Origin of the sequence: Paenibacillus sp. FSL W8-0426, from assembly GCF_037969725.1 — a bacterium.
GTDB classification, from domain to species: Bacteria; Bacillota; Bacilli; order Paenibacillales; family Paenibacillaceae; genus Paenibacillus; species Paenibacillus hubeiensis.
Map to the genome: position 1 here is coordinate 6,355,858 of NZ_CP150203.1, position 230,686 is coordinate 6,586,543.

Below are 230,686 nucleotides of genomic sequence, written 5' to 3' on the forward strand. Positions count from 1 at the left end.
TCCGGAGCAGAATTCAGCCGCAGCATCTTTTTAGCGTCATTCTGTCTTCTGGCGAGGCCTACTTGCATCATTTGTATACATCACTCATGTATAGGAGCTGAATAGATTGAATATCATTGATGCCCTTGTTGCCGCAAGCCCTTATTTCAAAATCATGCTAAGGGAACACAACCTCATGATCGCCGTCACAGACATGGAGAAATTCAGATATTACGTGCCCAGCGAAGACCTCGACCTCGGAATCAAGGCAGGCGATGCGATCTCGCTGGATGACCCTACGCTGCGGCGAGCGCTTGTGGACGGCGAAACGTCGGCCAACCGCATTGCCGAGCATTTTTACGGAACTGCCATCAATTCTGCCGCAACTCCGATTCGTGATGAGGGAGGGCATATCGTCGGTGCGCTCGCGATCGGCTTTTCGCTGCGCAACGAACAAAAACTGGAGCAATTCACCGAATTGATCAGCAGCATTGGCGGGCAATTGACCGACATGGTGCAGACCGTGGCTGCCCATTCCGAAGAGCTGACCGCTTCTTCGACTCAAATTCTGGACAACTCCCGGCAGGCCGTCCAGAATTCGGCCGAAATTAACAAGGTTGCTTCTTTCATTCGCGAAATTTCCGAGCAGACGAACCTCCTTGGCCTAAATGCAGCCATCGAGGCTGCGCGGGCAGGCGAAGCCGGTGCCGGCTTCGGCGTGGTCGCTTCCGAAGTCCGCAAGCTCTCGAGCGGAACCAAAGAGGCCACCGTGAACATTGAACGTTCCCTGAAACAAGTGCAGGATTCCATTCGCCAGATGGAATCGGAGATTACCTCCATCACCCAGTCCAGCAATCAACAGGCTGAACTGGTGACGGAGTTCAGCAATGTCATCGAACATCTGAACAGCGTCAGCCAAGAGCTGAAAACGTTCATAGAGTCCATGCTGCTTCGAGCCGACTGACGGATTATGCGAAGGAAAGCCTGCGCGCAATGCGGCATATCTTATGAGCTTATTTCTCCCCCAAAGAGCATTCATTTCTGAGCATTCTGCATCAATGACTTCCTTGAAATCCAGAAAGCTTCCTGCGATCAATGGCAGGAAGCTTTTTCAGTTCATGCAGGTTGTGAGGACCCTATCCCAGTCGTGGAGCCTTTAACAAGAACGTGTTTCAAACCGCCATCCATTTCCAAAGCATCATGCTCCCCATGGCAAACATCACTGCCGCCGACAAACGGTTGAACCACCATCCGACCCGGCCGGAACGATCGCTTCCGCCAACCCACCTGCCCGCGCCTGCCAATCCGAAGAACCAGATCCACGAAACTGCTGCGGCCACGATCGCGAACAGCAGGCGTTCTTTGCCATCGTACTGCAACGAGCTTGTCCCGATTACTGCTACCGTATCCAGCAATGCGTGCGGATTGAGCAAAGATACCGAAGCAGCAAATAGGATTTGCCTTCCCGGCGCAATCAGCTTCGGTGCTGCATTGGTTGCCCCGGTCGATCGCCAGACGCTCCATGCCATATATAACAGGAACAAGCCGCCGCAGGCATACAATGCGCCTGCCAATAACGGCCACTGCAGCAGGACAAGCGAAATGCCCCCGACCGCGGCTCCGATCAGCAATGTATCGCAGAGCCCCGCCGTAATCACGGCTGGCAGTGCCCGAATCAGGTTGGGCTGCATCATGCCCTGGTTGAAAACAAATACGTTCTGCACGCCAAGCGGCAAAATCAGACCAAACGCCAGCATGGCGGCATGCATAATGACCTCCATCTGTTCATCCTCCTTTTGTGCCTCAGTGTCATGGTAGCGGAGAGGATGCGATATGTATCCAACCAATTGGATGGCATCGCAGCCAACCAAATGGTATAGTTACTGCATATTGGGCCACGCTCAGGAAGCGCCTGAGTATTGACGATGAGTACCGAGTTTAGACATTAGTTTCTCAAATATCAAGTTGCGCTTCACGCTGACCAGCCGTGCGGCCATTCCCCACAACCCGCTTGTTTTCCCATTCCGTTTACTGGAGGTGATGACCGGCATGAAACATGCCGACAATGGACAAGCAGCTGCAGGCTGGAAGCCCAATCCCGCATCCCCCTTGCCGCTGTACCGTCAGATCGAGCTCCATATCCGCGATAAAATCACGGCAGGCGAGTGGACGGCCGGTTACCGTCTGCCTGCGCAGCGCGCCATGGCGGAGGCCATGGGGGTCAATCGCAGCACCTTGATTACCGCGCTGGACAATCTCGCTGCCGCAGGCATGATTAAAGGACGTCATGGCGGGGGCACGTATGTCTGCGGAGCTGGCTGGCATGCGATCGCCCATGAGGCAGCAGCCTTTCCAAATTGGAACGAAGCCGTCGAGGAAGGATCGCATTACCCCAACCTGCCTGAGGTCCAGCATATTAACGAGGCGGAATTCCAGCCAGGCATCATCCGGCTGGGGACGGGCGAGCTTGCTCCCGAGCTGATGCCGCATGATGCCTTTCAGGCCATTTTGCGCTCCTTGCCAGAACGAAGCCGCACCCTGAACTACATGGAACCGCAGGGCAGCCTGGAGCTGCGCACCGCCATATCGGCCCATTTGCAGGCACATGGCGTGCAAGCTTCTCCGGCATCCATCCTGATCGTGTCCGGCTCGATTCAGGCCTTGCACCTCATATCGGTTGGTTTGCTTCCGCGCGGATCGGCGGTGATGCTGGAGCGTCCGTCCTATCTGTATTCGATCCATGCTTTTCAGTCCGCCGGGCTGAAATTGAACGGCATCGCCATGGATGGCGAAGGACCGCTGCTCCCGGCTCTGGCAGAAGCTGCCCGGCGCGGCGGGGTCGGCAAAAGCAACATCTCGCTGCTCTACACGATCCCGAGCTTCCACAACCCTACCGGCGCGCTGATGAGGGAAGAGCGCCGCCAAGAGCTGCTGGCCGCAGCCCACGCCTCCGGCATCGCCATCCTGGAGGATGCCGCTTACGCGGATCTGTGGCTGGAGGCCCCGCCGCCGCCATCGCTCAAGGCGCGCGACCGGGACGGCAGGGTGCTCTACATGGGCACCCTGTCCAAAGCCGTCAGCCCCGGACTGCGTCTGGGCTGGCTGGTCGGACACGAGCCGGTCATACGCCGGCTCGCCGACATCAAAATGCAAACCGACTACGGAACCAGCTCCCTTGCTCAGGAAGCTGCCGCACTCTGGTTTGCCGAAGGGCATCACGAGCAGCATCTGGAACGCCTGCGCCCCGAGCTGCGCAGGCGGCGGGACCACATGCTGGAGCTGCTCGAACGGCATTTCCGCGGCCTGGCCGAATGGAACAGGCCTGCCGGCGGCTTCTACGTCTGGCTCCGGTTTACGGCCGGCCAGCCTTCGATCCGCAAACTGTTCCACGCCTGCCTGGAACAGGGCGTGTTAATCCATCCCGGCTACCTGTACGACCGCCTGGATGCCGAACATTTGCGGCTGTCCTATGCTTACGCATCGCCGGAGGAAATGGAACGCGGCCTGCGTATCCTTGCCCAGACGGCAAAGCGCATGCTGGATTAAATTACGCATGTAACGCCCCCTTGCACACCACACTCACAAGTATTCATGCAGTTTCGACCGCGTCGCTAACGAACCCTATGCAGCTAGAATAAAAAGTGGACACATCGTTAAGGAACAGAAATAATAGACCTAACGAAAGAAGAGGTGTCCACGGCATGGGAGAACAACGGCAACGTTACAATGAAGAATTTAAGAAACAAACGGTAAAGTACATTCAGGAGCAAACAAAGACGCTATCCGATGTAGCGGAAGATTTAAATATTCCTAAAAGTACGCTGAGTCAATGGATGACTAAGTACCGGCAATTCGATCAGGAAAACGTCAACCATCCTGAAAAGATCCGAAATCTCGAACAAACACTCCGAGCAAATGAAGCAGAACAACGCCGGAAAGACCGTGAAATTGAAGATCTCAAAGAAGAACTGGCTATCCTAAAAAAGGCGCTGCACATCTTCAGCAAGGAAAAGAACTGAGGTTCCAATTCATCGAAGAGTATCGCTCCGACTTTCGAGTGGAGAAGATGTGCAAGGTCTTGCAAGTGTCTCGGAGTGGCTACTACAAATGGCGTTTGGCTGCACCATCCAACCGAGATCAGCGGAGGAAACGCCTTACGAATCGAATTTTGTGGCACTATCATGACTCGGATTCGAGGTATGGTAGTCCTCGTATTCGCAATGAACTTTTAAAAGAAGGTTGGGTCGTATCGGAGCGTACGGTCGGCTTCATCATGCGCGAAAACGGACTTCGTTCCTGTGTTTCGCTTAAGTTTAAAGTGTGTACAACGGATTCCAGACATACGTTTCCGGTAGCGCCTAATGAGCTCCAGCAAGACTTTTCAGCTTCAAAACCGGCCGAAAAATGGGTCGCAGACATCACCTATATCCCATGCCGTCAGGGCAGACTGTATTTAGCCAGCATTTTGGATCTGTATACCAAGCAAATTGTAGGTTGGAAGCTGAGCGACCGCATGACCACTGATCTCGTCATGGATGCATTAAACCAGGCCTATACTGCGAAAAAGCCAGCAAAAGGGCTCATCCACCACTCTGATCGTGGAGCACAATATGCTTCCAAGGAGTATCGACGCAAGTTGGAACAGTATGGGATGAAAGCGAGTATGAGCAGGCCTGGAAACTGCTATGACAATGCTTGTATTGAAGCCTTTCACAGCACATTGAAGCGAGAACTGATCTATCGCATCCCTAGATTTAAAACGAAGGCAGAAGCCTATGAAGCACTATATCGCTACTTGGAATTCTTTTATAATCGCAAACGCTCACACAGTGCACTGGGTTACCTGTCTCCTTTGGAATTCGAGCAACAGTATTACCAAAAAACCTCATAAACGAGAGTGTCCACTTTATTGACAGAAGAGCACTACGCACGTTATGTGCTCGATTTTGGGGTCTGCCAAAACCTAACGAACATCATGCAGCTAGAATAAAAAGTGGACACATCGTTAAGGAACAGAAATAATAGACCTAACGAAAGAAGAGGTGTCCACGGCATGGGAGAACAACGGCAACGCTATAATGAAGAATTTAAGAAACAAACGGTAAAGTACATTCAGGAGCAAACGAAGACGTTATCCGATGTAGCGGAAGATTTAAATATTCCTAAAAGTACGCTGAGTCAATGGATGACCAAGTATCGGCAGTTCGATCAGGAAAGCGTCAATCATCCCGAAAAGATCCGAAATCTCGAACAAACACTACGGGCCAATGAAGCAGAACAACGCCGGAAAGACCGTGAAATTGAAGATCTCAAAGAAGAGTTGGCTATCCTAAAAAAGGCGCTGCACATCTTCAGCAAGGAAAAGAACTGAGGTTCCAATTCATCGAAGAGTATCGCTCCGACTTTCGAGTGGAGAAGATGTGCAAGGTCTTGCAAGTGTCTCGGAGTGGCTACTACAAATGGCGTTTGGCTGCACCATCCAACCGAGATCAGCGGAGGAAACGCCTTACGAATCGAATTTTGTGGCACTATCATGACTCGGATTCGAGGTATGGTAGTCCTCGTATTCGCAATGAACTTTTAAAAGAAGGTTGGGTCGTATCGGAGCGTACGGTCGGCTTCATCATGCGCGAAAACGGACTTCGTTCCTGTGTTTCGCTTAAGTTTAAAGTGTGTACAACGGATTCCAGACATACGTTTCCGGTAGCGCCTAATGAGCTCCAGCAAGACTTTTCAGCTTCAAAACCGGCCGAAAAATGGGTCGCAGACATCACCTATATCCCATGCCGTCAGGGCAGACTGTATTTAGCCAGCATTTTGGATCTGTATACCAAGCAAATTGTAGGTTGGAAGCTGAGCGACCGCATGACCACTGATCTCGTCATGGATGCATTAAACCAGGCCTATACTGCGAAAAAGCCAGCAAAAGGGCTCATCCACCACTCTGATCGTGGAGCACAATATGCTTCCAAAGAGTATCGACGCAAGTTGGAACAGTATGGGATGAAAGCGAGTATGAGCAGGCCTGGAAACTGCTATGACAATGCTTGTATTGAAGCCTTTCACAGCACATTGAAGCGAGAACTGATCTATCGCATCCCTAGATTTAAAACGAAGGCAGAAGCCTATGAAGCACTATATCGCTACTTGGAATTCTTTTATAATCGCAAACGCTCACACAGTACACTGGGTTACCTGTCTCCTTGGGAATTCGAGCAACAGTATTACCAAAAAACCTCATAAACGAGAGTGTCCACTTTATTGACAGAAGAGCATCAGCCGCGTTATTCGAGGCAAAACGAGCGCAGCAGTCCTATTTTCCCCGATATAAAGACGCTGATGTTCGTTAGCATTCAAATCGGGCCAAAAAGTACCCCATTACGTGTCTCAGGTTCGTTACAGCTCGGGCAAGATGAAATCACGAATAAAAGGGCATTCCCCGTCATGGTTATGACGCACGGAATGCCCTTATGATTTGCTCCATTTGCTCCAAACGAAAGATTGGTGACCTCACAGATTGCTTCACGGATCGCTTCGCCACCCACTTTATTGCTCACTCCATCCCGCTTTGAGCTACCTTGCAGTTCGGGAGTTCCCATCCAATCCAATCCAACCCAACCAACTCAGCCTTTTACCGCTCCCTCCGCGATTCCCTCCATGATGAATTTCTGGAAAAACGCATAGATCAGGACGACCGGAACGGCGGTCAGCACGAGGGACGACAGGATCAGCGGCCATTCCTTGTTGTACTCGCCAAACAGCATATTCGTTGACAGAATCAACGTATAGCGGTTAACGTCCGTCAGCATGAGCAGCGGCAGCAGAAAGTCGTTCCAGATCCACAGGAAGTCCAGAATCGCAATCGTTACCGTAATCGGCAGCAGCAGCGGGAAAATGATGCGGAAGAACGTCTGGAATTCATTACAGCCGTCCATCTGTGCCGATTCTTCCAGCTCGCGCGGAATGGACTTCACAAACCCGTGATAGAGGAAGATGGCCATGTTGACGCCAAGTCCGACATAGATGAGGGCCAGCCCGTAGGTGCTTCCTTGTACCGCAAGCCCTTTCGCCACTCGCGTCAGCGGAATCATGATCGAGTGGAACGGCACCAGCATCGATGCCACGAACAGGAAAAAGATCAGGTTGCTCAGCCGTCCGGCTGTACGCGACAATTTATATCCGGCCAGGGAAGCGCAGAATACGATACCGCCGATGCCGAGGAACGAGACGATTGCCGAGTTCATCGAACTGCGCAGCAGGTTGATTTTGTTAAACGCATCCGTATAGTTTTCCCAGTGCAGCGTCGTTGGCAGCGCGATGAATGATTGAAACATTTCTCCCTGCGTTTTGAACGAATTGACGACGGCCATATAGATCGGCAGCATGGCGAAGAGAGCACCTGCGATGAGCAGCAAGCGGATCAGGTAGCTGTTGACTTTTTGCATCCTCATGCTTCCACCTCTTTCTTCTTCATGACCGTAATCTGAATGAGCGTAAAGATCAGCACGATAACGAACAGCACGACCGACTTGGCGCTGGCGTATCCATAACGAAAATTGTTCGAGAACGCTTCTTCATAGATGTTCATCGTGATCACCTGCGTAGCCCGTCCCGGTCCTCCACCCGTCAGACCATACACAACTTCAAATACCTTGAACGCGCCGTTCAGCGTAAGAAAGAAACAGATCGTGATCGCATGGGTAATCATCGGCATGACCACGTTGCGCAGCACTTGAAACGCGTTCGCTCCGTCAATGACGGCGGCCTCCTTCAAACTTTTCGGTACGCCCTGCAAGGCCGCCAGGTAGATAATCATCATGTACCCCACGCCATTCCAGAGCGATACGGTCAGAATCGAGTAGAACGAAAACTGGGGATCCCCCAGCCACTGTTGGTCAAGGAACGTTATCGCCAGCTTTTCGGCCAGCTGCGGCAGCACTTGGGAAAAGATGAACGTCCACATGAAGGCGCTGATAATTGTACTGATCATGTTCGGCATGAAGAACAGCGTCCGGAACAATCCTTTGCTGCGCGTACGTGTCTCGATGAACACGGCGAGCAGCAGCGCAATTCCGTTTTGCAGAATCAGCATAAATACGACGTACTTCATCGTGAACCACAGCGAATTCAGGAAATCGGGATCTTCCTTGAACAGCTCCACGAAGTTGCCCAAACCGATGAAGCTGTAGTCCTTATTTAGCCCGTTCCAGTCCGTCAAGCTGTAGAACATGCCGCCGAATGTCGGAATGAGCAGAAATATGGCATAAATGATAAAGGCCGGTGCCGTAAACGCCAGCAAGGATAAATACTTTTTGAAAACATTCGTAGCCATAGGCCGGGTCCTCCCCCTATTTGCGATGAGCATATAAGCAGAAACGGGGGATGGAAGGCGATGTCTGCCACCCCATTTCTTCAGCTTAGCGACTGTGATGAATAAATGGCCGCTAATGGGTTGACAAAGCTCCAACTGCTGTGGAGCTTTGTCAACAAAAGCGCGTACTCATTGATTCACAGTTTCCTACTTGTTGACTTTGTTGTACGATTTCCACGCCTTGTCGAGCGCATCGATCACCTGTTGTTGGTTCAACTGTCCGGAGTAGTAGCCCTGCAGCGCCTTGCCTGACTCATCCTTCACTGCCTGCGGTACCGACGGATCCTGATAGGCTTTGCCTTCATTGACGTATTTCATGGCATCGTCCACCCAAGGGAAACTTTCAAAGTTGTGGACTTTCGCTACCGGATTGAATTTGAGCGCTTCATAGAACGCACTGGAGTCTTTGTCGTCGAGAATGTAGTTCACGAAATCGAGCGCCACTTCCTTGTTTTTGCTGCTGGAAGAAACGGCGAGCGACGTGGACGTGCTCAGATTGATTTTGGTATCGTCCGGATTGTCGTTGATCGGCATCGGCGCAACGCCGAAATGGATGTCCGGGTTAGACTTCAGAATGGTCTCCGCATACCACGGACCCTGTACCCACATCGCCGCTTTGCCTGTTGCAAATGCAGCCGCTCCGTCGTCCGCGCCGACTTCCAGCGCCTTCTCCGTGCCGTTTGCCGTCACCAGGTCAAAGGCATCAAACATCGCTTTCATATCGGAAAACGAACCCTGATCCTGATTCATTTTGTCCAGGAAATCCTTGTGCTCGGATTGGGTGAGCGCGCCTACCGTCAGCGGCAGGAAGAGCTGTGGTACCCAAGCTTCCTTGTAGGCCAGCTCGAACGGCGTAATGCCGGCTGCTTTCAGCTTGTCGACGACCGCCTTCATTTCAGTCAGCGTTGTTGGCGGTTCAAGCCCTTGTTCCTTGAAGATATCCTTGTTGTAGAGGTATCCCCATGACAGCGTTTCCAAAGGCACGGCAACGATTTTACCATTGGCATCTGTCACGGAAGGTTTCACCGAATCAAGCAATTTGTCGACGAATGGCTGATCTGACAGGTCTTCCAGATAACCTGCCTTGCTGAACGGCGGAATTTCGTTGACCGCGTGCAGCGCGAATACGTCAGGCGCGTCGTTCGAGGCCAAGCGTGTCTTCAGAATCTGCGCAGCATTGTCCGCCGGCGGCATCTCCAGCTGCACGTTTACTTCAATGTTTTTCTCCGCCTTCTCCTTGGCCTTGAACTGTTCTATATATTTATCGTAATGTTCCTTCAGCCGAGGTTGCGCAACGAATATTTTCAAATTGACCGTACTGCCGGATGCAGAGCCTCCCTGTGATTCGTCCGTTCCCGTGCTCTGACCGCACCCTGCGAGCAATACGCTGACCAGTACTGCACTTGCGACGCTTTTCCATACCTTCATCTCTCATGACCTCCCGGTGTGACTGGTTTGTCTTGCATAAGCCCATTATATGCTTGTAATGTAAGCGCTTCATTGGACAATACGGAGCTTCTGCATTGGATTATTTTAAACTTTGTCCCTTGCGCATCTCTCCGGGAGACAAGCCGAAATGTTTCTTGAACACCCGATAAAAATAGGACACATCCTCATACCCGACCATTTCGGCGATATGTTTGAATGGAATGCTGTCGTCCATCACCCATTCCTTTGCCTTGGCCATCCGCAGCTGCACGATGTAGTCGACAACCGTGATGCCGTATTCCTTTTTGAATGCCTTGCTCAGATATTCCTTGCTGACAAAAAAGACTTGTGCCAGCTGCTCCAGCGTGATCGCTTCCATGCAATGCTGCTCCATGTGCTGCCTGACCTCTTCAAGGTTCAGCTTATTCTTGAACTTCCGCTGCGCGATCACGCCTTCCAGCGCCTGACTGTAGAGGTCAAACGTCCAGGCCAGCGCCGCTGACGCCGTTGTCAATGCGGATGGAGGAGCAGGCTTTGCTGCCGCAGATTGCTCACCCGCTCCATTGGAACTGCACAGCTCCCCGAGCAGGGTCTGCAAATCATGGACGACCCTGCCCAATTGCTGCGGTTTCCGCATGTCCTCTTTTTCCAGTTTCTCCTCCAGTTGGTTGAAAAGATCTCGCAGCTCCGGCATGTTCAGTTCGTTGAATCGAATGCGGACCTGCTGCTGAAAACGCGAAAATTCCCCAGCAAACATCCGGGAATAAGGCTCCCACCCTTCCGGGCTGTAACGGACCTTCTCCAGATCACGCTTGCACTTTGCAAGCACGGCGTTCAGCTCATCCGGATTAACCGGCTTGAGCAAATAATCCGCTGCCCGGTGCCGAATGGCATGTTTCGCATAATTGAAGTCATCATAGCCGCTCACCACGATCACTTTGATTTGCGGGAACTGCGCGCTCAATGTTTCCAGCAAGGCAACCCCGTCGGTGCCCGGCATGCGCATATCGGTAATGATGATATGGGGATTCTGCTGCTGCAGCTGCTGCAAAGCCTGATCCCCATCCTCCGCTTCGCCCGCAACGACCATATCGAGTTCCTCCCACTCCCCCAAATTGCGCAAAATATCCCTGTTCCACGGTTCGTCGTCGACCAATAACACTCGATAAGGCTGCACGCTCATACGATTTCTCCTCCCTCGTCAAACGGAATGCGTACCGTCACTGTCGTTCCCTCTCCTACTTCGCTGTCGACGCTCATTCCATAACCAGGGCCAAAATGCATGGTGATGCGCGATGCCGCATTTACAAGACCGATGCTTGTCCCGGCACTCCATACCCGGTCTCCCTCTATGGCTACACGCTCCAGTCTGGCTTGCAGTTCGCTCCGTTTCCCGGCATCCATGCCCAGCCCGTTGTCATGAACGCGAATGATGATCTTCTTCCCTTCCCGAGCAACTTCAATATTTAATTTCCATTGCGCCTTTTTGTTTTCCAGGCCGTGCACGAACGCATTCTCCACAATAGGCTGAAGTGTAAGCTTCGGAATGGCACATCCCTTCAGATCAGCTTCAATCTGCAGATGGTATTCGAGCCTGCCTGCAAATCGCTGCTGCTGGATCAGCATGTAATGTTCAAGCTGGTCCAGCTCGCTCTGAAGCGAAACCAGCCCGTCCGGAGCCCGCACGATGTAGCGGAACATCTCGCTCAGCGCACGAATCACTTTGTACGTGTCGGCAGGCTTTTGCGAATACACCATGCCGCCGATCATTTGCAGCGTATTTTGCAAGAAATGCGGGTGGATCTGGGACTGCAAAGCCTTCAGCTCTGCCGTACGTTTATCCAGATTCATTTGGTAGTTTTCGCGGATATGCTCGCGGATGCGGCCAGCCATGCCATGCAGGTTTTTTTCCAGCAGCCCGATCTCGTCCACGCGTCCGGTGCGAACCACCTCCCTGTCCTTGATGAGCCGAATGCCTTTCATGGCATTGGCCAGACTGACGATCGGCTTGGCCGTGCGCCAGGCAACGAGCGCTGCCAGTCCCACCGAAATCAGCGTAGCCAAGCCGCCTACGACAAGTCCGTATTTCATCGTTTCCAACGCGCTCTCATTAATGACATGGGCAGGCACGATCTTGACGAGACGCAGTCCCGAAGGGTCGATGGAATGGTAAAAGACATACTCCCGCTCGGTACGGATCAAACCCGCATCGTCTTGGGTATCCGCCAGTTTGTCCAATGCTTCTGCCGAAGGCTGGAATTCGGAATGGGGCTGATACTCCGGATGGCCTGACGGGTCAGAGATGTACACGGTGTAATCGCCCCGGCCATCCAGCAGCTCCAGCGTCTGGTTGAACACGGTCCATTTGATTTCTAGGCTGATCGCCCCGATCTGGGCCTGGTCCTCAAAGCGGTTCATGCTGCGGGTCATATGGAATTTTTCCGGATCGTTCGGATCATTGATAATCGTAAAATCTTTGTGCTCGGCAAAAAGCTCATGATACTCGGCCGGAATGCCCGAAACCGATTTAATCCGGTTTTCCATGGAGTTGAACGTAAACAACGTATCCAATTCCTTCAGGTACAGCTCCACGCCGAACACATAATTGCCGGCAGAGTAGTACACGCTGTTGAGCATGTTGAACACGGCCTTCTGCTCGTCGAAACGGCTCGAGGCCGACGCATCCCGGTTCAGCGCCAAATACTGGTGCACCTCATCGCTGATCTGGATCGAGTAAATCAGGTTGTTCATGCGGGCGAACTGCTCTCCCAAGTAAGCCGAAGCCCACTTCATGTTGGCCCGGTTGGTCTCCATAATCTCTTCCTCCATCGAAGAGCGGGCATTTTCGGCCGCCATCGCGGTCATAACCAGCACGGGCAATACCGCGACCAGCGTCATTGTCAGGATCAGTTTGTTGCGGATGCTGCGTTTGAACGGATCAGCCAGCTTGCGATACATTTCGGTAATCATAGGCGCATTCCCCCGATCGCGCTTGAATATAAAACGGTGCATCCTCATTTCTTCCGAGGCAGACATTCGCGTTCAGCGGGAGTCCGCCATGAAACCTACGGGAAGCAAATGTGTCGATATGTTTATAATTTCCGATAGGACAATGAAACGCCCCAGCATAAACAGCAAGGGCGCCTCCATCTCTATATTTTCACTTAACAAGCCAATGTAAACCATCATGGACCAACCACGTTAACGGTCGTTTATATTTCTTCAATAATTTGCATTCCCCATCGTTCCAGCTTCAGCTCCTGACCGGGTTCAACCGGTTCATCCGCATGAAGCTCTCTCCCGCTGCCGTGCGGATATATGAACGAAACCGGATTGTCGGAGTAATTAAAGTAATAACGAATCGTTTTTCCCTGTCCGTTGACGCCCGATTTTACGATGAATGGGAATGCCAGCTCCTGATCGGCCCCCCACACGCCGGATTCCTTTAGAACCCGCTTAAGCACTTCGCGGATTACCGCTGAACTCGTGAAGCACCCGACATAGGTTGCTTTTCCGCTCCCATACGCGTTTTGCGTGATGGCGGCATATGTGCCCCAATGCGGATGATCATACCAAGCGAGCACTTCGGCCGTCGTCGGCGTTATCAGTTCCATCCAGGTGTGCACTTGGTTTTGCCCTTCACCGACTTGGAAAGGGTCGCCTTGAAGCGATACATGCTTTGGCTCCACGAACATGCTGTACTTGATGCCGCAAGCTTCGCTGATGATGCCCGGCTGGCGCGTGGAGCGAACCTTGATATGTTCGTTGGCAAACCCGCTTTTGAAAGAATACACGACATGGCCGCCGTCCTTCACGAAAGCATTAAGCCTTTCCAGCAGTTCGTCCGGAGCCGCGTACAGCGCGGGCACCACAATGACATCATAACCTTCTAAGCTCTTCACGGACGGGTCGATGAAATCGCAGCCCACGTTCATTTTGTATAACTCGTCGTACATCCAGCGCACCACGTCATTGTAGGTTTTATCGCTTTGGGCTTGAAAGCCGAACCACTTGATCGACGTGAGCGCTTCGTTGCTGGCAAGGATAGCTACGCGGTTCGTTTTTTTCAAATTGACCAATTGCGGGCTCCATCTTGCAAAATCGCGTCCAATCGTCTTCGCTTCCTCATACACCGGATTCGGTTCGAAGTCATGGCTGAGCAGTCCCTTCCAATACGTTTCGAATGAATTGTGCAGCGAATGCCAATGCCAGTAGGCGACCATGTTCGCTCCGGAAGCGAGATGGCTGAATGCTTGCAATCGCAGCTGCCCCGGATAAGGGACCCAGTTCAGAAACGCCTGGGCTTCGGTCTCCATGACAAGATAGTTTGCCTGTTTGGTTGACCGGGCGACGTCGCCGCCAAACGAGATTTCGATCCCGGTCAGGTCATCTTGGGAAGGATGATAGATATCCACGCTCGTGATGTCGAATGGCTGTGATGCAGCAAAATGGTTCACATCTCCCTGGATGCCGTAGGAATAACCTCTCCAGTCAAAGTCGAAGTTCTGCGTCACGAACTGGCCTTCCTGCTTGTATTCGTTCACGATGCCGACCTGCCATGCCAAAAAGTCCGTGACCAGCTGACGCTGGAATTTGGCAAACTCGGCACCCAAACTGCCATTGATCGTGCCTACCACGGAAGGGAAGTCCTCCCAGCTATTGATGCGGTTGCTCCAGTAATCGAGTCCAAACTCCTTGTTCAGCTCGTCCAGGGAAGCAAATTTGCCACGCATATATTTGACGAATTGCAGCTGCACATTATCCCCTGCCGTATTGTAATGCTTCGTTTCATTGTCGGTCTGATAGCCGATCACCGCCGGGTGTTTGCATACGCGCGAGATCAGTTTGCGAATAATGCGCTCGGCATAGAACAGGTAGGTCGGGTTCGTGATGTCCATAATCTGGCGCGCTCCGTATTTGCCGGGTCCTTTAGCCGTCGTGGCCAGCACGTCCGGATGTTCCTTGACCATCCATGTCGGTACGGCATACGTAGGCGTTCCGACAATGACCTGAATGCCGGCCGCATGCATGGCGTCCAACACCCGATCCACGGACGAGAAATCGAATACGCCGTTCTGGGGTTCGTGCGTGCTCCAGGTCGATTCCGCAATGCGAACGACGTTAATGCCCGCTTCCTTCATCATTCGTATGTCTTCGCTCAATCTTTCGTAAGGCATATATTCATCATAATAAGCAACGCCGTACATCAATCGGTTCATCATCAGCACTCTCCTTTGGGTCATCAAGGTATCGGTTTTTGCACTGGCTCATGCAGTGAATTCATCCACAGATAAATGGTAGCGTTTCCATTATTATCGGAGAAAGACTCCCTTTTCGGGAGACCTTAGTCCGCTTCCCCACTTCATGAGACTTCATTGCCGCCTCTAAACTGATTATAATGAAGTATAATACGGGTGCCGATGGCACAAGGCAAGTTGTTTTTACCCTTTTCCGGGGTAAACCTCTGATTCAGGGTCAAAAAGGCTCTGTCCGCATCTGCCGATAATCCTCCGGCGTGTTCATGTTGGCCAGCTGCCGTTCTGCTGCATGAACGCCGGCGTGTTCCAACTCGTCAGCATCCGCATAACGACAGCCGATTTCATCCAGCCAGCGGGTCACCCGCAAACGGTCTTCCTGCAGCCGCTGTTCCAATCCGGGAAGCACGCTTCGGTGATATACGCCTGCAAGTGGATGAATGCGCCCGTTCACTCGCGGCACAATGACGGGTGCTTGCATGTCCGATTCGGCAGCAATCCTTTTCAAACCTGCAAAAAGGTTGGTTTGGACCCGCGGCATGTCACAGGCGCAGACCATATTCCAATCGGTCCTCGAGGCCTGAAGTGCGGCGTGGAGACCGGCCAGCGGTCCCTTTCCCGGATAATGATCAGGGACGCACGGATAACCAAATCGTTCATAATCGCGAGCATGCTCCCCGGCCGAGATGAGAATCTGCGAGACCTCCGGGGCCAGCGCGGCTGCAGTCCGTTCAAGCACTGTGGCGTCATTCAGCACAAGCAGCGTTTTGTTCGTTCCCATGCGGCTGGACAACCCCCCGGCCAATATGATTCCCGTCCATGTTGTTGCATTCGTCATCGGTATCATCCCTTTATTCCAATCATGATAAACTTATTCTATACATTGAATCCCCTTTCAACAAATGATACATTTGAACAATATGACCCGGAAAGGATGGCCCTCTTTGGATAGAACCGTGCCTGAAAGAGGAAACGCCTCTTTAACCTCACTCAAACTGTATAACTTTTTCATTTACGGCGCCATCTCCATCTTTGCCGGCTTTCTGCAGCTGTACCTTCAGGAAATCGGCATGACGAAGCTCGAGATCGGCAGCCTGATGGCCATCGGCCCGTTTGTATCATTGTTTGCCAACCCGTTCTGGGGGTACTGGAGCGACAAGTCCCGCAATATCCGCGTTGTGCTGATGTTGATGATGGCGGGTACCTTCGTGTTGGCCCAAGCGGTTTTCTATGCACCGACGTATTCCTGGATCTATGCATCCATGATTGTTTTTTATTTTTTTCAAAGTCCCTTGTTCGCTCAAACCAACAGCCTCATCCTGGGATATATCGACGGAACCTCCCAGAAGTTCGGTACATTCCGGTTATGGGGTTCACTGGGCTGGGCGTTGACGGCGGCGGCAGCCGGTCCGCTGATCGATCGCCTGGGCATACGGAGCGTCTCCATCGTGTTTGCCGTCATGATCGTCATTGCGTTTGGTTTCTCGCTGCTGCTGCCGAGACAGCCCATCGCTTCGGACACGCCTGTCATCACGTTCCGGCGGTTCGGCAGGGTCATGTTCAACCCGTATTTCATGACGTTCATCGGCCTCGGCGTGCTGGTGTCGGTGCCCAATGCCATGAACAGTACCTTCATGTCCCTGTACATCACGGAAATGGGCGGAAGCAAACAGATGGTCGGTTATGCCATTTTCACGTCTTCCATCCTTGAGGCAGTCGTCTTCCTGCTGCTGGATCGTCTGCTCAAACGCAGAATGAGCATGCTGCTGGCTTATCTCGTTCTCATCTGCCTGCTGTTTGCTCTCCGTTGGCAGCTCATGGCCGGAGCAACCAGCCCGCTGGAAATCGTGTTCATTCAGCTGACGCATTCCGTGACGTTTGGCGGTTATTTCTACGTCGGCACCCAGCTCACGATGCTGTTCATCCCCAAACCGTACCGATCCTCCGGCCAGGCGGTATACACGATGGCTTGGGGCGGATTGTCCGGCGTTATCGCGGGCCTGTTCGGGGGCTGGCTCTTCCAAAATTTCGGTGCCGAGATCATGTACAATATCGGCGTATTCTTCTCGCTGATCGGCGCAGCGGGGTTTGCCGTCATGTGGCTGATGAACCGCCGAAACGGCTACCAGCCTGCGGTACTGACCGAACTGGGCAATATGGACGAAGAGGACCGTTAACCTGAGGAGGTAGGTATTAGAACCTCGTTACAACGACACGAAAAGCCGAAGCCTGATTTTTTTAATAGGTTCCGGTTCTTCGTATTTACAACAACCTGCTATCTCACATCATCAAAAATGCGTTTCCAAAGAAGAGCTAATTACATTACGCCAAATTGGTGAAGATGCAGAGACGGCTACTATTTACCATGGGAACACTACCGAGATAACAATGTGTACATTCCTATTAATGAGGATGAAACAGCTTATTCAAAAACCATTATCAATTATATAGGTTGAACTAGACATTTACACGATAACGGAGAGGGCAGAAAGAATCTGGAGAAGCGAAGCGGTCTAAAAGCTTTCTGAAAGAAAGCTGCATCGGAAGCATAGGCTTATCACCGGATTTTCCCTTTGAAAAAAGGGGATCAAAAAAATCTGGGGATAACAGTGATCGGAAGATGGTTCTGACCACGTAGTGACTCCGTGTAAAAATCATCGGTTCAACTTATATAGTAACTGTTGACGAAGTTTCAACTTCCATTAATTAACACAAAAGATTAAGCCCCATTTAGGGCCTTAGTCTATCCGTGGAGGTATCATGAAAAGAACTTTGCTATTGTTGCCGATCATTTCTTTGGTTTTACTTTCGTTGGGGTGTTCATCGTCTTCAGGAAGCTTTGCTTCAGATAAAATGATAAAATTACGGGAAGAAATTTATATTACCAGTAATGAAAACATTTCAGAAGATGAACTAGCTGAACAAATAGGGAAGATCGAAGTATCGTCTACCAATGAGAGTGATTTTGACGATAAGAACATGATCAGTTCTAACACATACAAAGTAGGCACAAAACTATTTAAAATCAAAAACGAAAAAAGTATAGATATGATTGCTGTAGAGGACTCAGCAGAAAAATTTCTGATCGCGTATAACAATAAGTATAAAATAAAAAATAGGTAAAGACCTGTGAAACAATATACCACCTTCACAGTTCATGTCCAATGACGATTCTATGCCAATCGAAGTTACAAACCTCTTTGGATTAATCAATATATGCACATAAAGGCGCCTGTACCAGAAAGTAACGGTACAGGCGCCTTTTATTTTTCAGGCTAATTGTTATGCTTTCGGGAGCTGGAACGAGCTTTTCAGCGAAACTACCCGGTTGAACACGGGACGGCCCGGTACCGAATATTTCGGATCGACGCTGAAATAGCCGTGACGGAAAAATTGGAATTTGTCATATGCTTTTGCTTCCTGCATTTCCTGCTCCACGAACCCGTGAACCACTTCAAGCGAATTCGGGTTCAATTGATCCAGGAACGTTTTTTCCGGCTGCCCTTCCAGTTCTGACGCTTCCTCTTCTTCGGCGGATTCGGCTGCGATCAGCGGCTCATACAAACGGAACTCGGCAGGGACGGCTTGCGTTGCTTCCACCCAATGGATCGTTCCCTTCACTTTACGGCCGGTGAACCCGCTGCCGCTCTTCGTTTCCGGATCGTACGTGCAATGAATCTCGGTCACGTTACCTTCCGCATCTTTGATCACGTCGTTGCACTTGATGAAGTAGGCATGCTTCAAGCGCACTTCGTTGCCAGGGAACAGACGGAAATATTTGTTTGGCGGATCTTCCATGAAGTCGTCCTGCTCGATGTAAATCTCGCGGGAGAACGGAATTTGGCGGCTGCCCATTTCCGGGTTCTCCACGTTGTTTTCCGCTTCAAGCCACTCGACTTGGCCTTCCGGATAGTTGGTGATGACCACTTTCAGCGGCTGCAGAACAGCCATCGTACGCGGAGCTTTCAGCTTCAGGTCTTCACGGACGAAATGCTCCAGCGTTTGCAGATCGATGACGCCTTGGCTTTTGGAGATGCCCGTCTCGAACACAAAATCGCGAATCGCTTCCGGCGTATATCCGCGGCGGCGCAATCCGGAGATCGTCGGCATGCGCGGATCGTCCCATCCGTCGACGTGGCCTTCGTCCACGAGCAGCTTCAGCTTGCGTTTGCTCGTCACCATTTGGGAAAGGTTCAGCCGACCGAATTCGTACTGATGCGGCTGGCTTTCCATCTCGCATTCGGCAATAACCCAGTCATAGAATGGGCGTTGATCCTCGAACTCCAGGGAGCAGAGAGAATGCGTTACGCCTTCGATGGCATCTTCAATCGGATGCGCGAACGCATACATCGGGTAGATGCACCATTGGTCGCCCGTATTATGGTGATGGGCATGAGAAATCCGGTAGATCACCGGATCACGCAAGTTGATGTTCGGCGATGCCATGTCGATTTTGGCGCGAAGCACCTTTTCGCCGTTCTGGAATTCGCCTGCCCGCATGCGCGTGAACAGATCCAAGTTCTCTTCCACGCTGCGATCGCGATAAGGGCTGTTTTTGCCCGGCTCGGTCAGCGTACCGCGCATTTCGCGGATCTCCTCGGCCGTTTGATCGTCGACGTATGCTTTCCCTTTTTGGATCAGCAATACGGCACGCTTGTACATCTCGTCGAAATAATCGGAAGCGTAACGTTTCTCGTTCCACTCGTATCCAAGCCATTTCACGTCCTCTTGGATGGAGTTTACGTATTCCACGTCTTCCTTGACCGGGTTCGTATCATCGAAACGCAGGTTCGTTTTGCCGCCGAATTCGGCACCCAGCGTAAAGTTGATCCAAATGGCCTTGGCATGGCCGATATGCAGATATCCGTTAGGCTCCGGCGGAAAGCGGGTAACCACTTCCTGGACTTTTCCGGACCGGAGGTCTTCGGCAATGATATTTTTGATAAAATTGGGAGGGGTAGTACGGTTCTCCATCGGTATCAACCTTTCGTGTGTATGGATTGAAGCATTCAGGAACGGCAACCATTCCCGCAGTATTTCCTTCATGGTACGAAGCCAAATTCCGTGCGTTTTCTTTTCTTTGGAAAAGTTTCGTACTGCTTTCATTTAAATATACCTTTAACGCGGAACGAGTTCAATAAATAACGGCACCAAATTGGGATTTTGCGCACTGGAAGATAGGCCTAAAACCATTTTGACTGGTTCCCGCGAATCATGTAGCATGATATTAGGAAAAACGCAGACCAACGCATGCCACTGAACATTCGGAGCGCGTTTTTCAGCCATTATGTCTCGCGAAATCAGAGGGGCATTTCACGGGGAATTTGACCTTTCTGACGCGCGAAAACATCATCATTCAGGGGAGGGATTCCCGTTCTGAACACACTAAAACTGACCAAAGAACAGCAGGATGAAGCCATACGGTCCATACAGACCTATTTCGCGGACGAACGCGGGGAAGAGCTTGGCGACCTGGCGGCTTGGGGCGTGCTGGACTTATTCATGACCCAGTTGGCACCCTACATATATAATCAGGCATTAAGCGACGCCCGCACGACCGTCAATCAGCGCATCGCTTCCATCGAAGAGGACTTGTTCGCCCTGGAGCGCAAACCGCCGCGTTCCCGCTGATCACCCATTTTACGAAGAAAGAAGGTTGCACTCATGTTTACCTATGCATTGGATGAATATACGGAGCTTCGCCCCCTGGCCCTGGAGCATGCCAAAACGTTATTCGAGCTGACGGACCGCTCCCGTGACCAACTGAGACATTGGCTCCCTTGGGTTGACCAGGTTACGGAGCTCGATCACACGACCCATTTCATAAGCAATGCGTTAAAACAGGGCGCAGAGAACGGCGGATTCACCGCCGGCGTCTGGCAAAAAGGAGAGCTGGCCGGCGTCATCGGATTTCATGAAATCAACTGGACCCATCGTTCCGTCAGCATCGGCTACTGGCTTGGCAAAGGCTTCGAGGGCCAGGGCCTGATGACAAGCGCCTGCCGCGTCCTCGTGGATTACGCGCTCGTAACGCTCGATCTGAACCGCGTCGAAATCCGCTGCGCCACCAACAACAAACGCAGCCGGGCCATCCCTGAGCGGCTTGGATTCGTGCTTGAAGGCGTGATTCGCCAAGCGGAGAAGCTGCCGATCAAAGGTTACGTCAACCATGCCGTATACGGCATGCTGCAGCATGAATGGGAGCTTTTGCGTTAAAGGACTACATAATTTCGGCTTCATCGGCCCTGCATGCGATATATCATCGCCGCTTTTACAAGCACGGGCTTTGAGTGCCCCTCGCCTCTTGGGAATGCCCATTCCAGGCGAGGGGCTTCTTTAACGTTTGAGATCACGTTTTTACTGTAAAACAAGGTCGTTTCCAGCCGGTCGAGCTGCCCATCCATCTTAGCGCGTAATCGCCCTTGTTGACGGTGCTCGCCCGCAGAGCCGTGCTGGGCAGGGAACAAAGCCATGGACGCAAACGGACCATAAACACGCCATTTCACCAGAAATAGTGTGTCTGTGGTCCATTTGCTTCTGCGAGAACGCATTTCCGGTCAAATAAAGCACTCAGGTTCACTCATTTCTAGACCTTCTCCTCTGAAGCATAGCCTTTGCGCTTACGTTCCCAATCGTTATTCGAACGCAGCGTTACAGCGCCCGCATCATACCGCCATCCACCACCAGCGATGCCCCGGTAATGTAGGTGTTTGCCCCGGACACCAGAAACAGCACAGCCTTTGCAAACTCCTCGGGTTCGCCGTAACGGCCTAGCGGAATTTCGGTCAGGAACTGCTCCGACACTTCCTCCTGCGTGATGCCGGACTGTTCCGCACGCGCGGCATCCAATTCGCGAATGCGGTCCGTCCCGATCCGGCCTGGAGCAATCGTATTGATCAAAATGCCGTAAGGCCCAAGCTCCTGGGATAACGTCTTGGCCATGCCGAACACCCCGGTACGGAACGTATTGGACAAAATAAGGCCGGAAATCGGCTGTTTGATCGATGATGACGCGATATTCGCGATATGTCCGCCATGCTGCTTCATCAAAGGCAGCGCTCCCCGGATAAGACGTACGTAGCTGAGCACGTTCAGTTCAAACGCGCGCTCCCATTCTTCATCCGTCAACGACTCGAAAGTGCCGGAGGGCGGCCCGCCCGAATTGTTGACCAAAATGTCGATTCTGCCGCCGGACCAATCCCCGGTTTTACTCATAAGGGCATCGATATCTTGTTTGCGGGTAACATCGGTCACGCAGTACTCGACTCGCCCGCCACCGCCCAGCCCCAGCAGTTCCTGCTGCACGGCCTTCAGCTTATCCTCATTCCGGCTGGCAAGCATAACGTCGGCGCCTTCAGCAGCCAACTGCTTCGCCACCGCCTTGCCCAGTCCCTGACTGGATGCAAGCACAAGCGCCTTTTTTCCTCGCAGTCCCATATCCATCGTTCATGCCTCCTAAGTGTGGTATATCGTTACATTCAAAGCGTCAATCGCTGAGGAGAGTTCGACGATGCATCCTACCCTTCCACAAAATAGCCCATCAAAATATCGTCCACATATTGGCCGTGAATATAAAATTCCGCCACCAAGCGGCCTTCCGTTTTGAATCCGCACCGTTCATAGAAAGCTACCGCCCCCGCGTTGCTCGACAACACCCGCAAGCGCAATTTTCGGATTCCTTGCTCCGACGCATGCCGTTTCATGGCATCCATTAATGACGTTGCAATGCCATTTCGGCGGTATTCGGGATGCACGGCAATATGAATTTCATAGACATGGCTGTTGCTGTGCATTCCCGTGGCAGGCCGAAACCCTACCAGCCCGCATACCCGATCCCCCATGGTTGCCACCAACTGGCTGCCTGGGGGGCAGTGCTGCAAATACTGCTGGCGGGAGCGCCATTGCATCGGCGCAGGTGAGGTCTGGTCCGTCCATACGAGCGCATCCAGTTCCATCAGCTGGTCCGCATCTTTCATTTCGGATAGACGTATATGGTATGTGTCCTGTGTGAGCATGTTTTTTCAACCTTTCCTGCATTCATTCTTCCCTTGTCCATGTATTGTAGCATAGCTCAGACCTGCAGCTAAAATCCCTTCCTTAACTCTTAACCTTGACGTAACGTAATCGTTTATACTTAGGCTCAACGGAGATCACAGCAGGAGGTAAGGGCGATGAACATTAAGGAAGCTGCCGACCGGCTTGGCATTTCGGCCAGGGCCATTCGTTTCTATGAGGAAAAAGGACTCCTTCGGCCTGCCAAACAACCGGAGAACGGTTACCGCATCTATACGGAGAACGATATTTGGCGTTTACAAACCATATCCGCCCTACGCGAGATCGGCATGTCCATTCAAGACATCGCCCAGGCACTGGCCGAAATTGATCGCGGCAACCCGCAGAAGCTTGAGGAATACCTGGAGCTGCAGCAAGCCGTTATGTATGCCCAGTGGGTCGAATTGAAACGCATGCTGGATACGACCCAGCGCATGATCGATATCAACCGCTCGGACGGGCCTCTGAACGTCAGCCATCTCCATGATCTGGCTCAAAGTGCGCGCCGCCTGAGGGAAGCGCGGCAGAACTGGCACGACCGCTGGAATTACGACAAACAAGCCGCCATTCATGACCAGCGTGTCCGTAGCGCAGGCAGAAGAACCACGGAGGAGCAGCTCCCATCGAATACAGAGCATCAAACATCTGCTTCGGCTGCCTCGGAAGCGGAGGACGGATCTGCTTGCGGATGCATTCCGGAAGAGGTAAACGGAAGCATCGGGCACGCCGATGCCGGGAAAGATTCCTCCTTTTCTCTCTATGACAACTATAACGAGGCGCTGGAACAAACGGCTAACTGGATCAGCCCGGCTCAGGGCGAAAGGGGCCTGGATATCGGCACAGGCACGGGCAATCTGGCCGGAAAGCTGCTGGAACGCGGTGCCATCATAACTGGCATCGACCAGTCCCGGGAAATGCTGCGCGCCTGCCGCACCAAATATCCGGAGATGCAGGTGAGACTGGGCAATTTTCTGGCGCTGCCCTTTGCCGATCGGTCGTTTGATTTTCTCGTCTCCAGCTTTGCCTTCCATCACCTGAGTCCGGATCAGCAGCAGCTGGCGCTTCAAGAAATGCAGCGTGTCCTCACCGCACGGGGACGCATCGGCCTGACCGATCTCATGTATGTCGACGCGGCATACCGGGATCGATATATCCGTGCGGCGGAAGCAGCAGGCGATGAAGCGATGCTCCGCGCCGTAAGGGAGCGCCATTTCCCTTTGCTGGACGAGCTGTGCCGCTGGCTGGAACAGCACGGCTACGTTACGAAGGCGTTTCGGCATAATGACCTGCTGCACACCTTGCTCGCCGTACCTTTGCGATAAAAAAAGGATTGATTCTCCTTATGCCCATAGGAGGATCAATCCTTTTACCACTCGTCTTTTGGCTATCCAATCGTCACTTTATAGTATTGCAGCACATTATCTGTATAAAAGCCGGCACATCGGTATAACCCCGCCGCAGCTGCATTGAATTCATCCACACAAATAGATACCTCATGGATCGAATCTTTGAAAAACAGGTCATTGAGCGCGGCATAAAGCAATTTTTTTCCGATTCCCTTCCCCCGGTACTGTTCATCTACGGCTATATACTCAATGTTGCCTTCCTGAAAATCCGGCTCAGCTTCAGTATAACAATACCCTGCAAAATCCCCTTCGACGATGGCAACATATAATCTGTTGTCTTCTTTATTGGCAAGCTGCAGCACATTTTCCGCATTATAATACGTATTCGGAAACGTTCTGGCATGCAAACGAATAAAGTCTTCATGCCACTCAGGAGAAATCTTCTGAACAGCGTGATCCAAGCTCCAGGAGCCTTCAGGCTTTTTCAATTTCATGATCAGGTGCCCGCTCATTCTTTGGGCCTGTAGATATTCCATAAACTCGTGACCTCGAACATTCTCCTTATTGTAGAATCCATGGTATTCCCTAACCACATTCCCAACTTTAGCGATGCCACGGTTCCACAAATCAACAGCAACGGTTATGTAATCTTGATCAGTACCGTCAATATAGGGCCCCCACATCTCCGCATTCCCGGTTTCTTCATCGATGTTCAGCCCCAGCACTCCGATGATGCGATCACTTTCCAAAACCTGCGTGAAATAACGCTCCCACCTTCCTTCCCCATTAAATTCCTCATGAAGGGTTTTAAGGATTTCGTCTTCCTGATCACCTACGTAACCGATATGGTGTCTCTTTTGCACATTCAGTTTGGCAATGAATTTGGAGATCCGCGCTAATTGGTCCAACCCCAACCTTCCATTCATGCCATCCACCTCCCTGCCCCAAGAACACTTACCAACGGGACATAAGTATTGGGAAAATCGATACCAAGTCCAGATTCTCGATGATACAAAATCATACATTTAAATACATAATTTCACAACACATCTTCTCTTTCAAATGAATTCAGTTCTTATGTCTTTCAATCTACAAAACTACGAAAAAATGCCTTAGTCCCACAGATTGTGGAACCAAGGCATTCGCCACTTTGTTAACTTTACATGTAGATATCAACAACTGCACGCTCAGTGCTGCTGCTTGCCTGTCTGAACTTGTCCAGCGAAATGCGGAGGCCGCCCTGACGGTAACGGTTATTCGTTTGCTCACCGGATACGTCTTTGCCGTCCACGGCTACGCGCTGCACACCCGTGCTGCCGTTCAGGTGGTACACAAAGGTTACGGGGGTACCGGCGTACTCGAATTCGAACTGCATGCCGTCCAATTCGGGAGGAAGCACCGGGTCGATTACGAGATCGCCGCCGTCCTGCCGAATGCCCAGCGCATTGGAGATCAGCTGGTTCATGTAGATCCCCGGGCCGCTGGAGTAGATTCTCCATCCGCCTTTGACCGGAACGGCTCCCGTGCGGAGCTGTTCGAAATGCTCCTGCGCCTCGTAACGCGTGTTGAACTTGCCGTCCGAGCTGCTGAAGTACGCATTCGCTTGGCGAATCTCCGCGTTCGGCACCACTTCGCCGATGCCGACCGGGTTGATGATCGCAAGGCCGTTCCACACTTGATCGGTTTTGCCCAGCTTCGCCATCGCTTCCACGTAACGGATGTGGGCATGCACGTACTGCAGGCCGATTTCCCGTCCGAAGTTGGACGCCTGCTCCGCACGTTTGAAATGCGAGCTAACGCCGCCGGCATACTGTGCCGGGCGGTTCATCAGGCGAACGCCGTCCGGGCACAGGAACTGCTCGCGAATCAAAGCATAGTGCGCTTCGGCTTGCTCCGGCGTCAACAGTTCGCCGATCATGCTGCGCGTCATCGGCAGCAGGCGGTACTGAATGCCTGTTTCTTCGTCGGTTGGATGCAGCATCAATTTCGGTTGGTCGGCGTGCTCCATGTATACGAAGCCAGGAATCACGTCCGTGCCGAGCATATAGCGGTTGAAGTCGCCGCGAATGCCTTCGGCCAAAGCGCCCAGCTCTTCGGCAAAGGCCGCGTCTTTCTGTTGCAGCGCCCCGGACAGCACCTTCATCGCTTGGTACGTCAAGGCCACGGTCCAGCTGCTGACCATGTATTGCTTCAGCTGTGCATTGGCCGGCTGGAGTGTATCGTCCCAGTCGCCGTCGCCGTACGAGGACAGGAACGTGTCGTGCAGGAAATGGGTACGAATGTACTCGATCTCTTTTTTCGCATGCTCCAGCACCGTGAACGTTTCGTCCGTAAAGCCAAACTCATGTTTAACCGTATAAGGAACCTTCTCGTCCAAAATCGCATAATCGCGGGTCGACGTCAGATAGTCTGCCAGCACTTTCAATGGCCAAACGATAATGTCGCCATGGCTCTCTTCCTGCTGGATCGCATAATAGTTGTCGAACATGAACCATTGCGGCCAGCTGCCGTCGTCTTCGTATTGATGCGTGTACACCATTTTGATGATGTCCCGGACTTGCTCGTATTTCTGGGTAGCCATGAAATATTCCACCGGTCCCTGACATACGTCGCGCGTTCCCCATGCGGCACCGCCGTATTGCTCCAGTCCGTGAGGTACGGAGTAGTGAACAAGCATGTTGTGGGTATACCACCAAGCCAGTGCGTTGACTTTAAAGAGATCCTCCGCGCTTTGTCCTTCTCCGCGGGACAGGCGGAACCCGTTCATCACCCCTGCGAAAAATTCGCGGTATGCCTGCACTTCTTCCTCAAAGGACAGCGCCTTCGCCTCGGCTGTGCCGTTCGCGCCCTGCTCCAAAACGCCTTCAATCGTCATCGTCCATTCGCTGGAGCTGTCCAGGCTTAACACGACGAGAGACGCGCTTCCGCTTCCTACGCCGCTCGCCAGTAAGGTCTCGTCGCCTGCGGCAATGGATGCACCTTCCACGGATAACCGGTATTGCAGCCCTGGATACGCCGAGGAACTGATCGCTTTCGGATCGGCCTTAAACACGAGCACTTGGCCTTCCTGCACCATATGCAGCGGATATTCGTACTCGTTTACGTTCATCGTGATCTGGTTGGTCACCAGGTAACGGTATGCCTTGCCGCTGGCAGAACTTACGTTGAGGCGCACTTCTGTTGCAGCAGTTGTGGTATAGTTCGTCACCACGATCATGTCGGATGCGGTTTTGTACATCCAGCGCACGTAGTTGAATCCGATTTCGAACAGGGATGGCATCGTCAGCAGGCGGTATTTCCCGTCCATTTCCACGTAGATGCGCTGTCCTGCCGTTTTTGGCACGTTCAACGCGTTGCGCGCATTGCTCATCATTTTGTTGAAATTGGTGTTGCCGATGACCAGTTGGGAATTGAAAATACCGTACATATACGAAGTCGTCGTAATGACCGGCGTTCCGAGCTTCACGTTGCGCCCGCTCATCAGAATATGACCGTGCGGACGCTCCACCAGCAATTCCTTCGCTTTCAGCACAACATGCTCATAGTTCTCCGTAAAGAAGGACAGCAGATTGCCCTCGCCGCGCTCTTCCTGATGGCGCTGCGGGAACAAGGCTTGCACCTCTTCTTCGGACATGTCGAGCGCAGCCAGAGGTTCGCCGATCATGGAGGAGCGCTTCACTTGCTCCAACGTTTCGCCGCTTTTCAGGCTGCGGTTTTGCACGGATTCCCAAGCAGCTTCGATCTCTTCTCCATATTCCAATGCAGTGATGGCGGCAGCATGATCCGGTTTGGCCAATCCGTAGAACACCACTCGTGCTTCGCCGTCCAGCTTCAGCAGTTCGGATTGCAGGGCCGTGTAAGCAAACTCATATTGATACGTTTCATTGGCCAGTTTGGCATGCTTCAAGCTTTCCGGTTCATTCGTTTCCTTATAGGACAATCCGAAGAACTGAAAGCCATCCGTGGAGTATCCAACCGCCCTCGTGAGCGAGCCTTGCTGCATGTACGGAAATGCACCGCCTTGCGGTTGGTTTTGACGGGAGCATACGACGTATCCTTTCGCTTCATCCTCGAATACCGTATGATCGATATACTGCGACAGATACGCTTCATTGCTGCGCACGGCTCCCGGATCGGCCAAACCGATATCCTGCCCGTAAACGACGTCCACGCCGTCATGTTGTCCATTCAGCGTCACGTCCCAGAACCACACGCCTTGCGGGGTTGCCGTAAATACGACCCGATAACCGATCGCTTGCCCGACCCCTTCCGGCTGTACGCTGCCTTCCCAGATCAGTTGATCGCCAGCTTCCCCACCATGGGACAGCTTGCTGCCGGAATGAACGCCCAGCAGCGGATACGCGCTAATGGATTCTCCTTCATACACCCGCAAGTACAGATTGTTCAAAGAACCGTCGAGCGGATTGCCGAGCAGTTGATTCAGCATCGTGCTGCCCAAAGAAGCCTGGTACAGGTCGCCGCTGTTCATGAAAGTAAAAGTCAGGTCCCCGGCCTTCAGACGGATGGATTCATGTGTTTTCGTTGTCAATTGGCTCACTCCTTAATGAAATGTACTACAAAGAACGATAAATCGAAACGTTTCGATTTTATTGAAAAACAATAGAGGTCCCTCTGGAAATTTACCTGAGCAGGCAAACTTCCATCGATGAACCTATATTACCTATGCATTGTCATGAGGCCGTTTCCCATGAACCGGAAGTTATGCCTCACTCCATGGGCCATTTGGCCAAGCTTGCCAAGCGCTGTCCAATGATTGGGACAGCATGCATATATCCACTCAGCTGCTCCAGCACTCAGCCACCGACACCTCTTTACGCGCTGCCTTCCAGGCCCATTATGGGGTGGGCCTGCAGGCAGCAGCTACGCAGGCGATACGTCCGATTCGGCTTGCACAGCACGAACAGAGCGGCGCTCCACCATATCGATCGTCAGCGTATAAGAGGGATTGACCGCTTCGCCATTCAACATCTGGAACAGCAAATGCCCTGCGAGCGATCCGGCTTCGTGCTTGGGCTGGCGTACCGTCGTTAGCGGCGGGTGCACGTACTCCGACAGCTGAATATCGTCGAAGCCGATCACCGAGATATCCTCCGGCACCCGAATGCCGCTCTCCTCCAGCGCTTTCAATCCGCCGATCGCCATCTCGTCATTCCCGTAAAACACTGCCGACGGAAGATCCTTTTGCATGATCATCATCTTGGTCGCGCTATACCCGCCCTCGCGTACGAAATTCCCGCTCAGGCGCCATTTCGAGCGCTCTTCCAGGCCAGCCTCCTGCATCGCCCGGATATAACCTTGATATCTCAAAGCGTTATCGTACGAATTGGACGGCCCGCTGATATAAGCAATCGTCCGGTGGCCGCCTTGGATCAGATGACGCGTAGCCAAATATCCGCCCTGCTCCCCGTCCACAAGTACATTGACCAGATGGTCTCCGGACAAATGGCGGTCCATCACGATGATCGGAAAACGCTCCCCGGCCGACTCCACCAAAATATCGTCATGGATGTTATGCGCCAAAACGATGGCTCCATCCACCCTCTTCTCACGCAAAAACCGCACGGCCGTCGAATCGCGGCCCCCCATGGAGCTGCACGCGATCAGATCGTATCCGTTAGCCAACGCCACGTCCTGCACGCTGCGGATCAGTTCGGAATAATACGGACCCGACAAGTCGGTCAGGATCAGCGCAATCGTATTGGTCCGGCTCCGCTTCAGGTCCATGGCAAAGCCGTTTTTGCGGTAATTCAGTTCCCGTGCCGCCTCGAGCACTTTAGCCCTGGTCTTGGCACTCACCTTGCTGTCCCCGTTCAATGCATAGGATGCCGTCGATAATGCCACACCTGCCAGCTTGGCCACATCCTTAATCGTTGCCATTCCACGTTCGCCCCTTCTTACAAGAACAAAATCTCATTTTAACTACATTTTATACTGTAAATGGTTATAACAACCACTTAATTCTATACAAAAACATGATATTGATTTCCCTCATTTGATTCGAAACGTTTCGAGGTGTTTCCAAAAAAAATGGACCTGCTTGCGCCGGCTTGAATTCCAGTATACACACCCATCTACGTGGGTGCTCGTTCATCAAAACAACTTCAAAAAATGAAGAAGATGGAACAACGCCCATGTTGCTTTAAAAAAACAGCTTATAAAACCATGCATTGAAACGTTTCGACACTATCATTATAGACGGAGTTGACAGCGATTTCAACCATTTTATCCATTTTCGCAGAATTAAGTATGCCCGCTGACTCGTTTTCGTCGTCATACACCCCATAATTACGCAAAGGAAGGGCAGCCCGGAACCCCTCCTTCTTTTGGTATTGCGTTAAGGAACGGTCCCCCCGCCCAAAATGGCGTCGGCCTGTTCCCGAAATTGCTGTGCCGCCTCTTCCGGCGTAATCCGGCCAAATAAAAGCTGGTCATATAAATCGCGCAGCACCAGGGTCACTTCCGGCGTCTCTACAGGGTCGGGAGGATCGATGGGACTGCTGTTGTTTTCCACCCAATCGATATACTCGAATACCCGCGCCAATTCAGGCTCAACCAGCTGCTTCATCTGCTCTTTCACAGTGGAAGATACGGGCACGCCCCGCTCTCCCTTGAGCAGCATATTGGCTTCCAAATCATTGACGAAAAAGCTGATGAATCGTGCAGCCTCCTCCTTGTGCCTGGAATTGCCCGCGATGGAGAAAAACATGCCCGGCTTCAGAAACAATCCTTTGTCATTGTCTGGTCCCGGCATCGGCGCGATGGATAAAAGCTTGCCATAACGCTGGACGGTGCTGATGTACTGATTCGAATATCCCCAGCTGAATAACGCCTCGCCTCTGTAGAACGGATCACTATCCGGCTTGCCGATGTCCGAGGTCCAAATGTCTGGCGCAAAAATCAGCTTGCTCTTCGCCAAGCGCTGCATCCGGCCGAAGTAGTCGACGAACAACGCATCATCCTCGTACCCGAGCCGTTTGCCGTCCTCGTCATATAACTTGTAGCCACGCTGCCTTAGATAATACGCAAAGAACTGTTCCGGGGTGAAATAGGTGCCCACGTAGACGTCTTTGCCGATCAGCTCTTCCCCCATCCGTTCAAAATCTTCCCATGTCCATTTCTCGGTTGGCTCCTCGATCCCTTGCGTCTTCAGGACTTCCGGATCGTACATGCTTAACATGGCATTGACGCCGAGGCTAAGGCCATAGACCTTGCCGTCAATGCTTCCGCCTTGCACCTGCTGAGGATCAATGTCTTTCGTGTCGATTAGCCCTTTATCGATATACGGCGTCAAATCCTCCAAAAGCTGCAGCGAGCTGTACTGGGACAAGTAGGAAATGTCCATCTGAATGATATCGGGCAAGGCATTGCCCGCTGCGTGGGGGGCCATCCTTTTCCAATATTCGTTGAAGCTGCTGTACTCGTATTCGATGCGTACGTGCGGGTTCATCTCCTCATACAGCTTGATAACGGCAATGGTCGCATCGTTGCGAAATTCGCCGCCCCACCAGGCTATGCGCAGCGTAACCGGTTCTTCCTCCACGATCATGCCGGGCCGATGGGCAAGCTGGGGTACACATCCCGCAAGGGCGATCATCATGCCGATGATCCCGATCATTCGCAGCCATCTTCCCACAGCTCTTCCTCCTTTGGCAGCGGCAGCATGACCGTAACCCGGGTTCCGTATCCCGGCCTGCTCTCCAATGCAATATCGTACTCTTCCCCAAAAGACAAACGCAATCGCTCCCTGATATTCAGCAGCCCGATGCCGGTGCCTCGCGTTTCCACTTCGCCGCGCAGCACGCGTTCCACATATTCCGGAGCCATGCCTGGACCATGGTCCTCAACGATGACCATGAGATTCTCAGCCTGCACCTCAGACCACACCCTGATCAGACATGGCCCGACTTGGGGCTCCAACCCGTATTGAATCGCATTTTCAATCAGCGGCTGCAGTGTCATCTTGGGAATGGAGCACCCGAGGTACGCAGCGGGTACGTCCAATCGGAAATCGAGCCGCTGCTGAAAACGATATTTCTGAATCGTGATGTAGTGATTGACGATTTCTAATTCTTCGGCCAGCGTGATGACGTTTTTTTTGAAGCTGATGGACGCGCGCAGCAGGTACCCCAGCGATAGCACCATGCGGGATATTTGCTCCTGCCGGTTTTTTTTGGCCAGCCAGTGCACCGAATCGAGCGCGTTGTACAAAAAGTGGGGGTTGATCTGGGCCTGCAGCGCCTTGAACTCGGTTTCCTTAATGACCAACCGGCTCGCATAATTTTCTTTAATCAGCGTATTGATGCGCGTGATCATTAGCCGATAGGTGCGCTGCAGCAGCCCCAGCTCATCCATCTGTTGGGACGCCGGCATGGAGATGCTGGCATCCATGCTTCCAAGGTCACCGTGCTGCACTTCCTTCATTTGCAAAGTCAACTGCCGGATCGGCTTGGTGAGGCTGCGTGCAAACGCCATACCCAGTCCCAGCATAAACACGATGGCAATCAGATACACGACGACGAGCGCGTTTTTCAGCCAGATGATGCTCTGGAACACGTCTTCGTAAGAAACCATGTTGTAATAGCTCCAGCCTGTATGTCCCGATTTCTTCTGGGCCAGGAACACAGCCTTTCCGTTCAAATTTTTGATCTCATATCCACCGCTTCCGGGAAGCGGTTTCAAACCGGAGGATACTGACTCTGGAAGCTTGCGGTAGGGGTACACGACTTCGTCTCCCGCCTTCAGTACGATGTCGCTGTCCTCGCTGTCGATCCCGGCATAGTCCTCGACGAGCCGTTCGATATGGATACGCAGAAACAGAATACCGACCGGCTCCAGCGTCATGGGTTCATAAGCCCGAACTTGGCGTACCAGGACCAGCATCGGATCGTCGTCATCGGGGTACAACCAGCGCACCGCGCCATCTGCCCGTTCGGCGGCCTGAATCATTCGATCGTATTTTTCCTGCGGCACGGTCAGCGTCTCGCCATATTTGTTCACCATGCCTTGCGCATCAATCAGATGAACGGACTGCACGTATCGTGCAGTCCCGCTAATGTGCTCCCAGAGCCGATCCGTCATCTTCTTGCGTTCGATGAAGCTTGAGTAATCCGTCTCGTCCTGCAGCAGTGATTTGAGCGCCTTCTGAATGACGTTATCCGAAATGATATCGAGGGACAGTGCCTCCAGTTTTTTAAGCTCCACATCCACCGTGGAGGATGAAAGGTTCAGCAGCCTCGATGATTTGTCATACAGCTGTCGGTCGTAAACGGAGTACGTGTAATACAGGGAAGTGAACGCCAGCGTGATGACCAGGGCCATCATGAGCATAATCATGAGAAACATTTTCATTTTGATGCTTAATCTGCGGTAGGCTGTCATGGCAAGTGCGCTCCTTTGCACCACGTGTTAACACTACTTATATCACATGGAGGGGAGACTTTCTGTCGAATTGGGACAAGATCGGCCAAAGTATGACCATGAATGCATATTGCCCATCCGATGAAGCCGTTTCCCGCATATCGCCTGCGATCGCCATCTAATATGCAAGACAGTTATTTGGCTTGATAACGGTCGTAAGCAGCCTGATGCACCTCGATGGCCCGATCGATGCCCATGCTTTTGATCGTTTCCACCATGGCGTCGAATTCGGTGATCGGTTTCTGCCCACTGATGATGGCCGTCATCGTTTCATTCAAATACGTGTTGACCTGGCTCATGATGGATGTGCTTGTGCTCGCTTCTTCCGTCGACAGGCGAATCGGGGGCAGCGTGAGTGCCGAGCTGGATTTCATCCATGCCTCGTTGGCGGCTCGCTGTCCATCATCGAAGAGCAAAGCGTCCAAATAACGGCTGTCCTGGTTGATCGGGCCGTCCATGATGGACAACGCATAAGCAGCCAATGCCTGGTCATACGTCAGCCCTTGGGGATTGTTCGTAATGGTTTCGGTGAATTTCACACCGTCTCCATCCTTTACGTAACTCTCATTCTCGATTCCGAAGTTGAACAGATCGCTGCCTTCCTCACTGTAATTGTAATCCATCCACTGCACGATATATTTCAATTTGTCCTCATCGGCAGAGGAAGTGATGGCTTCGCCGTAACTCAACACTTTGGTTTCCATATTAAAAGCGGCATAAGGCGTTCCGTCAGGCGATATCGGCGAAGTTACGCCGGTTACATTGAAATCCGGATTGGTATCCCGCATCAGGTTGAAATATTTGCCCATGCCGCTGAACACGCCGCCTTGATAGGCTCCTGCCAGATTGTTGGTAACTTTGTAGTCAAATGCTTTGCCGTCATTGGTCATGATTTCGGGGTCGACCAGCCCTTCCTTGTACCACTGAGCCATCGTTTCCAGGAAATCACGGTATCCGGGCTGGATCGGTCCGAATTCAACCTTGTCGCCATTCATTTGAAAACCGCCGATCACGCCGAAGCCTGGAGCGAAATCGTGCAGCTTCGTCAGGTTGCCGGGACCCCAGTTGCCGGTGAACGGGAGTTCATCCGCCTTACCGTTGCCGTTCGGGTCCTGCTCCTTGAACGCTTTGAGCACCGTATGCCACTCGTCGATGGTTGTAGGCGCTTTCAGATTCAGCTTATCCAACCAATCCTGACGAATGATCAGACCGGAGGTGGCATTCAGCTTGAGCGCGTCCAGCTTGAGCAGCGGGAACATGTAAATCGTTCCGTCGTCGAGCGCAATCTGTTTCTTGACGTCCGGGTCGGATTCGATAATCCGCTTCAGGTTTGGAGCGTACTGGTCGATCAGTTCGTTCAGTCGAATGATACGCCCGTCTTTGATCATCTTTTCCGGCCCGCCCACGGCATCGGCCCAGTTGTAATAGATGACGTCAGGCAGCTCCTTGGTCGAGATCAGCAAATTGAATTGGTCGCGCTGCTGTCCGAGCGGCGGATGCGTGAAATTGACCTTGATGCCGGTCAGCTCCTCCTTCTTTTTGTAAGCCGCAATTTCGCCGAAATTACCGAGGGAAGCCGTCAGCTTGGCATCATTTGCCCGCCAGTAATCAATGGTGAACGGCTCGCTTGTAATCGGCAGCGGAATTTCGGTCAGTGCCTCGGCCTTAGGCTCCGTGCTCTCCGCAGGCTTGGCTGCTTCCTCTTCCGCACCTCCCGAACAGCCTGCCAGCAGTGTCATCGTCAGCAGGGAAGACAGCAGGATGGACCCCATTCTTTTTTTCACGTTGTTCGCCTCCAATTAAGTCATTTTATAAATATCGGAAGCCGTGCATCATGCGCAGTCAGCTTCCTGATATTGCAACGAAAATATCATTTATTGTTTCACGGCACCGATCAGGGCGCCTTGGACAAAGTAACGCTGGATGAACGGATACACCAGCATGATCGGCAGCGTCGAGATGATAATCGTGGCATACTTGATGTTTTCCCCGATGGCAAAGCCCGTATCGGCTCCCGCCCCCATGGCCTCCGTGCTGCTGCTGATCAAGATATCCCTCATAATAATTTGGATCGGATACAAGTCCTGGCTGCGCAGATATAACATCGGGCCGACATAATCGTTCCAATGATCGACCGCGTAATACAGCATCATGACGGCCAGAATCGGCTTCGACAGCGGCAGCACGATGCGGAACAGGATCCGGAAGTCATTCGCCCCGTCCAGCTTCGCCGATTCGATCAGGCTGATGGGAATGCCTTCAAAATTGGTTTTCATGATAAGGAAATAAAACGTGCTGATGGCACCTGGAATGATCATCGCCAGACGTGTATCGACCAGCCCCAGGTTTTGAATGAGCAGGAAGGTCGGAATCATGCCCCCGCCGAAAAACATCGTGAACGTGATCATGCGCATCAGCATTTTTCTGCCCATCAGATCGCTGCGCGACAGCCCGTACGCCGCGAGCGAAGTCATCAACAGGTTAATGGCCGTACCGACGACCACATAGAACAGCGTGTTCATGTACCCGGTGTAAATGCGCGTATCCTTAAACACGGACTTGTATGCCTCGAGCTGGAAACCCTCGGGCAGCAGCATCAGAGACCTGGAGCGCAGCATCTGGTCCGGGTCGCTGATCGAAGAATTAAACACATAGAGCATCGGGTAAAAGCAGATCACTATGATCATGAGCAGCACCAGTGCATTGATCGCATCAAAGACGCGTTCCCCTATAGACCGTTTCATCGCTTCACCTTCCGATCACCAGAGACTGGTTGAATTGAGCTTTCTGCTGATCGCATTGGCGATAATAAGCAGAGAGAAATTGATGACGCCGTTGAATAACCCGATGGCGGTGGAATAGGTATAGTTCCCCTCCAATATGCCTGACCGGTATACAAAAGTGGATATGACGTCCGATGTTTCATAGGTAGGGGCGGTCTGCATCAACAGGATTTTCTGGAAGTCGGAGTTCATGACCGCCCCCAGACGCAAAATCAGCATGATGACGATGGTCGGCAGAATGCCCGGCAGCGTAATGTGCAGCAGTTGTCTCCAGCGGCCCGCGCCATCCATTTTGGCAGCCTCATACAGCTGCGGATCAATGCCGCTAAGCGCGGCCAAAAAGATAATCGACGCCCAGCCTGCGCCCTGCCAGATGTTGGAGAGGATGTACATCGGCCGGAACATGTCTTTTTCCGCCAGGAACATGATCGGCTGCATGTCGAAAAATTCGCGAATGACGTTAAACAGTCCGCCGTCCAAAGATGAGAACGTTTTCAACATTCCGACCACGACGACGACGGAAATGAAGTGTGGCATGTAGCTGATCGTTTGCACGGTGCTTCTGAACCATTTTTTGCGCACTTCGTTCAGCAGCAGCGCCAGAATGATCGGAGCCGGGAACCCGAACACGATGCTGTAAAAGCTCAAAATGAGCGTATTCTTGATCAGCCGCCAGAAGTAATAGCTTTCAAAAAACATCGTGAAGTTGTCAAACCCGATCCATGTCCCGGACAAGATGCCCTTGACCGGACTGTAAGACTCTTGAAACGCCATCAGCAACCCGTACATCGGCCCATAGCTGAAGATCAAATAATAGGCAACGACGGGAATGAGCATCATGTACACGTACCTGTTGCGGATCAATTCTTTTTTGACGACGCCCCATCTGCCGGATGGTTTCAAACGCCCGGATGGCATGACCGGACTTCGTTTCAATTCCATTCTCCTTGCCCCCATTCCTGATGTTCATTCACCTTCATATGGATAATGATAAAATCCGGAAGCGGTTCTTCCCATGTCCATTTCCGATATGTTAATGCTCAAAACCGAGTTCTGTCCGACAAAAAAACACCCTGTCGCCATAACGGGCATACAGGGTGCGACTATATAAGTTGAACGATACATTTCCATAAGAACGGAGCCGGCAGAACGAATGGGTTACGGCGCTTTTTTGAATTCCGAAGGAGAGAAGCCCGTGAATTTCTTGAATACTTTGCTGAAATAGGGCCAGTTCGCCCCAAAACCCGTTTGCTCCGCAAGCGAGGAAACCGTGCATTCCCCGTCCTGCTCCAGCAGTTCCATCGCTTTGCCGATCCGGTAACGCATGACGTAGTTCGTGAATTTCTCGCCGGTCTCCTTTTTGAACATTTTGCCGATATAGTCCGGGTTCATATAGATCTCTGCCGCAATCGCCTGAAGCGTAAGCGACTCATCTCCGTACCGCTTTTCCACCAGCTGTTTGACGCTTCGCACCATTTGCGACTGCCTTGATCGCTGCTGTCTGTAGCGCTGCATGGCAATGTCTTTGGCCGTGCCGAGCAGAAATTGCTGGAACGAAAGAAGCGTGCTCGTCTCGATCATGCCGGGCAGGCGCTCCATATGCCTCTTCATCTCGTCCGGGCCGGTCAAGCGGATGATCTCCATGAACATCTGGATGAGATAGGACTTCGTCTGGGAAATGTCGTAACGCAGATCGGTCAGCAAACGGAAGCTGCGATCCAGCTCGTTCTCGGCCTCCTGCCAGTGCCCTGATTTAATGGCGGTAACGAGGCGTTCCTGATCAAATTCGAATTCGGGCAGTCCTCGCTCCTCTGGAGGAAGGAGGTCCCTTTCCATGATAAGGCTGCCTTCCCCAAGGTAGAAACGATGATTCAGGTAAACCAGCGTCTGCATGTACAGCTGCCGTGCCTGTGACAGCTCCCCTGGCTCGCTCAGCGCGATCGTCAGGTCGTAATGGTAATATCGGGCAAACGTATCACGGATTTCGTCAATGCTGCGAAAGAGCTGATCTTCCGTCAGTTTATTCTCGATCATGAGCAATACGTGCCGTCCGACGGTTGTGCTGAGCATCGGATTACGGACGATATCCTCGGCAATGTTCTGAATGGCAAACAAATGCATGAATTCGTGCTCTCCCTCAATTTCGACCAGCAACAGCCGTACCTGCTGGCTACGGAACTGCACACCGAACAGCTCGCCGAAATGCTTCCACTCCTTAGCGCCATACGTCTTGTTTGTGACGAGCTCCTTCAGGAAATATTTCTGCGCATGCGGCAGCACCCGTTCCAAATTAGCTTGGATCGATTGCACGAACCGCTCCTGATCGGTCCATTCGTCCTTTTCGCCCACCAGTTCGCCGATGGCTTCCACGAGGCTTTCTTCGCTGCACGGTTTGAGCAAATAATGCTTCACCCCGTACTGCATCGCCTTCTTGGCATATTCGAATTCCGTAAATCCGGTCAGCATAATAAACGAGATGTCCCGGTATTTCGAAGCTACTTTCTCGACGAGCTGCAGCCCGTCCATGCCGGGCATGCGGATGTCCGAAATGATGATGTCCGGCCGTTCGCGCTCAATAAAAGCAAGCGCTTCCAATCCGTCTTGCGCGGTGCCGACCAATTCCGTGCCGAGCTGCTTCCAATTCATGACGCTGGCGATTCCATCCACGATCAAAAATTCGTCATCGACCAGCAGAACCTTATACATGTCTGTTTCCCCCTGCTCTATATGCGGATCACTTCTCTATTATATGGGTATTTTGCACAATTCCGGTCATAAAAGTTTCCAGTACCGGCTTTTGCGCAATGTAAGGGAAACAGCTTCTACACAATAACGGAGAGGGCAGGAAGAATCTGGAGAAGCGAAGCGGTCTAAAAGCTTTCTGAAAGAAAGCTGCATCGGAAGCATAAGCTTCACCGGATTTCCCTTTGAAAAAAGGGGATCAAAAAAATCCGGGGATAACAGGGATCGGAAGATGGTTCTGACCACGTAGTGACTCCGTGTAAAAATCATCGGTTCAACTTATATAATGTCAAAAAAGCCGCGTGCGGACCGAGGCATTTGCCTCATCCGAACGCGGCTGAACGCCGAAATAATAAACCTATTTGATCCTATCGTGCTTTCACGGCATGAATGAAATGTATCGTCTCAAACGCGGCCAGCCGGTCGCTTCGACCCTCGAAATAACGCCGCTGAATGTCTTCGGGCGACAAATGCTCATACACAAGCAGCCCGGCATCGGCCAGCAGGGACTCTATTTCTGCATACGTATAGCAGGACTGCATCGGTTCGCCGCCCATCGCCGCCATTTGCACCATTTTTTCTACTCTTCCCGAAAGACCTTGCGTGCTGAATGTTCGTTCATCGGCATAATCGAACACGATAGAGCTTCCGGCAGGCAAATCGGCAAACAGCTCCCGCAACAAGCGTGCATTCACTTCTTTACTCAAGTAATACGATACGCCCAGCAGGCTGAAAAATGTTTTCAGCTGCCCGAATCCGGCATCGGTTAGTTTCCGGATTGCCGGTTCATGGATAAAGTCCATCGGAACCGGATGCAGGTGAGAGGGAACGTCCAGGCCAGCCCGGCCCAGCCGGTCCAGTTTGGATTGCTGCGTGGCCGGATGATCCGCTTCATAGATGTGAAGAAGTCCTTGGAGTTCCGGGTGCCTGAACGCAAACGTATCCAGCCCTGCGCCAAGAATGACGTATTGCCGGGTCCCCAGCCGCACCTCATTCATCAGACACTGCTCGCAATAGGCTGCCCTTAACAACGTAATCGGAGCAAGCTGCACATGGACGATCCATTTCAGCGTTTCGTCCGGGTCGTCGGCGTAACGCTCCGCGATCTCTGTGTTGAAAAATGCAATGCCCTGCGTCATGTTTGCGCGAATCATGGCTTGTTCTTCGGGTGTAATCAGCTGCTTGGCTAGGAAATCGTCAAAAATAAGCGGGGTATCATGCTCACTGTGGTAGGCGCGGGCAAAAGCCGAAATCAGGGATGTGATGCTGGACTCATTCTTCTTCATCGTCGAATCCTCCGTATATACAAAAATAGAGTTCCCCTGGCCAGGAGAACCCTATTATATACGCGATCATTTAATATGTAAATTATAGCATAAATAAACTTTTTTGTCAAGTAAAAATTCCGCTATTGGCGAAAAAGCGACCTTCTCCTTGCCGGACGAAGCCGGACAAGGAGTCAGGCATCCAGCCCGTACTCCTTGGCTTCCCTGCCGCGGTTCATTGCCCCATGGACCAGGAAGCCGATGACCGCCACGCCCGCCATGGCCGTGGCCAGCCAGGCTACGGGAATCAGTCCCTGGTGGTCGTACATGACCCCCATCGCATACGGCCCGATGACCCGGCCCACCGCACCGATGCCGCCGGACAACCCGATATAGAACGGGGCAGCCCCGCCCGCATGCTCTGAAATAAACGCCGGGGTCGCAGGCGAGATCAGCATTTCCCCGAACGTAGCCAGCACCATCGCGAGCACCATGCCCGGATAATTATACATCGTGATCATGACCAGGTAAGCCATGCCGTAAAATACGGCGCTCGCCGTCATCTGCGCATTGGACGTGCGTGCCATGGTCCGCTTAACCCAAGTGGTGAACGGTTGGCCCACAAAAATCAGCACGCCGTTCAACGTCCAGAGCAGGCCGTACATTCGTTTTTCCATGCCCTCGGAGATGATATACGGGGACACGCCCGTATTCCAGATCGAGTTGCCGAACAGCAGAAACAGCACGCCCAGGCTCATGAACAGATACAACCTGACATTGCCGAGCAAAGCCCATGTGCTTGTGCCTGTTTGACCGGTCCGGCTGCGTTTGGCAAGATGCACGCCCCCCTGTTCCGGCTCTGCTTTCGACAGGTAGAACCAGAAAAAGACCGCAAATGCCGCTGATGTCACCCCGTTCAATACAAAGCTAAGATGATACGAAAAGTCCGCCAAAAAACCGCTGAGCGCCGTTCCTATGGCTACGCCGATATTGTTCGCCACATAGATGACGTTGAACAGTTCCGCCCGCCGCTCGGCAAACCGAAACCCGACAAATGCCTGGATTGCAGGCAATGATAATGAACTGAACAGGCCGATCCAGCCCATGGCGCAAATGAATACGACCCAGTAGGCGCTAATGAACGGCAATGCAAACAACCCGGCCGCATTCAGCGCAAGCGAACCGATGATCAGCTTTTTGACGCCGACGCGGTGGTACAATGCGCCCCCCAGCAGTTGGCCGAATATGCCGCCAAGCGACTGGATGAGGATGACGAACCCGGCATTAGCCATCGTTCGTCCTAGTTCGTCGAACACGTACATCGTGGTCAGAGGCCACATCAGGGCACTGCCCGTAGCGTTGACCAAGCTTGCGAGCAAAAACACTTTTACTTCTTTCGGATACGTATCAAGCCATCTCAACATGTCGATTCCATTCTCCTTCATTCAAAACAAAAGCCTTCGCTCCGGCCGTCTGATCAGCCCTGAGCGAAGACATGGATATTCTAGGTCTATTCGTTCATTGTTGTTTCCACTGCCCTCAGTCCATCTTACCCGAAAACATGACATGCGCAAGCACACTCATTGACGCTTCACTTCAACAGTGGATGAGAAAAAGGTCGCTCCATTGCCCATGTCGGACAATCGGTTTGGCGTCAGCATGTTGACCCGCTGTTTCCGTCCCGCGCCGTCCCACCATAATCCTTGGCTGATGACCGTCCCCGGCAGCATCGCATCGCTGACCTTCGCGACCAGCTCGATGCGCCCGCGGTCGTTCCAGACGATAATCGGGTCGCCGTCGGCCACGTTCCGGCGCTCCGCGTCTTCAGGATGAATGTGCAGCAGCGGCATTTTCTCCATCTTCTGATGCTTCGCCGAGTTGGCGAAGGTGGAATTCAGGAAATTATGGTTCGGCGGGGAAAGGAACATCAGCGGATATTTGTCTTCTTCGCTTGGCCGGCGCTCGCCATCATACCCTTCCACCGCCGGGCGGTATGTCGGCAGCGGCGGCAAGCCGCGCTCCCGCATCGTTTCCGAGTACAACTCGATTTTGCCGGACGGCGTGGGCAGCGTTTCGAGGAACGTGGCATGCGCCGCCATGTCCAGCTTCACGAACCGGTTGGCTTTGAGTGCTTCCAACGTAATGCCATTCATGTACGGATTGCCCGTATCTTTTAGCGCATCCGCGATCATTTGCTCCGGCGTTTCGCTGAATATTTCGGGGTCATACCCCATCGCTTGTCCCAGCAGCGAAAACAGCTCCACATTGCTTTTGCTCTCCCCGATTTTCGCGATGACCGGTTCCTGCAGCTGCACATACTGATGCCAATACGATGTGTACAAATCCGTTTCTTCGAACGAAGATGCCGCAGGCAGCACGATATCGGCGTATTTGGCGGTATCCGTCAGAAACAGGTCATGCACGACCGTAAAAAGGTCTTCTCTGGCAAAACCTTGCATAACCCGCTCTGTATCCGGCGCAACCACCAACGGGTTGCTGCAATAAACCATGAGGGCCCGAATCGGCTGCTCCGCCTCCAGCAGCGCTTCACCGATCCGGTTCATGTTCACGACGCGCGGTTCCGGGTTCGCTCGCAGTTCCGGGCGCTCCAAGGCATCGCCGTTGGTGCTGGCATAACTGTTCGTGCGCACGGCCCCGCCGCCGCGCTTCAGCCAGTGCCCGGTAATCGCGGGCAGGCAGGCAATGCTGCGCACGCTCATGCCGCCATGGTCGTGGTGCTGCAGCCCGTTGCCGATATGGATGTAACCCGCGTCGGCGCGCCCGTACAGCTCGGCAAGCTTCACGATGTCCTCGGCCGATACGCCCGTAATCCGCGCCACCCGCTCAGGCGTGTACTCGCGGACATGCTCGCGCAGCGCCTCGTGACCGACGGTATATTTTTGCATGAAGGCTTCGTCCACCATCCCGCGTTCAAACAGCACGTGCATAAGTCCGAGCGCAAGCGCGCTATCCGTGCCTGGATAGAGCGGGATGAACCAGTCAGCCCACTGTGCGGTACGATTGCGATGCACGTCGATGACGACGATTTTCGCCCCTTTTTTGCGGGCTTTCTCGGCCAGCACGACTTGGTGCATGTTGGTGCTCACGATATTGCCGCCCCATACCACAATGACGTCCGCGTGCTCCGTATCTTCCGGCAATGTGCCGCGATTGGCACCCATCGTATATTTCCAGCCCGTATTGCCTGCCGCATTGCAGATTGTTTGCTCCAGCACGCTGGCACCCAAAGCGTTGAAAAAACGTTTGTCCATGCCGTCCACGCCGAGAATGCCCATGTTGCCGTAGAAATTGTAGGGCAAAATGCATTCCGGTCCGTACGTCTCGGACAACGCGCGGAACCGGGTCGTGATCTCGTCGATCGCTTCGTCCCAGCTGATGCGTTCGAACCGCCCCTCTCCCTTGGCGCCGACACGTCTGAGCGGATACTGCAGCCGTTCCGGATGATAGACTCGCTCCGTCATGTTTCTGACCTTGTTGCAGATGGCGCCTTTGGTGATGGGATGATCGGGATTGCCCGTCACCTTCACGATTTTTCCGTTCTCCTTATGTAGCAGCAGGCCGCACGTATCCGGGCAATCAAGCGGGCAAACCGCCGGAAATACGCCATTGTCCTGATCGATCATGTCCTTTCTCCTCCTCCTGCAAAATGCTATTGCTATATCATATCGCCAATTCGACTTTTTGCGCAAAAAAATTTGCTTTGCCTGATTCACCTAAAGATGGCGCGGGTACAATATAAGCAAGGCATCAGGTTAGTGTTTCCCCACTTCCTCCTTATGCCATATCATGGACCACTCCCGAAATTCGCCATGGACAGGTTTCGTTCCCCCGAACCTCTTCATGGCGAATTTACTTTTCTGCGGTTTACATTTTTAAAATGGTAAAAAAACAAGTGCAGGCGTCCCTGCACTTGTTTCGTTATGAGTATAAAACGGTCCTCTTCACGTTACGTTATAACCTCTCGCGGCTTCCGAACCTCACACACCTTATTCGGGTTGATTTGACCGTTCAGCATCGGTAACGAACCTCAGACACGTTATAGTTAGCGCAAGGCCGCCCAATTCCCCTTTTTCGGTAAAATAGCGTGCGTAGGATTCGTTAGCGCTGAACAATGCGGAAATGAGCCATTATAAGATGCCTCAGGTTCGTTACGCGTCGGATCACGTTGGATTCCTCCATCGCTGGCATTATGCCTGCTTGCTCCATACCGCTCTTGTCTCCGCCTTCGGCTGCGCCCCTTCCGCTGCGGCCGCCTCCGGTTTGGCTGTGCGCATATACGCCAGGTAGTACGCCCCCGCCACAAAGAGCGCGCCTCCCGTCAGATTCCCCAACCATACGGGCACAACATTCATAAAGAACTCGCCCCACGAATAGTGCCCTTCGAAAATGGCCGCCGGAATCAGGAACATGTTGGCCACAACGTGCTGGAAGCCGATGGCCACGAAAGCCATCGTCGGAAACCAGATGCCCAGCACCTTGCCGCTCATCGTGTCGGCTGCATAGGACAACCATACCGCCATCGCCACCAGCCAGTTGCAGCCGATGCCGGAGATGAAGGCCTGCAGGAAACCGTCATGCAGCTTATGCCCCGCCATATCGACCAATTTGGTCAAGTATGCTCCGTCGCCGGTCAATCCCAGTACGTGGCCGAAGAAATACGCAACGAACAGCGCGCCCAACAAATTGCCGAGCGTCACCAGCAGCAGGTTTTTGAACATGCTGCCTGGCGTAATTTTGCGTGTCACTGCCGCCAGCGGTACGGCCATCATGTTGCCTGTCAGCAGCTCGCCGCCCCCGACCAAAACCATGATCAGCCCCACCGGGAACACTGCGGCCCCGATAAAATTGGCGATGCTTCCCCACTCCGCCGGAGCAGAGGCAATGACCCGAATATCCAGCAAAAAGCCGAGCGCGATAAACGCTCCGGCCAGAAAACCGAGCACCAACACGGTGGATACCGGACTTTGCGCTTTTTTCATCCCGGTCTGCGCCGTATATTGTGCAACCTCAAGAGGTGTTTTTGCCGCCATAACGCATCCTCCTCTTACTGTGTGATGAATCGCCCTGACAAAGGTCTTTTCTTTTCACCGTTCAACTTCATATTTTCATTGTATCTCGCCAGGCGGCAAAACTTTGTGCAAATAATCACAATACCCGTATTAGCGATAATGTTGAACATGTTCCTTTCCATAAAATTGCGGTAAGATGAAGAGAAACCTTACTGGAGAGGGGCTTTGTCATATTGGATTTACGAAAAGGAGCATGGGCTGCGCTTATTCTTGTACTTAGCATTTTGCCTGGATGCATTCTTCATTTGAACAAAGTTCAGCCTTCTCTTGCACAACAGCATCTAAACGCGTTCGAAGACATGATCCACTCTATGGATGACGGGGAATATGCGCTGAACGCAATCATTCCGTTTGACTGGGATGCCATGTATTCATTTTCTCCCTATACCTCCAAAGAAGAAATCACTTCGGCCATCGGCTTCGAAAGCGATCACGTTTATGAATCGGACGATGAAGCGATCCAACAGATCATTTTCGTGAAAGACCGGGAAATCGTCTGTTCCCTCTACGGCTCTGTGGTCAAAATGGGTTATCAATTTCATTTTCAGAGCTATGACGAGTATTATCGTGAAGTGAAAAAGAGTGAGAACTTTAGCGTGACTGTTCTGCGTGAAGAGAATTTCATACATTTGAAGTTAAGCGGCAGATCGCCGCAGCATGCGGACAACCTGTAATCACCAAAAAAACAGCAGGCTGACGGATCTCCGCCAACCTGCTGCTGTTTAAATATCGACTTTACATATATAAAGAGTTAAACCATTGCCGGTGCTTTCACTTCCACAGGGGGCAGAGCTTGGAGTCCCGCCGAGTTCAGGAAGTTCCACGGTTTGTTGTAATGCGGTTGGAAGAAGAAGTCGATGAACGCCAGCTCATCCACCGTCATGTTGTTCTGGATGCAAACCGAGATCGTATTGATCGACTGGGTCAGATCCGCCTGCGACATCACCTGCGCCCCGACGATGCGGCGTGTAGCTTGTTCATACACCACCTTGAGCAGCAGTTTCTCGGCAGTCGGCATGAACTCCGGACGATAGCTGTCTTCCAGGGTTACCGCTTCGACAACCAAACCTTCATCGGCTGCCGATGTTTCGGTAAGTCCCGTACCGGCAATGTTTTGCTCATAAATTTTGATGCCCGATGTGCCTTGGGTTCCGAGGTAAGGCGTTGTCGGACGAACAAGGTTGCGTGCCACGAGCGTACCCATGCGCACCGCGTTGGTCGCAAGCGGAATGTAGGCTGCTTTGCCTGTCGGATTGTAATGGATCGCACAGCTGTCGCCTGCGGCGAAAACGTCTTTGTGGCTGGTTTGCATGTATTTGTTCACGATGATTGCTCCGTTCGGAAGCATGTCGACTTGACCTTTCAGCAGTCCCGTATTTGGACGGAAGCCGATGCACAGAATGACCAGATCGGTTTCGATCTCTCCTTTGGACGTGATGACTTTGGTTACTTTGCCATTCTCGCCTTCAAATTTCTGTACCGTTTGGCCAAGAGCAAGCTTGATGCCGCGTCCAGTCAGCGTATCTTCGATGGCATCCGTGAATTCACGATCCAGGTATTTGTTCAGGATGCGATCCACGCTGTCGATCAGTGTGACTTCTTTGCCGTTCATTTGGAAGGCCTCGACAAGCTCCACCCCGATGTAGCCTGCACCAACCACGGTAATGCGTTTGGCCTCTTTTGCCTTTTCAATGATCGTGTTCGAGTGGTTGTAGTTTTTGCAGAGCAGGATGTTATCCATCTCGATGCCGTCCAGCTTCGGAATGACTGGCCAAGAACCGGTCGTTACGATCAATTTATCGAACGTGTCTTCGAACTCTTCGCCGGTTTTCAGGTTTTTCGCCCGCAGCGTATGGTTGTCGGCATCCACCGCAGTCACTTCGTGCAGCATTTTGGTGACCACGCCAAGGCTGGCCAGTTGGTCGGGCGAGGAATAGAACAAGCCGTCGGGATCTTTGACTACGCCGCCCACGTAAAGGGCAATCCCGCAGGACAAGAAAGAGATGTTGTCATTGCGTTCATAAACCGTGATGGTGGCTTCCGGATACAATTTGGCTGTGTTGACGATGGCTGCGGTTCCTGCATGTGTACATCCGATGACTGCGATTTTCATGATGAATTCCTCCTTGAGAGTTGGGCATATGATTAAAAACAGCGGATAAATAAACGATAATTAGATATGTGAAATCATTCACTTTGTAGCGTACGTCCTTTTGTGATTAATTTCACTTTATGCCCTTATTATAATGTGACATTTTTCACATTGCAATAGGTTCTACAAAAAAATTGTACAAATTTAAAGTTTCCTCTCTCGGCTGTGGTTCGCCTTCCCCTTTACTGACATTACATTTTCCCCTGCTTTAAGACAATTTATGCTTTGCCACGCTTGGGTTTGAGACAGGTTTCTTTTCCGCAGATTTTTCTTTCGAACGCCCCCTTCGAGGCATTTGAAAAATTGTCACAAATTTATAACAGGGTGTCATTTTTATGATGGAAAACGCTTACAATCATTAATATAGATGATCCTTATAATGGATTAACTATGATTAAACTCCCAATATTCCCAACAAGGAGGCTTATCTTTTGAAAAAAATTTCATGGTCCGCCCTGCTTCGATTCATCCCGGCTGCCACCTCCATTGCCATGGTCACTGCAAGTGCTCTGGCCGTTTCGCCGGTTAACGCCGATTCTGCACCGGTTACGATTAAGACCGAGGTCATCTCCGCCACTGCGCCTGTGGGGGCGGATGTATCCTCCATTTTGCAGAGGTTCAGGGATTACAGCGCTTTTGCAACGGGAGATCTGGCTAAGGACACGGCCTATGCGCTCAATATCGTTTCGTGGCAGATGCCTCATGGCGGCTTTTTCAAAGCGATGGAAGAAAAATACAAAGCCCGTTGGGATGGCAAAACCGCGCGCTCGGATTGGAAGGACCCGAATGGCGTTGAGCTGGGCACGTTCGATAATGATGCAACCGTCACGGAAATCCGTTTCCTGGCCCATATGTACGATCAAACGGGCAATCCGGTCTTCAAGGACAGTATCCGCAAAGCCGTCCATTTCATTCTGGTTTCGCAATATCCATCAGGAGGCTGGCCGCAAGTGTACCCCAAACGCGGAAACTACTCGGATGCCGTTACATACAACGACAACGCGATGGTGCGCACCATGGTCCTTATTGACGATATGATTGAACGGCGCGAAGGCTTCAATAACGACATTCTGAATGAACAGGATCGTGCACGATTGAAAAAGGCCCTGAACAAAGGCATCGACTACACGCTGAAAGCGCAAATCGTCAACAACGGCGTGCCTACCGTCTGGTGCGCCCAACACGATCCGGTAACCTTTACCCCGCTGCCGGGGAGGGCTTATGAACTGGCCTCCAAATCGGGATCGGAATCGGTAGGCATTACCGCCTTCCTCATGTCCAGGCCGCAAACGCCCGAGATCAAAAAGGCCGCGCAAAGCGCGCTTCGTTGGTTCGATACCGTTCGGGAAAATGGAACCAAATACAACCGCCAGGGACCGGTGTATTTCGAGCCTGATCCGGGCAGCGTCATCTGGTACCGTTTCTATAACGTGGATGAGGATGTTCCTTTTTTTGCGGACCGGGACGGGTTGAAATACATGGACATTCTGGAGATCAGCGAGGAGCGCAGGCACGGCTATTCCTGGGCCGGAAACTATGCTCGCAATCTGCTTAAACTGGCCTCCGAGCAAGGATATTATACATTGAGGCAGCCGCTCCCCTAGGTCTGCTGCGGCATGACCCAATCCGCTTTGGTACGGCAGTTTTGCCGAAAACTGCGAACCATTCCGCCACGTTCACAAAAAAACCTGTCACCGGAGACTTCCGGGGACAGGTTTTTGCGTAATATTCAGGTTTAACCCTTAACCGAGCAATTGCTCAATTTCGGCCGTCATCGCCTCAGGCGATTCCTTCGGCTCGTAACGTGCCACCACTTCACCGCTTCGGTTCACGAGAAACTTCGTGAAATTCCACTGGATTTCATTGCTCTCTCCCTCACCCGGCTGCTGCTCGCGAAGATATTGGAACAACGGGTCGGCGCCTTCACCGTTCACTTCCACCTTGGCGAATACCGGGAAATTCACGCCGTAGTTCAGCTGGCAGAACGATGCTGCCTCCTCGCTGCTCCCCGGTTCTTGGCCACCGAACTGATTGCAGGGAAACCCGAGCACGACAAGGCCCTGATCGCGGTAACGATCATATAGCTTTTGCAATTCGCCGTATTGCGGCGTCAGCCCGCATTGGCTGGCCGTGTTGGCGATGAGCAGCACTTTGCCTTTATATTGATCGAGCGACACGTCTTGATTGGCGGTAGTTACCGCTTTGTACGAATATACGGACATGACCGATTCCTCCCATGCTTTTGTAGGTTTCAAAGGCTGTGCCTCCCGCAAGGTTCACGAACGATGCGCTGGCGATACAGCCGATATTTCCATTATAAACCTGTCCCTGCCCAATACCAAATCTGCGAAAACGGTACCCTTATTACTTATTCGCCGCGAGGATCGCTTCGTAACGTTCCTGCCGCTCCGCCTTGCTCAGCTTCGGACAGGTGTAGCAATAATCCTGTCCGTCATAGACGACATGATGCAAACAGCAGGCGGGCTTCATCAGCAGGGTCTGCCCGGGCTGGTAGGGATTCGCAACCTCCACCGGCTTGAAGGACAGGAGGTTTCTTTTCAGCCCCAACACGTCCGGAGGCATGCTGATCACATGCTCGTATCCTTTGATGACCGCTTCGCGTTCCGCCTGTTCAATGGGCATCTGCTGCACTGCCGTTGTGAACCATCTCAGAATGCCCGCCAGCTGCGACCACATTTGGCCCGGTTTGGCCCCTCCGGCTGCTGCCACTCCTTCAATCATCGGACGCAGCTGCTCGCCGTAGTATGCCGTAAGCACCTCGTTTCGCCATGAGGAGTGGGCACATGCTCGATTCCGGGGTTCATCTCCCTCGGCTGCCTGTTGAACATGCGGACGCTCTGTCGCATCCCTAAGGAGGAAACTTGCTGCCACACGGTCGTTCTTCACTTCAAGCTGCAATTCGATATTGTCCAGCGAAATGTCGAGCCGCGCATCGCATACGGCTGTCATGTAGTGGATCCCAAGCACAAGCCCCCGCAGCGAATGCGTGAAATAAACGGCCGCCGAACGCAGCGAGTCGGCACGAAGGTGTTTGTTGAACTCGGCCAGCATTTGCCTGGCTTGAACAGGATCTTTCAACGCGGCCAGGGGCATGCTCCAGACTGGCTGCTCCAACGATGTCACTGCAATTCGGCCATACTGCTGCAGCCAATCGTAATTGATCGCTCCCATGATCGAAAACCCTCCCATACGAAATTATGTATCGCTGTAGATCCAGAATTAACAAGTTACTTGTTTCAAACGTACATATCCGACATACCCTGATGCCAGCTCTCTAGAAATGTACGCTGGCGAACCCTAATCCTGCATAACGCGAAAATGAGCCGTGTGCATGCAGCACAACGGCCCTTATTATGATTCGCCCATTACAGGCGTTGAAATGTCTAACTTCCCGCAGCGGTGCGAATGCGCTGTTCCGTTCTTCCTGCTACATGCAGCATCGATTCATTCGCAACCGGCTGTTCGGATACTTGTTGGCGTGCTCCGGCAAGCGCGTACGGCAAGCACAACGGAACGCCCGAGCGCGGGTCTATAACGATATCTGCTTCAATGTTGAACACTTCGCGCAGCACGTCGGGGTTCATGACTTCAACAGGCGAGCCTGTAGCCACCGCTTTGCCTTTCTTGATGCCAATCATGTGATGGGCATAACGGGAGGCATGGTTCAGATCATGTACGACCATGACGATGGTACGATTGGCGGTCGTATTCAGCATCTCCAGCAATTGAAGCACCTCCAGCTGGTGGGCCATATCAAGGAATGTCGTCGGTTCGTCAAGGAACAGGATATCCGTTTCCTGAGCAAGAGCCATCGCAATCCATGCACGTTGGCGCTGTCCTCCGGACAACTGATCGATCGGGCGATCATGAAATTCGTTCATGCCCGTCACTTCGATGGCCCATTCGATCATGCGCTTGTCCTCGGGACGCATCGATCCGAAACCTTTTTGATACGGGAAGCGGCCATAAGAAACAAGCTCGGTTACGGTCAGCCCTTCCGGTGCAGTAGGGTTTTGCGGCAAGATCGCAAGCTGTTTGGCTACCTCGCGCGTAGATTGCTTATGAATGGACTTTCCGTCGAGCAGCACCTGTCCGCCCTTTGGATTCATGATGCGTGCCATCGTTTTCAGGATTGTCGATTTCCCCGAGCCGTTGGCTCCGACAAGGGCCGTGATCTGGCCTTGGGGGATTTGAATATTCAGGTCCTCAACAATCAGTCTTTCTTCATAAGCGATATCCAGCTTGGACGTCTCCAGACGAAACATGCGATCATCCCTCTCTCATTTATCCGGGTATGTACTTCCGGTTATGGCAACAATAACGTATTGGTTGTATGAAAAGATTACCGACTCAGCAAGTTCAAAAAGTTCCTATATCTAAAGATACTGATAATCATTATCATTTGTCAACACCATTTCGCAAATTCATTGGGTATGGAATGCAGTATTTTGCAAGATGGACATATTTCGAAAGGAAATACATCTCATTGGAAGACCGTATTTCAGTAAATCGCACAAAAGATGCCTGCTGATGAATGCTGCTGTGCCAGCTTCCCAAGACCGTACCGCGCCGGATACATCTCCAATCAGATCGCTGCAACGACATTATATATGCTCTTCAGGCCATTACGAATTCATGGAATTTCGGCCAAACCTACGAAAAAAAGGCGAGAGTCCATACACTGGCTTCTCTCACCCTTGTTTTGTTGATATGCTTTTCCCTGAAATGGGTCTGTTACCGAGCTACAACTTGGGTTCAGGGATCAGGTTAATCACAAGCGCGCCGCTTTGCACGCTGGCAATGTTCGCTGCCTCGATTCCCTCGGGAATGCGCACCTTCTGGCCGAACGGATAAAGCCGATCCATGTCCGCTTCCGTCAGGTTCTCCAAAGAGGGGGCACTCGATCCCGTTGAACCGTCTATTGCCGACTGCTGATCTGACGTGCCATTCGTTGAACCTGTGCCAGCACTCGTTCCGTTTTCTCCAGCCTGTCCGTCTGTCCCACGCGACGATGCGTCAGGAGACTGGGTTGAGGACGAATCGGGCGATGAGGCACCATTCTCTTCTCCTTGACTCAGATCTGGTGCAGAGCTCTCACTCTGTACACCGCTGCCTTCATTGGTCGATCCTTCGGAACTGTCATGGGTATCGTCATTCCCGGATGGGTCAACTGAAGAACCAGCCGCACCGTCGCCTGCAGTTGAACCCTCTGGCTGCCCTTTCGTGGTTAGGCTCTCCCACGCTCCGGCAGCATCAAGTTCCTCTACGCTGCCATCCTTCATGTTCAACTCCAGCGAATCGGACTGCAGCGTATCCCCGCCTGTCTCCGTGCGGAAACGGATTACCAATTGCGACGAGGCTTCCGCACTCCCGCCGGAGCCGCCCGGAATAACATAGGCCACCTGCTCGGGCAGCTGCACTTCCGGCTCGCTCGTAACATCGGGCTCCTGCACGGACGGCGGAGAAGCCGCCGGCGCTTCCGAATCTTTGCCCATCCATGCCAAGGCTGCTCCCGCAATGCCGGCAACCAGAATGACGATGAACGATGCCAAGAACAGGTTCTTTCTCTTGCCTGTCAGTATGCGAACCAGCGGGGAGGCGAGCTCCGATTTGGCCCGGTCATACGTCGGTTTCATGGTCCTGTCTGCCCTTGCATAATACGGCTTGAAGGCAGATTTCGATTTGAAGGCATCCCGATCATGGGTTTTGAAATAATCCACGACCGCATCCGAGTAGGCCTTGGCTGCTTGCTGCCCTCGCATGAAGAGCCGCTGGCGTCCCGACCATTCCATGAATTGGTATAACACGTCCTTGCTGCCGACATGGCTGCGGACGAAATCCAGCAGTCCGGCATAGTCCAGCCTGCTCCCGTTGCCTCCCCGATAAAAGGCAAGGGGCAGCGCCTCAAAAGACTTGCTTCCCGGCTGCTGCCGCATTTCGGCGGCCAACCAGCCGCGCGTCCAACGCTGCATTTCGTTCCGCTCCGCCAAAGAGAGGGACTCCAGCCTCGCCTCGTCCTGATCCTCTCCGCTTAGCCAAGCTCTCGCAGCCAGCATGACATTGATGCGGGCCGTTACGTCGGCTCCCTGTCTCGCAGCCCAATCCCGCACTTCGTTCTCGTGCAGCAGAATATCAATGCTCAGCAGCTGCTCCCTGGCGACCCGGCCCAAATCGAGATCCTGAATGAGGAAAAGATTAATGACATAAGCCAGCTTATCTGCCAACCGGGTCAATTGCTCCTGATAATCGGGCGGCGCTGCTCGTTCGGACAAGCTGCCCCGACTTGCAAATCCTTGGGTCCGCGCCTCGGATTGACCGATTTTGGCGGTGATGGCTGAACCGGCTGCGGCCTTTGGCATGCGGTCCAGCAAACTGACCTGCTTCAGCGCTTCATTTGCAGCCTCGACCGGATCAGGTGCCGAAAACAGACGCTCACGCAGTTCCTCGGCAGTCCGCTCCAGCAAGAAGCCGTCGTGAACGGCTGCAGGGTGCTCTGTTACCCAGCGCTGGAAGACCTTTGTAGTATCTGCAGCCGTCTCGGCCCGTTTCAACTGTTGTTCCAAATAGGGCTCGAACAACAGCTTCGATAGCGACGGATTACCCAGCACCTTCCCGAAAAAAGCCATATGCAGACCCGGTTCACGATCCAGCAAGGCATATAGCTCTTGGACGGCGCGCATACGTTTGCGCCCACGGGCGTTGTTGATGCCGTATACGAAATAGTCGACGATGCGCGACTGGACCGCTTGAGAAGCAATGCTGAAATATTCGCCGATCCGCGCAGCGACCGCTTCCTCGGGAACCTGTTCCCGTTTGACGCCGTCCAGCTCGCGGCCGAGAAGCGCCAGAAACAGTTCATTGAGCCGCGCACGCTGCAGCGTCCCGCCTTCAGGTTTCAGATACGTGAGCAACCCGCCCAGCACGCCGCTCTTGTTATCCAGCACATCCAGGGAATCGATGCCCTGTTCAAGCCGGTAAAATTGCGCTAATTCGCCATAAGCCTCAATCGACAGCTCGCGGCCAGGCTCCATGTTGGCGAGCATTTCGTCCGCGAACGTATAAAAGCCTTCCGCGGCTGCTCTCCCTTCCGGCTGGAGCAATGACCAAGCATAGGTCATGTACGGCAGTTGGGCTGTCGACAGGTCGGCATGGGTCACCCTGCCGGACATCAAATCGAACGTAAAGTCCTTCTCCGTATTGCGATCCTTCGGACGAAGCGTGCCCCGTTCCACGAACTGCAGATGGATGCCTTTCTTCGCCTGTGGTTCCTTCGCGTACGTCATGAATCCCAGCTGCCTGCGGTAAGCATACGGCAAAGCAGCATACAGCAAACGCAGCAGCTTCCGGGCGCCGTCCGTTATCTCTTCGGCAGGCAAATCCAGTGCTACGTATACTTTGCGGCGCGTCGCCACCGCCTGCATGACGGCGTACAGCATACGCTTGAACAGCGCTTCGCTCATCTTCAGCGACTCCAGAACCGCTTCAGGAGACGGAGAGCCCTCTTCGGCAGACAATGATGGGGCTGCAGGCAAAGCGTCCAGCGAAGGCAATATTGTGCCTTGCTCGATGTCATATGACGTGGCGAAGGCAGTGTCCAGCCAACCGCCCTGTTTCATCTGCTGCTCCGCGCGGACGGCAGGCAGGACATAGTTATGGGCAAAAAAAGCGCTGCGCAGGCCGGTAAAATCGGCAGCCTGGTAGACGTTCTGCCCGAGGAGCGTCTCACCGTTCTCTAGGCGGACCAGGTGGATGGACGGCGGAAACTTGCTGCCGTCCTTCTCTCCCCGGCCCGTCAGTTCAGCGGGAGCGTCGTAGACGCAGTAAGGATGAAGCACTTTTTTGATGTAAGCAGGGTCCAATCCCGGCGATGCCGCAACCGTATCGAATCCTTCCGTGGTGCGAAACACCCCTCTCCGCTCCCTCGTGTACATCTGCTGTTCGATCGGCGGGGTTTGGGAAGAAGGCATCATTCCACTCTCCCCTCAATATACTTCAGCTTGTACAACAGCCACAGGAACGGCTCGTCCACGCGGATCGGACTGACGACGCCCTGCAGTTTCATGTTGACCGGATTGCTGCCCAATGCGGAAACGGCGAAATAGGCCGTATTTTTGAAATACACGTCCATCGTGCCTTTGAACGGCCGGTCCACCTTCTCCACGAAGCGGCGGATCTCTCCGTCGATGTTCTCGAACTCGGTCAGGTTGAAATAGTCGCGGTGCACCATGTTGCGGAACACGTTGCTGTTCGATTTGATATAATCGCCATCCTCGTCCTTGAGGGAATGCAGCATATCGCTTTTGGTCAACACGACGGCCGTCGGGATATCGGTTTTGGCCTTGTCCTGGTACGCGATGAAATCGCCGAACAGCGTCAGCACCACGTCGCGCGGCTCGTCGTATCTTGGCGTCCATTCGCCCGGCTCGTTGCCGAGATTAATGCGGATCTTGTCCCGGATGGAACGAATCTGAAGCGGATCTACCATGAACAGGATGCCAGCGGAATTTTTGATGTGCTGCCCGTGCAAACCGAGATAGTCCTGCTCCACCATGCCTTCGCCGGCCACGTCGAAGAATACCAGCGTCAGCGGAGCCTTGTCCTCGTCCTTGAAGACGAATTGGAAAATGAACGGCTCCTGCAGCTTCTCCTTCTGCGTCGAATCAAGCAGGTCCCCGCGTTCAAACAACGGCTCTTCGTAGTCGGCGCGGAACCTGCGGCTGATCTCCGCATTCAGCGGCATGCACGCGGCATCGAAATGGTCTGCCGTGTAGTGCTGGAGCGTATGGATCAGTGACGTCATGTAGACCGACTTGCCGACCTGCGACGCGCCGATAATGGAAATAATGTTGCTTGGCGCTTTGCCTGCCGTCACCGGCAGCTCATTGTGACACTGCGGGCATAGCCTGCGTCTCGTTACCACGCCGTAACGATCATTCAAGCCCATGATGATGTTATCCGAGTAAATGCGATGCTCTTCCGGCACGTCATGGGGGGCCAATACGGCCTCCATTTCGAATACGGTATCCAATCCAAAACGTTCGCGGTAGCGATTCAGCTTGGCGTCTTCCCCAAGCGCATAATCTTCATCGTCGTCGCGATGATGCGCGGCCCGGAACACGACCTCTTCCGGCGAAAATTTGCTGAAGCAATACGGACAGACGATATCGTAAAACAACGGACGTTCCTCCGGCTGCTGCCTTTTCAAAAACCGGCTAAAAAAACTCATAGTCTCTCCCCCTTCCCTGATCAGCGCAAAAAGATGATGCCTATTGCTTGAAACGTCAAAATGGTAAAAATTCATTCCGATGTATATAAGTTCGGCCGAAAGTGCTGATTACATCAACCTCGAATGCGTCCCAAACCGCTCTCTTCTTCGAAACATGCAATGCTAATCGGATATAAGCCGGTACACCGCACCGTACTTCGGACCGTCCGTAAAAAACAAGCGGACGTAATCGTCCTTGGCCACCTCGACGGCCGGCAATTCGGTTCGTCCCGGCGCAAAGTCGCTGAGGAACGGGTACACCGTCCCGTCCTCCTTGTTCAACGGCACGCCGCCTGGCTTTCGCACATAGCAGAGCGCCTCCTTCGGCACGGGGACCTCGGCCGTAACGGTCATCCACACGCTTTTCCGTTTCTGGAACAAGCCTTTTTTATATCGGATCGAAAAGCGGATATCCGCCTTGCGGCTGCTTGCGAGCACGGTATTGTCTCCATCCTGCTGACGGAGCAGCACCGGGCCGTCCTCGTCCATGCCGCAGGCATGGACCGTGTAGCGAATAGCGCCGAACCCCGTGATCCGATCCACGTATCCGTTGCTTGCTTTATATTCCTCTCTTGTGTACAGCTTGAGCTTACCCTGCGTCGTTTCACCCCCGACATGGTCTTTGCTGACCAGCTCCAGCTCCGATCTTTCAACATACACGGCTTCGATGCCTTCCGGCCACAACCAGCGAAGCGTGCAATGGTCTTCGTCCATCGCAAGGGTCAACTTGCGAATGGCCGGTCCCGATGCGTCCGTATCCATAACTCGCATGATCCGATGACCTCCCGATGTTTAAAATCCCTTGCTGCGCGTATCTCGCGGTCTTTGCGCGAAGCCCTCTGCGGCGTTGCTTCGCCCGCCGCCGTCCGAACGGCCGCGCTTCTTGCGCACCGTGTTCTCCCTGACCGGAATGATCCAGGTAAACAAGGTGAGTACGCCGGACAGGATGAGCAGCGCTGCAAAACGCGTAAGCGGATCGCCAATGGCCGAACCGTCGATGCCCCATTCCAGCAGCAGGCCGGCAAGCAGGCCGGACACGGCCCCGCCAATCCCGAAATTCATGGCCAGGTGGCGGTTATCGAACACAAGCCCGAGCGAAACGCCCAGCGCTGCCCCGATCAGCAGCAATGCCGCCACGCGGAAAATGGCCAAATACGTGCTATGCTGCATCATGCCCGTTCGCTCTGTTACCAGCGTCCGTTCGTCGATCGTATCGTAGATCTGCTGGAATGCCAGCTGCAATCCGCCCGCATCTGGAACATCGTAGTACAAGCCGCCAGTCTGCTGAGCGATGCTCCTCAGAAGATCGGTCCCTGACGGGTCGACCAGGCTCAGTCCGACCGTATTCACGGCAATCTGCTCCTGCACGTAGTCCGCCAGAACGCCTGACTGATTTACTTCGCTGAAACCGTCGGACAACAGGATGGCTACCGTTCCCCGGCTTGGGTCCTGCTTGCTGCGCACTTGCTCCATCGCCTCGGTTAACGCCGCCTCGAAGTTGGTCCCGCCCGAGGTGGTCACGATGCCATCGATCTTGTCGTACACTTCGTTTTTGGCGGCTTCGCTATCCATCTGAATGAAAGGCTGCAGTAACTGAGGCTCGTCGTCGAACGTGATGACGGCAACCTGTTTGTCGCTGTCCATCTGCGCAATCAACGTTTTCGCCGCTTCGAAACGCCCGTTGTTCGGGTCCGTGTCCGACATGCTGCCCGAGTTGTCGATCATCAGCACGATATCCTTGACCTGCTTGGCCCCGCCCGGATTGATCTGGTACAGCAATTGCAGTACCAGGCCGACGACGAACAACAGTGCCAGCGTAGCCGGAACAAGCAATTTCCAGGACAGGCTCATGTATCTCAGTTTCCACGATGCTCCGTTCAGCCTTGGCGAGATCATCTCGGCCAGCAGGCAGAACAGCCCTACGCTGAGCGCCAGTACGCCAAAGTACAGACCCATCAGCAGCAGGCGGGGCATCTCCCCAAGCCACTCGTGAAGCATGAGTTCCCCTGCCGCAAATCCGACAGCCCCGCCAATGAGGCTGAACAGAACCAGGAGAAGATTGATTTTTCGCTGCATGTTCACATGCATCCTTTCCGATACCGGCCCTGAGGACCGGAAAATTGACGATGGCCGCTTGAACCGGCTGTGTGCATGTTTCCGCGCGATCCGTTCTGCTCACCATCGATGACGGCTTCGGACAGGCAAGCCGAAGGCTTCAATGAAGAGGCTCCAACTTATCGGCCAAACCGTCCGGATGAAGCTCGTACCCGTTTGCTGCATAGGAATCGTAGTAGACCCTCGCATTGCGGTAGACCATCAGGTCCTCCAAATGAAATCCGCCCATCAGGTTCAGCTTTTCCACGCCGCTGCTGCGTTCTTCATACACCACGCCCAGCTTGTAAATGCGGGACGTTTCTTCGGCATGAGCCGCGTAGTCCATAAAGGCGCTGTTCGAATCACCGAAGAAATACTTCTCTTCGTACCGATGCTCCTGCGTGTAATCGAACACGCGCACCCGGATCACGGCCTGATCCTCCAGCGTGCGATACAACTTGAGGAACAAGTCGTCGCGGGTCAGCACGTTTTTGTCCCCGTAGGCAATCGTGACGTTGGCCCGCTGCAGCAGCTCCTCTTCGAACGGCATGCGCAAAGGCTCTGCCGAAAGCAGCAGCGTACGGGATACCGCCATCAGCCGCTCCAAAACCGCTTCATTGCCTTCCGCAGCAAGTTTGTTCATGTCGCCCATATAGCGATCTTCAAACCAAATGTCCCGCCCCCGGCTTGCTTCCAGCTCGGCGACGAGGGCTTCCGTTACTTTGCCGTAGTATTCCATAACGTTCTGGCCGATGTAATCGTCGGCCGCGGCTGCACTTTCCTCGGCTGCATCCCGCAGCCCTGCTTCCAGCTGCGCCAGTCGTTCCGTCACGCTGCGGCTGAACGCATGCAGCTGCTCCATCTCCGCGTCGTACATCCGCAAAAGCTGCAGCTCGCTTTCCAGCCGCAGAAGCTCGATCTTGGGAAGATACACCTTCTCCAGCAAGCAATCGATCAGATTGCGGACATTCTGCTTGTCGCGGAAAAGAGCCCGTTTGAACGGCTGATCTTCGACGCGCTCCTGTTGTCGCTGTTCCAGCAAGGCTCTGGCCGCATCCAATTGCAGCGACTTGTCCCGGATCAGCGCCAGCAGCGCTTCGCGAACGCTGCCTTCGCCGCTTCCGCTCCAGGACGCCCACTGGAAGTACCCGATGTCCGGATGTTCGGACCGGGACGCTTCGGCCTGGCGAAGCAGGGAGCCTTCCTTGCCCCGCTGCCGCACCCGTTCCTCGGCGGGCCTCGCCACGTTTTCCCGGAAGTACGCCTCCGCTCCCTGACCATAAAGCGCCTTTTCCGCCTCGCGGAGGGAGAGCGGCTTCAGGTCCGAGAAACCGACATTATGGGTCATGATGCCGCTCATGCCTTCGATCAGGTCTTCCCCCGGCAGCATACCGAGCGTTTTGCGTTCCAGCGCCGCCGCATCCGCGCCGAAGAAAGCCAGCTTTTCCTTCATGCTCCAATCCGGCTCCTGCCGCATACGGCCGAGCAGATAGCGGTACAAGTGATACAGCACCGCTAAAGCAATCGGTTTATTCGGCCGCCGCACTTCGGCGAAACCCGCGCTCGCATAGCCGTGGCGGGCGGTCGCGGTGCGGATGTTGTTTTTGAAAGACGTGTTATTGTAAGCATTCTTTCCGCCAGGGTTGTCTGCATCCTGCTTCCGGTTTTTCAACAGGCAGATGCGGCAGATCATCTCTGCGTTGTCGATCCACCCGCCCGGCACGCCGGTGCCGCGCTCGTTTTTGTCCGACAAGACATACACCAGGTCAAATAACGGCGAAGCGGGATGAACGACAGGGATCGATATGCCGTCCTCCGTGACCAGAAGGTTGCCGCTGTACGCAAATTCGGACGACTGCATGTAATCCAGTTCACGCAAAAAGGCGAGGCTTGCCGCGCTGGCGTAGCCGTAGGATTCGACCTGTTCCATTTCGCTCACCAGCACGTGCAGATCGGTCTGCACGGACTTGAACGACTGGCCCAGAATCGTCTCCGTCAGCTTCACCAACTCGGGCAGCAGCACGTTCAGCGGGTCGTCCGCCCGCGTAATGACCGTCACGTAGATCCGATCGAACGAAGAGTACAGCCTGCCGAACTCGGCAATCCGGTTGCTAACCTTTCGCAGCGTCCGGTTAAGCCCGGCGAGCGCCCCGTTCGATGCATGGAACGCGCGATGCACATCCCGGCGCAGCGTTTTGGAGGATTGCCCGGTATTCACGTTCAAAGGCAGAGCATAACGGATGACCTGGCCATCCTCGAAGACTTCGGACTTGCCCAACTCTCCGAAACCAGCACCACCGGCACCATACCGCTCATGGGCCCCATATACCCCAGGTTCATGTTCCTCTTGCTTGCCGCCAGCATCCGTCCCGCCCTGATGGTCTGTACCGACCTGCAAATACGCAACGCCGTCGCCGTTGTCCCATTTGACGCGATTGATGGCTCTCACCGCAGGCAACGCAGGCGAAACGGAATCGCCCACGAACAGGAACAGGGCCGGGTAATGAATGCTGCTGCGGCCATCGGCCAGACTGCCCTGCCGCTCCTGCTCCGCTGCATATGAAGCAGCGAATTGTTCAAGCTTGCGTTTGATCACGGCCGCCATCTTACTTCAGCCTTCTGCGGATGTCGTTCAGCTTGGCCGACATCGTTCTGTAGAATTGGTAGAGTTCCTCCCCGTTGGCCAGCTCCACCCGCTCGTACTCGAGCTGATCGCGGGCTTCCATATACAATGTGGCCAGATCGTCCAACTTCGCAAGCAATGGGGCGATGTCTTCGGACGCGGTCAATTCGTTGTCGCGGCGGGACGCTTTGCGCAGCAGCGTGTTCCGGTCCTTCTCCGACAAGGCGCGGAAGTTGCCGAACACCTCGTATTCCGCATAGTTGCGGCTCTTCATCAGGTTGGCGAACGGCTCCCACGCGTCTTCCTCGGGATCGCGGTCGTACACGTACAGCGCGCCTTTTTTGACGATCGTATCCGTGTAGAGCGCCTCGATGAAGCGGTCATACCACTGTTCCTCGTCCTGATGCTGGGAAAGGATGCTTTCCAGTTCGGCGACTTTGGCCGAGATGGCCTCCATCTTCGCCAGCTCTTCGCGCACGCGAACAATGAGCTGCGGCGAGCGGACCAGGTTTTCTTTGGCCATCTCTTCGTTGATGCTGCCGAAAATGTCCTTCGTGCCAACGCGCGGCAATCCTTCTGCAAGCAGGCGCTTCAGGTCGGTCGAAGCCCGCTTTACCTCGCCCAGATTTGGCGCAGAGGACGTCAAACGCATGTCATAACCGGCCAGCTTCGCATTCAAGTCGAACGGTTCTGTGGTCACCACGGCATAGCGGCTGCTGGTGTTCTCATCTTGCGTTTTGGCCGTGATGATCCGGTACCCAAGCGCTTGGTCGAATTCGGCGCGAACGCGGGCGTTGTACTGTTTAACGCGGGCATTCTCATACACATCGCCCCATGATTTCTCCGGAATCGGCGATGGCAGGTAGGTCCAGTTGTTTTTCTCGGTCTGCACCAGATGGCGACCGATTCCCTCTTTGTCCAGAATCGTGCGCTCGTAGCTCTCTTCGTAAACTTTCAGCGGGGTATAGACGAAGAGCGGTACCCCGTTCCGGGTGTTGAGCCAGAAAATCCGGTTGCGCACCTCGCTCTCCTTGACGGTAAAGTGGGATTTGCCGACCGCGTTGTTCTGATAGTTGCGGATCCCTTTGAGAATACCGGGCGCCTGCGCAGGCACCGACACGAAGCCCCAGGATGGGAAATGCAGGCTGCCCGTGCTGTTGCTCAGATTGAATACCGGCACGGCCTCATCATCCAGCTTGCCTGCGATGTGGCGTTCCACAAACTTCTCGACCGACTCGTCCTTGCCGTATTTGATGACCAGGAAGTCTTCCATGGAACGGGTGATCAGGTCGCCGAATTTCTCGGTCAGGAAGTCGGAGATGGAGCTGACGATGTCGATTTCGTTCTCCTGCACCCACTGGCTTGAATTGTCCAGCAGCTCGCGCGAGAAGTCGCGGATCAGGTCATCGGTATCGCGCTTGTCCAGCATGCTGTCCACGAGGCTCACGATATCCGGCACGCTAACAACGTTCCAATAATACGTTTTGTTGCCTTTGTGGTCGATCTGTTCCTCGCCGCGCGTGAGAATATCGCCGTTCTTGGCAAAGATCGAACTGAGGGCATTGAGCGTTTCGGTGAACACGTTGTAAATGCGGGAGTTCTCGCGGTTCAGCAATTCGTACAGATCTTCGTAGAATTCGATCAACTGATCGTTGCGCTCCACATCGGCGTGCAGCCAGTACTCATGGATTTTTGCTTCGATATACGCATTCTTTTTCTTTTCTTTCGATACAAAAGCGCTCTTGGCGTCACCCAGCTTCTCTTCGCATTGCTCCTGCGCCGCCTCGATATCGCGCGGGATGCGGAAGGCATTCTCGCGCAGCGTTTCGATGTAGGACTGGATCATCTTCAGCACGCAGAAGCCTTTCTCGGTATAGATCAGGCGGGATACATAGAAAGGCCCCTGTTCCGGATGCAAAAACATGCGGCGGATCTGGTCGGTAAATTGTCCCACGATTTCGCCGGGCAGCTGCTTCTTCGCTTTGATGTATTCCTCGCGTGCACGCGACAGGAAGTTCTGCTCCAGCTCGGTGTCCATGTTGACCACCTGATGTTTGATTACATTGTTATAGGACAGGCGCTCGCTGTTCTGATACCCCGGCAGCGGTTCGGGCACGCGCGATTCAAATGCTTTAACGACGCTTTCGAGATCGATGCCCAGCTTGCGGGCAAACTTCTCGGTATCCTCCTGGTTCGGAGCCTTCGAGAACATGGTGCTCATTTTATCGAACATGCGATAGGCCAGATACGTCGTCATCTCTTCGATCGGCAATACGGCCGAAGAAGCGCCGATGATGTTGTAATCGTAGTTGGCCGGGTACACTTTGTTCATCTGCGCGATGTTGGTGCGAATGTTGCTGATATAGTCATGGATCGCGAATTCTTCCCCAGACTGTTTCTCCTCGCTCGCCATGAAGTTGGTGATGTTCTCTGCGGTCACGTTCATGCAGTAGTCGTACGCGTTTTCCAGCAGCTTGCCCTCCGTGTTCGTAGCCGAGATCAGATGGCATAGATTAAAAGGCGGAAGCGGCGAATTGACCGTCAAAATGTTGCCGTACTTTTGCGTGAACCGCTCGCCGCGGCTGTCCACGTTCATCCAGTAATCCAGTTCCTTCAGCGCAGCGTAGCCGTTCTTGCGGATATACTCTCTCGTATGTTCGCTGAGGCTTTTGTTGGACAGGTTCACGTCAGGGGTGAACAGGTAACCGAGCGTATTGACGCGGTCGATGCCCGCCGAACCGTGGTCGCGCTCGATGATGCCGCGCACGATGTAGGAGATGTCCAGAAAACATCCGCTGCCCGTTCCGCCAGACAGCCCTGTCAGCAGAAACACCATCAGCTTTTTGTTCGTGCCCACGGACAACGTTTTGATTTTTTTGTCGATCGCCTGCACGACCTGGTTGATCTTGGTGAACAGCAGCAGCCGGCCGGCCTGGCGAACGCCTGCGGCCCCGTTCATGCCGTCCGTAATGCTGAGCTCCGGCGACAGCCAGTCCGTAATGTACGGCTCCAGCACGCTGCGGTTCTGCAGCAATCCGCCGATCTCGGCATTGGACAGCAGCACGAATTCGTTGATCGGGTCCAGCCCGATTCCTTTGTACCGTTTGGCGCGGTCCTGCTCGTTCGTTTCAAAAGCCAAAAATTCAACATTGGCCGGCTTTTCCATTTTCTTTTTGGATACCGGGTCCTGCGGCAGCTTGAACCTGCGGTTAATCTGATATTTCAAACGCAGCAGCGCATCGATTCCCGTACCGCCAAGACCGATGATCAGAATCGGGTTGTCGATCGTATCGACCCTGATCTTTTCGCTGACGATTCCCCCGCCAAGCGATACGTCCAATTGCTGGATATGCTCTCTCACGATTGGTTTCATTTCATGTCCTCCCTATGCATGGGCATCATGGATGCCGGATGATGGATGATGATCACACCAAATATTCGATCAAAATCGTTTTGTCCGCCTGTTGCAGCGGGATGCTCAGCCGGTCGCCGTTCTTCAGTTCAACGCCTGAGCTTGCATCGACGGCGCGTCCGGATTTCTCCAGCGTGCCTCCTGCCGTGTTGCGCAAAATGATGCGGTCCCCGTTGCCAGGGGTGAATATATATTTCTCCGTTTCTTTCAATTCGGGGTCGAGCTGCAGCAGTTGATGCAGGTGGAACCGCCCCCGGAAAGTCATCAGCTTTTTGTATTGCGGGTAAGATTTGTCCCCGGTGTTCTCATCGCGGATCTCGATGACCATCTGGCCGACGAAGCCGCGGTTTTTGCGTTTCAGCCAGCCCATCAGGAACCAGCCCCCGACCGCAACGGCGATCAGCGCCAATGCACCGATGATAACGGGTATCCATGGAAAAGGCTTGTCTGTTTCGGGACTCGAAGTCGTCGGCTGTTTTCCGCCGCTTGCGCCCGTTCCCCCGGCATTGACGACGATCGGGGCGCTCTCCCTGTAGAAGCTGTCTTCTTCGGCACGGATCACCAGCTCATAATTATGGTTGTCCGGCACTTCGAATGTCCCGGCGAACCCGCTGCCCGTGTTTTCGAGCGGCTGCTCCGCCGTTTTGCCCGTATTCGTATCCTTGACGACCAACGTCGCCGTCATGTCGGCATAAAGATCGTTGTCCTGCAACGGCTGTCCGCCGTTTTCCAATCTAGCAGCCAATTCGACGGTGTCGCCCTTGGCATAGGACTTGGTCTTAATCGGGTCCGCGACGAGCTGCAGATCGTAGTTGAACAGCAGGTTGATGTCGATGCTGTCCTTCGGCGCGCCTTTGACGCGCAGCTTCCAGTCCCCTTCCTGCGGTTTGAGCAGTTTCAACAAAGAATAACTTTTCGACGTGGACAACTTGGCCTCATCCGAATTCAAATCCACGGCTTTGCCCGAAGGATCGGCCAATTGAATTTCGACAGGCTTGGACGACATGATGGAAACGTTGGCCTCCAGCACGCTGTCATTCGGGACGTTTACGGTAACATCCTGATAACTGCCGTTTCCCGTCACCGATGGCAGCTTGACCACGTTCAGCTTGGCATGGTCCGCAAAAATTTCGCTTAAAATCTGCGGCAGATCATCCGGCGTATCGGTAATGAACGACTTGCCTCCGGTCTGCTTGGCCAAATCGGCGAGAGCTGCCCGGTTGAGCTTGCCGTCGGCATTCAGTCCGATCGTGTAAACCGGAATGCCTTTGTTCTGCGCTTCCTTAACGGCAGCGGCCAGGTCGGCATCCGACTGCGACTGCGTGCGGCTGCCGGATTTATTGAAATCGTTGTTGCCATCGGCCAGCAATACGATCATCGGAGAGTGACTCGCATCCGCGCCATGTTCCAAAATGTTGACGGCTTCGCTCATGCCGACGGAAATATCCGTGTAAGGCCCTCGCCCCAGCTGGTCGATGAACGTTTTCAGGCTGTCTTTGTCCGCATCGGACTGAATTTCAAGCAAGGCTTTCTCCCGCTCGATCTGATCCGTATATGCAACAATTCCTACCTTGTCTCCCTGAGCCGGGAGCATATCGATAAACATTTTCATGGCTTCATTGCTGATTTTGTCGCGATCGCTCGTATTCATCGAGTTGCTTACGTCGGCTACAAGCACCGCGTCGATTCCGCTCGTCTGCGCCTGGGCAGCGGCCGCTTGGGGCAGCAGTGCCTGAGGCAGCAGCAGCGTGATGATGACCAGCAGGGCAACTGCTCCGCCGAGCCAACGCATTTTGCTTTTCTGCACCATGGGTGTACTCCTTCACGTTTGAGATTGAAATGGGAATAGTTTATTATAGGCCTCAAGCCTTAAGGAAATCTTAACAGCATGCTAATAAATTCTGAAAAGCCCCCCTATACTGAGTTACAATTTTGTCATGATTGGCAAAAATCGACAAGAACAAGCACCTGTTTCGGGAAGTAAAGCCCAACTATGGAAATATGATATAGTTATTCCCGTCGGTTCGCAATGATTGCTGTGCTTGTTATAATCACATCAAACCTTGAAAGGGACGGATTATGGTTACATACGTATGCCTCGCCATATTGTTTCTTTTTGTCCTGATCCGCTGGGTCAAGCTGTTGGTGCATCGCCGCAAACCGGTGACCCGCGAGGATTCGGACCGCACTCTTTATACTATTTTGAACGGTGAGCGTGATTGAGCATGGGTACCAAACAAGTGGTTTCGATCAGACCTTTTATACGAACGACGTATGCCTTTGAAAAGTTGCGGATATGCAAGCGCTGCGGGACGTATACCTGCCTCTGGGAAAACGAATGCTCCTCCTGCGGACGCAGCGCACTCGTATCCGTACAGCAGCGGGCCGCTTCCAAAGTAAAACGCCGCATCGCTCGCGACATCGTGCTGACAACGCTGCTCGGCGGCGCCGCCGTTTATTTGGGCGAATCGTTGGATCAATCGATGCTCGCAGCCTCGGTAACGCTGCTGCTGCTCGGCTTGCTCGCTTTTATGCATAAACGCTCGTTCCTTACGGAGCAATTGCGCCAAATGAAACGAACGCTGCAGGAGGATCGTGAAGCGATCCGCCAAGGCATCAACCGCAATTGGGCGCTCGTGGCCGAAGCGCGCAAGGAGGACGAAGTCCTCGCATACGAAATGCTGCGCGAGATCGGCTCGCTCGTCTACAATGACCGCATTCGCCTGCAGCAGGTGGCGCTCCTGCAATCGTTCGTGCTGCGCAGCGACATGGACCTGCAGCTGCGGCCGCTGCTGCTCGGCAGCTTCGAGCGCCTGCTCGCCGAATACATCGGCGAGATTGCCAGGCTGAAGCCGGAGCTGATCCGGGAAGACGCCATTCGTTATGTCGCGAACTACGAGGTCCAAATTTTGCAGCTGCACAACGGCATCCAAATATTGACCGCCGTCGTTGCCGCCGCCGTGCGCAAAAGCAAATACATCGAGCTGTTCCCAAGCCTCATTACCCGCTATGCCCGCTTCATTCCCAAGGATCGGTTCATGAGGCTGTACCAAACTCTCGAACGTTATCCCGGGAAAGCGCGCGGGGGCTTGGCCGAGTCTGTAGCCCGGGTCTATAACGAGAGATACCGTGAGCAGCCTGTCGATGCCTGGAGCTGATGGACTGATGGAGGCGCGACTGAGAGATAAGGGAATGAGAGATTGCTAGAATGCGACAAATAAAGTACTAGTAATTCTCCCTTGAGGCTCCCTAACATGATACAACCTTATATAGACGATGAAATGAATGTCTGCCCCTGCAACTGAGGCCGGAGACATCGTTTTCGTTTTGTGCGACTCAATTCATTTGGTTGTCAGCCTGCCATTTGTTAGCTGATTAAGCCATCCAAAAAGGCGTTCCTGGTCATGAGATGACCGAGAACGCCTTTTTTTTCGTTTGATGCGGCATGGTTACATGCTGTTTATGCGAATGAGGGATAAGGATATAACAACGTTTGTTTGCCATATTATCCGCGGGAAGGCCGCGAGCGCCTCACTTGCCATTGCTTCTAACATAACTCTACTTATACTTTGCGACATATACTTTGCGCTCCACCCATCTTACTTTGGCCTCTGCGCTTGCTAGCCGCAACTATACTGATTCCGCACACCGCCTACATGAGAAGTTCTAACGAACATCGGACGCGTTATTGGGCCTCTTTTGAGTCCAGGGAAATTGTTACGAACTTCAGGCACGCTATTTGGCCTCCAAAGGCTCGTGCACCTACTTTTTCGATCAAATAACGTGGCTCATGTTCGTTAGAATTTGATGACCACGATTTAGGGCGATATAAGGCGTGTGAGGTTCGTTAGCGCGCGTGAACGCGAAAAACCGCAGCCCGGAAAGAGAGACCTCTCTACTCTTCCGGAATACGGTCTATATTCGTGCACGGTATATATCTGCGAACTGTTACCAGTTCGAGGCTTGTTCACGTGCTCTTCTGTAATTATGCCAGTAGGCTGGCATGACGTCTCCCTGTGTCCTGCGTCTTGGCGGAACCGGAGCTTTAACGCCCCCGGCGTCCCCCGCTACGACCGCCACGCGAGTCGCCGCGGGAGCCTTGGCCCGCACCGCGGCCGCTGCCACCGCGAGCATCACTGCGCCCTGCACCGCCGCGGCTATCGCTGCTGCGGCCGCCGCCATTGCGACCGCCGGAGCGGCCATCGCCACGGCCGCCTTGGCCCTGGCTCGCGCCACCGCCGCCGCTGCGCGCAGACCCGCGGCTTCCGCCACGCTCGTCGCGACGGCCGCCGCTGCGCCCGCTCTCGCCGCGGGAGCCGCGTCCGCGACCGCCTTCGGCACGGTCGCCCCGGCCCGAGCCGCGACGCGCGCTGCCCGTCCCGGCAGAACGTCCGCCTGAGCGCTCTTCCTCGCCCAGGCTGTGAACCGTGCGTCTCGCCGCGCCGGTGGACTCGACAGGCCCTTCGCTGGTCCAGATGATCCGGGACAGCTTCTGGCCGATGCCTTGCTCGATCCGGGCAAGCTCCGGCTTGTCGTGCTGCGCCGCAAACGTCACGGCAAGGCCTTTGCCGCCCGCGCGTCCCGTACGGCCGATGCGGTGGATGTAACTCTCCGCATCATGCGGAATGTCGTAGTTGAAGACGTGGGTCACGCCTTCAACGTCCAAGCCGCGCGCTGCCACGTCGGTCGCGACCAGCAGCTGCAGCTTCGCGTCGCGGAACGCTTTCATGACGTTCTCGCGCTTCGCTTGCGACAGGTCGCCATGCAGCTCGTCGCTCATGTACCCTGCCTCGCGCAGCTCGGCGTTCAGCTTCGACGCGCGGCGCTTCGTGCGGCAGAAAATGATCGCCAAATACGGGCGATACGTATCGATCATGCCGCGAAGCGCGTTCAGTTTGCCCCGATCCGTGCATTCCAGCACCTGCTGGCGAATCTGCTTGATCGGGATGACGGACTGGGACGATACCTTGACGTCCACAGGGTCCTTCATGTAGTTTTTGCCCAAATGGCGAACGCCTTTCGGCATCGTGGCCGAAAACAGCATCGTTTGGCGTTTGTACGGCAGCGCTTTGATCAGTGTTTCCACTTCGTCCAGGAAGCCCATGTGCAGCATTTGGTCGGCCTCGTCCAGCACCAGCTTGCGCACGTTGTCCAGCTTCAGCGTGCCGCGGCGCAAGTGATCCAGCAGCCGCCCCGGCGTGCCGATCACGATCTGCGTGCCGTTCTCCAGTTTGCGCAGCTGTTTCTCCACATCCTGTCCGCCATATACGGCAAGCACATGAAGTTTATCGTCATTGGCGGTAAGCTTCTTCGCTTCCTCCGTAATTTGCAGCGCAAGCTCACGCGTCGGCGCGATGATCAGTGCCTGCGGCGAGCGGTCCGATACGTTGATTTTCTGAATAATCGGCAGCAGGAAAGCCAGCGTTTTGCCCGTGCCCGTCTGCGCCTCGGCAATGATATCGTTTCCGCCCAGCAATACCGGAATGGAGCGTTCCTGTACCGGCGTCGGCACGGTGATTCCCTGATGCTTCAGAATCTCGCACCATTCGGGCCTGATGCCCAGTTGTTCAAAATTAGCCAATCGTTACACCTCTGTCAGTTCATTTAGATTAAAAGCAATTTAGTCCGTCTGCTCTTCTCATCCATACCGTGTAGTTTACACGTTTGTCCAGCAAAACAAAAGGGTACCGCGCACTGGCGGCACCCTTTGCACTTATTTTACCATTCCACGTCGCGTGGATGGATATACTAATGGCCCTGAGAAAGAGCGAATCCGCTCTTTTCGAGCAAACGGCTGCTTTCCTCGTTCAGCCCGCGCAAATGCACGGTTTTGCCCAGCTTGGCGTATTTGAACTTCACCTTGCCAATCGCCACGACGGCCGTGTTATCCCAAATGTGAGAACCGCTGAAATCGATCGTGATTTCATCCGGGTCAGCCTCGGCATTGAATTCATCCACGAACCGGGAGGAAGAACCGAAGAAAAACGGCCCATGCACGCGGTACACCTTGCGTCCTTGCTCTTCGCTCGATTGCACCCGAATCTTGGCTTGCTTCCAGCCGAAATGCAGCACGCTGAGCACAACGCCGACGAGCACACCGATCGACAAGTCGCTGGTAATGACTACGATCACCACGGTCACGACCATAACGAAGGCCTCTGCCCGCGGCACGCGGCCGATGTTTTTGAGCGAGCTCCAATCGAACGTGCCGATGCACACCATAAACATGACGCCGACCAGTGCGCCGATCGGCACCTGCTTCACGACATCGCTGAGCAAGAGCAGCAAAATCGCCAGAAATGCACCTGCGGTAAAGGTCGACAATCGGCCGCGGCCGCCGGATTTCACGTTGATGACGGACTGGCCGATCATCGCGCATCCGCCCATGCCGCCAAAGAAACCATTCACGAAATTGGCGATCCCTTGGCCGCGAACCTCGCGGTTTTTGCTGCTGCGCGTCTCGGTCATTTCATCCACGATCGTCGCGGTCAGCAGCGATTCCAACAGACCAACAAGTGCCATCGTAAAGGAATACGGCAGCAGAATCATCAGTGTGTTGAAGGACCACTCAATGTTCGGCAGATGGAACATCGGCAACGTGCTTGTCAGATTGCCCATCTGTCCGACCGTTTTGACATCCAGATGAAAGACGAACGTGATGATCGTCATCACGATAATGGCAACGAGCGGCGCAGGAGCAGCCTTGAAAAAGCGCGGCAAAATGTAAATGATCGCCAGCGTGCCCGCTACCATTGCGTACATGATCCAGTTTGCACCCGTAAAATGCGTCAGCTGTGCCATGAAAATCAAAATCGCCAAGGCGTTCACGAATCCGGTCAATACCGAATGGGGCACAAACGTGATGAAACGCCCTACTTTGAAAATGCCCAAAATAAACTGGATGATGCCCGTCAGAATCGTTGCGGCAAACAAATACTCCACGCCGTAATCCTTGACGAGCCCAACCATCAGCACGGCCATCGCTCCGGTCGCCGCAGAGATCATGCCCGGTCTGCCGCCCGCAATCGAGATGACGATCGCGATCGTAATCGAAGCATACAGCCCCACCATCGGGTCCACGCCCGCGATAATGGAGAAGGCAATGGCTTCCGGAATAAGCGCCAGCGCCACCGTAATGCCTGCGAGCACATCGCCGCGGATGTTGCCAAACCACTGTTGTTTTAACGTATTCATATGTCTAGTGCCGCTCCTCCTAATCCAACAAACCTTAATTCGTCTCTAGCCAAATGTGGCGGAACGGCGCACTCCGCTTCCAATCGGACGGCATGCCGAAACGAAACTACGGATTTGATCCGTAACCTAGCTTCTGACTGGACCTTGTAAAATTATGCATGCAAAATAACGGATGCACGCCCTTGCCCGCCATCGTGTTCATTGATTCGAATTTCCGTTTCCGTGTGCGTCCATGACTTATTCCGCGATCGGCTTAGACGTTGCTGCTTAAAACATGAACGGTCATCGCCCGTTCTGGCTTTCCCCTCTCAGAAAAACCGGGTCCGTTGTGTACTGACCTACTATTATAGAGAATAAGTTAAAGATGCACGAACGTTGATACAGGGCTTTAATCGCTTGTATTCATCCATTATCTTTTATTTTCACGCCAAATCCTTTGATTATCTCTTGATTTATTGAGCATAAATAGGGAACACAAATAACCCCTACTGCTTGCGTAAGGGTTATTTGCCGTAAATATAATGATCGCTTCCGCAGAATGCTCAGAACCTGCCTGACTTGAATATCGAATAGAGTAGAAACGCCACCATGAGAATCGCGACCAGAAATCCGATCTCGATCACAGGAATGTCCCATAACATCGTGGATTGGTGACTGATGGAAGAACCGATGATCAATCCGACCATAATGATGCAAAAGGCCAACAACACAATGCTGAACGATAGACGGTTGCTGATCTGGTCCAGCCTGCGAAGCAGCGTTTCCAGTTCAGGGACGCTGACTTCCAGGCGCAGCTTGCCCTTGCTGATGATGGATGAGAGCTGTCGCAGCTGCCCCGGCAATCCCATGACGCTTTCCGCCATGTCGGCCGCGCTGCGGAACAGCCTGTTTTTGATTTTCCCCGGGTTAAAACGATCCTTGAGCAGCTTGCGGCCAAAAGGCTCGGCCATGTCCACGATGCTCACGGTAGGGTCGAGATGTTCGATTACGCCTTCCAGCGTCAGCAGTGACTTGCCCATCAGAAGGATGTCCGGCGGCATAATGATCCTGTGACGCTGAGCAACGCCGAACAGATCATTCAATGCTTGACCTACGCTGATTTTCGAAAAAGAAATATCGTAATATTTGGCCCGCAGTTTGTCCAAATCGTTGTGGAGCCCACGCTCGTCGATATCATCCGGCATCATGCCCAGCTTCTCGATGGCCCGGATCATGGCCTCGGTATCCTTGCGCATGAGCCCAATGACCAGCGATGCCAGATGCTTCCTCATTTCCTCGCTCAGGCTGCCCACCATGCCGAAGTCAATGAAGGCGATACGCCCATCCTTAAGCACCATCAAGTTCCCCGGATGTGGATCGGCATGAAAAAAACCGTGCAGAAATATTTGGTTCAAGATCGCATCAACCAACCGCTGTGCGATATCCTTCACGTCATACCCGCGTTTCGCCAGCTCATCGGGGTCGTTCAGCTTGATGCCCTCAATATACTCCATCGTCAGGATGCGAGATGACGTTTGATCCCAATAAATTTCCGGAATCTTCGCCTGGCCGTCCCCTTCATACTGCAGCGCGATCTTTTCCGTATTGCGGCCTTCCACCGTGTAGTCCAGCTCGGCCAGCAAGGCCGCAGCGTACTCCTCGACCATTTGCGGAATTTGATACTGTCGGACCCAGTCCCACCGCTTCTCGGCCATGGCCGTCAACTCGCGCAGAATGTCCAGGTCTCGCTGCACGATGCGCGCAATGCCGGGCCGCTGGACCTTGATAGCCACGGCTTCCCCGCTCCGCAGCCTGCCCAAATGCACCTGACCGATGCTGGCCGCTGCTACGGGAGTATCCTCGAACCGGGAAAAGATCTCCTCGAGCGGCATATCCAATTCCTGTTCCAAAATCCCCCGCGCCGTGTCCGAAGAAAACGGCGGCACCTGATCCTGCAGTTTCACCAATTCCCGGATCACCGGATCGGGCAGCAAATCCGCCCGCGTGCTTGCCAGCTGCCCCAGTTTCACGAAAGCCGGTCCCAATTCCTGCAGCACCAGCCGAATCCGCTCGCTCAACGTTTTGCTTGCATGCTCCTCACGGGACATCCAACGCCGGGGCAGGGCCAGCAGCTGGAAAAGTCCCAGCTCCTCCACCATATACCCGAAGCCATGGCGCACCAGCGCCATGGCGATTTCGCGGTATCTGCCGACATGTTTGATGCGCACGGCCATCTACTCGTTCTCTTTAAGAGGAGGGACTTCGAGCGGCGCAGGTGCGGCAACCGGTTCAGCTTGCGGGGAGTGACCCAGTTTGGCCAGCTTGGCTTCAAGTGCTTCAATGCGTTGTTCCAGCCGAGCCACTTCGCCTTTGGTCGGCACGCCGACGTCCACAAGCGCACGCTGGACCTGTTCGTTGATCCATTTCTTGATCTGGCCTTGCTCTTCATTGCCGCGTTCCATCAACTTGTCGACCAAGTCCCTGGATTCTCCGGGCGCAAGCTTGCCCCGTTTGACCAGGTCGTCCACGGTTTTTTCGATTTTTTCCTTGCTTACAACGGTAAGACCGAGCCCTAACGAAATTGCCTTTTTGAACAAATCGCTCATTCCTGTCATCCTCCTCTTTGTTGATTTCTATATTATACCCCTAATGGACGGCAACCAAAAGAAACCCCAAATCGACGGACTGACCGTGGCCATCTTGCAAAAGGCAACCCCCGTACCTGATCTTGTCTGCGCCTAACCGTTACACGTAACGGGCAGCCCATTTCCCTGCTTGCAGCACCAGCTGACGATAGGTTTCATGGGCAAAAGAAGGCACGTGATGTCCGGGCATCAGATACACGATCCGTCCAAGACCGTATGTATGCGCCCACGCGGCCGGCTTCGGTCCTTCCTCGGACTGATACTCCAGAAGCACCGTCGTTTCGGTGAATGTGCCGAACTCAAACAGGTAGGCTTCCTCTTCCATTGCAAAATCCGAAATGCCTTCGGTTACGGGATGATTCGTCGCCGTGACCTTGAACTCCAACGGAGCATAGGCCGGATGGTGCAAAAATTTTGCGCCCATCATCTGCGCCAGCTCATAGCGGTTTTGCAGGGAGATGCCGTTGTGGATGATGACGAGCCCTCCCCCATTGCTGACGTAAGACAGCAATCCCGCTGTCTGCTGCGGAGAAGCTTTGCCTCTCCAGTCGTCAAAATACGAGATGCACACATCGAATCCCGATATATTTTCCTGAAGCAGCATGTTGCGATTTTCGCTGCACTGTACGGTCATGATATCGTGGAAGATTCGACTGATCTCCACGTCCACGCCTTGCATCGGATGCCAGTCGGGATGAGTGTAATCGCCGAGCAGCAGTGCCTTTTTACGATGATCCATTATTCATAACTCCTTTCGGATTCAACTTCAGTCAGACGATTTGCATGAAAACAACCGGCACCTCATTCTTCGGATATGCTCGTGCAGCCATGTCCCCGCCGGCCAGACCGACCGGAAACGATATATCTTCTAGTATAGCCGCTTTGTTCGCAGGCATATCCGGGAAATGCTGAACGGGGTGTCCAATTATACTTCATTCCACGCTTCTCGGCAAAAACCTTTTCCCAATCCGCCGGAAAACCAACTTCGCGACCAAAGTCTCAGAAGCCGGTTATTTCGCAAGGTGATCATTTCGACTAAGACAAAATACCTTGCCAAACATGGGTTCAAGATTCTTTATGACCAGTTTGGCCTTTCAGCTTGTAATGGAGGCAGTGGGTTACCCATCTTTGCGCCGCAGCCGGATTCGATCCGAAGTGAACGTGCGTATAACCGGCCATTACGCTCCCTGCAGCATACCCCTCCTTCTTCATCCCTCGCAGTCCCTTGGTTTCATAGGCAAATGGAGTCTCGAAGCCTTCCTTATAAGTCATGGTGGAGTAATGGAACTCATGCCCTCTCACTCCTTCTCCTTGTTCCAACAAAAAAGTGCTCTTAACCGCATGGGCTTCACGGTAGCCCAGAGCGGCCCGCTTGGTCTGCATCTGCACATCGGCAGGCACGATGCCTGCCATCGCATGCGTTTCTCCCTGGCGATCGGTCAGCGTCTCGGCCAGTACCATATACCCCCCGCACTCGGCAAAGAGAGGCATGTCCTTCCGAACCGCCTCTCTCAAACCTGCAAGAAAACTGCGATTCGCGGCAATGTCGGCGGCAAACTCCTCGGGGAATCCACCTCCCAGATAGATGCCGTCCGCATCATCCGGAATGCCATCACCCGCCAGCGGACTGAAATATATCAGCCTGGCACCGGCTTCCTCTAATAGCTCCAGATTGTCGGGATAATAAAAATTGAATGCTGCATCTCGTGCTACCGCAATCGTAGGCCGCTGTTCAGAGGTCTGCTGAGTGTTCTGGTGTTCGGATGGGCGCGAAAATTCAGATGTATCTATACTCTCCCAAGCATCAAGCGGCGGCGCGCCAGCAGCAATCGCCATAATCGCATCCAGGTCGGTGCCTTCGAGCAGCACATCGGCTGCACGCTGGAACAATGGCTCCAGCTCGCCGCGTTCAATGGCCGGCACCAATCCCAAATGGCGCTCCGGTATCGAAAGCTCCTCATCGCGCTTCAGCCAGCCAACGACAGGAATGCCGCACATTTGCTCAATCGCTTTTTTGACGATACCGTAATGTCCGGCACTGCCGCAGCGGTTCACGATCACGCCCGCAATGTTCAGCTCGGGCTCCAGCTGTTGGAAGCCAAGCACGATGGCAGCCGCACTGCGGGCCATGCTGCGCACGTCCACGACCAGCAGGACGGGCGTTTGCGTCACGAGTGCAATTTCCGCCGTAGATCCCGTGTTGCTGAGCGGGTCCTTCCCATCGTAGAGACCCATGACGCCCTCAATGATGGAGATATCCTGCCCGACCGAAGCCTTGGCAAAAGCAGTGCGCACGTATTCCGGCGATGTCATCCATGCATCGAGATTGCGGGAAGCTCTGCCCGTAACGGCCGTATGATACGTCGGGTCAATGTAATCGGGTCCGCATTTAAAGCCCTGTACACGCAAGCCGCGGCCGGCAAGGGCCTTCATCAGGCCAAGGGTTACGGTCGTTTTGCCCGCGCCGCTGCCCGTGCCCGCGATAATCAATCGGGGCCTGTTCAAGTCTGTAAAATTCACTTCTTGATTCGAGGCCATGTTCGAATTCGTCATTCGTCGCTCCACCTTTCAAAAAAACCGCACCGAAAAATCGATGCGGTTCAATCCTGTTCGTTTAGATGCTGCGGGGAAATCAGGTTTACTTTAATTTCGTCGCAGTCTCTCATTCCTGCATTTTGCAAAATGATCAATCAAAATGGGATGCGGGCAACCGACAGCGTCAAATTGCCGCTTTTTTTCTTCTCCAGTAACCAGTGGTCCGCACCGGAAGAAAGCAGTGCCGCCGGTTCGCACACGCCGTAAGCTCCTGTGTACTTGAACACCGTTTCCGACGGGTTTGGCAGCTCGACCGCGTTCAACTCCGCCGGCGTATACGTGACCAGCTCCCAGCCGTACTTGGCGCAAAGCGCAAGCAGGCCCTCTTCGTCTTTTTTCAAGTCAATTGTAGCTACGTTGCGCACGCTTTTGACCGATAGGGACAGCTCCTCCAATGTGGCGAGCATTTCCCGCTCCAGCTCTTCCATGGCCGTACCGCGATTGCAGCCCATGCCAAGCACCAGGCTCTTCGGACGGTAGAGCACCCCGTTGCTGAGGAAACGCTCCTGCTCGGCCTTTGTCAGCAGGCGATCGCTGACGACCAATGCGGCATTGAAGTCGAACGATGCTGCGTCCTCCAGACGATCGAACACGCGAATGTGATCCGGGACGGGTTTGTCGTACTTCCACCAGTTCCGCTCCCCGGTTTCCCGGATCAAAGCCACAGGCTCCTCGTTCACGACGGCCGCGCTGACGGGCGTGGCCTTGTCGAAGCTGTCCACCGTCCAGCCCAGCTCGCGGCCGAACAGGTCAACAGGGATCGTGCCCTGCACGTCGGAAGCCGTCGTAATGACGGCGTGCGAACCAAGCACACTCGCCACTTGCCGGGTCAGCTCGTTTGCGCCGCCCAGATGCCCGGACAGCACGCTGATGACGTTCTCGCCGCGATCATCGATGACGAGCACGGCCGGGTCCACTTTTTTGTCGACCAACAGCGGCGCGATCATACGCACCACCGCTCCGAGCGAAATGATGAGAATGATGCCGTTGTACTGTTTGAACAGGTCCGGCAAAATCAGCTTCACGGAACCCTCGAACATGCGATAGCCGAGTTCTTCCTCATCTCCCCGCGCAAACTTGGTCATGTAGTATACGTCGGTACCGGGGAATTGCCCGGCCAGCTCGCGTGCAATTTGCACCCCATGCTTTGTGATCGCCACGACCGCAAACGGGTTACTCACCGGCCTTCACCCCTTTGCGGTAGCCGTGCGTGAAGGTTTTGTCGTACAGCTTGGAGCGGTGGGCATCCCGGTTCACGATGTCGGGATCGAGCGCCCATCCGGCCAAAATCATCGCATGCATCGTAATGCCTGCGGCACGCAGGTCGGCTGGGAGGTTTGCCAGCGTCGTGCGCACGATCTTCTGATCAGGCCATGTCGCCCGCTGAACGACGGCCACCGGCGTATCCTCGCTCCAACCGGCCGCGAGGAATTCGTTTACGACCTTTTTCGCCAGCGTTGCGCTCAAGAATAATGCCACCGTGCAGTGATGCGAAGCCAGATCGCGCAGCTTCTCCCGCTCCGGCACGGGCGTACGGCCCTCGGCACGGGTCAAGATGACCGTCTGCGTCAGGTCCGGCACGGTCAATTCCGCGCCGAGCACTGCCGCCGAGGCAAATACCGAGCTGACGCCCGGAATGATCTCGTAAGCAACGCCCTGCTGCTTGAGCAGCACCATCTGTTCCAAAATGGCGCCGTACACGGCCGGATCGCCCGTATGTACGCGAGCTACGCTCCGCCCTGCGCGCACGGCCTCGCCCATCAGCTCGACCTGCCGCTCCAGGTCCATGCCCGAGCTTTGCAGCACTTCGGCTTCCGGCTTCGCCGTCGCGATCAATTCGTCATTGACGAGCGAATCGGTGTACAGCACCAGGTCGACGCTGCGCAAAATGTTCGAACCTTTGACCGTGATCAGCTCGGGATCGCCGGGTCCGGCGCCGACGATGTATACTTTCGGTTCCAATGTTTTCATTTGCTCACCACCATCAGAGTCAAATATTCCAGCTCCTGCCCTTTCAGCTCGCGTGCGTCGCGCCAAACCAGCTCATACGGAGAAGTCACTTTCGTGACCACCGAAGCTTTACCGCCGAGTCCCATTTCGTCCAGCAGCTCCAGCATCAGGTCAAGCACCTTGGCCACCTTGATGAACACGATCGTATCGTGGTTTTCGATCGCTTTCCGCATCGCCTCCTTGTCGGAAGTCGCCGGAACGATGCCTACCTGCTCATCGCCGTCCGCCAAATGCATGTCCAACGCCGCCGCCGCACCCAGCACGGACGAAATGCCCGGAATCGATGAGATCGGCACTTCCGGATGTAGCTCGCGCATCAAACGCGCAAGGTGAATGAACGTGCTGTACAGGTTCGGATCGCCCTCGGTCACGAAAGCCACGTCCTTGCCTTCCTTCAGCGCACCCCAGCATGCTTCCACCGTTTTGTTCCACTCGCGTTCCAGCACGACCGGGTCTTTCGTCATCGGAAAGATCAGGCCAAGCATTTCCTTTTCTTCGGGGTTCACGTACAGCTCAACGATTTCGTGGGCATACGATTTGCCGCCCTTCCGCTTCTTCGGATACGCAACGACCGGGCATTCCCGGATCATGCGATACGCTTTGACCGTAATCAGTTCCGGGTCTCCCGGACCGACCCCTACGCCATACAGCGTGCCTACTGCTGCCGTGCTCATGTTGTTTGCCCCTTTCTCTCTTCCGCTCCGCTCTCCCCGGTTAGCTCTTCCGTCTTGTGCCGACCTGTGATCACGTAGATCGGGTTCAGCCCGTCGAAACGCGTCATGTTCAGGATCGGTTTGCTGCGCGCCGTCTGCAGCAGCGTCACCGATGCATCCAGGCCTGCGCCCTGCATGGCCTTCATGCTGTCATGCAGCGTTTCGATCGTCGCTGCATTGACCACGATGCGTCCCTCCGGACGCAGTCGGGACGCGCAGAGCGCGATCAGCTCGGCGAGCTCGCCGCCGCTGCCGCCGATGAAGACGGCGTCCGGGTCGGGCCAGCCGTCCAGCCCCGCAGGGGCCTTGGCATGCAGGACGGTGAAGTCCGTCCGGAATTTGATGCGATTGGCCTCGATGTTCGCGAGGTCGCCTTCATTTTTTTCGACGGCGAAGACTTGGCCCTTCGACGCAAGCCGCGTGCACTCCACGGCCACCGAGCCGGAGCCCGCTCCGATGTCCCACACGACGCTGTCGTCCCGCAAGCACAGCTCGGACAGGCTGAACACGCGCACTTCGCGCTTCGTGATCAAGCCCTTCTCCGGCTTCCGCTGGTGGAACTCCTCATCCGCAAAGCCGAACCCTCGGCGCGCCGGCGGCGCATCCTTGCGGCGCAGCAAAATGACGACGTTCAGCGGACTGCATTCCGTCTCTGCCAGCTCGTCCAGCGTGTAACGTCTTGTACGCTCATCCTTGCTGCCAAGGTTTTCGGCCACAAACGCATCGTATTCGGTCATGCCGAAATGCTGCAAATATGCGGCAATGGCGGCGGGGCTGTTTTTGTCGTCGGTCAGCAGCGCGATTTTGGCCTTACCGTCGATGCGCTGCGCCAGCCCTTGCAAGGGCCGACCGTGCACGCTCTCCAGCACGGCGTCCTGCCAGCTCTCGCCCAGCCGGGCAAATGCCAGCTGCAGCGAGCTGAGATTCGGCCGGATGTCCAGCGCATCCGGGCCCAGCTTACGCGCCATGTACCCGGCGATGCCGTAAAACAGCGGGTCCCCTGAGGCAAGCACGACCACGTTTTGCGTGGCATGAAGCTCCTTTATTTTTGCGACCAGTTCGCCCAGTCCGCTTCGGATCGTTAATTTCTCGCCTGCAAACGCAGGAAAGAACTGCAGCAGCCTCTCGCCGCCAACCAGCACGTCCGCCTGCTCGATGCAAGCGAGGCTGTCCGCAGTCAAGCCTGCTGCACCCTCCTCGCCAATGCCGATCATGCGGATCTTTCGATCATTCGTTTCCGTTGATGCCGTCCAGTTCACTTACTTCCGCCCTCCCCAGTTCCATTCCTTTCATCGTGACAAGCACGACCTCTACCGTTAAACCGCCCCCGGCATGTTCCAGACAGTGCCTGCAGGCATATGTACACAATTTTTCGAAATATGGCAAAAATCCGGCCTCCGTCATCATATCTGCCACCTGCGTCGCCGTGTTGGCTTCCTCGATCGCCTGGGCCAATTCTTCTCCCGCCCCGGTTTCCCGAGCCACGGACGCAAGAAATCCAAAATCCACCGGCGCGCTCTTGGAATGGACCATCATGACGCCTTGAGCCACTTTGGCAAACTTGCCTGGCATACCCACCAGGCTGATGCGTTTCATGCCAAGACGTTTGCCGTGTTTAATGGCAAAGCCAACGAAGTCGCCCATCTGAATAAAGGCTTCCTCCGGCAGCTCGGGCATCATCTTCATGGCGTATTTCTCGCTGCTGCCCCCGGTCGTCAGCACGATGTGCTCGCAGCCCGAAGCCTGCGCGACTGAAATGGCCTGCACCACGCTGGCCTTGTAGGCCGACGTGGAGAACGGCACGACCACACCCCGCGTGCCCAGGATGGAGATGCCGCCTATGATACCCAAGCGGGAATTCAGTGTTTTCTTGGCGATTTCCTCGCCGTCGGGCACGCTGATGACTACCCGTACGCCGCGTGCCGCACCATGCTCGGCGAGCACCTGCGTGACCGCTTCGGTGATCATGCGCCGCGGCACGGGATTGATCGCCGCCTCGCCGACCGGCACAGGAAGCCCCGGTTTGGTCACCCGGCCCACGCCAATGCCTCCGTCCAGCTCGACGCCCGGCTCGTCCCGCCACGTGACATGCGCGATGATCTTCGCCAGATGCGTGGCATCGGGATCGTCGCCGGCATCTTTGATCGTGGCGCAAGTCGCCACGCCTTCTTTCAATTCCTGCTCCTGCAGCTCGAACGAGTGGTCAAAACCTGCCGGCAGCGATACGACGGCCCGATCCGGCACAATGCCGGTCAGCAGCAGCTGCGCGGCCCCTTTCGCCACGGCCGTTGCGCACGCCCCTGTCGTAAAGCCGGAACGCATCGGTTTATCCGGATCCGGGGCCTCTCCGCTTTTCATGCGTTTTTTTTCCATCATGGTCGTTGACCTCCCGTTCGTACTTGTTGCTTCGATATAGATTGCAATTATATAGGTTGAACAAATGATTATTACACGGGGCCACTACGTGGTCAGAACCATCTTCCGATCGCTCTTATCCCCGGATTTTTTTGATCCCTTTTTTTCAAGGGGAACATCCGGGGATAAATACGAACGCTTCGCTTCTCCAGATTTTTTCTGCCCTCTCCGTTATCGTGTAAGTATGCAGTTCAACCTATATAACATGAGATTCTTTTATAGCAACCCAGTTCCTCAGCTCCTGGGCGTACTTATAGAATGCTATAGCCATTAGGCTTTGGCCGCCATCAGGGAGATCGCGTTCAATGCAGCGACCACGATGGTGCTGCCGCCCTTGCGGCCGATGTTGGTGATGAACGGAATGTCGAGTTTGCGCAGCTCGTCCTTCGATTCCGCCGCAGACACAAAGCCGACCGGCATACCGATAATCAGGCCCGGCTTGGCTTCGCCTTCTTTGACCAGACGAATCAGCTCCAGCAAAGCGGTAGGCGCGTTCCCGATGGCATAAATGCCGCCCTCGTACGTTTTTACCGCTTTGCGCGTGGAAATGATCGCACGGGTTGTGTTCAGGCGTTTCGCCTCTTCAATGACGTCCGCATCGGAAATATGCACATGCACGTCCCCGCCGAAGCCGCGAATGCGGTCTTTGCTCACGCCGGCCTGGATCATCTGCACGTCCGCGATGACGGACTGGCCGGCACGAAGCGCTGCGATGCCTGCCGCAATCGCGTCCGGATGGAACACCATGCTGCGTCCGAGCTCAAAATCCGCGGAAGCGTGAATGACGCGTTGCACCACAGGATATTGTTCAGCCGTGAATGGATGCTCGCCGAGTTCCTCGGTAATCATTTCGAAGCTTTTTCCTTCAATTTCCTGCGGCTGTACGGTGAGCGGTTTAAATTCCGTTTTGAAATCCATGTGCCTGCACTCCTTCATTATTGAAAATGGTATTAACGGTCATGGCGTTCCCTGTTCTCGGCTTCCTTCTAACGAACCTGAGACACCTTATTCGGGTGTTTTCACACACTTCTTTAGGCTAACGAACATCAGCATCGTTATTGGCGGGAATCCGGACGAAAGTGACCTTTATACTGCCAAATAGCGTGCCTCAGGTTCGTTACAGTTCCAAGAAGCTTTTTTTCGCAAAATAAGGTGTCTGATGTTCGTTATATTTTCGGGCCTTGCTTCACTTGAATTTGAATGGTTCAAATTCCAACTAAATAATCAGGCTTAGCCGCTCCGGTTGTCCCCATGATTGTATGTGCTTTATGTGCTTTGTGTGCTTTGTTTACTTAGTGTTCTGTTTGTATTGCGCTCAACTGTACATTTCGCCGTTCATATGACAGTTAAACTGAACGTCTTCAAGCTCGCCTTAAATTGACCCGGAATATACGGTTATCTTTAATTAATCCGGGTTGCTGCACCCATATTACTTATGAAAAATACGCCCTAACTCTTCCAATACGCCTTCGTAATGGTCAAACACCGTACCGAACTCGACCTCCGGTCTGGCGATCAGCACGACATGGATGCCCAGTTCCAGCGCCGCTTGCACCTTCTCGTCGACTGCACCGGTTTTGCCGCTTTCCTTGGTGACCATCACTGTCGTGGCATAATGTTTATATAAGGCTTCATTCAGTTCGCGTGAAAAAGGTCCCTGCATCGCAATGATGTTGCGCTGCTCCACACCCAGCTCCCCGCATTTCTCCATGTTGTCGAGACGCGGCAGCATTCGCGCCACCAATCGAACGTCCGGATCGCCGAGCAGGTGCTTTGTGAAAATTTGCAGCGTTTTGCTGCCCGTGGTCAACATGACTGATCCTTTAAGCTCCTTGGCCTTGATCGCTGCTTCCTCGTAAGACGGCACGACATGAAGCAGCGGATGATCGTCATAGGCCAGTCCTGTCCGTTCATAACGGATATAGGGAATATCCGCCTGTTTAGCCGCTTCCATCGCATTGGCATGGGCTTCCTCCGCAAATGGATGGCTTGCATCGACAATGGCTTTGCTGCCTTGCTCGCGGGCCAGCTGCGCCATTGCTTCAGCGGTCATGCGGCCTGTCCGCACCTTTAACCCGGCTTCCGCCAGACTGTTCGCCGCACTCTCCGTTACCACCGACGTTAACACTTCAACACCGGTTTCGTGAATGCGTAACGCCAACTCCCGCGCATCGCTTGTTCCGCACAACATCAGGATCATGGACGGCCCACCTGCTCTCCCGCAGACGCCTCTTGCTTGTCCGAAACGTCATGTTCTCCCTTTCCGGGGGCGCGGTTATCCTGTTCTTCGTCCTTCTCGTGATGGGACAGAGGAATCTCCCCATCATGATCGTGATGAAAATCGCGTGATGATGCAAAATGATCATGCTCGTGATGATGATGGTGACCGTGATCGTGGTGATGATTATGATCATGGTGGTGATCGTGATCATGGTGATGGTCATGGTCATGATGGTGGTCATGGTCATGATGGTGATCGTGATCATGGTGGTGATCGTGATCATGATGGTGGTCATGGTCATGATCGTGATGATGGTGGTGGTGTTTCATCGCTTCGATCCGATACTGGAACTCGTTCCAAGCTGCATCGACTCTGCCTTCCAATGCATCAAATGCACGCTGAGTCACCAGTTCCACCAGCTTGGGATGGAAACCGAAATAACCGCCCAGTTCAACCTGAATCTCCGGATGCTCGGCTGCGAATGCCGCCGTCATCTCGTCGATCCGTTTAATCAGCACACCCGTAAACAGGAAATACGGAAGAACGATAATCCGTTTGGCCCCAAGCGCCAGACAGCGCTGCAGCCCTTCCGGGAACAAAGGCTCGGTGACGCCGATAAAACAGCTTTCCGCCCATTTATAAGGAAGCTTCTCCCACAACATCCGCGTCATTTTGAAAAAGTCGCTATTGGCATCCGGATCACTGCTTCCCCGGCCAAGCACCAGCACCGCCGTTTCCTCATCCCGGGCTGGAGCAGGCGGGGCAGCCACTGCGACTGCTCCGCGAGAGGCTCCCGCCGATACGGGCTTCGCCTCATGCAAGCGAGTCTGCAAAATCTCAATCACTTTGTCGTGTACGCCAATCGGGCGGCCATACACGAATTCAACCTGCGGATAACGTGCTTTTGCACGATCGATCGCATTCGGGATGTCTACTTTGGCATGTCCGGCCGCAAACAGAATAATCGGCACCAGCACAACACGTGTCGCTCCTCTGTTCACGCAGGCTGTAACACCCTCAGCGATGCTTGGACGCGTCAATTCCAAAAAGCAAGTTTCCACGATCGTAGCTTCCGGAGCCTGCTCTGCTACGGTACGCGCAAACTCCTTCAGTTCGTTGTTCCCCTCAGGGTCACGACTTCCGTGACCTACCAGCAATATGGCATTCATGTGCGATTGCTTCCTCCCCATTCCCGGCCCCTCAGGACCGGGCTTCCTGATTGATATGTCCATGCATTGCTTATTGGTTCAAAGGTAAATCCTTGGCTCCCGATCATCTAATCCCCACAAACCGGGTTTACTTCAACCGTGACCGGTGCATCCACATGGCGGAAGCCCTGAATCACGCCAACCCGTTTGAAAAATTTATGAAAACGCTCATTCGGATGTCCTTTTTCTTTGTACTCCGCAACGATCCGTTCCACGATGCCGCCAATTTCGTCGCCCGGAATGCCTTCCGCGACCGGTTGCGCGGGATGGGCGTTGCGCCCGAACTTTTTGCCGCCGAGGAACAGGTCGTAACCGCCTTTGCGGTACACGATGCCGATATCCTCCAACACCGCGCCGTAACATGCCATGCCGCAGCCGTTCAGGGCCACGCTCGTTTCCTTCGGCGCACTCACGCCGCCGATGACGGCCTGCAGGTGTTCTGCCATCGGTACGGCATCATCCTTCTCCATGTTGCAGAAGTCGCAGGCTTTCACCTTGATGACGTCCCCGATCGGCACCACGATGAACTTCGCGGCGCGCAGCTCGGCAACGAGCCGGTCCGGCTCGAAGGTTGGCACGCGCAATATGATCTGGTGCTCCGGCGTATACTCCAGCTCGCCGTCGTCACCCGCGCATTGCGCAAGCAGCGCCATCTGTGCGGCGCTGAACTTTTTGTTGCCGACGCCGGGCGATACGCCCACCTCGAAGAGCGGCGGCTTGCTGCCTGGCGCGGGCGCCGTGCGCTCCAGGGCCTGCGGCGCAGCGGCTCCAGGCCCGGCGTCCAGCCAGCGGCTGGCTGCTTCGCCCGCGAGGGCCCCGCCTGCCGCGAGCCGACCGAGCGCCTCCGCGGCCAGCTCGGCTGCGCCGATGGACGCGGCTGCGGCGGCTGCGTGCGTCGCGGCAACCGCCGGCGCAGGCCGCTCGGCGACGAGCACGGCAGTGGCTCCGCCGGCATCGCTGCCCGCCGGGCTCGTCGCCGGTCCCGCAGGCGCTGCGCCGGCCGCGCTTTGGCCCGCTGCCGTACCGCTCGCGGCAGCACGGGCCTCCATCGCGCCGAGCGACCATGGCTCGGCTTCCGTGCGCAGCCGCTCATGCGGCCGGAGCGGCTGTTCCGTCGCGTTCAGCGTGTATTTCCGCTGATAGCCGCGCGGGGTCACCATGAGGCCTTCGTACATCATGGTGGACGAATTGCCGATGATCACGGTCGTCAGCATGCCGATGTCATGGTTCAGCATATCCTCCAGCGTGGTGATGACCACATGCTGGCGGTCGCGGTACGCGCTTTTGACCAGCCCGACAGGGGTCTTGGGATCACGGTAACGCAGCAGAATCTCCTGCGTTTCTACGATCTGGCGGGTCCGCCTGCCGCTCCGCGGATTGTACAATGCAATGACGAAATCAGCGGAAGCCGCGGCCTCAACCCGGCGCTTAATGGTGTCCCACGGGGTCAGATGGTCGCTCAAACTGATCGTGCAAGCATCGTGCATGACAGGCGCTCCCAGCAAGGAAGCGCAGGACTGGATCGCCGAAACGCCCGGAACCACCTCCACTTCCACGCCGCTGTCCGGCTTCCATCCGCGCTCCATCAACACTTCGTATACGAGGCCGGCCATACCGTATACGCCCGCGTCGCCGCTGGAAATCACGGCCACGATTTTTCCCGCTTCCGCCTGTCTTACCGCTTCCTGCGCACGGCTGACTTCCTCGGTCATGCCCGTACGTACGATTTCCTGTCCGGTCAGCAGCGGCCGAATCAGGTCGACGTACGTGTTGTAGCCGATAATGACCTCGCTCTCTCTCAGTGCCTCAAGCGCCCGGTGGGTAATATGCTCCATGGCCCCTGGACCGAATCCGATAACAAGCAGCTTGCCTAGTCCTTGCATCTGTTTCTCCTCCTCCGATAACCTGTCCGACTTAAACAGTGAAGAAGGACGGCTAAGCCGGCCTTCTTCGCGCCTTATCGCATATTCAAAACTCTGAGAACGCCAATAAATCCCGTCCGCAATGCGGACGGGATACGAATGTACGTATGCTCAAGAACACAGCATCATTCCGTGGAAGAATGATCCTGCTGATGCATGGCCCGGAAGGGTCTGCCGGACGGACCTATGGTCCGCCCTTTTCCTGATCGTTCGTACACCGCTCCTTTCCGCGAAGGGTCCGGTGACACATTCAAGGTAGGTCTCCTGGCTCTGGTTCATCAGCTTCCTTTTCGTCTTCCCCGGTGAATCCGAGTGACTTATCAGCAGCAGCTCCAACGTCTGCGCAACCGATATTATTGAAAGGAGCCTCCCCATTACAGTGGCGGGACCGCTCGGGATTTGCACCCGATTCCCTGTTACCTCTTGCCTGAAAGCAAGAGCACCTTGTCTGTTTTCATGTGATGATATTGTCTTCATCATACCATCCGTCAGGAAATGATGTCCATGCCCATGAAGGCCTGCATTCATTTAATTTTCCCGCCCGGACGCAATCCTTTGCCTGCGAAACTAAAAAGGCCCTGATCCATGTATGGATCAAGGCCTCTTCTTATTAGCTTTTCCATTCCTCTTCGGTTGACCAAAACCCGCACATCAGCATAGCGAAGGACTGCTCTCAGCCTTTTCGCCTTTTTATACCGTGCATCCTTTAAGCCTGATCTACCTTCAAAGCGGCGTAATAACGGCCCAGCTCCACGATGAGCGCCCCCATCTTTTCTTCCTCGGGGACAACGCGAACCTCGATGCCTTCCTCGCGCATGGCATTTGCCGTTACTTTGCCCACCGAAGCGGCCACCACGCCCTGCCTGAACGCCTCCTGCATCTGTTCCAGCTTGCCTTGCGAAGCTGCGTATTCCGTCAAAAAACGCACCTGCGGGCCGCTTGTAAAAGCAACGGCGTCAACCTCGTTCGCGATGATTTCGTTCAACAGCTGCGCCAGCTCCGCTTCTTCCGGCGGCACATGCCGATAAGGCAGCACCTGCCGCACCTGGGCGCCTTGCTGCTCCAGCCAACTCACCAGTTTCGGTGCCGTTTCGCCATGGAGCTGCAGCATCACTTTTTTCCCGGCAAGATCATGGGCAGCAAACTCGCGGATCAACCCTTCCGTGCTGCCATCATCGTCCCGAACGATGGGTGAAAGCCTGCGCTTGCGCAGTGCATTCACCGTTTTGTATCCTCTCGCCGCAATCGACGAAGCCGCAAGTACATCAAGCAGCGCTCCGGCAAGCTCCATATCCTCTGCCATATCAAAAATGGCATCGAGCCCCATGCCCGTCGTCAGCACCGCCCAGTCCGGCGGATTGGAAATCCAGGAGACCAGTCCGTCCCGAATGCTCCGGTCATCCAGAAACACCGTTCCCTGTGCAGGCCGTACCAGCGGAATTCCGCCCATTTTTTCAACCAGCAGGGACATCTCCCTCGACTTGCGCGGTCCCGTCAGAGCCACGCGTATGCCTGCCAAATGTTGCGCCATATCGTTCCCCCCAGTTGGATTCTGCCGAAAGTTCATCAGTCTGACTTCAGTATACAGGCAGAGCCCATGCAGGGGAACCTTGAATACCCTTTATTTTCGGGGTTTTCCTATAACGATTTTTTATAAAATCCATAAACCATGCACCTTCTTAAGAAGGTTGAAGTTTTCCGCCCTGCGGGCCGCTTCGCTTTCTTTCATCCTCCTGCCCGGATTTCTCCGCATGCTGCTCATGCTTGCCTGCCCGTTTCTTTTTGGGTCGAAGAAACAGAAACAACAGGATCGGAATCAAGACCTCAAACACTATGGCGATCCATGTCCATTCCCGCGTAAACCGGTAAAGCTGGACGGCGTTCCGGAAAAACCAAAACGCGCAAACAAACCCGAGCAGCGCAATCGGTCCGGTCAGCACTTTGCCGGATACCTTCGGAATCATCCGTTTGAGCCCCCAACATACAAAATACAGATCAAACGCGATTTTGGTAACCATGGCAGGCAGGGTCGCCGCGGCCAATGGCAAGTCAAACCGGTCCAGAAACTCGCTGATCTGCAATTGCCGTGCCAATTCGTAAGAAGGATACACCAACCGTGAGGCAATTTCCACGCCGATGGACGCAATCGTTTCAATAAGGATCAACATCATCAGCAAAACGGCCCATAACATTCCCCGAAAAGCAGGCTTGAATTTAAAGTCACTGCCTTTCATGACAAAGGGGAGCGCAACCATCTCGCCAAAAAAGGAAAAGATGTACCAAGTGCCTCTCCCCACGCCTGCCGCATCAACGTCCAAATACGGCAGCAGATTGTTCAGGTCCACTTGCGGGGCAACCATAAACGGCACGATGACCGAATTGACCAGAAACAGCGTGACATACAGCTCTGCCATTCCGATCAGTGATCCCAAACCGCCCCTCACGATAAAAACGGCCATCACGAGGATCGTTAGTGCAATGATCGAGATCGGGGTCGTTTCCAACAACGTTATGCTGACATAATCGCCGATCAAACGCAAATCCCTTGCGAAGACAAAAAGAAAAAACAGGATGTACAGCATACCCGTAACCCTTCCCCAAAAAGGATGCCGTTCCACCAGGGATTGAAACAAGTCCTTATCGGGAAAGCGGCGCATCATCCGGCTGATCAGCCAGAAGGATATCCCCATCACGACAAATGCGGGGATATAGGACAAGTAGGCATGTTGTTTGGCATAATAGATGGCTTGTGCATGAGGCTGAATTAACGTGCCGGTCATACTCATCAACATGACAAGCAGAAACAGCTGCCTCGGTTTCACTTCCTGGTTCATGGTACTCCCTCCCGTCTTCCATATGGATGCCCGTGTCGTATCCGCTTTTTAAGGCAAAGGAAGCCAGTGCTGAATAAGGTGGGCGATCCATACAGATACAAAAAACGTTTTTTTGAGCTGGATGACGTATAACCATATGCCTGTCGTAACAGCGATCAAACCATAGGAAAGCCAGCGGTTTACCGCCGCCGCTTGCCGCAGATGTTTGAAATCCATAAAAAGAACGGCGACGACCATGGCCAAATAGGTAAACAACAGCGGCTTAATCATGGATGATATCCTCCTCGACTACGCCAATCGGCTTGTTGACGATACCGACATTTTCAATGATAATGTGCGGCTCGACCTCAACCGTAATGTCCGGGTAGATATCTCTCCATCGGTCTTTGAGCTTGTCCCATTCTTTCGGATATTTACGATAGATCGCACGGCCCACCCCCAAAATATCGGCCCGATATTTTTTTTGAAGCAGCTGCACGCCTTCTTCAATATCCGCTTTCACTTTTTGATGGATCGCTTTATTTAAACTCATGATCTCGTTTTCCCTAAGATCACCGTAATTGGACTCGTTGTCCACGATGACGCCCTTTGCATACATTTGAATCTTAACGCTGACCTTTCCGTTGACCACATGGGGCCGCAAGGAAGAATTATTCTCGTTTAACTTGATGAAAATATCCCCCTTCCCGCGTGGCGCCTTAACCATGATCTCGGGTTCGTTGGCCTCGCCCATGGCCAAAATAAGCGCGTCTGCCGGAGCTTTGTCTATCATGCCTACCAGTTTATCCTTAATAAATATGGCAATTCCGTCCAGCTTGATGTTTGTTTTTACATTCTTCCAATTTTCAGGGACATTCTCAGTCACGGAAGCGACTGGCAGAAACGGATCGATCCCCTCGGCCAAAATGGAGTCGATAAACGTTTTGAGCGAACGCGGGTGCCGCATGTTCAGCAGACACAGCTCCCGTACCATTTCGGAAGGGAACTTTTCGATAGGGGCATCGGCATCCAGCACTTTATAAGCCGGCCCCCTCGTTACGATCGGCAAGGCCGAGAAACGGTTTAATGGATAACGGGTCAGCAAATCAAGCATGGGGGCAACCCCTTCCTTGGCAAGCTCCTCGCCGATCAGCAATGTACGGCGGTGCGCATAGTACAGCCGTCTGGAAAGTGACTTCTGGCCTTCAAGCGACGTTCCGCGCAGCGTTTTGGCCGTATTGGACAGCATGAACCAGGACTTGTCCCCGCTGGTGCCGCCTCCTCCCCCTTCGCTTCCCGTGGAACCGGCCTGGCCCGGAAGCGCAATCTGCAGGCTTGACCGATAGTTGTTATCCTCCCTGTCAATGGCTATGCCGATGACAAAAGCGATGTCGTTGATTTCCTCGCGATCCCAGCATCCCGAGAGGACAACGGTGAGCAGGAGCAACATCGCCATGGCACGCCGCTTATGCAAATTCAGCATGATCTCACCATCCTTCCTCCGACTCCGGCGACCCGTTGATATTTGGATTCATGCGCCTCTGATCGACATCAACCTTGGAAGGGCGACGAACCATTTTCCACCACGGCACACGCATCACGATATCCTTCGTATCCGATTTATGGTATGGGCTCAATCCGGACAAATACGGAACGCCAAAGGAGGTCATCTGCGTCAGATGCACGGAAATCAGCACAAGCCCGATAACGATGCCATATAGACCCAGCATACCTGCCAGCAGCATGATCGGAAACCGCAGCAAACGCACCGTGATCGCAAAGTTGAACCGGGGAATCGTAAATGACGCGATACCTGTCATCGATACGATAATGACCATGGGCGCAGACACAATGCCGGCCTGAACCGCAGCCTGCCCGATCACGAGCGCGCCCAGGATGCTGACGGCCTGTCCCACCGTTTTGGGCAGCCTGACCCCCGCTTCGCGCAATGCTTCGAAGGATAGTTCCATAATTAGCGCCTCCACCAGTGCAGGAAAAGGAATGGCTTCCCGGGCAGCGGCGATGCTCAGAATGAGCGTGGTCGGCAGCATGTCCTGGTGAAACGTCGTGATCGCGATATACAGCGCCGGAAGGAAAAGCGCAATGGCCACGAAAAGGAATCGGATCCAGCGGATAAGATTCGAAATGAAGAAGCGTTCGTAATAATCCTCGCTGGCCTGAAGCATCTGCCACATCGTGACCGGCGCGATGAGCGCAAACGGCGTTCCGTCCACAAAGATGGCAAATCTCCCCTCCAACAGATTGCCGGCAACCGTGTCCGGACGCTCGGTATAGTGCATTTGCGGGAACGGAGAAAAGGGATGATCCTCGATCAGTTCTTCGATATATCCGCTTTCGAGGATGCCATCGATTTTGATTTTGTTTAACCTTTCCTTCACATCCTTGATCAGCTTGGGATCGGCAATGCCTTCCAAATAGGTCAGCACCACATTGGTTTTCGTTTCGGTGCCCATCGTCATGCTCAGCATTTTCAGCGAGGATGTTTTTAATTTGAAACGAAGCAAGGCCGTGTTCACGCGAAGCGTCTCCGTGAACCCTTCCCTCGGTCCCCTGATGACGGACTCCGTCTGCGGTTCTTCAACGCCGCGGCGAACGCCCCCCTTTACATTGAACAACCAGCCTTCCTTGCTGCCGTCCACAAGCAGCAACACCGATGACTCCAGAAGCCCGTCAGTGGCTTCCGCCCAGGAATCTACCTTTTTGATCTGGGTCAATGCGACTCGCGTGTCGTCCAGAGGCGCTTCCGGCTCATTGGTCCGATCTTCCACCAAGCCTCGAATGAGCGGACGCAGCATATGTTCCTGAATGTCCGAGGAATTGACGATGCCCTCGATGTATACCAGCAATCCTTGCACGTCGGGCGAAATCATGACGTTTCGGAAGACCACGTCCGAGGCATCCGAAAAGATCTCTTTAAGCGCCTCCAGATGGCTCTCATGGGTCGCACCGATGGGCTGCCGGACAAAAGGCGGGGCGGGCAATCCCAATGGAATGTGTTTTTTATTTTGAGAATTGGGGAAAGAAGGTCCTCCCTCCGTTTTGTTTCCAGCCATGTACCGTCCCTCCGTTCTCGAATCTATACACGGTAGCTTGTGCCAGCATAAACGGAATTATGTGTCAATTTTCAAAATGGTGAAATAACAATGCGGTCCATAGGATGTGAACTACAGAAGAACAAATAAAAGGCCACCCGAGTTTGTGTACTCGGATGACCTCTATGTAAAAACGGTGTAAAGGAAACCTTAATGGGTGGGTCTAAGACAATGGACTCATTGCACGTTGGCATCCACTTCCTTGATCATCTCTTGCATAGATTCGAGCCCGCCGCCGGACAGATACCAGTAGTTTGGATCAAGGTATACGATATGACCTTCCTTGAAAGCATTTGTGTTTTTCACCAGATCGTTCTCGATGACCTGCTTGGCCGGAACGGCTTCTCCCTGGCCGGAAACGACCGCGCTGCGATCCACGACAAACAAATAATCCGGATTTTTCTCCATCACGTATTCAAAGGAAACGCTCTGTCCGTGCGTGGACACCTCAATATTTTCATCGGCAGGTTTGAAGCCGAAGACGTCATGAATTACGCCGAACCGGGAACCGGCTCCATATGCGCTCAATTTACCTTCGTTCGTCAGTACGACCAGCGCGTTTTTGCCTGAAGCCTTCACTTTATCGTTCAGCGCTTTAATCGAGGCTTCGATGGAGGAGATGGCTTCTTCAGCCTCTTTTTCCTTGCCGAAAATTTGACCAAGCGTCGTTACGTTCCCTTTCAGGCTGTTCATGTAATCGGCATTGTCCACGGCCATGTAGATGGTAGGGGCAATGTCGCTCAATTCCTCATACGAATCCTGCAAACGCCCCGAAATGATGATCAGGTCCGGTTTCAAGGCATTGACCGCCTCAAAGTCGGCCTCTTTCAGCCCGCCCACGTTGGCGTATTTGCTCTCATCGTTATATTTGGACAGATACGGGGGAACGCCCTCCTGGGGAACGCCCGCAACTTCAACGCCCAATTGGTCGAGGGAATCGAGAACTCCGTAATCGAAGACAACGACCTTTTGCGGATTTTTTTTCACGGTCGTCTCGCCCAGCATATGTTTGACCACGATCTCTCCATCCGTTTCAGCAGGTGTCGAAGCCTGGGTTTCCGTCCCGGACGCATTCCCCTGTCCCGCATTCTCGGCTGATTTCGCTCCACCACATGCCGCCATCACAACAGACAGCGCAAGCAACAACGTGAATAACCATACTTTTTTCATTCGTGAACACCTCTCGCCTTTCATTGTGAATTATGAAAAATAAACGCAAATTTTACGTCCGTCAATCCATTGCACGGGAATGTGCATATCGTAAACCTCTCTCAACACTTCTGTGTCAATGATGTCTTCGGTCCTGCCCTCCTGCACAACTCGCCCATCCTTAAGCGCGACGATATGATCCGAATAACAGGAAGCAAAGTTGATGTCGTGAATGACAATGACGACCGTTTTGCCCAGTTCATCGACCATCCTGCGAAGCACCTTCATAATTTGCACGGAGTGCTTCATGTCCAGATTGTTGAGCGGTTCATCCAGCAGCACGTATTCCGTGTTCTGAGCGATGACCATCGCAATGTAAGCACGCTGCCGCTGGCCGCCGCTCAGTTCATCCAGATACTTTTTCTGAAACGGCCCCAAATCCATATAATTGATCGCTTCCTGAATATGCAGCCTGTCTTCTGGCGTAAGCCTCCCTTGCGAGTACGGAAAGCGTCCAAAAGCAACCAGATCTTCTACGGTCAGCCGGATATTGATATGGTTGGATTGCTTCAGCACCGATATTTTTTTGGAAAGCTCCTTGCTTTTCCAGGTCCCGAGCTCGCGCCCCTCAATAAGCACCTGGCCGGAATCCTTCTCAATCAATCTCGTAATCATGGATAACAGCGTGCTTTTCCCCGCACCATTCGGGCCGATGAACGAAGTGATCTTGCCTTTGGCGATGTTTATGGAGACATCATCCACTACCCGGACTCCGCCGTATTGTTTTGTGACATTTCTGACTTCTATCACGACTTATTCTCCTTTAGCAGCAAATAGATGAAATAGACACCGCCGATAAAATTGATAATGACGCTCACTGTAGTGGCAAAGGTAAATACTCTTTCAACGATCAGCTGCCCGCCGACCAACGCTACGATCGAGATCATCACGGAGCCCCACAGCAGCACGATATGCCTATGGGTTCTGAATACTTGATGGGCCACGTTCGCCACAAGCAGGCCCAGGAACATGATCGGACCGACAAGCGCGGTAGAGATGGATACCAGCACCATGACAACCAGCAGCAGACGTTTGACGATCCGAGCATAGTCCACGCCCAAGTTCACTGCATGATCTTTGCCGAGCGACAAGACGTCGAGGTATTTGTTGAATCGTCTAGCATAAAGTAGAATCAGCACGATCGCCGCCATGGAAATGATCAGCAGATCGGTATTGACGTTATTGAAGCTGGCAAACATTTTGCCCTGCAGCACCAAAAACTCATTGGGATCGATCAAGACTTCCATGAATGTGGACATGCTCTGAAACAACGTGCCGAGAATCAAACCTACCAACAGCAGCAGGTAGATGTTTCGCCCTCTCTCCCTGCGGAACATGAACTGATGCAGCAGCAGGGAGAACAGCACCATCAGTGCAACCGATACGGCAAAGTTGATATTTTGGTTGATGAAGCTGATATGTGCACTGCCAAACACAAATACCGCAAAGGTTTGGAACAGCATATACAGCGAGTCCAGGCCCATAATGCCCGGCGTAAGAATGCGATTGTTCGTGATCGTCTGAAAGATGACCGTGGAGTAGGCAATGCACGCCCCGGTGAGCGCGATCGCCAATATTTTTTTCCCTCTCCGAGGCAAGATGTAATCCCAGTTCCCGCCTGCCTGGATGGTCATAAACACCGCAACCAGAATGACTGCTGCCGCGACCAGCAAAATAAACTTCCACGTGTTAGCCGTAAATTTCATGTTCATGATGCATACGCCTTTCTTCGAAGCAGCAAATACAGGAACAATACGCTGCCGACCACGCCTACCGTCAGACTGATGGACAGCTGATACGGATAAATGACGAGTTGTCCCAGAATGTCGCAGACCAGCACAAAAATGGCGCCAAGCACCGCCGTATGCGGCAAAGTACTGCGGAGATTGTCCCCCTTGTACAGGGTGACGATGTTCGGCACGACCAGCCCCAAAAACGGAATCGTTCCTACCGTGATGATCACGACAGCCGACACCATCGCAACCAGAATGAGTCCGATATTCACAACTCTCCGATAAGCAAGCCCCAGATTGGTGGCGAAATCTTCTCCCATGCCCGCCAGCGTAAACCGGTTGGCAAACAGGTAGACGATCACCAGCAGCGGGATGCTGATATAAATCAACTCATACCGGCCTTTCATGATGGTCGAGAAATCTCCCTGCAGCCAAGAGGAGATATTCTGGATGAGATCATTTTTATAAGCAAAAAACGTCGTGATCGAGCTCATGATATTCCCGAACATCAGGCCCAGAAGCGCAATGTAGACGGTATCCTTGAATTTGACCCGCTCCAGAATACGCATGAAAATGAAGGTGCCCGCCAAGGCAAAAACAAAGGCCACCAACATTTTTTGCAAAGGAGAAGCGCCCGGGAACCACATCAACGTGACGAGAATGCCGAGCCGTGCCGAATCCATCGTTCCCGCCGTCGTAGGCGAGACGAACCGGTTCCGTGTGAGCTGCTGCATAATCAGTCCGATGACGCTCATGCTGACCCCGGCGACAAGGATGCTGATCAGGCGCGGAATCCGACTGACCTGCAGCACTTGCAGCTGTACAGCATTCAGGTCAAATAAATCCCAAGGCGCAATATCTGAATTGCCGATAAATATGTACGCGAAAGACAAAACCAGCAGTATGACCAGCATGTACCTCAACTTCATCTCTCTTACAGACCCCTCGCTTATAGCCGTAAAACGGAAGTACCCCTTCTTGCAGCCAATTTTCATCTGTTTGATTCTTATGATAATGATATTCATTATCGACATTGTCCATTATATTAGTTTTTATTAAATTGATTGTCAACCCACTTCATCGTCCTGAACAGGTTGGAAATTGCGCAAAAAAAAGAAAACAACCTGCCGAAGCAGGTTGTTTTCTGCCATATCCTGTACGTTTCACTCCATATACGCTTCAAACTAAAACATCAACGGTGTCCTGAACCGGACTGCCTTGAGAAAAGCTGGTCCAGCGCAAGAAATCGGCTGCCTGTGAATAACAAGGCAAGCGAACTTGCCAGCAGCGTATATTCCAGCTCCGTTCCGCCCAGAAACGGCGCATCCGCCTTGGCCATGATCAATGCTCCGGCCGTTACGGCAATGAACAGCGCAGCAAATACGCGGGTGCCCAGGCCTAGAATCACGGCTGCTCCGCCTGCGAGTTCAATGATGGCCACAACGGAGGCAAGGTATCCAGGAACGCCAAGACTTTCGAAGAAGCCTACCGTATTGCTGATGCCGCCTTCGAACTTGCTCCAGCCATGCAATGCAAAGACCGCTCCTATGGCAATCCTCAGAAAAAACAATCCGATTTCCACACTTCTACTATTCAAGTTTCATCTTCCTCCTTCCATTCGGGTGGGCTGAACCGGAAATGGTCAGCCAATCGACCACACAAACAGGACAGATAACATAAGAATGGCGGTCGCGGACACCAGTACCGCAAATCGCGGCAGCGTTAGCGCAACCTCCAGTTCGGGATTGAGCAGCCTCGAAATTCGAACGTTCACCGATACATCGGCAAACGACGATTGTACCGACATGTCTCTGACTCGCCATGACTCGGGACAGGCACGTATCAATTTGAGCAGCGCGCTCCCAATGCCGGCAACGTTCCCTGTGCGCCTGATCGCTTCGTTATCCGCCAGTATTTCCCGGACGATGCCGTAATGTTTCGCGACATGCTTCAAAACGGGAAGATAAGGCATCATGCTGGCAAATACGGTCAGCAGCGTCGTTTTAAGCGGGTCGCGATGCCAGAGATGATGAAGCTCATGATAAACGACTGCCTCCTCTTCATCGTTATCCAGCATGTTCAGAAGGCCTGTCGACAAAACGATGCGCGGCCTCCACAGCCCGATAGTGAACGCGAGCGGAGCCTTTTCGGCCACTACGATAAATCCGGTCTGCCCCACATGTTCGTATTTGGTTTGCAGGCTGCGTGACCATCCTTTATCCTCGATCCTCCACAACCTTTTCATCGCTGCCCGTGTCTTCATCAACCGATGAACCAAAAGCCACCCCGTGCCCGCAAATGTTATGATCGCCAATCCGACGAGCACATGGCCCACCCATGTCCAACCCATTCGGCTCATCCAATGATTGCACAGCCAGAGCAGGTTAAACGGCATGTCCCATCCAAACATTTTGTACAGCAGGTACATCGACATCTGAAGGAACACAAGCAGTGGAATGCCGAGCCCAACGGCGAACAGCAGCTTCGAACGCGCCGCCCACATGTCAGTTGTTCTCCTTTTTCCACTCTTTGATCTTCTGTTCCAGCCGTTCGATCAAGCTTGCATCCACATCCTCCAACGCATCCAGCATATGGTTTACGGCCAAGGCCCCGAACTCGTCGACCAGTTCATGCGAAAGCTCCTTCGATTGGTCATTCATGAACTGTTCCTTGCTCTGCACCGGATGGTACAGCGAAGTTCTGCCTTTCTGCGATTTGCTGAGCAATCCCTTGTCCACAAGCCGGTTCATCACCGTCATGACCGTGTTGAAGTTGACGTCCCGATCCTGTTCAAGCGCCGTTTGCACCTCACGGATACTGCTGCCAGGGCGACTCCACAGCACATCCATGATTTTGGCCTCCAGTGGACCAAAGAAACGATTCAATCCACGTTCTCCCACTTTGAAATTGAGTATTTTCATGATCCGACACCCCTCACACTACCCATTGTAGTTTCGTATAGCAGGAAGTCAACCTTTATATCACGAGTTCGTTGTGATTATTTTGAAAAATGTAGTAATTCCTTCCATTCCTCTGGCGCAAAAAATACGGCGCTCAGTTCGTAAGATCAAAAAAAGCAAATGCCGCCTTTTAAAGCGGCATTTGCTTCATTCCATCCCCTTTAGGGATCGTGATCATTACAGGTAGGCTCGATTAATCTTGTTGCCCTGTAGGCATATGTGCGGAAATATCTACGCCAAGCCCATGGGCAAGTCGACCACCCAATTGCGCGTCCGCCCGGAAGAAATGACACAGTGCACGCATCTGGATCTGCACAGGAACTCCCTTAAGGTCATTTACAAGATTGCTCAAGAGATTCTGTTGCTCTTGTGGCGTATACGAACGGAACAGCTCGCCAGCTTGTGTGTAATCATCCGTCTTTTCAATCCGTTCCCGAGTCACGTTCCCTTGCAGCGGCGCCTCGCTATCCCGATACGCCGGATCTTCCTTCGGAGTATCTTCATAGCTGTTCGGCTCGTAGTTTACCGGAGACGGGTTCTGGTTCACGTTCATCAGACCGTCGCGCTGGTAATTGCGAACCGGTGCGTAAGGGCAATTCACCGGAATTTGCATATAATTCGGTCCCAATCTGTGCCGCTGCGTATCCGGATAAGAAAACAGGCGGCCCTGCAGCAATTTGTCTTCGGAAGGTTCGATTCCCGGAACCACCACGCTTGGAGAAAATGCAGCCTGCTCCACTTCGGCAAAGAAATTTTGCGGATTGCGATTCAAGGTCATCGTTCCTACGGGACGGAACGGAATGACATCCTCCGGCCATGTTTTAGTCGGGTCCAACGGGTCAAAGGCGAAATCGTCCATCTGCTCCGGCGTCAACAGCTGCACCATGAGCCTCCACTGAGGGAAGTCGCCATTTTTGATGTGATCGTACAGGTCGCGGGTCGCATGGTTGAAATCCTGCCCCTGCACTTGCGCGGCCTCTTCACGGGAGAACGTGCGAACGCCTTGCAACGACTCCCATTTGTATTTGACATAATGAACCTTGCCCTCTGCGTTGATCCATTTGAAGGCATGCACGCTGAATCCGTCCATTTGCCGGTAGTTGGCCGGCGTGCCGAGATCGGAGAATAACCAGGTAAGCATATGCGTGGATTCGGGCGATAGCGTCATGAAGTCCCAATACCGGGACGGGTCCTGGATGTTCGTATCCGGGGCCGGCTTAAGCGAATGGACCATATCGGGGAACTTTATCGCATCCCGGATGAAGAACACCGGCAAGTGATTGCCCACGATGTCGTAGTTCCCTTCCTTCGTATACAACTTTACGGCAAAACCGCGCGGGTCACGCGCCGTCTCCGGCGAACCCGTGCCATGGATGACCGTGGAGAAACGAACCAGCACCGGTGTCTCGGTACCCGGCTCCTGCAGGAAATCCGCCTTCGTGAATTCCTTCATGCTCTCTTCCAGCCTGAATACGCCATGGGCTCCTGCACCTCTGGCATGCACGACGCGTTCCGGAATCCGCTCCCGGTCAAAGTGAGCAATTTTCTCGATCAGGTGGTAATCCTCCAATAATGTGGGGCCCCTTCTCCCTGCGGTGCGCGAGTTTTGGTTGTCTCCTACCGGTGCGCCTTGGTTGGTGGTCAAACGTTCTGTCATATCATGCTCCTCCTTATTCAGTCATTATCATGTGGGGTATGCCACGCCATGGGTGTATATCAAATTCATATGCAAATGGGTCGCATTTGAATGTACATTTAGACTAGATCTAACTGTTAAATCGATTCTAACATGTACCCTATCGGCTTGCATGAGATTCGCATGAGTTTACGATGAGATTTGGGCGTTCTTCATGAATGAAACATGAGCATGGATATGGGCAAAAAAAAGAGCGGACTAATCCGCCAGGCGGTAGCCCACTCCTCTTACCGTTACGATATATTGCGGGGAAGCCGCGTTATCCCCCAGCTTTTTGCGCAAGCTTTTGATATGCACATCCACCACGTTGCTTCCTCCGGTAAAGTCCGTTTCCCAAATGTCGCTGAGCATTTCCTCGCGAGAGATGACCGCGCCTTTGGCATCGATGAGCTTCACCAGCAAATCGTACTCCGTTTTCGTCAAATGAATGCGGGTGTTATCCCGCTGCACGCTCATCTTCTCTCGATCCAGCCATAAATCCTTGAAGCCGATGCGATGATCCTCCTCCGGCAAAAACGCGCGTTTGGGCAATACCGGACTATTGCCGATCATGCGCTGTACGCGGTAAAGCGCCTCCTGCGGACGGGCCGGCCAGACCAGCAATTCCTCCTGCAGCATTGGCCCGCTGGCGTTGCCGATCATATTTTCCCCAACCAGGTACAAACAAGGCGTAACATGTTCCGCCTCGCGGTTCAAGCGGCTGCTGATGCCGGCAAAAGCATCGATGGTTCCAGCCACGGACAGATCGTAGATCAACAGGTCAAATACAAGACGTTCGTGCAGATCCGGTTCCCACCGGTGAAATACCAGCACATCAAAGCAGCTGTCGGTCAGTGCTTTGACGAGTTCATGCACCTGGCCCGGCATCGGGCTAATCAGAATGACGCGCCGCGTAACGGGGCATGCCTCTACCATAGGCACTTGTTCGGACAAAGCCGGCTTGACCCGCAGCGGCAAACGGCGACCGGACAGCTTTATTTTCACTTGCCCCGTTTGTTCCTGCATTCTTCGCAGACACCTCCAAAGACCACGTGAGCATGGTCGATTGCATACCCGGTTTCGTCGGCCACCTGCTTCAACCATTCGGGTGGAACCACGGTCATGACTTCATCCACTTTGCCGCACATTTCGCACATAATATGTTGGTGGTCATCCATCCGGGCATCGTAGCGGCTTGCCGCTTCTCCCAGCTTCAGCTCGCGAATCAGTTCCTTCTCGGTCAAATACCGCAGCGAGTTATACACCGTGCCGTAAGCAAGGTTATATCCCTGCTCCACCAATCGGTTCATGACGTCCGCCGCAGTCGGATGATCTTCCGAGTGGCGAACCACATCGTAAACAGCCTGTCGTTGTATCGTCAAATTTAACGTTCTCACAGCCATTCTCCTTTACTCTATCCATTCAAACCGCCCAAAGTTCACATAACTTCAAGCGGCCATTATATTGTTTTGAATCATCATAATCAATTTCAATTTAGATTAAGTATAAATCTTTATATACAAAAAAGTCAACAAAGCCTACGTTTTCGGTAATCCCTGCCCTTTTTCAACGTTTTTCACCACCATCCGCCTCTATATCGCGGGATAATATGGTTCGCCACCAGCCCTTTTTTCATATAGAATAAAAGAATGTGCGCTGAGAGGAGGAGAGTTTGTTGATAAGCACTTTTTTCGTAAATGTCTGTGTCATGATCACCTTTATGTACATATCGGGAATCCTTGCTAAATTTTATGGTATTCGCATTTCCGAGCCTTCGATCCGTACCCAGCTCATCGGAGGCCTATTGTTCGGAATCTATGGCACGGTGCTTATGAACTACTCTTTCCCTTTGAACGAAACGACCATCGTTGATCTGCGCCATCTTGCCGTCGTTACCGCTGCCGTATATGTCGGCGGCATGGCTTCAGTTGTGTCCGGGCTTGTCATTGCCTTGCTGCGCATCGTCTTGTTTGGCGTGTCCTCTTCTGCCATCGACTCGGCTTTTGTCTTGACGATCATCGGACTGACGGGCGTATATTTCCATTATGCCTCCTGGGCCAGATTAACCAAAATCATAACCATGAACCTGCTGGGCATGTCGCTCATCTTTATTATCCTGATCATGAACACGTCAAGCATGAATTCGTTGATGAAAGTGTATCCGCTGCAGATGGCCATCTCCTTTATCGGGGGATTGTTCATTTATGTCATCGCGGAATTTATCAATAAATCGAATGAACTGCTGTTCCAATTGGAACGGCGGGCCTCCACGGACCATCTGACCAACCTGGGCAACCGCAGGCAGTTCGAAAAATCGCTGGAACTCCAGCTTCAGCAAGCCAGGCAGCATAACCAATATCTCTCGCTTCTCGCCATCGACATCGACCGTTTCAAAAAAATAAACGACAGCTACGGCCATAGTTCAGGGGACGCCGTATTGAAGCAAATCGGGCAATTGCTCCTGAACCAGGCGAGGCCGACCGACCTCGTTTCACGAAACGGCGGCGAGGAATTCGCCGTATTGTTGATAGACTGCAATGCACATCAGGCCATGGCCATTGCAGAGCGCATCAGGCATGCCGTCGAAAAATACGTATTCGCCCTGCCTGACGGCAGCACCGTTCGCCTCACCGTGTCCATAGGCGTTGCCGTCTTTCCGGATCATTGCGACGAATACGATGACAACGACCTCTTCGAACACGCGGACCGTGCATTGTATGAGGCCAAAAATACCGGCCGGAACAGAGTATGCTCCATTCCGAAGCCGATCGAACTGCAAACCGGCGAGTGCTGACCCGCCCGAAACAAATATGAAGGGATACCCCGAGACTGGCGCTCGGGGTATCCCTTTTTCGATCGTTTAGAGGCCGATCACGCCTTTATGCGCAAATCAGGCCAAAATGCGTTCAATTTCGCCGATGATTTCCGCGTCCAGTTTGATGCCTGAAGCTGCCGCGTTTTCTTTGACCTGTTCAGGACGGCTTGCTCCCACGAGCGCGCTGGACACGTTACTTTGGCGCAAAATCCAGGCCAAGGCCAGCTGCCCCACTTTGATCTCCAGTTTGTTCGCAAGCTCGATGAGCCGATTCACTTTGGCGATCTTGTCGGCATTGATTTTGCCTTCGTCCCAACCCAGCTTCGCAGCCCGGCTGTTCTCCGGAATGTCGGATACGGATGTGTATTTGCCCGTCAGCAAGCCTTGAGCCAACGGCGAATATACTACTTGTCCGATGCCTTTGCGCTCGCCGAGCGGAATGATCTCTTTCTCAATGTAACGATCAAACATGTTGTATACAGGTTGGTTCACAACGATATGATCCAGCAGCAAACGATCTGCCGTGCCCAGCGCGGCCTCCATCTGCGCTGCCGTCCACTGGCTGACGCCCACGTACAGCACTTTGCCATGACGCACGAGATCATCGAGTGCACGCAGCGTTTCTTCGATCGGCGTCTCCTCGTGATAGCGGTGGCAATAATATATATCTACATATTCAGTTCCTAACCGTTTCAGGCTGGCCTCGCACTGCTCCATGATGTGCTTCCGGGACAAGCCCTGGTCATTGGGGCCGTCGCCCATTTTGCCGAACACCTTGGTGGCCAGAACGTATGAATCGCGTGGACGTGCTTTTAGCGTCTGTCCAAGCAGCTCCTCTGCCGCTCCGCGCTCATACACATTCGCTGTATCGAAAAAGTTAATGCCCTCATCGAATGCGGTTTCAATGGAGCGAACCGCGTTCTCGCGTTCCACATACCCGCCATATGTCAGCCAGCTGCCAAGGCTGATCTCGCTTACTTTAAGTCCGCTTTTGCCCAGTCTGCGATATTCCATTGATTCTACATCCTCCTCATGCAATAGGTTATGGATAAAGTTCCCTTTCCATTTTACCGCACATTGCGCAAATAAACAGTCCAAAGTTGTCCATGAACCCAATAGGGTCATGTTCATAGGCGGCATCCATCTTCAAATTCGAAATTTTTTTATCCGTGCAGCGATGGGGAATACGGCTCCCGAGGGCGAGACAGTGTGATTATCCTCACACCCAAAAAGCCTATATATAGTTTATAAATAGGTAATGTTCATCTATATCTAGTATTCAACGACATAACTTTATAGATCAATGGATTATGGGAGGAATTTTGATATGAGTACGCTTGAACGCGTTGCCCCGCCGTCCCCGGACCTGCTGTCCGATCTCGGGCGGCGAATCATCGGTGCGGAGGATGCGGATACACTTCGGGAAAATGCCAACCTCAATGGCGATTCCTTCAGCGGAAAAATGAGCAGGCTCGGTTCGGAAACGGCGAAATGGCATGCCATGCGCCACGTACTGCCCCGGGAGCTGTCCGAAGCGGTGGAGAACGGCGATCTGTACGTGCACGATCTGGACCAATACGCGCTTGGAACGACGAACTGCATATTCATTCCGTTTGACCGGCTGCTCGCTTCCGGTTTCAACACGGGCAACGGCTCGGTGCGTACTCCGCAAACGATCATGTCGGCCATGGCGCTGGTTGCGATCATTTTCCAGTCCCAGCAAAACAGCCAATACGGCGGCGTCTCGGCCAACAAAATCGACTGGGACCTGGCGCCTTACGTACAGCGCTCCTTCCGCAAGCATTACCGCAAAGGACAGCGGCTGTTCGGGGAACAGGCCGCGATCGGGGACGAGCAGCTGCATCTGGATAGCGAGCAGGCACAGCGCGCCTGCCCGAAAGCCTATGCGTTCGCCTGCGAAGAAACAGAGCAGGAGACGGGACAGGCCGCCGAGTCGCTGATCCACAATCTGAACACGATGAGCAGCCGGGCCGGCGGGCAGATTCCGTTCACGTCGCTCAACTACGGGCTGTGCACGTCCGCCGAGGGCCGCCTCGTTTCCCGGTCGCTGCTGGAAGCGACCATCCGCGGGCTGGGGAACGGCGAGACGCCTGTGTTCCCGCAGCATATTTTCCAGTGCAAGCAAGGCATCAACCAGGCCGAAGGAGAGCCGAATTACGATCTGTTCCGGCTCGCGATCACCTGCTCGTCACGGCGGATGTATCCCAATTTCGTCAATGTCGATGCCTCCTTCAACTTGCCGTATTACCGGCCGGAGGACCCCGATACGATCATTGCAACCATGGGCTGCCGGACGCGCACGCTGGCCGATCGTTTCGGGCGCAACCGCCAGAGCGGCAAAGGCAACCTGTCCTTTAATACGATCAATCTCGTTAAATTGGGCATTCGCTTTGGCATTTGCCAGGGCACTCGGGCCGTCGCCGACCGCAGCGGATTCTATGAGGCGCTCGACTCCGTTATGCGCAATGCGGTTCGCGGGCTGCTGCACCGTTACCGCATTCAGACCGGCCAGCCCGCCAAAGCGTCGGACTTCATGATGCGGGAAGGCGTATGGGAAGGCGGCGAACGCCTTGCGCCGGATGAACCGGTGGCCGACCTGCTGAAGCACGGTACGTTGTCCGTCGGTTTCATCGGGCTTGCGGAATGCATGACGGCGATGTATGGCCGCCATCATGGACAGGACCCGAGCATCCACCAGGAAGCGCTGAACGTCATCCGCACGATGCGGGAGTTCTGTGATCGCATGAGCGACGCCCATAACCTGAATATTACGTTGTTCGCAACACCTGCGGAGGGCCTTTCCGGCAAATTCACCAAAATCGACCGGGCCAACTATGGCCTGATCGAAGGCATCAACGATCGCGAATACTACACCAACTCGTTCCACGTTCCGGTCTACCACGCGTTGCCGGCCTATCGCAAAATCGAACTGGAGGCCCCGTTCCATGCGTTATGCAATGCCGGAGCGATCTCCTATATCGAGTTGGACGGCAATGTACGTGCCAACACGACCGCGTTTCAACGCATCGTGCAATTTGCCCTTGCCCAGGATATCGGCTACTTCTCCATCAACCACCCGATCGACCACTGCACAGGATGCGGTTATGAGGGGGTCATCGGCGCAGTTTGCCCAGGCTGCCAGGCCCATGAGGATCAGGTACATATCCAGCGCTTGCGCCGGGTGACCGGTTACCTGACCGGGGACTATAAAGTGCGCTTCAATGCCGCGAAGCAGGCCGAGGTCCGGGATCGGGTGAAGCATAAATGAACCTGTTCGGCTATATCCCCGAATCGGTCAATGAGGGACCGGGTCTAAGGGCTGTACTGTTCATCAGCGGATGCCGCCATGCCTGCCCGGGCTGCTTCAGCCCGGACTCGTGGAGCTTTCGGGCAGGAGAGCCTTTTACGGCAGAGCGGCAGCGGCAGATTTTGCAGGAAATCGCGGACCATCCGCTGCTGGAAGGAGTTACGTTATGCGGCGGCGATCCTTTTTTCTCCGCAGCGGAATGCAGCGCATGGGTACGTGAGCTTCGTACTGTCAGGCCGGACCTTAGCGTGTGGGCGTATACCGGATTCGTCTACGATGAACTGATCGCCGACCCGGCAAGAGCCGAGCTTGCCCGGCTGTGCGATGCGATCATCGACGGCCCTTATCTGGCCGCAGAACGGGACATTTCGCTGCCTTACCGCGGCAGCCGAAATCAACGGATCATTGACGTAAAAGCCACCTTGGCCAGCAATCACATCGTTATAATGCAGACGGATGCATTGTAACGGTGTTTTTTTGTTTAATTATTGCATTGGCATAGCACCATTGATCCGCCCTGAACGAAACCAACCCCGACAGCTGAAACATTTTGGGCAAAAGACTGGTTACGCCGGAGGAACGGTAAGGACGGCAAAAAGGCAGAGCCCCTGACTGCAGGAGCTGCTGCCTTTTTGCCTCGGCATATGACGCCTTGATGATGAATAACTAAAAATTCGGTTATCGGATTTCGAAATAACTGATCCGCACACCGGCGGACAGCACAATGTATACATCGCGTTGGCCGGAAGCTCCTTGAAGCTCTGCCTTCAAGGTAGACCATTGCTGCGCTCCGCCCTTGGAAGCCTCCGCGCGTCCGGCAAGCGGGCCGTCCGGAGCATCCAGACGAACTTCGATTGCCGCATGGTCCAGCTCTGCCGATACGCGTGCTTCGAATGCGGCCGCACCGCTGCCCAGATCGGCATCTTTGAAGGCAATCCATCCCTGCTCGCCCGTAACACGTACGGCAGTGCCGCCTTCCTTGCTTTCATCGAGATCCACGCCGGCATATGCATCGTAATTTTCCGCACGGGTTGCTGCAGCCAGGTTGCGCGGAGGAATCGTTTCTCCATCCACGCTCAGATCGGCAACCAGCTGAATATCGGATGAGGATTTACCTACCATAATGGAGTAAGTCCCCGCCTCTACTACATAACGGTCCCGGGTTACATCCCAAATGGCAAGTTCCTGAACAGGCAGCGTGAAGCTGACTTTCACGGTAGCTCCAGCTTCGATATGAAGACGACGGAAGCCTTTGAGCGTTTTGAGCGGGCGTTTCACGCGCGATTGGCCGGCACGAACATACAGCTGCACCACTTCGTCGCTCGCCACGGACCCGGTATTCGTCACGTCCACCGTAACGGTTACGTTCTCTTCCGTTCCCGCACTTGCCGGGCTCAGCGCCAGGTTACTGTATTTAAACGGAGCATACGTCAAACCATGACCGAACGGATACAACACGTCTCCCTCGAAATACTGGTACGTTCTTCCGGATTGGATGATATCGTAATCTTTGATGTCGGTCAGTTGGTCGGCGGATTTCACCCACGTCATGTTCAGGCGGCCTGCCGGCGCATAGTCGCCATACAGCACGTCAGCGACGGCGTTGCCCAACTCCTGTCCGGCATGGGATGTGTACAGCACCGCTGGAATGTTCTCCTGTACCCAGTTCGAAGTGAACGGATAACTGCCCACAATGACCACGATGGTGTTTGGATTTGCCGCATGTACAGCCTCGACAAGGCGCTGCTGGGATTCTGCAAGATCGAGACCGGGACGATCAATCTCTTCCTTGCCGTTCACGAGCGGATTGTTGCCCACGAACACGATAGCCGTTTCGGCTTCTTTCGCGGCGGCGACCGCTTCCTCCAAACCGTTCACGACGATCTCTTTCTTAAACGTTTGTTCCGCACCAAACGTCTTGATTTCTTCCGACACGGCGAAGGCATCCTGGCCGCCGTTCGGCGCAGTGACCGTTTTGCCGTTCCATGTCGTGAGGCCAACGCTGCCATCCTCTTGAGGCAACAGATGGAATACCTCTTTGACGAACCAGCCGTAAACTTCGTCCGCAGAAGCGGTTACTGTCTCTTCGTCCGTGGTGAGGTATTTGCCGTTGCTCTCCGCCTGCAGCGTATAGCTGCCAAAGCCCCAATCGGTAAGCTTGAACGTTTCCGCTTGGCCGGAAGCGATGACAGGCGTTTTTTCCCCGTCTGCCAATCCTACGGCCTTGCCGTTTGCAGTCGATGTCAGCGTGATCCGGTCGTCCCCGTCTTTGTACGTAACGTTGTCGATGCCGATTTTGCCCTGGATGGCTTCAAGCGGGGATACGCTGTAAGGCATCGTTCCTGCATACCAGTCGCGGTAAACCGTTCCGCCAAGCTGTCCGATGACGGCAACCTTGCCGGACTTGGTTTTGTCCAGCGGCAGCGTGCCGTTATCGTTTTTGAGCAATACCACTTGTTCTCTTGCCGCTCTGAGCGTCAATGCTTTGGCTTGCTCGGTCATCATGGCTTCTTCGCCGATGGAAGCGTACGGATTGCCTTCGGCCGGATCGAACTCGCCCAGGCGGAAACGAACGCGGAACGTGTTGAACAACGCACGGTCGATATCTTCCATAGTCAGCAAACCTTGCTCAAGCCCTTCGCGCAGCGCTTGTTTGGACAAATCCGCATCATCGGTAATGCTGTCGATGCCTGCCTTTACGGACTCCACCGTACCCGGTGTGTGGGAATCATAGTATTTATGATCGTTCTTGATGCCCATAACGTCCCCTGCATCACTGACGATAAAACCGTCCATGCCCCATTCGCCTTTGACGATCTCGTTCACGAACGGATGGAGCAGCGCCGGCGTGCCGTTAATGGAGTTGTACGCCGTCATCATCGACTGTGCGCCGCCCTCCTTGAACGGTTTCTCAAATGCTTTCAAGTAATATTCGCGCATATTGCGCGGATCAATGCTGGAGGAACCGCTGCCGCGATCCACCTCATTGTTGTTGGCCAAAAAATGCTTCAGCGTGGCAACCGCTTTATAATACTTCGGGTGGTCTCCCTGAATCCCTTTGACTAACGCTGTCGTCAGTTCCGCCGTCAGTTCAGGGTCTTCGCCGTAAGCTTCTTCGTTGCGTCCCCAGCGCGGATCGCGTTCCATGTCGACGGTAGGCGCCCACAGCGTCAAGCCGTTTACCGCCGGGTTGCGTTTGTAAAATACGCGTGCCTCATCGCCGATCACCGAACCGATCTCTTTCATCAGGTCGGTATCCCATGTGCAGGCCAAGCCTACCGGCTGCGGGAAGGAAGTCGCTTCGCCAAGCCATGCCAAGCCGTGGGCCGCTTCTGTTCCGTGTTTGTACGCAGCGATGCCGAGGCGTTCGACGGCAGGCTGATACTGCAGCATGGATTCGATTTTCTCGTCGTCGGTGAGACGGGATACCAGGTCTTTAACCCGTACATCCAGTTCAAGCGTCGTATCCTGGAAAGGATATTTGGTCTGGTTGGTCATATCGGAAATCTCCTTTTAAATAGCCATAGTTAATCAAGCCATGATAGCGAATACATTAACAATCTCCAATGAAGCTGTTACCACTCTGTTTTTTTGGTTTATAAAAATGGAGAATACCCCCTATTTACAAGGGATATCGTCTTCCCAGCTTTATAATAACCTATTTACTAAAACGGTTTCGGTATTCCTATCATAAAACATGTTCGTTAAAAAAAACAGGGGGCGACTCCAGGAAAATGTGAACATTACCCACAGGATATCCGCTTTGATCGTTTTTTTCCTAAATCGAATGGCAATCATGAATAAATGTGAGACCAGAATCACCAAACAGGAGGAAACCGAATGAACAGCAAACAGCATCCCCCTACCAGACTGCCTGAATTTCCTAACTCGCTCTGGAGAAGCACGCATACATTCCCGACCTTTCCGACGCTTGAAGAGGATGCAACCGCAGACGTTGCGATCATCGGCGCAGGAATTGCCGGCATAACGACCGCCTATTTGTTGGCCCAGTCGGGATTGAGCGTCATTGTGCTCGAAGCAGGCAAGGTACTGGACGGGACGACGGGACATACGACCGCCAAGGTGACGGCGCAGCATGGAGTGGTCTATAACGAGCTGCTGCAGCACTTCGGACATGAACAGGCACGCATGTATTACGACGGCAATACGGAGGCCATCCGTTGGATGCGAGCCTTGGTTCAGGAGAAACAAATCGATTGCCAATGGGCTGAAGAAGATGCTTATGTGTACATTCAATCCGAGGACAATTTGAAAAAGATGGAGTTTGAGCTGACCGCCTACGACAAGCTGGGGATTTCCGGCGATTGGGTCTCCTCCCTTCCCGTATCGGTCCAATCCAGGGCCGGCATACGCATGCCGGGGCAAGCGCGCTTCGATCCGCTGGCGTACTTGCATTATTTGCTCGATGAAGCCGTGCAAAATGGCGTCCGCTTCTACGAAAAAACCACGGCAACGGACGTGGAGGAAGATGCGTCCCTGCATGTGCGGACTTACAACGGTTCGTCCGTCACCGCCCAGCATATCGTCGTGGCATCCCATTTTCCCGTATATGATCCGGGCTTTTATTTCACACGCCTGCATGCCGAGCGCTCCTATGCCATTGCAGTCGAGCCCGGGAAGCCATACCCCGGAGGCATGTACATTTCGGACGACGAACCCAGACGTTCGCTCCGTGCGGTCATGCATGAAGGCAAGGAGCTCATCGTGTTCGGGGGAGAAAACCACAAAACGGGCCAAGGCATCTGCACCTTCGGCCATTATGAAAATCTGGAACGTTTCGCGGAGGATACGTTCGGTATCGTCAGCATTCCTTTTCGCTGGTCGGCCCAGGACCTGGTCTCGATCGACAAGGTACCTTACATCGGCCCAATTACAGGGCGACATGAGCGCGTATACGTCGCTACCGGGTTTGCCAAATGGGGCATGACGACCGGTACGATGGCTGGCCATATCCTTGCCGACCGCATCACCGGACGGGACAATCCCCATGCGGCCATATTCGATCCCGCACGGTTCAAGGCCGATCCCGGATTGAAAAACATCGTGGTCGAAAATGCCAACGTCGCCAAAGAGCTGATCTCCGGCAAGGTTGGCCTGACACATGCCACCGCTGACCAGTTGGGGACTGACGAAGGATCCGTCGTCCGTCACCAAGGCAAACGCGCCGGAGCTTACAAGGATCACAGCGGCAAGCTGTTCCTTGTAGATACGACCTGTACCCACCTTGGCTGCGAGGTGGAATGGAATGAAGGTGAGCGTACATGGGATTGCCCGTGCCATGGTTCGCGATTTGATTACACCGGCAAAGTCATCGAAGGCCCTGCCACGCAGGACCTGCCCGCACTTGAAACACCGCAATAACGTTTGAATACGGCATCGGCTTTAAGGACCTGGATCGAAATCCGTCTCAGGGCGGAGGTTATCGATTCAGGTTTGCCGTATGCTGTTTTAGGGGGAACCCGCACTGCCTCTCAAAAGACGTTTACATGCGTAAAATCATGTTCCAGAGCCCATTTTAATTCACTATCTTGCATTATACAGTACCTGATGGTATCATTGTTTCTGTACTACTGAACATTACACAATAGTAAAAAAACATCGAATTCAAGGAGGGACCTGCGTGAACGTGAACATCCAGTTCAAAAAGGGAGTTCTGGAACTGTGCGTCCTGGTGCTGATTCATCGGCAGGACCGTTACGGCTACGAACTGGCACAGGCGGTCTCCAGACATATTGAAGTAGCTGAAGGCGCGTTATACCCGCTATTGCGCAGACTCGTCAACGAAGGCTACTGCACCACTTATCTGCAGGAATCGAGTGAAGGTCCGCCCCGGAAATATTATAAGCTGTCCGATGCAGGACGCGACTACATGAGGACGCTCTCGAGCGAATGGAACGAATTCGTGCGCAATGTGTCAAATCTATTGGAAGAAGGGAACCTGAATGAATAGACAACAATTTATGCAGGCGATGGAATTTCATTTAAGGCCGATGGATCCGTCGGAACGCAATGAACTGTTATCGGACTATGACCAGCATTTCGAGCAGGGGCTTCAGGAAGGAAAAGCCGAAGAAACGATCGTGTTCGAACTCGGTCAGCCCGAGGAACTCGCGCGTGAGGCGCTGGGCGACCGTTATGCGGCCGCGCCGTCAGCGCCAGGCTTTGATCATTTTGACTATCCACCCCCGCCTTACGGATCGCCGGCCCGACATCAGAGCAGCAGCGCGGCACGCACCCTTTTTACAGGCATCGGACTGATTTTTCTGAATCTCATTCTCGGCATTCCTCTCGGCGCCACCCTTTGGTCCATCTGGCTGGCTATTGCCAGCCTGTCACTGCTTATGCTGGCTCCCATCGCTGCAGCAGTCGACTTCGTTTATTTCAATCATCTGGAGATGGCCGAAATTTTCGTAGCCGTTGGCGTATGCGGCATAGGCATGTTGTTTGCGCTGGCAGCCAAATGGTTGTTCAACGGATTTGCCGCCACAACAGCCGGGTACATCCGCTGGAACCTTAAGACATGGAAAGGAGGGGCTTAATCCATGACGGTCAAAAAATGGGTTACTGCTGCGCTTGTATTCATCCTCATCGGAATCATCGGTACCTCGGTATACGGATTTCAGTTCGGAGATCAGCGGGAGGCATACTCGAAACGCTGGGAATTTCAGAACGACCAGCTGCAGCGCCTGATCCTGGATGCCCATTTTGACGGGGGTATCCGGTTTATCGAAAGCCCCGATGCAAACGGCTATATCGAAGTTAATGGAAAATGGGATCCAGCCACCGTCGAAAGCTTCAAGAAGGCTGCATTATCGAATGGGACCTTCGTTCTTTCCGATACGGAGCAGGCAAGTTTCCAATTTTTCAACCTCTACTGGGAGGATTTGAAATCAACGATGACCGTTGCCCTGCCTGCGGGACACCATTTAAACGAAGTCAAAATCAGCTCTTCCTCCAGCGATATCGAATTGCAAGGGCTAAACGCCCAAACGCTTGAGCTGGACAATACGTCAGGAAGCGTCGGCCTCAAGGACATCCATGCGCCGAACATTCGGCTCGACCTGACCTCGGGAGATATCAAGGCATCCGGGATCCAGGGCGACGTGGACGTATCCCAGACATCGGGCAGTTTGCGGATTGAAGGTTTGACCGGCGATCTGCATAGCTCCATCCAATCCGGCGACACCCGTGTAACCGATCTCCATGGGACGGCTAACGTTCAATTCACTTCAGGCAACGTCGACATTGAACAGGCGACGGCAGGGTCGATCGACGTATCGGGCCAATCCGGCGACGTCCGCATTCAGGCCGCAGCCGATTTTGCCGGCGTATACGACACTCGGGCCACCTCGGGGGACATCACCACGCCCGACTCACCAATGACGAGCAGCGACGTAATTAAGGTTCGTACGACCTCAGGTAATATCAAAATTACCCAATAAAGCTTCTCCGAATGGAATTGGGCTGGTGACGAAGCGAATTTCCGATCCTTGGGTAATATAGTATAATCAAAGGCCAGTCCAATTTTAAAGGAGGATTCCTGCATGGAATTGAAAAACAAAACAGCTATCATCACCGGCGCAGGCAAAGGCATCGGACGCGCCATCGCGGAGTCTCTAGCCAAAGAAGGCGTTCACCTCGGGCTCATCGCCCGCACGGCATCCGACCTGGAAGCTCTGCAGCAATCCTTGAGCGAGACGCATGGCGTGAAGGTCATCATCGCGGTGGCCGACATTTCCGATCGCACGCAAGCCGAGGCGGCCGTTGCTGCCATCGAAACCGAGCTTGGCGCCGTGGACATCCTGATCAACAATGCGGGCATCGCCAGCTTCGGCACGCTGCTCGATATGGATCCTGAAGAGTGGGAACGCATCCTGCACGTCAACGTGATGGGTACATACTACGTTACACGCGCAGCTTTGCCTAGCATGATCAAGCAAAGCAGCGGAAGCATCATCAATATCGCTTCCACTGCGGGCGAACGCGGCTTCGCAACAGGTTCGGCCTATTGCGCATCCAAATTCGCGCTGCTCGGCATGACCGAATCGCTGATGCAGGAAGTCCGCAAATCGAACATCCGGGTAACCGCCCTGACGCCAAGCACGGTGAATACCGAGCTGGCCAGCAATGCAGGGTTGAAAATCGGCGACGAAGACCGCATGATGCAGCCGGAGGACGTAGCCGAGCTGGCCTTGGCCACCCTCAAGCTGTCGGATCGCGTTTTCGTCAAAGCGGCCGGCATCTGGACGACCAACCCGCAATAAGCGGCAGTTCCGGTCATTTCTGGACGTTGCATTGTCGGAGGAAGAATTGCTCCCGACTTCATTTGGATAACACAAAAACCACGGGTACGCGGTACCTGTGGTTTTTGTGTTTGATGTTGATGCGTAAAATCAGCTAGAAAGAGCAGCGGGACAGTCCGCTACGTTATCAAGCATCGTTTGAAGGCCGCATATCAGCGCTTCACGCGCTCCTACCTTAATGCTCCCCGAGCCGATCCAGATCCAGTTCCTTGGACACGGCGATCAGGATCACCGCAGTCTCTGCGCCAACATTCGTGACCTCGTGCGGCACGACCGCATTCCAGCTGAACGAATCGCCCGCCTCCAGCGTTTCCCCGTCCTCTCCCTGCTCGGCACGAATCGTGCCCTGCAGCACGAGATGGCTTTCTTCCCCCGCATGTTTGCTCATCCCGGTCGAGGCTCCCGGCGGCAGCTCCACGAGGGACATGCGCATCGCTCCTTTGGCCGTCAGGTGCTGCACTTTGACTTGCCCGTCCCCCGCAGTCGTCTCTTTTCGCTCGTTTTTTCGCACCACGTTCATCCGCTGCTCGGGCGTGAGCAGCAAATACGGCAGCGGCACGTCCAGATAATCCGCAATGCTCTCAAGCGTTGCTATGGACGGCGAGGTTTTGTTGTTTTCCACGTTGCTGATGAAACCTTTGGATAACCCTGTTCCTTCGCACAGCTGCATGATCGTGATTTGCTTCTGCTTGCGGATCGTACGAATCGTTTTGCCAATATCCATGTCGCTGCTTGTTCCTCCCTACTTTCAGTGCCTGACTCGCTTACCCGTTATCCTGCTGATAGAAAACAATCCGGTTGCCGGATGGATCAATCACTTCCATTTCCCTGAGGCCCCAAGGCGTCTCCGTAATACCCGGTCTGGAATGCTTGTGCTTTTGCCGGTTCAAAGACTCGCATAATCCATCCAAATCCGTCGTTTCGATGCGCACGGCAGCTCCCGGGGTGCAATCTCCGTAATGCCCGGACAAATGAAGCACGATGCCATCCAGCGATACCTGCATGTACAACGGCAGATCCTCTTCGAAGCGATGTTCCCAATCCACCTTGAAACCTAAATACTCTACGTAGAACGATCTGGCCTGCTCCTCATCAAATATACGAAGAATGGGCACTATTCCTTTCAGCATTCGCTTCACTCCTCTGATCAAGATGGCGATACAGAGCTGGATCGAGCCAGCCGGCTTTATTATTGGCATAAGGATTAAGGATTCCCTATACGTAACATATTTTCATAATACAAAAAATATGTTGACCCAACAATGCGATCATGCTACATTTCGTTCATAAATAAAGATGTTTGTTTTCTATTGGTGAACTTTATAAAGGTACGAAAGGACTGAATGCACGATGATGCCTTCCTTGTTTATCGCCCATGGCGCGCCTTCCCTTGCACTGGAGGACAACGCATATACCGAATTTCTGCAAGACCTTGCCGGACAACTCCCCAGACCCAAAGCCATCGTGCTCTTCTCGGCACACTGGGAATCCGGAACACAGCTTGTATCTTCAGTAGCCCGGCATGACACGATCTATGATTTCGGCGGTTTCCAGCCCGAACTGTACCAGATCAAATATCCTGCCCAAGGACATGCCGAAACGACCAAAGATGTCCTGCATTTATTTGCCAAAGCAGGCATCGAAGCGAAAACAGATGAAATCCGTGGACTTGATCATGGTGCCTGGGTCGTGCTCCGCCTGCTCTATCCGGATGCCGACATTCCGGTCGTGGCCCTGTCGGTGAACCGATACTTGTCCAATGAAGAGCAATACAAAATCGGCCAGGCGCTGGGTGCGCTCCGCGAGCAGGACGTGCTCGTGATCGGCAGCGGCGGAACCGTTCACAACCTTCGCCGATTGAACTGGGAAAGCAACGGCGTGGACGCATGGGCCATGGAATTCGATGACTGGCTGCAAGAAAACGTCTCCGCTTGGAACACCGGAGCACTCTTTGCCTATGACACGATTGCTCCATTCGCTCATGCGGCGGTACCTACGCCGGAGCATTTCGTGCCGCTCCTGCTGGCGATGGGTGCAGGAGATCGCAATCGACAGGCTTCTCTGCTGTTCAGAGCATACCAATATGGCAATCTAAGCCTTTCCTGCTGGAAATTCGACTAAACTTGTTTGTTTCAGAGACAGCTCATTTAGTGTATTGATGGTTAGCAGATCGGTCGGATATGACCTTTTTTGCATAATGCTGCCTTAAGTAAAGCACGCTATAATAACATTTAGTGGAAATGCACATGCTTTAACCAAGCGCACTGCCTTTTGCCATCTAATACATTATTGGGAGGAACATTCAACGTGGTTGAACAACCGAAATCGGAGAGCCTGATGTCTCTCGTCAAAAAAGGAAACACCTCCTCGGCGACGGCGATGGCAGGTAATGCGGTGCTTGCCCTCTGCAAAGGAGGAGCGTTCCTGCTCAGCGGAAGCGGAGCGATGTTTGCCTCGGCCATGCACTCGCTTGCAGACGCCATTAACCAAGGGTTCGTGTTTGTCGGGAGCGTATTGTCCGAGAAACAGCCGACGCGCCGCTTCCCGACCGGATTCGGGCGGGTCATCAACATTTTCTGCATGATCGCCGTCATCGTGGTGACCATTATGGCGTACGAGACCATCCATGAGGGCATTCATCTGCTGCAGCACCCGGCAGGCCACTCGGGCGGACTGTGGATCAACATCGGCGTGCTTCTGCTCAACATCCTGATCGATGGAGCCATTCTCATCAAAGCGATGAAAGAGATTCTGGTGGAGGCGCGCGCGCCGAAAACCAGCGGTCTCGGACTCGTTCCCGCAGCGATCAAAAACGTGGGACGCGCCGCCCCGCCTACTCGCCTTGTATTTTATGAGGACGTGGTAGCCGTTTTGGGCGCAACGCTGGCGCTCATCTCGGTGGTAGTTATTGCACTGACGAATTTCGCCTTGCTCGACGGCATCGTCACGACGCTGATCGGCTGCCTTATGATTGCCGTGGCCTTCCGCGTCGGATTTGACAACATGATCGGGCTCATCGGCGTGGCCGCCCCGCAAGACGTTGAGGACAAAGTAACCCGGACGATCCTGGCCGATTCCCATGTTGCGGATATTCAAATGATGCGCATCATTCAGGAAGGCCGCTACTATCATGTCGAAGGTCTGATCGAGCTGACCAAAGGGCTGACGCTGGCCGATGCCGACGACATCAAATTCCGGATTCAGGAGAAGCTGATGACCGATCCCGATATCGCGGATGCGGCCATCTCGATCATCGAAGATGACGGCGTGAACACCTGGGGCAAAAAACAAGCCGAGATCGTAGAGCCTTAACACAAAATTAAATGCGGCAGACATACAAGATGAACGAAGAACCTAGACTTTGGTCTAGGTTCATTTTAACTCCACAGACCGAGGATCGCATTTTCCAGCTCATGGTATGCTGTATGTAATGAAACAGAGGAATCCGTGACCAACCAGATCATTGATCCCACGATGCAGAGGAGAGATCGTATGTCTAAACGCGCTATTCTGGCGCCCGTGCTGATTTTGCTGGGCGTCTACCTGATGCTTAACCAGGGAGGTTCCCTCGGCCCAGGCACCATTTTCGCCACCTTCTGGCCCACCTTGTTTGTTATCCCGCTAGGACTGTTCTTTCACTGGCTCTACTTCTCCATGATCGGCAGGGGGGTCGGCCTGCTCGTTCCGGGCGGGATTCTGTTAACCGCGGGTATCGTCAGCCAGATCGCCATGCTGTTCGGCAACTGGGGCACGATGTGGCCGGGTTTCATCCTGGCCGCTGCAGTCGGTCTGTTCGAGCTGTACTGGTTCGGCGGCCGCAATCGCTGGCTGCTTATTCCGATCAACATCCTGCTGGTGCTGTCCTTGCTGTTCTTTGCAGTGATGTCGCTAGGCAATATGCTCAGCAGTCTGTCCTTCATTCAGCCATTCGTGGCAATCGGACTTATCGTGCTGGGTTCATGGTTTATTCTCGGCCGCAGCAAAAAACGGATGTAAAAGGTACGGAGAGCGTACCATGGCTGCGTGCAATCGATGCACGAACGACTATTGCAACGCAAAAACCCCCGTTCGCCCAGGCACGTCATGTGCCCGGCAAACGGGGGTTTTTCATGGCATAAGGTGCGATTTGACCGCGAAGCGGGCAGACGCGCCTTTATTTGCTGTGCATTTTAAACTCAAGGAACAAGTCGTTGTAGTGGGACAGCATTTTTTTGCCCAGATTATCGTATACTTCCAGCTTGCCCGTCAGCGTCTCGTCCGGATAGAAGCGCTCATCCCCGGAAATGTCCTCTGGCAGCAGCTTCAAGGCCTCGGCATTCGGCGTGGAATAACCGACATACTCGGCGTTGCGGGCCGCATTCTCGGGATCAAGCATAAAGTTGATGAACTGGTGTGCCCCGTCGATGTTGCGGGCTGTCTTCGGAATAACCATGTTGTCGAACCACAAGTTCGAGCCTTCTTCAGGCACCACGTAATCCAGCTTGTCGTTTTCGTCCATGATTTCGGAAGCGTCTCCCGACCACACGAGGCCTACGGCCGCCTCTTCATTGGCAAGCAGCATTTTGATCTCGTCTCCGACAATCGCCCGCACGTTCGGCGTTAAGGTGGACAATTTGGCCAGAGCCTGCTGCAAGTGGTCCTCATTGGTGTCGTTCAAGGAGTACCCCAGGCTGTTCAAGCCCATGCCGATGACCTCACGAGCACCGTCGAGCAGCAAAATCTGGTTTTTGAGCCGGGAATCCCACAGATCGTTCCAGCTGTTAAACGTCAGCCCATCGACCAACTCGGGATTGTACACGATGCCGACCGTTCCCCAGAAGTACGGGATGGAATAGCGATTATCCTCATCGAACGACAGGTTAAGGAACCGGGGATCGATGAATTTGAGATTGGGCAGCTTGTTGTGATCGAGCGGGACAAGCAGGTTTTCTTCCTTCATTTTACTGATCGCATATTCGGAAGGGATCGCCACGTCGAAGGTGGTTCCTCCCTGCTCGATCTTCGTCAGCATCGCCTCATTGGAATCGAAGGTCTGGTAGATGACCTTGATGCCCGTTTCCTCTTCAAATTCGGTCAACAGATCGGGATCGATATAATCGCCCCAGTTATAGATCGTCAACGTGTTGCCGCCGGAATACCCCTGGCTTCGGTTCAAGTAAGATGCCAGGATCATAAAGGCAAAGGCCGCAATGAATACCAGCGCAAACGTCCGTACCAGCTGTTTCATGGGCGCAGCCCCCTTCCGGCAGGCGTTTTCGCGGCGCGGCGGTTAATGAAGTAATACCCGATCACCAGCAGCACCGTCAACAGGAACAGCAATGTGGACAGCGCATTGATGGACAGGGATACCCCTTGTCTCGCCCTGGAGTAAATCTCCACCGAAAGCGTGGAATAACCGTTGCCCGTCACAAAGAACGTAACAGCAAAGTCATCCAGCGAGTAAGTCAGCGCCATGAAAAATCCGGCGAAAATGCCTGGTTTCACGTAAGGCAGCACCACTCGCGTCAGCACCTGCCACGAGCCCGCGCCGAGGTCACGTGCCGCGTCCATCAGCGTTGGGCTCATCTCCTGCAGCTTCGGCAGTACCATGATGACCACGATCGGCACGCTGAACGCAATGTGCGAGAGCAGGACCGAAGTGAATCCCAGCTTGATGCCGATCATGGTGAACAGGATCAGGAACGATGCGCCGATAATGACGTCCGGACTAACGATCAGCACGTTGTTCAGCGAGAGCAACGTATTTTTCGTCCGTTTGCGACGTACATGATAGATCGCCAGCGCTCCGGCAATGCCGAGAATCGTTGAAATCGCCGAGGACAACAACGCGATGATGAACGTGTTCAGCACGATGATCAGCAGCCGCGTATCTGCGAACACTTCCCGGTACCACTCCAGGGTGAAACCCTCGAAGTTCCGCATATGCCCGCCGCTGTTGAATGAATAGAAAATCAGATATGCAATCGGTGCGTACAAAATCAGAAACACGATCGTCAAATACAGGTTAGACAGCTTTCCGTTTCTTCCCACCGCGCACCTCCTTCCTGCCAGATCCGGTCAGAAACATGATGACTGCCATCGCAATGATCAAAAAGACGGCAATCGTCGAACCCATGCCCCAATCCTGGGTGACGAGAAAATGCTGCTCGATCGCCGTCCCCAGCGTAATGACCCGATTCCCCGCGATCAGACGAGTGATCATAAACAGGGACAACGCCGGAATGAAGACGGCTTGGCAGCCGGATTTCACGCCGCTCAGCGTCAGGGGAAAGATGACCCGGCGGAACGTCAGCCAGGACGAAGCCCCCAGATCGCGGGCCGCATAGATCAGCGACGGATTCATTTCTTCCAGCGCATTGAAGATCGGCAAAATCATGAACGGAATAAAAATGTAGACCGACACGAATATGAAACTGAAGTCGGTAAACAAAATTTGCTGTGTGCCGATGCCGACCACTTCAAGCAGGGAATTGGTCAGCCCGTATGTTCCGAACAGGCCGATAAAGGCATATGCCTTGAGCAGCAGGTTGATCCAGCTCGGCAGAATGATCAGCAGCAGCCATAACTGCTTGTGCTTGGTCCGTGTCAGCAGGTAAGCCGTCGGATAGGATACCAGCAAAGAGAACACGGTGATCAAAAACGCGTACCAGAACGAGCTGAGCGTCATCTTCATGTACACTGGCGTAAAAAATTCGGCATAGTTGCCGAGCGTAAAATTCCCTTCAACGTCGAAGAACGAGTAATACACCACGAGCAGCACCGGGGCAACGACGAACAATACCATCCATATGACATAGGGAATCAGATACGCATTGCGCGTGCTCGCCTTAGTCTGCATGGGTTGCCTCCTGGTAGGATTCCAGGCGTTTGTCGAACTCTTCTTCCGTCTCGTTCAGGCGCATGACGTGAATGGCCTCCGGATCAAAATACAATCCGATTCGTTCTCCCACCGTAGCCTTTTTCGTCGAATGCACAAGCCACTCGTTGCCGGCGTCGTCATAGCTGGAAATTTCGTAATGCACGCCGCGGAACAGCTGCGAATCCACGCGCACCTTCAGCTTGCCCTGTTCCTCGGTCGTAATCTCCAGATCTTCCGGACGAATGACGATTTCGACAGGTTCGTCCGGCTGCAGCCCTTGGTCAACGCATTCATACTGTGCGCCCGCAAATTCAACCACGAAGTCCTGCTTCATCCGGCCAGCCACGATATTCGACTCCCCGATGAAGTCGGCCACGAAGCGATTGATCGGCTCGTCGTAAATGTCGTTCGGCGTGCCGCTCTGCTGGATGAGTCCCCCGTTCAGGACAAAAATCTCGTCCGACATCGCCAGCGCCTCTTCCTGATCATGTGTGACGAAAATGAACGTGATCCCGAGCCGCTGCTGCAGCTCGCGCAGTTCGTACTGCATCTCGGTGCGCAGCTTCAGGTCCAATGCCGAAAGCGGCTCGTCCAGCAGCAAAATTTCCGGCTCGTTCACGATCGCGCGGGCGATGGCCACGCGCTGGCGCTGACCGCCCGACATTTCTCCGATCTCCCGGTTTTCATAACCGGACAGGTTGACGAATTTCAAAGCTTCCAACACTTTGCTGCGAATTTCAGCCGTTTTCATTTTTTTGATGCGCAAGCCGAAGGCCACGTTCTCGAATACGTTCAGATGCGGAAATAACGCATAATCCTGAAAAACGGTATTCACCTGTCGCTGATGCGCAGGGATATGGTTGATCAAGGCACCATTGAAGTAAATATTGCCCTGCGTCGGTTGCGCAAAGCCCGCAATCAGCCTTAGAATCGTCGTTTTGCCGCAGCCCGAAGGGCCGAGCAGCGTATAGAATTTACCCCGTTCGATCTCGAAGCTGACTCCCTTCAATACGGCATCATCGTCGTCGTACTGTTGAGTCACCCGTTCGAACCGGATAATCGGTTGTTGTTCTGACATGTCTCGCATCGCCCCCTTAATCTTGAGGTTTACCCTAAGAAACCTTATCCATTATACACGACTTTGGTTCAGCCATGTTTCGAATAAGGTTAATTTACCCCATTTTCTTAGGATTGGAAAGGCATTCCGGCACGGACTGCCCTAATGGATCGACTAGCATACGGACCATAGGAGTTCCAAAAATAATTCCAAAAACAGAATCGAACATGCGTTCCCAAAAGGTATAATATGGTATAATGAATGGGACAAAGCATCCGGTGGTACTACGTCACGGCGAAGATGCCCTGAGAGGGGGTGACGCTGTGTCGCTTGATCTTTTGGTGAAAATGCTGGACGTGCTGCTCAAACTGGTCGGTATTTCGGCCGGTTTGCAAACGTTAATCGGTCCGCGGAAGAAAACACGCAAAGTCAAGAAAAACCACCGGCAATAGGTTGGAGCCCCACCCGGTGGTTTTTCAGTGAAGTGTCGAAATCTCGCCGTGGTTGCCCACCGGCCGACTTTGTCAACATCCGCGATGTTCCCGCATCGCGGATGTTTTATGCTGCTACGGTTCTTATAGCACCAGTATACCACAATCGAAACGATGGGAACCATTTCAAAACCGATCTCGACCGCGCCGTTGATGCCAGTATTCTGATTTGGCCGATCGACGCATATGATGTCGGGGATATGTAAATATGTGTGCAAGGAAACGGTCTGAACGCATGGAGTGAATTTCCGTACTGCGGAAAGGAGGCACCTATGGATCTTCGCCGTAATTTGCCGTTATTAATCGTGGTCTGTTTTCTCAGCCAGATGGGAGGATTCATGATTCTCCCCCTGTTTCCGCTGTTTATTGATGGATTGGGGTTGTCCAGCTGGACGATGGGAATCATCTTTGCCATGTTTTATGTCGGGAAAGTCATCGGAGGCATGCCCGCTGCCGGGTTGTATCGAAAAACGGGAGGCAAAACGTCGCTCATCCTCATGCTGCTGATGCTCGCGCTCTGCATGGCCGGCTTCGCCATGGCCTCCTCGGCCCTGCTGCTCGGCCTGCTGCGGCTGCTGCAAGGGCTTGCTTCTACCGGGCTTACCGTCACGGTGCGTTCGATCATCGGTGATGGCGGCAGCGAGCACAATCGCGGGCTGTACAATGGCTATATCAGCAGCAGCGAGGGTGGCGGCATGGTGCTCGGCCCGGTCGTCAGCGGCTGGCTGGCGCTGCATTTCCCGCCTTCCGTGCCCTTTTGGCTGGTCACGGTTTGCTGCCTGGTCGCCATGCTTGCGGCCATGGCTATACGCAACACAACAACAAGTTCTAAGGCTGACGCCGGATCATCGTCCAAAGTGGACGCTGCGATGCTACCCGCCGCCGCTTCCCCGTCCCCTGCCTCCTTTACGGAAACCGATGAAAGTGCCAACCGGGCTGGACTCCGCGGCGAGCTTACACCCAGCCAGCAGCTGTTCGGTTATAGCCTGGTGCATTTTCTGGAAATGAGCGCATATGCCGTCTTCTTGACCTATTTTGCACTCTATGCGACCCATATCATGCAATGGAACTCCTTCTCCATCAGCCTGGCCTTTACGGTCGTAGGCATTTCAACCTTGGCCGCAGCGCCGCTGGCAGGTTATCTCTCGGATCGCATGGGAGACCGCCTGCTGCTCTGCATGCTGGGCATGCTGTTCATCGGGGTGGAGGTCGCTGTGTTCCTGACGACATCGTCGTATGTCTGGGTATATCTCGGCATGCTGATCGGCGGAGTCGGCGGGGCATGTTATATGGACTCCTTTTTCGCGCACATCGGCGATCATATTCCGGAGACTGGCCGCAGTGAAGCCATCGGCAAAATCGTCTCGGCCGCAGAGATCGGCTCCATCGTCTCTCCGTTGATTGCAGCGCTGCTGGCGGAAGCCGGATCGCTGTACGCCGTCTTTTGGTTCAACCTCGCACTCATTGGTGCGGCGATCACCGTGCAAGCCTTCATGCGCAAGCAGCTTCGCACCGAACATTTGTCGTCCGAGAATGCACGCAGCAAACAATAAAATTTGACTCAAAGGAGACCAAAATCCGTCCTTCTTGAATGGATCGTCAGCCATTTTGAATGAGCGCGGCGATTTGCCCTGCGTGCTCGGCTATTTTGCTGCGCAGAAAGGGATCTGTCTTCTCAGGCAAAGCCGACGGATGGAAAAACATCGCTTCGAGAACTTCCACCCCATCCGGCCTTAGCTCACCCTCGTATTCGGTGCAGACGTAGCCGATCACCACATTGGAGTACACGTGGCCGTTCCGCAGCTTGGTATATAAATCTTTGCCCGAAAACACGCCGTACAACCGCAGCCGCCCTAGCTCGATCCCCAATTCTTCCCTGACTTCGCGCATGGCGCATTCCTCGGCGGATTCGTCCAGTTCCATGCATCCCCCCGGCACGCCCCAAGTATCATCGACATGGCGCACCAGCAAAATTTCCCCGACCGGATTGAGGATCAGCACACTTGGCCTTACCAGAATGAGCGGCGCATTGCCGATTCGTTCACGCAAAGACTCGACATATCCCATTTTCGGACATCTCCTTATTATGTGAAGTTATGGAGTAAGTATAGTTCCGGAAAATCACCCAATAAAGAGAAAAGAATAGAGAATACATTTCCTATTTTCAGTAAAAAAAAGCCCGTTCGCATCACCTTAGTGGGCAAACGGGCATTTCATCGGGGCGTCGCCAAAAGCTGCAGCTTGGCAGGAATACGCCTTCTCCTGATAAAAAAAATTGGGCTTCACGAGTTTGTTGCGATACGGCTTATGGAAAATATGCGTCGTTGCAGGCGACACAGGCGGAATAAGCCAAGTCCAGTCGCCGGTCAGCTCGCGTCCCTCCTGGGATTCCCGCTGCTCGAACAAGGCAAACTGCGAAGCCGCAGTGTGATGGTCCACGATGCTGACGCCCGCCTTCTTGAACGAATGCAGCACGGCTGCATTGAGCTCCACCAGTGCCCGATCCTTCCATAGCGTCGTTTCGCTCGACGTGTCCATGCCAAGCGCCTTCGCGACTTCAGGCAGCTTGTTGTACCGGAATGGATCGGCGAGATTGCGCGCGCCGATCTCCGTTCCCATGTACCACCCGTTGAACGGTGCCGCCGGATAGGAAATGCCCCCGATTTCCAGACGCATGTCGGCAATCATCGGCACGCCGTACCAGCGCAAGCCCAAATGGGCCATCTCTGGCCGGTCCGGATGCTCGATGCGCACTTCCACGATATCCTCCCCCGGCACCTCGAACCATTCGGGGTCCTGTCCATCCGATTGAATAATGATCGGCAACACATCATATGGGGTGCCCGCCCCTTGCCAACCCAGGGACATCGCCACTTCAGTCATCTCCACCGAAGCCGGGTCGCCCACGATGCCATTCTCCGTTTCGTATCCGGCATACCGGATCAACTGATGATTCCAGATCCGCAAGGGAGCGCCTTGAGGCCCTTCCGGCGCCATAACCGTGATCATCGGAATGACCTTGCCGCCATTCGATGCCGTCCGGATATGGTGAAGGATGGCCTCGGCTGCTTGAGCGGCCGTCTCGATCTCGCGCGCATCCACGATGCGCAGCTTGTCCCAGAACAGGCGGCCGATGCAGCGGTTGCTGTTCCGCCATGCCATTTTGCAGCCATGCTCCAGCTCTTCCTTCGTGTGCGTGTACATGCCTGTGGCCGCGATGTCGCCCAGCACGATAACAAGCCGGGCCTCCGCGACTTCGCGCGTGTGGCCCAGCTCTTCATAACATGTATATATAAACCGTTCCGCTTCCAGTTTCAGCTCTTCCGGGTCTGTCCGCATTGTCCATAACCACCCATCCATACGACTTGAATGCCATCATTATACGGCAAGCCCACCGGATTTGTAAGCGAACGGGCATTTTGTTCACGGACTCTACATATCGTTGTCAGGATGCAGGCAACCTTGATTATTTGCCCAGAAAAGCATTCAGCATCCAGATTTCTTTTTCCAGTCCAGCCGTGAAGCCGATCAGCATATCTTCGGTTGCGTTATCCACGGCTTCGCCTGCAGCTTCAATGCCTTCATGAATGACCGACACCATGGTCCGGAGATCAGCAACGACGGCCTCCACCATTTGCTCTGCGGTTGGTTGTCCAGCCGCTTCTTCGATTGGCGAAAGGCTCAACTGCTCACTGAGCGTAGCTACGGGGCTGCCGCCAATAGCCAGCAAACGCTCTGCAACCTCGTCCATGTTGGCGGTCGCCAAGTTGTACAATTCTTCGAATTTGCCGTGCAGGGTGAAGAAATGAGGACCTTTCACATACCAGTGGAAGTTGTGCAGTTTAGTATACAATACGGACCAGCCTGCGATTTGGCGGTTCAGTACGTTGTGAAGTTCGGTCATGCGTGCGTTGAATGTGTTAGTAGTTTGGATTGTGCTCATGGATTATATCCCCTTTCGGAATGTAGAATTTAAGTGTTTATATAAGTTGATTCGTTCGTTACACCCTGTTACTCCGATTGCATCCCATCTCCAGAATGGTTCTGCACTCTCCGTTAATGTGTAACATATTCAATCAATTTATATTCATTTTTAACTTCTTTAATTTAGACTTAATCTAAATCTTGTTTTAATTATATCATCGGATATTCACTTTGAAAAGACCTATGGCACTTCTTTCAAATGAAGATTCCATGAAGCGGCCTTCATCTTCTGACCTTATATAACGAAATTAGACAAATGCACCATAAGACATGGACTGCATCATTATGACGGTTCCTACACGAAGTATTTTGAGCACGATCTCAAGAAAAAAAGGATATGTATAAGGACAACAAATATGATAATAATATTAATCATTCGCTTTCTGTTTTCTTTCACTTTGTTGACAAACTGAACATACATTTATAATATGGGGGTGAGAGGTGAGATGATAATGCGTCCAACCGTAATTGAAAGAAGTATCTTAACCGGACCGAGTGCTCACAGTTATTTACAAAATATGATCGAGTTCGACTTGCCAACCACAGCAGCACTCATTAAAAACTTATTGTTTACAGTGAAAGGGGCAGAACGTTACGTTAAACTGTGGGACGAGGAACAACTGTCCGACAAAGCAATGGTTATGGAGTATGCTTTAGCCTTGTTACAACACATTTCGGAGGAAGCTGCTCGAGAACAAGTTAGTGTAAACTTCTCAACTACAGAAGTTGCTAAGTACCTGGGCGTTTCACCGCAAACAATTAACACCTGGATTCGTCAGGGGAAAATAATTGGTGCTGAAAAAGAAGGACAGAAGTGGTCCAAAATTTCGGAAGATGCTGAAGTTATTTTTGCGAATGGTAATCGCGTCTCCGTTGCAGTATTGAAAGCGAATTGGGAAGCTGAAAACCAAAATCCAGAAGTCGATGAAATAACTTACTTACAAAAATCCATTAAAGAGTTTGAACAAAACTACGGTGGCACATTCGAAGAAGTTTTTGGCGACAAGACAATCAAAGAGCTCACAGCAGAGGACACAGATGCTTCGGTATGGTGGTCATACAAAGCGAGGTTAGCTAGTGCGCAAGTTTCTCAACGTTAAAAAGACAGTTTTCAGTAACCTTGATCATGTCTACCCGGAAATTTTTTCGGCAAGACCTATTGAGACGCCAAGAGAAGAACTCGACCACAAAAAGGGTCGAGAAATTAATGTGAATATAAAATTCCATGATTATGATGGATATCTTCAATGCAAAGAGATCTTTGAAGGTGACGAACTAATCGAATATTATTATGACTGGTATGCCGGTAACAAGGAGATTCTTCAAAAATTTCATGCCCACTATCACCGTGATGAAACTCCACACGAATTTAAAAAGTTTGATCCATGGCATTTCCATGTTCCTATGAACTTGGAAGACAAAGATGGTCAACGAATTGAAGGTGTTCCAGGGTATACAATACATGATGTTCTTAGTAATCATATTATTCCATATATTTTAAAAACGAGACGTTCTCAGAGACAGCGTAGAAATTAATCGTGAGTCCTCCTATTAAGGAGGACTTTTTGGTGCGATAAGTGCAGGTCCTTCGTGTACTAAAAGGCTTATCTATTTTGTAGCTACTACACTAAAGCACGCGTACAGGGGACACCGCCTTTGCCAATATTCGTCCAATCTCCTCATAGCTATGAGCCAAGTAATGCGCCTGATGATCCGATTCCGGTTCGGCCTGGCGATGATTGAACCAGATCACCTGCCAACCGGCATTGACTGCGCCCACGACATCGTTCCGCCAAGAGTCTCCGATATAGAAGCTGTTGCGCGCCTCGGTCCCCGTCTGTTTGCTCACATGCTCGAACAAACGGCGGTCCGGCTTGGCATAGCCGATCGTCCCCGAGATGAAAATACGCTCTCTCGGAATCACGTCTCGCACCTTCAGTGCCTCAAGCTTCCGCTCCTGATGCGCACCTTCGCCGTTGGTAATCAAACCGACAAAATGGCCTTCCTCCATCAATTCATGCATCAGTGCATACGCTCCATCAAACGGTTGAATGTGGAACTGGCGGCCCAAATACCGCTCCTGGAGTGCAGCAGCCTGTTCAGGTTCTACCGCAATCCCGAACTCTTTCAGCATCAGCTCAAAACGCCGACGGCGCATCCGTTCCACCGCTTCCGGCTCCGGCACGGCGGATAGCCCTTCCTGATCGGAAAGCCAGTCGCTGTAATAACGAAAACGGTGGTATGCCTCCGCATAAGGAAAATCGTCAGGCAGCCCGATGACTTCCTGCAGCGCTCCCCGCAGCGGCTGTAAATGATCGTACAGTGTATCGTCCACGTCGAAAAAGATCGCTTTTTTCTCTGGTTCCATTAACGTCATCTCCCTCCCACTTCTCATCCACGAAATGTAGCTATGATACCATATCCGCACAAGGATGTTGATATCTCACTCCAACCAACGCTTGAAACTCCTATGGCAAATGCCCTGATGTCCTTGCTGTTCCTCTCCAAACAAAACATAAAAAAGACATACGCACTCTCTCCAAAAGAGAATGCATATGCCTGCTCCATTAATCCACGATCAATGGTACAACTTTGCCCGCATTAACATCGATCAAGCCATGATCCGTGATCTTGAGCGCCGGGCTTACCGCCAGCGAATGCGTGCTTAGCGACATGATCGGATTATAGTGTACATACCCGAGCGAGAGCATCGCTGCGCGCAGCTCCTTCACTTGATGTGATACAACAGCGAGTGGTTCCTCGGTCAGGATGCCACCCACCGGCAGTTCCAGATGGGACAATACTTTGCCGTCTTCCACTACACAGAAACCACCCTGGCTCGAAATCACCGTGTTAGCTGCCAGAATCATATCTTCGCGATTACGTCCTACAACCAGAAGGTTGTGATTGTCATGCGAATATGTCGTTGCAATGGCACCGCGTTTGATCGTATCCCCGCCAATCAGGCCATACGCCCGATTGCCGTTCACGGCATAACGCTCGAACGTCGCGATTTGACCGTATTCGCTGTTTTCCCATTGCAATTCACCGTTCAACGCTTCGATCGGCGCGATCAGCTCTTCCACAAAGGTCGAACCGTCTTTCACCATCATCACCCGGCAGTTATGCAGGCCATCGGACAACTGGGTAACCGAACCTGCCGAACTCGCCTCCGCCTTTGCTCCCAGCATGCTTCCGTTCACTTTGGGATCGTCCAGCCGGATGGAGAAATCGCTGGCTGCCAACGGATTCAGTTTCACGCTGCTATAGAAGTGTGACGGAAATTGCGGAGCTGTCCGTGTCTGCTCATACGGTTCGTAATCGTCATAAGCTTTCTTCCCGTTTTTATATACCTGTTCAATCGAAAGTTTATCCAGATCCGCTACAAGCGAGTAGTCGGCGATTTTACCCGGCGCGATGCTGCCGCGATCGGTCATCTTCATCCGTGCCGCAGGCGTCGACGTTGCCGCATAGATGGCGTCTTCGGGGCGCATGCCCATGCCGATGGCCTTGCGCACGATATGGTCAAGGTGTCCGCGGGCCACGAGCGAATCCGGCATGACGTCATCCGTGACGAAGCAGAAATGCTGCGACACATCATGACCGATCAAGTAATCGATCACTTCCGGCGTCATCGATTTTTCCTGAATCTCGATGAACATGCCTGCCGCGATGCGGGCCTGAAGGCCTTCGATGCTTTGATGGGTATGATCGGAATCCACCCCGGCATAGATCAGGCGATGCAGATCCAGTCCCAGCAGCTTCGGCGTATGTCCTTCGATGACAAGATCGGGATAGTTTTTGCGGATATGGCGCAAAATCTGGTTGGTTTTGCATTCCGGATCGCGAATGACGTCAACGTAGTTCATGATTTCGCCCAGACAGATGATCTCCCCGGTCGCAAGCAGCGCATCCATATCCTCGATTTCGATTGATCCGCCCGTTGTTTCCATCGGCGTGGCCGGCACGGAGCTCGGGATGCCGTAGAACATGTCCACCGTCGTCTCCCGGCTCGCGGCCATCATTTCCTGCACGCCTTCCAGGCCGAACACGTTTGCCATCTCATGCGGTTCCGCCACGATGGAGGTAACTCCGCATCGGATCAGTCCATGAGAAAAGGTCGCGGGGGTCACCATCGTGCTTTCGATGTGCAGATGGATGTCGATGAGGCCGGGAATCATGTACCGTCCCCGGGCATCGATCACCTCGCACGCTTCGAACCGATCCGTCCCGCCAGGTCCGATGTATAGAAATCTGCCGTCCAGCACGGCAACGTTATTCTCTTCGAATCGTTTATAGTAGCTGTTGTACACCCGTACATTGACAATCAGTTGATCGACACGCATGGGGCATCATCTCCTTTTTCTCGGTGTCAAGCATATGGAATGATGCCATAGGCTTCCATCCATGCTTCCTGCTTCTATTCCACAAGTACAAGCTTGTCCTGCGGGAAAATGAGGCTGACCCGCTGTCCGCTGAGATAAGGCGTCTCCATCTCCTGATTGGCGGTGAAGTCTCCCAGCTCCGTCTCGATCACGTATTGGTAACTGCGTCCCAAATACGTGCTGACCTTCACGATGCCCGGCAATGCGTTCAATTGTTCCGAAGTGTCGCCGCTCACGATCAGGTCGTCGGGACGAATCGCGCCTTTGCGAGCGCCCGGTCTTGCCGTCCCCGGATGTGCCGTCGCGGTGAACTGTCTTCCGCCTGCTTTCAGGGTAATCGTATCGCCCGCATCACTGCGGTCCGCGAACTCGATGAAGTTGTGGAACCCGATGAATCGGGCCACGAATTCCGTCGCCGGATATTTGAAAATCGTTTCCGGGCGGTCGAGCTGCTCGACGACGCCTTTGTTCATGATCGCCACCTGGTCGGAAATGGAGAAGCACTCCTCCTGATCATGCGAGACGTACAATGTCGTAATCCCCAGCTCCTGCTGGATTCGGCGGATCTCCACGCGCATGTTCACCCGCAGGTTGGCATCGAGGTTGCTGAGCGGCTCGTCGAAGAGCAGCAGATCCGGCTCGATGACCAGCGCGCGGGCAATCGCCACGCGCTGCCGCTGACCGCCGGACAGCTCCTGCGGGAACCTTTTTTCGAAACCGTTCAGGTTCACCACTTCGAGAATGCGCATGACGCGCGCCCCGATATCTTTATCCTTCACTTTGCGCATCCGCAGGCCGAAGGCTACGTTGTCGTAAACCGACAAATGCGGGAACAGCGCATAGCTCTGAAACACAAATCCGAAATTCCGTTTGTTCACCGGAACCTTCGTATAGTCCTTGCCGCCGAACATGAACTTGCCTTGCTGTGCTTCCAGAAATCCGGCGATGAGACGCAGTGTCGTTGTTTTGCCGCAGCCGCTCGGTCCAAGGAGGGAGAGCAGCTTGCCTTTTTCCAGCTCCAATCGAAAATCCTTCAGGATCGTCTGGTTGTCATAAGCCACCGATACCTGGTCCAAAGTCAGCAATGCCATACGCTTTAGCGCCTCCAATTAACGTTTAGTAAAATAAGAAAGTCCACCCATTACACGTTCGATCACAAACATGAGCAAGCCGGTCAGCACCATGAGCAGCACCGAAATCGCCGCGATGGTCGGATCGAAATAATTTTCCACGTACGTCAGCATCTGTATCGGCAATGTGCTTACCCCTGGTCCGGTCATGAACACGGAAATGTCGACATTGTTGAACGACTCCAGGAAAGCAATGAGCACCGCAGCCAGAATACCTGACCGAATGTTGGGCAGCACCACCTGGAAGAACGTTCTGATCCGTCCCGCTCCCAGACTCAGCGCAGCCTCTTCCACGGCAAAGTCAAAGCTCGACAAGCTCGACGCGATGACCCGAATGATAAATGGAAGCATAATTACCGTGTGGCCGATCAAAAGCCCGAGGTACATCGGCAGATGATAGATCACGATCAAGTATCTCATCAGCGTGAAACCAAGCACGATCCCCGGGATGAGCACCGGAGACAGGAAGATTGCATTCAAAAGCGATTTTCCTTTGAAATCAAAACGGCTCAGCGCATAAGCGGCAGGAATCCCGAGCACCAGCGCGAGCAGATTTCCCAGCAGGGAAATGACGATCGACGTCTGGAACGTGCGCACGAAACCGCCTGCGTTGAATATATTTTCGTACCAGCGGAGGGAGAAGCCCTCCGGCGGAAATTTCAGTACCGTTCCCGGCTCGAACGACGTGACCGAGATGATCAGAAGCGGGCCCAGCAGAAAGATAAAGACCAGCAGACTGAACAGGCCCAGCCCGATATGTTTCTCCCGCATAATTTTACCCCTTCGGATTTAAAGTTTTGGCCAATTTGTTCATGATGCCAACGACGACAAACGTAATGACAATCATGATCGCCGCAATGACCGAGGCCAGATACCAGTCATTCAGCGTCATCGCGTTCTGATACAGGAACGTTGCGATGACCCGCTGCTTACCGCCGAGCAGGGCCGGCGTTGTATATGCCGTGAGGCTGCCCACGAAGACAAGCACGGCACCAATGACGAGACCGGGCACCGCCAGCGGGAAGACTACCCGGCGGAATGCCGTGAAACGGGAGGCACCCAAGCTCTGAGCCGCTTTGAGCAGATCGCCGTCAATGTTCTCCAGCACGCCGACCAGGGAAATGATCATGAGCGGCAGGAACAGATGCGTCAAACCGATCATCATCGCGGCTGGCGTATACATGATATCCAGCGGTTTGTCGATGATGCCGAGACCGACCAGCGTATTGTTGACGAGCCCTTTGCGGCCGAGAATGATCATCCAGCTGAACGAACGCACGACCGGGCTCGTCAGCAACGGAAAGATGGCGAGGGCAAGCAGAATGCCCTTGCGCCGAGGCGCTTTTTGCGAAATATAATATGCCGTCGGGAATCCGAGCACCACGCATACCAAGGTGGTGACCACGCTGACCTGCAGCGTCGTAAGCAGAATTTTCAAAAAGTAGGGGTCTCTGAAAAATTGCATGTACCCTTCAAACGTAAACCGGTTTTCCTGAAAGAAGGTCGAGCCGATCGTCAGGACAATCGGTATGACCATAAAGGCTGCCAGAAAAACGAGACCAGGCAGCAGCAGCCAGTACATAACTGATTTTTTCATCACGATGCTCCTGACATAAGGAATGGATTGGGATCGAAATGATATGGAATCGATTTCGACCCCTCTACGATATAGCTACGCATTAAGTGCGCCGATAAACAGTTCCAGGAACGCTTCGGCGTCGACGGCTTCACACACCAACGTGTTCGGCTTTTGACCGAGACGGTTCTGGAAGTCGCAGACCATTTGGCCATCGCACAGACGGCTCGCCGTTTCCACGTCCACGTAGTACGACTTGCGTTCCACAAGCTCCGGTGCGAGCGCCACGCCCACCGCCAGAGGATCATGAAGAGCGCACGCGCGTACGCCGTTCATTTGCTCATAACGCCGGATATATATTTCGGTGCTCTGAGCCACATAACTGCGCAGTACCGGATCGGTCAACCGCCCAATCGCTTCTTCATTCAGCAGCGTCTGGCGCGTAACGTCCAGTCCGACCTGCGTCAGCTTCTCGAATCCTGCATGCAGCACGATGCGTGCCGCTTCAGGATCAGCGTACGTGTTGTACTCGGCCGTCGGGGTAATGTTTCCGTGTCCGCGCACCACGCCGCCCATAAAGATGACTTCCTTGACGAGGGACGGCAGCTCCGGGCATTTGGCCAGCGCAAGGGCCAGATTCGTCAGCGGCGCCGTCATAATCAGCGTCACTTCGCCAGGGTAACGTTTCACCTGTTCAATGATAAAATCCGGTCCAAAGCCTTCTTCTGCACGCTTCGAGCGCGCCGGATCGGGCAAAGCTCCGCCAAGCCCGTCCTGGCCGTGCACGCGATGTTCGTAATGAGACTGGCGGGTCAATGGACCCGCAGCCCCGGGGATGACCGGAATATCCGTTCCATCCACCAGCTCCAGCACTTTGCACGTATTCTCCGTGGCCTGCGCAAGCGATACGTTCCCACAGACCGTTGTGATGCCGAGCATATCGAAGCGGCGGCTTTTGACTGCCAGCAAAATGGCAAGGGCGTCGTCGATGCCGGTGTCCACGTCCAAAATCATGCGTTTTGTCGTTTCATTCATGGCTTAGTCCCCCACTTATTGCGCGATTTCGCGATTCCAGCGATCTGTCCATGTTTTTGCCTGTTTGTTGACGAATTCCATATCCAGCTTGTTCAGCTTCTCTACGACGTCCGCGCCGTATGTTACGCCTTCCGCTTCTTCCGCCGTCAACTCGACCTTGGTGTTTACCGGGGAATCGACTTTGGCTTTGGCCGATTTGGCCTGCACGTCTTGGCTGAGCTGCCAGTTGATGAACTCTTCGGCGAGCTCTTTGTTTTTGCTGCCTTTGACCACATTGATCGTATTCATAACGGCATATCCGCCTTCGCTAGGCGTTACGAATTTCGCGTTTGGCACGGCTGCTTTCAGATCTTTGAAGTACATTTCCATGATCGGTCCGCCGGCGATTTCTTCTTGCGAGAACATGTTCACGAACTCCGACGTTTGGGTGTAGAACTTAACTACATTTCCGCTCAGTTCTTTCAGTTTGGCGAATGCCGCATCTTCATTGAACGTTTGGTTGCTTGCAATGCGGGATGCCGCATCCAGCACCATCGGTCCGGCCGTTGCCGTAATGTTCGGGATCGTCACGTTGTTTGCGAATGCCGGGTCCCACAGATCGTTCCAAGACGTGACTTCTTTGGATACCAGGTCCGGGTTGTAGGCGATGCCCAATTGTCCGATCGTGTAGGCAGGGCCGTAATCTTCGCCAAGCGGTGCTTTGGCCATATCGTAAATATCGTTAATGTTCGGAATTTTGGAACGGTCGATTTTTTCGAACAAACCTTCGTCAATCCCTTGCTGCGCATAGTAGTCCGACAAGTAGATCACGTCGACATCCGATGTGCCCTGGCGAATTTTGTTCAAGCGTTCGGCATTGTTGCCGACTTCCAACACGATGTCCACATTGTGCTCTTTTTCGAATGGACCGAATACTTCTTCATTAAAGAAATCTTCCGAAAATCCCCACGTGGAGATCACGAGCTTGGTCGGCGCCGCGCCGCCATTGCTTGAGCCTTCCGCGTTATCCGCGTTGCTTCCGCATCCTGCCAGCAATACCGATGTCATCGCTGCTGCTACCAAACCGCTTACCCATGTTTTCCTCATGTTCCTGATTCCTCCTAGAAATGTGTGTTGGTAAAAAAACAAAAAGAAAAGCATTCTTGTATTCAACAAGAACACTTTTCTTCGTAAACAAAGGAAAGCGACACCCGTTACCGGTTCATTCGAGGTTTCCGCTTCAGAATCAATCCGAAGCAAGACGCCATCGTGCTATGAAATTGTGTAGGACCCGATTCATGCGGTGGAGCGGTTCAATGCACGTTGCTTGCCGACAAGTCGGTCAGCCCTATGCTTGCTCCAGAATCACGTTCGTGATGGCCCACTGCGTGGACGCATCATAATCCCTGAGTACAGCTTCAATTGGCAACCCCATCTGCTGCTCCAACTTGTCCCTGAATTTTTTCTTATATAAAACAGACATACGGAAGTCCACTTCCAGCTTCAAGCCGGGGGCCTCCCCTTCCAGGGCGTCGGAGCGCGGCGAACGTCGGTGTTTGGCATAGAAGGTCACGATGTTCTGATCGATCGTCACTCTCAGGAGAGTCGTCCCGAATCCGAACAGTTCCTTCGAAATTTCATTGTAGAACTGGCACATTTTTTTCTTGCTTTCATTGCTGTCCAGTCGTTCCATTGAACTCACCCACATCATTTACTACCGTACATTCGACGTGTTAACACGATTGATTATACATAAATGTCCGGGTTTGGGCAACCCAAAAGATCAATATAACCAACATTGCACCTACAAAAAGCGAACATTTAACATTATATGATCAGTATTTGTCACATTTTCACGATTATAGGAAACCGTGACTTCCTACCTCAAATCATGCCCTCTCGGCACCTAATCTATCCAAAGGCATGAATATTGATATGGTGATCGCTACTGCGGACGATCCGTCGGTGATTACCCCAAAAGCATGGACAAACTTCTGCAACAACCGTTAAAATGGGACAAAATGTACGCCAATTATCTAAAATATGGAATCGGAGGTTTGAAACATGAAATGCCCTGTTTGCAATCATGAAAACGCAAATGCACGCTTTTGTGAAAAGTGCGGCTCCAAACTTGCTCCAGGCGAGCCTTTGACTGAAACAAGGAAGATGGATGAAAGATTGGAGCCTGCGGCTGAGGCAGAATCCGGGTACACGCATTGGTCCAGTACGCAGGAGCCATTTTCCGCGTCCCCCTCGTCTTCTCCATCCGTCTCGGCACAGCCTTCCGCATCCGGTGACAAGGACAACAATCAATGGAGCAATGTACTGCAGAATGAAAAAGTTCAACAAGCCAAAGAAGTAAGCAAGCAATACCTGTCTTATTTTCTGAGTGTGATGGCCCGCCCTTATCAGACGATGAAAACGGTCGGTGAACAACATGCCCTGAACGGACTTTTAACCATGGCACTTGTCATCCTGCTGGTCTCCTTATTCTTTTTGCAAACCTTCAGTGCCTACAATTTTTCGAGCTTGTTCTTGGGCGGATTCGTTCGTCCGTTGATCTTTACCGCCGTAACGCTGGCTGCTGCGCTCGTTTTGATCTACGCCGTGTTGAAAATGGAAAAGCTCGCTTTTCATGCGAAGACCCTCGTCGCCCAATTTGGCAGTTTGCTTGTCCCTGCTGCAGCCTCGCTCATTGTAGCCAACGTGTTTGTGTTTATTTCATTTTCCATCGCATTCTATTTATTTGTTGTTTCTTATATTATTATTTTTGTGGCGCTGAATGCGGTGCTGTTTCATTATCCGCTCAATCGTTCTGCGGCCGCAATGGACAGCCTTTACAGTGTATTGATTGCAAACGTCGTGCTGTTCTATATCATGTACCGTTTGCTCGCTGCAACCATTTTCGGCATGATCGGCATGTTGTTCTAGCCTTTTGTACGCTATATAAGTACATATTGTTTAAGAAGTTCTCACCGCATGTTCTATCATGCGGATGGAGGACTTCTTTCGTCTACGGGATTGCGCTTTCCGTACCATTTACACTACAATATGTAGTGTTCAATCCTATTATAGAAAGCCGAGGACTCCCATGGACCATAACATGAATGACATGCAAATGATGCAGATGAACCATGAAGCCGCCACCATCTCCTACCTGTGGCTGATGATCGGGGGCATAGCCTTGCTGCTGGCTATCGCAGCCTACGTTTGGGCGTTTCGAATCAAAGGCTCCGTAATGGCGCATTCCAAGAAACAGGAGCGGGCAGCGATTAAGAAAAAAAGCCGTTCCATCCGACTGGCAGCCCATATTACACTGGCGGCATCGCTAATTTTGATGGGGGTATACGCTCTTCAAGGAGCGAATACGAAATACGACGTTTCCGATCTGGACGCAAACGCCGATATCGAAGTCACTAACGATGCTTATTATGGCGCAGAGCATACGGAAGATCCTATTTCATACGAGATGAACATACCCACTTCGGGACCGCACAATCCTCATGACATCAAGTTTGGATTCTATACCGATTTTCCGGGGTATCCTTATCTCGTCCATAATCTGGAGCATGGGGATATCATTATTTATTACCGTGAAGACGCAAGCGAGATGATCAAGGAACATCTCAAATATTTCGCCAACTTCCGCAAGGCTGGTTCCGGCATTCTCGCCGTGCCCAACCAAGATATTCCGGAAGGGAGCGAGTTCGTCGTCACCGCCTGGACCAAAACGATGAACTTGCCCGCATATGACGAAGCCAAAATCGGCACGTTCATTAACCGCTATATCAACCAGGGACCGGAGAAAATCCCCCCTTCCGTTCGGCAAGGCGGCGGAACCATGTAATACGGCAGCAAGCGCAGACCGACTCAATTTTAAAAAAAGCCGCAAACAGCACCGGAATAAAACTCCGGTCTGTAGCGGCTTTCTTTTATGAATGTCACGACATGGTGCGCTGTGGCAGCGCAGTAATTAATAACGCTGCGGAGCAGCCTTTTTGCCCAGGTCGGTCATGTATGTGAAGAATGCTTCAGGGTCCGTGTCATAGACGAGCTGTACCGGACGTCCGTCCGCTTGCTCTACCGTACGGCCTTGGCTCGGACCATCCGGAATCACGACGCAGTTGACCGTTTTTTTCTTCACGATATCTTCGCGTCCCACGGAAGCCGTTGTTAACACGTCCCACAGATAGTACGTGGAGTTCGTCTCGCTGTACACAAGCGGCGGACATCCTGCATAACAGTTGCCGATGAAATCCACGCCTTCATAGCGGCGTTCGGAAGCCCAGCGTTTGCGCACGGCTGGCGTCAGCGGCACTTTGTTCGTACTTTCCAGTGCCACCAGGTCGATCTGGATGCTGCTCTCCCATACGCGGTAAGCTGCCTCCGGATCCCAGAAGACGTTCCATTCCGCGGTGCCGTCGTGTTCAGGCTCCTCGACGTTCCCTTTTTCGAATGTGCCACCCATCCATACGAGCTTCTCGATTTTCTCTTCGATGTCCGGTGCTTCATCCAAAGCGCGTGCCAGGTCGGTCAGCGGGCCGGTAAAGAGCAGGAGCGTCTTGCCTTCCGTATTGCGTACTTTTTCAATCAAATGTTTATGGGCAGGAATGGTGGACAGCGGTGCTTCCATCTTTCCGGATTCGTTCAGAATCGGCAATGCATCTACATAAAATGAGTGCAATCTCCACGCCGCAGGGAACGGGTTTTTCCCTCTGGAATTGGATTTCGAAACTTCGATCTCATACGAACCGAAACGGTCGATGATTTTGCGGCTCGCATCGGTCGCCGGCTCCAGATATCCGTCTGCCGGAATTACCGATACCCCGGTTACGTGTACATTGTCCATTTGCAAAAGCATAAACAACGAAACGAGGTCGTCCACGCCGCCGTCATGGTTAAAGTAAACATTCAACTTGTTGGTCATTGCTTGTTTTTCATCCTTCCTCTGGTGTCCCATTGATGTTGAACAGGTCCGTCCGCCCTAGCCGACGTTACCTCTATTATGTCCCAAAACCCATGCGCGCGTAAACCTTAGACGGACTCGGTCTGCTTCTCTCGTGCTTTCTCGGGTACGGGAACGTACCTGCCGGGCCAGAAGGACCATTTGCCGAGCAGCGTCGTAATCGCAGGGACCAGGAAAGGCCTTACGAGGAACGTATCCAGCAGCACGCCCGCTGCGGTAATGATGCCGAACTGCACCAGCACCTGAATCGGAAGCGTTGCAAGCACGGCAAACGTGCCGGCCAGAATAAGCCCGGCGGACGTGATCACTGACCCGGTCTCTCCCACGCCTTCCTTGATCGCCTGGCGAAGAGGCATCGTTTTGCGTTTTTGCCAGATGCTCGAAATCATGAAAATGTTGTAGTCCTCGCCGAGCGCCACCAGGAAAACGAACGAATACAGCGGGATTGCGCCCTGAATGGCATCTGCGCCTAGGCCGTAATGAATGATTAGCCAGCCCAGCCCCAGGGCCGAGAAATAGGACAGAACCACCGTCAGGATCAGGTACGCCGTAGCCACGACTGAACGCAGGTATAACAGCAGCAACAGCGTAATCATGCCAATGACGACCGGAATGATGATGCGTGCATCGCGTTCACCGGCCGTTTCGATGTCATATTGCTCTGCCGTCTGGCCGTGGATCCATACGCGGCTGGACGAACCGTCGACTCCGGCGTCGGTCAGTGCCTGTTCCGCAGTTGCCCGGAGATCCGGAATATGCTGCATGGCTTCCATCGAATACGGATTCAGATTGAATTCGACGTCGTACCCCGTCATGTTGGCGTTCTCGGCCCCTTGCTGCGGTTCGCCAACCTTGCTCACATAATCAAGGGCCTCCAGCCGCTGCTTCAATTCCGTATTTTTGCCTCCGGCATCGACGATCACCTTCGCCGGAGCAAGCTCCCCTTGCGAAAATTGTTCGCCGATGATCGTAAAACCTTCGCGGGAAGGCACGTCTTCCGGGAAGGAGGACAACAAGTCATACGTGAATTTGATTTGACTGGAGAAGGATGCAAGCCCCCCCAGGAGCACCAGTGTGACGATCAGAACCGTCCAAGGCTTCGTGATCACTGTGCGGCCGATCCAGCTTTCCCGGATTTTGCGCGGTGCTGGAGCCGGTTTGCCTTTTTTGCGGGCCCGTTCGGCCTCCATCTCATGCGTGCGCGGAACGAACGGATAGAACGAACCCCGCCCAAAGATGGCCAGCAGCGCCGGTACCAGCGTCAGACTTGCGATAAACATAATGAAGATGGACAGACTGAAAGGAACGGCAAAACGTTGGTATGCCCCGTATTCGGCCAACAGCAGCACCAGCAGCGCCGCCACAACCGTGAACCCGCTCATCGCAATCGCGCCGGAAGAACCGGTGATGGCTTGGAAGAGTGCTTTTCGTTTGTCCGGTTCATGATACAGGATTTGGCGGAACCTTGAAATGAGGAACAGACAATAATCCGTACCTGCGCCGAACAGCAGCACGGTCATGATCGAGATGGACTGCGCGTCCACCGTAATCCAGCCTTTGTCGGCCATGAAGCCCAAAATCGGGCTGGTTACCATATAGGCGAAACCTACCGCAATAATCGGAATGATCGCGAGCACTGGCGAACGGTAGATCAGAAGCAGCAGCACGAGCACAAGAAGTACCGTAGCGATGAGCAGCGACACGTCCGCCGACGCAAACAGGCCGCTCGCATCGATCGAGATGCCAACCGGGCCGGTCACGCGTGCACTCAGCGTTCCATTCGAATCGTCAACGGCCACCGTGAATGGGTTGCTGCCGAAAATATCCTCGGTTTTCCGTTCCAGCCCTTTAATGCCTTCCTTGAGCTGACCGGAGTCTGCCGTCTCATTGAAAAACAGCGGCATTACGAGTGTGCTGCCGTCTTCAGACAACTGCCCTTTGATCGCCTGCGGCGGCAGTTGATACAGCGGAACGACGGTTTGCTGCTGTTCCACCGGGTCCTGGTCCAGCCGCTCGGTCAATGCCTGAATCTGTTCAATCTGCCGATCCGTCAGGCCGCCGGCTTGATGCCACACAATCAATGCGGGCAGTCCTTGCCCGCCCGGAAATTCCCGCCCGGCAACGGCAGCTGCCTGCACCGAAGGCTTCGATTCGTCCAGATCCTGTGCGTTGTTTGTTTCACGATCGCCTACTGCCGGCCATATAACCCCTAGCAGCACAGCTACAACAATCCATACCACCAAGGTGATCCATTTACTTCGTTTGCCCGCAACAAAACGGCCGTAGCCTGAACCTTCCTGCATGTTTGTTTCATCTCCTTTATTTCAGCAGCGTATGACCGTATGTGTGAAAAATCATAGAAATGAACCGTCGGTCATCGTACAATCGAATTAATTATATATACCGGAAGGTTAATTATGCAATTGATATTTTTGTGAACGCCGTTGCCTATACTTTACCGTCCGGAACATGTACAATCTAATGATGCATAATCCCATGGAAAGAGGTATCTCCATGAGCAAAAAATCAAATCCTGCCCGTACGCCGGGCAGGCCAAAGGCAAATGCGGAACAGGCATCTGCCCGCACGAAAATATTGGCGACTGCGTCCCGGTTGTTTATGGAATACGGCTATGAACCGGTCTCTTTACAACAGATCGCATCCTTATGCGGCGTGACGAAAGCGTCGATCTATTACCATTTCTCCAGCAAACCCGGCCTGTTCACCGTGGCCATCACCCATATGATGGCCATGGGCATGGAGCAGACCGCCCTTCGACTGGATGCTCCCGGTACGCTGCGTGAACGGCTGGAAAGCATCGCTGAAGCCAAAATGCAGCGCTCCCATGTCGATACGGAAACGATGATGCGAGAGGCGGAAACGTACCTCGATCCGGACCAACTGCAGCAAATCCGCGAGGCCGAAACGCGCATTTTCCAAGTGCTGGCCACCCACTTTGAGCGGGAAATGCAGATCGGTTATTTGCGCCGGAGCAATCCGCTGCTGCTGGCACAGGCTTTTACCTCCCTGCTGATGCTGGCCAACCGCGAGGACGTTCGCAGCATGCACGAGAATATTGCCGACCTGGCACGGGAGCTGGTGAACCTGTTTCTGGAGGGAGCCGCTCAACAAGCGTGAATCCCTCCCCAGCCCTTCGCCCGTGTCGTTATCCCTGGCACACCCCGCTCGATACTAATCCGGGGAGGCATATAATGCACTCTTTTCCTGTCGATCAACTTCTTCTATAGAAGATGAACAAAATGCTATATTTTCAAATGTATAACAATAGTCTATAATCGGTGTTACCCGAATCAAACCGAACCTTGCATAGTGGAGGGGGATCAGCAATGACCGATACAAAACCAACGAAAGCGCGCATTCCACGTCTGCTTGAGACGGAGCGCATCTATCTGCGTCTATTTGAACCGACCGATGTGGATGCGTATTTCCCTAGTCTGTTCGACGAGGAAATGCGCAGGCTGACCGGCACGCAGGGCAGCTTTACCCATCAGCAGGTGGAACGATTCGTGGAGGAGGCTTCGCAGGACAGCTCCCGAATCATGCTGCTCATCTGCCTGCAGGATACCGACGAAATGATCGGCGAGATCGCCTTGATGGATATGCATGCCAAAAACCGAAGCGGCCACATCCGCATCGCCATCGACAGTGCGGCGCATCAGGGCAAAGGCTACGGGACCGAAGCCATGAAGCTCCTGCTGGACTACGGCTTCGGCATCTGCAATCTGCACCGGATCGAGCTTGAAGTTTATGCGTTCAACGATCGGGCTATTCGTACGTATGAGAAGCTCGGTTTTAAGCGCGAGGGCGTGAGAAGGGATGTGCTGTTCTACAATCATCGGTATCACGACGCCATTCTGATGAGCATGTTGGAAGAAGAGTTCCGCGAACGCTATGTACGTGCCTAATATGTACTTCCATCGAACTCTGAAAAAGAAAAAACCGAGATCGGCGTAATTCCGACCTCGGTTTTTTTGATGTTGCTTGCAGTGTATGCCTGGCTCTACACCGCTTGCGGTTGTTCCTCCGCAAACTGGCTGTTGTACAGATCGGCGTAGAAGCCCTGTTTTTCCATCAACGCTTCGTGGTTGCCCTGCTCGATCACGTTCCCGTGGTCCATCACCAGAATCAGGTCCGCTCCGCGAATCGTAGACAAACGGTGGGCAATGACAAAGCTGGTGCGGTCCTTCATCAGATCGTTCATCGCTTTCTGGATGAATACCTCGGTGCGCGTATCGACGCTGCTCGTTGCTTCGTCCAGAATCAGGATGGACGGATTCGCGAGAATCGCTCTTGCAATGGTCAGCAGCTGTTTCTGCCCTTGGGAGATGTTCGATGCGTCCTCGTTCAGCACCGTGTCATATCCATCCGGCAGCGTGCGGATAAAGTGGTCGGCATGCGCGGCAACCGCGGCACGCACAATATCGTCTTCCGTGGCTCCCTCTTTGCCGTAGGCAATGTTGTCACGGATCGTGCCGTTGAACAGCCACGTATCCTGAAGCACCATGCCGAACATGCTGCGCAGCTGGCCGCGTTCCATGTCGCGAATGTCCACGCCGTCAATAGCGATGCGCCCATCCTGGATTTCGTAGAAACGCATCAGGAGATTGATCAGCGTCGTTTTCCCGGCGCCGGTCGGTCCCACGATGGCCACCGTCTGCCCTGGCGCGACATCGATGTTCATGTTGCGGATGAGCGGCGCATCGGCTTTGTAGCCGAAGTTCACGCCCTGGAACGTGACCGCGCCTCTAGGCTGTTTCAGCTGCGCAGGTTGGCTGGTTTCCGGAACCTCTTCCTCTTCGTCCAACAGCTCGAACACCCGCTCTGCCGAAGCAATCGTGGATTGGATGATGTTCGAGATGTTCGCGATCTGGTTGATCGGCTGCGTGAATTGTCGCGAATATTGCGTAAAGGCCAAAATGTCCCCGATGGAAATCGAACCGCGGGTGACGAAAATGCCGCCCACCACACAGATCAATACATATCCCAGGTTACCTACAAAACTCATGAGCGGCATGATGATACCCGAAATGAACTGAGCCTTCCAACCGGAAGCGTACAATTCTTCATTGATTTTTTCGAACTGCGCCACAGACTGCTCTTCCCGTCCGAACGCTTTGACGACTTTATGTCCTGTGTACATTTCCTCTACATGGCCATTCAATTCGCCGAGCGATTTTTGCTGGCCGGCAAAGTGTTTCTGGGAACGGGACGCCACCGCAATGACCACGATCATGCTCAGCGGCAGCGTCAGTACCGTGATCAACGTCATCCATGGGCTGATCGTCAGCATCATGATAATGACGCCGACCACCGTCACAACCGATGTAATGAACTGGGCCAAACTTTGTTGAAGCGTGTTACTGATGTTGTCCACGTCATTGGTTGCACGGCTCAACGTTTCCCCATGCGTGCGGGAGTCGAAGTATTTGAGCGGCAAACGGCCGATCTTTGCACTAATCTGTTCGCGCATATCGTACACGACTCGTTGAGCGACGCCAGCCATCAGATATTGTTGAACATACATAAAGGCTGCACTGAACAGATACAAACCAAGCAGCAAATACAATACTTTCATCAAGGCTGGAAAATCAACGCCACCGCCCTGAATTCCTGTCATAATCGCAATCGCGCCCTGGGCCAAAATATCCGTTCCTTCCGCCATGACCTTCGGGCTGATGATGCCGAACACGGTGCTCAGAATCGCTGTAACGAGCACGCCAAGAAGCCGGTAGCGATGAGGTTTAAGATATTGGATCAGCCGACGCATCGTACCCTTGAAGTCTTTGGCCTTTTCACCCGGAGGACGCATGCCCATGCCGGGACCCGGACCGGGATGCCTCGGTCCTGCCGCAGGACGTGCGTTGTTCGATGGACGTTCACTCATGCGATCTCCTCCTCTGTCAGCTGGGAAGATACAATTTCACGGTACACTTCATTGTTCTCCAGCAGTTCCTGATGCGTTCCTGAACCTACGATTTTACCTTCGTCCATGACGAGGATGCGGTCTGCATCCATCACGGTGCTTACGCGTTGGGCCACGATAATGACCGCAGCCTCTTTCGTCTCTGATTTCAAGGCTGCGCGAAGCCGGGCATCCGTTTTGAAATCAAGCGCCGAGAAGCTGTCGTCGAAAATGTAAATTTCCGGACGACGTACAAGTGCACGAGCGATGGACAAACGCTGCTTTTGTCCCCCCGAAACGTTATTCCCGCCTTGGGCAATCAGGCTTTCGTAGCCATCCTTCATTTCGGAAATAAAGTTCTCGGCCTGGGCGATCCGGGCTGCATGCTCCACTTCCTCCATCGAAGCGTCCTCTTTGCCGTGACGGATGTTTTCCGCAATCGTTCCGGTAAACAGAACCGCCTTTTGCGGAACAAAGCCGATTTTGGATCTCAGCTGCTCCTGCGTAAGTTCGCGCACATCCGTGCCATTCACACGGACATGCCCCTCTGTCACATCATAAAACCGGGGAATGAGACTGAGCAGCGTCGTTTTGCCTGACCCGGTACCACCGATAATCGCCGTTGTTTCACCTGGACGAGCCGTAAACGAAATGCCCGACAATGCCGCATTCTCTGCTCCCGGATAACGGAAGGTCACGTTGTCAAACTCGATGGTGCCCTGCTCTGAGCCCATGCTGCGCGGCTGCGACGGATCTTCCAATTCCGGCTGCATTTCCAATACCTCGTTGATCCGCTCTGCGGAAGCCGAAGCCCGCGGAATCATGACGAAAATGATGGATACCATAATCAGCGAGAACATAATCTGCATCGCGTATTGGACAAAGGCAATCAACGAACCGATATCCATGCTTCCGCTGTCGATGCGCTGCCCGCCAAAGAACAAGATGGCAATCATGGAGAAATTCATGACCAGCATCATGACAGGCATCAGCGTAGCCATCAAGACGTTTACCTTAATGGAGATGTCTCTCAGATCGGTATTTGCGTTGTTGAAACGTTGGCGTTCATGTTCCCCTCGGTTAAAGGAACGTACGACCCGGATGCCGGTTAACTGCTCCCGCAGCACCAGGTTCAACCGATCCAGCTTTTTCTGGATTTGCTTGAACAGCGGCAATCCCTTGGCACCGATCAGCGCGATGGCTCCGGCCAGCACGGGCAGCACGACCAGGAAGATCGTAGACAGCTTGGCGTCTTGGGAAATGGCCATGAAAATGCCGCCGATGCTCATGAGCGGCGCCATGATCATCATGCGCAGCATCATGGTCAACACGTTCTGCACCTGCGTGATGTCATTGGTGGTACGGGTAATGAGCGATGCCGTACCCAACTTGTCGAATTCCTGCAGCGAGAAGTTCTCGACATGGCGGAACACCCTGCTGCGCAGCTGTTTGGCAAAGCCGCCAGCCGTCTTGGAGGAAAGGTAGCTCGCCGTTACGGAGGCTGCGGTTCCGCCGATGGCAATGACCAGCATCCAGCCTCCGATTTTCCAGATATAAGGCACGTCGCCTTTGACGATACCATCGTTCACAATGTCCGCCATCAGGGTCGGCAGGTACAGTTCAGCAAGCGACTGCAGCAGCACCAACCCGACGATAAAAAATATGGGGATCCGATACGGCTTCAGCATGCGAAACAATTTCATCATGGCTTATCATCTCCTTGGTCGTTGGACTGTTCCGTCTGAACGGACTTCAATGTATCGAAAAAGCTGTACACCTTGGTCAACAATTCGGCCAATTGCAAGCTGTCTTCCTCCCCCAAATGTGCGACGAGTTTGTTGAAAATCTCCATTCGTTCTTCATGCGCCGCCTGGATAATCTTACGGCCCGCTTCCGTAATCGTGATGCGTACGGCGCGCCGATCCTCCTCATCCATCGTCCGTTCAACCAGTCCCTCGTCTTCCAAACCGCGAATCACCGGCGTGATCGTAGGCGACTTCACGCGAAGCAGCGCACTGATTTCCGATACCTTCAGTCCGCGCGGATTAGGTTCGGGACCGCTGTCGAAATCAGGCGGATTGTCTCTCCAATCGATGCGTTCACCGGGATGCGCCCCGTGCAGCAAACAAGCCAGCACCATGATTTCATTGTGATTTCGCCCGTGAGGCTTGTGCTGCCGCCATTTGCCTTTGTTGAATTGCATGATGGAATACAGCAGTTTGCGGGCAACCGGATCCAGACCCGTCATATGTTCTCCCTCCTTCTTAGGTCATCTATTAAATAGATCACATAATAAATAGCCATCAAATTAATTAGGTGTACTAAGTATATTATCATGAAGTCCGAATGTCAAACGATCGTTTAGCGGTCGTATTCATAAGGAAAAATTTACATACTTGGGCTGCTGTGATAACCTTTAATCAGATTTAAATATTCCCATTTTGGTGCTATGCAAAGATACCAGTCTAATTAAAGAAGAGCTTACAGGATGGACCTAGCTATGCTGAAAAACATCATTTTACTTCTGATCGCTTATGTAATCTCGCGGGTACTGTTTCTCCATCTAACCGCCAACTTATCAAGCGCCTTATATAAAAATACGTTGGAATTCATCATTTTTGCCGTGATTTATGCGGCCTTTCTGTTCATCTTTTCTCCTCGCAGAAAGTATGCCAAGCAGTGAATGGCTTGCTAAGCAGCCGTTTCAAAAAAAAAACCGCCCCATTCTGCGAGATGTCTGCATACAATCTCCGCAAAGGGGCGGTTTTTTTAAGTTCCTTTAGGATTAGCGCGAAGCCGTTACCGTTTCGCGAGCCGAGGAGAACGGGAAGTATTGCTCGGCATTGTTATGGGCAATGCCTTGCACCATCCGTCCGAGCAGCTCCATATCATGCGGGGCTTCGCCCTGCTCGGCCCACTCGCCGATCAGGTTGCAGACGAGACGGCGGAAATACTCATGCCGCGTGTAGGACAAGAAACTGCGCGAATCGGTCAGCATGCCGACGAAACGGCTGAGCAGACCCACGTTCGCCAGCGCTCGCATCTGGGCGAGCATGCCGTCTTTAGTGTCGTTGAACCACCATGCGGCACCCAGCTGAATTTTGCCCGGAACGCCGTCGCCCTGGAAGCTGCCGATGATGGCTGCAAGCACCTCGTTGTCGCGCGGATTCAGGGAATACAGAATCGTCTTCGGCAGCGCGTTCTGCTGGTCGAGCGCATCGAGCAGTCCGATCACGGCCGCAGATAACGGCGCATCGTTTACGGAGTCGTAGCCCGTATCCGGTCCCAGCCGTTCGAACATGCGCCGGTTGTTGTTGCGTGCCGCGTTGATATGGAACTGCATGACCCAGCCGCGCTCGGCGTAAAGTTTGCCCAGGAAGGTCAGCGTCACCGTTTTGTATTTGTTCTCATCTTCCCGGCTGACCTTATGGCCTGCAAGCGCCTTGGCAAAGATCGCTGCGGCTTCCTCTCGGGTCGCCACACCGTAAGGCACATAATCCAAGGCATGGTCCGATACGCGTCCCCCCACGGAGTGGAAGAACTCTACCCGCGATTCCAGGGCGGACAAGAACGAATCGTAATCGGAAATGGCCGTGCCGGAGGCTTGCGAAAGTTTGCCTACCCAGTCTACAAACGTGTCGCGGTTAAGCTCAAGCCCTTTATCCGGACGGAACGAAGGCAGCACCTTTGTATTGAAGCCCTCGATCTCCTTGATTTGCAGATGGTACTCCAGCGAATCGCACGGATCGTCCGTGGTGCATACTACGGAGACGTTCGATTTCGTGATCAGGTCGCGCGCGCCGAATCCGGGACCGTTCAGTTTGGCGTTGACCTTTTCCCAGATCGCCGGGGCGCTCTGCTCGTTCAAAATTTCGTATACGCCGAAATAGCGCTGCAGCTCCAGATGCGACCAGGCATAGAGCGGATTGCCGATCATCATCGGCACGGTCCGGGCATACGCGAGAAAACGATCGTAATCGGTCACGCCTTCTCCACCCGTCACGTATTTCTCCTCGATGCCGTTCGCTCGCATGAGCCGCCATTTATAATGATCGCCGTACAACCACGCTTCAGTAATGTTGGCAAACGTTTTGTTTTCGTAGATTTCCTGCGGGCTGAGATGGCAGTGGTAGTCGATGATCGGCATATCCTTGGCATAATCCTCGTATAACCTTACCGCGGTTTCATTGTGCAGCAAAAATTGTTCATCCAAAAAAGATTTCATTCGCCTCGCACGCTCCCTTTGGGTGAGTTTACGTTCACATGGGTTCATTCCCATTTTTACGCTACACTGTTTGCCCCGAAAGTTCAATACAAAATGATAACGATTTCAAAAAAGGTTGATTTAGGCACACCACCGAAAGACAAGGTATACTGAATTTATCCTGTTTATGCCGTTTTGAAGATTCATATCCAGAGGAGATGATCAAGGGTTATGACACAGATGAAGGTTACGTTTCTCGGCACGGGGGACATGTTTAGCTTCGAGCAGCACCACAACAGCATGCTGGCCGAATTCGGCGGCACGCATCTCGTCATCGATTTTCCCGAATCGAACGCCAGGGCGCTGAAAGAATACGGCTTTCCTTTAACCGATATCGAAAATGTGTTTATCACGCACCTGCATGAGGACCATATCAACGGCGTCCAGCTGCTCGGTTATTATTCCCAAATCGTAAGCGGACGCAGACCGCGCCTGTACATCCACGAAGCATTGGTAGACCCGTTATGGAGCATCTTGTCTCCCGGCATGCGTCATACGACGGATGGGGAGCGTACGCTGCATGATTATTACGACATCGTTCCGCTGCCGGACGGCGGCACGTTCGAGCTGGGCGGAGTCACCTTCGAAACGTTCCGGACAACGCATGTGCCGGGCATGATAAGCAACGGCCTGCTGGCCCGCGGATACTTTGATTACAGCGGCGACAGCACATTGGATCAGGACAGGCTGATTGCGACGGCCGATGAAGTGCAGCTGATTTTCCACGAATGCCACATGCACGATCTGGTGATTAAATCCCATACCTCGCTGCAGGATCTGCAGCAGCTGCCCGCCGAGATCCGGCAGAAAACGGTGCTGATGCATTACCATGACGAATATGCGGATGCCGGCAAAAGGGCAGCATTCAATCAGGCGCATGACCTGCAAATGGCCGGACAGCTTCAAAGCTTTGTACTGAGAGGGTAAAGCGCCCTTCTGAAACGGGTAACACGTAACGGCGCGCCAAAGCGGTTCTCATACGTCTCTTGAGCGGGAACGGAAGGGAACCGCTGTTAGCCGTTGCCGGCCGGCAGCGTGTATCCTTCCGATTGACCTGTTTGAAACCTATCCCGTTGCTTGGCGATCAACTGCTCCAGATCAAGCTCTCGGAGTTCAGGGCATACGAGTCGCTGCGTACTTTTAAAGGATCAACCCTGTCTTATTTCACGCCACATTTCATATGAAATATCCAACTGCTCTCGAATCATCTCGTAATTTTCCCACGTGTCCGGCACATGGTAGACCGATTCTGCGTCATCATGGTTCACGAAAAAGAGGTAGTCGCTCAGATAACTTTCATACCCACGCTCGGCAAAAGCATTCCCTTCATCGTTCAACATATCTGCCGCAAGTACACCCCCCGTTTTTCGGCACAGCTGCGAGCTCAGGAGCTTTCTGGCTTTGAATGCCTCCACATCGGTGCGGTATTTATCCAAGAACTCGTTGCTGCACAGTCCCTGATCGACCAACCACCCCAGGAAAAAACCAATATGCACATAAGCCTGATCATGGGACAATTCCGCCGGAAAGTCACCGTCATAATGGTATTTTGCTTTGTCGTATACTGTCATTGTTCTGTCTCCTTTTCTCCCTAATCGTCATTTTAAAACCTAAATAACACCCATGGGAAGACCGATTAGAATCGATCCGAAATGCCCCCCACTGACATAGTCATATTATCGGCTTGGGCGGCTCTGTAATTTGCCTTGTTTAATCCAAAAAGGCACCGTTCCAGACCGACTCAGTCAGGAAACAGTGCCCGCTTGCTTTGTATTAGGAATTAAGACGAAGACTGACCCGCAGCCGCGTCGGGCAGTGCCCACACGGACAGCCCACCACCGTTAACGGGGAAACTGGCCCATCCGTCCTGACCGATCTTAATCTGTTCTTTTCGGCTCAGTGTCAGATCGGTCCACGTTTCGCCGGCATGGTGCTGCCCTACGCACATGCGTTTTTCGCCATCGTCCCCGTTGGAGATAACCACCGCGCAGCCGGAGCCCTCGAACTCCTTCGCTCCCCTTCTTACCCAGCCGATGGTGTTCGGATGATCGAAATAATCGACCTGCTCCCCGTACGCTTTGTTGGTTCGTGCATACAGCAAACGATCCAGAATGTCCTGTTTGCCTTTCACCGGTTCAGGACCGCCAATCCCGTAATAGTCGCCATAAAACACAACCGGATATCCATCCTTACGCAGCAGGATCAGTGCATAAGCGCTCGGTTTGAACCAGTCCGCCACCCACGATTCCAGCGCTTCGTGAGGCTGGGAATCATGGTTGTCCACGAACGTAACGGCATGGGTAGGATGCGTCTGCACCAGCGTATCGTTAAAAATGGAGGATAAATTGAAGTTGCGGCCCTGAAGGGACGCCTCATGCAGCTTGTAGTGCAGCGATACGTCGAACAGGTCGATCCGGTAATCGACAGTATCCAGAAATTTGCGGCAGGCATCCAGACTCGGGTGCCAGAACTCGCCGACAATATAAAAATCCTGCCCGCGTTTGCGGATCATCTCTCCGGCAAATTCCCGGATGAATTCATGGTTGATATGTTTGATGGCGTCCAGCCGGAAGCCGTCGCACTGAATCGTGTCGATCAGCCAATGGCCCCAGTTCAGCATTTCACGCCGGACGTCGGGATGGTTGTAGTCGATGTTCGCAAACATTAAATAATCGTAGTTGCCGAACTCCCGATCGACGTTTTTGTTCCAGGTTTTGTTCTCCCCGGCAATGCGGAACACCCCGCTTCGTCTCCCTTTGGCATCGTAATCGGTGCCGTTGAAATGCTCGTAGTTCCATTTGAAAGAGGAATACGTGTCCCCGCGCCCCGGAAAAGTGAACTTGGTCCACCCCTCAATCTCGAACGGCTTGGAAATTTCCTTCGTCCGGTCGTTCGGATCGACCTCGATCACTTTGAACACTTCCGTTTCGTCCGCTCCTGCCTTGTGGTTCATGACCAGGTCGACATAAACGGCGATGCCGTTCTTTTGGCACTCCGCGATGGCATCAACCAGCTCCTGCTTGCTGCCGTATTTCGTGCGCACGCTTCCCTTCTGGTCGAATTCGCCAAGATCGTACAGGTCGTATACGCCGTATCCCGTGTCCGTATTGGATATGGCTTTGGTCACGGGCGGAATCCACACCGTGTCGATTCCCTTCGCCTTCAGCTCGGGGGCCAGCTCGGCCAACCTTTTCCAGTGGTTTCCGTCTGCGGACAGATGCCATTCGAAAAACTGCATCATCGTATGATTTCTCTTCATAAACCAACCTCCCTGGGATTGCTTCAGAAGCCGACCGCAAAACGGCTCGCTCGGTAGTTCTACGTGTTGTCAACTAACCAAGTAATACCCTTTTCGGCCCATGGTTTAATCATTGGAAGAGAAATTAGTTGCAGAAGGGGCTATGCGCGTGAAATGCTGCCACTCCTCCGGAAGCAGGGAACGGTAAGGCTCCTGCGTAAACCGGTCATCGATGAGAACCAGTACGCCGGTGTCTTCCTCCGTACGGATCAGCCTGCCGCCAGCCTGCAGCACCTTGTTCATGCCAGGGAAAATATAGGCGTAATTAAAGCCATTGCGTCCCGTTTCATTAAAATAATCGCGAAGCACGTTGTTTTCCAGTCCGATCTGCGGCAAACCCGCACCCACTACAACGACGCCGTTCAAGCGGTCGCCCGGCAGATCGACGCCTTCGGAAAAAACACCGCCTTGAACGGCGAAGCCGATGCGGGTACGTTCCGGATCAGGCTGGAAAGCATTCAGGAACTGGTCACGCTCCTCCTCGCTCATGCCCTGCCGCTGCATGGTGACGTCGACATTGCCCGGTTGTTCCATGAACGTGTCGTACACTTCGCGCATGTACGGATAGGAAGGAAAGAACACGAGTAAATTGCCCCGCGGCCATTCCACGGCCAGCTGTCGCAGCATTCCCGCAATCGGTCTTCGGGAGCGCTCCCGATCCTTATAGCGCACGGACAGCGGCATCAGCCTGACGTCGAGCTGTTCCGGCCGGAAAGGCGAAGGTACCCGCAGCGTGTAGTCGTCCTCGCCCGCGCCCAGCATGTCGCGGTAATACCCCATCGGCGACAGCGTGGCCGAGAAATGAACGACCGAGCGAAATCCTTTGGCCGTCTGACGCAGCAGCACCGAAGGGTCCAGGCAGAACAGCCTGATTCGCACCTCGCTGCGCTCGCATTCGGCATACGTGATGAATCGCTCATCATACAACTTGCCGATCCGCAGGAAGTTCTGGGACGCAAAATATGCGTCCAGCAGCAGCGCCTGAGCCTCCTCGTCTTGCGCTCCACCCTCAAGCAGGCACTGCTCCGCTGCCATGACGAAGGGTTCCAGCAGGTCGAACAGTTCTTCGGGAGGCTCCTTTTTCAGCAGTTCGCCCGCGTTTTCGCCGTGCGAGCGAATCGTGCCCATGTATTTGTCTACCGCACCCGCCGTGCTGGCGATGCCTTTCGCTGCAGGCAAGCTGCCCTCAAGCGCTTTGAACGTGCTCTGGGTATCAAAGAACGCGGACTTCGCCAGTTCGGCCGAAAACATCATCCTGCCGCGGTCCACCAGATTGTGGGCCTCGTCCACGAGCAGAACCGTCTTGCGTTTCTGCTCTTCCAGCATGCGTTTCAGGGAAATCCGGGGGTCGAAAATATAGTTGTAGTCGCAAATCACCGCATCGGCCGCATACGCGGCATCCAGCGAGAATTCGAACGGGCATACCCGATGTTTGCGGGCATACTGCTCGATCACCGGGCGCGTCATCAACGTCTCGTGTTCCAGCATGTCCAGCACCGCACCGTTGATCCGGTCATAATAGCCTTCGCACATCCCGCATTGCCCGGCGTCGCATGCTTCCTCTTCCTTGAAGCAAATTTTATCCTTGGCGGTCAGGCTGATGACATGCATGTGAAGACCCTGTGCCTGCATGCGAGCAAACGCCTCTTCCGCAGTAGCACGCGTCGTCGTTCTGGCGGTCAAATAAAACAGCCTGCCTGCCTCGCCTTCCCCGATCGCCTTGACCGTCGGGAAGAGCACGGACATCGTTTTGCCGATCCCTGTGGGAGCCTTGGCCATCAACCCCTTGCCCTCGCGAATCGTCTGGTATACCGCCCCGGCCAGCTTTCGCTGTCCCTCCCGATACTTTTGAAAAGGAAAACCAAGCCCGCGAACCGTCTCATCCCGTTTCTGCTCATGGGCAACCATCATTTCCGCATACGGCGCGTAACCCGCGATGACCTCGGCAGCGAACTGCTCCAGCTCTTCCCGCTCCAGCATGCGCCGCATGCGGCGCTCCTCGTTGCTCATCGAATGCACGTAAGTAAGCTGTACCTGCATACGCGGCTCATCCTGCTGGACGGCTATCATGTAAGCGTACATGATGGCTTGAGCCCAATGCACGGGAGCACCCTCCCCCAGATCGTCCAGATTGCCTGCCGTTGATTTGATCTCATCCACGGTCAGCTGCCCATCCAGGCGGATCAAGCCGTCGCAGCGCCCTTCGATGACGTAGACCAAATCGCCGTATTGCAGCTTCGCCTCCAGGAACACCTCCTTCAGGTCTTCCTCCGCATAATCCTTCTGCACCCGCTGGTGAATGCGCGTTCCTTCATGCATCGAGGCATTGGTACGAAAGCCGGGACGAATGCTTCCACTCCGGTATACATATTCCACCAACGGTCTTACCGGTATTCGAATTTCAGTTGTCATGCGATCACCCGTTCCGTATATAGTCCCTATACTTTACCATGAAATACTGGCTGATTTCATGTTTACGGACGTATTTAAATGCAGCACCCATTTCCGCCAGGAGCCATCAAACCGGGTTTGGATCAGCGTTACCATAAGCTATCTTGAGTAGTAAACCATAAAGAAATGCACAATAAGGGGGAGAAGCTCATGTACCTCTATTCAATACCTGGTCGTTTCCTGACCAACCCCGCAAAGATGGGTCGTTTCGATTCGTTTCAGGATGATGCTTGGTGCTTTTTGACACGGCTCGCCTGAACATAGCATAATAATTGTAAATGAAACAACGGAAGGGAAGGCGGTATTTTGTCACGCAGCTCACTCGGCCGGTTTCTAAGCGGACCGTTCATCTTATTCACCGTGATCATGATGATCAAGAGCTCTCTCGCCTGGATCGTGATCTTCGACGATATTCCGGTATGGAAGCCCTTGTTGACCGAATTGCCGCTCATCTGGATCTGCTTCTGCCTGATCGAATGGTTTGCGGCTAAACGGCGCATGTGGGCGTACCTCGGATTGGATTTGCTCCTGTCCGGCATTTTTTTTGCAGCCATTATGTATTACAAATATTACGGGGTCATCGTCAATTACCATGCCCTGGCGCAAGTCAACCAAGTCACTGCGGTGAAGAGCAGCATGTTCTCCCTGCTTGATCCGTATTATCTGTTTATTTTCACCGATATTATCGTCATCGGAGGCATCCTGATCCGTCGTCGCATCCGGCATGGAGGCCTTGAACTCCCCGGGCGCATTCCGCTTGAGAAGCGTACCCGGAGACGGATTGCGTCCGTCATTCTCGTGCTCTCCTTAGTTGTTTGCTTGCTCAACATTTATCCCAATCGGGCTAGCATGAACGAGCTTATCCAGGCTGAACAGATGGGCATTCTCGGGTATGAGGCATTTACGATTCTGGCGGATCGGCCGAAAAAACCCGTCCCGCTGGAGGCGATCGACCAGAACGCCGTGAACGAGCTCAAGCAGACAACGAGCGTGCCTGCCGTCGTGGAAGCCGGCGCAGCCAAAGGCCGTAATGTCATTGTGCTGCAGTTGGAGTCATTCCAGAACTTCCTGATCGGGCTGGAAGTGGATGGGCAGGAAGTGACTCCGAATTTGAACGAATTGGCACGGAAAAGCCTGTATTTCCCGAATTTCTACCAACAGGTGGGACAGGGAAATACGTCGGATGCCGAATTTGTGGTGAATACGTCGTTTTATATTCCCCCAAACGGAGCCGCTTCAACAGTCTATGCCAGTAAAGAACTGCCCAGCCTGCCCAGACTGATGGGGGCAAACGGTTACCAGACGGCGACGTTCCACACCAATGACGTTCATTTCTGGAACCGGGATCAGCTGTATCAAGCGCTGGGTTTCGACCATTATTATGATTTGAAATATTTCGGAACGGAGGACACGGTTGCTTTCTCCGCATCAGATGAGGTGTTATACGCCAAAACGCTGGATAAACTGGAGGAAATGCAAGCTTCAGAATCTCCTTTTTACGCACAGGTCATCTCTATGTCGGCGCACCATCCTTATGAATTGCCTGAACGAAAGGTCGATATGACCCTTCCCGAACGATTCAAAAATACGCTGCCCGGCAACTACCTGGTGTCCCAGCATTATGCAGACAAGGCTGTGGGGACTTTCATCGAGGGACTGAAGCAGCGCGGATTGTGGGATAACAGCCTGCTCGTCGTATACGGCGATCACCTCGGCCTTCCGATCTACTCGCTCGACAAAGACGACAAAGCGCTCATGAAAGAGATCTACGGCCGCGAATATACGTCTGCGGACATGATCAACATTCCGCTGATCATCTCTTCGCCGGGCGTGGCGCCGGGAACACAGCTCGGACAGATCGGCGGCCAGGTCGACATTCTGCCAACGATTGCCGGACTGACGGGTTTGTCCTTGGAGAATCAGCTGCACTTCGGGCAAGATCTGCTGAGGGAAGGCGGCAACCTGCTGCCGGAGCGTTATTATTTGCCTTCCGGATCGGTGCTGAACGATGCGTCATTGTTTATTCCGAAAACCGGGTATGGGGACGGCACCCATTATTCTTTGGAAGAAGCTGCGGCGAGAAACATGCTTGCGCTGAAACCGGCCGTGGATGACTCCGCACAAGATGAAGCCACTCCGGCGATGGTGAATGGCAATGCTGAGGAAGGTAACACTAAAGACGTTCATGCTGCTGATACCGTAAAAACGAAGGATCAAACAGCGGAGGATCAAACAGAGGATCATCAGGCAGGGACTGCTCAGGACGAGAATTCATCGGCAGCTTCCACGCCGTACATCACCAAAGAACAATATGAACGGGCACTGGAACTCATTCATTTGTCCAATAGTTATCTGAGCCAGCTCCCGGACCGAAATCAAGATCAATAACGCCATTATTCAATCTATATAAACCGCACTAATCATTCACACTAGGGCAATGCGAGTGCAGTACCATCTTCCGATCGCTGTTATCCCCAAATTTTTTGGATTCCCCTTTTCTAAGGGGAAAATCCGGTGATAAGCCTATGCTTCCGATGCAGCTTTCTTTCAGAAAGCTTTTAGAACGCTTTGCTTCTCCAGATTGGTTCTGCCTCTTCGTTAACGTGTGTTTGTTTTTTGCGGTTTATATATTCATGAAATGTCGAAAGCCCGCAGACGCGGGTCCGGTGACGGACTGCTCTGCGGGCTATTTTGTGTTAAGAACGGTTACTCTATGTTGCTCATCGTCTCATACAATGAATTACAACGGCTGCAGGGACACCGTATCCCGTTCCGACAGCTTGGCCGCCATGTCCAGCCATTCCTGCGGTTTGTTCGGCAGTACGGCATAGTACCGATTCAGGAAATCGTACACCAGGCTTGTCGGGAGCTCGGCCAGCTCCTCGTCGCCAGGCATGAAGCATAGATCCAATCCTCCCACCGCTTCGCCGTCTCCCTGCCAGGACGGATGAACATACGGAAAGTCGATCCGTTTGTATCCGAGGTGCGACAGCACCTCGCGGCGTACGTAAGGGTCCATCGGTTTAATGCTGCCGAACGAATGATCCTGGCTCAGGTACGGGTTGTAGATTTCGGCAAACATGCCGAACAGCTCTTTGCCGTTCGCTGCAGCGAGTGCCTGCAGGTCACGCTTCCGGTGGTTGGCCAGAAATGCGCCAATGCCAAGTCCTTCGCGGCCGATGATCGTGAAGTCGGTCATGGCCACGTTCCAGTCCTCGTAATAGCGATATTCGGTCGCACCTACAACCTGTCCTTCATGAACCGCCACGAATACGCGGATGCCCGGGTCTTCCAGCGGTTCCTTCCACAGCGGGAAGTCCAGCACTTCCTCAGGCGGGAAAATCTCCTTCATCAGGTTGTGCATCTGGGCGAACAGCGGGTCTTCAATCGATGTAATTCGTTGATATTCCATGATGACGGCCTCCTTATCATTTGCATGCTTTTGAATGAATGATTGTTAAACGGAGCCACTGCGTGGTCAGAAACATCTTCCGATCGTCATCGTATCAATGTCCAATTCAACCAAGAATCGTTGACTTAAAAGTACTTTGCCGCATGTTACTTGAACGGATTGCGCCACTCCATCAGGGCGGCATAGTTGCAGGACTCCTCGTCGTCCAGATAGTCCGCCGCAACGCCCACGGGCATTCGCCCGCAGCGCAAAAGGAACGAGACGACCGGATCGCGAAGCTCTCCCGCGGTTACGCTCTCCAGGTACGCTTCTGCCGACATCTGTCCGGCAACGAGATGATACCCCGGCATCCGGCCTGCGCCCAGCAAGCGGTCCATCCCTTGAGCGATCACCAGATGGTACATCGCCTGCATCATAAGCTGGGCCAGCCCCCATTTGCGATACTTGGGACGAACGCAAAGATCGACGATATATAACGTATTGCCATCCGGCTGATGATTGCGAATATAACCGTCATCCGTCACTTCGGCCCAGGTATGCTGCGCCGGGTGATCAGGGTCCCAGTTCATGCGCAGCGACGTCATTGATCCTGCCAGCTCGCCATCCACTTCGATACATATGGCTCCGTGAGGATAATGCGCAATGTGGCTGGTGAGCTGCTCATGGTTCCACAGCAGCTCCTCCGGGTATGGCGGCGGGAAACTCTCCGCCTGAATGCGGATCAGCTCGTCGAAGTCGGCTGCGGCATAGCTGCGAATGACGGCCTTGGCCGGTCTGCCGTTCCGATCCGGGCCGGCAATGTACATCTCTTTCCGATACAAGCCATGCTGAGCCATCGCTGAACCCCCTTTCTGCCATAATCGAAGCACGTTTATTTCCAATCGGTGTACAGATCGGTACGACGGTCGCGCCATGTGGTAACCGAACCGCGTTCGCGCACCTCATACAGCAGATCCAAATCAAGGTCAGCCGTTACGAGCATGTCGTCATTGATTTCCCCTTCGGCCAAAATGCCGCGCGGCGGAAACGGCACGTCGTTCGGCGTAATAATCGCGGCTTGACCATAATTGGCCCGCATGAAGTCAACCGTTTTCAGGCTGCCCACCGTTCCGGTGAGTACAACATAGACCTGGTTCTCCACCGCACGCGCGTGGCTCGTATAACGGACGCGATAGAAGCCATGACGGTCATCCGTGCAGGATGGGCAGAAAATGACGTCAGCCCCCTTCGCCTTCGCCATGCGTACGATTTCCGGAAATTCAATATCATAACAAGTCAGCATCGCAATCCGGCCTTTATCCGTGTCGAACACCTCAAGCCCTTCGCCAGGCGCCATGTTCCATTCATCCACTTCCGTAGGTGTAATGTGGATTTTGGCTTGGCGCGCGATGCGGCCGTCCGGATAGAACAGGTGAGCCGTGTTGTACAGCTTGCCTTCACGGCGGATAACATGTGTTCCCCCGATGAGGTGCATGCCATACTTCGCCGCCAGCGACGTAAACAACTGTTCATACTGGTCCGTGAAATCCGGCAAGTCCTCAATGGTCAGTGCGTTACCCTGCTCATCCCCGATGGACATTAACTGCGTGGTAAAAAACTCGGGAAACAGCACGAATTCAGTGCCGAATTCGCTGGCTGCCCGTATGTAATGCTCGGACTGAGCAGCAAATTGCTCGAACGAGCCGATCGTTTCCAAATGATATTGCACAGCGGATACCCGCAGTTTCATCGAACAAACACCTCCACCATAGTCTGAATTCATTTTACCAATGAAACCGTGATATTCCTAATCATTTCAGCTTCGATTGCGTAAACGAAATCCACTCCCTCGCGGCAAACGAAAGATAACGATCTTTGCGCCAGATCATGCCCAGCTGCCAAGGAATAACGGGCTCTTCCACGGACATGATCCGCACGCGCATATGGTCCACCTCGCGGCAGATCGTTTCCGGCAGCAGCGCCACGCCCAAATTGGCAGCCACCATCGAACTAAGCAGGTCCCACTGCGAGCTCTCATAGACGACGCGCGGCTGGAATCCCGCTCCCTGGCAGGCAGCGATAATCCGGTCGTGCAGCGCGAAGTCCTCCCTGAACAGCACGAAAGCATCATGCTCCAGTTCGCGCAGCGCAACCGTCCCCTTGTCGGCAAGCGGATGGGAAGGATGTACGAGCAGGTTCAACTTTTCCTCCACGAATACGAAGTGATCGAGCACCTCGTCCACCGTGGGCAGCACCGCCACGCCGATATCCAGCGCACCGCTGATCACGTCGGCCTCCACTTTTTTCGCGCCATCTTCGAACAGTTCGATGGTCACTTGGGGAAATGCCTTGTGGAACTCGCCAATAATCATCGGGAAAAAGCTGGATCCCACCATGGGCGGCAGACCGATGCGCAAATGTCCCTTCTTCAGGTTCATCAGATCGTCCAATTCCGACGACAAGCTGCGGAACGACTTTTCGATTTCCTGCGCCTGACGGAAAAACACATGGCCCGCATCGGTCAACTCCACCCTTTTGCCGTAACGATCGAACAAGGTCACGCCGAGCTCGTCCTCCAGGCTTTTTACCGTTTTGCTGATCGTGGGCTGTGTGATAAACAGCACTTCTGCCGCCTTGGTGAAGCTCTGCTGTCTCGCTACCTCGAGAAAATATTGCAAATGGCGAATATCCATCGTAATATGCCCACCCCTTCCATAGATAAATGGAATGATAAATATTCTTAATATGCATTTTACTCATGAAAGATGTCGCTGTAAAATTTGAAATGACAAAGCTTTATTACTTTCATTTTTCATAACAAACATGTTCTTCATTCACATATTCAAAGGAGGGTTTACCGTGAAAAAATGGGGCATTGGCATCGTGCAGGTTGCGCTGCTCATGGTGTTCTCGCTCGGGATGGACCAATTGGCCCGAGTTCTCCATCTGCCCGTCCCGGGATCGATCCTCGGCATGGTGATCCTGTTCCTTCTGCTCCAGGCCGGCGTCGTGAAGCTGCGCTGGATCGAGGTTGGCGCGGGCTGGCTCCTGGGCGAGCTGCTGCTGTTTTTCATTCCGTCGGCCGTAGGCATCATGAATTACGTGCCGATGCTGGAACAGGACGGATTGCAAATTTTGTTCATCGTGCTGTTAAGCACGTTTCTGGTGATGGCCTGCACGGGTCTGGTCGCCAGCCGAATCGCCAAAAGAAAGGAGCGTCATACGGGATGATCGGATTTCTTTGCTTGCTGCTCACGGTCGGCATTTACTGGATCGCCAAACGCATGTACCGCAGTCTGCCCAAAGTATATTTGTCACCGCTGCTCATCACACCGTTGATTGTCACGCTGGTGCTCATCGCTACAGGCACCAATTATGAAACGTACAGCATGGGCGGCAAATGGCTGAGCCTTTTGCTTCAACCGGCTACCGTTGCCTTCGCCGTTCCGTTATATACGTTTTTCCATGTGCTCAAAAAACACGTCTCGGAGATCGTCTTCAGCGTCATGACGGGCTCCGTGGTCGCGGTGTTGTCCTCGGCCCTGCTGGCCAAGCTGCTGCACCTCGACGCCGGGCTTGTGCACAGCCTGATTCCGAGATCGATCACCACGCCGATTGCGATGAACGTCTCGGCCACCATCGGCGGCATTCCGGCCGTTACGGCCGTATTTGTCATCATGACCGGCTTGCTCGGCGCCACCATCGGCCCGTCCATCGTAAAAATGCTGCGCATCGAAGGCGAAATTGCCCGCGGCACGCTGCTTGGGACCGGAGCCCACGGCACGGGAACGTCCAAAGCGTTCGAATTCAGCTCGCTGACGGGCACCATCTCCAGCATCTCCATGGTGCTCGCCGCATTATTCACCTTGGCAGTGGCCCCCCTGCTCTCCAAGCTTATTTTTCCGTAATATAATAGATGGAATTATCCCTTTTTTTTGAAATATAATTGTTGTAATAAAGCCCTTTCTTCCTTACAATAAGGACAGGTTTTCAAAGTTAATATTGCGGGGGAGATGCGATGAAAAGAACCGGAATGAAGAGATCTCTGGACCGCCTTGGACGAATTGTCCTTCCCAAAGAAATGCGGGATACGATGGAAATCCATATCGGCGATCCTCTTGAATTTTTCATTGAAGGGAAAGAGTTGATTTTAAGAAAGTACAAATCGACATTGTGTGTGTTTTGCGGAAACCTGGATACAGAAATGTATTTCAAAGAGCAATTCATCTGCCGGACCTGTGCAACTCAATTAAAACACCCGGAAGACACTCCCGAATGGTTCGTTCCTCAACCGAAAAAATCTCCTGCATCCGCGGAGCGTCCTGCTTCCGAATCCGCCCGAGCCGCTTCATCCGATTCGGACGAGAAAGCCGGCAACGAGTATCCGGACCTGCGGCCCAAAACGGCCCGCATGCTGCAGCAAATGAGAGAAATCGTTGAACAGCATCCCGGCCTGGCCCAGCAGCAAATTGCAGAGAAGCTTGGCATCAGCCAAGGACGCGTCTCCCAATTAAAGAAACTGCTATAATCGCGACATCAAAAACATATGGAGACTTCCGGGTGACCGGAATCCCGTTGCAAGAGAACCCTGAATAACATGCGGGTTCTTCTTTTTTTGCATCAAGCCAAAAAAAGAGGATTGCCGCGGATTCGGGCGTTCCTCTTTTTCAGTGTAAAGTCATATTATGAGATCGCCTGAAAAGCGTCGAGCTCCTCTTCCTCCATTTGGCGCATTCCAATCAGCAGCACAATGATATTCGCCACAAGCAGAATTGCAGGGAACCCTAAGGCCGCATATTGGCCATATATCAGATGGGTGCCCACAGCCCCAATCAGGATAAAAGTCAACAAACCGGCCGCAACCATGCGTGTACGCGGGATAAGCAGGCCCACGGCGCTCAGCAGCTCGACTGCACCGATGAGATACATCGTCCAGGCCGGATATGAAAATCCTTCGAAGGTCTGCACCATCATCTCCGATCCGCTTACCTTGTTGAACCCCGTCATCACGAACACCCCTGCCAAAATAACCAGCGCAATATAACCCAACATTTTCATTTCCATTCACTCCTGACGCATTATATTTGAATGTTCGAAAGCATCCTGCCAACGAAATGCATATTAAAAAGAATCTATGTAATAGCTGAGCAAACAGCTTTATTTTTAAAACGAATTTCTAGTATCGATAATTTAGTTGGTATTATTTAATACATTGTTATATTTTTATTATTTACTTACTTTTATGAAGCGAGTATATAATAATAACATTATTTAATCAAGTAATTTTTTGCGGAATGGTGTATAATACATACAAAAGGTATGTTACAGTAATAATTGTAGTAACTCTTTATTGACTTGCTTGTCCCCTTACCACGGTTCGAGTGACAGAAAGCCAAGCTCTTTATATATACAAATATGGATATGTCTTTACCGGAATTGAGGTGAATAGATTGAAGCTGAGAAAAAAAGCGCCGCCCAGCCCTTGCCTGATCACTCAGGCCATGGATATCATCGGCAAAAAGTGGGTGCTGCTGATCATGTATCAACTGCTGTCCGGCCCGAAACGGTTTACCGAATTGGAAGCCGAGATGGCCATCAGCGGCCGACTATTATCCGAACGCCTGAAGGAAATGGAGATGGAGGGCATCGTCTCGCGGCACATGTATCCGGAGATTCCTCCCCGCGTCGAATATGAACTGACCCCAAAAGGCAAAGCCATCGAACCTGTCATCAATCAAATTTATGGCTGGTCATCGGAGTGGCTCAAGAAATAGGCTTTATGGCTGCCTGCCGACAAAAACAACATGCTTTAACACAAAACGCCTGATTCTGGCTGACCCTTGCGGGTCGGTTCAGAATCAGGCGTTTTCGTTTATCGAATGGAGAGTTAGCGGACGTGGAGCTTTACAGGCAGGCCGGACTCGAGCGAAACCTGCGCCGCCACAGTGATTTCCTGCGTCCGATAAGCGTCTTCGTAGTCGGACAAAATGCGTGAGCGGTCGCCGGTGCGAAGCGCGTGAATGAACGCTTCATTTTCCCGTTCGTACGGATTGGCTCCCGCCGGAATCTCATGGCCGGCCATCGGATGCGGCGCCGCAACGGGCAGCAGAAGCCGATCAGGCGTCCAGTCCCACACGCCGCTAGCCGTGTAGAATTGCAGCCCCGCTCCGCCTTCTCCGTCCGGGAGCAGGCAGGTGTTCGCAATGCTTGCAATGGCGCCGCTTTGCAATTGGAGCGTGACATTGGCCACATCGTCCACGGTGACATTCTCGTGAGTCTCGTGCATGACTCGCTGCGCAGCGGCCGCGTATACCTCTGTCACCTCGCCCGCGCAGAAGCGCAGCAGGTCCACGATATGGGTCGTCTGCTCCACGAACTGACCACCCGATCCATCCTGGCGACGCCACCAGGCTACTCCCGGCATGCCGCCCATCCAGCGGCCAAGGGCCATGCCCACTTTTTGATTCTGCATCGCTTCCCGCAGCACCTGTGCAGCCCCTTGGTAACGGAAATGATATCCCACCGATGTCAACATATTCGTCTTTCTGATTTCGCCAAGCACCTGCTGCGGCACATCCAATCCCGTGCTCAACGGTTTCTCGACCAGGAACGGGATGCCGCGGCGAATCAATTCCAATTCAATCGCACCGTGGGACATCGGAGGCACGCAAATATAGACAGCATCCAGCTTCTGTCCATCCAACATATGTCCCAACTCTTCATACCCGGCAGCATCGTAGACGTTGGCCATGGCTTCCGCCTTTTCCAGTGATGTGCCAAGAACGGCAGCCACGCGCACGCCCTCCATCCGGGTCAATATATCTGCATGCACCTTGCTGAACCAGCCTGTGCCGATTATGCCAATCTGTAAAGTCATCGCTGCAGTCCCCTCTCCATGTTATACGCTTACATGTTCCATTCGACCCCCATTCGCTAAATCCTCCCTTAACGCCGAAACGAAACCTCGGACAACAATCGGTCCAATTCTTCGCCGTAATGCGAGGCCTGCTCCTCCGTCCAGTGCAAAACCTGGCTCATGTATGCGGCGACAGCGCCCTTCCATTGGCGAACTTCCCCGATCCGGAAAAAGAGAGCCCCTGTGCGCCGTACCCAGAAGTCCGCCGGCGTCGCTGCCATCTCTTCCTCCATGGCATAGCTTGCCATCAAGAAAAGTTCGATCGGCATGCCGTGCACCTCTGATCTGCCCCGCAGACCCGACAAACGTGCATAAAGCCGATCCACGTTGGAGCCATAGGTGCGGACCAGCCTTTCCGCGACGGCTCGCTCCAGCCCCAACGCTACGCCGTCTTTGATTTTGCGCTCCGCATAAACAGCATATCCTGCCGACCCGCCGACGTCTCCGCCGGAGATGGGCAGCCGCTTCGTAATGCACGGGCCTGCGGACCGGCCTGTTTCCTCTTCCAGTTGGCGGGCCGCCAGATCAACGACCATTTCGGCCATTTTCCGATAACCGGTAAGCTTGCCGCCTGCAATCGTAATCAATCCCGAGCGGGACACCCACACTTCGTCTTTGCGGGAAATCTCGGAGGGACCCTTTCCTTCCTCATGAATCAGCGGGCGCACGCCTGCCCAGGCCGACTCCACGTCTTCCGCCGTAACACGCACGTCCGGAAACATGTTCCGGATCGCCTCCAACACATACTCCCGGTCGGAATCGTCGATGAGCGGATGAGCCGGGTCATCCTTATATACCGTGTCCGTCGTTCCTACATAGGTTTTCCCATCCCGCGGGACGGCAAAAACCATGCGCCCGTCGGGCGTATCGAAATATACCGCCTGCCTGAGCGGAAAACGCTTGCCGTCAAACACCAGATGAATGCCCTTGGTGAGCTGCAGCGTCTTCCCTTGGCGGGAACCGTCCAACTCGCGCAGACGGTCCACCCATGGTCCCGAAGCGTTTATCACCTTGTCGGCATGCAGCATGCAGGTTCGTCCATCCAACTGATCGGTCGCCTGAATGCCAACGACTTTGCCGTCCTTCTTAATGAAGCCATCGGCCTTCACATAGTTGATGGCTTGAGCTCCGCGGCTCACCGCCTCTTTCATCACTTCGATCGTAAGGCGGGCATCGTCCGTCCGATATTCCACGTATAGTCCGCCGCTCAGAAGCTCCTGCCTACGAAGCAGCGGCTCCATATCCGAGACGGCACGGGCATTCAGCATACGGCGGCGTTCGCTGTACTTCACGCCCGCCAGGCGGTCGTAAACCATCAAACCGATGGAGGTGCTCAGCCGACCGAACGTTCCGGTTTTATAAATGGGCAGAAGCATAGGCTCCGGCGTCGTCACATGGGGTCCGTTTTCATAAACGACGGCTCGCTCACGTCCGACTTCGGCAACCATTTTTACTTCGAATTGCTTTAAATAACGAAGTCCGCCATGAATCAACTTGGTCGAGCGGCTGGAGGTTCCGGCAGCGAAATCCTGCATCTCCACCAAAGCCGTCTTCAGTCCGCGCGATGCGGCATCCAGGGCGATGCCGGCTCCGGTGATGCCTCCTCCGATAATCAGTATGTCAAAATGTGCATTCGCCATTTCATGTAATACATCGGTTCGTTTTCCGGCCGAGAACGTTGCAGTCATCCGAATCGCCTCCACTGATTTCCATTCATTTTCTCCGCAAAAGGACAAAAAAAAGACCACGTCATGCGCCGCAGCGATAGCTGAGCGTTACGTGGTCTCTCCCGATCTCCAGACATCATTTTTTAACTTGTGCCTTAATCCTACCACACAATTTGGGCGGCGTGAAGGCCTGAAATGACACATTATTCAAAAAATTTTTGAATCCACCTTTTGCTATAGGGTGTAATTTCAATATGACCCACATACCCTTTTATTTCCCTTATTATGGTTACCCCAATTCTGCGGACCAGGAAAATTAAACCTGCCTCTTATGAATGATTTTCCACCATTTAATCACAGCTATTGTATATCTTTGTCGATAAAGTACAAATATCCACAACAAGGCCCGCCGGGTCTATTTAAACGCCATTGCCGCCCGGACTGCCCGCTGCCAACCCTTGTATAACTCCGTTCTTCTTTCCTCCGGGATGCTCGGACGGAACAAACGCTCCGTATTTTCATGATTGCTCAGCTCGGTTCTGCTCTTCCAGTAACCAACCGCAAGACCGGCAAGATAAGCCGCTCCCAAAGCCGTCGTTTCATTCACTGCAGGACGCTCTACCGGCATGCCCAGAATGTCGCTCTGGAACTGCATGAGAAAATCGTTGGCCGCTGCCCCGCCGTCCACGCGCAAGGCCCCCACCTCGATACCCGAGTCCGATTCCATAGCCTCAAGGACATCCCGGGTCTGATAGGTCAGCGCCTCCAGCGTCGCCCGTATGAAATGCTCCTTGGTCGTGCCGCGCGTCAGGCCGAATATCGCACCTTTGACCTCGCTATCCCAATATGGACTTCCGAGCCCCACAAAAGCCGGCACCATGTACACGCCATCCGTCGATGGGACGCGTGCTGCGTAGTCCTCGCTGTCACGCGACGAACGCAGCATCCGCAAGCCGTCCCGGAGCCATTGAATCGCCGAGCCTGCAACGAAGATGCTGCCCTCGAGCGCATACTCCACTTCGCCGTCGATGCCCCAGGCAATCGTGGTAATCAGCCCATGCTCCGATTGAACCGGCTCTTTGCCCGTATTCATCAGCATGAAACAGCCGGTTCCGTACGTATTTTTCATGCTCCCCCGCGTATAACAGCCTTGACCGAACAATGCGGCTTGCTGGTCTCCGGCCGCACCAGCGATCGGAACCCGGTGGCCGAAGAAATGATATTCCGTCGTGTGGGCATATACTTCGGAGGATCCCCTCACTTCCGGCAGCATCGCTTGCGGAATATCGAGAATGGCCAGCAGCTCGTCGTCCCATTTCAACTCGTAAATGTTGTACATCAGCGTACGGGAAGCATTGGACATATCGGTCACATGCGTCCCCCCGCTTAGCTTCCAGATCAGCCAGCTGTCGATCGTACCGAACAGCAATTCTCCGCGCTCGGCGCGTTCCCGCGCACCTTCCACATGATCCAGGATCCAACGTACTTTCGTTCCCGAAAAATAAGGATCTATGAGCAGCCCTGTTTTGCGATGGAATACGTCGTCCAGCCCTTTGGACTTGAGCTCCTCGCAAATTCCCGCCGTTTGGCGCGACTGCCAGACGACGGCATTGTAGATGGGACGCCCGCTTTCCTTGTCCCAGACCACCACGGTTTCGCGCTGATTGGTAATGCCGATCCCGGCAATTTGCGCCGGCTTAATGCCGCTCTCCGCCAGGCAGGAAGCCATGACGGCCAGAATGGAGCTCCAGATTTCGTTGGCATTCTGCTCCACCCACCCCGGTTTAGGAAAATACTGCGGAAATTCCTGCTGTGCCGTGTGCACGATCTCCCCGTTTCGATTAAACAAAATTGCCCTTGAGCTGGTGGTCCCTTGGTCAAGGGCCATAATATATTGATCCATCCTTGCATCCCCTCCTGCACGCATACGTTATGTTCACAGCACTGTTCATTGCGATTTCACGCCGGGTTACTTTGTAAGCGTTTTCCCATAGTGTCGGATGAGATCGGCATTGGACGTCGTTACCGCTTGAGCTCCGGCATGAAGAGCCTGCTCGACCTCCTGTACGGAACGGATCAAACCGCCCGCTATAATCGGTATCCCTGTGCGTTCATACACCTCGGTAATGATATGCGGAATGACGCCGGGCAGCACCTCGATGTAATCGGGCCGCGTTTTGTCGAGCAGCTGATAGCTTTTTTCCAGTGCATTCGTATCCAGCAGAAACACCCTCTGAATCGCAGTGATCCCTCTTTGCTTCGCTTTCTGAATCACGCTCGCCCGCGTCGAGATCAATCCTGCCGGACGGATCTGCTGACATAGGAACTCTGCCGCGAATTCATCGTTTTTGAGACCTTGCACCAGGTCGGCATGCAGCAGCATGTTTTTGTCCCGCCGCCGAGCCTCGTTCAAAATGCTCTGAAGCTGGCCGATATGGGTATCCAGCAGAATGCCGTATCGGTACGGCCCTGCGATGATCGCTTCGAACTGCTTCATGTTTTTGGCCGCCGGTAACATGCATTGTCCCTCAAATGGCATGGAGCTCCCCCTTACATGTTTCGGATGGTTCCATTGTATAATTGACAACTGTCGGTCAGCAAGATTTTCGAATACGAGAAATTATTTCAAATTTTAAGTATTCCGTGCATGAAAAAAGAACCAGTCAATACGTGACTGGCTCCTCGTTGTTTTTTATACGAATAAATTCGCAGTCTATTCATCAGGCATCAGGCGGGTCGAACAAACAATGATCTGCGGCGAAAGCTTCTTGGTTCTTTCGTTACGCCTGGGCATGCGGAAGAGAACTTGCTGCCACATCCCAAACATCACTTTCCGAAAGGTGGCCGGAACGATTGACCTTGGTTTGCAAATATTTCTCGTTATACGCCGAACGGTCCCCCCAGAGCGGAACACGTCCGCCAACGTTCAGTCCAGCCTCCTGCAAGGCAGCCAGCTTGCGAGGGTTGTTGGTGATCAGGGTAACCGGCTCTGGACGCAGTGCGCGCAGCACGGCGATGGCGTCATCGTAATTGCGTGCATCGTCCGTGAATCCAAGCTGAAGGTTGGCATCTACGGTGTCCATGCCTTCTTCCTGCAGCAGATAAGCCATGGCTTTGCTGAACAAACCGATGCCGCGACCCTCATGGTTCGCCAAGTAGAACAAAGCTCCAGCGCCGTGAGCGGCAATCATCTTCATGGATTGCTCCAGCTGGAAGCCGCAGTCGCAGCGCTTGCTGCCAAAAATGTCGCCGGTATGGCAAATGCTGTGCATCCGAATGAGCGCTTCCGCGGCTTGGGCGAAATCGCCGTAAACAAGCACGCTGGATTGTTGACGTTCCGCCAGTTCAGCCGCCGCCAGTGATTCGATCAGTTCGCGGCTGTCCATCTCTTTCTCCGCCTTCATCCAGCTGTACCATTGGAAGATGCGTGTTTCGCCATCCAGATTCACCGGAAGCTTGATGGGGCCGACCAAGTATATAAATTCTTTTCCACTTGGAATAGTCTGTATTTTCGGGGCGAGCAATTGTATAGTATGCGAATTTATCATCGAAAGGTTCCTCCCGCTATGCGTTCTAAAGCTATTTTATGATTCGCGTCCGGGCAAGCGGACCACTTGAATAGGCATCTGCAGTGATATATATCATTGTCATCATCATTAGTTACTTTATGTAAGCAAGTTTAAAATAAAAATTAGATGGTGTCAAGTAACTTTTGTTTTTAAAGTAACTTACAAATCTATAACTAAATCATGGACACAAATTTGTGATTCGTTTCAGGAATATTGGTTATGAGTTTAGAAACTGCTCATACAATGATGGTGTAGTCGGCAAAATCCACTTTACTTCACGTTGGCATCTTAACCTTAAGGGGGTAGTGCATATGATCCGCCGAAAAAGAGCTTGCTGGGTCGCCGCATTCATGGCATGCGTTCTGCTATTGGGCGGGTGTTCCATTTGGCCAGGGCAGGACGATTCAGCGACCAGCAAAAAGGTAGCGCTTACATTGTGGTATTGGAACCGTTCCATTGACGACAAGCTGTTAGCCAAGGCACAGGAGCAGTTCCCCAACATTCAACTAACGGCCCAAAAAATCGGGGGCGACTTCAAAGCCAAACTCAAAACCACGCTTGCAGCCCGTTCCGGCGAACCGGATATCGTTGCGTTGAACGACTGGATCATGGAGCTCTTTCCGAGTGAGGACCGTTTCTATAACCTGTATGATCTCGGCGCGGGAGACATTGAAGACCAATATCTGGAGTGGAAGTGGAAACAAGGCGTGACGCCAAGCGGACAAATGATCGGATTCCCGATGGATACGGGACCAACCGCCCTGTTCTATCGCGAAGACCTGTTCCGGGAAGCCGGACTGCCGTCCGATCCGGATGAAGTATCCCGTCAGATCAACAGCTGGGAAGCTTATGCAGCGGCCGGCGAGAAGCTCAAGAATGCGTTCGGAGGCAAAGTGTTTCTGACCGACAATATTGGTAGCGTTTACAATCAAGTGTTGTCTCAAGGCACGGACCGCTACTTCCAGCCGGACGGAACGTTCCTTGGCCTGGATTCGCCTCTGGTCAAGACGAGCTGGGATACCGCGATATCCTTCAAGGAAAAGGGACTGCTGGCCAATGCCGACGGGTGGACTCCCGGCTGGAACGCAGCCATGAACAACGGGGAAATCGCCTCCTTCGTGGGCGCTGTATGGATGAAGCAAGTGCTGCAGGAGGCCGCCCCGGATACGTCCGGCAAATGGAGGGTAGCCCGTGCGCCGGGCGGGGATGGCAACAATGGCGGATCCTTTTTGTCCATTCTTAAATCCAGCGAACATCCGCAGGAAGCTTTTGAACTGATTCGCTGGCTGCAAAATCCGGAAAACCAATTGGAACAATACCAGACGTTGAACCTGTTCCCGTCCGCGCCAAGCGTATTCGATTCGCCTTCCATGAAAGAGGAAGAGCCTTTCTTTGGCGGGCAAGCTACCGGAAGCGTATTTGCCGAATCGGCACAACACGTCCCGATTGCCTTCTTTGGCGAAAGGTATCCTTCCGTGCATGGCATCATTACGCGGCGCCTGAACGATATCGCCAAGCAGAATGCCAATCCGCAGCAAGTATGGAATGATACGGTGCAACGCGTCGACCGCGAGCTGCAGCGTTAGGTTGTATGAATGGCACCGCCCATGCAAGGATGACCCGCAAAGGAGGAAATTCCCATGGCCGTAACTGAACCGCGCCTTACTCCGGATCAAGCCGGCGCACGCCCCGATCTGGATCGTCAGAAACCTCTCCTGTCCCGCATCTGGGAAAACCGCTCGTTATATGTAGCTATTTCGCCGTTTTATATTCTGTTTGCCGTCTTCGGACTCTTTCCGATCGGATTTTCATTATATCTTGCCTTCCACAAGTGGGATGGCATCGGCATCATGACCTATAACGGACTGAACAATTTCAAATACATGTTAACCGATGCCGAGTTCTGGCAGGCGGTGGGGAACACCTTTGCCATCTGGATCTACTCGACGATTCCGATGCTCTTCTTTGCCCTGATTATAGCCTTCCTGCTGCATGCACCGTTTGTGAAATTCCGTACCCTCTTCCGCGTCGGCTATTTTCTGCCCAACGTCACGTCCATCGTGGCCGTTGCCATTATTTTCGGGGCCTTGTTTGCCAACAATTACGGCTTCCTCAATTATTTGCTGCAATCGGTCGGCCTTCCGGTCGTGGAATGGCTGAATGCGCCATGGGGCATCAAGGTTGCGATTTCTTCCATGGTCGTCTGGCGCTGGACCGGGTATAATGCCGTCATTTACCTGGCCGGTCTCCAGAGCATTCCCCAAACGCTGTACGAAGCTGCCCGCATTGACGGGGCTTCGGGCGTGCAGTCCTTTTTCCGAATTACGATCCCGATGCTGCGGCCCGTCATTCTGTTCACAGTCATCACGTCGACCATCGGCGGCATGCAGCTGTTTACGGAACCGCAAATTCTGGTGGGCAATGACGGCGGATCAGGCGCTGCCGGAATGACGATCGTGCTTTATTTGTACCGGGAATCGTTCATCAACAACTATTTCGGATACGGTGCTGCCGTCGGGTGGGGCATGTTCCTGATCATCGCGCTGTTCTCGATCGTGAACTGGAAGCTCGTTCAAGGCAAGTCATCCTGATGTGACAAGGAGGAGCGCTCATGGCATCCAAACACCTCAAATCGTTCGTGCTTTATATCGGCTTGGCCGCAGGCATGATCATTTCGATGTTTCCGTTCTACTGGCTGGTCGTCATGTCTACCCGAACCACGTCCGACATTTATGCTTTTCCGCCCAGGCTCTGGTTCGGCGGGGAGCTATGGAACAACATCACCCGGGTGATGCAGCAAATCGACTTCTGGGGAGCTTTTGTAAACACGTTTCTCGTCGCAGCCACGGTCACGCTGCTGGTGCTGTTCTTCGATTCCCTTGCCGGTTTTGCCTTTGCAAAGTTTGAATTCCCCGGCAGAAAGTGGCTCTTCGTTGTGCTGCTCGCCACGATGATGGTACCTTCGCAGCTGTCGCTCGTTCCATCGTTCGTGTTGATGGCTACCTTCGGCTGGGTCGGCTCGTTCAAAGCATTGATCATTCCGGGCATGGTCAACGCCTTCGGCATATTCTGGATCCGGCAGTATGCGACCGAGTCGATTCCAAGCGACCTGCTCGACGCGGGTCGGATCGACGGATGCGGATTCTTCCGACTATACTGGAACGTTGCCCTACCGATCTTGCGACCTGCCTTTGCTTTCCTCGGCGCCTTCACGTTCATCGGCGTATGGAACGACTATTTGTGGCCGCTTATCGTCCTGACCGACGAACGAAAGTACACGCTGCAGATTGCGTTATCCCAACTGAACGGGCTATACAACACGGACTATGCCATGGTTATCGCCGGCACGCTGCTGGCAGTCATTCCGCTCATCGTCATGTTCCTGTTCATCAGCCGCCAGTTCATCTCGGATATCGCAGCCGGGGCAGTAAAAGATTAATTTAAATTCCAGATACGGGTAATTTTGATCCGTCCCTGAATTCTGATATGCTTGATGGCAGAGTACCCACCAGACGTTTCAGAAAAGAGGGATAGCAACCATGGCTTCTTCACGTTATATGATCGGCGTGGATATCGGCACTACCTCCACCAAGGCCGTCCTGTTCGAACAAAACGGAACGATCGTGGCCCAGGGCAGTGTCGATTATCCGCTATACACGCCTACGCCTGCCATTGCGGAGCAGGATGCGGACGACATTTTCAACGCCGTCTTGGCTTCGGTCAAACAGGCTACCTCCACTGCAGGCATTCAGCCGGGCGAGGTCATGCTGGTGTCATTCAGTTCGGCGATGCATAGCATCTTGCCCGTAGACGAGCATGGCAAACCGTTAATGCGGGCCATGACTTGGGCGGACAACCGTAGCGCCGAATGGACGGAAGCGCTCAAAGCCGATATGAACGGCCACGAAATATATTTGCGGACCGGGACGCCGATTCACCCGATGTCGCCTTTGACCAAAATCATGTGGTTCACCCGGGAAGAGCCCGAGTTGTTCAAACGGACGCACAAACTGGTTTCCATGAAAGAATATGTATTCTACCAGCTGTTCTCCGACTACGTCATCGACCATTCCATGGCATCGGCTACCGGAATGATGAACCTGGAGAAGCTGGATTGGGACGAAGAAGCGCTCCATGTCGCGGGCATTACGCCGGAACACCTGTCCAAGCTCGTGCCGACAACCCATGTGATCAAACAAGGGTTGAATCCGGAACACGCCAAGGCGATGGGAATTGCCGAAACGACTCCTTTCGTGATCGGAGCAAGCGACGGCGTACTCTCCAATCTCGGGGTCAACGCCATCGATCCGGGCGTGGTCGCGGTCACGATCGGTACCAGCGGCGCCATCCGTACGGTCGTGGACAAACCCGTAACCGATCCGAAGGGACGCTTTTTCTGTTACGCACTCACCGAGAATGCATGGGTGATCGGCGGTCCGGTCAACAACGGCGGCGTGATCTTCCGCTGGATTCGCGACGAATTCGCCGCATCGGAGGTAGAGACGGCCAAACGGCTCGGCATCGATCCGTACGAAGTGCTTACCCGGGTTGCCGAAAACGTGCCTCCGGGTTCCGAAGGCTTGCTGTTCCACCCTTACATGACGGGAGAACGCGCCCCACTCTGGAATCCGAATGCGCGCGGCTCCTTCTTCGGCCTGACGCTGCATCACAAAAAGGAGCATATGATCCGCGCGGCGCTCGAAGGCGTGCTCTTCAACCTGTACACGGTGATGTTGGCCATCGAGGAAAAAATCGGACGCCCCGCCAAAATCCAGGCTACGGGCGGCTTTGCCCGCTCCGAGCTGTGGCGGCAGATGATGGCCGACATCTTCGATCAGGATGTCATCATTCCGGAAAGCATCGAGAGCTCCTGCCTGGGCGCAGCCGTACTCGGCCTGTATGCGCTGGGCCGCATCGATTCGCTGAGCGCCGTATCGGGCATGATCGGTTCGACCCACCGGCACAAGCCGGACCCGGACAGCGTGCGTGTCTACCGCGAGCTGCTGCCGATCTTCATCCGCATCTCGCGCAAATTCGATGAAGAATACGCGGACATCGCCGCTTTCCAGAACAAGGCTGCACGGCAATAAGCATCGCCTGATCACGGCAACGGCAGCGTTCCCGTGATCAGGGCGTAGAATCCGGCAGCCCTCCGGTATCGGGAGGGTTGTCGGTTTTCTTTTTTCTATGGTATCTCATCTCGCTTGGAGACCTTATTCTATATATGATGGGAGAATGAATTTCATGGACAAAAAAGCACTCAAAATATTGCAAAGTTTCTTCTGGGGAAACGGCGGATGGAAATCGCCGCAGACTCCTTTTACGGGGGAAGACTTCGAGTATGCCAAAAGCAAAGGCGTCATGTTCGACCCTCTCACCATTTCGCATGATGAAATCGTTCAGCGGCTGCACTCCATGCACCAGAAACACAACATCAAGGAACAGGCGGCCATCGCATTTCTGCACAGCCTGTCCACGCGAAAAGTACATCTTCGCAGCGCGCTTTCCAGTTGGGCCCTGACGGCGCCTTTGCCGCTGCATACCTACGGCGAGCGTCCGGCCCTTCATGCCAATTCCAGCGCATGTGGAGACTGCAACTTCCAACGGCTGCGTTCCGATCGCGAGTACGTCGCTCAGGACTTGAACGTCCTGAATTTTGAACGCATACGGTGGGGCGGGGTGCGCCATGATCTGCTGTTATACTGCCTGATGGATTTGGAGCTGCTGTTAACTGACGAAGATACCTATGAAGTAACCGATGCCGATATCGCCATCCTGCGCGGCATGCTGGAAACGATATATGCCTGTGAGCCTGGTGAGGGTGCTCGCAAGCTGGAGAAGCGGTGGAAAACCATCTTCCCGTCCAACCAATATGAGCGCGATGCCATTCTGGAAATTTGGAGCGCAGCCGGCATTTTAGCCGAGACAGATACACCGCGCATCGGAAGAGGTGGTTCAAGCGATTTCCGTTTTGCCTCGACCTGGCAAGGGAATGACCGGTACAGTGAAGAAGCTGTGAAATCGTATTTCGGAGCTTGGCTTTCCTGAACTTACCACGATGGCGACAAGAGCTTCCGGGCAATAATGACAATAATGACATCGACAGACTTCCTGCCGAACTCGTATAATAGGGGAAATATGGAGATGGGAGTGAAACAAGCAAAGTTATGTTATATTTAGCTGCATTTCTGTTGTCATTTGCTGTCGTGGTCCTGCTCATTCCTCCGCTTGGGCGTCTTGCCCACCGTCTTGATTTCGTGGACAAGCCCCGCGAGGACGTGGAGCGCAAACTCCACAGGCAGCCCATTCCGCTGACGGCAAGCTATGCGATATTTACAGGATTTTTTCTTACATATATTTTGTTCACCAAACAGTTGTCTATGGAAACGGCCGCCCTGTTCGTCGGCGGGATGCTGCTTCTGACGATCGGCACCATCGACGATTGGTATAAAACGAAGGGCAAGGACTTTCCAGCGCTGCCCAAAATGATTATCCAGATTTCCGCGGCGGTGCTCGTTTTTGCCTCAGGCATCGCTTTTACGGGATTCGTTAATCCGCTGACGTCCGAATATGTCATGCTCCCGGTCTGGCTGCAGTTCATCCTGACCATTCTATGGATTTTCGGCGTAACTACCGTCATTAACTTTTCCGACGGTATGGACGGGCTGGCTGGCGGACTTTCGGCCATTTCCGCTGTCACGCTGTTCGTCGTAGCGCTGGCGAAAGGACAGGCTGATTCAGCCCTGATGTCCATCGTACTGGTAGGCGTCACGGTTGGTTATCTGAAATACAACAAGCCGCCTGCGAAAGTGTTCATGGGTGATGCGGGCGCAACCTTCCTAGGTTTCATCCTGGCAGTCATCGCTCTTGACGGAGCATTCAAGCAAGCAACGATGCTGTCGCTCTTTATTCCGATCCTTGCGCTTGGCGTACCGATCTTTGACAACATCTTTGTCGTGGTCAAACGTTTCCTGCAAGGAAAAGCGATCTACCAGGCCGATGCCAGCCAAGCCCACTATCGTCTGCTTCGGGCAGGCTTGAGCCATAAACAGGTCGTAGGCGTGCTCTATCTGATCAGCACATGCCTGTGCCTGTCATCGATCATTCTGCTGCTCGTCGAGCGATAGAAGATGTCCATCCCGGCGTCTGCCAGACTTTGCAATATTCAGTCGATGTTAGAGCGTGTGGCTTGGCAACCTGAAGCATGCAGAAAGGAACGATTCCCGCAGGGAATCGTTCCTTTTGGCTTTCATCTGAACTTGTCGCTACCCCCACCGCCTTCTTCAGTTTACATCAGGCCGTTTTGAATGACGTTGTTGCTGCCGCTGCGACCAGACCTTCCATACAGCCGCTGCACGGTTTCTACGAACAATTTCGTCGCACTGGATGCTTCGGCAAACGAAGGCAAGGCCAGGTCTACCTCACGGTAGATTTTAGGCTCCAGCTTAATGGCCTTCAGTTCTGCCGGCAGCCCGGCGAGAAGCATGGTCGGCAGCAATGCCACGCCGAGCCCCTCCTGAACCATGTTCAGGCAAGCGTTGACGTTATGGACCGTGAAACTGACGTTCAGTCCTGCCTTGCTGCGCCGGAAGATGTCATAGATCGGCACCTCGTAACCGCCGTTGCAGATAATGAAAGCCACGCCTTCAAGCTGGCGGATGGACAGTACGGTTTCGCTTGCCAGCGCATGGTCATCTCTGCACACAAGCTGCATCTCTTCTTCAAGCAGCGGAATGCTCTCGAATTCCCCCTGCTCCGATGCAATAATCAGGCCGACATCGATTTCGCGTTGGTCCAGCCACTCCCTAATGTCGTTTACCGTTCCTTCACGCAAGTCGAATTCAATGCCCGGGTAACGTTCGCGAATGTCGCGAATGACGCGTGGCAGCAGGTGCGTAGACGTCATTGGGAACGATCCGATGCGAATCTTGCCGATTTCCAACCCTTTCTCGGCAGCGACCAATTGTTCCATCTGTTCAAACTGCTTCAAAATGACGCGGCTCTGGACAAGCAGGCGGCTGCCGATATCGGTCAGCATCAGTCCTTGGCGGCGGTCGCGGATCATCAGCCTGACGCCCAGCTCGTTCTCCAATGCGGAGATGGACCGGCTGACGGCAGGTTGCGTGATGTTCAGCTTTTCCCCGGCCCGGGTGAAGCTGCCGGTTTCGGCTACTTGAACGAATAATTCCAATTGTGCTCTATTCATAACAATATGGTTATACTCCTTATGAATAACATGCATTTCAATCATGGGTGTTTATATTGTACCATGTAGTATACAGTATCATCCATCAGGACGATACATCGTGACTATCATGCGTCCGTGTCAGGTGCAATTAAGGAAAAGAGGGATTCACATGCAGCTTTCCCGTTTCAAAACGAACGTATATCTCGGCATTCTTGTCCTCCTGTGGGGCTGGAACTGGCCGCTCACGAAGTATGGGTTAATCTTTATGCCTCCGCTTCTGTTTGCAGGCTTCCGCCTGCTGATCGGGGGCGTCATTCTCGTGCTCATCGCCCTTCCGCGGCTGCGCATGCTGCGGCTAAAGGAGAACTGGCCCGTGTATGCCCTGTCCGCACTACTGAACATCGTGTTTTACTACGGTTTTCAGACCGTTGGTTTGGCCCATGCGCCGGCAGGCCTGTTCTCCTCCATCGTTTTCCTGCAGCCCGTGCTGATTGGCATTGGAGCCTGGCTATGGCTGGGCGAGTCGATGAATGCCATCAAAATCGTCGGACTGGTGCTCGGCTTCGCAGGGGTCGCCACGATCAGCATCGGAGGCATCACGGGCAACGTCTCGGCAGCGGGCATCGCGTTGGCGCTGGCCTCTGCCATTAGCTGGGCCCTCGGCGCGATTTATATGAAAAAAAATGCGGCTCGCGTCGACGGGCTATGGATGACGGCAACGTCGGTATTGGCCGGAGGCATCGTGTTGACGGCCACGGGAAGCATCACTGAGAGCTGGGCCTCGGTGCGCTGGACGATTCCGTTCATGCTGGACACATTGTTCATTGCACTGCTGGTCATCGCGCTGGGATGGTTGCTGTATTTCAAACTGCTCGGCTCCGGCGAAGCCAGCAAGGTCGGTTCGTTCACCTTCCTGATTCCGCTGGTCTCCATCCTGACCAGCGTGCTCATGTTCGGCGAGAGCGTCAGCCTGAATCTGATTGCCGGCCTGGTCCTGATTTTGTTCAGCATCGTGCTGGTTAATCGCCGCACAGCAGGACCGCAAACGGCTAAATCCTCAGCTTCATAAAAGCATCACCGCGTTGCTATAAAAAAATTTTTAGCCAAACTTGGGCTAAAAAGATAGGGATTCCCTCTCACATCTGGTATAATAGCAAAAAATTTCAGTAACTTGAGGGGATGACTATGGAATTTATTAGCACACGGGGAAATGTCGGCGGCATCGGTTTTGTGGACTCCATTTTGATGGGGCTTGCCGACGACGGCGGCCTGCTCGTACCGACGGCCATACCACAATTATCATCCGAAACACTTCAATCCTGGCAGTCGCTCAGCTATCAGGAGCTCGCTACGGAAGTGTTCTCGCTATACATTGGTGACGACATTCCGAAGGACGACCTTCGGAAACTGGTAGACGACAGCTATGGCACGTTCCGTCATCCGGAAGTAACGCCAGTGCGGCACTTGCAAGACAACGAATACGTGTTGGAACTGTTCCATGGGCCTACATTTGCCTTCAAGGACGTTGCTCTGCAATTCCTCGGCAACCTGTACGCTTACGTCTCCCGCAAACGCGACATCAAAGTCAACATACTCGGCGCTACTTCGGGTGATACCGGCGCTTCCGCCATTGAAGGCGTAAGCGGCAAGGAAGGCATCCGGATCTGTATCCTGCATCCGCACGGCAAAGTCAGCAAAGTGCAGGAGCTGCAAATGACGACCGTGCACAGCGACAACGTGCTCAACCTGTCCGTCGACGGCAACTTCGACGACTGCCAGCGCATTATCAAGGAACTGTTCGCAGACGTTGATTTCAAGCATCGTTATCACTTGCGTGCCATCAATTCCATTAACATCGCCCGTATTTTGGCACAAACCGTGTATTATTTCTACGCATACTTCCGTCTGAACAAGGCGAACGGAGCTACGATTAACTTTAGCGTGCCGACAGGCAATTTCGGCGACATTTTCGCGGGTTACCTGGCTAAACGGATGGGACTGCCGATCGGCAAACTCATCCTGGCTACGAATGAAAACAATATCCTGGAACGCTTCGTCAGCGAAGGCGTTTATCAGCCTGGCGCATTCCGCAGCACGCATAGCCCATCGATGGACATTCAGGTGGCAAGCAACTTCGAGCGTTACCTGTACTATCTGTACCAAGAGGATGCCTCCGCGGTTGTTGCGCTGATGGACCAATTCAAAAACGAAGGCAAAGTGGTCATCCCTGAGGACAAACTGGCCATCGTTCAGCGCGATTTTGCAGCTTATGGCGTTAAAAACCAGGAGTGTCTCGATAAAATCGCCGAAATTCATGCCGGCACGGGCTACCTGCTTGACCCGCATACTTCTTGCGGCGTTGTGGCCGCGGAGCATCGCGGCAGCCGGGATGAAATCAACGTGACCTTGGCCACTGCTCATCCGGCTAAATTCAACGAATCGATTGCACTCGTGAACATCGAGCAGGAGTACCCTGAGCAGATTCAGGCTTTGTTCGAGAAGCCGCAGTATCAAACGACCGTTGGCAATTCCAATGAGGAAATCGCCCAACAATTGGAGAAGTTTTTCTGATTCGATCCCATTGCAAAAACAGGCCGGCGCGAATATCCCACCGTATTCGCTGATCCCGGTACAAGCAAAGCCCGCATTCCATAAAGGAAGCGGGCTTTGCTGCGTTTTTGCGTCATTAAAGGGACTTCAAGAAGGCTTCACAAAAAAGGCTTCATGCAGATCATCGCTTATATCTTCCGATTGAAAAGCGGCTCGGGCTTTTGCCAGGTCTGTGCCCAAGGCTCCCGTTTAGCGTTTCCCGCCCATCCCGGTCGATCCAGTTCCACCAAGCGACGATATCGTTCTTCCTTCGCCAGCAGCTGTTCGTGGGAGCCCCGCATCGCAATTCGCCCGTTCTCCATAAAGATCAGCTCATCCATCTGTTCGGCGCCCATCAGGTGATGGGTCACCCAGATCATCGTTTTGCCCTGCATGCTTTCCAGCATCGTGCGCATCAGCGCGCGTTCCGTCATCGGATCAAGCCCTACCGTCGGTTCGTCGAGGATGACAACGGGCGTATCACGAAGCAGAACCCGCGCCAGCGCGATCCGCTGCCGCTCACCGCCCGAGAATCGTTGGCCCGTCTCCAGCATCGGCGTTTCGTAACCCAGGGGCAGCGACTGAATGAGGTCGGCAAGCCCTACTTGGGCTGCAACGCGGCGCAGTTGTTCGTCTGTCGCATCCGGACGGCCGATCCGCAAATTGTTTGCCACCGTCGTATCAAACAGATGCGGATGCTGGTTTAATACGGAAATCACCTCAGGCAGGCTCTCGCCGAGGGACTGTACAGGCTGTTCGTTGAATAACACTTTTCCGGCGGATGGTTCAAGCGCGCCTTGAATAAGTTTAAGCAGCGTCGATTTGCCGCCGCCGCTCCGCCCAAGGATCGCCAGTCGCTTGCCTTGCGGCAGATGAAGCGTGAGTTCATGCACAGCGTCCTCGTCATCCTGGCCGTAGCGAAAGCTGACGCGGTCCAGGCGGATATCCGCTTTGTGCTTCGGATGAATCCGAATGCGGATGCGATGGTCAGACAGCCGTTCCAGGCTTGGCTCGGCGGGATTCGGCGACATGCGCTCCAGGCGGGGCTCGGCTTCCTTCTGCTGCCCTTGTTCGCCCTCGGTACCTTCCAACCGCCGCAAGCGGTCCAGCGATTCCCGATACCTCGGGATATGCTGGACCGCTTCGGACACGGGCAGTACCGCTTCCGCAAGCGGAAACACGACCAGCGCAAAGGCCGCGATCATCACTGCCGGGACATGCCCGGCAAAGGCTTGTCCGCCTGCCCAGATGGTGACGGAGCAGACCGTCAGGCCGATAACGCACTGGGCAAGCAGGTCGCGCCAGCGCGTCCATTGCTGCAATCTGCCGCGAACCTCATCGGCCCGCCCTTCCTCCGCCTCCTGCTGCAGGACGAATTCGCGTACGCGTCCACTGGCCATCCAGTCGCCCAATCCCAATACGCCGTCCGTTAAGCGGGTGTACAGGTTGGCGTTTTCCCGTTTCATCCGCACATGCAGCTTCCATGTCATCTTAAGGGACAAGGCGGGCAGGATGCCTACCAAAACCAGCAGATACAGACCGATCCAAAGCGCGAATCCCGGGTCCATGCTGCCAAACGCCGCCACGGCTGCCGCATAGAGAATCAGCGAGGTAACCGCCGGGAATACGGTGCGCAGGTAGATGTCCTGCAGCCGTTCCACATCATCCGCCAATGCGCCCAGTACATCCCCGGCCCGCATGCGGGAACGCAGGAACAAGGCTTGCGGTTCAAGGATGCGGTACAATTTCACGCGTTGATCGGCAAGCACGCGCAATACCGCATCATGACCGGCGAGACGTTCGGCATACCGGAATACCGCCCGAAAGATGCCGAATGCACGCACGCCTACAATCGGCACATACACCATCAAGATGTTTTCCGGACGGAGGGCAGACTTGGAGATCAGATAGCCGGAGGTGAACAGCAGCATAACCGCGCACAGCGCAGCAAGCGTGCCGAGCGCTATAACGAGCACGAAGCGCCAGCGATGCCGGAACGCATGGGGAGCAATCCAGCCACGCCGTGGCGCTTTGCCTTCCATTGCCTCCCCTTCATATCTACCTTGCATGTTACACCGCCTCCATCTGAGCCTGAACCATCTCATAATATACGCCTTTTTGGGCCAGCAATTGTTCATGCGTTCCCGTCTCGGCCACGGTGCCGTTCTCCATGACGATAATGCGATCCATATGCGGCATCCAATGCAGCCGGTGGGTCGCCAGAAACACCAGTTTTTCCTTGAACAATGGCAGCATTGTCGATTTCAGCTCGTATTCCGTCTCGACATCGAGATGTGCTGTTGGCTCATCCAGCAAAAGCACAGGGCGTTTGCTAATTAAAGCCCGTGCCAGCGCCACGCGCTGCTCCTGCCCGCCGCTAAGCTGTCTGCCCCCGGCTCCAATCAGCTCGTCGATTCCCCTTGGCAAGGTCGAAACCAGATGGCTTAATCCGGCAGCCTGAATGGCGCTCCACACCTCTTCATTTGAAGCCTCGGGCCTATAAAAACGCACGTTATCTGCCAGACTGCCGCTGAAAATATGCGGATGCTGCGGAATGGCCGCCGTCTGCCGCCTCCAGGCCTCTGTCATCTCCAGAGACAACGGGCGGCCGTTGTACAGCATCTGCCCGGAAGTCGGCAGCACGAAACCTCCCAGCACGTCAACGAGGGTGGATTTGCCCGCCCCGCTCGCGCCGATGATTCCGACCTTGCCCATGCCGGTAACCTGGAAAGTCACGTCCTTCAAGGATGTTGGTCCACCGTCCTGATGGCTGACCTGTACATCCCTTAATGCCAACCTGCTGGCTGTATCCCATACCGGCAATGCCGCATCCCCTTCATCCATAGTGTCAGATGCCGGCTGATGGTTTAATGCGTAGATATAAGCCTCCTTCTGCTTCTGCTCGGCAGATTCCCCCTTCAAGATCATGTCGCGAATCGCTTCTCCGGCCTCTTTGCCGTCCAGCGTTGCATGATAATCCGCTCCCAGCATGCGCACAGGCAAAAAGTACTCGGGTGCCAAAATAAGCACCGTCAGCGCCTGAGCCAACAGTATGCTTCCTTCTGTCAGGCGCAGCCCAAGGCTGACCGCCACCGAAGCGACCGACAGCATCGTGAAGAAATCCAGCGCGAACGAAGACAGGAACGCCATCCGCAGCGTAGACATCGTCGCTTTGCGGTAGCGCTCGCTCACCCGCATGATCGTCCCGGCGTGCCTGCCGCTTTGTCCAAGCGTTTTAAGCGTCTCCAGGCCGCGGAGCGTATCCACGAAATGGTTTGCCAGCGCCTTGTAGGACTTGAACTGCAAGTCGATTTTCCGCTGCGCCGCCAAACCGAGCAGAATGAGAAAACCGATCAGGATGGGCAGCGTTACGGCCAGAATCATCCCGGACATCACATCCAGCTTGAACACATACAACAATATGACCAATGGAACAAGTCCCATGCCCAGCATGCGGGGGATAAACAGCTCCAAATACGTTTTGTACTGCGTTGTCCCTTCCCGCGCCAGCGTGACCAAATGGCCCGTTCCTTCCGTCTTGGCAAAACGCGGCCCGAGCCGGAACCATTGCTCCACCATCTGCCTGCGCAAGTCGGTTCCCGTCTTCTCTGCATATCGCGACACGATCAACTGCAACCAGAAGGAGATCGCGTAACGGGCGGCAAATGCGGCCAGGAACAGCAGCAGTACAGGATACTGCGACGATACGGCAGCACCTTCAAATAAAGCGGTGATGGCCTGGGCCAGCCATTTGGCCTGCATGATGATGGCCATGGCCTGCAGCAGCACCAACGCCGATGCTAGTGCCAGCACAGGGCGCACGCCCGGCAGCTTCAGCAGCCCCCTTCCCATCTCAGTACTCCAGGTGATGCTGCTCGTTCAAGCGTTTGCGGAAAATGTAATAGCTCCAGATCTGATATCCCAGCACAAACGGCAGCAGCGTGCAGGCAACGATGGTCATGACCTTCAAGGAATAAGCGCCCGACGATGCATTATGTACCGTGAGGTTGAACGCTTCTCCTAACGAACTGATCATGACTCTAGGGAACAATCCGACAAACACGGAGGCAAACAAAATCGCAATGACGGCACCCGTCATGCCGAAAGCCCATCCCTCGCGCTGCTGCCGCACAAAATAGGCAGCGGCGGCGAGGGCAGCGGCACCAAGCGCCACCAGAATCCAAAGCGCCCATCCGCGGACGTCAAACATGTCTGTCATGAAATAGGTCAATGCGGCATAAAGCGCAAGAACGACTGCCAGCGGCAGCATCAGTTTGCGGGCCATGTGCAGCGCGCGTTCCCGGAGCGGTCCGACCGTGCGGAGCGAAGCAAACAACAGGCCGTGCACCAGGCATAGCATCGTTACGGCAAGTCCGCCTACCACGGTGTACGGGTTTACGATATCCAGGAAACCTGCCCGAAGCTGCATGTCACCGTCAATCGGCAATCCCTTCATCAGCGTTGCGAATACTACGCCGAACAGGAACGGCAGCAGGGCGCTGGAGACAACAATGATAATGTCCCATGTCTTGCGCCAGCGCTGGTGTTTCATCTTGCTGCGGAATTCAAACGCTACTCCCCGTCCGATCAGGGCAAGCAGCACCACGACCAGCGGCAGGTAAAATCCGCTGAACAAGGTCGCATACCAGTGCGGGAAAGCGGCAAACATCGCACCGCCCGCCGTCAGCAGCCACACCTCGTTCCCATCCCAGAACGGTCCGATCGAATTGATCATCGTCCGTCGTTCCCGGTCTGTCCGCGCGATCAGTCCTGTCGACATGCCCACGCCGAAATCAAAGCCTTCCAGAAAGAAAAAGCCGATAAACAACACGGCAATCAGCACAAACCACAGTTCACTTAGTGACAACTGAATAACCCCCATCCATGCCGAACGGATCGGCCGATTCATCCTGTTCCTCCGATTGGTCGACCGCGTAAGGCCCTGCTTTGATTTTGCGAACGAACAGGTAGACCATCACGATGCCGAGAATCGTATAGGCTGCCGTAAAGGCAATCGTCGAGAACAAAATCTGTCCTGCCGTCACATTGGGCGATACCCCGGCTTCCGTCGTCATGTAACCGAAGACCGTCCACGGCTGCCGGCCCACCTCGGTCATGATCCAGCCGGCCGTGTTGGCGATAAACGGCAACGAAATCGCAAAAATCATCGATTTCATGAACCAAGGGCGGGCACCTTCCAGTTTCCGGCGAAGTGCCAGGTAACAGCCGTACAGCGCAAGCAGGATCATCAACCCGCCTGCAGCAATCATGATGCGGAAGCTCCAGAACGTCGTGCGCACAGGCGGAATGTAATCGCCAGGTCCGTACTTCTGTTCATACTCGGCCTGCAGCTCCTTCATGCCCGTTACGCTGCCGGAAAACTTGCTGTAAGACAGGTAACTCAGCAGCCCGGGAATTTTGAGTTCGCCCGAGTTTTCCTGCTTGTCCGGATCGATAAAGGCAACCACTGTCCATGGGGCAGGATCCTCCGTCGTCGTCCACGTTCCTTCGCTGGCAGCCATCTTCATCGGCTGTGTTTCGACCAGGTACTGCGCCTGGAAGTGACCGGAGAATGCTACCCCGATCGAAGAAACCAGCGCCACGACGATGCCGATATGGAACGATCTGCGGAACACGTCCACATCCTGCTTTTTCATCAGCTTAAACGCACTGATCCCGGTCACGACAAAAGCTCCTGTCATCAAAGCCCCGAAGATCGTATGCGGGAATTCGACCAGCAGCTGCCCATTGGTAATCAAGGCGAAGAAATCGTTCATCTCGGCCCGGCCGTTGTTGATCGTGAATCCGACAGGATGCTGCATGAAGGAATTCGCCGCCAAAATCCACAGCGCGGACAGGAACGTGCCGGTAAACACCAGCCAGATGCAGGCCAGATGCACCTTTTTGGACAAGCGCTCCCACCCGAAAATCCATAATCCGATAAACGTCGATTCCATGAAAAATGCCAGCAATGCTTCAATGGCGAGCGGTGCGCCGAACACGTCGCCCACAAAGCGGGAATACTCGGACCAGTTCATGCCGAACTGGAATTCCTGCAGAATGCCCGTAACTACCCCGACGGCGAAATTGATCAGGAACAGCTTGCCCCAAAATTTGGCCATCGTCTTGTAAATTTCCTTGCCTTTGACGACGTACAACGTCTCCATGATTGCGACCAGCAGCACCAAACCGATGGACAGCGGCACAAAGAAAAAGTGGAAGATCGTCGTAAGCGCATATTGGATACGCGATAGCATAATCGGATCCATAACTTACCCCTTCTTTCTGTTCACATGCAAAATTTTCGCGTTTGGCATCGGTTTGTCTCCTTTGCCTCACCCTGCCAAACACGTCCTAATGAACGTTATTGTGCCAGATCGCTAAATTTGCACATGTGACAATTATCACAAACTTTGGCATGTCCACAAAAAAAAGTGATGGCGGTCACACAATTTATAAAAATTTAATCTTGGATATCAGGAAATCGAACCGGCTGATTCCCCGTTGCACCCCATAACAGTCGCTGCAGCACAACCCCAACCAACCCAATGAGAAACGTTGCTGCCCCAATGTAGACAAAGGTCAAACCAGGGCCGGCAGCCTGAATCAGAACACCTCCTGCAAGCGGGGCAGCGACTAGCACGATGCTCGACATGGAATTCTGAATGCCGAATACCCTGCCCACCATGTCCGGCGGGCTTTCCTTTTGCAGCAAATAATTCATGGTCACCATGGACAAGCCGTTGCCGAGACCGATGCATAGTCCCCAGAAGATGATCCACCCTTCATGCGTAGACGGTTCCAGCCAGCCAAGTCCGGCGATCCCCGCACCGATCAACAGAAAACCTCCCCCAAGCCCCCAACCGTAACTAATGCGTGACAAACGATTGAGCACCATGATGATGGCTACGGCACCTGCGCCTGCGGAAGCTCCGAGCCAGCCGACCAGCACCTCGTTGTCCGGCTTGATGCTTCGAAAGAGGGTGGCGAATTGATAATCGATCATAAGAATGGCCAACAGTCCTGTGCAGCCAAACCAAATCGTCCGGAATACCGCCGGTTTGCTGCGCAAAAAAATCCATCCTTCCTTCCACTGCGTTATCCACGATGCCTGCCGTGTTTGATCGTTCCCAGCCACTAGGTCGACATCTGTAGTCTTCGCCTTCTCTGTCAAACGCCTTAACGGCCACAAGACCATCCCTGAAAGCAGGCGGCTGCAGGCATTGACGACAATGCAGATTTGCGGCGAAAATACCGCCAAAATCACGGCACCGAGCAATGGCCCTGCCACCTTGGAGCATTGGGCAACAAAGCCGTTCATCGAGGTGGCCTGCAGCAGGTGTTTTTCCGACACGACTTGGCGTGTCAATGCCTGCTGTGCAGGAATGTGGAACACGCCCATCATCGCTCTCGCACCGAGCAATGGGAGCAGCCAGCCCGGCCCTGGCGCGAACAGAATGCCCACGGTCAGCAGCACGTTCGCCGCATCGCAAATCAGCATGATGTTCACCTTCGGCCACCGGTCGGCCAGCGTGCCTGCAATCGAGCCGAACAGGATGCCCGGAATGGCCATGCATACGGGAACCAGAGCAATAATCAGCGGATCTGCTCCCCAGCGGTAAGCAATCATGACCTGGATGGCGAGTGCGTCGAACCAGTCGCCGAACGTGGCCAGCGCGTAGGCCAGGAACAACCGCACGAATCGTATATTTTTCCACAAGCTGCCTTGGGGTGCCGAAGCCGATGAATGGGCGGCATGCTTTTCTTCAGGTATTGTTGTCATGTTAGTCTCCTCCTGATCCAGTCCAGCAGCCTGGACGGCTGCATCTCTTATGACTGTGATCATATAGGAGCAATATCAGAGGAATATCAGAGGCCTTGGCCCGGGGAAAACGAGGATAAAAATGTGCGGACTTCATCCAGCATTTGTTGTCTATAGACCGGAACTTCATAGTGTTTGGCGATTTCTTCGGATACGATCTTGTATTTTCGCCGCAAACGGCCCTCAATGTGATGATGATCCATAAACAGCAGAATCTGCGAAGCCGAATTCAGGACCAACGGCGCATTCAGCGACATTTTCAACACGTCCAATCCGTCATCCAGCCTTGGCTCCGCCTCGCGCAGCCTGCCCTGTCTCAGCAACCAAAGGCCTTCCATGACCTGAAATCGTCCGACCTCTCGCAAATACGGAGCTTCCTTCAAACTGGCACGCAACGACGCAATCAACGGTTCCACGGCATCCTCACTCCCGCCCCACAGCTCGACATAGAGCCGCGCTAACGCAACCGGCAGCCTGAAGTTCACCAGGCCGTCCCGTTCCATCACTTCGTACGTTTCGACCAATTGCGATCTTGCGCGCCCATACAGTCCTGTTTCCGCATAAACTTCAACAATGTTGAGAATGCGCAGCTCCCGCTGCTGATCCGCCGACAAAGCATGTGAGTTTAATGCTTTTTCATATAGCCGTAGAGTTTCCTTGGGTTCCGTCAAGGCATGCATGAAGATAAGCAGCCAGTACAGGCGATCCTCAAACGGAATTTCCTTCGTGGTGACCAGCCATTTCAGATCCCCTTGCACAAAGCGGATATACAGCCGGTAGAACGGGTCGATTTGGATGCCGAGCACATCCTGCTGTTCGATCAGCGTCAACATGGATTTTCCCTGCCCGAACAGATGATATTTGCGAAACAGGCCATGAACGGCTTCGCGCAGCTCCTGATCCGCTTCGGAAGGATTGGCAGGCATGGCATGAACAGGCATACGGATCGTCAATCTGTAGCCGTAACCGCGCACGGTTTCGATCATCACCTCTTCCCAGTCCCTTAACCTTTTACGCAGGCGATAGACATGGTCGTCCACGGTGCGCTCCACTGGATACTCCAGCGGCCATACCCGGTCAAGCAGCTGGCTGCGCGTAAACGCCTTTTCCTTGTTTTCGTAGAGAAAGCGGAGCAGCGCAAACTCCTTGGCCAACAGGCGAATGGATTCGGTACGGCGCGTTACGGTATATGATCCTTCGTCAAATTGCAATGACATGCACAGCGCCTCCTAATATATGCCGTCATCCCATAGGGATTTTCATAAAATGTATACTCCATTATAGCCGTGCATCGCACAGTCTGCACAAAAACCCCTTTTGCAGAAATGCAAAAGGGGGAATCACCGCTGCAGCAGAGCTGCAATCGGCATCATTTTTGATTGTTGCGTTTTTGGGATTAACCCAGCACCACGCGGTCATCGGCCAGCGTTTTGCCGCTGATCCGCTCGAATTCGCCCAGCAGCTCGGGTACGGTCAGCGTGCGCTTGCGCTCTTCGCTTACATCCAGAATGATGCGGCCCTTATCCATCATGATCAGGCGGTTGCCAAGACGAATGGCCTGCTCCATGTTGTGGGTAACCATCAAGGTGGTCAGCCGCATCTCGCGCACCAGCGTTTCGGTCAGCTCCGTAATCAGTTCGGCACGGGCCGGGTCCAGAGCCGCCGTATGTTCATCCAGCAGCAAAATTTGCGGCTGGGTAAACGTCGCCATCAGCAGGCTTAGCGCCTGACGTTCGCCGCCGGACAACAGCCCAACTTTGGCGTTCGGACGTTTGTCCAGACCGATGCCCAGCTTCACCAGCTGCGCGTTGAACAGCTCGCGTTTGGCCCGAGTGACGCCGAAGCTGAGTCCACGCCCTTTTCCCCGTTTATAGGCCATCGCCATATTTTCCTCGATCGTCATATGCGGAGCGGTTCCTGCCATCGGGTCCTGGAACACCCGGCCGATCCAGCTGCTGCGACGATGCTCCGGCAAATGTTTGATGGAGCGTTCGTTGATTCGCACATCTCCCGTATCGGGCTTCATGACACCCGAGATGATGTTCATCAAGGTCGATTTCCCTGCGCCGTTACTGCCGATCACCGTGACGAAATCGCCGGGTTTCATCGTCAGGTTCACGCCAACCAGCGCGGTCTTCTCGTCGGTCGTACCCGGATTGAACAGCTTCGTTACTTGTGAAATCTCCAGCATGTCACATGCCCCCCTTCATCTGCTGACCCGATCCCTGCATCAGTTCTTGGGTACGCATGCGGGCGAGCCGCTTTTGCTTCATTGAACGGCGCATCGTCGGAATGACCAATGCGATGATCACGATGACGGCGGTGATCAGCTTCAGATCGGACGTATCGAACCAATCGACCTGCAGCGCCAAGGCAACCACGACGCGATAAATAATCGAGCCCACAACCGCGGCAAGGGTAGCCCAGAAAATAGTGCGCGCCCCCAGGATCGCTTCACCGATAATGACCGACGCCAAGCCGATGACGATCATGCCAATTCCCATCGTAATGTCGGCAAAACCGGATTGCTGCGCGATAAACGCTCCGGACAGCGCAACCAGCCCGTTGGACAAGCTGACGCCAATGATCGTTGTCACGTCGGTGTTTGCACCAAAGCTGCGAATCATGCGTTTATTGTCGCCGGTTGCCCGCAGTGCGAGTCCGATGTCCGTTTTCATGAACAAGTCCAGCATGATCTTGAATACCAAAACGACAATGATGATAATAACCATGACATGCTCGCCCGAAAACGGATTGTCGATGCCCATGATGGATTTGTTCGGGGCACCGCCCAAAATGCGCATATTGATGGAATACAAGGCAATCATCATCAAAATCCCCGATAACAATCCGTTAATCTTGCCCTTGGTATGCAGCAACCCCGTGCAGGCCCCGGCAATCATTCCGCAAACCATAGCCACCAGGCAAGCCACCCATGACGAATAGCCATTGGAAATCATCACGGCCGCCACGGCCCCTCCTGTCGTGAAACTGCCGTCTACCGTAAGATCGGGAAAATCAAGAATCCGAAAGGTAATGTATACGCCAAGCGCCATAAGCGAGTATAACAACCCGAGCTCAATCGCTCCTTCAATGGCACCCCAGCTGATACTGAACATATTGCTTCCTCCCATCTGTAACCGAAACATCTGTCAATGCAATTCCACCCAACTTAGCGCTCTCACCGAATGGCAAACACCGATTCCGGATACTCGGTTCTACCGTTATTCCACGACGAAACTTGTCGAAAAAAGGGAGGCGAACCCGTCTGAGCGTCCGCCTCGTATCTGACCCTCCGGAGCAAGTTCCGTCCGGTTATTGAATGATGTTTGCTGCCTGGTCCTTCACTTCGGCTTTCATTTCGTCCGTTACCGTGATGCCTTGCGCTTCAGCCGCTTTCAGGTTCAGGATCAGGTCCAGTTTGTCCGGTACGGTTACTTTCATTTCGCCCGGGTTGGTGCCGTTCTTCAGAATGTCGGCAGCCATTTCGCCCACTTGGTAGCCGTGATCGTAGTATTTGAAACCCACGGTGGCAAATGCGCCTTTTTCGACCGTATCGCGGTCACTGGAGAAGAACGGAATTTTGTTCTGGTTTGCAGTTTGGATCATCGTATCCACCGCACTTACGACGGAGTTGTCCAACGTGATGTAGAACGCATCCACTTTGCCCACGAGCGAATCGGTAGCTTGTTTAACCTCGGACGTGTTTGTTACGGCCGCCTTCACCAGCTTGATGCCGTGCTTGGACAACGCCTTCTCCGCATTGTTTGCCATAACGACGGCGTTGGGTTCCCCTTCGTTGATGACCAAACCTACCGTTTTGATGTCAGTCATGTATTTCGCGATGAAATCGGCCAATTGCACGATCGCTTCCGGGTTCGTGTCGGAAGCGCCTGTCACGTTGCTGCCCGGCTTGTCCAGATCCGTGACCAGTTTGGCTCCCAGCGGATCGGTTACCGCAGCAAACAGCAGCGGTTTATCTTTGACTTGTTGGGCCAATGCCAATGCAGACGGCGTGGCGATCCCCAGCACGAGATCATTTTTCGAGTCGCCGGCAATCTTCTGCGCGATGGACAGGTTGTTGGTGGAGTCACCCTGCGCGTTATTGTAATCGATCGTCAGGTTTTTGTTCTCTTCGATTCCCGCGTCCTTCAATGCAGCGATGAATCCTTCACGAGTCGCGTCGAGCGACGGATGCTCCACGATTTGCGAAATGGCGATGCGGTACGATTTCTCGGTGCTTCCTTCGCCGGCATTGCCCGTTCCCTCGGAAGCGGTATTCGAACTACTGCCATTGTTGCCGCAGCCTGCGGCGACGATCATGGTTGCAGCCATCATCAGAGACATCCAGAACTTTTTTTTCATGTGATAACCCCTCTCTACCTTCTCAAATTTGTGAGCCTTGTCGCGATCAACCGAGTGATGCGACAAGGCGGGACAAAACGAACGCTTCAACGCATTGTTGCTTTGATCGACAAAAGTAGACAAATGCAGACTTTTCGCATGCGACTGAAGTCCATGGCCCGTGTGTGAATTTTGTGTTTCCCTAATATTAAGGTGAGTCCTCTTTCCCGTCAATGGTTGATGCGCTTCCAATTTTGTTTTTTCGCTCACACGTGAGAGGAAACATGACACACCAAAAAGCCATCCGTACAAATCTACGGACAGCTAAATACATCATTTAGTGCATGGAAAGAGATTGATGAGCTCTCTCCCCCTACCCCTAACGAACCTCTCGCACCTTATTCAGACGATTTCCGCCCTCCCAGCATCCTAACAAACCTCAGACACCTTATTGTAGGCAACATGAGAGATATAGACGACACGATGGTGAATAGCGTGCCTGAGATTCGTAACCACAAAAACTAGCGAAATTCACCCGAAATAAGACGCCTCAGGTTCATTACAGCTAAATTGCAAACACTTGGCCGATTAACAGGAAGCTGCCCGCAAGTTTCAATCCCCACAAAGGCCAAGCTTCGTCCATACAAAAAGGACTGCATTCCGGCAGCACCCCCTCGATGTATAAGCCAGTTCTAACATGGCTTACTACAAGAGGAGAACGCCCCGGACAAAAACAGTCCCCGTTGTTCGTTTTATTCTCCCGACGCCTCACGTACCCGATAGGTGCATTTCTTGCCGCCGTCGGCGTAGCATTCCGTTCGTTCCACATCCGCTTGCAGCAGCGAACGGAACAGCTCCAGCTCGCAGCGGCAGGCCTGCTTGTGCACGCTGGCCACCTGTACGATCGGGCAGTTCAATTCGGTGATAACGTACGTGCCGTCTTCTTCCGCAGAAGAATCGGCCATATAACCGTTTGCATTTTGAATGCGCGCCAGTTCCTCGACTCGTCCGGCCAGGTCCCGGCCTTCCATCTGCGGCATCCCGCTGCGCAGCAGCTTGTCGCGCCGGTTCTCGAACAGCGTGCCGATGATATCGCCGCCAACCGATTCGTTCAGCTCTTCCAGCAATTCCAGCGTAAGCGCCGGGTAGGATTTCGGAAAAAAACCGTCGCCTCGCGTCGTCAAATGGTACACGGAGGAAGGACGGCCAGCCGTCGCCCTCGCTTCGCGCACCTCGATCAGGCCGTCCTGCTCAAGCGCCGACAGATGGCGGCGAATCGCCATGCCGGTCAAACCCAGCTCCGCCGTCATTTCCCTGGCGGTTAACGTGCCTTGCCGTTTCAGCATGAACAAAATCCGTTCACGCGTCGTCATTTCATTTTCATGCTTCACGTGCAGCACCTGCTCTCAGGCTTATGCGTGTACGGGCGCTGCCTCCCGGCAGGCATCCGAGCAAAAGCGGTTATGCGTCTCTTCGCAATCCTCGCAGCATACGTGCTGCAGGTTGCAGGTTGGACAGTTGATATATCGGTCATGCGTCGTTCCGCAGTGGTAACAGCTTGCGATAACGATATCTTCATCCGTACGGTTAATCGGCACGGAGATGCGTTCGTCGAACACATAGCATTTGCCATCGAACAGACGGCCCTGCACCTCAGGGTCCTTACCATAGGTTACGATACCGCCCTCAAGCTGTGCCACGTCCTGGAACCCTTCGTTGATCATGAAGCCGGTCAGCTTCTCGCAGCGAATGCCGCCAGTGCAGTACGTAATGATCTTTTTGTCTTTCATGTCGCCCAGATTCTCCCGAATCCACTCCGGAAATTCGCGGAACGACTCGACATCGGGACGGATGGCACCGCGGAAATGGCCGATTTCGTATTCGTAGTCATTGCGGCCATCGATGACGATGACGTCATCGCGCTGCAAATGCTCGTAGAATTCCTTCGGCGAGAGGCGTTTGCCGCTGACTTCGTTCGGGTCCAGCTCTTGATCCACGCGGAAAGTCACCAGCTCCGCCTTGTGGCGAACAAAGATTTTTTTGAACGCATGCTCTTCGACTTCATCGATCTTGAACACCATGTCGCTGAACAGCGGATTGGCATGCATGTCCTTCATGTATTGCTCGGTTTGTTCCCATGTTCCGGACACGGTGCCGTTGATGCCTTCGGAGGCAATCAGGATGCGGCCCTTGACGCCCAGATCCTTGCAGTATTGCAGATGTTCCTGTGTCAACGCCTCGGCGTCATCGATCTTCACGAACTTATAATATAAAAGCACGCGGTACGCGCTCTTGCACATGTGTATCACCTGTTCCTGTTTTTATATGATGAAAAAGAAAAAGAAACAGCCGCCCGAAACCATGTCTCGAACTGCTGTCCTTAGCTTCGACCTGTATTCCTGCCCTTTAGTTTATCGGAGCGCCATACCTTAGTCAATATTAATGTATAGAAAGGGATGCAAGTTATGGAAGTGACAAATACGATTCGATGGGGTCTCTTCATTTGATTCGCTGCAACCGATAAATATATCAGAGATGGAATAATTAAAATTTCATTCATTTTTGAGGGCGAATTCATTACACTGAACTCAGAACAAGAGAGCCCAATGGTTTCGCAGCACCGAATATTTGCATTAGTCAGTCAGGATTAACACATTCATCGAGAAAATGGAGTGAACTTTTGTGATCGCACAACGAATCAAAAGAGCGGGCATTCTGTCGCTTGTCTTTCTGCTTGCCATAAGCGGGCTTTCATCGGTCCTTCCCGTCACCCCTCGTGCCCACGCGGCGGCAGCAGAACCTCTTCTTGGAGAAATCAGGCTGTTCCCCTACGATGCTGCGCCTAACGGATGGGTGCCGGCCGAAGGCCAACTGCTCGCAATTTCTTCCAACACCGAGTTATTTTCCTTGCTGGGAGCCAATTACGGCGTGGGTGACAATCAGACATTCGTTTTACCGAATTTGTCCAACCAGGCTCCGGGAGGTACCAGATATTATATCGCCACAAACGGCATTTTTCCATCCAGAGAAGAAGGAAGCGGCATAGCCAATGCCGTCCTGGGCGAAATTCGCTTGTTCCCTTACTATTTTTCGCCTTCCGGCTGGCTGACGGCAGAAGGGCAGACCTTAGAGATTGCCAGTTTCCCGTCGCTTTATTCCCTGATCGGCAAGAAATACGGCGGAGATGGAGAAACTACGTTCCAGCTTCCTAACTTGCCGACTAATGAGCAAACCCCGCTTCATTATGCGATTTTCACAAATAGCACCTACTCCCCACTAACTGGCGGAACAGGGGACGAATACATGGGCGAGATTATTCCGATGCCCGTGCAAGTGAGCAATCCGGAATGGATTCAAGCCGATGGAACGCTGTTGACGATCAATGCCAATCGGGCTCTATTCGACCTGCTCGGAAACCGGTACGGCGGGGATGGAATGACTGGGTTCAAACTTCCCGACCTCACCGGCGACCCGTCTGGCATCATTTATTATATTTCCAAGGTAGGCGCTTCCCCGATCGGTGATCGGGCGTTGGCCAATAACGATCAATACTTAACCAATGGGGGCACGACTCTAACCGTTGCGTCACCAGGGGTTCTCGCCAACGATATCAACGTTTCAACGGCAAGACTGCACGAATCTCCAACGAACGGGACCATTACATTCGATTCGAACGGAGCATTTATATATACGCCGAATGCCGGTTTTTCCGGCAGTGACAGTTTCCAGTATATTGGCAGCGGCAGCATAGGCGACAGCAACGCGGCAACAGTCACGATCACCGTTACCGCGACAAATAAACCGGTCATTACCGGAGTGAATGACCAAACGACCTACAACGGTCCGGTTACGCCTGCGTTTTACGGCGGCACCGCACTGTTAAACGGCTCTCCTTTTACAAGCGGTACCTCCATCACCGGTGAGGGCAGCTACACCTTGGCGGTCACCAACAATGCCGGCACCACAACCGTGCATTTTGTCATCGACAGCACCCCTCCTGTCGTCATAGGGGTTGCTGATGATGCCGTCTATGAGACAGCGCCAACCATTGCCTTTAACGAGGGGACTGCCACGCTGGACGGTTCTCCTTTTGCCAGCGGTGGAACGGTAAGCCGTGAAGGAACACATGTCCTGGTTGTAACCGACGCCGCAGGTAACACAACGACAGTCGCGTTCAAATACTATACGCCGCGAACCGTCACCTTTGTCAGCAGCGGGGGTACAAGTACCCCTGCCCAAAGCGTTCGCTATGCGAGCAGGTTGGCGGAGCCCGACGCGCCTTCCCGCACCGGGTACACCTTTGCCGGTTGGTTCACCGATTCGGAACTGACGCAGGCGTTTGATTTCGACAACACGACGATTACCAGCGACCTGACGCTGTACGCCAAATGGACAGTCCGCTCCTTCAACGTGCAGTTCAACACCAACGGCGGCTCGGCGGTCGACGGACAGCAGGTCAATTACAACGACTTCGCTCATCGCCCCGACGCGCCTTCCCGCACCGGATATACCTTTGAAGGCTGGTTTACCGATTCGGAACTGACGCAGGCGTTTGATTTCGACAACATGACGATTACCAGCGACCTGACGCTGTACGCCAAATGGACAGTCGACTCCTTCAACGTGCAGTTCAACACCAACGGCGGCTCGGCGGTCGACGGACAGCAGGTCGACTACAACGCGTTGGCTCATCGCCCCGACACGCCTTCACGCACCGGATATACCTTTGAAGGCTGGTTTACCGATTCGGAACTGACGCAGGCGTTTGATTTCGACAACACGACGATTACCAGCGACCTGACGCTGTACGCCAAATGGACAGTCCGCTCCTTCAACATGCAGTTCAACACCAACGGCGGCTCGGCGGTCGATGGACAACAGGTCGATTACAACGACTTCGCTCATCGCCCCGACGCGCCTTCCCGAAACGGGTATACCTTTGCCGGTTGGTTCACCGATTCGGAACTGACGCAGGCGTTTGATTTCGACAACACGACGATTACCAGCGACCTGACGCTGTACGCCAAATGGGCAGCAATTCCCGCGGAAAATACTGGCGGGGGGTCCGGTGGAGGATCTGAAGGCGGAGGCAGCAGCGGTTCCGGCAGTTCCGGCAGTTCCGGCGGTTCGAACAGTTCGGGTAGTTCGGGCAGCTCCGGCTCCGTTTCCACCCAAAGTTCCTCCGACGCAGCCGTCTCCACCGATGGACGCCTGACTCTTGCCGCAGGGCAGCCAGGGCGGATCAGCCTCGGACCAGCAATAACGATGAATATTCCCAAAGGTGCCTCGCCGCAGGCAATGGTCATATCCATCAACAAGCTTGCCGATCCGGAGGCTTTGCTGACCAATCAGAAGCGTTTGCTGAGTCCCGTGTACGAACTTCTGAAGGACTCCCCCGATCATTTCGGCGTGCCCGTAAACCTGGACATGGCATTCGACACCGCTTTGCTGGCAAGCAATGAACGGGCAGAAATCATGTATTTCGACGAACGGCAGAAGATATGGACGCCTGCGGGAGCTTCAAGCACTCAGGGCTCGCGCATTCAGGTCAATGTGGATCATTTCACCAAATTTGCTGTATTTGCCGTCGCCCAGCCCGAACAACCAGAACCCGCATCGTTCCGGGATATCAAGGGACATTGGGCAGAAAACATCATCATTCAAGCCGTGCGCGAAGGAATCGTCAAGGGTTACAGCGATGGCAGCTTCAAACCCGGAAAGGCCGTGACCCGGGCGGAATTCGTCGTTATGCTGATGAACCGTCTACAGCTCCAATCTGATGATGCCACGGCACATTTCACGGATAACGAGGAGATTGGGTCGTGGGCGCAATCTGCCGTAGCACAAGCCGGAAGCCTGGGCTACATCCAAGGCGACGCAAGCGGCTCGTTCCGCCCGCAAGACCCGATCACTCGGGCTGAGATGGCCGTAATCGTGACCAATGTATTGGGCGCCGAAACGTCAGGGAATGCAGCGACTACGTTCGCGGACGATGCAAGCATCCCGGCATGGGCAAGGACGGCCGTTGCCACAATGCAACGAGACGGCCTCCTATCAGGCAGAAGTAATAACGAATTTGCCCCAGCGGCAAACGCCACTCGGGCAGAAGCACTGAACGTATTGATGCAGATCAACCTCCCATAACGGGCTGATGCCCCAAACCGGAAAAGAGCCTCGTGTTTCGATGTCAATCCAATCGAATCGAAACACAAGGCTCTTCTGCATGGGCCGCCCAATCACTCCGAAATCGTAATGATCGAGGTTACGAAACGGTACGAATCATTTTCGAGCACGGACTGAGACAGCAGAATCCGATTGCCCTCCGGACTCCAGCTCAGCGGATCGGAGACGTTGTCCATGTCGGCGGAAATCTGGAATTGCTCTCCGGATTCCGTGTTGGACACGAACAGTCCTTTCTCGTTGTCGTTGTCCGAATTGATCGTATAGGCGATCTTCGAATCATCGCCGGACCAGCTTGTGCCGAAAATTTGGGTACCGCGCGCAAGCGTAGCCTTCTCATTGCCTTCCAGGTCAGTAAGCACCAGCGCCCGTTTCGTGTCGGCGGTTTTTTTCACGATGGCGAGCCTTGAGCCATCCGTGGACGGGATCACCCATTCCACGCTTTTCAGCAGCTGCTTCACTTCACCCGTCGCCGTATCCACCGAATTCAACTGGCCATCCTCACCCGTAATGTAATACACGAGGCTGCCTGAAGCCGCAATGCTGCGTGTATTGAAGCTTCCCGTCTCCACCAGCACTTTGGTATCCCCGTTCACGCTCGCCGAAATCAGCTGGCCCTGCATGTTCGGAAATACGACGTGATCGTTGTCCAGCCACGCTCCTTCGCCTACAAAACCTTCATCATCCCCTGTTGGCACCGTCTCTCCGCTGTGCAGATTCAAAATGAACCCTTTGCCTGTCGCCTCCTGAGGCTCGCGGTAGAATACATGCTGACTGTCCGGCGACACCAGCGGTGCGCCCAAGCTCACTTCGCTTTCTTTCACCGGCGTATCGCTGGCCTTCGCCAAATCGTACATGTACAGATTGTGCGGATAACGCTGCTGCCCTTCGACGTTGACCGGTTTTAAGGATTTGTTCTCTTTATCCGTCAAAATCAGTTCATTGTTCAGCCACGCCACCCCGCGCATATTTTGCAGCTTGTCGATCTTCTCCAGTTTGAAGCTCTGATATACCGATGTATTCGTATTGTCTTTAACCGTAATGTCCGTTCCCGAGCCAACATTCGTGCTGCCGCCCGACGTTCCCGCCCCGCATGCCGTTGCCGACAACAGCGCCATCGCCCCAAGCGTGCCCAAGGCCGCCTTCTTCCAATCCATGATGTCCCCCCCTGATTTGCTTTTCTAGGACCAAGCATACCTGTCCGATACTTCGAAAGTTAATCCGAGTTGTTTCCAACTTGTAAACTTGCGTCCGCCAACGGAAAAACCAATTCAAAGGTCGTCCCTTCCTCGTTCTGGTCGCCATTCGGCAACAGCCGGATCGCACCGCCCTGCTTCTCGACAAACTGTTTGACGAGGGATAGCCCAAGCCCTGTGCCCCCGGATTGCCTTGCCCTGTCTTTGTTGACCGTATAAAACGGCTCGAAAATTTTCTCACGCGCCTCCTCCGGAATGGGGGCTCCCGAGTTGAAAATGCGAATGACCGCCTCACGTTCCTTGATTCGCGGCCCGCCGTCGATCCGGATTACCCCGCCGGGCTCGTTATATTTGATCGCATTATCCAGCAGATTGATGAAAATGTGCATCAGGCTCTCCCGATCGCTGCGGATCGTTGCAGGCTGTACGTCCAGCTCCATGCGCAAGACGAACTTCTCCGCCTTGCCGCGCATCCGGCCGCAGGCATCTTCAAGCAGTGCACGAATTTCCACATCTTCTGCCTGGTTCTCGAAATCGTATTTTTCGAGCGCGAACAGGTGCAGCACCTTTTCCACCATTTCGTACAACCGCTCGGTTTCTTTGCCGATGTTGTTCGTTGCGTCGTCCAACAGTTGGGGATCGTCCTTGTACATATCCAACAGCTCGACATACGCCTTAATGGAGGTTAGCGGCGTCTTGAACTCATGGCTGATGTTGCCGATATACTGCTTCTGCTGCTGTTCCAGCGCCTGCAGCTTCTCGATGGCCAGCTTGAGCTTGCGTTGCTCCTCGTCCATATCCGCGATATTTTGCTGGATGGACGTGCTCATGTAATAGATCCCCTGGCCCAGATCCCCCAATTCGTCCTTGCGATTCACCGGCGATGCGGAGATATAGTTCCCTTCCCGAATGGAATCGGCTGACGACTTCAGCCTTGTGATCGCTACGGCGAACCGGTTGTAGAACAAGTAACCCAAGCCGAAGCTGAGCGCCACGACCACGATTCCCGCCCATATGAACAACTGCCGGATTCGGGCGTAGAACTCATGGTAGCTTGCGACGGAATACTGGATCTGCACGGCGCCCATCTGGCCGTCCGGGCCGTCGAGCGGCGCCACGTACAGCATCGTCTCTCCCTGTTCGCGATAAGCGATTTTATTGTTCAAAGCATAGCTCAACAGTTCTCCGGCATCTGCGCGATCCCCGGCCATGATGGATGAACCGACTTGCCGCGCATTCAGGTCATATAGGGTAATGGGCAGCCCGGTTGAATTGGCCAGCTCCTGGGCGAGCCTGCGGCCGCTCTGCTGCAGAAAAGCCGACGGCTCCATCCGGACCGCTTCCGTATAATAAGATTGCCTTACGTTCAAATTGACCAAACGCGTCTGCTGCGACAAAATGCCCTCGATCTGGGCCTGCTGATTACGCTCGATGCCGCGCAGCACCAGATAACTCAGCACAACTACCGTCAAGATCAGAAGCACAGCCAGAAAACCGCTAAACTTCAGCTTGATGCCGGCTCTCATGATGCTCCGCCCGCTTCCGGTGCGGACGCCTTGTATCCGATGCCGTAGACGGTTTGCAGCTTGCGTTGATCCGTATCGCCGATCTTTTTGCGCAGCCGCTGGATATGGATGTCCACCGTCCGGGTTCCGCCCGCGTACTCCATTCCCCACACCTGGTCAAGCAGGTCGTCCCGCGTATAAACACGTTCCGGATGGGACATCAGGATGGCGAGCAGATCGAATTCCTTCGGCGTGAGCTCTACCCGTTCCCCACCCAGCGTCACGGTGCGATGCGCCACGTGAATGCGCAGGTTGCCGTTAATAAGAACCTGTTTTGCATCCTCTGCCGGAGCAGGAGCGGCACTCTTCTCCACACGACGCATCAACGCCTTCACGCGGGCAAGCAATTCCCGAATTTCGAACGGCTTGGTCATATAATCGTCGGCGCCCATCTCCAGACCGACGATCTTGTCGACGATGTCGTTTTTGACAGTAAGCAGGATGATGCCGATATCCTCCCGATCCTCCAGCCTGCGGCATACGCCATACCCGTCCAGTTTGGGCATCATCACGTCCAGAATCATGACCCGCGGGTGGAATGAAGCGACTTTAAGGAGCGCCTCTTCCCCGTCATTTGCCGTTTCCACCTCATACCCTTCGCGCCGCAGCGCATAAGAAATGGCGCTGACGATGCTGGATTCATCATCGACCACAAGCACTCTTTTGTTCATATCCATATCATCCTTTGCTGCGATGTCATCAAACGCTTTCTGCATCTATGTTAACAAGGAGCTGCGGATTCGCCAACAATACCGGTCGTTCCTCCCCGAAAAGGGATTTTCCATTTTGCGGGGCAATGGCCGACGCCGCGGGCAGTAAGGACCTGCTTGTAATTTACGTTGATCCTCCCATTTCTAATCATTGGCATGGAAAAAAGAGCCTCTCCGATACTCGGAAAGACTCTGAATAAGCAGATAAACCGATGCCGCGCTGCGTTCGACGTAAAGGACTTCATGACCCTCGTTATCCAGCTGCCCGCATGTATTGCATACACGTACGAATTCTATCCCTATTCCTCAAAAGACAAATTCGTCGGTTCATCCAGCATCTCGTACTCCATGCTCATGTGCGTAAGCGGTGTGCTCGGATCGACCTCCTCGAAGCGGAAGCTGTCCACCCATACCTTGCCCGGGCCGCTCAGAATCACGCCAAACGATATGACGGCGCTGCCTTCGGGCACGTCCAGCACGATGCTGTACTGGTTCCATGGCTGCGTGCCGAGAATCGCACGATCATGCATGTTATCGAACTGCAGCACATCCTGCGCATGATTGTCCACGCGCATCCACAGGCTCGCAAATCCCTCTACCTTCTCGGTCCTCACGAAGCCCGTCAGCTTCATCCGCTTGCCGATGTACTTGTCCGCCTTGAACTGCTGCATCATCGTGGCAAATTCACCATCCCCCATCGGTGTCACCGCTTTTAAATATCCCGACGATGTCCCCTGGTGGACTACGGTCGGATCGATGCCCATCTCGTAATTTTGCGGATTGCTGCCTGTCAGTATCCAGCCTTTTACCTTCGTTGATTGGTTCATGCTTATTTCTCCTCCTCTGGTTCTGAATTTGAACAATTTCAGATCGAACAGCTTGCGAAATCGCCCTGGCGGCATGCCATATATCTTTTTGAACGCACGGGTGAACGCTTCCTGACTCTCGAATCCGCACTCGAACGAAATGTCCAGAATGCCCATGTCGGTACTTCTCAGCAGCGTGGACGCCTGGCTCATTCGGCGGTGGCGAATGTAATCCGTTACCGTCATGCCTACTTCCTTCCGGAATACACGGTGATAATGGTACGGCGACAGCCCCGCTTCAGCGGCAATCTCCTCAAGCCCGAGCGGCTCATGCAGCCGGGTTTCGATCAAATACAGACTTTGTCCGATCATGGTGCTATAACGGCTCAAGCTTGTAACAGCCCCCTTCCATATCCTTACTATACGGGAAGGCACGTTTCACGTTTTGATCATTTTTGCGGAAAATGAAACAAGGAACAGGGTTCCACCCTCAACAAAAAACCGACCAAAGGAACGTTATTCCCTTGATCGGTGATGGTTGATCGCTAACTATCGCAGCGTCCGCTGTCCTAAACGGCAGGAACGGTCTGCGGAACATTTTCATCCTCGTCATGGTCCACAAGTCCATGCTTCTCCCATTTGCGGCTTTTCCAGCGGAAAAACATGATGAAGGCTCGCGTCCACTCGTCTGCGGCAATCGCCAGCCAGATCCCCGCAAGGCCCATGTTAAGCTGGAATACGAGCAGGTAACCGAGCGGCAAGCTCAGGCACACCATGGAGACCAGACCGATGTACACCGGAAACTTTGCATCCCCGGCAGCCCGCAGCGAGTTGATGATGACGATATTGGTCGTGCGCCCGGTTTCCAGCACAATGCTCAGCAGGATCACCTGCGCCGCAATGCGGATGACCTCCGGATTGTCCGTGAATATGCCCACGAGCGGCACACGGAAGGTGATGACCACCAAGTCGACCGCGATGGTGGCGATCATTGCCCATTTTACGCTTTTCCAAACGCGTTGGTAGGCACTCTCATGATCCTTTGCCCCGACGAACCGGCCGACCATGATCGCCGTACCCATGCCAATCGCCATGCTGAACAGGTAAATGTACGATGAAATGTTCGACGCATATTGGCGGGAAGCCAGCGCTTCCGCACCCAGAAACGTGGCGTAAAACAGGAAAACGAGCTGGCAAGAATGGTACATGATCTGCTCTACGGCAGAAGGAATGCCGATTTTCAAAATTTTCGCCACATAGTTTTTCGTGAATTGCAGGTAGAACTTGAATTCAACCCGTACTTCCGTAACCCGGTACAGCAGCCAGAAGAACAGGAGCAGGCACGTAAAACGGCTGATGACCGTCGAGATGGCCGCGCCCTCTACGCCCAGCGCCGGAGCGCCGAAATGGCCGAAGATCAGGATGTAGTTCAGAATGACGTGCATTACGTTCATCAGAACGGATACGTACATCGTTTCTTTCGTAAACCCGTACGTACGGATGATAGCGGCAAGCGAGTTGATCAATGCCTGCAGGAAAATAGCTCCCCCGACGATGTGCATGTACGACTTGGCGTACACAAGCACCTCGCCCTGCACGTTCATCTTTTCGAGCAGCAGTCCGCCAAACAGCAGGAACGCTCCGCTCAGCACTAAACCGATCAGAAGGTTAAGCGTAATCGCCATGCCCGTAATTTTGGACGCTTCAAGAAATTTCTTCGAACCGATATATTGGGCAACAACAATCGCTGCTCCGTTACCGATCACTTCGAGAATCAGGATGGCGATCGAGATAATCTGGTTGGACGCCCCGATCCCCGACACCGCATTGTCCGACACTGAACTGATCATTAGCGTATCGACCGTGCCCATCAGCATAAACAAAAATACTTCCAAAAAAATCGGCCAGGTCAACGCAAACAGATTCATTGATTTGCCTTGCTGCGGTGTCCCGGTCTCCGTAACGGCTGCACTCATGATGTCACCTCTTTAATTCCGTTTAAATGTTGGTCTTTCACTAATGACGACGCTGCAACAGTTAAAGATACTTATACAAACAAGGGGTATATTAGCACAACCTTTCTGAAAAAGCATCCGCTTTTACGAAAATAAATATTTTTATTTCAATAATATTGAAAATGTTTGAAAAAGCGCAGAAAAAGCCTGGACACATCTCATCCAGGCTTGCTTTGACAGCGTCGGTTTTTCCCAACGACGCCTATATATTTATTTTACAGACCCTTGCGTAACCCCGGTAATGATCCATTTCTGCGCGAACAGATAGATGATGATCATCGGCAGCAGCGCCAGCAGGTATGACGCAAACGCCAGGTTAAAGTCGGTGTTGAACTGTCCTTGGAACACGTATTGCACGAGCGGCAGCGTATATTGCTTGGGATCGCTGATAATGATCAGCGGCAGCAGGAAGTCGTTGTACGTCGACAGGCAGGTCAGAATGCCCACCGTTGCGCTGATCGGCGCCATGAGCGGAAAGATGATCCGCCAGAACGTGCCCCAGGTGGTCGCACCGTCCACGAATGCCGCTTCCTCCAAAGCCACCGGAATGGACTTAATGTAACCGACATATACGAACACGTTGAATGCCAGTCCATAAACCGTGTGCAGGAAGGTCAGGCCCACCAGGTTTGTCATATCCAGCGAGGACGTCAGTTTGACGATCGGCAGCATGATAATCGGAAACGGAATGAACATCGCGCTGACGAAGTAGTAATACAGCCCTTTGAAAAATTTTCGTTTCTCCATGTTCCGCGCGATGGCGTAAGCCACCATCGAGTTCGTAAGCAGCGTGAGAATGACGGTGGATGCCGTCACCATGGCACTGTTGCGGAACGCTTGGAAGAAGTTCGTCATGTCGATGGCGCTGGCGAAGTTCTCCCAGTGCAGCTCCGTCGGAAACGCAAAGACCGATTGGGCCATTTGCTCCGGATTTTTGAGCGCAATGGTCACCGTCATATAGAGCGGAAAGAGAATAAACAGCGTGCAGACAGCCACGATCAGCATGACCGGCCAGTTGGTGCGATTGCGGGTTCTCATCACAGATCCATCTCCCTTCTTTGCAGGAACCGGATTTGCAGAATCGAGATCACCGCAATGACGATGAAATAAATGACCGAGTTCGCTGACTGATATGCGTATTCGCCGCCTTCGAATCCTCCCGTATAGATCAGGTGCGAGATCGACTGCGTCGCCCGGCCTGGTCCGCCGTTCGTGAGCGCGACGATCTGGTCGAACACCATGAGCGAGTTTTTCATCGCCAGCACCATATTGATCGTGAAGAACGGGGCAATCAGCGGGAAGGTGATGCTCCAGAATTCGCGCCATTTCCCGGCACCGTCAAGGTTGGACGCCTCATATAGCGTACTCGGGATCGTCTGCAGTCCGGCTAAATACAGAATCGTGTTGAGCGCGACCGATTGCCATACCGCCACGATGACGATCCCGATCCAAGCCATGCTTTCGCTGCCCAGAATATTCGTCGATAATGCGTTGATGCCCAGGTTCTGGCCCCAGATCGGGAACACGTTCGAAAACAGGTAATTGAATATGTAACCTACGATCAGCACGCTCAGAATGTTCGGCAGAAAGTAGATGCCCCGGAAAAAGTTGCGGAACTTGATCTTTGCATTCAGGCCGAGGGCAATCAGCAGGCTGAGGACGTTCGTCAGGATCGTGACCACGATCGCGAACTTAAACGTGAACCAGTATGCATGGCCCACATTATCGTCCTGGAAAAGATAGAAATAATTTTTGAATCCGACGAAATCGTAGCTTTTGCCGAATCCGTTATAGTTCGTGAAGGAATAATAGATCCCCTGGAGGGCCGGCAGCGTCATGAACACAAAAAACAATACCACCGCCGGGACCGTCATCCAGTAAAAGGGTGCGATACGTCTGTTCATACTCCATCCTCCTTACGCAGCGTATCCCGGCTTAACGCCGGTTCGCCACCTTGTCCCATTCTTTGTCGAGTGTGTCGAGATATCGGTCGATGTCTTGGTTCTGCAAAAAGGACTGCACGATGGAATTCAGCTGCACCGCAGCCGGAATGTAGTGGTCCGCAAAATCGATGACCTTGCCCTGCTCGATGTATGGCATGAGCTCCTGCACGGCCGGATCGTCCTGCTTGACGCCCTTTACGGCGGAGAAGAGCGTTTGCTCGTCAATGTATTTGCCGATGTTTTCCGGTTTCAGCAGAAAAGCAATAAATTGCTCGGCCTGCTCCTTATGCGGCGTATCCGCCGAAATCGTGAACAGGGAATCGATGCCGTTCACCAGCTTGATTTGGCTCGGATCATTGCCCGTCGGGAAGGGGAAGAAACCGATGTCGACGTTGGGATTGGCTTTGCGGATCTCGGAAATCGCCCAGGTTCCCTGGATGTACATATAAGCCTCGCCGTTCGCGAATGCCCTGTTTCCGTCGGAATACCCCTTGCCGAAGTTGTCGCCATGGCCGTAATTCATCAGCCTCAGCTGCTTCTCGGCCACCTCCTGGTACTTTTCCTTAAAGGTCACCTTGTTCTCCCGGCGTTCCAGGAAAAAATCGATGCCCACCAGGTTCGGCGCCAGGGCGTTGAACGGCAGGTTCGTTTGCCAGTCGTCTTTATACGTAAAGTAAAACGGGATCTTTCCCGCATCCTTGATCTTTTGCGCGGTCGCGATCAGCTCGTCCCACGTTTTGGGAACGTCCAATCCCGTTTCTTTGAAGAGTGTCTTGTTGTACATGATGCCGTTGGCGTTGGTTGCGTAAGGGATGCCTGTCACCTTGTCCATACCCGTGACGTCCTTAAGCATTTGTATGTAATTCGGATCGATCGTTTCCAGCAGCGGGCTGTTCGTCAGGTCGGCGAATATGCCGCTTTGGGCCAAAATCGAGTACGTGTCCGTCGCACCCATCGCCATAATGTCGGGCACGTCGTTTTTGACGACCCGCGTCTTCAGCACCGTTTCTGCATCCGGCGGATTGATCTGGGTAACCTGAATATCGGGATGCGCCTCGTTAAACGCATTGATCAATTCGTCGAAGGTGCCCTTCGCTTCCGGTTTGTTCTGGAAAAACTCAAGCTGCACCTTGCCGCCGGCGGACTCCCCGCTTGATGTGCAGGCAGACAATAACGCAGCCAAGACGCCGCATAGCAGCATGATTCCGAGCGATTTGGTTAGCGTCTTTCTCATGTTGTACCTCCCTCGCCTTGTTGATATATGTACAGATATACCCACTCCGTACGTGAAATAACCATACCCTTAATCCAAGCAGGCACTCCAAGCATGGTGGTCCTTTACTTTTTATCTAAAACGGTTTCGATCCGTTGAACCAAATGGCATGGAGCCCTGTCCAGGATTCGGCAGCGTATTATGCCTTACGAGGGCGACCTTTCACGCATAACAAAAAACCGCGTCCCGTGAAAGGAGGTTTAATCCCTCATCCACGAAACACGGTATTTGTTTGAACAGCTTCTATGCAAAAGCAAACCTCACACGCTGCGGGAGCAGCCCCTCGCAGCGTTTTGATCCATTAAAATTTCGGCAGCGAGTTGCGCAAACGCTTCTCGCGGTAATTGCGGAAAGCGCGAACGAGCATGCCCAACACCAGCAGCACCACGCCAACGTTGATCGCAACGTCCGCCAGATTGAGAATGCCGCGTCCGGAAGGAAAGACGAGAAAGTCCGTCACCTTCCCATATACGAAGCGGTCGATGGCATTGCCCAGCGCGCCGCCAACCATGAACCCGGCCCCCGCATTCATCAGCAGGCCGCGAATTTCTCCCTTTTTCCGGTAATACAGCACACCTGCCACGAACAGAATGGCAATGATGCCGAACAATCTGGCATTCCCCTGAAACATGCTGCCTGCCATGCCGCTATTCTCGTAATGGTGCAGCTGCATGCCGGAGTTCCCCAGCCGCATGTTCTCGCCAACCTCCATGTACATCCGAACCGCCAATTTGGTGCCCTGATCCACCAGAGTGACCAGCAGCGTTATAAAATAAAAAAGCATCGTCATGTTCCTCCTGCCATACTATCGCTATACTCAGCCATATATCCAACCGTCTCAATGTATCGTTAACAGCCGTACGTGTGCCTCTACTGTACCACAGCACCAAGCCTGAAACCAAACGGATTCTCCCTCAAAAAAGGAAAACCTACCCGAATGCCGCAGCATTGGATAGGTTCTTCTGCTTTTGTTATTTTATTGCGGAAAGCACGTCCAGCAGCATGGACTTGAATTTCGGCCGATCGATCGCCTCGCAGACGCGCACGTTCGGCTCTTTGCCGAAACGCCCGTTGATGTCCACGACGCTGTATCCGCGCGTCAACTCGCCTGCCGCTTCCACGTCGACGTAGTACTTGCCGGACTTCGTCATCACCGATTCGTCGGCAGCGACAGCCATGAGCAGCGTATCGGGATGCGTCGTTCCATTCAGCTTATGTACCGCCTTGTTGAATTGCATGACCACCTTGTTGATGGCCGTGAAAAATTGGCTGCCTGCCGTATCCAGCGCCGCGATTTCGGCATGATCATCGTCATCCATGACGGAATATTCGGTGCACATTTCCCAGCCGACCATCGTCATGGGAATGCCGGAATGCAGCACGATTTTGGCCGCTTCGGGATCCACGTAGAAGTTGTATTCCGCCGCCGGCGTAATGTTGCCGAGCGCATTGTTCGTGCCGCCCATGATGTACAGGTGGGCGATCTCCGGTACGATGGTCGGGTCCTTCTGGATCGCCATCGCGATGTTCGTCAGCGGCGCAATGGCCAGCAGCGAAATTTCGCCCGGGTTCGCGTGCACCTTCTCGATGATGAAATCGACCGCATGGCCGGTCTCGGGACGCTGCACCGCTTTCGGGAAATGAGCACCGCCCATGCCGTCGTCCCCATGGACGTCCTCTACCGTGCGATGTTGGGCTTTGCCGTATGCCAGCATCGGCCGTTCATGGCCTTTGTAGACCGGAACTTTGCCCCCTTTTCCCGCAACCTGCACGGTGTAAAGCGCATTTTCGACTTCCTGGTCGAACTGCACGTTGCCGCCGGTAATCGTAATGCCCTCCACCTGAAAATGATGCAATGCCGTCAGGATCGCAATCGTGTCGTCTCCTGCCGTATCCGTATCAATGATGACTTTTCTCATGCTGAATCTTCCTTTCCTTGATGTTCAACCATACCTTTTCTGGTTCATTTTACATCAAAAAAGTGCCAATGACGATGGAAACGCCGATGATGATCGAACGCAGCAGCTGAGCCACGGCCATATTGCCCTTGGCAATTTCGTCGCATACGCGCATTTTCGGAGTCAGGAAATCGAATATAATATAAACCAAGCACAGAATAATAATTCCCAATACCGACCAGATCAACATATCCAGCCAGGAATGCGTGGAGAAGGACACCATGCCCACGATAATGCACAGCCCGAGCAGCTTGCTTCCCATGTACATTCCCGCCGCCTCATTGCCTTTAGCGATCTCCTCGCTGTCGTTATAACGGGTCAGTCTGCTGAACGCAAAATACCCGCACACCAGCACCACCAGCAAAATGCCGATGCCTATCGCCACGTTCAGCAGGTTCACTCCCAAATTTTCCATTGCCGTTCATCCTCCTCATCATTCATCCGTTCATTTCACCAAGCTTACCGAAGCGGCGCAATAATAGGCCATATCCCCGGTCACCTTCTCGCCGATCCGCGGCAGCACGCCGGCAAACCGTCCGCCGATCACAAATACGCCTGTCAGCAGATAACCGCTGTACCGCCCGTCTTCGGTCGCCATTTGCGCCCGTTCCATCGGGGCTAATTGCTGATAGATCTTGGGCTGGTTATCATAATACGCCGCGATTTCCGCATCGTCTTCATCCGCGGCATCCCCTTTGCTTGCAATGCACTCCTGCTGACGTTCCTGCAAGAAAGGGATGTGTTCTGTTCCGTGATTGGCACTTCCCGATGCAGGCTCCTCTCCGATCAACGAGGTGCCCCGCCCCTCGCGGCCCCAATAACTTTTGGCCACGTACGGGATCGATTGCAGCTCAAAAGGCCCGGATTCGAAATACGTCGGCAGCAGGTATTTTGAGATCACGGCCAGCTCCGCATCGTCGAACAGCCTGAAGCCGCAATACTCCGGCGTCTGCTCATTGCGTTCGTAGAGCGACCAGATCGCCGCCATGAATCCCTTGCTCTGCATCAGCACATGCTGGGCAGGGTTCATCAGGCCGAGGCGGCCCTCCTGCACCAGCTCCAGCAAAGCTGCGCCGATGTCCACACCCGTTTCTTCGTCGCGATCATCGATCAGATATTCCAGCGGATAAAGCCGGTACAACAGGTCGATCCGGCGGCCCTGATGATAGAGCGCCTCGCCAGGAACGATCTCCAGCTCTTCCAGCGGCGCGTAATGCACGTCGTACCCGGCCTCCCGGCACCTGTCCATCAGATATTGCGTGTTGGTGCGATCCTCCAGGTGGTCGCCGAACGACGTAAACGTTACCGTTCCCGTTAGCCCGCGTCGCGCGTACTCCTCCAGCCAGCTGCGGAAGCAAAGGCGGATGCATTCGTCCATATCTGCGGAAGGCGAGGCCAGAGCGGCGCTGCCGTCCGCCATGCCGACCAGAATGCCCTCAAGCACGGCGGCTTCCGGAATGCCGGTAGGCGTATCCGTATTGTTTTCGATGCATTTGAAGCCAGCCTCGCCGATAATCCAGTCCTGACGGGTAATTCCCCCAAGCACCATCTCCATGCGGGCGGCCGGCACAAGTCCGGGATGGATACCCAACTGCTGCACCAGAAAGCTGTCCGGCATGTAGCGCTGGATGAAGCGCAGCACTTTGCCGTAAATGCCTTGTACAGCCTCGGCAGCAACGCGCAGCTCCCGCAGCTCGTCTTCGTTGTACACCGTCAGCGCAGGCACGCAATATTGCTTGCCGTACATGCGATGGTACGGAATGTGGCGCCCCGCTTCGCCTGCAAATACCTCCTCATGGCTGAAGGGCAGCTCATGAATCTGCCTCATGCCGCTTATCCCCCCGAACTGCCAAAGAAGCTGCCGAAGCCGCTCGATTTGGACTTGGAGCTTGAGCTGGATTTGCTGTAGCCGCTCGATTTGCTGGTGCTGGAGGAAGATCCTCCATAATAATAATGCCCGCTGCTGGAGTCGTATTCGCAACCCGTGTCATATTCGGGATCGCATTCGTCGTCGCTGCTGCAGCCGGACAATGCGGCCGGGACGGCCAGCATCAGCGAGAAGGCGATCAGCTTCGCGCGCGATCCGGCTTTGGGTGCATCGCTTCGACCTTCGTCTGCCATTACAGATCAACCTCCTTTACGAAAATAACGACTTTCCTGCGATCCGTATCCAATACCGAATACACGATCTCATAGGTAACGCCTTGGCGAACCAAGTAATGGTCCAGCAGCGCTTCCGCCAGTTCCATCGTGTACGACACGTTGGTACCGGGATCGAACTCCTGAAAAGCCCTTCCGTCCCAGCGCATGTATTCCGCACCGTACGTGGAGGACACCCTGCACATGGCAAGGGCAGCGTCCGCAATCGCCGCACCATACTCCGCAGGTTTCTGGCTCTCGTAATCCGCGACGTAGACGGCATGCTCCCGACCATCCTCGCATTCATTGGAGAGATGCGCCCACAGCCTGTTCTTCATCAGCGTAGCGTCGACCAGCTTGTGCACGAACAGCTCGTCGCGGGATAGCGACAACTGTTCCAATACGCCCGTTTCCATCCGCTTCTCATCCGACCAGTTCCGATAAGTCAATGCGTAATAAATAATGAGTCCTTCCCTTCTGTAAGCCCTGATGGAGCCGTTTCAAAATAATTACAAACGTATTTAACGCATGAGCAAGAAAAAAGTTACACACTTCTCCATGGAACTCAAAAAATCCCACCCTTGCGATAGACAAGGAAAATGCCGATCCAAGCCTGTTTAAAGAAATCACAATATCGTTTAGCGAAATTTTTTGATTATATTATCGCTCGGAATGTCCTGTACATTAGAATCCGTCCACTGCATACAAAAAGCGATGGCGACGCCATCGCTTTCCAGTCATTTCGCTGCCGATGGCAGCATCGGACCTGTCTACAACTCGGCCCAACGCGCCAGCAGCTCATTGTGCTCGGAGGAACAGCGCTCCCGCTCGCTCCAAAGTCGGGCGAGCTCCTCGGTATCCGCAAGGGATTCCATCTGCCGGTCGAATTCCTGCATCTCCGCCTCCAGCGCGGCGATCTGCCGTTCCAGCTGCTCGGCCGTCATTTCGGGCTTTCCGCTGCGCGATGAAGCTGCGCCAGAACCGGCATCCAAGCGGGATGCAGAGGGAGAGGCAGCGGTCCGCTCCGCATTACGGGCGGTTTTCCCCGGTCGCGCACCAACGTCTTTGCCTGAATGCTCCGCTTCTGCCCGGCGGTGCAGCTGCTCCGCCTTTTTCGTGCGGTAAGCTTCAAAGTCGCCGAGGTAGGCCGTCATCCGCCCGTTCTCCAGCTCCCATACGCGCGATGCCAGACGATTGACGAAATAACGGTCATGCGAGATCGCCAGCACGGTCCCATCGTAATCGGCGAGCGAATCTTCCAACGCTTCCCGGGACGCGATGTCCAGATGGTTGGTCGGTTCGTCCAGCAGCAGCACGTTCGGCTTCCGCTGCACAAGCAGAGCGAGCCGCAGCCGCGTCCATTCGCCGCCGGAGAGCTGCCCTACCGAACGGAAGACATCCGCTCCGTAGAACAGGTATCGCGCCAGAATGCCTCTTGCCTCCCCTTCCTCCACACCTGCCTCCAACCGGAAATGCTCCAACACGGTGAGCTTCGGATCGGCCGGCTCTTCCTGCTGGGCCAGGTATCCGACGTCCACCCGCGCCCCCCACTCCAGCTTGCCGGCACTAGGCTGCTCCTCGCCGAGCAGCAGCTTGAACAGCGTCGTTTTGCCGGAACCGTTGCGGCCGATCAAGGCGATTTTGTCGCCGTATTCAAGCAATCCGGACACGCCGTTCAAGATGGTGCGGCTGCCATAACATTTCTGCACGTCATCCAGCACGGCTACCCGCCGCCCTGTCCGATCTTCCGTGCGCATGTCGAAGTCGGCGTTGCGGCGCTCCAGCACGGGACGTTTCACCTTCTCCATCCGCTCCAGCGCTTTGCGCATGGAAGCCGCGCGGCGGAAAAATTTCTCGTTGCCGCCGATCCGGCCCCATTCTTCGAGCTGGCGGATCGTCTCCTTCATCTTTTTGATCACCTTCTGCTGTTCCTTGAATTCCTCGAACTGCTGCAGCAATCGACGCTCCTTGTCCTGCATGTAATCCGTATAACCGCCTGCCGACGCGTGCGCTTCCCCGTCTTCCAACTCAATGGTGCGCGTCACCACCCGGTCGAGGAAATAACGGTCATGGGAGATCAGAACGATGGTTCCGTCGTACTCCTTGAGGAATTCCTCAAGCCACTCGACCCGCTCCAGATCCAGATGGTTGGTCGGCTCATCCAGCAGCAGCAGGTCCGGCCTGACGATCAGCTGGGAAGCCAGCACGACGCGGGTCTGCTCCCCGCCGGACAAGTCTCCGAATGTCCAGCCGTAATGCTCCTTCGCAATGTCCAGCCCGTCTGCAACCTGGTCGATTCGCGCATCCATCTCGTATCCGCCTTGCCGCTCGAACTGCTCCTGCAGCGAGGCGTACCGTTTCAACAGCTTCTCCAGCTGGTCGGCATCCCCCGCGCAATCGGGGTCGGACATTTGCTGCTCCAGTTCCTTCATGCGGGCACGGCAGTCCGTCAGCTCGCGGAATCCGAGGCTCAGCACATCGAGCACCGTGTAATCGTCCAGTCCCTCAGGGATTTGGGCCACGTAGCCGATCTTCGTATCCCTTTTTATGGTCAGTTGTCCCTCATCGGGCTGTGCCAGCCGGGCAAGCAGCCGCATCAAGGTCGTCTTGCCGCTGCCGTTGCGGCCGATCAGGGCAACCTTGTCTCCTTCCATGATTTCAAACGTAATGCCGTCCAGCACCAGATGTGCTCCGTAATATTGGGTCAATTGTTGCGCGCTAATCATCATCATTGTTAGGTTCCTCCTATGGTATGGAAGAGCCCGACCGCAACACAAAAAGAGCCGCAGGAGGTTAGCTCCGCGGCCCTTCAGAATTCAAGCGCAAATTATCGCTTATCGTCCGAATGAGGTCAAGGCAGGCATCTTCTCGCTATGGTTAACTTCCGTATATTCAAAAATGGACAGACTTCTCCCGTTGTACGGAAAAGTATGAACAATGCCAGCCATAGCGATCGGCAGCTGGCTAATACGGTTGTTGACCATCTCGTGATTCACCTGTCTTCACCTCCTTGTCATAATTATTGCCAATATATCATAGCATCATGGCGAACTGCAAGCCCGATTTTTTCAGCGACCTGTTCTGCGCCGATGCGTTACAACCAGCGCAATCACCACGGACACGAAGGAAAGCAGTCCCGAAGCCAGAATGGACATGCCCATCAAGCCGTATCCAAGCCCGCTCCAGCCGCCGATGCGCGCACTGATCAGAATGATGGTACCCCCGCCCACGATCACGAATCCGGGCAAAACAAACTGAACCCACGTCAGCTTCCGACCCTGTAAACGATAGATGCTCCATCCGATCAGCAGTTGCACCGCGACCATCAGCAGCGTCCATAAGATCAGCACTCCCATACGTACTCCTCCTTGTTCGCGATCCTGCCTTAAACCGGTACCGCAGGGCCCGCTTGGCTAGTTCAGCCATTGCGAGAAAAACGCCTGATACCCCTCTTTCATGATCGTGCGCGAGAACGCGCCGAAGGCATACTCCCGGTTATCCTCCGATACCTTGCGCGGCGAGGCTGCCGCCATATTGACCAGCTCGAACCAATTGGCTTCGTTGCCTGCAAAGGCATGCGGGCCGCGAATGTGGCCGTAGCAGGCGTGCTCCGGTTTCACAACCAGCTTGCCCATGGCCATCGCTTCGGTCAGCGGCATCGCGAACGTATCGAAGGTCGAGCAGCTCCAATATACCTTGGCCGTGTTCATCAGGGTGAACACCTCGGCCTGCGTCAACGCAAACTTCAGCTTCACGTTGAGCGGAATGTCATACTTTTTCATGCTCTCCTCATAACGGCGGCCGCCGAATACCATGTATACGTCCTTGTCCGGGTTCTGCCGGGCATAGTCCAATACGAGGTCGGGACGCCGGTTGGCCTCGTCGCGGCCGATCCAGAGCACCCGGTTATGGACGACCTGATCCGGGTCGTAATGCCGGCGTGCAAGCTCTTCGTCGAAGCCGATCGGAATGACGTTGACGTCATGTACGCCGAATTGGCGATCCAGCTCTCTTTTTAGAAAATCGGTCTGCACAATCGCCTTGTCCACCATCGTGTAAAATGGTTTCATCATTTCGTATCCGGTCAGCGCCGGGTCGGGGAAACTGTGCGGGAACAGCACGCTTTTGGGCAAAAACATGTTCAGGAAGGTAAAACCGGACACGGTATAAATGACATGCTCGATATGTTGACTGTAAATTTGGTCGAGCACGACGTCATAGTTCACCAAGTCGCCCTTCTCATGCTCATAGCCCGGAAGCCAGTCGTATCCGCTCACATGCCGCTCCGGCGAAATGAAGACGATCTCCACGCCCAGCTCCTGTCCGATCTGTTTCAGCCGCTCTGCAAACACGCGCGGTCCCTGTGCCTCCGCGAATTGGATTTTACGCATGATCAGTCCTACTTTATGCATACCTCATCCCCCTCATTCTATTCCGCGTTCCGGACGTTCATGCGGGCCCGTAGTTTGGCCAAATAACGCTGACGCACATTGGTTCAACGCTGCCGCCGTCTCCCGCCATTGATTCCGCAGCTGGTCCTCCGGCCAAACGCAGTGCTCCCGCCGCAAATCGCCTTCGATCAGCCTTAACATCCAAATGGAAAATACGAAGGCATACGCATGATACCACTGTACGAAAGAAGACCGCTTCACCCGCTCTGCCCGCTCGCCATGCCGCTCACGTCCATCCAGATACGCTTCCAGCACACGCTCCCGCAGTTCGGGCGACACCCTGCGCGGAAAAAGCGGATGCGACAAGTCGATCAGATGGTAGACATCCCATAACGGGTTGTTCAAATGGGCATGCTCCCAGTCGATGATGACGGTCCGCCCCTCTGAGGTAGCAATGTTACCTGGATGAAGGTCGCCATGGCAAAGGACGGGCAGCAGAGCGGCCGATGACAAACGAATCCAGACCGGGATGCGTTTCCATTGATCCACAGTCAGGTGAATGCCCAGATTCGCCAGCATCTCGTTAACCGTTTGCCCTTGCTCCAACAACTCGTCCAGCATGCGATCCATTGGAGGCTTATGTCCATGGCGCGGAAGCCCGGCCCACTGCGCTGCAGGCAGCGAATGCCATCGGGCTATCTGCGCCGCAGCCGCAATCATTGTCTCCTCGCTGGAGTCATGCACCAGCCTGCCCAAGTCTTCATAGACGATCCAGCTTCGTTCAGGTGCGGTACCGGGCGAAGATGCCGCGATCAAGCGCGGGTAGATCGGCGGCAACGCGGGCAGCACATGTTCGGCCACCCACTGCTCTTTCCCATATTGGTCAGGATGGGTCAACGGTTTGAAAATATAACTGCATCCATCCGCACCGATGAACCGTTCGACGCATCGTCCGTTCCATCCCTGGTACAGCGTTTCCCGGCCCTTGACATGCCGCTCGTCCAGCTCCCCTTCGGTTGTAACCCATTGCTTCACTCGCAAATGTTCGTTCATCCGACACACCTTCCGTTCATATTCCGATCTGTCCTGCCATAGTTGTAATCATCATACTTTGAGCGCCTACCTGTCTGCAAGAATAAGCCAACCATCTTAACCCTTGCATTTTGGTTAGCGATCACTTACTATACAACCATGACAAACAAACCTCATGCTGACAGCAAAAAGAAAGATATTCTGAGAGCGGCCATGCGGCTCTTTGCGACCAAAGGCGTTGACGGCATTTCCGTCAAAGAGATCGGAGACGCTGCCGGGGTGACCGACGCGGCGATCTATAAACATTTCAAAAACAAGGATGCCGTCGCGCTCGAAGCGTTCACTCAATATTGCGCTGAATATACCGCCTTGATTGACGGATATGTCCGGCAGGAAGGGCCGGTTATGATGCGTTTCACCCAACTCATCACCGACGTGCTGCGTCTTCACGATGAAGACCCTTACGGGTTGCTGCTGATATCCCAGAACCACGAAATCTTTGCCGACATGGGCAGCAGCGACGATTATCGCCAGCCGCTCGACGCGCTCGCCGATTTGATCGAAGCAGGCGTGCAGACCGGCGAGTTGCCGGAGCAGAACGCAAGGTTCACCGCCGTGCTCTTGATCGGTGCCGTAACCAGCATGGCTACGGCCAGCATGCAAGGCGAGCTGCCCCAGCAGCTTGCCCCATACGCAGCTGAAGCGGCGCAGCGATTGGGAGCCCTGCTGACGGCCCAACCGAATTTCGGATGATAACCAAAAGAACAGGTCATTCATGGCCTTTTCTTATGCCTATAAGGTTAGTAAACATTAACTAAAATAATGGAACGGGAAGTGTTTGCCCATGAAAAACGTATTGATCATCGAGTCCAACCCGGTCACGAACAGTTTTAACGGCACGCTGGCGGAAGCCTATCGCAAAGGCGCCTTGGCAGCCGGGGCCGACGTGCGCGTCATTCATCTCAACGAAATGCGGTTTGACCCCAACCTTTCGGGAGGATACCGTGACAAAATGCCGCTTGAACCCGATCTCCTGGAAGCGCAGGAGCTCATCAAGTGGGCAGAACACATCGTGTTTGTCTATCCGATCTGGTGGGGAGGTCCACCCGCGCTGCTGAAAGGGTTTCTGGACCGGATATTGCAGCCGGGATTCGGCTTCAAATATAAAAAGGGGAGCCCCTTGCCCGAACAGCTGCTTAAAGGCCGCACGGCCCGCCTGATTACAACGATGGACGGACCGCACTGGTATTTCAAGTTCATCCAAGGCCAGCCGGGCCACAACATGATGAAAAACTCCATTCTCCGCTTCTGCGGCATCAAACCGATCGGCATCACCGCGGTGGGCCAAGTGGGCAAGCTCTCGGCGGAGCGCCGACAGTCCTGGGCCGGGAAAATAGAACGGCTCGGGCAGCGGCTGAAGTAGCCTCTCCGGCTCCGCCGCCGCTTTTTTATTTTTTCATCATCAGACGGACGGCACTCGCCCCATGCAAAAAATGCGGCCCCGTAAGGCCGCATTTCTCATTTTCTTTGGCATGCGCTATCTTCTATAACTGAAGGAAAGCTTTCAGCGTCCGGTCGGATAGTCCAGGCAAGTATTCGTGCCCGTATTCGGGATACACCAGCAGCTCTTTCTCCGCAGCTATGCGGTTGTATGCCGCAAACTGGGTGGATGGCGGACAGACCGGATCGGCCAGCCCCGTGACGAACAGCACCTTTGCGCGAATACGGTCTGCCAGATTGGATATGTCGATGTACCCCAGCCTGCGAAACACCCCTTCCTCCCGCAGATGGTTCGGGTCGAACCAGCGGAAATAGTAGACGAGCTCCTCATAGGCTGATGTGGTTGCCCCCAGCTCCCAGGCGCGCTTGTAGTCGGAGAGAAAGGGATAGACGGACACCGCCAGCTTCACGCGCGGTTCCAGTGCGGCACAGGCCGCGGCCAGCGCCCCTCCCTGCGAGCATCCGTATACGCCCACGCGGTCTTCATCCACGCCAGGCATCGCCATCAGAATGCGCACCGTCTGTACGGTATCGAGGAAAACCTGGCGGTAGTACAGCTTATCCGGGTCCGGATCGTCCAGGCCGCGAATAATCTGCCCGCGAATGGTCGTCCCCTTCACGGGCTGGTTATCCTCCGACAGGCCGCCCTGCCCCCGGCAATCCAGCGCCAGCACCGTCATGCCGTGGGCCGCATACGCGACCTTGTCGAACCAGTCGCCGCTGTCGCACGAGTATCCGTGAAACATCGCCATCGCCGGCCCTTGGTCAGCGGACGATCGGATCGGACGTGCCAGCTTGGCATGTACCCTTGCACCTCCCACCCCTGTAAAGTATAGGTGGAAGCATTCGGCCACCGGCGATTGGAATGATGCCGGCACCAGTTCATAGTCCAGCGGCTGTCGTTCCAGCTCCGCAAGCGCCCGCTCCCAATAGGCGTCGAAGTCCTCCGGCTTCGGACTGCTTCCGCTGTAGGCTTTTAGTTGTTCCAAAGGCATATCGCCCATGCTGCTCACCCCTTCATGGTCAATCATCCCTGCCCGTCTGGAACGGGAGCAAGAATCTCTCCCCCCGCATCCGTTCGGGAAATTACAGGCGTCCTTCCTCCGTATCCCCGGGAATCACTTCGTTGGTTTCAATCACGTAGTTCACGATCTCGCCGACCGTTGTATACGCAACGCCGACATACGTATCTGCAGCACCATAATAGATCGCGATCCTGCCGGACTCCGCATCATGCAGCGTGGCGCACGGGAATACCACATTGTCCACAAAACCCTGCTCCTCATACCATTGCTCCGGGGTCAGCACAAAGTTGGCGGAACGGTACTTCACCTTCGACGGCTCATCCAGATCCAGGATGACGGCACCCATGCTGTACACGAAGCCGTTGCATGTGCCGGTAACGCCGTGGTAGAACATCAGCCAGCCCTCCGACGTTTCGATCGGAGCAGGACCGCCCCCGATTTTGACCGATTGCCACCAGCCTTGGCCCCCCTTGCTCATCACATGGCGATGTTTGCCCCAATACACCAAATCCGGACTTTCACTGAGGAAAATGTCACCAAACGGCGTGTGCCCGCTATCGCTGGGCCTGGACAGCATGACATAGTTATCGTTGATTTTGCGCGGGAACAGCACGCCGTTGCGATTGAACGGCAGCATCGGATTTTCGAGCCGCACAAACGTCTTGAAATCGTCCGTCCGGGCCAGTCCGAGAGCAGCGCCATAAAAGTCGGTGCACCAAATGATGTAGTAGGCGTCCTCAACCTTCACCAGCCGCGGGTCGTACGCATAGTTTGGCATGAAGGGCTCGCCTTTTTCGTCCACGAAGGCGATCCGTTCCTCCTCGATCGTCCAGCTCAACCCGTCTTCGCTTCTTCCCAGATGCAGGTGCGGACGGCCGTTGATCGTTTCGGCGCGGAACACGCCGATGAATTTGCCCTCGTATGGCACCACCGCGCTGTTGAAGACGCGGGCTACTCCCTTGGCCGGATTGCGCGGAATAACCGGGTTGGCGGAATGACGCCACACCGGACCCTCGAAGCCCTCCGGTTTATCCTCCCACGGCATGTTGGACAAGGCCTCGCCGACGATGCGAATTTCTTTCTTTTCGATGACAGTCATCGTATTGATCTCCCTTCATGTGAAATGATTTATCGATCCGACTATTTGACCGAACCTTGCGTGAAGCCGTTATAGATGTATTTCTGCAGCAGCAGGAAAATAATCACGGTAGGAATGATAGCGATCATGATGCCTGCGCTGATGACCTCCCATTGGGAGCCGAAAGGGCCCTTGAACTTGAAGAGAGCGGTCGAGATGACCTGCAAATCGGTTTTGGGCATGTACAGGAACGGCGTGTAGAAATCGTTATAGATGTTGACCCCTTTGACGATAATGACGGTCACGATGGCCGGCTTGAGCAGCGGCAAAATGATTCTCCAGTAAATGGTGAAGTAGGACGCCCCGTCCAGCATGGCCGACTCGTCCAGCGCCGTGGAGATCGAACCCAGAAATTGCAGGAAAATATATACGGCAATAATGTCGGTGCCCAGATACATGACGATGGCCGCCCAGCGCGTATTGAACAGCTCCAGCGCATTGATAATCTGGAAGGTGGCGACTTGCGTCGTTACGCTCGGAATGAGCGTCGCCAGCAGAAAGGCGGTCAGCATCACCTTTTTGCCCCGAAAGTTAAAACGGTCCAGAATGTAGGCGATCATGGAACCGGTGAGCGTTGCTCCAATGATGGAGATGACCAGAATGATCAGCGTGTTTTTGAAACCTGTAAGCATGTTGCCGTCCACGAACGCCTTCGTGTAATTGGCGAAGTTAAGCCAGTTCTCCGGCGGGGCCAGCGGGCTGCTCGTTGCGTATTCTCCGTTGGTTTTGAAGGAAGCGAACAGCACGACCACAATCGGGATCAAAGCGACCAATGCGGCGATGATGAGCGAGGCATACTTGAAAATGCCCGCGAGCGTATATTTGGCTTGTTGCATGTTCAGTCCTCCCCTTTAATGGCGATGCGCTGGATCATCGTTACTACGATGACGATCAGCAGCAGCACGACCGCCATAGCCGAAGCCAGCCCCAGCTTGCCGTATTTGAAGGCCAAATGTACCGTCTGGATCACAAACGTCATGCTTCCGTTGGAGCCGTCGGTCATGATATATGGAATATCGAACGCGCTAATGGCGCCGCTGATGGCCAAAATCAGATTAAGCTGCAAAATCTTGACGATGCTCGGCAGGATGATATGCCGGAACTGCTGCCAGCGATTGGCTCCGTCAATATCAGCCGCTTCGTACACATCTTTTTGAATGGAGGAGATCGCTCCAAGGAAAATAATGAAGTTGAAGCCCATATATCTCCACACCGACGCACTCGCCAGCGAAACGTTGATGATGTTCGGATTTCCGAGCCACAGCTGCGTATATTGACCGAGGCCAAGTGCGTTCAGCAATGTATCCAGCGTGCCGTCCGGCTTGAAGAAAAACAGGAAGATGAATCCGATCGCCACCCCGTTCAGCAGGTACGGGAAAAAGAGCACGCCCTTGAACAAATTTTTGCCTCGCAAATTGAAGCTCAGAATGGTGGCAAAATATAGAGCCAGCCCCATCTGCACAAACGTAGCCACGAAATAATAGGCACTGACGATGAATACTTTGAAATACTCCGGATCACTGAAGATGCGTGCGTAATTTTCGAAGCCGACATAGTCCATGCGCTTGCTGTATCCGTTCCAATCGGTGAAGCTGTACTTGAACATGTTGAACACGGGCAAGTAGGCGAAGGTAAACAAAAGTGCCAACGGCACGATGGAAAAAAGGATAATAATCAGTTTGCGTTGAGCCGAATAGCCCCAATCGGAAACCTTCAAGTATTTCATGCTCTCCACACCTCCCAGCGGATATCTCCGCTATTTGCAAAAACGTCGATTGAACGGCGTTCGGGAACATGCCGCCCGCCGCACGACTCCTGATCCAGACTGAAACGGCTTGCGATCCGGGTGTACGCTACCCGGCAAACGGAACCCGGCAGGCCCCGTTTCCCAGACAACTCCTTTTCTCTCTCACCGGATCGCAACGCCGACGGATGATTTACTTTGCGACTTCGGCACGCGCTTTGACCCACTTGTCGTTCAGGTCTTTCATGATGTCGTCATAGGTTTCGCTGCGATTGCCGATGGCGGCTTCGATGATGCGTTTCTTGAAGTCCGGCTGCCAAAGGCCGATTTCGCCTTCGTTGTCGATTTTGTCGATCAATCCTTCCTGCCCTTCCTTCGCCGGCGTCAACGTCGAAAATTTCACGTCGCTGTATTGCTTCAGGATCGGAGGCAGTTCCGCGCTCTTGTCGGCGCTCATGCCGCCGCCCTGCTCGACGGCATAATTGGATTTGGCCAGGAACCAGTCGATCCATGCCTTGGCGGCCGGTTTGTTCTCGCTGTTCACGTTCATGCCGATGTTGTAGTCCGCGGAGAGCGGCACGATGACCTCGCTTGCATTGGTCGGGAACGGCAGAAATCCGATGTCGTCCGGTTTGTCGGTAAGATCCTGAATCTGCGTGATGGCCCAAGAGCCAAGCGCCATCGTCGCGATTTTCCCATTCGCCAGATCCGCCTTGGAGCTCTCCCAATCGGTTGTTGTCGGATCTTTCTCGATCAGACCGTTCTTGGCGGCATCATACAGCACCTTGTACAGCTCGTAATGCGGCTGACCTGGCACGAAGTTATCATCGGTGTTCGGCTGTTCTACATTCACGTAATCGATGCTGCCGGCCACGGTAGGCAAATCCGATTCCCATTGGGTCAATGCCCAGCCTGATGCATAGTTCGTATAGAGCGGGATCGCATCGGTGTTATTTTTGATGACTTGCAGAGCGGCCTGAAATTGCTCCGGCGTTTTCGGCAATTCGGCAATGCCCGCATCCTTGAAGACCTGTTTGTTATAAATGATGCCGGAGAACGTAATCACCGTCGGAATGCCGTACACCTTGCCGTCCACCATGCGTTCTTCGATGGCGGTGTATTTGTCCTTCAGCTCGTCGTACGTGCCAAGCGGCTCGAAGAAATCAGGAATATCCGCAATCGGCACACTGGTCGGAATCATGAGCACATCACCGTAATCCTTCGTGCTCATGCGGATCTTCACCTGACCCTCATAATCGGCCAATGCCTGAAAGTTGACCTTTACATCCGGATACTCCTTGTTGAATTCTGCGGCGTACTCCTTGAATACGGTGTCCACGATATCCGTCCGCTGCGTCAATACCGTAATTTCGCCTTTGATGTCGGCCGGGTCCGTGCTGATTTCTTCGCCTGCCGAAGTCCCGCCTCCCGACGAACATGCTGCAAGCAATGAAGTAATGAGCAGCATGGTGAGCAGCAGCATCCAACCTTTTGGTTTCTTCATGAAGCTTCGACCCCTTTCGAGTTATAAATTAAGTTATCGTTTAGGTTACAAAATGAATTCTATATTGGTAACGCTTACGTGTCAATACAGAGAAACATTGCTTCTTTTCGATGGAATACATAACGGCTCATTGACATCCAACCTTCTCCCCCATAATATAATAAACTAAGGTTACCGATTACTTTATTTTATGTTTTAATTAAAATACGTTCATACCAAATCTGAAGGAGCGCTCATTCATGATCGAGGCAGCACAACTCAAACACGAAATCAAAGCGCACTGGGAAGAGAAAATTTTGCCTTTCTGGTCCGCCCTTAAGGATGACAAGCACGGCGGATACTACGGCTGGGTCGACAACGGCCTGCGCGTGAATCAGGATGCCCCCAAAGGCGGGATTGCAACCGCGCGCCAGCTATGGTCCTTTGCAGCCGCATATCGCGTGACGGGCGAAGCGAAATGGCGCGAGCATGCGGAGCACGCCTACCGATTTCTCGTCAATCATCTGCTCGATGCCGAGCACGGCGGGCTGTACTGGATGGTAGAGGCCGACGGAAAAGCCCTCGACACCAGCAAACATGTATATGCGCAAGCATTCGGGGTTTACTCGCTCAGCGAGTATTACCGAGCGACAGCAGACACCTCGGCGCTGGGGTTGGCTCGGGCCCTGTTCGACCTGATCGAGGACAAAGGTCTGAACAAGGAGCTGCCTGCCTACAAGGAGCAGTTCGACCGTCACTGGAACGAACAGCCCAATGAAATGTTAAGCGAAAACGGGGTCATCGCGGACTATACGATGAATACGCACATACATGTGCTGGAGGCGTACACCACCCTGTACCGCGTCTGGCCGGATGCCAGGGTGAAGGCTGCACTGGAGCGTTTGCTCGCCATTTTGCATGAACATGTGTACAACCCGGACACCGCATTTCTGGGGGTGTTTTTTGATAAACAGTGGAATTCCATCATTGACCTGCAATCCTACGGACATGACATCGAGGCGAGCTGGCTGATCGACGATACCCTTCGTGTGCTTGGACTGGATCAGCATCCCCAATATTCTTCGATGGTGAAGGATATTGCCTACAACATTGCCGCCGAAGCGATCCAGCCGGACGGTTCGCTCGCCAACGAGCGGGAAGACGGCCGCGTGGACGACACGAGAATCTGGTGGGTTCAGGCCGAAGCGATGGTCGGTTTCTACAATGCATATCAGCGCACTGGGGATACTTCGTTTCTGGAGAAGGTAAGCGGATTGTGGAAATACACGAAGGAGCATATCGTCGATTCGCGTCCGGGCGGGGAATGGTTCTGGTCGGTCGCCGCGGACGGCACGCCAAGCCTTCACGAAATGGCCGGGCCATGGAAATGCCCTTACCATAACAGCCGATTTTGCATCGAACTAATCGAGAGGATGGGATAACGATGATACACCCGAAATATTATGACATGCTCGAACAACAAGAACTGCTGCTGAACCGTCCGAATGAGAAATGCGATTCTTTCTACAACGGCATATACGATCGATACCGCTATCCTGTCGTTACGCGCCATCACGTACCGCTGCACTGGAGATTCGATCTGAATGAGCAGACCAATCCGCATTTCATGGAACGGCTCGGCATCAATGCCACTTTGAATCCGGGCGCGATCTATCACGAGGGAAAATATATCTTGGTGGTACGAACCGAAGGATTGGACCGGAAATCCATCTTTGCGCTTGCCGAAAGCGATAACGGCATCGACGGATTCCGTTTCACGGGTGCCCCGCTGGTCTGGAACGACATTGATGCGGACGAAACCAATCAGTACGACATGCGGCTCGTCAAGCATGAAGACGGCTGGATCTACGGCATTTACTGTTCGGAGCGCAAGGACCCTGACGTGCCCGCATCGGACACGTCCAGCGCCGTAGCCCAGGCAGGGCTTGTACGGACGCGGGATCTCGCCACATGGGAGCGCCTGCCGAACATTCAAACGAAATCGCCGCAGCAGCGCAACGTGGTGCTGCACCCGGAATTCGTGGACGGCAAATACGCGTTCTATACCCGACCGCAGGACGGATTCATCTCTACAGGCACCGGCGGCGGTATCGCATTCGGATTGTGCGATGACATCCTTAATCCGAAGATCGACGAAGAGCGCGTCATGGACGAACGCCGCTACCACACGGTTTATGAGGTGAAAAACGGTCAAGGGCCCGCTCCGCTCAAAACCGACCGCGGTTGGATCCATATCGCTCACGGGGTGCGCAATACGGCCGCAGGCCTGCGTTACGTGCTGTACACGTTCGCGACGGCCCTGGAGGACCCGGCGCGAGTGATCGCCAAACCCGGCGGGCATTTCATCGCACCTTATGACGATGAGCGCGTAGGCGACGTATCCAACGTCATCTTCTGCAACGGCGCCGTAGTCAACGAGAAGGACGAGGTATTCATTTATTACGCATCCAGCGATACCCGCTGCCATGTGGCCACGACGACGTTGGATAAGCTGG

194 protein-coding genes and 1 riboswitch (1 of these 195 cut by a window edge) are annotated in these 230,686 nt (G+C 53.7%); of the genes, 54 read left to right on the forward strand and 140 right to left on the reverse strand.

All coding sequences use genetic code 11. The features are described from left to right. The first annotated feature begins 106 nt into the window (after positions 1-106). Entirely contained in the window at positions 107-943 is an 837-nt protein-coding gene (locus MKY59_RS28800; RefSeq protein WP_236413076.1) for a methyl-accepting chemotaxis protein, read from the forward strand. Between the two features lie 208 nt (positions 944-1,151). Here the strand turns inward: MKY59_RS28800 and MKY59_RS28805 are convergent, their stop codons facing one another. Next, positions 1,152-1,760: a LysE family transporter gene (locus MKY59_RS28805; RefSeq protein ID WP_339274992.1), complete on the reverse strand. Its 609-nt coding sequence runs from the start codon at positions 1,758-1,760 to the stop codon at positions 1,152-1,154. Between the two features lie 268 nt (positions 1,761-2,028). Here MKY59_RS28805 and MKY59_RS28810 point away from each other — a divergent pair, with 268 nt between their 5' ends. The 5 genes from MKY59_RS28810 (at position 2,029) to MKY59_RS28830 (ending at position 6,222) form a co-directional block, all read left to right on the forward strand. Beyond that, a complete protein-coding gene (locus MKY59_RS28810; protein WP_339274994.1) occupies positions 2,029-3,525 on the forward strand; it encodes a PLP-dependent aminotransferase family protein in 1,497 nt (498 codons plus the stop codon). Positions 3,526-3,680: 155 nt separating this feature from the next. Next, positions 3,681-3,998 (forward strand): transposase, encoded by a 318-nt coding sequence (locus MKY59_RS28815; protein WP_236415676.1) that lies wholly within the window; start codon positions 3,681-3,683, stop codon positions 3,996-3,998. Positions 3,999-4,009: 11 nt separating this feature from the next. Beyond that, the gene (locus tag MKY59_RS28820; RefSeq protein ID WP_339278494.1) at positions 4,010-4,870 is read left to right on the forward strand and encodes an IS3 family transposase; all 861 of its coding nucleotides are present in this window, start codon (positions 4,010-4,012) and stop codon (positions 4,868-4,870) included. A gap of 162 nt (positions 4,871-5,032) precedes the next feature. Continuing rightward, positions 5,033-5,350, forward strand: a complete 318-nt coding sequence (locus MKY59_RS28825; RefSeq protein WP_339272616.1) for a transposase — start codon at positions 5,033-5,035, stop codon at positions 5,348-5,350. Positions 5,351-5,361: 11 nt separating this feature from the next. Next, positions 5,362-6,222, forward strand: coding sequence for an IS3 family transposase (locus MKY59_RS28830; RefSeq protein ID WP_339278495.1), 861 nt, complete (start codon positions 5,362-5,364; stop codon positions 6,220-6,222). 380 nt (positions 6,223-6,602) lie between these two features. Here MKY59_RS28830 and MKY59_RS28835 read toward each other — a convergent pair whose 3' ends face one another. From MKY59_RS28835 to MKY59_RS28865, 7 genes are all read right to left on the reverse strand, one after another. After that, positions 6,603-7,430 carry a carbohydrate ABC transporter permease gene (locus MKY59_RS28835; RefSeq protein ID WP_236413084.1) on the reverse strand — a complete coding sequence of 276 codons (828 nt, stop codon included), beginning with the start codon at positions 7,428-7,430 and terminating at the stop codon, positions 6,603-6,605. After that, positions 7,427-8,311 carry a sugar ABC transporter permease gene (locus MKY59_RS28840; protein ID WP_236413086.1) on the reverse strand — a complete coding sequence of 295 codons (885 nt, stop codon included), beginning with the start codon at positions 8,309-8,311 and terminating at the stop codon, positions 7,427-7,429. Before MKY59_RS28840 ends, MKY59_RS28835 begins: the two co-directional genes overlap by 4 nt. Positions 8,312-8,497: 186 nt before the next feature. Beyond that, positions 8,498-9,778 carry an extracellular solute-binding protein gene (locus MKY59_RS28845; protein WP_339274996.1) on the reverse strand — a complete coding sequence of 427 codons (1,281 nt, stop codon included), beginning with the start codon at positions 9,776-9,778 and terminating at the stop codon, positions 8,498-8,500. A gap of 100 nt (positions 9,779-9,878) precedes the next feature. Further along, the gene (locus MKY59_RS28850) at positions 9,879-10,961 is read right to left on the reverse strand and encodes a response regulator (protein ID WP_339274998.1); all 1,083 of its coding nucleotides are present in this window, start codon (positions 10,959-10,961) and stop codon (positions 9,879-9,881) included. Then, complete coding sequence (locus tag MKY59_RS28855; RefSeq protein WP_339275000.1) at positions 10,958-12,748, reverse strand: sensor histidine kinase; 1,791 nt, start codon at positions 12,746-12,748, stop codon at positions 10,958-10,960. Before MKY59_RS28855 ends, MKY59_RS28850 begins: the two co-directional genes overlap by 4 nt. A 242-nt stretch (positions 12,749-12,990) precedes the next feature. Beyond that, positions 12,991-14,997, reverse strand: a complete 2,007-nt coding sequence (locus tag MKY59_RS28860) for a beta-galactosidase (protein ID WP_339278496.1) — start codon at positions 14,995-14,997, stop codon at positions 12,991-12,993. Positions 14,998-15,253: 256 nt separating this feature from the next. Further along, positions 15,254-15,871 (reverse strand): molybdenum cofactor guanylyltransferase, encoded by a 618-nt coding sequence (locus tag MKY59_RS28865; RefSeq protein WP_339275002.1) that lies wholly within the window; start codon positions 15,869-15,871, stop codon positions 15,254-15,256. Between the two features lie 106 nt (positions 15,872-15,977). Here MKY59_RS28865 and MKY59_RS28870 point away from each other — a divergent pair, with 106 nt between their 5' ends. Continuing rightward, the gene (locus MKY59_RS28870; RefSeq protein ID WP_236413097.1) at positions 15,978-17,210 is read left to right on the forward strand and encodes an MFS transporter; all 1,233 of its coding nucleotides are present in this window, start codon (positions 15,978-15,980) and stop codon (positions 17,208-17,210) included. A gap of 583 nt (positions 17,211-17,793) precedes the next feature. Then, entirely contained in the window at positions 17,794-18,156 is a 363-nt protein-coding gene (locus MKY59_RS28875; protein WP_339275004.1) for a hypothetical protein, read from the forward strand. A gap of 159 nt (positions 18,157-18,315) precedes the next feature. On the opposite strand, the gene MKY59_RS28880 is transcribed toward MKY59_RS28875, so the two are convergent. Continuing rightward, positions 18,316-20,007: a glutamine--tRNA ligase/YqeY domain fusion protein gene (locus MKY59_RS28880; protein WP_339275006.1), complete on the reverse strand. Its 1,692-nt coding sequence runs from the start codon at positions 20,005-20,007 to the stop codon at positions 18,316-18,318. A gap of 417 nt (positions 20,008-20,424) precedes the next feature. Here MKY59_RS28880 and MKY59_RS28885 point away from each other — a divergent pair, with 417 nt between their 5' ends. Together MKY59_RS28885 and MKY59_RS28890 are read left to right on the forward strand one after the other, a co-directional pair. Further along, on the forward strand, positions 20,425-20,664 hold the full coding sequence (locus tag MKY59_RS28885; protein ID WP_290371423.1) for a DUF2164 domain-containing protein: 240 nt from the start codon (positions 20,425-20,427) through the stop codon (positions 20,662-20,664). Positions 20,665-20,697: 33 nt separating this feature from the next. Next, positions 20,698-21,249, forward strand: a complete 552-nt coding sequence (locus MKY59_RS28890; protein ID WP_236413100.1) for a GNAT family protein — start codon at positions 20,698-20,700, stop codon at positions 21,247-21,249. Between the two features lie 435 nt (positions 21,250-21,684). Here the strand turns inward: MKY59_RS28890 and MKY59_RS28895 are convergent, their stop codons facing one another. Continuing rightward, positions 21,685-22,476 carry an SDR family oxidoreductase gene (locus MKY59_RS28895; RefSeq protein ID WP_339275007.1) on the reverse strand — a complete coding sequence of 264 codons (792 nt, stop codon included), beginning with the start codon at positions 22,474-22,476 and terminating at the stop codon, positions 21,685-21,687. A gap of 74 nt (positions 22,477-22,550) precedes the next feature. Further along, complete coding sequence (locus MKY59_RS28900) at positions 22,551-23,048, reverse strand: GNAT family N-acetyltransferase (RefSeq protein ID WP_339275009.1); 498 nt, start codon at positions 23,046-23,048, stop codon at positions 22,551-22,553. Positions 23,049-23,204: 156 nt separating this feature from the next. On the opposite strand from MKY59_RS28900, the gene MKY59_RS28905 reads away from it, so the two are divergent. Further along, complete coding sequence (locus MKY59_RS28905) at positions 23,205-24,407, forward strand: MerR family transcriptional regulator (RefSeq protein WP_339275010.1); 1,203 nt, start codon at positions 23,205-23,207, stop codon at positions 24,405-24,407. 62 nt (positions 24,408-24,469) lie between these two features. Here MKY59_RS28905 and MKY59_RS28910 read toward each other — a convergent pair whose 3' ends face one another. The 13 genes from MKY59_RS28910 to MKY59_RS28970 form a co-directional block, all read right to left on the reverse strand. Further along, a complete protein-coding gene (locus tag MKY59_RS28910; protein WP_339275011.1) occupies positions 24,470-25,456 on the reverse strand; it encodes a GNAT family N-acetyltransferase in 987 nt (328 codons plus the stop codon). A gap of 134 nt (positions 25,457-25,590) precedes the next feature. Beyond that, positions 25,591-28,980 carry a cellobiose phosphorylase gene (locus MKY59_RS28915; protein WP_339275013.1) on the reverse strand — a complete coding sequence of 1,130 codons (3,390 nt, stop codon included), beginning with the start codon at positions 28,978-28,980 and terminating at the stop codon, positions 25,591-25,593. A 332-nt stretch (positions 28,981-29,312) separates the two neighbouring features. Continuing rightward, positions 29,313-30,329: a LacI family DNA-binding transcriptional regulator gene (locus MKY59_RS28920; protein ID WP_339275014.1), complete on the reverse strand. Its 1,017-nt coding sequence runs from the start codon at positions 30,327-30,329 to the stop codon at positions 29,313-29,315. 457 nt (positions 30,330-30,786) lie between these two features. Continuing rightward, entirely contained in the window at positions 30,787-32,085 is a 1,299-nt protein-coding gene (locus MKY59_RS28925) for an ABC transporter substrate-binding protein (protein ID WP_339275015.1), read from the reverse strand. Further along, positions 32,064-33,830 (reverse strand): sensor histidine kinase, encoded by a 1,767-nt coding sequence (locus tag MKY59_RS28930; RefSeq protein WP_236413114.1) that lies wholly within the window; start codon positions 33,828-33,830, stop codon positions 32,064-32,066. Before MKY59_RS28930 ends, MKY59_RS28925 begins: the two co-directional genes overlap by 22 nt. A gap of 173 nt (positions 33,831-34,003) precedes the next feature. Next, positions 34,004-35,653 (reverse strand): ABC transporter substrate-binding protein, encoded by a 1,650-nt coding sequence (locus MKY59_RS28935; protein ID WP_339275016.1) that lies wholly within the window; start codon positions 35,651-35,653, stop codon positions 34,004-34,006. A 90-nt stretch (positions 35,654-35,743) separates the two neighbouring features. Beyond that, positions 35,744-36,613: a carbohydrate ABC transporter permease gene (locus MKY59_RS28940; RefSeq protein ID WP_236413116.1), complete on the reverse strand. Its 870-nt coding sequence runs from the start codon at positions 36,611-36,613 to the stop codon at positions 35,744-35,746. Positions 36,614-36,628: 15 nt separating this feature from the next. Then, positions 36,629-37,570, reverse strand: a complete 942-nt coding sequence (locus MKY59_RS28945; protein ID WP_236413715.1) for an ABC transporter permease subunit — start codon at positions 37,568-37,570, stop codon at positions 36,629-36,631. A gap of 240 nt (positions 37,571-37,810) precedes the next feature. After that, positions 37,811-39,358, reverse strand: a complete 1,548-nt coding sequence (locus MKY59_RS28950) for a response regulator (RefSeq protein ID WP_339275018.1) — start codon at positions 39,356-39,358, stop codon at positions 37,811-37,813. Positions 39,359-39,762: 404 nt separating this feature from the next. After that, positions 39,763-40,680 (reverse strand): class I SAM-dependent methyltransferase, encoded by a 918-nt coding sequence (locus MKY59_RS28955; RefSeq protein ID WP_339275019.1) that lies wholly within the window; start codon positions 40,678-40,680, stop codon positions 39,763-39,765. 173 nt (positions 40,681-40,853) lie between these two features. After that, entirely contained in the window at positions 40,854-42,080 is a 1,227-nt protein-coding gene (locus MKY59_RS28960; RefSeq protein WP_339278497.1) for an MFS transporter, read from the reverse strand. 159 nt (positions 42,081-42,239) lie between these two features. Further along, complete coding sequence (locus MKY59_RS28965) at positions 42,240-44,303, reverse strand: molybdopterin oxidoreductase family protein (RefSeq protein WP_339275020.1); 2,064 nt, start codon at positions 44,301-44,303, stop codon at positions 42,240-42,242. 564 nt (positions 44,304-44,867) lie between these two features. Beyond that, a complete protein-coding gene (locus MKY59_RS28970; RefSeq protein WP_339275021.1) occupies positions 44,868-45,710 on the reverse strand; it encodes a formate/nitrite transporter family protein in 843 nt (280 codons plus the stop codon). Between the two features lie 212 nt (positions 45,711-45,922). Between MKY59_RS28970 and MKY59_RS28975 the strand changes: the two genes are divergently transcribed. After that, positions 45,923-46,423 (forward strand): hypothetical protein, encoded by a 501-nt coding sequence (locus MKY59_RS28975; RefSeq protein WP_236413122.1) that lies wholly within the window; start codon positions 45,923-45,925, stop codon positions 46,421-46,423. 77 nt (positions 46,424-46,500) lie between these two features. On the opposite strand, the gene MKY59_RS28980 is transcribed toward MKY59_RS28975, so the two are convergent. Next, a complete protein-coding gene (locus MKY59_RS28980) occupies positions 46,501-47,862 on the reverse strand; it encodes an FAD-dependent oxidoreductase (RefSeq protein ID WP_339275024.1) in 1,362 nt (453 codons plus the stop codon). Between the two features lie 470 nt (positions 47,863-48,332). Here MKY59_RS28980 and pelA point away from each other — a divergent pair, with 470 nt between their 5' ends. After that, a complete protein-coding gene (pelA, locus tag MKY59_RS28985) occupies positions 48,333-49,505 on the forward strand; it encodes a pectate lyase (RefSeq protein ID WP_339275025.1) in 1,173 nt (390 codons plus the stop codon). 138 nt (positions 49,506-49,643) lie between these two features. On the opposite strand, the gene MKY59_RS28990 is transcribed toward pelA, so the two are convergent. The 10 genes from MKY59_RS28990 to MKY59_RS29035 form a co-directional block, all read right to left on the reverse strand. Further along, complete coding sequence (locus MKY59_RS28990) at positions 49,644-50,123, reverse strand: glutathione peroxidase (protein WP_236413720.1); 480 nt, start codon at positions 50,121-50,123, stop codon at positions 49,644-49,646. A 142-nt stretch (positions 50,124-50,265) separates the two neighbouring features. Further along, positions 50,266-51,093: a ferric iron reductase gene (locus MKY59_RS28995; protein WP_339275026.1), complete on the reverse strand. Its 828-nt coding sequence runs from the start codon at positions 51,091-51,093 to the stop codon at positions 50,266-50,268. 212 nt (positions 51,094-51,305) lie between these two features. Further along, entirely contained in the window at positions 51,306-52,187 is an 882-nt protein-coding gene (locus MKY59_RS29000; RefSeq protein WP_339275028.1) for an ABC transporter ATP-binding protein, read from the reverse strand. Between the two features lie 477 nt (positions 52,188-52,664). Next, the gene (locus tag MKY59_RS29005) at positions 52,665-55,892 is read right to left on the reverse strand and encodes a hypothetical protein (protein WP_339275030.1); all 3,228 of its coding nucleotides are present in this window, start codon (positions 55,890-55,892) and stop codon (positions 52,665-52,667) included. After that, complete coding sequence (locus MKY59_RS29010; protein ID WP_236413133.1) at positions 55,889-57,148, reverse strand: hypothetical protein; 1,260 nt, start codon at positions 57,146-57,148, stop codon at positions 55,889-55,891. The genes MKY59_RS29005 and MKY59_RS29010 overlap by 4 nt, the downstream gene beginning before the upstream one ends. Positions 57,149-57,310: 162 nt before the next feature. Further along, a complete protein-coding gene (locus MKY59_RS29015; RefSeq protein WP_339275032.1) occupies positions 57,311-57,958 on the reverse strand; it encodes a beta-mannanase in 648 nt (215 codons plus the stop codon). Positions 57,959-57,979: 21 nt separating this feature from the next. After that, the gene (locus MKY59_RS29020; protein ID WP_339275034.1) at positions 57,980-59,263 is read right to left on the reverse strand and encodes a vWA domain-containing protein; all 1,284 of its coding nucleotides are present in this window, start codon (positions 59,261-59,263) and stop codon (positions 57,980-57,982) included. A 139-nt stretch (positions 59,264-59,402) separates the two neighbouring features. Then, on the reverse strand, positions 59,403-61,886 hold the full coding sequence (locus tag MKY59_RS29025; RefSeq protein WP_339275035.1) for a transcription initiation factor TFIID: 2,484 nt from the start codon (positions 61,884-61,886) through the stop codon (positions 59,403-59,405). Position 61,887: 1 nt separating this feature from the next. Next, on the reverse strand, positions 61,888-65,277 hold the full coding sequence (locus MKY59_RS29030) for a tubulin-like doman-containing protein (RefSeq protein ID WP_339275037.1): 3,390 nt from the start codon (positions 65,275-65,277) through the stop codon (positions 61,888-61,890). A gap of 52 nt (positions 65,278-65,329) precedes the next feature. Beyond that, the gene (locus MKY59_RS29035; protein ID WP_339275038.1) at positions 65,330-67,126 is read right to left on the reverse strand and encodes a vWA domain-containing protein; all 1,797 of its coding nucleotides are present in this window, start codon (positions 67,124-67,126) and stop codon (positions 65,330-65,332) included. Between the two features lie 269 nt (positions 67,127-67,395). On the opposite strand from MKY59_RS29035, the gene MKY59_RS29040 reads away from it, so the two are divergent. Together MKY59_RS29040 and MKY59_RS29045 are read left to right on the forward strand one after the other, a co-directional pair. Further along, positions 67,396-67,539 carry a hypothetical protein gene (locus MKY59_RS29040; protein ID WP_236413145.1) on the forward strand — a complete coding sequence of 48 codons (144 nt, stop codon included), beginning with the start codon at positions 67,396-67,398 and terminating at the stop codon, positions 67,537-67,539. A gap of 2 nt (positions 67,540-67,541) precedes the next feature. Then, complete coding sequence (locus MKY59_RS29045; RefSeq protein ID WP_339275039.1) at positions 67,542-68,474, forward strand: hypothetical protein; 933 nt, start codon at positions 67,542-67,544, stop codon at positions 68,472-68,474. An 887-nt stretch (positions 68,475-69,361) separates the two neighbouring features. Here the strand turns inward: MKY59_RS29045 and MKY59_RS29050 are convergent. From MKY59_RS29050 to MKY59_RS29195, 30 genes are all read right to left on the reverse strand, one after another. Beyond that, entirely contained in the window at positions 69,362-70,897 is a 1,536-nt protein-coding gene (locus MKY59_RS29050; protein ID WP_339275041.1) for a DEAD/DEAH box helicase, read from the reverse strand. A 167-nt stretch (positions 70,898-71,064) separates the two neighbouring features. Then, positions 71,065-72,510, reverse strand: a complete 1,446-nt coding sequence (locus tag MKY59_RS29055) for a SulP family inorganic anion transporter (RefSeq protein WP_339275043.1) — start codon at positions 72,508-72,510, stop codon at positions 71,065-71,067. Between the two features lie 542 nt (positions 72,511-73,052). Further along, entirely contained in the window at positions 73,053-74,723 is a 1,671-nt protein-coding gene (locus MKY59_RS29060; RefSeq protein WP_339275044.1) for an AarF/ABC1/UbiB kinase family protein, read from the reverse strand. Further along, on the reverse strand, positions 74,724-75,095 hold the full coding sequence (locus MKY59_RS29065) for a phasin family protein (protein ID WP_236413155.1): 372 nt from the start codon (positions 75,093-75,095) through the stop codon (positions 74,724-74,726). It lies immediately after the preceding gene. A 139-nt stretch (positions 75,096-75,234) separates the two neighbouring features. Continuing rightward, positions 75,235-75,873, reverse strand: a complete 639-nt coding sequence (locus MKY59_RS29070; RefSeq protein ID WP_236413156.1) for a ThuA domain-containing protein — start codon at positions 75,871-75,873, stop codon at positions 75,235-75,237. Positions 75,874-76,199: 326 nt separating this feature from the next. Next, on the reverse strand, positions 76,200-77,687 hold the full coding sequence (locus MKY59_RS29075; RefSeq protein ID WP_339275047.1) for a cobyrinate a,c-diamide synthase: 1,488 nt from the start codon (positions 77,685-77,687) through the stop codon (positions 76,200-76,202). 137 nt (positions 77,688-77,824) lie between these two features. Next, complete coding sequence (locus tag MKY59_RS29080; protein WP_339275048.1) at positions 77,825-78,910, reverse strand: cobalamin biosynthesis protein; 1,086 nt, start codon at positions 78,908-78,910, stop codon at positions 77,825-77,827. Next, positions 78,903-79,700, reverse strand: coding sequence for a precorrin-4 C(11)-methyltransferase (gene cobM / locus MKY59_RS29085; protein ID WP_339275050.1), 798 nt, complete (start codon positions 79,698-79,700; stop codon positions 78,903-78,905). Before cobM ends, MKY59_RS29080 begins: the two co-directional genes overlap by 8 nt. Further along, the gene (gene cobI / locus MKY59_RS29090; RefSeq protein ID WP_236413160.1) at positions 79,697-80,413 is read right to left on the reverse strand and encodes a precorrin-2 C(20)-methyltransferase; all 717 of its coding nucleotides are present in this window, start codon (positions 80,411-80,413) and stop codon (positions 79,697-79,699) included. The genes cobM and cobI overlap by 4 nt, the downstream gene beginning before the upstream one ends. Further along, the gene (gene cbiE, locus MKY59_RS29095) at positions 80,410-81,666 is read right to left on the reverse strand and encodes a precorrin-6y C5,15-methyltransferase (decarboxylating) subunit CbiE (RefSeq protein ID WP_339278498.1); all 1,257 of its coding nucleotides are present in this window, start codon (positions 81,664-81,666) and stop codon (positions 80,410-80,412) included. Before cbiE ends, cobI begins: the two co-directional genes overlap by 4 nt. Before the next feature lie 13 nt (positions 81,667-81,679). Next, positions 81,680-82,828 carry a cobalt-precorrin-5B (C(1))-methyltransferase gene (locus tag MKY59_RS29100; RefSeq protein ID WP_339275053.1) on the reverse strand — a complete coding sequence of 383 codons (1,149 nt, stop codon included), beginning with the start codon at positions 82,826-82,828 and terminating at the stop codon, positions 81,680-81,682. A 309-nt stretch (positions 82,829-83,137) separates the two neighbouring features. After that, positions 83,138-83,785, reverse strand: a complete 648-nt coding sequence (locus MKY59_RS29105) for a precorrin-8X methylmutase (RefSeq protein ID WP_236413162.1) — start codon at positions 83,783-83,785, stop codon at positions 83,138-83,140. Between the two features lie 511 nt (positions 83,786-84,296). Continuing rightward, positions 84,297-85,067 (reverse strand): precorrin-6A reductase, encoded by a 771-nt coding sequence (cobK, locus tag MKY59_RS29110; protein ID WP_236413165.1) that lies wholly within the window; start codon positions 85,065-85,067, stop codon positions 84,297-84,299. Next, positions 85,064-86,257 carry a sirohydrochlorin chelatase gene (locus MKY59_RS29115; protein WP_339275055.1) on the reverse strand — a complete coding sequence of 398 codons (1,194 nt, stop codon included), beginning with the start codon at positions 86,255-86,257 and terminating at the stop codon, positions 85,064-85,066. The genes cobK and MKY59_RS29115 overlap by 4 nt, the downstream gene beginning before the upstream one ends. A 107-nt stretch (positions 86,258-86,364) precedes the next feature. Further along, positions 86,365-88,179, reverse strand: a complete 1,815-nt coding sequence (gene cobJ, locus MKY59_RS29120) for a precorrin-3B C(17)-methyltransferase (protein ID WP_339275056.1) — start codon at positions 88,177-88,179, stop codon at positions 86,365-86,367. A gap of 275 nt (positions 88,180-88,454) precedes the next feature. Then, positions 88,455-88,680, reverse strand: a riboswitch (cobalamin riboswitch). Between the two features lie 244 nt (positions 88,681-88,924). Further along, positions 88,925-89,749, reverse strand: coding sequence for a uroporphyrinogen-III synthase (locus MKY59_RS29125; protein WP_236413172.1), 825 nt, complete (start codon positions 89,747-89,749; stop codon positions 88,925-88,927). A 148-nt stretch (positions 89,750-89,897) separates the two neighbouring features. Further along, entirely contained in the window at positions 89,898-91,052 is a 1,155-nt protein-coding gene (locus MKY59_RS29130) for an endospore germination permease (protein WP_339275058.1), read from the reverse strand. A gap of 48 nt (positions 91,053-91,100) precedes the next feature. Next, positions 91,101-91,322, reverse strand: coding sequence for a hypothetical protein (locus MKY59_RS29135; protein ID WP_236413175.1), 222 nt, complete (start codon positions 91,320-91,322; stop codon positions 91,101-91,103). Further along, positions 91,315-92,514, reverse strand: coding sequence for a Ger(x)C family spore germination protein (locus tag MKY59_RS29140; protein ID WP_236413178.1), 1,200 nt, complete (start codon positions 92,512-92,514; stop codon positions 91,315-91,317). Before MKY59_RS29140 ends, MKY59_RS29135 begins: the two co-directional genes overlap by 8 nt. 4 nt (positions 92,515-92,518) lie before the next feature. After that, positions 92,519-94,105 carry a spore germination protein gene (locus MKY59_RS29145; protein ID WP_339275060.1) on the reverse strand — a complete coding sequence of 529 codons (1,587 nt, stop codon included), beginning with the start codon at positions 94,103-94,105 and terminating at the stop codon, positions 92,519-92,521. 216 nt (positions 94,106-94,321) lie between these two features. After that, on the reverse strand, positions 94,322-95,314 hold the full coding sequence (locus MKY59_RS29150; protein ID WP_339275061.1) for a siderophore ABC transporter substrate-binding protein: 993 nt from the start codon (positions 95,312-95,314) through the stop codon (positions 94,322-94,324). A 30-nt stretch (positions 95,315-95,344) separates the two neighbouring features. Next, a complete protein-coding gene (locus MKY59_RS29155; RefSeq protein ID WP_236413183.1) occupies positions 95,345-96,103 on the reverse strand; it encodes an ABC transporter ATP-binding protein in 759 nt (252 codons plus the stop codon). Beyond that, positions 96,100-97,065: an iron chelate uptake ABC transporter family permease subunit gene (locus MKY59_RS29160; RefSeq protein ID WP_290371415.1), complete on the reverse strand. Its 966-nt coding sequence runs from the start codon at positions 97,063-97,065 to the stop codon at positions 96,100-96,102. Before MKY59_RS29160 ends, MKY59_RS29155 begins: the two co-directional genes overlap by 4 nt. Further along, the gene (locus MKY59_RS29165; protein ID WP_236413185.1) at positions 97,062-98,015 is read right to left on the reverse strand and encodes an ABC transporter permease; all 954 of its coding nucleotides are present in this window, start codon (positions 98,013-98,015) and stop codon (positions 97,062-97,064) included. The genes MKY59_RS29160 and MKY59_RS29165 overlap by 4 nt, the downstream gene beginning before the upstream one ends. A gap of 263 nt (positions 98,016-98,278) precedes the next feature. After that, complete coding sequence (locus MKY59_RS29170) at positions 98,279-98,683, reverse strand: DoxX family protein (protein WP_236413187.1); 405 nt, start codon at positions 98,681-98,683, stop codon at positions 98,279-98,281. 45 nt (positions 98,684-98,728) lie between these two features. Then, positions 98,729-99,589: a M56 family metallopeptidase gene (locus tag MKY59_RS29175; RefSeq protein WP_339275062.1), complete on the reverse strand. Its 861-nt coding sequence runs from the start codon at positions 99,587-99,589 to the stop codon at positions 98,729-98,731. 1 nt (position 99,590) lies between these two features. Beyond that, positions 99,591-100,007, reverse strand: a complete 417-nt coding sequence (locus MKY59_RS29180) for a BlaI/MecI/CopY family transcriptional regulator (protein ID WP_236413190.1) — start codon at positions 100,005-100,007, stop codon at positions 99,591-99,593. A 232-nt stretch (positions 100,008-100,239) separates the two neighbouring features. Beyond that, a complete protein-coding gene (locus MKY59_RS29185; protein ID WP_339275064.1) occupies positions 100,240-101,703 on the reverse strand; it encodes a catalase in 1,464 nt (487 codons plus the stop codon). A gap of 237 nt (positions 101,704-101,940) precedes the next feature. Continuing rightward, complete coding sequence (locus MKY59_RS29190; RefSeq protein WP_236413192.1) at positions 101,941-102,747, reverse strand: winged helix-turn-helix domain-containing protein; 807 nt, start codon at positions 102,745-102,747, stop codon at positions 101,941-101,943. Beyond that, on the reverse strand, positions 102,723-103,118 hold the full coding sequence (locus tag MKY59_RS29195; RefSeq protein ID WP_236413193.1) for a transcriptional repressor: 396 nt from the start codon (positions 103,116-103,118) through the stop codon (positions 102,723-102,725). Before MKY59_RS29195 ends, MKY59_RS29190 begins: the two co-directional genes overlap by 25 nt. A gap of 278 nt (positions 103,119-103,396) precedes the next feature. Between MKY59_RS29195 and MKY59_RS29200 the strand changes: the two genes are divergently transcribed. Further along, positions 103,397-104,515: a diguanylate cyclase gene (locus MKY59_RS29200; RefSeq protein ID WP_236413194.1), complete on the forward strand. Its 1,119-nt coding sequence runs from the start codon at positions 103,397-103,399 to the stop codon at positions 104,513-104,515. A 96-nt stretch (positions 104,516-104,611) separates the two neighbouring features. On the opposite strand, the gene MKY59_RS29205 is transcribed toward MKY59_RS29200, so the two are convergent. Further along, positions 104,612-105,550 (reverse strand): aldo/keto reductase family protein, encoded by a 939-nt coding sequence (locus MKY59_RS29205; protein WP_236413195.1) that lies wholly within the window; start codon positions 105,548-105,550, stop codon positions 104,612-104,614. Between the two features lie 313 nt (positions 105,551-105,863). On the opposite strand from MKY59_RS29205, the gene MKY59_RS29210 reads away from it, so the two are divergent. Together MKY59_RS29210 and nrdG are read left to right on the forward strand one after the other, a co-directional pair. After that, a complete protein-coding gene (locus MKY59_RS29210; RefSeq protein WP_339275066.1) occupies positions 105,864-107,825 on the forward strand; it encodes an anaerobic ribonucleoside triphosphate reductase in 1,962 nt (653 codons plus the stop codon). Further along, on the forward strand, positions 107,822-108,331 hold the full coding sequence (gene nrdG, locus MKY59_RS29215) for an anaerobic ribonucleoside-triphosphate reductase activating protein (RefSeq protein WP_236413197.1): 510 nt from the start codon (positions 107,822-107,824) through the stop codon (positions 108,329-108,331). Before MKY59_RS29210 ends, nrdG begins: the two co-directional genes overlap by 4 nt. A 211-nt stretch (positions 108,332-108,542) precedes the next feature. Here nrdG and MKY59_RS29220 read toward each other — a convergent pair whose 3' ends face one another. Next, a complete protein-coding gene (locus MKY59_RS29220) occupies positions 108,543-111,362 on the reverse strand; it encodes a glycoside hydrolase family 3 C-terminal domain-containing protein (protein WP_339275069.1) in 2,820 nt (939 codons plus the stop codon). A 342-nt stretch (positions 111,363-111,704) separates the two neighbouring features. Here MKY59_RS29220 and MKY59_RS29225 point away from each other — a divergent pair, with 342 nt between their 5' ends. From MKY59_RS29225 to MKY59_RS29245, 5 genes are all read left to right on the forward strand, one after another. Beyond that, complete coding sequence (locus tag MKY59_RS29225; RefSeq protein ID WP_339275070.1) at positions 111,705-113,246, forward strand: FAD-dependent oxidoreductase; 1,542 nt, start codon at positions 111,705-111,707, stop codon at positions 113,244-113,246. Positions 113,247-113,505: 259 nt separating this feature from the next. After that, entirely contained in the window at positions 113,506-113,835 is a 330-nt protein-coding gene (locus MKY59_RS29230) for a PadR family transcriptional regulator (RefSeq protein ID WP_339275072.1), read from the forward strand. Continuing rightward, positions 113,828-114,424, forward strand: a complete 597-nt coding sequence (locus MKY59_RS29235) for a DUF1700 domain-containing protein (protein WP_339275074.1) — start codon at positions 113,828-113,830, stop codon at positions 114,422-114,424. The genes MKY59_RS29230 and MKY59_RS29235 overlap by 8 nt, the downstream gene beginning before the upstream one ends. A gap of 3 nt (positions 114,425-114,427) precedes the next feature. Next, positions 114,428-115,327, forward strand: a complete 900-nt coding sequence (locus MKY59_RS29240) for a DUF4097 family beta strand repeat-containing protein (RefSeq protein WP_236413206.1) — start codon at positions 114,428-114,430, stop codon at positions 115,325-115,327. Positions 115,328-115,429: 102 nt separating this feature from the next. Continuing rightward, positions 115,430-116,149 (forward strand): 3-ketoacyl-ACP reductase, encoded by a 720-nt coding sequence (locus MKY59_RS29245; RefSeq protein WP_339275076.1) that lies wholly within the window; start codon positions 115,430-115,432, stop codon positions 116,147-116,149. A gap of 214 nt (positions 116,150-116,363) precedes the next feature. Here the strand turns inward: MKY59_RS29245 and MKY59_RS29250 are convergent, their stop codons facing one another. After that, entirely contained in the window at positions 116,364-116,912 is a 549-nt protein-coding gene (locus MKY59_RS29250) for a cupin domain-containing protein (RefSeq protein WP_339275077.1), read from the reverse strand. A 40-nt stretch (positions 116,913-116,952) separates the two neighbouring features. Next, positions 116,953-117,318, reverse strand: a complete 366-nt coding sequence (locus MKY59_RS29255) for a glyoxalase superfamily protein (RefSeq protein WP_339275078.1) — start codon at positions 117,316-117,318, stop codon at positions 116,953-116,955. Positions 117,319-117,538: 220 nt separating this feature from the next. Between MKY59_RS29255 and MKY59_RS29260 the strand changes: the two genes are divergently transcribed. The 3 genes from MKY59_RS29260 to MKY59_RS29270 all read left to right on the forward strand — a co-directional run bounded on the left by MKY59_RS29260 (position 117,539) and on the right by MKY59_RS29270 (position 120,184). Further along, positions 117,539-118,309 (forward strand): class III extradiol ring-cleavage dioxygenase, encoded by a 771-nt coding sequence (locus MKY59_RS29260; protein ID WP_339275080.1) that lies wholly within the window; start codon positions 117,539-117,541, stop codon positions 118,307-118,309. Positions 118,310-118,495: 186 nt separating this feature from the next. After that, the gene (locus MKY59_RS29265) at positions 118,496-119,500 is read left to right on the forward strand and encodes a cation diffusion facilitator family transporter (protein WP_236413212.1); all 1,005 of its coding nucleotides are present in this window, start codon (positions 118,496-118,498) and stop codon (positions 119,498-119,500) included. A 180-nt stretch (positions 119,501-119,680) separates the two neighbouring features. Further along, on the forward strand, positions 119,681-120,184 hold the full coding sequence (locus MKY59_RS29270) for a hypothetical protein (RefSeq protein WP_236413213.1): 504 nt from the start codon (positions 119,681-119,683) through the stop codon (positions 120,182-120,184). Positions 120,185-120,341: 157 nt separating this feature from the next. Here MKY59_RS29270 and MKY59_RS29275 read toward each other — a convergent pair whose 3' ends face one another. The 4 genes from MKY59_RS29275 to MKY59_RS29290 are packed head-to-tail and all read right to left on the reverse strand — an operon-like array spanning position 120,342 to position 124,125. Beyond that, on the reverse strand, positions 120,342-121,415 hold the full coding sequence (locus MKY59_RS29275) for an ABC transporter substrate-binding protein (protein ID WP_339275083.1): 1,074 nt from the start codon (positions 121,413-121,415) through the stop codon (positions 120,342-120,344). Then, positions 121,412-122,218, reverse strand: a complete 807-nt coding sequence (locus MKY59_RS29280) for an ABC transporter permease (RefSeq protein ID WP_236413215.1) — start codon at positions 122,216-122,218, stop codon at positions 121,412-121,414. The genes MKY59_RS29275 and MKY59_RS29280 overlap by 4 nt, the downstream gene beginning before the upstream one ends. After that, positions 122,193-123,026: an ABC transporter permease gene (locus tag MKY59_RS29285; RefSeq protein WP_236413216.1), complete on the reverse strand. Its 834-nt coding sequence runs from the start codon at positions 123,024-123,026 to the stop codon at positions 122,193-122,195. Before MKY59_RS29285 ends, MKY59_RS29280 begins: the two co-directional genes overlap by 26 nt. Next, the gene (locus MKY59_RS29290) at positions 123,016-124,125 is read right to left on the reverse strand and encodes an ABC transporter ATP-binding protein (protein ID WP_236413218.1); all 1,110 of its coding nucleotides are present in this window, start codon (positions 124,123-124,125) and stop codon (positions 123,016-123,018) included. The genes MKY59_RS29285 and MKY59_RS29290 overlap by 11 nt, the downstream gene beginning before the upstream one ends. Positions 124,126-124,427: 302 nt before the next feature. On the opposite strand from MKY59_RS29290, the gene MKY59_RS29295 reads away from it, so the two are divergent. Both MKY59_RS29295 and MKY59_RS29300 read left to right on the forward strand, forming a co-directional pair. Beyond that, entirely contained in the window at positions 124,428-124,556 is a 129-nt protein-coding gene (locus tag MKY59_RS29295; protein WP_290371416.1) for a hypothetical protein, read from the forward strand. Positions 124,557-124,867: 311 nt separating this feature from the next. Continuing rightward, positions 124,868-126,148 (forward strand): MFS transporter, encoded by a 1,281-nt coding sequence (locus MKY59_RS29300; protein ID WP_339275084.1) that lies wholly within the window; start codon positions 124,868-124,870, stop codon positions 126,146-126,148. Positions 126,149-126,194: 46 nt separating this feature from the next. Here MKY59_RS29300 and MKY59_RS29305 read toward each other — a convergent pair whose 3' ends face one another. The 3 genes from MKY59_RS29305 to MKY59_RS29315 form a co-directional block, all read right to left on the reverse strand. Further along, complete coding sequence (locus tag MKY59_RS29305; RefSeq protein WP_339275085.1) at positions 126,195-126,662, reverse strand: NUDIX domain-containing protein; 468 nt, start codon at positions 126,660-126,662, stop codon at positions 126,195-126,197. 126 nt (positions 126,663-126,788) lie between these two features. Then, on the reverse strand, positions 126,789-127,934 hold the full coding sequence (locus tag MKY59_RS29310) for a nitric oxide synthase oxygenase (protein ID WP_339275087.1): 1,146 nt from the start codon (positions 127,932-127,934) through the stop codon (positions 126,789-126,791). A 127-nt stretch (positions 127,935-128,061) separates the two neighbouring features. Further along, positions 128,062-128,538 (reverse strand): DNA starvation/stationary phase protection protein, encoded by a 477-nt coding sequence (locus MKY59_RS29315; RefSeq protein ID WP_339275089.1) that lies wholly within the window; start codon positions 128,536-128,538, stop codon positions 128,062-128,064. Between the two features lie 493 nt (positions 128,539-129,031). Between MKY59_RS29315 and MKY59_RS29320 the strand changes: the two genes are divergently transcribed. Both MKY59_RS29320 and MKY59_RS29325 read left to right on the forward strand, forming a co-directional pair. Beyond that, positions 129,032-129,679: a helix-turn-helix domain-containing protein gene (locus tag MKY59_RS29320; protein ID WP_339275091.1), complete on the forward strand. Its 648-nt coding sequence runs from the start codon at positions 129,032-129,034 to the stop codon at positions 129,677-129,679. After that, positions 129,657-130,115, forward strand: coding sequence for a hypothetical protein (locus tag MKY59_RS29325; protein WP_339275093.1), 459 nt, complete (start codon positions 129,657-129,659; stop codon positions 130,113-130,115). Before MKY59_RS29320 ends, MKY59_RS29325 begins: the two co-directional genes overlap by 23 nt. A gap of 91 nt (positions 130,116-130,206) precedes the next feature. Here the strand turns inward: MKY59_RS29325 and MKY59_RS29330 are convergent, their stop codons facing one another. From MKY59_RS29330 to MKY59_RS29365, 8 genes are all read right to left on the reverse strand, one after another. Then, positions 130,207-130,947, reverse strand: coding sequence for an HAD family hydrolase (locus tag MKY59_RS29330; RefSeq protein WP_339275095.1), 741 nt, complete (start codon positions 130,945-130,947; stop codon positions 130,207-130,209). A 199-nt stretch (positions 130,948-131,146) separates the two neighbouring features. Beyond that, a complete protein-coding gene (locus MKY59_RS29335; protein WP_339275096.1) occupies positions 131,147-132,925 on the reverse strand; it encodes an adenine deaminase C-terminal domain-containing protein in 1,779 nt (592 codons plus the stop codon). A gap of 74 nt (positions 132,926-132,999) precedes the next feature. Next, positions 133,000-134,055 (reverse strand): ABC transporter ATP-binding protein, encoded by a 1,056-nt coding sequence (locus MKY59_RS29340; protein ID WP_236413231.1) that lies wholly within the window; start codon positions 134,053-134,055, stop codon positions 133,000-133,002. Positions 134,056-134,073: 18 nt separating this feature from the next. Continuing rightward, positions 134,074-134,865: an ABC transporter permease gene (locus tag MKY59_RS29345; RefSeq protein ID WP_236413232.1), complete on the reverse strand. Its 792-nt coding sequence runs from the start codon at positions 134,863-134,865 to the stop codon at positions 134,074-134,076. A gap of 4 nt (positions 134,866-134,869) precedes the next feature. Further along, positions 134,870-135,691: an ABC transporter permease gene (locus tag MKY59_RS29350; protein WP_236413233.1), complete on the reverse strand. Its 822-nt coding sequence runs from the start codon at positions 135,689-135,691 to the stop codon at positions 134,870-134,872. Positions 135,692-135,766: 75 nt separating this feature from the next. Next, the gene (locus tag MKY59_RS29355) at positions 135,767-136,705 is read right to left on the reverse strand and encodes a nucleoside hydrolase (RefSeq protein WP_339275099.1); all 939 of its coding nucleotides are present in this window, start codon (positions 136,703-136,705) and stop codon (positions 135,767-135,769) included. 15 nt (positions 136,706-136,720) lie between these two features. Beyond that, the gene (locus MKY59_RS29360) at positions 136,721-137,791 is read right to left on the reverse strand and encodes an ABC transporter substrate-binding protein (RefSeq protein WP_339275101.1); all 1,071 of its coding nucleotides are present in this window, start codon (positions 137,789-137,791) and stop codon (positions 136,721-136,723) included. A gap of 241 nt (positions 137,792-138,032) precedes the next feature. Beyond that, positions 138,033-138,377 (reverse strand): DUF2294 domain-containing protein, encoded by a 345-nt coding sequence (locus MKY59_RS29365; RefSeq protein WP_236413236.1) that lies wholly within the window; start codon positions 138,375-138,377, stop codon positions 138,033-138,035. Positions 138,378-138,850: 473 nt separating this feature from the next. Here MKY59_RS29365 and MKY59_RS29370 point away from each other — a divergent pair, with 473 nt between their 5' ends. Together MKY59_RS29370 and MKY59_RS29375 are read left to right on the forward strand one after the other, a co-directional pair. After that, positions 138,851-139,615, forward strand: coding sequence for a hypothetical protein (locus tag MKY59_RS29370; RefSeq protein ID WP_339275102.1), 765 nt, complete (start codon positions 138,851-138,853; stop codon positions 139,613-139,615). Positions 139,616-139,775: 160 nt separating this feature from the next. After that, the gene (locus MKY59_RS29375) at positions 139,776-140,531 is read left to right on the forward strand and encodes a DUF3105 domain-containing protein (protein WP_339275103.1); all 756 of its coding nucleotides are present in this window, start codon (positions 139,776-139,778) and stop codon (positions 140,529-140,531) included. 126 nt (positions 140,532-140,657) lie between these two features. Here the strand turns inward: MKY59_RS29375 and MKY59_RS29380 are convergent, their stop codons facing one another. Together MKY59_RS29380 and MKY59_RS29385 are read right to left on the reverse strand one after the other, a co-directional pair. Then, on the reverse strand, positions 140,658-141,611 hold the full coding sequence (locus MKY59_RS29380; protein ID WP_236413240.1) for a nucleoside hydrolase: 954 nt from the start codon (positions 141,609-141,611) through the stop codon (positions 140,658-140,660). A 107-nt stretch (positions 141,612-141,718) separates the two neighbouring features. Continuing rightward, on the reverse strand, positions 141,719-143,953 hold the full coding sequence (locus tag MKY59_RS29385) for an MMPL family transporter (protein WP_236413241.1): 2,235 nt from the start codon (positions 143,951-143,953) through the stop codon (positions 141,719-141,721). A gap of 211 nt (positions 143,954-144,164) precedes the next feature. On the opposite strand from MKY59_RS29385, the gene MKY59_RS29390 reads away from it, so the two are divergent. Next, complete coding sequence (locus MKY59_RS29390) at positions 144,165-144,788, forward strand: TetR/AcrR family transcriptional regulator (protein WP_236413243.1); 624 nt, start codon at positions 144,165-144,167, stop codon at positions 144,786-144,788. A gap of 209 nt (positions 144,789-144,997) precedes the next feature. Then, complete coding sequence (locus MKY59_RS29395) at positions 144,998-145,576, forward strand: GNAT family protein (RefSeq protein WP_339275104.1); 579 nt, start codon at positions 144,998-145,000, stop codon at positions 145,574-145,576. A 95-nt stretch (positions 145,577-145,671) separates the two neighbouring features. Here MKY59_RS29395 and MKY59_RS29400 read toward each other — a convergent pair whose 3' ends face one another. The 3 genes from MKY59_RS29400 to MKY59_RS29410 are packed head-to-tail and all read right to left on the reverse strand — an operon-like array spanning position 145,672 to position 149,821. Continuing rightward, a complete protein-coding gene (locus MKY59_RS29400) occupies positions 145,672-147,555 on the reverse strand; it encodes an ABC transporter ATP-binding protein (protein WP_290371417.1) in 1,884 nt (627 codons plus the stop codon). Continuing rightward, the gene (locus MKY59_RS29405) at positions 147,552-149,279 is read right to left on the reverse strand and encodes an ABC transporter ATP-binding protein (protein WP_236413248.1); all 1,728 of its coding nucleotides are present in this window, start codon (positions 149,277-149,279) and stop codon (positions 147,552-147,554) included. Before MKY59_RS29405 ends, MKY59_RS29400 begins: the two co-directional genes overlap by 4 nt. Next, on the reverse strand, positions 149,276-149,821 hold the full coding sequence (locus MKY59_RS29410; protein WP_236413250.1) for a MarR family transcriptional regulator: 546 nt from the start codon (positions 149,819-149,821) through the stop codon (positions 149,276-149,278). Before MKY59_RS29410 ends, MKY59_RS29405 begins: the two co-directional genes overlap by 4 nt. Positions 149,822-150,073: 252 nt before the next feature. On the opposite strand from MKY59_RS29410, the gene MKY59_RS29415 reads away from it, so the two are divergent. Next, positions 150,074-150,256 carry a hypothetical protein gene (locus MKY59_RS29415; protein WP_339275106.1) on the forward strand — a complete coding sequence of 61 codons (183 nt, stop codon included), beginning with the start codon at positions 150,074-150,076 and terminating at the stop codon, positions 150,254-150,256. 102 nt (positions 150,257-150,358) lie between these two features. Here MKY59_RS29415 and uxaC read toward each other — a convergent pair whose 3' ends face one another. Continuing rightward, a complete protein-coding gene (gene uxaC / locus MKY59_RS29420) occupies positions 150,359-151,798 on the reverse strand; it encodes a glucuronate isomerase (protein ID WP_339275107.1) in 1,440 nt (479 codons plus the stop codon). A gap of 210 nt (positions 151,799-152,008) precedes the next feature. Between uxaC and MKY59_RS29425 the strand changes: the two genes are divergently transcribed. Beyond that, a complete protein-coding gene (locus tag MKY59_RS29425) occupies positions 152,009-152,764 on the forward strand; it encodes an MBL fold metallo-hydrolase (protein WP_339275108.1) in 756 nt (251 codons plus the stop codon). Positions 152,765-152,985: 221 nt separating this feature from the next. Here MKY59_RS29425 and MKY59_RS29430 read toward each other — a convergent pair whose 3' ends face one another. From MKY59_RS29430 to MKY59_RS29440, 3 genes are all read right to left on the reverse strand, one after another. Beyond that, complete coding sequence (locus MKY59_RS29430) at positions 152,986-153,408, reverse strand: hypothetical protein (RefSeq protein WP_339275110.1); 423 nt, start codon at positions 153,406-153,408, stop codon at positions 152,986-152,988. Positions 153,409-153,617: 209 nt separating this feature from the next. Beyond that, positions 153,618-155,096, reverse strand: coding sequence for an alpha-amylase (locus tag MKY59_RS29435; RefSeq protein ID WP_339275112.1), 1,479 nt, complete (start codon positions 155,094-155,096; stop codon positions 153,618-153,620). 105 nt (positions 155,097-155,201) lie between these two features. Further along, positions 155,202-157,547 (reverse strand): ATP-dependent DNA helicase, encoded by a 2,346-nt coding sequence (locus MKY59_RS29440; protein WP_339275114.1) that lies wholly within the window; start codon positions 157,545-157,547, stop codon positions 155,202-155,204. A 345-nt stretch (positions 157,548-157,892) separates the two neighbouring features. Here MKY59_RS29440 and MKY59_RS29445 point away from each other — a divergent pair, with 345 nt between their 5' ends. Beyond that, a complete protein-coding gene (locus MKY59_RS29445) occupies positions 157,893-159,974 on the forward strand; it encodes an LTA synthase family protein (RefSeq protein WP_339275116.1) in 2,082 nt (693 codons plus the stop codon). A gap of 352 nt (positions 159,975-160,326) precedes the next feature. On the opposite strand, the gene MKY59_RS29450 is transcribed toward MKY59_RS29445, so the two are convergent. From MKY59_RS29450 to MKY59_RS29465, 4 genes are all read right to left on the reverse strand, one after another. Next, a complete protein-coding gene (locus tag MKY59_RS29450) occupies positions 160,327-160,998 on the reverse strand; it encodes a GNAT family N-acetyltransferase (RefSeq protein ID WP_339275118.1) in 672 nt (223 codons plus the stop codon). Between the two features lie 146 nt (positions 160,999-161,144). Then, positions 161,145-161,834 (reverse strand): GNAT family N-acetyltransferase, encoded by a 690-nt coding sequence (locus tag MKY59_RS29455; protein ID WP_236413263.1) that lies wholly within the window; start codon positions 161,832-161,834, stop codon positions 161,145-161,147. Positions 161,835-161,869: 35 nt separating this feature from the next. After that, the gene (locus tag MKY59_RS29460) at positions 161,870-162,727 is read right to left on the reverse strand and encodes a carbon-nitrogen hydrolase family protein (protein WP_236413264.1); all 858 of its coding nucleotides are present in this window, start codon (positions 162,725-162,727) and stop codon (positions 161,870-161,872) included. A 61-nt stretch (positions 162,728-162,788) separates the two neighbouring features. Then, complete coding sequence (locus tag MKY59_RS29465; protein ID WP_339275119.1) at positions 162,789-163,670, reverse strand: LysR substrate-binding domain-containing protein; 882 nt, start codon at positions 163,668-163,670, stop codon at positions 162,789-162,791. Between the two features lie 166 nt (positions 163,671-163,836). Here MKY59_RS29465 and MKY59_RS29470 point away from each other — a divergent pair, with 166 nt between their 5' ends. The 3 genes from MKY59_RS29470 (at position 163,837) to MKY59_RS29480 (ending at position 165,505) form a co-directional block, all read left to right on the forward strand. Further along, positions 163,837-164,208 (forward strand): CidA/LrgA family holin-like protein, encoded by a 372-nt coding sequence (locus MKY59_RS29470; protein WP_236413266.1) that lies wholly within the window; start codon positions 163,837-163,839, stop codon positions 164,206-164,208. Next, positions 164,205-164,885 (forward strand): CidB/LrgB family autolysis modulator, encoded by a 681-nt coding sequence (locus MKY59_RS29475; protein ID WP_236413267.1) that lies wholly within the window; start codon positions 164,205-164,207, stop codon positions 164,883-164,885. Before MKY59_RS29470 ends, MKY59_RS29475 begins: the two co-directional genes overlap by 4 nt. Before the next feature lie 110 nt (positions 164,886-164,995). Beyond that, positions 164,996-165,505 carry an AbrB/MazE/SpoVT family DNA-binding domain-containing protein gene (locus tag MKY59_RS29480; RefSeq protein ID WP_339275120.1) on the forward strand — a complete coding sequence of 170 codons (510 nt, stop codon included), beginning with the start codon at positions 164,996-164,998 and terminating at the stop codon, positions 165,503-165,505. 155 nt (positions 165,506-165,660) lie between these two features. Here the strand turns inward: MKY59_RS29480 and MKY59_RS29485 are convergent, their stop codons facing one another. After that, positions 165,661-166,035, reverse strand: a complete 375-nt coding sequence (locus MKY59_RS29485) for a DoxX family protein (RefSeq protein WP_339275121.1) — start codon at positions 166,033-166,035, stop codon at positions 165,661-165,663. A 443-nt stretch (positions 166,036-166,478) separates the two neighbouring features. Between MKY59_RS29485 and MKY59_RS29490 the strand changes: the two genes are divergently transcribed. Further along, complete coding sequence (locus MKY59_RS29490) at positions 166,479-166,751, forward strand: helix-turn-helix domain-containing protein (protein WP_236413730.1); 273 nt, start codon at positions 166,479-166,481, stop codon at positions 166,749-166,751. A 113-nt stretch (positions 166,752-166,864) separates the two neighbouring features. On the opposite strand, the gene MKY59_RS29495 is transcribed toward MKY59_RS29490, so the two are convergent. The 5 genes from MKY59_RS29495 to MKY59_RS29515 all read right to left on the reverse strand — a co-directional run bounded on the left by MKY59_RS29495 (position 166,865) and on the right by MKY59_RS29515 (position 173,108). After that, positions 166,865-167,854 carry a Gfo/Idh/MocA family oxidoreductase gene (locus MKY59_RS29495; protein WP_339275123.1) on the reverse strand — a complete coding sequence of 330 codons (990 nt, stop codon included), beginning with the start codon at positions 167,852-167,854 and terminating at the stop codon, positions 166,865-166,867. Between the two features lie 68 nt (positions 167,855-167,922). Next, positions 167,923-169,581: a glycerol-3-phosphate dehydrogenase/oxidase gene (locus tag MKY59_RS29500; protein ID WP_339275125.1), complete on the reverse strand. Its 1,659-nt coding sequence runs from the start codon at positions 169,579-169,581 to the stop codon at positions 167,923-167,925. Positions 169,582-169,975: 394 nt separating this feature from the next. Further along, positions 169,976-171,463: a glycerol kinase GlpK gene (gene glpK / locus MKY59_RS29505; RefSeq protein ID WP_339275126.1), complete on the reverse strand. Its 1,488-nt coding sequence runs from the start codon at positions 171,461-171,463 to the stop codon at positions 169,976-169,978. Positions 171,464-171,529: 66 nt separating this feature from the next. Beyond that, positions 171,530-172,099, reverse strand: a complete 570-nt coding sequence (locus MKY59_RS29510) for a glycerol-3-phosphate responsive antiterminator (protein ID WP_339275128.1) — start codon at positions 172,097-172,099, stop codon at positions 171,530-171,532. A 241-nt stretch (positions 172,100-172,340) separates the two neighbouring features. After that, entirely contained in the window at positions 172,341-173,108 is a 768-nt protein-coding gene (locus MKY59_RS29515) for a GTP cyclohydrolase II (RefSeq protein WP_339275129.1), read from the reverse strand. Positions 173,109-173,440: 332 nt separating this feature from the next. Here MKY59_RS29515 and MKY59_RS29520 point away from each other — a divergent pair, with 332 nt between their 5' ends. From MKY59_RS29520 to MKY59_RS29545, 6 genes are all read left to right on the forward strand, one after another. Then, complete coding sequence (locus MKY59_RS29520; protein ID WP_339275130.1) at positions 173,441-174,715, forward strand: ABC transporter substrate-binding protein; 1,275 nt, start codon at positions 173,441-173,443, stop codon at positions 174,713-174,715. A 54-nt stretch (positions 174,716-174,769) separates the two neighbouring features. Beyond that, positions 174,770-175,720 (forward strand): sugar ABC transporter permease, encoded by a 951-nt coding sequence (locus tag MKY59_RS29525; protein ID WP_236413282.1) that lies wholly within the window; start codon positions 174,770-174,772, stop codon positions 175,718-175,720. Between the two features lie 20 nt (positions 175,721-175,740). Further along, a complete protein-coding gene (locus MKY59_RS29530) occupies positions 175,741-176,568 on the forward strand; it encodes a carbohydrate ABC transporter permease (protein WP_339275131.1) in 828 nt (275 codons plus the stop codon). Between the two features lie 100 nt (positions 176,569-176,668). Next, on the forward strand, positions 176,669-178,219 hold the full coding sequence (gntK, locus tag MKY59_RS29535; protein WP_236413286.1) for a gluconokinase: 1,551 nt from the start codon (positions 176,669-176,671) through the stop codon (positions 178,217-178,219). Between the two features lie 154 nt (positions 178,220-178,373). Further along, positions 178,374-179,177: a hypothetical protein gene (locus MKY59_RS29540; RefSeq protein WP_339275132.1), complete on the forward strand. Its 804-nt coding sequence runs from the start codon at positions 178,374-178,376 to the stop codon at positions 179,175-179,177. A gap of 119 nt (positions 179,178-179,296) precedes the next feature. Then, the gene (locus MKY59_RS29545; RefSeq protein ID WP_236413290.1) at positions 179,297-180,256 is read left to right on the forward strand and encodes an MraY family glycosyltransferase; all 960 of its coding nucleotides are present in this window, start codon (positions 179,297-179,299) and stop codon (positions 180,254-180,256) included. A gap of 161 nt (positions 180,257-180,417) precedes the next feature. On the opposite strand, the gene MKY59_RS29550 is transcribed toward MKY59_RS29545, so the two are convergent. After that, on the reverse strand, positions 180,418-181,335 hold the full coding sequence (locus tag MKY59_RS29550) for a LysR family transcriptional regulator (RefSeq protein ID WP_339275135.1): 918 nt from the start codon (positions 181,333-181,335) through the stop codon (positions 180,418-180,420). Positions 181,336-181,486: 151 nt separating this feature from the next. Between MKY59_RS29550 and MKY59_RS29555 the strand changes: the two genes are divergently transcribed. Both MKY59_RS29555 and thrC read left to right on the forward strand, forming a co-directional pair. Next, positions 181,487-182,386 (forward strand): DMT family transporter, encoded by a 900-nt coding sequence (locus tag MKY59_RS29555; protein ID WP_339275137.1) that lies wholly within the window; start codon positions 181,487-181,489, stop codon positions 182,384-182,386. Between the two features lie 116 nt (positions 182,387-182,502). Beyond that, positions 182,503-183,888, forward strand: coding sequence for a threonine synthase (thrC, locus tag MKY59_RS29560; RefSeq protein WP_339275138.1), 1,386 nt, complete (start codon positions 182,503-182,505; stop codon positions 183,886-183,888). 167 nt (positions 183,889-184,055) lie between these two features. On the opposite strand, the gene cydC is transcribed toward thrC, so the two are convergent. The 11 genes from cydC to MKY59_RS29615 form a co-directional block, all read right to left on the reverse strand. Further along, the gene (gene cydC, locus MKY59_RS29565; protein ID WP_339275139.1) at positions 184,056-185,975 is read right to left on the reverse strand and encodes a thiol reductant ABC exporter subunit CydC; all 1,920 of its coding nucleotides are present in this window, start codon (positions 185,973-185,975) and stop codon (positions 184,056-184,058) included. A gap of 1 nt (position 185,976) precedes the next feature. After that, positions 185,977-187,758: a thiol reductant ABC exporter subunit CydD gene (gene cydD, locus MKY59_RS29570; RefSeq protein WP_339275141.1), complete on the reverse strand. Its 1,782-nt coding sequence runs from the start codon at positions 187,756-187,758 to the stop codon at positions 185,977-185,979. 1 nt (position 187,759) lies between these two features. Beyond that, entirely contained in the window at positions 187,760-188,815 is a 1,056-nt protein-coding gene (gene cydB / locus MKY59_RS29575; protein WP_339275142.1) for a cytochrome d ubiquinol oxidase subunit II, read from the reverse strand. Further along, on the reverse strand, positions 188,760-190,175 hold the full coding sequence (locus MKY59_RS29580; RefSeq protein ID WP_236413302.1) for a cytochrome ubiquinol oxidase subunit I: 1,416 nt from the start codon (positions 190,173-190,175) through the stop codon (positions 188,760-188,762). Before MKY59_RS29580 ends, cydB begins: the two co-directional genes overlap by 56 nt. A gap of 194 nt (positions 190,176-190,369) precedes the next feature. Beyond that, entirely contained in the window at positions 190,370-191,689 is a 1,320-nt protein-coding gene (locus MKY59_RS29585) for an MFS transporter (RefSeq protein WP_339275143.1), read from the reverse strand. Between the two features lie 86 nt (positions 191,690-191,775). Continuing rightward, complete coding sequence (locus tag MKY59_RS29590; protein ID WP_339275144.1) at positions 191,776-192,945, reverse strand: winged helix-turn-helix domain-containing protein; 1,170 nt, start codon at positions 192,943-192,945, stop codon at positions 191,776-191,778. A 179-nt stretch (positions 192,946-193,124) separates the two neighbouring features. After that, positions 193,125-193,919, reverse strand: a complete 795-nt coding sequence (locus tag MKY59_RS29595; RefSeq protein WP_236413305.1) for an ABC transporter ATP-binding protein — start codon at positions 193,917-193,919, stop codon at positions 193,125-193,127. A 1-nt stretch (position 193,920) separates the two neighbouring features. Continuing rightward, positions 193,921-194,847, reverse strand: coding sequence for an ABC transporter permease (locus MKY59_RS29600; protein WP_236413306.1), 927 nt, complete (start codon positions 194,845-194,847; stop codon positions 193,921-193,923). A gap of 196 nt (positions 194,848-195,043) precedes the next feature. Next, the gene (locus MKY59_RS29605; protein WP_339275146.1) at positions 195,044-196,093 is read right to left on the reverse strand and encodes an ABC transporter substrate-binding protein; all 1,050 of its coding nucleotides are present in this window, start codon (positions 196,091-196,093) and stop codon (positions 195,044-195,046) included. A gap of 731 nt (positions 196,094-196,824) precedes the next feature. Next, a complete protein-coding gene (locus tag MKY59_RS29610) occupies positions 196,825-197,463 on the reverse strand; it encodes a winged helix-turn-helix transcriptional regulator (RefSeq protein WP_339275148.1) in 639 nt (212 codons plus the stop codon). A 21-nt stretch (positions 197,464-197,484) separates the two neighbouring features. Further along, entirely contained in the window at positions 197,485-198,372 is an 888-nt protein-coding gene (locus MKY59_RS29615; protein ID WP_339275150.1) for a rhodanese-related sulfurtransferase, read from the reverse strand. A 382-nt stretch (positions 198,373-198,754) separates the two neighbouring features. Here MKY59_RS29615 and MKY59_RS29620 point away from each other — a divergent pair, with 382 nt between their 5' ends. Further along, positions 198,755-202,216 (forward strand): InlB B-repeat-containing protein, encoded by a 3,462-nt coding sequence (locus tag MKY59_RS29620; protein ID WP_339275152.1) that lies wholly within the window; start codon positions 198,755-198,757, stop codon positions 202,214-202,216. A gap of 92 nt (positions 202,217-202,308) precedes the next feature. Here the strand turns inward: MKY59_RS29620 and MKY59_RS29625 are convergent, their stop codons facing one another. The 19 genes from MKY59_RS29625 to MKY59_RS29715 form a co-directional block, all read right to left on the reverse strand. Continuing rightward, on the reverse strand, positions 202,309-203,409 hold the full coding sequence (locus MKY59_RS29625; protein ID WP_236413312.1) for a hypothetical protein: 1,101 nt from the start codon (positions 203,407-203,409) through the stop codon (positions 202,309-202,311). Positions 203,410-203,468: 59 nt separating this feature from the next. Beyond that, positions 203,469-204,974: a HAMP domain-containing sensor histidine kinase gene (locus MKY59_RS29630; protein ID WP_339275154.1), complete on the reverse strand. Its 1,506-nt coding sequence runs from the start codon at positions 204,972-204,974 to the stop codon at positions 203,469-203,471. After that, the gene (locus tag MKY59_RS29635; RefSeq protein WP_236413314.1) at positions 204,971-205,684 is read right to left on the reverse strand and encodes a response regulator transcription factor; all 714 of its coding nucleotides are present in this window, start codon (positions 205,682-205,684) and stop codon (positions 204,971-204,973) included. Before MKY59_RS29635 ends, MKY59_RS29630 begins: the two co-directional genes overlap by 4 nt. 338 nt (positions 205,685-206,022) lie before the next feature. Next, a complete protein-coding gene (locus MKY59_RS29640) occupies positions 206,023-206,901 on the reverse strand; it encodes an AraC family transcriptional regulator (protein WP_339278499.1) in 879 nt (292 codons plus the stop codon). A 197-nt stretch (positions 206,902-207,098) separates the two neighbouring features. Further along, on the reverse strand, positions 207,099-208,505 hold the full coding sequence (locus tag MKY59_RS29645) for an MATE family efflux transporter (RefSeq protein WP_236413315.1): 1,407 nt from the start codon (positions 208,503-208,505) through the stop codon (positions 207,099-207,101). 249 nt (positions 208,506-208,754) lie between these two features. Then, the gene (locus MKY59_RS29650; RefSeq protein ID WP_339275157.1) at positions 208,755-209,582 is read right to left on the reverse strand and encodes a carbohydrate ABC transporter permease; all 828 of its coding nucleotides are present in this window, start codon (positions 209,580-209,582) and stop codon (positions 208,755-208,757) included. Beyond that, positions 209,582-210,448 carry a sugar ABC transporter permease gene (locus tag MKY59_RS29655; RefSeq protein ID WP_236413319.1) on the reverse strand — a complete coding sequence of 289 codons (867 nt, stop codon included), beginning with the start codon at positions 210,446-210,448 and terminating at the stop codon, positions 209,582-209,584. The genes MKY59_RS29650 and MKY59_RS29655 overlap by 1 nt, the downstream gene beginning before the upstream one ends. Positions 210,449-210,479: 31 nt before the next feature. Next, positions 210,480-211,721, reverse strand: coding sequence for an extracellular solute-binding protein (locus tag MKY59_RS29660; RefSeq protein WP_339275158.1), 1,242 nt, complete (start codon positions 211,719-211,721; stop codon positions 210,480-210,482). Positions 211,722-212,061: 340 nt separating this feature from the next. Further along, entirely contained in the window at positions 212,062-212,544 is a 483-nt protein-coding gene (lspA, locus tag MKY59_RS29665; protein WP_236413324.1) for a signal peptidase II, read from the reverse strand. Between the two features lie 187 nt (positions 212,545-212,731). Then, positions 212,732-213,679, reverse strand: coding sequence for a nucleoside hydrolase (locus tag MKY59_RS29670; protein ID WP_236413326.1), 948 nt, complete (start codon positions 213,677-213,679; stop codon positions 212,732-212,734). 49 nt (positions 213,680-213,728) lie between these two features. Then, positions 213,729-214,133, reverse strand: coding sequence for a DUF350 domain-containing protein (locus MKY59_RS29675; protein WP_236413327.1), 405 nt, complete (start codon positions 214,131-214,133; stop codon positions 213,729-213,731). A 30-nt stretch (positions 214,134-214,163) separates the two neighbouring features. Next, on the reverse strand, positions 214,164-215,546 hold the full coding sequence (locus tag MKY59_RS29680; protein ID WP_339275161.1) for a glutathionylspermidine synthase family protein: 1,383 nt from the start codon (positions 215,544-215,546) through the stop codon (positions 214,164-214,166). A 5-nt stretch (positions 215,547-215,551) separates the two neighbouring features. After that, the gene (locus MKY59_RS29685) at positions 215,552-215,839 is read right to left on the reverse strand and encodes a hypothetical protein (RefSeq protein WP_339275163.1); all 288 of its coding nucleotides are present in this window, start codon (positions 215,837-215,839) and stop codon (positions 215,552-215,554) included. After that, positions 215,839-216,273, reverse strand: coding sequence for a hypothetical protein (locus tag MKY59_RS29690; protein WP_236413330.1), 435 nt, complete (start codon positions 216,271-216,273; stop codon positions 215,839-215,841). The genes MKY59_RS29685 and MKY59_RS29690 overlap by 1 nt, the downstream gene beginning before the upstream one ends. A gap of 354 nt (positions 216,274-216,627) precedes the next feature. After that, positions 216,628-218,589, reverse strand: coding sequence for an ABC-F family ATP-binding cassette domain-containing protein (locus MKY59_RS29695; protein ID WP_339275165.1), 1,962 nt, complete (start codon positions 218,587-218,589; stop codon positions 216,628-216,630). A 102-nt stretch (positions 218,590-218,691) separates the two neighbouring features. Then, on the reverse strand, positions 218,692-218,853 hold the full coding sequence (locus MKY59_RS29700) for a hypothetical protein (RefSeq protein ID WP_236413332.1): 162 nt from the start codon (positions 218,851-218,853) through the stop codon (positions 218,692-218,694). 72 nt (positions 218,854-218,925) lie between these two features. Further along, positions 218,926-219,213, reverse strand: coding sequence for a hypothetical protein (locus MKY59_RS29705; RefSeq protein ID WP_236413333.1), 288 nt, complete (start codon positions 219,211-219,213; stop codon positions 218,926-218,928). Positions 219,214-219,270: 57 nt separating this feature from the next. Further along, positions 219,271-220,269 carry a glycosyltransferase gene (locus MKY59_RS29710; RefSeq protein WP_339275168.1) on the reverse strand — a complete coding sequence of 333 codons (999 nt, stop codon included), beginning with the start codon at positions 220,267-220,269 and terminating at the stop codon, positions 219,271-219,273. Between the two features lie 12 nt (positions 220,270-220,281). Continuing rightward, positions 220,282-221,301, reverse strand: a complete 1,020-nt coding sequence (locus MKY59_RS29715) for a phosphotransferase (RefSeq protein WP_339275169.1) — start codon at positions 221,299-221,301, stop codon at positions 220,282-220,284. A 138-nt stretch (positions 221,302-221,439) separates the two neighbouring features. Here MKY59_RS29715 and MKY59_RS29720 point away from each other — a divergent pair, with 138 nt between their 5' ends. Continuing rightward, positions 221,440-222,033: a TetR/AcrR family transcriptional regulator gene (locus tag MKY59_RS29720; protein ID WP_339275171.1), complete on the forward strand. Its 594-nt coding sequence runs from the start codon at positions 221,440-221,442 to the stop codon at positions 222,031-222,033. Positions 222,034-222,124: 91 nt separating this feature from the next. Further along, on the forward strand, positions 222,125-222,703 hold the full coding sequence (locus tag MKY59_RS29725) for an NAD(P)H-dependent oxidoreductase (protein ID WP_339275172.1): 579 nt from the start codon (positions 222,125-222,127) through the stop codon (positions 222,701-222,703). Positions 222,704-222,824: 121 nt separating this feature from the next. On the opposite strand, the gene MKY59_RS29730 is transcribed toward MKY59_RS29725, so the two are convergent. The 6 genes from MKY59_RS29730 to MKY59_RS29755 all read right to left on the reverse strand — a co-directional run bounded on the left by MKY59_RS29730 (position 222,825) and on the right by MKY59_RS29755 (position 228,191). Then, on the reverse strand, positions 222,825-223,784 hold the full coding sequence (locus tag MKY59_RS29730; protein WP_339275173.1) for an alpha/beta fold hydrolase: 960 nt from the start codon (positions 223,782-223,784) through the stop codon (positions 222,825-222,827). Between the two features lie 82 nt (positions 223,785-223,866). Further along, a complete protein-coding gene (locus MKY59_RS29735) occupies positions 223,867-224,904 on the reverse strand; it encodes a glycoside hydrolase family 130 protein (RefSeq protein WP_339275174.1) in 1,038 nt (345 codons plus the stop codon). Positions 224,905-224,945: 41 nt separating this feature from the next. Next, entirely contained in the window at positions 224,946-225,779 is an 834-nt protein-coding gene (locus tag MKY59_RS29740; protein WP_339275176.1) for a carbohydrate ABC transporter permease, read from the reverse strand. A 2-nt stretch (positions 225,780-225,781) separates the two neighbouring features. Then, the gene (locus MKY59_RS29745) at positions 225,782-226,669 is read right to left on the reverse strand and encodes a sugar ABC transporter permease (protein ID WP_339275177.1); all 888 of its coding nucleotides are present in this window, start codon (positions 226,667-226,669) and stop codon (positions 225,782-225,784) included. After that, positions 226,666-226,839, reverse strand: coding sequence for a hypothetical protein (locus tag MKY59_RS29750; protein WP_236413347.1), 174 nt, complete (start codon positions 226,837-226,839; stop codon positions 226,666-226,668). Before MKY59_RS29750 ends, MKY59_RS29745 begins: the two co-directional genes overlap by 4 nt. A gap of 41 nt (positions 226,840-226,880) precedes the next feature. Continuing rightward, positions 226,881-228,191, reverse strand: coding sequence for an ABC transporter substrate-binding protein (locus tag MKY59_RS29755; RefSeq protein ID WP_236413348.1), 1,311 nt, complete (start codon positions 228,189-228,191; stop codon positions 226,881-226,883). Between the two features lie 239 nt (positions 228,192-228,430). Here MKY59_RS29755 and MKY59_RS29760 point away from each other — a divergent pair, with 239 nt between their 5' ends. Then, positions 228,431-229,612: an AGE family epimerase/isomerase gene (locus MKY59_RS29760; protein WP_236413349.1), complete on the forward strand. Its 1,182-nt coding sequence runs from the start codon at positions 228,431-228,433 to the stop codon at positions 229,610-229,612. A gap of 2 nt (positions 229,613-229,614) precedes the next feature. Continuing rightward, positions 229,615-230,686: the 5' portion of a glycosidase gene (locus MKY59_RS29765; protein WP_236413350.1), read on the forward strand. Its footprint extends 113 nt past the window's final position; only the first 1,072 of its 1,185 coding nucleotides appear in the window; its start codon is at positions 229,615-229,617; the stop codon falls past the right edge of the window.

What these genes read in the sequence shown, in the direction of transcription:
- cobI (WP_236413160.1), bottom strand. Translation starts at nt 80,413, where the DNA reads ATGAGCACGGCAGCAGTAGGCACGCTGTATGGCGTAGGGGTCGGTCCG.
- MKY59_RS28980 (WP_339275024.1), bottom strand. Translation starts at nt 47,862, where the DNA reads ATGAAAATCGCAGTCATCGGATGTACACATGCAGGAACCGCAGCCATC.
- MKY59_RS28895 (WP_339275007.1), bottom strand. Translation starts at nt 22,476, where the DNA reads ATGGATATGGGACTGCGAGGAAAAAAGGCGCTTGTGCTTGCATCCAGT.
- MKY59_RS29380 (WP_236413240.1), bottom strand. Translation starts at nt 141,611, where the DNA reads ATGACCAACAAGTTGAATGTTTACTTTAACCATGACGGCGGCGTGGAC.
- MKY59_RS29550 (WP_339275135.1), bottom strand. Translation starts at nt 181,335, where the DNA reads ATGAATAGAGCACAATTGGAATTATTCGTTCAAGTAGCCGAAACCGGC.
- MKY59_RS28905 (WP_339275010.1), top strand. Translation starts at nt 23,205, where the DNA reads ATGAACATTAAGGAAGCTGCCGACCGGCTTGGCATTTCGGCCAGGGCC.
- lspA (WP_236413324.1), bottom strand. Translation starts at nt 212,544, where the DNA reads ATGCTTTTTTATTTTATAACGCTGCTGGTCACTCTGGTGGATCAGGGC.
- MKY59_RS29400 (WP_290371417.1), bottom strand. Translation starts at nt 147,555, where the DNA reads ATGAGTGAACGTCCATCGAACAACGCACGTCCTGCGGCAGGACCGAGG.
- MKY59_RS29655 (WP_236413319.1), bottom strand. Translation starts at nt 210,448, where the DNA reads ATGAACAGACGTATCGCACCCTTTTACTGGATGACGGTCCCGGCGGTG.
- MKY59_RS29180 (WP_236413190.1), bottom strand. Translation starts at nt 100,007, where the DNA reads ATGAAAATACTCAATTTCAAAGTGGGAGAACGTGGATTGAATCGTTTC.
- MKY59_RS29465 (WP_339275119.1), bottom strand. Translation starts at nt 163,670, where the DNA reads ATGGATATTCGCCATTTGCAATATTTTCTCGAGGTAGCGAGACAGCAG.
- MKY59_RS28835 (WP_236413084.1), bottom strand. Translation starts at nt 7,430, where the DNA reads ATGAGGATGCAAAAAGTCAACAGCTACCTGATCCGCTTGCTGCTCATC.
- MKY59_RS29365 (WP_236413236.1), bottom strand. Translation starts at nt 138,377, where the DNA reads ATGGAACGACTGGACAGCAATGAAAGCAAGAAAAAAATGTGCCAGTTC.
- MKY59_RS28880 (WP_339275006.1), bottom strand. Translation starts at nt 20,007, where the DNA reads ATGGAGAACCGTACTACCCCTCCCAATTTTATCAAAAATATCATTGCC.
- MKY59_RS28815 (WP_236415676.1), top strand. Translation starts at nt 3,681, where the DNA reads ATGGGAGAACAACGGCAACGTTACAATGAAGAATTTAAGAAACAAACG.
- MKY59_RS29595 (WP_236413305.1), bottom strand. Translation starts at nt 193,919, where the DNA reads ATGCTGGAGATTTCACAAGTAACGAAGCTGTTCAATCCGGGTACGACC.
- MKY59_RS29590 (WP_339275144.1), bottom strand. Translation starts at nt 192,945, where the DNA reads ATGTCATTGCAATTTGACGAAGGATCATATACCGTAACGCGCCGTACC.
- MKY59_RS29650 (WP_339275157.1), bottom strand. Translation starts at nt 209,582, where the DNA reads ATGAGAACCCGCAATCGCACCAACTGGCCGGTCATGCTGATCGTGGCT.
- cydB (WP_339275142.1), bottom strand. Translation starts at nt 188,815, where the DNA reads ATGAATCGGCCGATCCGTTCGGCATGGATGGGGGTTATTCAGTTGTCA.
- MKY59_RS28995 (WP_339275026.1), bottom strand. Translation starts at nt 51,093, where the DNA reads ATGGGAGCGATCAATTACGATTGGCTGCAGCAGTATGGCCGAATTGCA.
- MKY59_RS29450 (WP_339275118.1), bottom strand. Translation starts at nt 160,998, where the DNA reads ATGGAATATCAACGAATTACATCGATTGAAGACCCGCTGTTCGCCCAG.
- MKY59_RS29300 (WP_339275084.1), top strand. Translation starts at nt 124,868, where the DNA reads ATGGATCTTCGCCGTAATTTGCCGTTATTAATCGTGGTCTGTTTTCTC.
- MKY59_RS29290 (WP_236413218.1), bottom strand. Translation starts at nt 124,125, where the DNA reads ATGTCAGAACAACAACCGATTATCCGGTTCGAACGGGTGACTCAACAG.
- MKY59_RS29525 (WP_236413282.1), top strand. Translation starts at nt 174,770, where the DNA reads ATGGCCGTAACTGAACCGCGCCTTACTCCGGATCAAGCCGGCGCACGC.
- MKY59_RS29245 (WP_339275076.1), top strand. Translation starts at nt 115,430, where the DNA reads ATGGAATTGAAAAACAAAACAGCTATCATCACCGGCGCAGGCAAAGGC.
- MKY59_RS29410 (WP_236413250.1), bottom strand. Translation starts at nt 149,821, where the DNA reads ATGACGGGTCTGGATCCGGTTGCCCGCAAACTGCTGTATTCCATCATG.
- MKY59_RS29275 (WP_339275083.1), bottom strand. Translation starts at nt 121,415, where the DNA reads ATGAAACAGCTGGTACGGACGTTTGCGCTGGTATTCATTGCGGCCTTT.
- MKY59_RS28865 (WP_339275002.1), bottom strand. Translation starts at nt 15,871, where the DNA reads ATGACGAATGCAACAACATGGACGGGAATCATATTGGCCGGGGGGTTG.
- MKY59_RS29385 (WP_236413241.1), bottom strand. Translation starts at nt 143,953, where the DNA reads ATGCAGGAAGGTTCAGGCTACGGCCGTTTTGTTGCGGGCAAACGAAGT.
- MKY59_RS29305 (WP_339275085.1), bottom strand. Translation starts at nt 126,662, where the DNA reads ATGGGATATGTCGAGTCTTTGCGTGAACGAATCGGCAATGCGCCGCTC.
- MKY59_RS29315 (WP_339275089.1), bottom strand. Translation starts at nt 128,538, where the DNA reads ATGAGCACAATCCAAACTACTAACACATTCAACGCACGCATGACCGAA.
- MKY59_RS29720 (WP_339275171.1), top strand. Translation starts at nt 221,440, where the DNA reads ATGACAAACAAACCTCATGCTGACAGCAAAAAGAAAGATATTCTGAGA.
- MKY59_RS29370 (WP_339275102.1), top strand. Translation starts at nt 138,851, where the DNA reads ATGGATGAAAGATTGGAGCCTGCGGCTGAGGCAGAATCCGGGTACACG.
- MKY59_RS29485 (WP_339275121.1), bottom strand. Translation starts at nt 166,035, where the DNA reads ATGAAAATGTTGGGTTATATTGCGCTGGTTATTTTGGCAGGGGTGTTC.
- MKY59_RS29695 (WP_339275165.1), bottom strand. Translation starts at nt 218,589, where the DNA reads ATGATGATGATTAGCGCGCAACAATTGACCCAATATTACGGAGCACAT.
- MKY59_RS29455 (WP_236413263.1), bottom strand. Translation starts at nt 161,834, where the DNA reads ATGGCTCAGCATGGCTTGTATCGGAAAGAGATGTACATTGCCGGCCCG.
- MKY59_RS28910 (WP_339275011.1), bottom strand. Translation starts at nt 25,456, where the DNA reads ATGTATGATTTTGTATCATCGAGAATCTGGACTTGGTATCGATTTTCC.
- MKY59_RS28945 (WP_236413715.1), bottom strand. Translation starts at nt 37,570, where the DNA reads ATGCCATCCGGGCGTTTGAAACCATCCGGCAGATGGGGCGTCGTCAAA.
- MKY59_RS29415 (WP_339275106.1), top strand. Translation starts at nt 150,074, where the DNA reads ATGCTGAAAAACATCATTTTACTTCTGATCGCTTATGTAATCTCGCGG.
- MKY59_RS29580 (WP_236413302.1), bottom strand. Translation starts at nt 190,175, where the DNA reads ATGGATCCGATTATGCTATCGCGTATCCAATATGCGCTTACGACGATC.
- MKY59_RS29255 (WP_339275078.1), bottom strand. Translation starts at nt 117,318, where the DNA reads ATGCTGAAAGGAATAGTGCCCATTCTTCGTATATTTGATGAGGAGCAG.
- MKY59_RS29175 (WP_339275062.1), bottom strand. Translation starts at nt 99,589, where the DNA reads ATGTGGGCGGCGCGTTCGAAGCTGCTGTTCGCCGTTGGGCTCGGCATT.
- MKY59_RS28900 (WP_339275009.1), bottom strand. Translation starts at nt 23,048, where the DNA reads ATGCTCACACAGGACACATACCATATACGTCTATCCGAAATGAAAGAT.
- MKY59_RS29705 (WP_236413333.1), bottom strand. Translation starts at nt 219,213, where the DNA reads ATGGGAGTGCTGATCTTATGGACGCTGCTGATGGTCGCGGTGCAACTG.
- MKY59_RS29530 (WP_339275131.1), top strand. Translation starts at nt 175,741, where the DNA reads ATGGCATCCAAACACCTCAAATCGTTCGTGCTTTATATCGGCTTGGCC.
- MKY59_RS29145 (WP_339275060.1), bottom strand. Translation starts at nt 94,105, where the DNA reads ATGGCTGGAAACAAAACGGAGGGAGGACCTTCTTTCCCCAATTCTCAA.
- MKY59_RS29360 (WP_339275101.1), bottom strand. Translation starts at nt 137,791, where the DNA reads ATGAGGAAAACATGGGTAAGCGGTTTGGTAGCAGCAGCGATGACATCG.
- MKY59_RS29475 (WP_236413267.1), top strand. Translation starts at nt 164,205, where the DNA reads ATGATCGGATTTCTTTGCTTGCTGCTCACGGTCGGCATTTACTGGATC.
- MKY59_RS29060 (WP_339275044.1), bottom strand. Translation starts at nt 74,723, where the DNA reads ATGGCCGTGCGCATCAAACATGTCGGCAGATACCGCGAAATCGCCATG.
- MKY59_RS29135 (WP_236413175.1), bottom strand. Translation starts at nt 91,322, where the DNA reads ATGATTAAGCCGCTGTTGTTTACCTATTTGGCCATGGTCGTCGCCGTT.
- MKY59_RS29680 (WP_339275161.1), bottom strand. Translation starts at nt 215,546, where the DNA reads ATGAGGCAGATTCATGAGCTGCCCTTCAGCCATGAGGAGGTATTTGCA.
- MKY59_RS29520 (WP_339275130.1), top strand. Translation starts at nt 173,441, where the DNA reads ATGATCCGCCGAAAAAGAGCTTGCTGGGTCGCCGCATTCATGGCATGC.
- MKY59_RS29250 (WP_339275077.1), bottom strand. Translation starts at nt 116,912, where the DNA reads ATGGATATTGGCAAAACGATTCGTACGATCCGCAAGCAGAAGCAAATC.
- cobK (WP_236413165.1), bottom strand. Translation starts at nt 85,067, where the DNA reads ATGATCCTGATGTTGTGCGGAACAAGCGATGCGCGGGAGTTGGCGTTA.
- MKY59_RS29355 (WP_339275099.1), bottom strand. Translation starts at nt 136,705, where the DNA reads ATGAATGAAACGACAAAACGCATGATTTTGGACGTGGACACCGGCATC.
- MKY59_RS28845 (WP_339274996.1), bottom strand. Translation starts at nt 9,778, where the DNA reads ATGAAGGTATGGAAAAGCGTCGCAAGTGCAGTACTGGTCAGCGTATTG.
- MKY59_RS29030 (WP_339275037.1), bottom strand. Translation starts at nt 65,277, where the DNA reads ATGAAACCAATCGTGAGAGAGCATATCCAGCAATTGGACGTATCGCTT.
- MKY59_RS28890 (WP_236413100.1), top strand. Translation starts at nt 20,698, where the DNA reads ATGTTTACCTATGCATTGGATGAATATACGGAGCTTCGCCCCCTGGCC.
- MKY59_RS29190 (WP_236413192.1), bottom strand. Translation starts at nt 102,747, where the DNA reads ATGCAGGAACAAACGGGGCAAGTGAAAATAAAGCTGTCCGGTCGCCGT.
- MKY59_RS28955 (WP_339275019.1), bottom strand. Translation starts at nt 40,680, where the DNA reads ATGAAGAAGAATGAGTCCAGCATCACATCCCTGATTTCGGCTTTTGCC.
- MKY59_RS29130 (WP_339275058.1), bottom strand. Translation starts at nt 91,052, where the DNA reads ATGAACCAGGAAGTGAAACCGAGGCAGCTGTTTCTGCTTGTCATGTTG.
- MKY59_RS29670 (WP_236413326.1), bottom strand. Translation starts at nt 213,679, where the DNA reads ATGAGAAAAGTCATCATTGATACGGATACGGCAGGAGACGACACGATT.
- MKY59_RS29540 (WP_339275132.1), top strand. Translation starts at nt 178,374, where the DNA reads ATGGACAAAAAAGCACTCAAAATATTGCAAAGTTTCTTCTGGGGAAAC.
- MKY59_RS29075 (WP_339275047.1), bottom strand. Translation starts at nt 77,687, where the DNA reads ATGACGAATTCGAACATGGCCTCGAATCAAGAAGTGAATTTTACAGAC.
- MKY59_RS29105 (WP_236413162.1), bottom strand. Translation starts at nt 83,785, where the DNA reads ATGGATTTCAAAACGGAATTTAAACCGCTCACCGTACAGCCGCAGGAA.
- MKY59_RS29125 (WP_236413172.1), bottom strand. Translation starts at nt 89,749, where the DNA reads ATGGCGCAACATTTGGCAGGCATACGCGTGGCTCTGACGGGACCGCGC.
- MKY59_RS29600 (WP_236413306.1), bottom strand. Translation starts at nt 194,847, where the DNA reads ATGTTCAGTATCAGCTGGGGTGCCATTGAAGGAGCGATTGAGCTCGGG.
- MKY59_RS29640 (WP_339278499.1), bottom strand. Translation starts at nt 206,901, where the DNA reads ATGATCGGACAAAGTCTGTATTTGATCGAAACCCGGCTGCATGAGCCG.
- MKY59_RS29035 (WP_339275038.1), bottom strand. Translation starts at nt 67,126, where the DNA reads ATGGTGCAGAAAAGCAAAATGCGTTGGCTCGGCGGAGCAGTTGCCCTG.
- MKY59_RS29435 (WP_339275112.1), bottom strand. Translation starts at nt 155,096, where the DNA reads ATGAAGAGAAATCATACGATGATGCAGTTTTTCGAATGGCATCTGTCC.
- MKY59_RS29500 (WP_339275125.1), bottom strand. Translation starts at nt 169,581, where the DNA reads ATGACTGCAACGTTCTCGGCCGGAAAACGAACCGATGTATTACATGAA.
- MKY59_RS29725 (WP_339275172.1), top strand. Translation starts at nt 222,125, where the DNA reads ATGAAAAACGTATTGATCATCGAGTCCAACCCGGTCACGAACAGTTTT.
- MKY59_RS29685 (WP_339275163.1), bottom strand. Translation starts at nt 215,839, where the DNA reads ATGGCAGACGAAGGTCGAAGCGATGCACCCAAAGCCGGATCGCGCGCG.
- MKY59_RS29070 (WP_236413156.1), bottom strand. Translation starts at nt 75,873, where the DNA reads ATGGATCATCGTAAAAAGGCACTGCTGCTCGGCGATTACACTCATCCC.
- MKY59_RS29555 (WP_339275137.1), top strand. Translation starts at nt 181,487, where the DNA reads ATGCAGCTTTCCCGTTTCAAAACGAACGTATATCTCGGCATTCTTGTC.
- MKY59_RS29210 (WP_339275066.1), top strand. Translation starts at nt 105,864, where the DNA reads ATGAGTACGCTTGAACGCGTTGCCCCGCCGTCCCCGGACCTGCTGTCC.
- MKY59_RS29310 (WP_339275087.1), bottom strand. Translation starts at nt 127,934, where the DNA reads ATGCGGACAGACCCGGAAGAGCTGAAACTGGAAGCGGAACGGTTTATA.
- MKY59_RS29515 (WP_339275129.1), bottom strand. Translation starts at nt 173,108, where the DNA reads ATGATAAATTCGCATACTATACAATTGCTCGCCCCGAAAATACAGACT.
- MKY59_RS28810 (WP_339274994.1), top strand. Translation starts at nt 2,029, where the DNA reads ATGAAACATGCCGACAATGGACAAGCAGCTGCAGGCTGGAAGCCCAAT.
- MKY59_RS29100 (WP_339275053.1), bottom strand. Translation starts at nt 82,828, where the DNA reads ATGATGGAAAAAAAACGCATGAAAAGCGGAGAGGCCCCGGATCCGGAT.
- MKY59_RS29040 (WP_236413145.1), top strand. Translation starts at nt 67,396, where the DNA reads ATGGTTACATACGTATGCCTCGCCATATTGTTTCTTTTTGTCCTGATC.
- MKY59_RS28920 (WP_339275014.1), bottom strand. Translation starts at nt 30,329, where the DNA reads ATGGCAACGATTAAGGATGTGGCCAAGCTGGCAGGTGTGGCATTATCG.
- MKY59_RS29490 (WP_236413730.1), top strand. Translation starts at nt 166,479, where the DNA reads ATGGATATCATCGGCAAAAAGTGGGTGCTGCTGATCATGTATCAACTG.
- MKY59_RS28970 (WP_339275021.1), bottom strand. Translation starts at nt 45,710, where the DNA reads ATGGCGGCAAAAACACCTCTTGAGGTTGCACAATATACGGCGCAGACC.
- MKY59_RS29020 (WP_339275034.1), bottom strand. Translation starts at nt 59,263, where the DNA reads ATGCAGCGAAAAATCAATCTTCTCCTGGTTCTGTTCAGCCTCATTGGC.
- MKY59_RS29460 (WP_236413264.1), bottom strand. Translation starts at nt 162,727, where the DNA reads ATGAAACTGCGGGTATCCGCTGTGCAATATCATTTGGAAACGATCGGC.
- MKY59_RS28950 (WP_339275018.1), bottom strand. Translation starts at nt 39,358, where the DNA reads ATGTATAAGGTTCTGCTGGTCGATGACGAATTTTTGATCGTGGATGGA.
- MKY59_RS28990 (WP_236413720.1), bottom strand. Translation starts at nt 50,123, where the DNA reads ATGTCCGTATATTCGTACAAAGCGGTAACTACCGCCAATCAAGACGTG.
- MKY59_RS29010 (WP_236413133.1), bottom strand. Translation starts at nt 57,148, where the DNA reads ATGAGTTTTTTTAGCCGGTTTTTGAAAAGGCAGCAGCCGGAGGAACGT.
- MKY59_RS29735 (WP_339275174.1), bottom strand. Translation starts at nt 224,904, where the DNA reads ATGACTGTCATCGAAAAGAAAGAAATTCGCATCGTCGGCGAGGCCTTG.
- MKY59_RS28860 (WP_339278496.1), bottom strand. Translation starts at nt 14,997, where the DNA reads ATGAACCGATTGATGTACGGCGTTGCTTATTATGATGAATATATGCCT.
- MKY59_RS29330 (WP_339275095.1), bottom strand. Translation starts at nt 130,947, where the DNA reads ATGGAACCAGAGAAAAAAGCGATCTTTTTCGACGTGGACGATACACTG.
- MKY59_RS29605 (WP_339275146.1), bottom strand. Translation starts at nt 196,093, where the DNA reads ATGAAAAAAAAGTTCTGGATGTCTCTGATGATGGCTGCAACCATGATC.
- MKY59_RS29630 (WP_339275154.1), bottom strand. Translation starts at nt 204,974, where the DNA reads ATGAGAGCCGGCATCAAGCTGAAGTTTAGCGGTTTTCTGGCTGTGCTT.
- MKY59_RS29635 (WP_236413314.1), bottom strand. Translation starts at nt 205,684, where the DNA reads ATGAACAAAAGAGTGCTTGTGGTCGATGATGAATCCAGCATCGTCAGC.
- cydD (WP_339275141.1), bottom strand. Translation starts at nt 187,758, where the DNA reads ATGGGAAGGGGGCTGCTGAAGCTGCCGGGCGTGCGCCCTGTGCTGGCA.
- MKY59_RS29270 (WP_236413213.1), top strand. Translation starts at nt 119,681, where the DNA reads ATGTCTAAACGCGCTATTCTGGCGCCCGTGCTGATTTTGCTGGGCGTC.
- MKY59_RS29545 (WP_236413290.1), top strand. Translation starts at nt 179,297, where the DNA reads ATGTTATATTTAGCTGCATTTCTGTTGTCATTTGCTGTCGTGGTCCTG.
- MKY59_RS29205 (WP_236413195.1), bottom strand. Translation starts at nt 105,550, where the DNA reads ATGGAATATCGCAGACTGGGCAAAAGCGGACTTAAAGTAAGCGAGATC.
- MKY59_RS29045 (WP_339275039.1), top strand. Translation starts at nt 67,542, where the DNA reads ATGGGTACCAAACAAGTGGTTTCGATCAGACCTTTTATACGAACGACG.
- MKY59_RS29160 (WP_290371415.1), bottom strand. Translation starts at nt 97,065, where the DNA reads ATGAACATGAAATTTACGGCTAACACGTGGAAGTTTATTTTGCTGGTC.
- MKY59_RS29760 (WP_236413349.1), top strand. Translation starts at nt 228,431, where the DNA reads ATGATCGAGGCAGCACAACTCAAACACGAAATCAAAGCGCACTGGGAA.
- MKY59_RS29730 (WP_339275173.1), bottom strand. Translation starts at nt 223,784, where the DNA reads ATGGGCGATATGCCTTTGGAACAACTAAAAGCCTACAGCGGAAGCAGT.
- MKY59_RS29625 (WP_236413312.1), bottom strand. Translation starts at nt 203,409, where the DNA reads ATGGATTGGAAGAAGGCGGCCTTGGGCACGCTTGGGGCGATGGCGCTG.
- MKY59_RS29345 (WP_236413232.1), bottom strand. Translation starts at nt 134,865, where the DNA reads ATGCGGGAGAAACATATCGGGCTGGGCCTGTTCAGTCTGCTGGTCTTT.
- MKY59_RS29425 (WP_339275108.1), top strand. Translation starts at nt 152,009, where the DNA reads ATGACACAGATGAAGGTTACGTTTCTCGGCACGGGGGACATGTTTAGC.
- MKY59_RS29480 (WP_339275120.1), top strand. Translation starts at nt 164,996, where the DNA reads ATGAAAAGAACCGGAATGAAGAGATCTCTGGACCGCCTTGGACGAATT.
- MKY59_RS29025 (WP_339275035.1), bottom strand. Translation starts at nt 61,886, where the DNA reads ATGGCGGCCGTGATCAAACGCAAGCTTGAACAATTCGCTGCTTCATAT.
- MKY59_RS29440 (WP_339275114.1), bottom strand. Translation starts at nt 157,547, where the DNA reads ATGACAACTGAAATTCGAATACCGGTAAGACCGTTGGTGGAATATGTA.
- MKY59_RS29510 (WP_339275128.1), bottom strand. Translation starts at nt 172,099, where the DNA reads ATGCCATTTGAGGGACAATGCATGTTACCGGCGGCCAAAAACATGAAG.
- MKY59_RS29350 (WP_236413233.1), bottom strand. Translation starts at nt 135,691, where the DNA reads ATGAAAAAATCAGTTATGTACTGGCTGCTGCTGCCTGGTCTCGTTTTT.
- MKY59_RS29000 (WP_339275028.1), bottom strand. Translation starts at nt 52,187, where the DNA reads ATGTTTCGTCTGGAGACGTCCAAGCTGGATATCGCTTATGAAGAAAGA.
- MKY59_RS29225 (WP_339275070.1), top strand. Translation starts at nt 111,705, where the DNA reads ATGAACAGCAAACAGCATCCCCCTACCAGACTGCCTGAATTTCCTAAC.
- MKY59_RS28930 (WP_236413114.1), bottom strand. Translation starts at nt 33,830, where the DNA reads ATGACAGCCTACCGCAGATTAAGCATCAAAATGAAAATGTTTCTCATG.
- MKY59_RS29585 (WP_339275143.1), bottom strand. Translation starts at nt 191,689, where the DNA reads ATGACAACAATACCTGAAGAAAAGCATGCCGCCCATTCATCGGCTTCG.
- MKY59_RS29405 (WP_236413248.1), bottom strand. Translation starts at nt 149,279, where the DNA reads ATGATGAAATTGTTTCGCATGCTGAAGCCGTATCGGATCCCCATATTT.
- MKY59_RS29335 (WP_339275096.1), bottom strand. Translation starts at nt 132,925, where the DNA reads ATGCGTGTCGATCAACTGATTGTCAATGTACGGGTGTACAACAGCTAC.
- MKY59_RS29495 (WP_339275123.1), bottom strand. Translation starts at nt 167,854, where the DNA reads ATGACTTTACAGATTGGCATAATCGGCACAGGCTGGTTCAGCAAGGTG.
- MKY59_RS29055 (WP_339275043.1), bottom strand. Translation starts at nt 72,510, where the DNA reads ATGAATACGTTAAAACAACAGTGGTTTGGCAACATCCGCGGCGATGTG.
- gntK (WP_236413286.1), top strand. Translation starts at nt 176,669, where the DNA reads ATGGCTTCTTCACGTTATATGATCGGCGTGGATATCGGCACTACCTCC.
- MKY59_RS29710 (WP_339275168.1), bottom strand. Translation starts at nt 220,269, where the DNA reads ATGCATAAAGTAGGACTGATCATGCGTAAAATCCAATTCGCGGAGGCA.
- MKY59_RS29005 (WP_339275030.1), bottom strand. Translation starts at nt 55,892, where the DNA reads ATGATGCCTTCTTCCCAAACCCCGCCGATCGAACAGCAGATGTACACG.
- MKY59_RS28850 (WP_339274998.1), bottom strand. Translation starts at nt 10,961, where the DNA reads ATGAGCGTGCAGCCTTATCGAGTGTTATTGGTCGACGACGAACCGTGG.
- nrdG (WP_236413197.1), top strand. Translation starts at nt 107,822, where the DNA reads ATGAACCTGTTCGGCTATATCCCCGAATCGGTCAATGAGGGACCGGGT.
- cydC (WP_339275139.1), bottom strand. Translation starts at nt 185,975, where the DNA reads ATGCAAGGTAGATATGAAGGGGAGGCAATGGAAGGCAAAGCGCCACGG.
- MKY59_RS28825 (WP_339272616.1), top strand. Translation starts at nt 5,033, where the DNA reads ATGGGAGAACAACGGCAACGCTATAATGAAGAATTTAAGAAACAAACG.
- MKY59_RS29150 (WP_339275061.1), bottom strand. Translation starts at nt 95,314, where the DNA reads ATGAAAAAAGTATGGTTATTCACGTTGTTGCTTGCGCTGTCTGTTGTG.
- MKY59_RS29690 (WP_236413330.1), bottom strand. Translation starts at nt 216,273, where the DNA reads ATGGAAACGGGCGTATTGGAACAGTTGTCGCTATCCCGCGACGAGCTG.
- MKY59_RS29260 (WP_339275080.1), top strand. Translation starts at nt 117,539, where the DNA reads ATGATGCCTTCCTTGTTTATCGCCCATGGCGCGCCTTCCCTTGCACTG.
- MKY59_RS29140 (WP_236413178.1), bottom strand. Translation starts at nt 92,514, where the DNA reads ATGCTGAATTTGCATAAGCGGCGTGCCATGGCGATGTTGCTCCTGCTC.
- thrC (WP_339275138.1), top strand. Translation starts at nt 182,503, where the DNA reads ATGGAATTTATTAGCACACGGGGAAATGTCGGCGGCATCGGTTTTGTG.
- MKY59_RS29235 (WP_339275074.1), top strand. Translation starts at nt 113,828, where the DNA reads ATGAATAGACAACAATTTATGCAGGCGATGGAATTTCATTTAAGGCCG.
- glpK (WP_339275126.1), bottom strand. Translation starts at nt 171,463, where the DNA reads ATGGATCAATATATTATGGCCCTTGACCAAGGGACCACCAGCTCAAGG.
- MKY59_RS29675 (WP_236413327.1), bottom strand. Translation starts at nt 214,133, where the DNA reads ATGGAAAATTTGGGAGTGAACCTGCTGAACGTGGCGATAGGCATCGGC.
- MKY59_RS29755 (WP_236413348.1), bottom strand. Translation starts at nt 228,191, where the DNA reads ATGAAGAAACCAAAAGGTTGGATGCTGCTGCTCACCATGCTGCTCATT.
- MKY59_RS29615 (WP_339275150.1), bottom strand. Translation starts at nt 198,372, where the DNA reads ATGTGCAAGAGCGCGTACCGCGTGCTTTTATATTATAAGTTCGTGAAG.
- MKY59_RS29745 (WP_339275177.1), bottom strand. Translation starts at nt 226,669, where the DNA reads ATGAAATACTTGAAGGTTTCCGATTGGGGCTATTCGGCTCAACGCAAA.
- MKY59_RS29375 (WP_339275103.1), top strand. Translation starts at nt 139,776, where the DNA reads ATGGACCATAACATGAATGACATGCAAATGATGCAGATGAACCATGAA.
- cobM (WP_339275050.1), bottom strand. Translation starts at nt 79,700, where the DNA reads ATGAAAACATTGGAACCGAAAGTATACATCGTCGGCGCCGGACCCGGC.
- cbiE (WP_339278498.1), bottom strand. Translation starts at nt 81,666, where the DNA reads ATGATCGGCATTGGCGAGGAGGGTGCAGCAGGCTTGACTGCGGACAGC.
- MKY59_RS29645 (WP_236413315.1), bottom strand. Translation starts at nt 208,505, where the DNA reads ATGAGTGCAGCCGTTACGGAGACCGGGACACCGCAGCAAGGCAAATCA.
- MKY59_RS29660 (WP_339275158.1), bottom strand. Translation starts at nt 211,721, where the DNA reads ATGAGAAAGACGCTAACCAAATCGCTCGGAATCATGCTGCTATGCGGC.
- MKY59_RS29165 (WP_236413185.1), bottom strand. Translation starts at nt 98,015, where the DNA reads ATGAAGTTGAGGTACATGCTGGTCATACTGCTGGTTTTGTCTTTCGCG.
- MKY59_RS29395 (WP_339275104.1), top strand. Translation starts at nt 144,998, where the DNA reads ATGACCGATACAAAACCAACGAAAGCGCGCATTCCACGTCTGCTTGAG.
- MKY59_RS28940 (WP_236413116.1), bottom strand. Translation starts at nt 36,613, where the DNA reads ATGAAACGGTCTATAGGGGAACGCGTCTTTGATGCGATCAATGCACTG.
- MKY59_RS29390 (WP_236413243.1), top strand. Translation starts at nt 144,165, where the DNA reads ATGAGCAAAAAATCAAATCCTGCCCGTACGCCGGGCAGGCCAAAGGCA.
- MKY59_RS29185 (WP_339275064.1), bottom strand. Translation starts at nt 101,703, where the DNA reads ATGACAGAACGTTTGACCACCAACCAAGGCGCACCGGTAGGAGACAAC.
- MKY59_RS28805 (WP_339274992.1), bottom strand. Translation starts at nt 1,760, where the DNA reads ATGGAGGTCATTATGCATGCCGCCATGCTGGCGTTTGGTCTGATTTTG.
- uxaC (WP_339275107.1), bottom strand. Translation starts at nt 151,798, where the DNA reads ATGAAATCTTTTTTGGATGAACAATTTTTGCTGCACAATGAAACCGCG.
- MKY59_RS29740 (WP_339275176.1), bottom strand. Translation starts at nt 225,779, where the DNA reads ATGCAACAAGCCAAATATACGCTCGCGGGCATTTTCAAGTATGCCTCG.
- MKY59_RS28840 (WP_236413086.1), bottom strand. Translation starts at nt 8,311, where the DNA reads ATGGCTACGAATGTTTTCAAAAAGTATTTATCCTTGCTGGCGTTTACG.
- MKY59_RS28855 (WP_339275000.1), bottom strand. Translation starts at nt 12,748, where the DNA reads ATGATTACCGAAATGTATCGCAAGCTGGCTGATCCGTTCAAACGCAGC.
- MKY59_RS29430 (WP_339275110.1), bottom strand. Translation starts at nt 153,408, where the DNA reads ATGACAGTATACGACAAAGCAAAATACCATTATGACGGTGACTTTCCG.
- MKY59_RS29715 (WP_339275169.1), bottom strand. Translation starts at nt 221,301, where the DNA reads ATGAACGAACATTTGCGAGTGAAGCAATGGGTTACAACCGAAGGGGAG.
- MKY59_RS29340 (WP_236413231.1), bottom strand. Translation starts at nt 134,055, where the DNA reads ATGGCATTGCTGACTTTGGACCAGGTATCGGTGGCTTATGACAACCAG.
- MKY59_RS29220 (WP_339275069.1), bottom strand. Translation starts at nt 111,362, where the DNA reads ATGACCAACCAGACCAAATATCCTTTCCAGGATACGACGCTTGAACTG.
- MKY59_RS28965 (WP_339275020.1), bottom strand. Translation starts at nt 44,303, where the DNA reads ATGATCGATCAGGACAATGGCGTATTTCCGGCGGTTTGCCCGCTTGAT.
- MKY59_RS29115 (WP_339275055.1), bottom strand. Translation starts at nt 86,257, where the DNA reads ATGAATGCCATATTGCTGGTAGGTCACGGAAGTCGTGACCCTGAGGGG.
- cobJ (WP_339275056.1), bottom strand. Translation starts at nt 88,179, where the DNA reads ATGCAAGGACTAGGCAAGCTGCTTGTTATCGGATTCGGTCCAGGGGCC.
- MKY59_RS29285 (WP_236413216.1), bottom strand. Translation starts at nt 123,026, where the DNA reads ATGCAGACTAAGGCGAGCACGCGCAATGCGTATCTGATTCCCTATGTC.
- MKY59_RS28875 (WP_339275004.1), top strand. Translation starts at nt 17,794, where the DNA reads ATGAAAAGAACTTTGCTATTGTTGCCGATCATTTCTTTGGTTTTACTT.
- MKY59_RS29240 (WP_236413206.1), top strand. Translation starts at nt 114,428, where the DNA reads ATGACGGTCAAAAAATGGGTTACTGCTGCGCTTGTATTCATCCTCATC.
- MKY59_RS29320 (WP_339275091.1), top strand. Translation starts at nt 129,032, where the DNA reads ATGCGTCCAACCGTAATTGAAAGAAGTATCTTAACCGGACCGAGTGCT.
- MKY59_RS29015 (WP_339275032.1), bottom strand. Translation starts at nt 57,958, where the DNA reads ATGCGAGTTATGGATACGGACGCATCGGGACCGGCCATTCGCAAGTTG.
- MKY59_RS29065 (WP_236413155.1), bottom strand. Translation starts at nt 75,095, where the DNA reads ATGAGCGATTTGTTCAAAAAGGCAATTTCGTTAGGGCTCGGTCTTACC.